The organism is Streptomyces xiamenensis, assembly GCF_000993785.3.
GTDB classification, from domain to species: Bacteria; Actinomycetota; Actinomycetes; order Streptomycetales; family Streptomycetaceae; genus Streptomyces; species Streptomyces xiamenensis.
Genome location: NZ_CP009922.3, coordinates 344,355 through 574,516, shown reverse-complemented (window position 1 = coordinate 574,516; position 230,162 = coordinate 344,355). Strand labels below are relative to the sequence as shown.

The 230,162-nt window shown below is 72.8% G+C and carries 202 protein-coding genes, 7 tRNA genes, 5 pseudogenes and 1 riboswitch (1 of these 215 only partly in view); of the genes and pseudogenes, 154 read left to right on the top strand and 60 right to left on the bottom strand.

Annotated features, from left to right (window positions below; translation table 11 throughout):
- Positions 1–1,535 carry the 5' portion of a 2Fe-2S iron-sulfur cluster-binding protein gene (locus SXIM_RS02525; protein ID WP_046722814.1) on the bottom strand. The gene continues 649 nt to the left of window position 1, outside the view, so the window shows 1,535 of its 2,184 coding nt (coding positions 1–1,535); it begins with the start codon at positions 1,533–1,535; its stop codon lies beyond the left edge, outside the window.
- 10 nt (positions 1,536–1,545) lie between these two features.
- Complete coding sequence (locus tag SXIM_RS02520) at positions 1,546–2,310, bottom strand: siderophore-interacting protein (protein ID WP_246156825.1); 765 nt, start codon at positions 2,308–2,310, stop codon at positions 1,546–1,548.
- Between the two features lie 146 nt (positions 2,311–2,456).
- Between SXIM_RS02520 and SXIM_RS02515 the strand changes: the two genes are divergently transcribed.
- Positions 2,457–3,077, top strand: coding sequence for a TetR/AcrR family transcriptional regulator (locus SXIM_RS02515; protein WP_030727518.1), 621 nt, complete (start codon positions 2,457–2,459; stop codon positions 3,075–3,077).
- A 461-nt stretch (positions 3,078–3,538) separates the two neighbouring features.
- On the opposite strand, the gene SXIM_RS02510 is transcribed toward SXIM_RS02515, so the two are convergent.
- Positions 3,539–4,318, bottom strand: coding sequence for a helix-turn-helix domain-containing protein (locus tag SXIM_RS02510; protein ID WP_046725394.1), 780 nt, complete (start codon positions 4,316–4,318; stop codon positions 3,539–3,541).
- A gap of 120 nt (positions 4,319–4,438) precedes the next feature.
- Between SXIM_RS02510 and SXIM_RS02505 the strand changes: the two genes are divergently transcribed.
- Positions 4,439–4,807: a nuclear transport factor 2 family protein gene (locus SXIM_RS02505; protein WP_046722811.1), complete on the top strand. Its 369-nt coding sequence runs from the start codon at positions 4,439–4,441 to the stop codon at positions 4,805–4,807.
- Between the two features lie 79 nt (positions 4,808–4,886).
- Here the strand turns inward: SXIM_RS02505 and SXIM_RS02500 are convergent.
- Positions 4,887–4,974 (bottom strand) — tRNA-Leu (locus tag SXIM_RS02500).
- Positions 4,975–5,077: 103 nt separating this feature from the next.
- Here SXIM_RS02500 and SXIM_RS02495 point away from each other — a divergent pair.
- The 3 genes from SXIM_RS02495 to SXIM_RS02485 all read left to right on the top strand — a co-directional run bounded on the left by SXIM_RS02495 (position 5,078) and on the right by SXIM_RS02485 (position 7,740).
- Positions 5,078–6,400, top strand: coding sequence for a M20/M25/M40 family metallo-hydrolase (locus tag SXIM_RS02495; RefSeq protein ID WP_030727509.1), 1,323 nt, complete (start codon positions 5,078–5,080; stop codon positions 6,398–6,400).
- Between the two features lie 124 nt (positions 6,401–6,524).
- A complete protein-coding gene (locus SXIM_RS02490; RefSeq protein ID WP_030727506.1) occupies positions 6,525–6,758 on the top strand; it encodes a chaplin in 234 nt (77 codons plus the stop codon).
- Positions 6,759–6,906: 148 nt separating this feature from the next.
- The gene (locus tag SXIM_RS02485) at positions 6,907–7,740 is read left to right on the top strand and encodes a chaplin (protein WP_030727503.1); all 834 of its coding nucleotides are present in this window, start codon (positions 6,907–6,909) and stop codon (positions 7,738–7,740) included.
- Between the two features lie 58 nt (positions 7,741–7,798).
- Here the strand turns inward: SXIM_RS02485 and SXIM_RS02480 are convergent, their stop codons facing one another.
- Entirely contained in the window at positions 7,799–7,987 is a 189-nt protein-coding gene (locus tag SXIM_RS02480; protein ID WP_030727501.1) for a DUF5703 family protein, read from the bottom strand.
- Positions 7,988–8,034: 47 nt separating this feature from the next.
- On the opposite strand from SXIM_RS02480, the gene SXIM_RS02475 reads away from it, so the two are divergent.
- Positions 8,035–8,694: a hypothetical protein gene (locus SXIM_RS02475; protein WP_046722808.1), complete on the top strand. Its 660-nt coding sequence runs from the start codon at positions 8,035–8,037 to the stop codon at positions 8,692–8,694.
- A gap of 24 nt (positions 8,695–8,718) precedes the next feature.
- On the opposite strand, the gene SXIM_RS02470 is transcribed toward SXIM_RS02475, so the two are convergent.
- Positions 8,719–10,638, bottom strand: coding sequence for a helix-hairpin-helix domain-containing protein (locus SXIM_RS02470; RefSeq protein WP_046722807.1), 1,920 nt, complete (start codon positions 10,636–10,638; stop codon positions 8,719–8,721).
- Entirely contained in the window at positions 10,635–11,618 is a 984-nt protein-coding gene (locus SXIM_RS02465) for an aldo/keto reductase (RefSeq protein WP_030727492.1), read from the bottom strand. Before SXIM_RS02465 ends, SXIM_RS02470 begins: the two co-directional genes overlap by 4 nt.
- Positions 11,619–11,692: 74 nt before the next feature.
- On the opposite strand from SXIM_RS02465, the gene SXIM_RS02460 reads away from it, so the two are divergent.
- From SXIM_RS02460 to mshC, 5 genes and pseudogenes are all read left to right on the top strand, one after another.
- A complete protein-coding gene (locus SXIM_RS02460; protein ID WP_046722806.1) occupies positions 11,693–12,742 on the top strand; it encodes an LLM class F420-dependent oxidoreductase in 1,050 nt (349 codons plus the stop codon).
- Positions 12,743–12,846: 104 nt separating this feature from the next.
- Complete coding sequence (locus tag SXIM_RS02455; RefSeq protein WP_030727489.1) at positions 12,847–13,539, top strand: MSMEG_4193 family putative phosphomutase; 693 nt, start codon at positions 12,847–12,849, stop codon at positions 13,537–13,539.
- 76 nt (positions 13,540–13,615) lie between these two features.
- Positions 13,616–14,209: a DUF3090 domain-containing protein gene (locus tag SXIM_RS02450; RefSeq protein WP_030727487.1), complete on the top strand. Its 594-nt coding sequence runs from the start codon at positions 13,616–13,618 to the stop codon at positions 14,207–14,209.
- Positions 14,170–15,074: pseudogene (locus SXIM_RS02445) on the top strand (SCO1664 family protein). The gene SXIM_RS02450 and the pseudogene SXIM_RS02445 overlap by 40 nt, the downstream one beginning before the upstream one ends.
- 91 nt (positions 15,075–15,165) lie before the next feature.
- On the top strand, positions 15,166–16,395 hold the full coding sequence (gene mshC, locus SXIM_RS02440) for a cysteine--1-D-myo-inosityl 2-amino-2-deoxy-alpha-D-glucopyranoside ligase (protein ID WP_030727482.1): 1,230 nt from the start codon (positions 15,166–15,168) through the stop codon (positions 16,393–16,395).
- Positions 16,396–16,491: 96 nt separating this feature from the next.
- On the opposite strand, the gene SXIM_RS02435 is transcribed toward mshC, so the two are convergent.
- The 5 genes from SXIM_RS02435 to SXIM_RS02415 all read right to left on the bottom strand — a co-directional run bounded on the left by SXIM_RS02435 (position 16,492) and on the right by SXIM_RS02415 (position 22,616).
- A complete protein-coding gene (locus SXIM_RS02435; protein ID WP_030727479.1) occupies positions 16,492–17,505 on the bottom strand; it encodes a PAC2 family protein in 1,014 nt (337 codons plus the stop codon).
- Positions 17,506–17,665: 160 nt separating this feature from the next.
- Positions 17,666–19,279, bottom strand: a complete 1,614-nt coding sequence (locus SXIM_RS02430) for a glycerol-3-phosphate dehydrogenase/oxidase (protein WP_030727470.1) — start codon at positions 19,277–19,279, stop codon at positions 17,666–17,668.
- Positions 19,280–19,285: 6 nt separating this feature from the next.
- The gene (gene glpK / locus SXIM_RS02425; protein WP_046722805.1) at positions 19,286–20,830 is read right to left on the bottom strand and encodes a glycerol kinase GlpK; all 1,545 of its coding nucleotides are present in this window, start codon (positions 20,828–20,830) and stop codon (positions 19,286–19,288) included.
- Positions 20,831–20,882: 52 nt separating this feature from the next.
- The gene (locus tag SXIM_RS02420) at positions 20,883–21,695 is read right to left on the bottom strand and encodes an MIP/aquaporin family protein (protein WP_030727465.1); all 813 of its coding nucleotides are present in this window, start codon (positions 21,693–21,695) and stop codon (positions 20,883–20,885) included.
- A 156-nt stretch (positions 21,696–21,851) separates the two neighbouring features.
- On the bottom strand, positions 21,852–22,616 hold the full coding sequence (locus tag SXIM_RS02415) for an IclR family transcriptional regulator (protein WP_030727462.1): 765 nt from the start codon (positions 22,614–22,616) through the stop codon (positions 21,852–21,854).
- 230 nt (positions 22,617–22,846) lie between these two features.
- On the opposite strand from SXIM_RS02415, the gene metH reads away from it, so the two are divergent.
- Positions 22,847–26,359, top strand: coding sequence for a methionine synthase (gene metH / locus SXIM_RS02410; RefSeq protein WP_046722803.1), 3,513 nt, complete (start codon positions 22,847–22,849; stop codon positions 26,357–26,359).
- A gap of 145 nt (positions 26,360–26,504) precedes the next feature.
- Complete coding sequence (locus SXIM_RS02405) at positions 26,505–27,239, top strand: HAD family hydrolase (RefSeq protein WP_046722802.1); 735 nt, start codon at positions 26,505–26,507, stop codon at positions 27,237–27,239.
- Positions 27,240–27,288: 49 nt separating this feature from the next.
- Here the strand turns inward: SXIM_RS02405 and SXIM_RS02400 are convergent, their stop codons facing one another.
- Both SXIM_RS02400 and SXIM_RS02395 read right to left on the bottom strand, forming a co-directional pair.
- Positions 27,289–27,957, bottom strand: a complete 669-nt coding sequence (locus SXIM_RS02400; RefSeq protein ID WP_030727452.1) for a response regulator — start codon at positions 27,955–27,957, stop codon at positions 27,289–27,291.
- 57 nt (positions 27,958–28,014) lie between these two features.
- A complete protein-coding gene (locus tag SXIM_RS02395; protein ID WP_046722801.1) occupies positions 28,015–28,929 on the bottom strand; it encodes a RecB family exonuclease in 915 nt (304 codons plus the stop codon).
- 100 nt (positions 28,930–29,029) lie between these two features.
- On the opposite strand from SXIM_RS02395, the gene SXIM_RS02390 reads away from it, so the two are divergent.
- The 3 genes from SXIM_RS02390 (at position 29,030) to SXIM_RS02380 (ending at position 31,959) form a co-directional block, all read left to right on the top strand.
- Positions 29,030–30,274 carry a site-2 protease family protein gene (locus SXIM_RS02390; protein WP_030727447.1) on the top strand — a complete coding sequence of 415 codons (1,245 nt, stop codon included), beginning with the start codon at positions 29,030–29,032 and terminating at the stop codon, positions 30,272–30,274.
- Positions 30,275–30,334: 60 nt separating this feature from the next.
- Positions 30,335–31,291 (top strand): tRNA (adenine-N1)-methyltransferase, encoded by a 957-nt coding sequence (locus SXIM_RS02385; protein WP_030727444.1) that lies wholly within the window; start codon positions 30,335–30,337, stop codon positions 31,289–31,291.
- Between the two features lie 158 nt (positions 31,292–31,449).
- Entirely contained in the window at positions 31,450–31,959 is a 510-nt protein-coding gene (locus SXIM_RS02380; RefSeq protein WP_078846813.1) for a hypothetical protein, read from the top strand.
- A gap of 83 nt (positions 31,960–32,042) precedes the next feature.
- Here the strand turns inward: SXIM_RS02380 and SXIM_RS02375 are convergent, their stop codons facing one another.
- On the bottom strand, positions 32,043–32,360 hold the full coding sequence (locus SXIM_RS02375) for a ferredoxin (protein ID WP_030727438.1): 318 nt from the start codon (positions 32,358–32,360) through the stop codon (positions 32,043–32,045).
- Positions 32,361–32,602: 242 nt separating this feature from the next.
- On the opposite strand from SXIM_RS02375, the gene arc reads away from it, so the two are divergent.
- The 5 genes from arc (at position 32,603) to prcA (ending at position 38,072) form a co-directional block, all read left to right on the top strand.
- Positions 32,603–34,375, top strand: coding sequence for a proteasome ATPase (gene arc, locus SXIM_RS02365; protein WP_030727434.1), 1,773 nt, complete (start codon positions 32,603–32,605; stop codon positions 34,373–34,375).
- Between the two features lie 72 nt (positions 34,376–34,447).
- Positions 34,448–35,959, top strand: a complete 1,512-nt coding sequence (gene dop / locus SXIM_RS02360) for a depupylase/deamidase Dop (protein WP_030727431.1) — start codon at positions 34,448–34,450, stop codon at positions 35,957–35,959.
- Positions 35,960–36,082: 123 nt separating this feature from the next.
- Positions 36,083–36,295, top strand: a complete 213-nt coding sequence (locus tag SXIM_RS02355; RefSeq protein WP_019434989.1) for a ubiquitin-like protein Pup — start codon at positions 36,083–36,085, stop codon at positions 36,293–36,295.
- A 145-nt stretch (positions 36,296–36,440) separates the two neighbouring features.
- Positions 36,441–37,286 (top strand): proteasome subunit beta, encoded by an 846-nt coding sequence (gene prcB, locus SXIM_RS02350; protein WP_030727428.1) that lies wholly within the window; start codon positions 36,441–36,443, stop codon positions 37,284–37,286.
- A 33-nt stretch (positions 37,287–37,319) separates the two neighbouring features.
- Positions 37,320–38,072 (top strand): proteasome subunit alpha, encoded by a 753-nt coding sequence (gene prcA, locus SXIM_RS02345; protein ID WP_030727425.1) that lies wholly within the window; start codon positions 37,320–37,322, stop codon positions 38,070–38,072.
- 130 nt (positions 38,073–38,202) lie between these two features.
- Here prcA and SXIM_RS02340 read toward each other — a convergent pair whose 3' ends face one another.
- Positions 38,203–39,237 carry a LacI family DNA-binding transcriptional regulator gene (locus tag SXIM_RS02340; RefSeq protein ID WP_030727422.1) on the bottom strand — a complete coding sequence of 345 codons (1,035 nt, stop codon included), beginning with the start codon at positions 39,235–39,237 and terminating at the stop codon, positions 38,203–38,205.
- A gap of 63 nt (positions 39,238–39,300) precedes the next feature.
- On the opposite strand from SXIM_RS02340, the gene SXIM_RS02335 reads away from it, so the two are divergent.
- From SXIM_RS02335 to SXIM_RS02290, 10 genes are all read left to right on the top strand, one after another.
- Entirely contained in the window at positions 39,301–40,566 is a 1,266-nt protein-coding gene (locus SXIM_RS02335) for an MFS transporter (RefSeq protein WP_046722797.1), read from the top strand.
- A 9-nt stretch (positions 40,567–40,575) separates the two neighbouring features.
- The gene (gene pafA, locus SXIM_RS02330) at positions 40,576–41,937 is read left to right on the top strand and encodes a Pup--protein ligase (RefSeq protein ID WP_030727417.1); all 1,362 of its coding nucleotides are present in this window, start codon (positions 40,576–40,578) and stop codon (positions 41,935–41,937) included.
- Between the two features lie 110 nt (positions 41,938–42,047).
- On the top strand, positions 42,048–43,001 hold the full coding sequence (locus SXIM_RS02325; protein WP_043176921.1) for an FKBP-type peptidyl-prolyl cis-trans isomerase: 954 nt from the start codon (positions 42,048–42,050) through the stop codon (positions 42,999–43,001).
- A gap of 53 nt (positions 43,002–43,054) precedes the next feature.
- Complete coding sequence (locus SXIM_RS02320) at positions 43,055–43,429, top strand: FKBP-type peptidyl-prolyl cis-trans isomerase (RefSeq protein WP_030727411.1); 375 nt, start codon at positions 43,055–43,057, stop codon at positions 43,427–43,429.
- A gap of 91 nt (positions 43,430–43,520) precedes the next feature.
- Positions 43,521–44,474 (top strand): helix-turn-helix transcriptional regulator, encoded by a 954-nt coding sequence (locus tag SXIM_RS02315; RefSeq protein ID WP_046722795.1) that lies wholly within the window; start codon positions 43,521–43,523, stop codon positions 44,472–44,474.
- A 15-nt stretch (positions 44,475–44,489) separates the two neighbouring features.
- Positions 44,490–45,458 (top strand): helix-turn-helix transcriptional regulator, encoded by a 969-nt coding sequence (locus SXIM_RS02310; RefSeq protein ID WP_030727405.1) that lies wholly within the window; start codon positions 44,490–44,492, stop codon positions 45,456–45,458.
- 78 nt (positions 45,459–45,536) lie between these two features.
- The gene (locus tag SXIM_RS02305; RefSeq protein WP_030727402.1) at positions 45,537–45,731 is read left to right on the top strand and encodes a hypothetical protein; all 195 of its coding nucleotides are present in this window, start codon (positions 45,537–45,539) and stop codon (positions 45,729–45,731) included.
- 137 nt (positions 45,732–45,868) lie between these two features.
- The gene (gene tatA / locus SXIM_RS02300; RefSeq protein WP_030727398.1) at positions 45,869–46,174 is read left to right on the top strand and encodes a Sec-independent protein translocase subunit TatA; all 306 of its coding nucleotides are present in this window, start codon (positions 45,869–45,871) and stop codon (positions 46,172–46,174) included.
- 74 nt (positions 46,175–46,248) lie between these two features.
- Positions 46,249–47,148 carry a twin-arginine translocase subunit TatC gene (gene tatC, locus SXIM_RS02295; RefSeq protein WP_043176919.1) on the top strand — a complete coding sequence of 300 codons (900 nt, stop codon included), beginning with the start codon at positions 46,249–46,251 and terminating at the stop codon, positions 47,146–47,148.
- A gap of 117 nt (positions 47,149–47,265) precedes the next feature.
- Entirely contained in the window at positions 47,266–50,076 is a 2,811-nt protein-coding gene (locus tag SXIM_RS02290; protein ID WP_046722794.1) for a DEAD/DEAH box helicase, read from the top strand.
- A gap of 171 nt (positions 50,077–50,247) precedes the next feature.
- Here SXIM_RS02290 and SXIM_RS02285 read toward each other — a convergent pair whose 3' ends face one another.
- From SXIM_RS02285 to SXIM_RS02270, 4 genes are all read right to left on the bottom strand, one after another.
- Positions 50,248–51,180 carry a 5'-3' exonuclease gene (locus SXIM_RS02285; protein ID WP_078635154.1) on the bottom strand — a complete coding sequence of 311 codons (933 nt, stop codon included), beginning with the start codon at positions 51,178–51,180 and terminating at the stop codon, positions 50,248–50,250.
- 61 nt (positions 51,181–51,241) lie between these two features.
- On the bottom strand, positions 51,242–51,937 hold the full coding sequence (locus SXIM_RS02280; protein WP_046722793.1) for a gamma-glutamyl-gamma-aminobutyrate hydrolase family protein: 696 nt from the start codon (positions 51,935–51,937) through the stop codon (positions 51,242–51,244).
- 26 nt (positions 51,938–51,963) lie between these two features.
- The gene (gene eat, locus SXIM_RS02275) at positions 51,964–53,445 is read right to left on the bottom strand and encodes an ethanolamine permease (RefSeq protein WP_046722790.1); all 1,482 of its coding nucleotides are present in this window, start codon (positions 53,443–53,445) and stop codon (positions 51,964–51,966) included.
- Positions 53,446–53,603: 158 nt separating this feature from the next.
- Positions 53,604–54,359 carry a FadR/GntR family transcriptional regulator gene (locus SXIM_RS02270; RefSeq protein ID WP_030727381.1) on the bottom strand — a complete coding sequence of 252 codons (756 nt, stop codon included), beginning with the start codon at positions 54,357–54,359 and terminating at the stop codon, positions 53,604–53,606.
- A gap of 72 nt (positions 54,360–54,431) precedes the next feature.
- On the opposite strand from SXIM_RS02270, the gene SXIM_RS02265 reads away from it, so the two are divergent.
- From SXIM_RS02265 to mycP, 6 genes are all read left to right on the top strand, one after another.
- Entirely contained in the window at positions 54,432–55,799 is a 1,368-nt protein-coding gene (locus SXIM_RS02265) for a glutamine synthetase family protein (RefSeq protein WP_030727373.1), read from the top strand.
- Positions 55,800–55,819: 20 nt separating this feature from the next.
- Positions 55,820–57,190, top strand: a complete 1,371-nt coding sequence (locus tag SXIM_RS02260) for an aldehyde dehydrogenase family protein (RefSeq protein WP_030727371.1) — start codon at positions 55,820–55,822, stop codon at positions 57,188–57,190.
- Between the two features lie 2 nt (positions 57,191–57,192).
- On the top strand, positions 57,193–57,978 hold the full coding sequence (locus SXIM_RS02255) for a 3-oxoacyl-ACP reductase (protein ID WP_030727369.1): 786 nt from the start codon (positions 57,193–57,195) through the stop codon (positions 57,976–57,978).
- A 46-nt stretch (positions 57,979–58,024) separates the two neighbouring features.
- Positions 58,025–58,945 (top strand): DUF2510 domain-containing protein, encoded by a 921-nt coding sequence (locus tag SXIM_RS02250; protein ID WP_046722789.1) that lies wholly within the window; start codon positions 58,025–58,027, stop codon positions 58,943–58,945.
- 1,579 nt (positions 58,946–60,524) lie between these two features.
- Positions 60,525–61,322 carry a hypothetical protein gene (locus SXIM_RS02245; protein WP_174864306.1) on the top strand — a complete coding sequence of 266 codons (798 nt, stop codon included), beginning with the start codon at positions 60,525–60,527 and terminating at the stop codon, positions 61,320–61,322.
- Positions 61,319–62,497: a type VII secretion-associated serine protease mycosin gene (mycP, locus tag SXIM_RS02240; protein WP_046722788.1), complete on the top strand. Its 1,179-nt coding sequence runs from the start codon at positions 61,319–61,321 to the stop codon at positions 62,495–62,497. The genes SXIM_RS02245 and mycP overlap by 4 nt, the downstream gene beginning before the upstream one ends.
- On the opposite strand, the gene SXIM_RS02235 is transcribed toward mycP, so the two are convergent.
- Entirely contained in the window at positions 62,466–63,464 is a 999-nt protein-coding gene (locus tag SXIM_RS02235; RefSeq protein ID WP_234306758.1) for a serine hydrolase, read from the bottom strand. The genes mycP and SXIM_RS02235 overlap by 32 nt on opposite strands.
- A gap of 167 nt (positions 63,465–63,631) precedes the next feature.
- On the opposite strand from SXIM_RS02235, the gene SXIM_RS02230 reads away from it, so the two are divergent.
- Together SXIM_RS02230 and SXIM_RS02225 are read left to right on the top strand one after the other, a co-directional pair.
- Positions 63,632–64,372, top strand: a complete 741-nt coding sequence (locus tag SXIM_RS02230) for an SseB family protein (protein ID WP_046722786.1) — start codon at positions 63,632–63,634, stop codon at positions 64,370–64,372.
- An 84-nt stretch (positions 64,373–64,456) separates the two neighbouring features.
- Positions 64,457–65,278 carry an MIP/aquaporin family protein gene (locus SXIM_RS02225; protein ID WP_046722785.1) on the top strand — a complete coding sequence of 274 codons (822 nt, stop codon included), beginning with the start codon at positions 64,457–64,459 and terminating at the stop codon, positions 65,276–65,278.
- Here the strand turns inward: SXIM_RS02225 and SXIM_RS02220 are convergent.
- The gene (locus tag SXIM_RS02220; protein ID WP_030727351.1) at positions 65,275–65,649 is read right to left on the bottom strand and encodes a DUF1844 domain-containing protein; all 375 of its coding nucleotides are present in this window, start codon (positions 65,647–65,649) and stop codon (positions 65,275–65,277) included. The two genes, SXIM_RS02225 and SXIM_RS02220, sit on opposite strands and share 4 nt — an antisense overlap.
- A gap of 285 nt (positions 65,650–65,934) precedes the next feature.
- Between SXIM_RS02220 and infC the strand changes: the two genes are divergently transcribed.
- From infC to pheT, 7 genes are all read left to right on the top strand, one after another.
- A complete protein-coding gene (gene infC, locus SXIM_RS02215) occupies positions 65,935–66,573 on the top strand; it encodes a translation initiation factor IF-3 (protein ID WP_078635206.1) in 639 nt (212 codons plus the stop codon).
- 112 nt (positions 66,574–66,685) lie between these two features.
- Positions 66,686–66,880, top strand: coding sequence for a 50S ribosomal protein L35 (gene rpmI, locus SXIM_RS02210; RefSeq protein WP_019435018.1), 195 nt, complete (start codon positions 66,686–66,688; stop codon positions 66,878–66,880).
- A 111-nt stretch (positions 66,881–66,991) separates the two neighbouring features.
- The gene (rplT, locus tag SXIM_RS02205) at positions 66,992–67,375 is read left to right on the top strand and encodes a 50S ribosomal protein L20 (RefSeq protein ID WP_019435019.1); all 384 of its coding nucleotides are present in this window, start codon (positions 66,992–66,994) and stop codon (positions 67,373–67,375) included.
- A 216-nt stretch (positions 67,376–67,591) separates the two neighbouring features.
- Positions 67,592–68,440 carry a TrmH family RNA methyltransferase gene (locus tag SXIM_RS02200; protein WP_030727346.1) on the top strand — a complete coding sequence of 283 codons (849 nt, stop codon included), beginning with the start codon at positions 67,592–67,594 and terminating at the stop codon, positions 68,438–68,440.
- A gap of 123 nt (positions 68,441–68,563) precedes the next feature.
- Positions 68,564–69,643 (top strand): sensor histidine kinase, encoded by a 1,080-nt coding sequence (locus SXIM_RS02195; protein ID WP_046722784.1) that lies wholly within the window; start codon positions 68,564–68,566, stop codon positions 69,641–69,643.
- A 192-nt stretch (positions 69,644–69,835) separates the two neighbouring features.
- Positions 69,836–70,972, top strand: coding sequence for a phenylalanine--tRNA ligase subunit alpha (gene pheS / locus SXIM_RS02190; RefSeq protein WP_046722782.1), 1,137 nt, complete (start codon positions 69,836–69,838; stop codon positions 70,970–70,972).
- The gene (pheT, locus tag SXIM_RS02185) at positions 70,972–73,503 is read left to right on the top strand and encodes a phenylalanine--tRNA ligase subunit beta (RefSeq protein ID WP_046722780.1); all 2,532 of its coding nucleotides are present in this window, start codon (positions 70,972–70,974) and stop codon (positions 73,501–73,503) included. Before pheS ends, pheT begins: the two co-directional genes overlap by 1 nt.
- Positions 73,504–73,573: 70 nt before the next feature.
- On the opposite strand, the gene SXIM_RS02180 is transcribed toward pheT, so the two are convergent.
- The 3 genes from SXIM_RS02180 to ligD form a co-directional block, all read right to left on the bottom strand.
- Positions 73,574–74,053, bottom strand: coding sequence for a nitroreductase family deazaflavin-dependent oxidoreductase (locus SXIM_RS02180; RefSeq protein WP_030727336.1), 480 nt, complete (start codon positions 74,051–74,053; stop codon positions 73,574–73,576).
- An 88-nt stretch (positions 74,054–74,141) separates the two neighbouring features.
- A complete protein-coding gene (locus SXIM_RS02175) occupies positions 74,142–75,026 on the bottom strand; it encodes a cobalamin-binding protein (RefSeq protein WP_043176916.1) in 885 nt (294 codons plus the stop codon).
- A 26-nt stretch (positions 75,027–75,052) separates the two neighbouring features.
- Positions 75,053–75,931: a non-homologous end-joining DNA ligase gene (gene ligD / locus SXIM_RS02170; RefSeq protein WP_046722779.1), complete on the bottom strand. Its 879-nt coding sequence runs from the start codon at positions 75,929–75,931 to the stop codon at positions 75,053–75,055.
- 40 nt (positions 75,932–75,971) lie between these two features.
- Between ligD and ku the strand changes: the two genes are divergently transcribed.
- The gene (gene ku, locus SXIM_RS02165) at positions 75,972–76,940 is read left to right on the top strand and encodes a non-homologous end joining protein Ku (protein WP_030727327.1); all 969 of its coding nucleotides are present in this window, start codon (positions 75,972–75,974) and stop codon (positions 76,938–76,940) included.
- 21 nt (positions 76,941–76,961) lie between these two features.
- On the opposite strand, the gene SXIM_RS02160 is transcribed toward ku, so the two are convergent.
- Positions 76,962–77,822: a 3-hydroxybutyryl-CoA dehydrogenase gene (locus tag SXIM_RS02160; RefSeq protein ID WP_030727324.1), complete on the bottom strand. Its 861-nt coding sequence runs from the start codon at positions 77,820–77,822 to the stop codon at positions 76,962–76,964.
- A 155-nt stretch (positions 77,823–77,977) separates the two neighbouring features.
- Positions 77,978–80,221 (bottom strand): WD40/YVTN/BNR-like repeat-containing protein, encoded by a 2,244-nt coding sequence (locus SXIM_RS02155; RefSeq protein WP_342783638.1) that lies wholly within the window; start codon positions 80,219–80,221, stop codon positions 77,978–77,980.
- A 270-nt stretch (positions 80,222–80,491) separates the two neighbouring features.
- Here SXIM_RS02155 and SXIM_RS02150 point away from each other — a divergent pair, with 270 nt between their 5' ends.
- Positions 80,492–81,748: a glycoside hydrolase family 10-like protein gene (locus tag SXIM_RS02150; protein WP_046722778.1), complete on the top strand. Its 1,257-nt coding sequence runs from the start codon at positions 80,492–80,494 to the stop codon at positions 81,746–81,748.
- A 24-nt stretch (positions 81,749–81,772) separates the two neighbouring features.
- Here the strand turns inward: SXIM_RS02150 and SXIM_RS02145 are convergent, their stop codons facing one another.
- Together SXIM_RS02145 and SXIM_RS02140 are read right to left on the bottom strand one after the other, a co-directional pair.
- Positions 81,773–82,018 carry a DUF1918 domain-containing protein gene (locus SXIM_RS02145; RefSeq protein WP_046722777.1) on the bottom strand — a complete coding sequence of 82 codons (246 nt, stop codon included), beginning with the start codon at positions 82,016–82,018 and terminating at the stop codon, positions 81,773–81,775.
- Positions 82,019–82,093: 75 nt separating this feature from the next.
- Positions 82,094–83,056 (bottom strand): DMT family transporter, encoded by a 963-nt coding sequence (locus tag SXIM_RS02140; protein ID WP_046722776.1) that lies wholly within the window; start codon positions 83,054–83,056, stop codon positions 82,094–82,096.
- Here SXIM_RS02140 and SXIM_RS02135 point away from each other — a divergent pair.
- Positions 83,055–84,494: an aminotransferase-like domain-containing protein gene (locus SXIM_RS02135; RefSeq protein ID WP_046722774.1), complete on the top strand. Its 1,440-nt coding sequence runs from the start codon at positions 83,055–83,057 to the stop codon at positions 84,492–84,494. The genes SXIM_RS02140 and SXIM_RS02135 overlap by 2 nt on opposite strands.
- Positions 84,495–84,556: 62 nt before the next feature.
- Complete coding sequence (locus tag SXIM_RS02130; RefSeq protein ID WP_030727308.1) at positions 84,557–85,117, top strand: histidine phosphatase family protein; 561 nt, start codon at positions 84,557–84,559, stop codon at positions 85,115–85,117.
- A 236-nt stretch (positions 85,118–85,353) separates the two neighbouring features.
- Here SXIM_RS02130 and SXIM_RS02125 read toward each other — a convergent pair whose 3' ends face one another.
- Complete coding sequence (locus SXIM_RS02125) at positions 85,354–86,196, bottom strand: helix-turn-helix transcriptional regulator (protein ID WP_199811760.1); 843 nt, start codon at positions 86,194–86,196, stop codon at positions 85,354–85,356.
- A 258-nt stretch (positions 86,197–86,454) separates the two neighbouring features.
- Here SXIM_RS02125 and SXIM_RS02120 point away from each other — a divergent pair, with 258 nt between their 5' ends.
- The 6 genes from SXIM_RS02120 (at position 86,455) to SXIM_RS02095 (ending at position 92,372) form a co-directional block, all read left to right on the top strand.
- Complete coding sequence (locus tag SXIM_RS02120) at positions 86,455–87,399, top strand: SDR family oxidoreductase (protein WP_030727304.1); 945 nt, start codon at positions 86,455–86,457, stop codon at positions 87,397–87,399.
- Positions 87,400–87,501: 102 nt separating this feature from the next.
- Entirely contained in the window at positions 87,502–88,530 is a 1,029-nt protein-coding gene (gene argC / locus SXIM_RS02115; protein ID WP_030727301.1) for an N-acetyl-gamma-glutamyl-phosphate reductase, read from the top strand.
- The gene (gene argJ / locus SXIM_RS02110) at positions 88,527–89,684 is read left to right on the top strand and encodes a bifunctional glutamate N-acetyltransferase/amino-acid acetyltransferase ArgJ (RefSeq protein WP_046722772.1); all 1,158 of its coding nucleotides are present in this window, start codon (positions 88,527–88,529) and stop codon (positions 89,682–89,684) included. The genes argC and argJ overlap by 4 nt, the downstream gene beginning before the upstream one ends.
- On the top strand, positions 89,681–90,607 hold the full coding sequence (gene argB / locus SXIM_RS02105) for an acetylglutamate kinase (RefSeq protein WP_234306757.1): 927 nt from the start codon (positions 89,681–89,683) through the stop codon (positions 90,605–90,607). Before argJ ends, argB begins: the two co-directional genes overlap by 4 nt.
- Entirely contained in the window at positions 90,604–91,809 is a 1,206-nt protein-coding gene (locus SXIM_RS02100; RefSeq protein ID WP_046722770.1) for an acetylornithine transaminase, read from the top strand. The genes argB and SXIM_RS02100 overlap by 4 nt, the downstream gene beginning before the upstream one ends.
- Before the next feature lie 29 nt (positions 91,810–91,838).
- Positions 91,839–92,372, top strand: coding sequence for an arginine repressor (locus tag SXIM_RS02095; RefSeq protein ID WP_030727291.1), 534 nt, complete (start codon positions 91,839–91,841; stop codon positions 92,370–92,372).
- Positions 92,373–92,443: 71 nt separating this feature from the next.
- Here the strand turns inward: SXIM_RS02095 and SXIM_RS02090 are convergent, their stop codons facing one another.
- The 3 genes from SXIM_RS02090 to SXIM_RS02080 all read right to left on the bottom strand — a co-directional run bounded on the left by SXIM_RS02090 (position 92,444) and on the right by SXIM_RS02080 (position 95,875).
- Positions 92,444–93,436: an aldo/keto reductase gene (locus SXIM_RS02090; protein WP_107073970.1), complete on the bottom strand. Its 993-nt coding sequence runs from the start codon at positions 93,434–93,436 to the stop codon at positions 92,444–92,446.
- 431 nt (positions 93,437–93,867) lie between these two features.
- Entirely contained in the window at positions 93,868–94,911 is a 1,044-nt protein-coding gene (locus SXIM_RS02085; RefSeq protein WP_030727285.1) for a polyprenyl synthetase family protein, read from the bottom strand.
- Between the two features lie 355 nt (positions 94,912–95,266).
- Complete coding sequence (locus SXIM_RS02080; RefSeq protein WP_030727283.1) at positions 95,267–95,875, bottom strand: pyridoxamine 5'-phosphate oxidase family protein; 609 nt, start codon at positions 95,873–95,875, stop codon at positions 95,267–95,269.
- Positions 95,876–95,994: 119 nt separating this feature from the next.
- Here SXIM_RS02080 and SXIM_RS27225 point away from each other — a divergent pair.
- Positions 95,995–96,156, top strand: a pseudogene (locus SXIM_RS27225) (argininosuccinate synthase); the annotation flags it as partial.
- The gene (argH, locus tag SXIM_RS02075; RefSeq protein WP_030727281.1) at positions 96,153–97,586 is read left to right on the top strand and encodes an argininosuccinate lyase; all 1,434 of its coding nucleotides are present in this window, start codon (positions 96,153–96,155) and stop codon (positions 97,584–97,586) included. The pseudogene SXIM_RS27225 and the gene argH, both read left to right, overlap by 4 nt.
- 62 nt (positions 97,587–97,648) lie before the next feature.
- Here the strand turns inward: argH and SXIM_RS02070 are convergent, their stop codons facing one another.
- On the bottom strand, positions 97,649–98,650 hold the full coding sequence (locus SXIM_RS02070; protein ID WP_046722769.1) for a Gfo/Idh/MocA family protein: 1,002 nt from the start codon (positions 98,648–98,650) through the stop codon (positions 97,649–97,651).
- Between the two features lie 156 nt (positions 98,651–98,806).
- Between SXIM_RS02070 and SXIM_RS02065 the strand changes: the two genes are divergently transcribed.
- From SXIM_RS02065 to SXIM_RS02040, 6 genes are all read left to right on the top strand, one after another.
- Positions 98,807–99,658, top strand: a complete 852-nt coding sequence (locus SXIM_RS02065) for a DUF4132 domain-containing protein (protein ID WP_046722765.1) — start codon at positions 98,807–98,809, stop codon at positions 99,656–99,658.
- Positions 99,655–104,682, top strand: coding sequence for a hypothetical protein (locus tag SXIM_RS02060; RefSeq protein WP_046722764.1), 5,028 nt, complete (start codon positions 99,655–99,657; stop codon positions 104,680–104,682). Before SXIM_RS02065 ends, SXIM_RS02060 begins: the two co-directional genes overlap by 4 nt.
- The gene (locus tag SXIM_RS02055) at positions 104,679–105,869 is read left to right on the top strand and encodes an ATP-binding protein (RefSeq protein ID WP_030727270.1); all 1,191 of its coding nucleotides are present in this window, start codon (positions 104,679–104,681) and stop codon (positions 105,867–105,869) included. The genes SXIM_RS02060 and SXIM_RS02055 overlap by 4 nt, the downstream gene beginning before the upstream one ends.
- Before the next feature lie 2 nt (positions 105,870–105,871).
- On the top strand, positions 105,872–109,720 hold the full coding sequence (locus tag SXIM_RS02050; protein WP_030727267.1) for a vWA domain-containing protein: 3,849 nt from the start codon (positions 105,872–105,874) through the stop codon (positions 109,718–109,720).
- An 85-nt stretch (positions 109,721–109,805) separates the two neighbouring features.
- Complete coding sequence (locus SXIM_RS02045) at positions 109,806–111,632, top strand: hypothetical protein (protein WP_030727264.1); 1,827 nt, start codon at positions 109,806–109,808, stop codon at positions 111,630–111,632.
- 5 nt (positions 111,633–111,637) lie between these two features.
- On the top strand, positions 111,638–112,609 hold the full coding sequence (locus SXIM_RS02040; protein WP_030727261.1) for an aldo/keto reductase: 972 nt from the start codon (positions 111,638–111,640) through the stop codon (positions 112,607–112,609).
- A 12-nt stretch (positions 112,610–112,621) separates the two neighbouring features.
- On the opposite strand, the gene SXIM_RS02035 is transcribed toward SXIM_RS02040, so the two are convergent.
- Positions 112,622–113,302, bottom strand: coding sequence for a lysophospholipid acyltransferase family protein (locus tag SXIM_RS02035; protein WP_030727258.1), 681 nt, complete (start codon positions 113,300–113,302; stop codon positions 112,622–112,624).
- A gap of 203 nt (positions 113,303–113,505) precedes the next feature.
- Between SXIM_RS02035 and SXIM_RS02030 the strand changes: the two genes are divergently transcribed.
- A complete protein-coding gene (locus SXIM_RS02030; protein ID WP_046722762.1) occupies positions 113,506–114,666 on the top strand; it encodes a glycerophosphodiester phosphodiesterase family protein in 1,161 nt (386 codons plus the stop codon).
- A 234-nt stretch (positions 114,667–114,900) separates the two neighbouring features.
- Positions 114,901–115,416 (top strand): GNAT family N-acetyltransferase, encoded by a 516-nt coding sequence (locus SXIM_RS02025; protein ID WP_030727253.1) that lies wholly within the window; start codon positions 114,901–114,903, stop codon positions 115,414–115,416.
- A 12-nt stretch (positions 115,417–115,428) separates the two neighbouring features.
- On the opposite strand, the gene SXIM_RS02020 is transcribed toward SXIM_RS02025, so the two are convergent.
- Complete coding sequence (locus tag SXIM_RS02020) at positions 115,429–115,815, bottom strand: hypothetical protein (RefSeq protein WP_107073969.1); 387 nt, start codon at positions 115,813–115,815, stop codon at positions 115,429–115,431.
- Positions 115,816–115,906: 91 nt separating this feature from the next.
- Entirely contained in the window at positions 115,907–116,284 is a 378-nt protein-coding gene (locus tag SXIM_RS02015) for a hypothetical protein (RefSeq protein WP_030727247.1), read from the bottom strand.
- A gap of 552 nt (positions 116,285–116,836) precedes the next feature.
- Here SXIM_RS02015 and SXIM_RS02010 point away from each other — a divergent pair.
- From SXIM_RS02010 to SXIM_RS01975, 8 genes are all read left to right on the top strand, one after another.
- Positions 116,837–117,877 (top strand): methionine ABC transporter ATP-binding protein, encoded by a 1,041-nt coding sequence (locus SXIM_RS02010; RefSeq protein ID WP_030727245.1) that lies wholly within the window; start codon positions 116,837–116,839, stop codon positions 117,875–117,877.
- The gene (locus SXIM_RS02005; protein ID WP_030727242.1) at positions 117,877–118,545 is read left to right on the top strand and encodes a methionine ABC transporter permease; all 669 of its coding nucleotides are present in this window, start codon (positions 117,877–117,879) and stop codon (positions 118,543–118,545) included. Before SXIM_RS02010 ends, SXIM_RS02005 begins: the two co-directional genes overlap by 1 nt.
- Before the next feature lie 123 nt (positions 118,546–118,668).
- Positions 118,669–119,532 carry a MetQ/NlpA family ABC transporter substrate-binding protein gene (locus tag SXIM_RS02000; RefSeq protein WP_030727239.1) on the top strand — a complete coding sequence of 288 codons (864 nt, stop codon included), beginning with the start codon at positions 118,669–118,671 and terminating at the stop codon, positions 119,530–119,532.
- Between the two features lie 122 nt (positions 119,533–119,654).
- Positions 119,655–120,242, top strand: coding sequence for a GNAT family N-acetyltransferase (locus SXIM_RS01995; protein ID WP_030727237.1), 588 nt, complete (start codon positions 119,655–119,657; stop codon positions 120,240–120,242).
- Positions 120,243–120,310: 68 nt separating this feature from the next.
- Positions 120,311–121,516: a precorrin-6y C5,15-methyltransferase (decarboxylating) subunit CbiE gene (gene cbiE, locus SXIM_RS01990; RefSeq protein ID WP_030727235.1), complete on the top strand. Its 1,206-nt coding sequence runs from the start codon at positions 120,311–120,313 to the stop codon at positions 121,514–121,516.
- Positions 121,517–122,995: 1,479 nt separating this feature from the next.
- Complete coding sequence (cobT, locus tag SXIM_RS01985) at positions 122,996–125,515, top strand: nicotinate-nucleotide--dimethylbenzimidazole phosphoribosyltransferase (protein WP_425473450.1); 2,520 nt, start codon at positions 122,996–122,998, stop codon at positions 125,513–125,515.
- A 117-nt stretch (positions 125,516–125,632) separates the two neighbouring features.
- A complete protein-coding gene (gene cobA, locus SXIM_RS01980; protein WP_046722758.1) occupies positions 125,633–126,871 on the top strand; it encodes a uroporphyrinogen-III C-methyltransferase in 1,239 nt (412 codons plus the stop codon).
- Entirely contained in the window at positions 126,868–127,704 is an 837-nt protein-coding gene (locus tag SXIM_RS01975) for a TrmH family RNA methyltransferase (RefSeq protein WP_078846811.1), read from the top strand. Before cobA ends, SXIM_RS01975 begins: the two co-directional genes overlap by 4 nt.
- On the opposite strand, the gene SXIM_RS01970 is transcribed toward SXIM_RS01975, so the two are convergent.
- Positions 127,689–128,786 carry a serine/threonine-protein kinase gene (locus SXIM_RS01970; RefSeq protein WP_030727225.1) on the bottom strand — a complete coding sequence of 366 codons (1,098 nt, stop codon included), beginning with the start codon at positions 128,784–128,786 and terminating at the stop codon, positions 127,689–127,691. The two genes, SXIM_RS01975 and SXIM_RS01970, sit on opposite strands and share 16 nt — an antisense overlap.
- Before the next feature lie 316 nt (positions 128,787–129,102).
- Between SXIM_RS01970 and SXIM_RS27220 the strand changes: the two genes are divergently transcribed.
- A complete protein-coding gene (locus SXIM_RS27220; RefSeq protein ID WP_168222744.1) occupies positions 129,103–129,264 on the top strand; it encodes a hypothetical protein in 162 nt (53 codons plus the stop codon).
- Between the two features lie 188 nt (positions 129,265–129,452).
- Here SXIM_RS27220 and SXIM_RS01965 read toward each other — a convergent pair.
- The 5 genes from SXIM_RS01965 to SXIM_RS01945 all read right to left on the bottom strand — a co-directional run bounded on the left by SXIM_RS01965 (position 129,453) and on the right by SXIM_RS01945 (position 129,880).
- A tRNA-Val gene (locus SXIM_RS01965) sits at positions 129,453–129,527 on the bottom strand.
- A gap of 19 nt (positions 129,528–129,546) precedes the next feature.
- Positions 129,547–129,618 (bottom strand) — tRNA-Val (locus SXIM_RS01960).
- A 23-nt stretch (positions 129,619–129,641) separates the two neighbouring features.
- Positions 129,642–129,713 (bottom strand) — tRNA-Val (locus SXIM_RS01955).
- A gap of 1 nt (position 129,714) precedes the next feature.
- A tRNA-Cys gene (locus tag SXIM_RS01950) sits at positions 129,715–129,785 on the bottom strand.
- 22 nt (positions 129,786–129,807) lie between these two features.
- A tRNA-Gly gene (locus tag SXIM_RS01945) sits at positions 129,808–129,880 on the bottom strand.
- 114 nt (positions 129,881–129,994) lie between these two features.
- Here SXIM_RS01945 and SXIM_RS01940 point away from each other — a divergent pair.
- The 3 genes from SXIM_RS01940 to SXIM_RS01930 are packed head-to-tail and all read left to right on the top strand — an operon-like array spanning position 129,995 to position 132,727.
- Entirely contained in the window at positions 129,995–131,071 is a 1,077-nt protein-coding gene (locus tag SXIM_RS01940; protein ID WP_030727222.1) for a chorismate-binding protein, read from the top strand.
- Positions 131,046–131,873: an aminotransferase class IV gene (locus SXIM_RS01935; protein ID WP_046722757.1), complete on the top strand. Its 828-nt coding sequence runs from the start codon at positions 131,046–131,048 to the stop codon at positions 131,871–131,873. The genes SXIM_RS01940 and SXIM_RS01935 overlap by 26 nt, the downstream gene beginning before the upstream one ends.
- Before the next feature lie 8 nt (positions 131,874–131,881).
- The gene (locus SXIM_RS01930) at positions 131,882–132,727 is read left to right on the top strand and encodes a GNAT family N-acetyltransferase (protein ID WP_030727217.1); all 846 of its coding nucleotides are present in this window, start codon (positions 131,882–131,884) and stop codon (positions 132,725–132,727) included.
- 34 nt (positions 132,728–132,761) lie between these two features.
- Here SXIM_RS01930 and SXIM_RS01925 read toward each other — a convergent pair whose 3' ends face one another.
- Positions 132,762–133,271: a DsbA family protein gene (locus SXIM_RS01925; RefSeq protein ID WP_030727213.1), complete on the bottom strand. Its 510-nt coding sequence runs from the start codon at positions 133,269–133,271 to the stop codon at positions 132,762–132,764.
- A 109-nt stretch (positions 133,272–133,380) separates the two neighbouring features.
- Between SXIM_RS01925 and SXIM_RS01920 the strand changes: the two genes are divergently transcribed.
- Together SXIM_RS01920 and SXIM_RS01915 are read left to right on the top strand one after the other, a co-directional pair.
- Positions 133,381–133,776: a hypothetical protein gene (locus SXIM_RS01920; protein WP_046722756.1), complete on the top strand. Its 396-nt coding sequence runs from the start codon at positions 133,381–133,383 to the stop codon at positions 133,774–133,776.
- A gap of 85 nt (positions 133,777–133,861) precedes the next feature.
- Positions 133,862–134,062, top strand: a complete 201-nt coding sequence (locus SXIM_RS01915) for a hypothetical protein (protein WP_043176912.1) — start codon at positions 133,862–133,864, stop codon at positions 134,060–134,062.
- Between the two features lie 47 nt (positions 134,063–134,109).
- Here the strand turns inward: SXIM_RS01915 and SXIM_RS01910 are convergent, their stop codons facing one another.
- Together SXIM_RS01910 and SXIM_RS01905 are read right to left on the bottom strand one after the other, a co-directional pair.
- Entirely contained in the window at positions 134,110–134,685 is a 576-nt protein-coding gene (locus SXIM_RS01910; protein WP_030727207.1) for a CGNR zinc finger domain-containing protein, read from the bottom strand.
- Between the two features lie 182 nt (positions 134,686–134,867).
- Positions 134,868–135,281 carry an SsgA family sporulation/cell division regulator gene (locus SXIM_RS01905; RefSeq protein WP_003959770.1) on the bottom strand — a complete coding sequence of 138 codons (414 nt, stop codon included), beginning with the start codon at positions 135,279–135,281 and terminating at the stop codon, positions 134,868–134,870.
- A 335-nt stretch (positions 135,282–135,616) separates the two neighbouring features.
- On the opposite strand from SXIM_RS01905, the gene SXIM_RS01900 reads away from it, so the two are divergent.
- From SXIM_RS01900 to SXIM_RS01890, 3 genes are all read left to right on the top strand, one after another.
- Positions 135,617–135,688: transfer RNA gene (locus SXIM_RS01900), tRNA-Val, on the top strand.
- Positions 135,689–135,854: 166 nt separating this feature from the next.
- Complete coding sequence (thrS, locus tag SXIM_RS01895) at positions 135,855–137,834, top strand: threonine--tRNA ligase (RefSeq protein WP_030727204.1); 1,980 nt, start codon at positions 135,855–135,857, stop codon at positions 137,832–137,834.
- Positions 137,835–138,169: 335 nt separating this feature from the next.
- A complete protein-coding gene (locus SXIM_RS01890) occupies positions 138,170–138,718 on the top strand; it encodes an HIT family protein (RefSeq protein WP_030727203.1) in 549 nt (182 codons plus the stop codon).
- 28 nt (positions 138,719–138,746) lie between these two features.
- Here the strand turns inward: SXIM_RS01890 and SXIM_RS01885 are convergent, their stop codons facing one another.
- Complete coding sequence (locus SXIM_RS01885) at positions 138,747–140,423, bottom strand: hypothetical protein (protein WP_046722746.1); 1,677 nt, start codon at positions 140,421–140,423, stop codon at positions 138,747–138,749.
- Between the two features lie 233 nt (positions 140,424–140,656).
- Between SXIM_RS01885 and pgsA the strand changes: the two genes are divergently transcribed.
- The 15 genes from pgsA (at position 140,657) to SXIM_RS01810 (ending at position 155,895) form a co-directional block, all read left to right on the top strand.
- Positions 140,657–141,328: a phosphatidylinositol phosphate synthase gene (pgsA, locus tag SXIM_RS01880; protein ID WP_030727196.1), complete on the top strand. Its 672-nt coding sequence runs from the start codon at positions 140,657–140,659 to the stop codon at positions 141,326–141,328.
- On the top strand, positions 141,325–142,257 hold the full coding sequence (locus SXIM_RS01875; RefSeq protein WP_030727193.1) for a phosphatidylinositol mannoside acyltransferase: 933 nt from the start codon (positions 141,325–141,327) through the stop codon (positions 142,255–142,257). The genes pgsA and SXIM_RS01875 overlap by 4 nt, the downstream gene beginning before the upstream one ends.
- Positions 142,254–143,468, top strand: coding sequence for a glycosyltransferase family 4 protein (locus SXIM_RS01870; RefSeq protein ID WP_046722745.1), 1,215 nt, complete (start codon positions 142,254–142,256; stop codon positions 143,466–143,468). The genes SXIM_RS01875 and SXIM_RS01870 overlap by 4 nt, the downstream gene beginning before the upstream one ends.
- 43 nt (positions 143,469–143,511) lie before the next feature.
- A complete protein-coding gene (locus SXIM_RS01865) occupies positions 143,512–144,060 on the top strand; it encodes a LemA family protein (protein ID WP_030727188.1) in 549 nt (182 codons plus the stop codon).
- A gap of 153 nt (positions 144,061–144,213) precedes the next feature.
- Positions 144,214–145,128 (top strand): pyridoxal 5'-phosphate synthase lyase subunit PdxS, encoded by a 915-nt coding sequence (gene pdxS / locus SXIM_RS01860; RefSeq protein WP_030727176.1) that lies wholly within the window; start codon positions 144,214–144,216, stop codon positions 145,126–145,128.
- 5 nt (positions 145,129–145,133) lie between these two features.
- Positions 145,134–145,751, top strand: coding sequence for a pyridoxal 5'-phosphate synthase glutaminase subunit PdxT (pdxT, locus tag SXIM_RS01855; RefSeq protein ID WP_030727173.1), 618 nt, complete (start codon positions 145,134–145,136; stop codon positions 145,749–145,751).
- Between the two features lie 61 nt (positions 145,752–145,812).
- The gene (locus tag SXIM_RS01850; RefSeq protein WP_030727170.1) at positions 145,813–146,565 is read left to right on the top strand and encodes a YebC/PmpR family DNA-binding transcriptional regulator; all 753 of its coding nucleotides are present in this window, start codon (positions 145,813–145,815) and stop codon (positions 146,563–146,565) included.
- Positions 146,566–146,647: 82 nt separating this feature from the next.
- Positions 146,648–147,211: a crossover junction endodeoxyribonuclease RuvC gene (ruvC, locus tag SXIM_RS01845; protein ID WP_030727167.1), complete on the top strand. Its 564-nt coding sequence runs from the start codon at positions 146,648–146,650 to the stop codon at positions 147,209–147,211.
- The gene (gene ruvA, locus SXIM_RS01840; RefSeq protein ID WP_030727164.1) at positions 147,208–147,834 is read left to right on the top strand and encodes a Holliday junction branch migration protein RuvA; all 627 of its coding nucleotides are present in this window, start codon (positions 147,208–147,210) and stop codon (positions 147,832–147,834) included. Before ruvC ends, ruvA begins: the two co-directional genes overlap by 4 nt.
- 37 nt (positions 147,835–147,871) lie before the next feature.
- Positions 147,872–148,942: a Holliday junction branch migration DNA helicase RuvB gene (gene ruvB / locus SXIM_RS01835; RefSeq protein WP_046722744.1), complete on the top strand. Its 1,071-nt coding sequence runs from the start codon at positions 147,872–147,874 to the stop codon at positions 148,940–148,942.
- Positions 148,943–149,103: 161 nt separating this feature from the next.
- On the top strand, positions 149,104–149,574 hold the full coding sequence (yajC, locus tag SXIM_RS01830; protein ID WP_030727158.1) for a preprotein translocase subunit YajC: 471 nt from the start codon (positions 149,104–149,106) through the stop codon (positions 149,572–149,574).
- A gap of 116 nt (positions 149,575–149,690) precedes the next feature.
- Positions 149,691–151,535: a protein translocase subunit SecD gene (gene secD / locus SXIM_RS01825; RefSeq protein WP_174864305.1), complete on the top strand. Its 1,845-nt coding sequence runs from the start codon at positions 149,691–149,693 to the stop codon at positions 151,533–151,535.
- Between the two features lies 1 nt (position 151,536).
- Complete coding sequence (gene secF, locus SXIM_RS01820; RefSeq protein ID WP_030727144.1) at positions 151,537–152,667, top strand: protein translocase subunit SecF; 1,131 nt, start codon at positions 151,537–151,539, stop codon at positions 152,665–152,667.
- Positions 152,668–152,671: 4 nt separating this feature from the next.
- Positions 152,672–153,232 carry an adenine phosphoribosyltransferase gene (locus SXIM_RS01815; protein ID WP_030727142.1) on the top strand — a complete coding sequence of 187 codons (561 nt, stop codon included), beginning with the start codon at positions 152,672–152,674 and terminating at the stop codon, positions 153,230–153,232.
- A gap of 233 nt (positions 153,233–153,465) precedes the next feature.
- Positions 153,466–155,895: a RelA/SpoT family protein gene (locus tag SXIM_RS01810; protein ID WP_046722742.1), complete on the top strand. Its 2,430-nt coding sequence runs from the start codon at positions 153,466–153,468 to the stop codon at positions 155,893–155,895.
- 70 nt (positions 155,896–155,965) lie between these two features.
- Here SXIM_RS01810 and SXIM_RS01805 read toward each other — a convergent pair whose 3' ends face one another.
- Positions 155,966–157,153 carry a DUF349 domain-containing protein gene (locus SXIM_RS01805; protein WP_030727136.1) on the bottom strand — a complete coding sequence of 396 codons (1,188 nt, stop codon included), beginning with the start codon at positions 157,151–157,153 and terminating at the stop codon, positions 155,966–155,968.
- A gap of 445 nt (positions 157,154–157,598) precedes the next feature.
- Positions 157,599–158,444, bottom strand: coding sequence for a peptidylprolyl isomerase (locus SXIM_RS01800; protein ID WP_046722741.1), 846 nt, complete (start codon positions 158,442–158,444; stop codon positions 157,599–157,601).
- Positions 158,445–158,564: 120 nt separating this feature from the next.
- Here SXIM_RS01800 and SXIM_RS01795 point away from each other — a divergent pair, with 120 nt between their 5' ends.
- From SXIM_RS01795 to SXIM_RS01780, 4 genes are all read left to right on the top strand, one after another.
- Positions 158,565–159,278, top strand: coding sequence for an MBL fold metallo-hydrolase (locus SXIM_RS01795; protein WP_030727130.1), 714 nt, complete (start codon positions 158,565–158,567; stop codon positions 159,276–159,278).
- Positions 159,279–159,290: 12 nt separating this feature from the next.
- Positions 159,291–160,553, top strand: coding sequence for a histidine--tRNA ligase (gene hisS, locus SXIM_RS01790; RefSeq protein ID WP_030727123.1), 1,263 nt, complete (start codon positions 159,291–159,293; stop codon positions 160,551–160,553).
- Between the two features lie 95 nt (positions 160,554–160,648).
- Positions 160,649–161,284 (top strand): vitamin K epoxide reductase family protein, encoded by a 636-nt coding sequence (locus SXIM_RS01785; protein WP_046722739.1) that lies wholly within the window; start codon positions 160,649–160,651, stop codon positions 161,282–161,284.
- Between the two features lie 54 nt (positions 161,285–161,338).
- Positions 161,339–162,703 (top strand): replication-associated recombination protein A, encoded by a 1,365-nt coding sequence (locus SXIM_RS01780; protein ID WP_046722737.1) that lies wholly within the window; start codon positions 161,339–161,341, stop codon positions 162,701–162,703.
- 31 nt (positions 162,704–162,734) lie between these two features.
- Here SXIM_RS01780 and SXIM_RS01775 read toward each other — a convergent pair whose 3' ends face one another.
- Positions 162,735–163,520: a DUF2470 domain-containing protein gene (locus SXIM_RS01775; RefSeq protein WP_246156822.1), complete on the bottom strand. Its 786-nt coding sequence runs from the start codon at positions 163,518–163,520 to the stop codon at positions 162,735–162,737.
- A 55-nt stretch (positions 163,521–163,575) separates the two neighbouring features.
- Between SXIM_RS01775 and rpsD the strand changes: the two genes are divergently transcribed.
- Positions 163,576–164,187 carry a 30S ribosomal protein S4 gene (rpsD, locus tag SXIM_RS01770; protein WP_043176910.1) on the top strand — a complete coding sequence of 204 codons (612 nt, stop codon included), beginning with the start codon at positions 163,576–163,578 and terminating at the stop codon, positions 164,185–164,187.
- A gap of 19 nt (positions 164,188–164,206) precedes the next feature.
- Here rpsD and SXIM_RS01765 read toward each other — a convergent pair whose 3' ends face one another.
- Positions 164,207–166,375 (bottom strand): ATP-binding protein, encoded by a 2,169-nt coding sequence (locus tag SXIM_RS01765; protein ID WP_052385041.1) that lies wholly within the window; start codon positions 166,373–166,375, stop codon positions 164,207–164,209.
- Positions 166,376–166,658: 283 nt separating this feature from the next.
- Here SXIM_RS01765 and SXIM_RS01760 point away from each other — a divergent pair, with 283 nt between their 5' ends.
- The 13 genes and pseudogenes from SXIM_RS01760 to nusB all read left to right on the top strand — a co-directional run bounded on the left by SXIM_RS01760 (position 166,659) and on the right by nusB (position 179,403).
- Complete coding sequence (locus tag SXIM_RS01760) at positions 166,659–167,093, top strand: DUF948 domain-containing protein (RefSeq protein ID WP_043176909.1); 435 nt, start codon at positions 166,659–166,661, stop codon at positions 167,091–167,093.
- Positions 167,094–167,104: 11 nt separating this feature from the next.
- Entirely contained in the window at positions 167,105–167,461 is a 357-nt protein-coding gene (locus SXIM_RS27635) for a DUF6167 family protein (RefSeq protein WP_030727106.1), read from the top strand.
- The gene (gene alaS, locus SXIM_RS01750) at positions 167,461–170,127 is read left to right on the top strand and encodes an alanine--tRNA ligase (RefSeq protein WP_030727103.1); all 2,667 of its coding nucleotides are present in this window, start codon (positions 167,461–167,463) and stop codon (positions 170,125–170,127) included. Before SXIM_RS27635 ends, alaS begins: the two co-directional genes overlap by 1 nt.
- A 3-nt stretch (positions 170,128–170,130) precedes the next feature.
- A pseudogene (gene ruvX / locus SXIM_RS01745) lies at positions 170,131–170,594 on the top strand (Holliday junction resolvase RuvX).
- 122 nt (positions 170,595–170,716) lie between these two features.
- Positions 170,717–172,468, top strand: coding sequence for an endolytic transglycosylase MltG (gene mltG / locus SXIM_RS01740; protein ID WP_046722734.1), 1,752 nt, complete (start codon positions 170,717–170,719; stop codon positions 172,466–172,468).
- A complete protein-coding gene (locus SXIM_RS01735) occupies positions 172,468–173,310 on the top strand; it encodes a shikimate dehydrogenase (protein WP_030727094.1) in 843 nt (280 codons plus the stop codon). The genes mltG and SXIM_RS01735 overlap by 1 nt, the downstream gene beginning before the upstream one ends.
- A gap of 113 nt (positions 173,311–173,423) precedes the next feature.
- A complete protein-coding gene (gene aroC / locus SXIM_RS01730) occupies positions 173,424–174,608 on the top strand; it encodes a chorismate synthase (RefSeq protein ID WP_030727091.1) in 1,185 nt (394 codons plus the stop codon).
- Positions 174,605–175,120 carry a shikimate kinase gene (locus SXIM_RS01725; protein WP_030727088.1) on the top strand — a complete coding sequence of 172 codons (516 nt, stop codon included), beginning with the start codon at positions 174,605–174,607 and terminating at the stop codon, positions 175,118–175,120. The genes aroC and SXIM_RS01725 overlap by 4 nt, the downstream gene beginning before the upstream one ends.
- Positions 175,117–176,220 (top strand): 3-dehydroquinate synthase, encoded by a 1,104-nt coding sequence (aroB, locus tag SXIM_RS01720; RefSeq protein WP_030727085.1) that lies wholly within the window; start codon positions 175,117–175,119, stop codon positions 176,218–176,220. Before SXIM_RS01725 ends, aroB begins: the two co-directional genes overlap by 4 nt.
- Before the next feature lie 16 nt (positions 176,221–176,236).
- Positions 176,237–177,138, top strand: a pseudogene (locus SXIM_RS01715) (AAA family ATPase).
- Between the two features lie 89 nt (positions 177,139–177,227).
- The gene (locus SXIM_RS01710; protein ID WP_046722733.1) at positions 177,228–178,340 is read left to right on the top strand and encodes an aminopeptidase P family protein; all 1,113 of its coding nucleotides are present in this window, start codon (positions 177,228–177,230) and stop codon (positions 178,338–178,340) included.
- 69 nt (positions 178,341–178,409) lie between these two features.
- Positions 178,410–178,976 (top strand): elongation factor P, encoded by a 567-nt coding sequence (gene efp / locus SXIM_RS01705; protein ID WP_030727075.1) that lies wholly within the window; start codon positions 178,410–178,412, stop codon positions 178,974–178,976.
- Position 178,977: 1 nt separating this feature from the next.
- Positions 178,978–179,403, top strand: a complete 426-nt coding sequence (nusB, locus tag SXIM_RS01700) for a transcription antitermination factor NusB (RefSeq protein ID WP_030727072.1) — start codon at positions 178,978–178,980, stop codon at positions 179,401–179,403.
- A gap of 114 nt (positions 179,404–179,517) precedes the next feature.
- On the opposite strand, the gene bldD is transcribed toward nusB, so the two are convergent.
- Positions 179,518–180,018 carry a transcriptional regulator BldD gene (bldD, locus tag SXIM_RS01695; protein ID WP_019434753.1) on the bottom strand — a complete coding sequence of 167 codons (501 nt, stop codon included), beginning with the start codon at positions 180,016–180,018 and terminating at the stop codon, positions 179,518–179,520.
- 194 nt (positions 180,019–180,212) lie between these two features.
- Here bldD and pyrR point away from each other — a divergent pair, with 194 nt between their 5' ends.
- From pyrR to SXIM_RS01625, 14 genes and pseudogenes are all read left to right on the top strand, one after another.
- Positions 180,213–180,788 (top strand): bifunctional pyr operon transcriptional regulator/uracil phosphoribosyltransferase PyrR, encoded by a 576-nt coding sequence (gene pyrR / locus SXIM_RS01690; protein ID WP_030727069.1) that lies wholly within the window; start codon positions 180,213–180,215, stop codon positions 180,786–180,788.
- Between the two features lie 93 nt (positions 180,789–180,881).
- Positions 180,882–181,853: an aspartate carbamoyltransferase catalytic subunit gene (locus SXIM_RS01685; protein ID WP_030727066.1), complete on the top strand. Its 972-nt coding sequence runs from the start codon at positions 180,882–180,884 to the stop codon at positions 181,851–181,853.
- Positions 181,846–183,150 (top strand): dihydroorotase, encoded by a 1,305-nt coding sequence (locus tag SXIM_RS01680; RefSeq protein WP_046722730.1) that lies wholly within the window; start codon positions 181,846–181,848, stop codon positions 183,148–183,150. The genes SXIM_RS01685 and SXIM_RS01680 overlap by 8 nt, the downstream gene beginning before the upstream one ends.
- On the top strand, positions 183,147–183,752 hold the full coding sequence (locus SXIM_RS01675; protein ID WP_030727060.1) for a PH-like domain-containing protein: 606 nt from the start codon (positions 183,147–183,149) through the stop codon (positions 183,750–183,752). The genes SXIM_RS01680 and SXIM_RS01675 overlap by 4 nt, the downstream gene beginning before the upstream one ends.
- Positions 183,749–184,885 carry a glutamine-hydrolyzing carbamoyl-phosphate synthase small subunit gene (carA, locus tag SXIM_RS01670; RefSeq protein ID WP_030727058.1) on the top strand — a complete coding sequence of 379 codons (1,137 nt, stop codon included), beginning with the start codon at positions 183,749–183,751 and terminating at the stop codon, positions 184,883–184,885. The genes SXIM_RS01675 and carA overlap by 4 nt, the downstream gene beginning before the upstream one ends.
- On the top strand, positions 184,878–188,210 hold the full coding sequence (gene carB, locus SXIM_RS01665; RefSeq protein ID WP_046722729.1) for a carbamoyl-phosphate synthase large subunit: 3,333 nt from the start codon (positions 184,878–184,880) through the stop codon (positions 188,208–188,210). The genes carA and carB overlap by 8 nt, the downstream gene beginning before the upstream one ends.
- 1 nt (position 188,211) lies before the next feature.
- Complete coding sequence (locus tag SXIM_RS01660) at positions 188,212–189,396, top strand: quinone-dependent dihydroorotate dehydrogenase (RefSeq protein WP_046722728.1); 1,185 nt, start codon at positions 188,212–188,214, stop codon at positions 189,394–189,396.
- Positions 189,393–190,238, top strand: a complete 846-nt coding sequence (gene pyrF / locus SXIM_RS01655; protein ID WP_030727050.1) for an orotidine-5'-phosphate decarboxylase — start codon at positions 189,393–189,395, stop codon at positions 190,236–190,238. Before SXIM_RS01660 ends, pyrF begins: the two co-directional genes overlap by 4 nt.
- 212 nt (positions 190,239–190,450) lie before the next feature.
- Positions 190,451–190,774 carry an integration host factor gene (locus SXIM_RS01650; RefSeq protein WP_030727047.1) on the top strand — a complete coding sequence of 108 codons (324 nt, stop codon included), beginning with the start codon at positions 190,451–190,453 and terminating at the stop codon, positions 190,772–190,774.
- Positions 190,775–190,812: 38 nt separating this feature from the next.
- Positions 190,813–191,364 (top strand): guanylate kinase, encoded by a 552-nt coding sequence (gene gmk / locus SXIM_RS01645; RefSeq protein WP_030727044.1) that lies wholly within the window; start codon positions 190,813–190,815, stop codon positions 191,362–191,364.
- A 53-nt stretch (positions 191,365–191,417) separates the two neighbouring features.
- Complete coding sequence (gene rpoZ / locus SXIM_RS01640) at positions 191,418–191,711, top strand: DNA-directed RNA polymerase subunit omega (protein WP_030727041.1); 294 nt, start codon at positions 191,418–191,420, stop codon at positions 191,709–191,711.
- Positions 191,712–191,799: 88 nt separating this feature from the next.
- Positions 191,800–193,014: a bifunctional phosphopantothenoylcysteine decarboxylase/phosphopantothenate--cysteine ligase CoaBC gene (gene coaBC, locus SXIM_RS01635; RefSeq protein ID WP_030727038.1), complete on the top strand. Its 1,215-nt coding sequence runs from the start codon at positions 191,800–191,802 to the stop codon at positions 193,012–193,014.
- A gap of 212 nt (positions 193,015–193,226) precedes the next feature.
- Complete coding sequence (metK, locus tag SXIM_RS01630) at positions 193,227–194,435, top strand: methionine adenosyltransferase (protein ID WP_030727036.1); 1,209 nt, start codon at positions 193,227–193,229, stop codon at positions 194,433–194,435.
- A 45-nt stretch (positions 194,436–194,480) separates the two neighbouring features.
- Positions 194,481–196,608: pseudogene (locus SXIM_RS01625) on the top strand (primosomal protein N').
- 364 nt (positions 196,609–196,972) lie between these two features.
- On the opposite strand, the gene SXIM_RS01620 reads toward SXIM_RS01625, so the two are convergent.
- Positions 196,973–197,611 carry a class I SAM-dependent methyltransferase gene (locus SXIM_RS01620; RefSeq protein WP_030727030.1) on the bottom strand — a complete coding sequence of 213 codons (639 nt, stop codon included), beginning with the start codon at positions 197,609–197,611 and terminating at the stop codon, positions 196,973–196,975.
- Between the two features lie 81 nt (positions 197,612–197,692).
- A complete protein-coding gene (locus SXIM_RS01615) occupies positions 197,693–198,223 on the bottom strand; it encodes a hypothetical protein (protein ID WP_043176908.1) in 531 nt (176 codons plus the stop codon).
- Positions 198,224–198,458: 235 nt separating this feature from the next.
- Here SXIM_RS01615 and fmt point away from each other — a divergent pair, with 235 nt between their 5' ends.
- The 15 genes from fmt (at position 198,459) to SXIM_RS01540 (ending at position 212,107) form a co-directional block, all read left to right on the top strand.
- Positions 198,459–199,388: a methionyl-tRNA formyltransferase gene (fmt, locus tag SXIM_RS01610; protein ID WP_046722726.1), complete on the top strand. Its 930-nt coding sequence runs from the start codon at positions 198,459–198,461 to the stop codon at positions 199,386–199,388.
- 94 nt (positions 199,389–199,482) lie between these two features.
- On the top strand, positions 199,483–200,916 hold the full coding sequence (locus SXIM_RS01605; RefSeq protein ID WP_030727021.1) for an RsmB/NOP family class I SAM-dependent RNA methyltransferase: 1,434 nt from the start codon (positions 199,483–199,485) through the stop codon (positions 200,914–200,916).
- A 42-nt stretch (positions 200,917–200,958) separates the two neighbouring features.
- On the top strand, positions 200,959–201,645 hold the full coding sequence (rpe, locus tag SXIM_RS01600) for a ribulose-phosphate 3-epimerase (protein ID WP_030727018.1): 687 nt from the start codon (positions 200,959–200,961) through the stop codon (positions 201,643–201,645).
- A gap of 149 nt (positions 201,646–201,794) precedes the next feature.
- Entirely contained in the window at positions 201,795–202,787 is a 993-nt protein-coding gene (locus SXIM_RS01595; RefSeq protein WP_030727015.1) for a sugar-binding transcriptional regulator, read from the top strand.
- 176 nt (positions 202,788–202,963) lie between these two features.
- Complete coding sequence (locus SXIM_RS01590) at positions 202,964–204,400, top strand: GuaB1 family IMP dehydrogenase-related protein (RefSeq protein ID WP_030727012.1); 1,437 nt, start codon at positions 202,964–202,966, stop codon at positions 204,398–204,400.
- Positions 204,401–204,465: 65 nt separating this feature from the next.
- Positions 204,466–205,158, top strand: a complete 693-nt coding sequence (locus SXIM_RS01585; protein WP_030727009.1) for a class I SAM-dependent methyltransferase — start codon at positions 204,466–204,468, stop codon at positions 205,156–205,158.
- Positions 205,159–205,318: 160 nt separating this feature from the next.
- On the top strand, positions 205,319–205,777 hold the full coding sequence (locus SXIM_RS01580; protein WP_174864304.1) for a phospholipase: 459 nt from the start codon (positions 205,319–205,321) through the stop codon (positions 205,775–205,777).
- Between the two features lie 94 nt (positions 205,778–205,871).
- Positions 205,872–206,003: riboswitch (FMN riboswitch) on the top strand.
- A 169-nt stretch (positions 206,004–206,172) separates the two neighbouring features.
- Complete coding sequence (gene ribD / locus SXIM_RS01575) at positions 206,173–207,261, top strand: bifunctional diaminohydroxyphosphoribosylaminopyrimidine deaminase/5-amino-6-(5-phosphoribosylamino)uracil reductase RibD (RefSeq protein WP_030727004.1); 1,089 nt, start codon at positions 206,173–206,175, stop codon at positions 207,259–207,261.
- Positions 207,262–207,849 carry a riboflavin synthase gene (locus tag SXIM_RS01570; RefSeq protein WP_046722724.1) on the top strand — a complete coding sequence of 196 codons (588 nt, stop codon included), beginning with the start codon at positions 207,262–207,264 and terminating at the stop codon, positions 207,847–207,849.
- Complete coding sequence (locus tag SXIM_RS01565) at positions 207,846–208,505, top strand: nicotinamide mononucleotide transporter family protein (RefSeq protein ID WP_030726998.1); 660 nt, start codon at positions 207,846–207,848, stop codon at positions 208,503–208,505. The genes SXIM_RS01570 and SXIM_RS01565 overlap by 4 nt, the downstream gene beginning before the upstream one ends.
- Entirely contained in the window at positions 208,502–209,800 is a 1,299-nt protein-coding gene (locus SXIM_RS01560) for a bifunctional 3,4-dihydroxy-2-butanone-4-phosphate synthase/GTP cyclohydrolase II (protein WP_046722720.1), read from the top strand. Before SXIM_RS01565 ends, SXIM_RS01560 begins: the two co-directional genes overlap by 4 nt.
- An 83-nt stretch (positions 209,801–209,883) precedes the next feature.
- Positions 209,884–210,369: a 6,7-dimethyl-8-ribityllumazine synthase gene (gene ribH, locus SXIM_RS01555; RefSeq protein WP_030726993.1), complete on the top strand. Its 486-nt coding sequence runs from the start codon at positions 209,884–209,886 to the stop codon at positions 210,367–210,369.
- Between the two features lie 34 nt (positions 210,370–210,403).
- A complete protein-coding gene (locus SXIM_RS01550; RefSeq protein ID WP_030726990.1) occupies positions 210,404–210,676 on the top strand; it encodes a phosphoribosyl-ATP diphosphatase in 273 nt (90 codons plus the stop codon).
- A gap of 61 nt (positions 210,677–210,737) precedes the next feature.
- Entirely contained in the window at positions 210,738–211,586 is an 849-nt protein-coding gene (gene hisG, locus SXIM_RS01545; RefSeq protein WP_030726986.1) for an ATP phosphoribosyltransferase, read from the top strand.
- Positions 211,587–211,594: 8 nt separating this feature from the next.
- The gene (locus tag SXIM_RS01540) at positions 211,595–212,107 is read left to right on the top strand and encodes a PH domain-containing protein (protein ID WP_046722719.1); all 513 of its coding nucleotides are present in this window, start codon (positions 211,595–211,597) and stop codon (positions 212,105–212,107) included.
- A gap of 14 nt (positions 212,108–212,121) precedes the next feature.
- Here SXIM_RS01540 and SXIM_RS01535 read toward each other — a convergent pair whose 3' ends face one another.
- Positions 212,122–214,002, bottom strand: coding sequence for an AAA family ATPase (locus SXIM_RS01535; RefSeq protein WP_107073890.1), 1,881 nt, complete (start codon positions 214,000–214,002; stop codon positions 212,122–212,124).
- A gap of 13 nt (positions 214,003–214,015) precedes the next feature.
- Positions 214,016–214,588 carry a uridine kinase family protein gene (locus SXIM_RS01530; protein ID WP_052385039.1) on the bottom strand — a complete coding sequence of 191 codons (573 nt, stop codon included), beginning with the start codon at positions 214,586–214,588 and terminating at the stop codon, positions 214,016–214,018.
- A gap of 129 nt (positions 214,589–214,717) precedes the next feature.
- Here SXIM_RS01530 and SXIM_RS01525 point away from each other — a divergent pair, with 129 nt between their 5' ends.
- Positions 214,718–216,112 carry a peptidase C39 family protein gene (locus SXIM_RS01525; protein ID WP_030726975.1) on the top strand — a complete coding sequence of 465 codons (1,395 nt, stop codon included), beginning with the start codon at positions 214,718–214,720 and terminating at the stop codon, positions 216,110–216,112.
- A 13-nt stretch (positions 216,113–216,125) separates the two neighbouring features.
- Here the strand turns inward: SXIM_RS01525 and SXIM_RS01520 are convergent, their stop codons facing one another.
- On the bottom strand, positions 216,126–216,923 hold the full coding sequence (locus tag SXIM_RS01520; protein WP_078846810.1) for a phosphotransferase: 798 nt from the start codon (positions 216,921–216,923) through the stop codon (positions 216,126–216,128).
- A 168-nt stretch (positions 216,924–217,091) separates the two neighbouring features.
- Here SXIM_RS01520 and SXIM_RS01515 point away from each other — a divergent pair, with 168 nt between their 5' ends.
- On the top strand, positions 217,092–218,300 hold the full coding sequence (locus SXIM_RS01515) for an acyl-CoA dehydrogenase family protein (protein ID WP_425473448.1): 1,209 nt from the start codon (positions 217,092–217,094) through the stop codon (positions 218,298–218,300).
- Between the two features lie 6 nt (positions 218,301–218,306).
- Here SXIM_RS01515 and SXIM_RS01510 read toward each other — a convergent pair whose 3' ends face one another.
- Entirely contained in the window at positions 218,307–218,729 is a 423-nt protein-coding gene (locus SXIM_RS01510; RefSeq protein ID WP_030726967.1) for a hypothetical protein, read from the bottom strand.
- Between the two features lie 201 nt (positions 218,730–218,930).
- Here SXIM_RS01510 and SXIM_RS01505 point away from each other — a divergent pair, with 201 nt between their 5' ends.
- Positions 218,931–220,988: an acetoacetate--CoA ligase gene (locus SXIM_RS01505; protein ID WP_046722716.1), complete on the top strand. Its 2,058-nt coding sequence runs from the start codon at positions 218,931–218,933 to the stop codon at positions 220,986–220,988.
- A gap of 32 nt (positions 220,989–221,020) precedes the next feature.
- Positions 221,021–221,884: a hypothetical protein gene (locus tag SXIM_RS01500; protein ID WP_046722714.1), complete on the top strand. Its 864-nt coding sequence runs from the start codon at positions 221,021–221,023 to the stop codon at positions 221,882–221,884.
- A 339-nt stretch (positions 221,885–222,223) separates the two neighbouring features.
- On the opposite strand, the gene ptsP is transcribed toward SXIM_RS01500, so the two are convergent.
- Positions 222,224–223,894, bottom strand: coding sequence for a phosphoenolpyruvate--protein phosphotransferase (gene ptsP / locus SXIM_RS01495; protein WP_046722712.1), 1,671 nt, complete (start codon positions 223,892–223,894; stop codon positions 222,224–222,226).
- 14 nt (positions 223,895–223,908) lie between these two features.
- Positions 223,909–224,358, bottom strand: a complete 450-nt coding sequence (locus tag SXIM_RS01490) for a PTS sugar transporter subunit IIA (RefSeq protein WP_030726957.1) — start codon at positions 224,356–224,358, stop codon at positions 223,909–223,911.
- A gap of 201 nt (positions 224,359–224,559) precedes the next feature.
- Here SXIM_RS01490 and clsA point away from each other — a divergent pair, with 201 nt between their 5' ends.
- From clsA to SXIM_RS01465, 5 genes are all read left to right on the top strand, one after another.
- Positions 224,560–225,168, top strand: coding sequence for a cardiolipin synthase ClsA (clsA, locus tag SXIM_RS01485; protein WP_030726955.1), 609 nt, complete (start codon positions 224,560–224,562; stop codon positions 225,166–225,168).
- A 135-nt stretch (positions 225,169–225,303) separates the two neighbouring features.
- Positions 225,304–227,796 (top strand): mannose-1-phosphate guanyltransferase, encoded by a 2,493-nt coding sequence (locus tag SXIM_RS01480; protein ID WP_030726951.1) that lies wholly within the window; start codon positions 225,304–225,306, stop codon positions 227,794–227,796.
- Between the two features lie 99 nt (positions 227,797–227,895).
- Positions 227,896–228,789: a DUF881 domain-containing protein gene (locus SXIM_RS01475; RefSeq protein ID WP_107046938.1), complete on the top strand. Its 894-nt coding sequence runs from the start codon at positions 227,896–227,898 to the stop codon at positions 228,787–228,789.
- The gene (locus SXIM_RS01470) at positions 228,786–229,118 is read left to right on the top strand and encodes a small basic family protein (protein WP_019434707.1); all 333 of its coding nucleotides are present in this window, start codon (positions 228,786–228,788) and stop codon (positions 229,116–229,118) included. Before SXIM_RS01475 ends, SXIM_RS01470 begins: the two co-directional genes overlap by 4 nt.
- 5 nt (positions 229,119–229,123) lie before the next feature.
- Entirely contained in the window at positions 229,124–229,981 is an 858-nt protein-coding gene (locus tag SXIM_RS01465) for a DUF881 domain-containing protein (protein ID WP_046722710.1), read from the top strand.
- The last annotated feature ends 181 nt before the right edge of the window (positions 229,982–230,162 follow it).

Genomic DNA, 230,162 nt, shown 5'->3' with positions numbered 1-230,162 from the left:
ATCATGCTCATCATGGGCGTGATGCCGCTGCCGGCAGCGATGAGCACCAGCTGTTCGGTGGCCTGCGGCGGGGCGTGGAAGGTGCCGGAGGGGCCGCGTACCGCGAGTCGGTCCCCGACACACAGGTCACGGTGGGCGTGCGTGGAAAACTGGCCGCCCTCAACGTACTTGACGGTGAGCTCCAGGCGGGTGGCGCCCGGCGCCGAGGAGGCCGAATAGGCGCGTCGTACGGGGTGGCCCGCGATGTCGGTGACCAGGGTGAAGAACTGCCCGGGGTGGAAGTGGAACGGCTTGGCCTCGGTGGCTGAGTCTTCGAGCACCAGGGTGCGGGCGGAGGGTGTCTCCTGCCGTATCTCGCAGATGCGCACAGGCCGCAGCGGGCTCTCCGTCACCTGCCCGTGACGCGTTTCACCACGGCGTGCGGCAGCGGGGGTGCGGACATCGTCGTAGCCCTCCTTACGCAGCCTGGACACATAGGCACGGTCCGCCGCTTTCCGCATCAGCCGCCTCATGCCCGGAATGGCGGTGATGAGTTTGATCAGCCATGCGGATGCACGCCCGGACTCGGCTGCACCTGCGGCCAGATGGGCGCTGCCCAGGGCCATCATGTCGGGTGCCGGGTCCCGGCCGGATCGTGTGTCGGGGTTCCACAGGCGTGCGCGGGCAACAGCGTCGTTGCTGCGGATCTCCGCAGACTCCACGTCGATGAGGAGGGCGAGGTGCGGCGGCACGCCGCGCAAGGCCAAGGTCTTCAGCAGCGCCATGTCATCGGTGATCGCGGCGTGCCCGTGGATGTGGAGGACGCCGCTGCGGCCGGGGACGAGGGCGGCGAGGGCGATCCGGTCGTCGTGGAGCAGATTGTGCAGGGTGTCCGCGCGTTTGTTGCCCTTACGGTCGGCCAGCACCAGGGTGCGGCCGTTCAGGATGCGGGCCACCGTCCGCCGCTCCCCGCGCGGGCTGGTGTCGCTGCCGCCTTCCGTGTCCCAGGTGGACAGGGCCAGGAAGGGTGAGGCGGACAGGAACTCGCTGATGCCCGCACCAGCCAACGGTCCCCGGTCGGAGACCGGCTCCGCGGCGTGGGGCTGGTCGGGCGGCTCCCACAGGCCGGCGCGGATGACGGCCTGCGCGCAGTGCACGTACGCCTCGGAGATGTCCACGGCCGTCTCCCCGCCCTTGAGAGGGGACGCGGTGCCATTGACGCGCAGCACCTCGCCCACACCGGGCAGCAGAAAGAACAGCGAGACCGGGCCAGATGCGACACCCGCCCCTGGAACGGAGAAGGAGAACCGCTGCGAGGAGTGGACGCGCGCGAATCCGGGCGTGCCACCGACGAACGTGGTGCGGACGGTGCCGTCGGCGCCCTGGTAGCCGAAGGCCGCGACCGGGCTGTGGGCCAGGACGTTGCGACATCCTGCGTCCACAACGCTGATCTGCTTCTTCATGACCATCGCGGCCGGGCGGCCGACGACCGCCTCGACCTCGTCCAGGCAGGACAGCCGGTGCATCGCGGCCGGCTCGAAGGTGTGCTGCTGCATGAGGGATCTTTCAGCCCGGGGCCGACCGGCCCAGTCGCCAGTAGCCGTAGAAGGAGACGTTCCGCTTGGGTACGCCGCGGTCGTTGACCAGGTGCCGCCTAACAGACGTGGCCAGCCGGGACTCACCCGCCACCCACGCATAGAGGGGGCCTTCGGGCAACTCGGCATCACCAACTGCCTGCAGCACGCGGACACCGGGACGCAGGGCCTCGCTGTCACGGCTGAGCCACTGGACGCGCACCCCGGGCGGCGTGAGTGGGGACCGGATGTCGTGCGCGCTCGCCACCTCCACGAAGACTTCGGTGGGTGGCGGGTTCGGGTCGCTGTCCAGGATCGACAAGATGGCCGGCAACGCACTCTCATCGCCCACCAGCAGACGCCCCCGGGCATGTTCGGGCGGCCGGTACATGGAGCCCAGATCGAAGATCCCGGCCCGGTCACCCGGCCGGACCCGACGCACCCACGAGGTCATGGGCGAATCGCCGTGGAGGGCAAACTCGATGTCGAGCTCCTGCTCCACCGGACGCAGGCTGCGGATGGTCAGATTGCGCACCCACGGACGGGTCGCTTTCGGCATCAGCAGGACCTGCGCCATCCATGCCTCGTTCGAAGCAGTCGGCATCCGCAGCTCGGGCTGCCCCTCCCGCGGGAAGAAAAGTCGGACAGCCTGGTCACGGCCTCCCGGGACGAGGTGCCGGATGCCGGGGCCGCCCAGGGTGACGGTGGTGAAGCCGGGTGAGACCGGCCGGCATCGCCGCACTTCCAACGTGATCATCCTGCGCTCCCGAGGGAGGCTCACCCGGGGGATCACCGCCACACTCCCAGGCATTGGTTCCTCTTGTTTCCGCAGCTCATGACACTATTCTGAGCAAAAGCTCAGCTATTGGCTACTCGCTTTCCACCGCCCGGAAGGAACAACGGATGACACCCGCCGACCGCCGACTCGCCCCACGTCGCAAGCCCCGACAGGTGCGTGCCGAACTCACCCGCGAGCGGATCCTCACCGCGGCTGCTCACGTTTTCGCCGAGTACGGGTACGCGGCGGGCACCACCAACCGGATCGCCGAACGGGCCCGCATGTCCATCGGCTCGCTGTACCAGTACTTCCCGAACAAGGACTCCATCCTTGCCGAGCTACTGGTCCGGCACATCGACCGTGGCGTATGGACAGGAGCCGATGAGCTGGACATGACCCCCGGCAGCCTCAAAGACGCCGTCCGGTCCCTGGTCCGCGACGCGATCGACCACCATCGCGACGACCCCCAGCTCCTGCGGATCATGATCGAGGAAGCGCCGGTCTCCAGCGACCTGATCGAAGCGATCGACCGGCACGGCAAAGCCCGGGTGAGCCAGGTACGCGAGGTGTTCGCCCGCCATCCGGACGTCCAGGTACAGGACCTCGACATGGCGGCAGAACTTGTCGTGGGCACCGTAGAGATGAACACCCACAAACTCATGGCAACTCCACGCCCTCACCAGGTTGAAAGGCTGGAGACGGAACTGGTTGCCATGATCACCCGATACCTGCACGGTGACCAGTAACTCAGCACACCTCGGTCAATACTGGTACGAGTGTCAACAACGCTTGTGGTCAGTACATCGAGACGAGTGAGTCCGACGTCTGTGCCGGCCGCGACCACGGCGAAGGGTGTCCGCCGGCTCGGCCAAGGTGTTGTGCTCCGAATCGGGGGAACAGCCACTCGGGCGAGGCGGGGAAGGAGTGCGGAGTCCGGTTCGGCGGGGCGGAAACTCAGGCGGACCGGTCAGGCCGGTTCCGTTGCCGCCGGGCCGTCGAGAGCCCCCTGGAAACGGAGAGCTCGGGTGCGTCAACGTCACCGATTGTGTGGCCGTCGTTGACGCTGAGCAGTCCCGCACCCAACCGGCGCTGACCCGCGTCCGGCTGCCTGCCACCGACATGTGCCGGCGCATCCGACGGAGTGGCTGCGACCACGCCGAGCCGACCTGGTCGCAGCCACCCTCCATGGGTCGATGCGCCGAACTGCCTATCGCTGGTCGAGCCGGCGTCGGGTCCTGTCGTCGGCCGGCAGGAATGTCTCCAGATGCAGCCCTTCCAAGGCGGCATCGGAAGCAGTGCTGAGAGTGGCGGAGGTGCTGAAGAACCGGAGCGTGGTGCCATCCACGTCGATTTCGAGGGTGATCACCGGTCCCGTCAGGGGGGTGGCAGCATCGGTTTTGCCGAGGTACTCGGCGATCTCTGTGGCAAGCTCGTGGTGACGCTGGTCATGGGTACGCTCGGCACGGTGGCTCACCTGCCTCAGAAGGTGACTGCCCCACTCCGCGAGATTGCCGATCCGGCCGGCCAACCCGTCCGGATGAAGACAGACCCGCACCACATTGACCGGCGGCTCCAGCAGTTCCGGCGCGCAACCAGCCAGCAGCTGATCAACGGCGGCGTTGGCGTCCACGATGTCCCAGTGATCGTCCAGCAGGAGCGCGGGGTACGGCAGGTGGGCGCCGAGGAGTCGGCGCATGCCGTCCATCACTACCGCGATCGATACGTCGTCCCATCGGCGATCTTGATAGCGCGGTGCGTAGCCGGCGGCCAGCAGGAGCCGATTACGATCCCGCAGCGGCACATCCAGATGGTTGAAGAGATGCATGAGCATCTCCGGTGTCGGGCGCGCCCTGCCGGTCTCCACCCGGCTGAGGTGCCGGGTGGAGACCCGCGATCGGTTGGACAGCTCCTGCTGGCTGAACCGGCGTCGTTCACGCCAGGTCCGCAACAGCGCACCGACCGGCAGGGCTTCGACCGCAACGCTCATACCCATGAGCCTAAGGGTCCGTATCCGGGTGGCCATGACCTGTGAGGTCATGGATCGGACGGCCGACCAAGGCCAGGATTTCGGACATCAGCCGATCGAGACGAACGGGAGAAAATACGCGTGAGTGACCTGACCGAACTGGCCGGCCGTTACATCGCTGTCTGGAACGAGGCGGACGAGGGCACGCGTGCCCAGGCGATCTCCGACCAGTTCACCGCGGATGCCACGTACACCGACCCGCTGGCCGACGTACAGGGGCACGCTGGTCTCGGCGCCGTGATCGCGGGCGCCCGTGACCAGTTCAAGGGCTACGAATTCAAGATTCTCGGTGACGTTGACGCCAATCACCACATCGCCCGCTTCCAGTGGGAGCTGGTGCCCGCCACCGGCGGCGGGAACGTCGCCATCGGCTTTGACGTGGTGGTGACCGACGGCGCCGGAAGGATCAAGGGCGTTTACGGCTTCCTTGACAAGGTGCCCGGCTCCTGAGGACAGCCCACAGCACGGGTGACACCGGGCAGCCGTACGACAAAGCCCCACGATCCGCAGGGGATCGTGGGGTCATCGTTGGTGTCCGAGGGGGGACTTGAACCCCCACGCCCATAAGAGGGCACTAGCACCTCAAGCTAGCGCGTCTGCCATTCCGCCACCCGGACCGGGTGTGTCGCTGTGACTGAGGGAAACCATAGCAAAGTCCCGGCCTTGGTGATCTCCGGGGGGCGGGGGAGGATGGGCGTCCCATCGTGTGAGGAGCACAGCGTGAGCGCATCGGACGCCGGAGGGCAGCGGGCGGAGCAGGAGGTCGTGGACCTGTGCCGGGACCTGATCCGCATCGACACCAGCAACTACGGGGATCACTCCGGGCCCGGGGAACGGGTCGCCGCCGAATTCGTGGCCGGTCAGCTGGCCGAGGTCGGGCTCGACCCGCAGATCATCGAGTCGCACCCGGGGCGGGCCTCCGTGGTGGCGCGGATCGAGGGGGAGGACACCTCCCGGCCCGCGCTGCTCATCCACGGGCACACCGATGTGGTGCCGGCCAACGCCGAGGACTGGACGCACCATCCGTTCTCCGGGGAGATCGCCGACGGCTGTGTGTGGGGGCGCGGCGCGGTCGACATGAAGGACATGGACGCCATGACCCTCGCAGTGGTCAGGGAGCGGATGCGCAGCGGGCGCAAGCCGCCGCGGGACATCGTGCTGGCCTTCCTCGCCGACGAGGAGGCCGGTGGTGTGTACGGGGCCCGGCATCTGGTGGACAACCACCGCGACCTCTTCGACGGGGTGACCGAGGCGATCGGTGAGGTCGGCGGGTTCTCCTTCACCGTCAACGAGAAGCTGCGGCTGTATCTGGTGGAGACCGCCCAGAAGGGCATCCACTGGATGCGGCTCACCGTGGACGGCACCGCCGGGCACGGGTCGATGACCAACGACGACAACGCCATCACCGAACTGTGCGAGGCCGTGGGGCGGCTGGGCCGGCACAAGTTCCCGGTGCGGGTCACCAAGACGGTGCGTTCCTTCCTGGACGAACTGTCGGACGCGCTGGGCACCGAGCTCGACCCGGAGAACATGGACGAGACGCTGGCCAAGCTGGGCGGCATCGCCAAGATCATCGGGGCGACGCTCCAGAACACCGCCGCCCCGACCCAGTTGGGGGCCGGCTACAAGGTCAACGTGATCCCCGGGCAGGCGACCGCGCACGTCGACGGGCGCTTTCTGCCGGGCTACGAGGAGGAGTTCCTCGCCGACCTGGACCGCATCCTGGGCCCGCGGGTCAGGCGCGAGGACGTGCACGCCGACAAGGCCGTGGAAACCTCCTTCGACGGTGCGCTGGTGGACGCCATGCAGAGCGCGCTGCAGGCCCACGACCCCATCGCGCGGGCCGTGCCGTACATGCTCTCGGGCGGTACCGACGCCAAGTCCTTCGACGATCTGGGCATCCGCTGCTTCGGGTTCGCGCCGCTCAAGCTGCCGCCGGAGCTGGACTTCGCCGGGATGTTCCACGGGGTGGACGAGCGGGTTCCGGTGGAGGGACTGCAGTTCGGGGTCCGGGTGCTTGACCGTTTCCTGGACGAATGCTGATCGCTCCCGTGTGCGATGTTAGTCGGGATGGGTGAATATCCCTTAACCCTCGTAGCCTTGTTCTCTCCTCCTCGTTACTCGGGGTGCGGCCCTGCTGGGTCCGCATTGTCTACGAGGAGGAAGCATGATCAAGAAGGTCGTCGCCACCGCGGCTGCCACCGGCAGCCTGGTGCTCGCGGGTGCGGGCATGGCCGTCGCCAGCTCCGGCGCCCAGGGTGCGGCCGTGGGCTCCCCCGGTGTCATCTCCGGCAACGTTGTTCAGGTGCCGATCCACATCCCGGTCAACGTCTGTGGCAACACCGTGGACATCATCGGGCTGCTGAACCCCACCTTCGGCAACACCTGCATCGCCAAGTGACATTCGGCCCCACTCCATGAGGGCCTGACACCAGGCGGTCCCGGAGCGCACGCCGCGCTCCGGGACCGCTGGGGTCTTTACGCAGGGCGCGGGATGCCCTCAGCCCCCACCCCGCGCCTCCATGAAGGAACAAGGCAGGGGAAACACCATGCGACAGGTCACCAGGAAGGGCCTGCTCTCCGTAGCCGCCGCGGGCGGGATGCTGGCCATGGCGGGCGGTACGGCGCACGCCGACGCCGACGCCCATGGCGGTGCCGCCAATTCACCCGGCGTGGCTTCGGGCAACACCGTTCAGGTGCCGATCAATGTGCCGATCAACGTCTGCGGCAACACGATCAATGTGATCGGCGTACTGAACCCCGCTTTCGGGAACACCTGCCAGAGCGGCACTCCCGGCGGCGGCAAGCACGAACCCGGCCACGAGGCCGGTCAGGGCGGGGCCCAGGCGGAGGGCGGCGCCGTCGACTCTCCCGGCGTCGGCTCCGGCAACAACGTCCAGGTGCCCATCGATGTCCCCGTCAACGCCTGCGGCAACGGCATCGACGTGGTGGGCGTACTGAACCCGGTCTTCGGCAACGAGTGCTACACCGAGGCGCCCCCGGTCGAGCACCCGGAGCACCCGGGTGAGCCCGGCGAGCCCGAGCAGCCGGAGGAGCCGGGCGGTTCCGGTGGCTCCGGTGGTCCGGGCGGTCCCGGCGGTTCCGGTGGTTCGGGCGGCGGCGACTCCGAGGAGCCCGGCGGTCCCGGCGGTTCCGGTGGTTCGGGCGGCGGTGGCGACGTCGGCGGTTCCGGTGGCGGCGGCTCCGAGGCCCCCGACGAGGAGCAGCCCGGCAACGAGCCGAGTGAGCAGCTGGGCGGCGGCGAGCTGGCCGAGACCGGCAGCAGCGGCCCGGGCCTGGGCGTGATGCTTCCCCTCGGCGCCGGCCTGATGGTCGGTGGCGTGGTGCTGTACCGGCGTGGCCGGGCGGCGCGTCAGTCCTGACGAGCCGCATCCAGGTGGGCCCCGCGTTCGCGCGGGGCCCACCTGTCGTGTCGGAGGGTTACCAGGTCGGGCGCAGCTGGCGGATGATCCGTCGTCTCAGCCGTACCCTTCGGCTGCCGTCCGGATACAGCCGCAGCCGGGCCAGCTCCCACTGCCCGTACTCGGCCTGGTCGGTCAGCAGCCGCGTGGTAGCGGCACGCGAGACCGTGCGGGGGACATACACATCACGAAACTCATATTCCGGCATCGAATCCATTGTGCGTCCAGGGCCCCGATGCCGATACCGTCTGCACCATGTCTGATGCTGTGCAGCCGACGGCTGCCGAAGTCCGCGCCGCCGCCGACGCGCTCAAGAACGCGATCGACCGGCACCTGGAAGCCATTGAACGGCGTGCCACCGGACAGGCCGCCGAAGCCGACGCGGAGGCCGATGTCTACACCGCGTTCAACGAGATGGCGGCCGCCGGTGAGGTGTACGACGAGCTGCTGTACGACGTCTACGACGAGGTGACGCCCTTCGAGGTCCCCGCGACCGAGGGCCCCACCGGCTACGCGGGTCCGGAACGGCCGGAGTATCTGAGTGTCTTCATGCGGCGCGACTACGTCGTCGTCGACCCCCGGCGGCTGCGCGGTCAGGCGCAGCGCGTCACCGAACTCGACCCGGAGACCACCGGGGCGGAGGCCGCCGATGTGCGCGAGGCCGCCGGGGGCAGCCTGCACGCGGCGCTCGGGGTGATCTTCGGGGAGTTCGACCCGGACGAGATCGCCACCCGGCACAAGGAGTTCGGCCTGGAGGAGGGCGACGCGACCCTGTGGGTGGCCGCCGGGGACGAGCCGGTGGAGCCGGGGGAGTGGCTGGCGGCCCCTTTCGAGGCGGTCGACCCCGAGCGGGTGATCTGCCGCTTCGACATCAGTGACGCCTTCGACGAGGAGGACCTGGGCTCCCTGCGGTAGCAGGAGCCCGGCCCTGTGCCGCCCTCAGCCGCCCGCCACCGGCTGGGGGCGCAGCAGCGCGGCCAGCCGGGTGCCACGGCCGGCCGCCGGGGGCGCCGCGACCGCCTGGGCCAGTGCGGGTCCGATCCCCTGGACCACCGAGAGATGGCGCTCAGCCCGGCTGAAGGCGGTGTAGATCCAGGACCGGTCGAGCGCCGCCACCGCGTCGCCCGGCAGCACCACGACCACGGCCGGCCAGCGGGCCGCCGCGGCCTGGTGCGCGGTGATCGCCCAGCCGTGCCGTACGGTCCCCGCCACCCGCTCCCGGGGGACGGTGAAGGGCCCCTCCTGGGCGGTGAGGTGCAGCCCGTCCGCGTCGGCCCCGGTGACGGTGGCGGGCCGGCTCCGGCCGGGTGCGGGGGAGTAGGTGACCTGGTCGCCCGGGTCGAAGCCGCCGAACCGGCCGGGGCCCGGGTTCAGCCGCTCCTTCAGGGCCGCGTTCAGCACCCGGGTGCCCGCCGCGCCGCCGTGTCCCACCGTGATCACCCGCACCTCGGCGGCCGGGATCCCCACGGCGCGCGGGATGGAGTCGGTGACCAGCTGGACCGTACGGTGCACCGCCTCGCCGGCGTCGCCCGCCGGCACGATCACCACTTCCTTGCCGGGCGCCTCGACCTGGTACAGCTCACCGATGGCGATCCCGGAGACCAGTTCGCCCACCGGGCCCTCGTCCGGCGTCCGCGAGGTGAGATGCGGTACGCCCCCGCAGGCCGCCACGTCCGCCAGGACCTGACCGGGGCCCGCGGCCCCCAGCACCGCCGGATCGCCGCTGAGCACGAGCCGGGCGCCGTCCGGCAGTGACTCCACCAAGGTGGCCGCGGTCTCCACCGTGAGCTGGGGCGCGTCCAGTACGGCCAGCACGTCCAGGGCCAGCGCCCCGTCCGCGTCCCGCTCGGGGCCCTCGGTGCCGCCGAGCAGGCCGCTCACCGTGACGGCCGCGTCCGCGTCCTGCGGCGGCAGCGCCCGCGCCAGCCGCTGCCGTCCGTCCGGGCCGTGGGCCGCCGCGAAGGCCCGCAGCCCGAGCCGGCGGGCCGCCGCCACCAGCGCGGCCGGCTCCGCCCGCGCCGCCTCGCCGCCGCTGTGCGCCACCACCGGGTGCGCGGCCACGGCCTTGATCAGCTCGGCGGCCGAGGGAGTCGGAGCCCCGGCGGCGGCCTCCTCCCAGCCCCGGGCGCTGTCCGTGTCCCCGGCGGGGGCCGAGCCGCGCAGCCGGGCCAGGCCGTCGGCCAGGCTTTCCTCCGCGAGCGCGTAGCGGTCGAGTCCGAACAACACCCGGACGGGTGTCTCTTCGCCGGCGCCCGCCGCCACCACGGTGTCCTGGAAGACCAGCACCGCGCCCTCCTCGACGGCCGCGCGCAGGGTCTCCTCCGGGTCCGCCACCCGCTGCCCCGCCAGCGCTTCGGCCAGCGCCGCGGCCTCCAGCGCGGTGTGCCCGGCCAGTGCCGCCCGTTCCAGCAGCCACACCGTCAGCGCCACGCCCCGGCGCGGGTCCTGCGGATCGCACTCGGTGCCCAGCAGCGCCCGCGCGAAGCCGTCCACCTGCCCGGGCAGCATGCCGGGCACCGCCAGCAGCCGCCAGGGGTCGCCGGCCAGCTCGGCCGCCGCGCTCTCGCCCAGCGCCGCGGCCACCCGGCCGCCCAGCTCCCCGGGCGCCCCGCCGCGCTCCAGCAGCTCCACCAGCTCCGCCGGCACGGCCACCGGCGCCCCGCCGCCGGCCGGCTGCGCCCCGGCACGGGCCACGGCCCGTGCGGCGGCCGGCCGCGGCGCCGGTTCCGGCCGGGTGAAGAAGGACGTGGCGGGCCGCTCCCCGCTCTCCACCGCCCGTACCGCGGCCCGCAGTGCGTCCGCCAGGCCCCCCGCGGGGGTGCCCTCGGCCGGCTGCGGCGACTGGTTCTCGGCGGTCACAGCGAACTCCACTCGTGGTCCGGGTACTGGTGCACCGGCGCCGAGATGTCATCCAGCGCGCGGCAGATCTCGTCAGGAAGCCTAAGGTCCTCCACTGACAACGCCTCGTGCAGTTGGTGTGCCGTGCGGGCGCCGACGATGGGGGCGGCCACCCCGGGCCGGTCCCGTATCCAGGCGAGCGCGACCTGTGCCGGGGTGACGGCGAGGCCGTCCGCCGCGGTGGCCACCGCGTCCACCACGCGTCGCCCCGCCCCGTCCAGGTACGGGGCGACGAACCCGGCCAGCGTCGTGGAGGCCCCGCGCGAACCCGGCGGGGTGCCGTGCCGGTACTTGCCCGTCAGCACCCCGCGTCCCAGCGGGGAGGACGGCAGCAGCCCCACCCCCAGGTCCAGGGCGGCCGGCAGTACCTCGCGCTCCACACCGCGCTGGAGCAGGGAGTACTCCATCTGGGTGCTCGCCAGCCGGGTGCGGGCCCCCGGCACCCCCAGCTGCCAGGTCGCCGCCTTCGCCAGCTGCCAGCCGCAGAAGTTGGAGACTCCGGCGTACCGCACCCGCCCACTGCTCACCGCGATGTCCAGGGCCTGGAGCGTCTCCTCCAGCGGGGTCATCGGATCGAAGGCATGCACCTGCCACAGATCGACGTAATCGGTGCCCAGCCGTTCCAGCGAGGCGTCCAGCGCCGCCAGCAGGTGGCCGCGCGAGCCGTCGAAGCGCCGGTCGGGATCGGGCACGCTGCCCGCCTTGGTGGCGATCACCAGCTCGGACCGGGGGACCAGGGAGTCCAGCAGCCGGCCCAGCAGGTACTCGGCCCCGCCGTCCGCGTACACGTCCGCCGTGTCGAGCAGCGTGCCGCCCGCCTCCCAGAACATCTTCAGCAGCTCCGCCGCGTCCTGCTCCTCCGTGTCCCTCGCCCACCTCAACGTGCCGAGCCCGAGCCGGGATACGCGCAGGCCGGTGTGGCCCAGATGCCGAAGATCCATGGCCGTTGAGCGTACTGGCGCCGGGAGGTAGAGTCCGTCGCAAGGGCAGGTTACCGACGAGTAGAGGCGGTTGTATGCGGCTCGGAATCAACCTCGGTTACTGGGGCGCCGGAATGGACGCCGACAACCTCGAAGTGGCCAAGGAGGCCGACCGGCTCGGCTACGCCGTCTGCTGGGCAGCGGAGGCCTACGGCTCCGACGCGCCCACGGTGCTGTCCTGGGTCGCCGCCCACACCGAGCGGATCGACATCGGCTCCGCCATCCTCCAGATCCCCGCCCGCGCCCCGGCCATGACCGCCATGACCGCCGCCACCCTCGACTCCCTGTCCGGCGGGCGTTTCCGGCTGGGCCTCGGCGTCTCCGGGCCGCAGGTCTCCGAGGGCTGGTACGGCGTCACGTTCGACAAACCGCTGGCCCGCACCCGCGAGTACGTGCAGATCGTCCGCACCGCCATGTCCCGGCAGCGGCTGACCCACGAGGGCGAACACTGGACCCTCCCGCTGCCCGGCGGCCCCGGCAAGCCCCTCAAGCTCACCGTGCACCCGGTCCGCGAGCACATCCCGCTCTACATCGCCGCCATCGGCCCCAAGAACCTCCGCCAGACGGGTGAGATCGCCGACGGCGCGCTGCTGATCTTCTTCTCGCCGGAACACGCCGAGGCCACCACGCTGGGCGCCCTGCGCGAGGGCAGGGCGGCCGTCGGCGCCGATCTGACCGGCTTCGACATCGCCCCCACCGTCCCGATCGCCGTGGGCCAGGACCTGGACACCCTCGCCGACCACTTCCGCCCGTACACCGCCCTGTACGTCGGCGGCATGGGCAGCCGCGAACAGAACTTCTACAACCGGCTCGCCCGGCGCATGGGGTACGAGAAGGAGGCCGCCGAGATCCAGGACCACTACCTGGCCGGCGACAAGGCCGCCGCGGCCGCCGCCGTACCCCGCTCGCTCATCGACTCCACCACCCTCATCGGGCCGGTGGAGCGCATCGCCGACCGGATGCGCGCCTACGCCGAGGCCGGCGTCACCACCCTGTCCCTCGCCCCGGCCGGGCTCACCCTCCAGGAACGCCTCGGCGCCCTGCGGACCGGCGCCGAGGCCCTGGAACGGGCCGGCCTGGGCTGAGACCCGCGCGAGCGGCGGGACCCGGGCCCGGCCCGGGTCCCCAACAGCGGTGACCCGTACGGGATCACTCCCCGATCCGGGGCCCGCCGTCCTACGCTGGCCCCATGCCCACCATGCTGCTGCTGCGCCACGGCAGGACCACCGCCAACTCCGCCGGACTGCTCGCCGGGCGAGCCCCCGGCACCGCCCTCGACGACTTCGGCCACGAGCAGGCAGCCGCGCTGCCCGGGCGGCTGGCCGGGGTGCCGCTGGCCGCCGCCGTGCACAGCCCGCTCCAGCGCTGCGTGGAGACCCTGGCGCCGCTGCGCGCCGCCCGCCCCGACCTGCCGGTGTACGAGGAGGAGCGGGTCATCGAGTGCGACTACGGCGAGTGGACCGGCCGCGCGCTGCGCGAACTCGCCGAGCAGCCCCTGATGGCCACCGTCCGCACCCGGCCCTCCGCCGTACGCTTCCCCGGCGGCGAGGCCCTGCGCGGGATGGCCGAGCGGGTGGTCGCCGCCGCGCAGGAGTGGGACGCCCGCATCGCCCGCGAGCACGGCGAGGCCGCGGTGTGGCTGCTGTGCACCCACGGCGACAACATCAAGGCGCTGGTCGCCGACGCCCTCGGCCTCCACCTCGACCACTTCCAGCGCATCGCCCCGCACCCGGCCTCCGTCACCGCCATCCGCTACGGCGACCACCCCCTGCTGCTGCGGTTCGGCGACACGGGCGATCTGCGCGAGTTCGTACCGCACACCCCGGCGGGTGAACGCGACCGCACCGCCGAGACCGAGGCGCCGGTCGGGGGCGGTGCCTAGGCACCGTGATCGTGTCGCGCAGTAGGGTGCCAGTGTCGCCAGACAACAGTCCGCCATCGACCCAACGGAGCAGTACGTGTCCCGTCAGGTGTTCCTCTATGACCCTCCGGAACGATTCGTCGCCGGGACGGTCGGACTGCCTGGCCGGCGCAGCTTCTTCCTGCAGGCCACGGCCGGCCCCCGCACCACCAGCGTCGCCCTGGAGAAGGCCCAGGTCGAGGCGCTCGCCCAGCGCATCGACGAACTGCTTGACGAAGTGGTGCGCCGCTCCGGCGGGTCCACCACCGTCCCGGCCGTCGCCCCCACCGAGGTCGCCGACACCGGGCCGCTCCAGGTGCCCGTCGAGGAGGAGTTCCGGGTCGGCACCATGGCCCTGGCCTGGGACGGCGACAACGAGCGGATGATCGTGGAGGCCCAGGCCCTGGTGGAGCTGGAGGCCGACTCCGAGGAGGAGTTCGCCGAGGCCGAGGAGCGGCTGCTGCGGGACGACGAGAACGGCCCGCCCATGCTGCGGGTGCGGCTGTCCGGCACCATGGCCCGTGCCTTCGCCAAGCGCGCCCTGGAGGTGGTGGGGGCGGGGCGCCCGCCGTGCCCCCTGTGCAGCCTGCCGCTCGACCCGGAGGGACATGTATGCCCGCGCCAGAACGGGTACCGGCGCAGCCGGACATGACACCCGACCCCCACGAGGACGCCGCCAAGATCCTCGCGCACGGCACGCTCACCGTGCTCGGCCGGATCCCGGACGCCTCCAACGCGGTCCTGTACGCCACCGCCGAACTCGGTGGCCGGCAACTGGCCTGCGTGTGCAAGCCGGTGGCCGGCGAGCGCCCGCTGTGGGACTTCCCGAGGGCAATCTGGCCCGCCGTGAGGTCGCCGCGTACGAGGTGTGCCGCGCGCTGGGCTGGGACCTGGTGCCGCCGACCGTGCTGCGCGAGGGGCCGCACGGCGAGACCATGTGCCAGCTGTGGGTGGGCCCCGACCCGCGCGACGCCCCGGAACCGGAGGCGGGGGAGGCGCAGGACACGGACGGCGCCGAGCCCGGTCCGCCCTCCGAACTGCTTGCCCTGACCGATGGTACCGAGCCCGAGCCCGGCTGGCGGGCGATCGGCCAGGTGGAGACCGGCGACGGCACCCTGGCACTGCTGGTGCACGCGGACGACGAACGGCTGCGCCGCGTCGCCGTCCTGGACGCGGTGATCAACAACGGCGACCGCAAGGGCGGCCATCTGCTGCCCCAGCCCGACGGCCGGCTGTACGGCATCGATCACGGGGTGACCTTCCACACCGAGAACAAGCTGCGCACGCTGCTGTGGGGCTGGGCGGGCGAGCCGCTGCCGGACGGCGTGCCCCAGGCGCTGCGGAGGCTGTCGGACGCGCTGGCCGACCCGGACAGCGAGCCGGCCACCCGGATCGCGGAGCTGATCAGCCCCGCCGAGTACGCCGCGCTGCGCGAGCGCGTCGCGGAACTGCTGCGCACCGGCCGTCATCCGCTCCCCGGCGGCGAGTGGCCCGCCATCCCCTGGCCGCTGATCTGAACACCGGCCGGGGAACCGTGCCACGCCCCCGGCGGGAGCCCCTGACCGGGCCCGCCGTGTAAGCCGGGGCGTGGGCGGATAGGCTCGTGGCATGTATGCCTGGCCCGCCTCCGAGGTCCCCGCGCTGCCTGGTCAGGGCCGCGACCTCAGGATTCATGACACCGCCACCGGGAGCCGGGTGACCCTCACCCCCGGGCCCGTGGCCCGGCTCTACGTCTGCGGAATCACCCCCTACGACGCCACTCACCTGGGCCACGCGGCCACCTACACCGCGTTCGACCTCGTGCAGCGGGTCTGGCTGGACACGGGGCGGCAGGTGCACTACGTACAGAACGTCACCGACATCGACGACCCGTTGCTGGAGCGGGCGGTGGCCACCGGCGAGGACTGGACGGCGCTCGCGCTGCGCGAGACCGAGCTGTTCCGCGAGGACATGACCGCGCTGCGGATGCTGCCGCCCGCCCACTACGTCGGGGCGGTGGAGGCCATACCGGGCATCGTGCCGCTGGTGGAGCGGCTGCGCGAGCAGGGCGCCGCCTACGAACTCGACGGTGACATCTACTACTCGGTGGCCGCCGACGAGCACTTCGGGAAGGTCTCGGGGCTCGACGCGGCGACCATGCGCGCGCTGTCCGCCGAACGCGGCGGCGACCCGGACCGCCCCGGCAAGAAGAACCCTCTCGATCCGCTGCTGTGGCTGGCCGCCCGCCCCGGCGAGCCCTCCTGGGACGGCGGCAGCCTGGGCCCGGGGCGCCCCGGCTGGCACATCGAGTGCGTGGCGATCGCCCTGGAGCACCTGGGCATGGGCTTCGACGTGCAGGGCGGCGGCTCCGACCTGGCCTTCCCGCACCACGAGATGGGCGCCTCGCACGCCCAGACGCTCACCGGTGAGTACCCGTTCGCCGCCAGCTATGTGCACGCGGGCATGGTCGGGTACCAGGGCGAGAAGATGTCCAAGTCGCGGGGCAATCTGGTCTTCGTCTCCCAGCTGCGGCGCGACGGCGTCGACCCGGCCGCCCTCCGGCTGGCGCTGCTGTCACGGCACTACCGCGCCGACTGGGAGTGGACACCCGCGGTGCTGGAGGAGGCCGAGCAGCGGCTGGCCCGCTGGCGGGCGGCGGTCTCCCGCCCCGACGGGCTGGCCGCGCTCGACCTGGTCGAGGAGATCAGGGAGGCGCTGGCCGACGATCTGGACGCACCGGCCGCGCTCGCGGCCGTTGACCGCTGGGCCGCGGCCCAGCTGGCGGACGGCGGCGAGGACACCGGCGCCCCCGGCATCGTCTCGCGGGCCGTGGACGCCCTGCTCGGCGTCGCCCTGTGACCGGCAGGCGCACCCGCCGCGGCCGGCACTGACGGCGGACCGGGCCCGTACGCACCGCGTACGGGCCCGGATCGATGCGCGTAAACCGGACGGACGTTACTCGCCCGGCTCGGCCGGGCCCCCGCCGCCCTCCGCCGTCGGCGGCGGTCCGGCGTCGCTCTCCGGCTTGCGGCGCCGGCGCGGCCGGGCCCGCCCGCTGCTCGGATCCTTCAGGAACGGCCCTGCGCCGCCCGGCTCCCCGGGGCCCGGCTCCTGCGGCCCGCCCCGGCGCCGCAGATAGCGCTCGAACTCCTTGGCGATCGCCTCGCCCGACGCCTCCGGCAGCTCCGCCGTGTCGCGCGCCTGCTCCAGGGACTGGACGTACTCCGCCACCTCGCTGTCCTCGGCGGCCAGTTGGTCCACTCCCAGCTGCCAGGCGCGGGCGTCCTCGGGCAGATCGCCCAGCGGGATGCCCACCCCCAGCAGATCCTCCAGCGCGTTCAGCAGGGCGAGGGAGGCCTTCGGGTTGGGCGGCTGCGAGACGTAGTGCGGTACCGAGGCCCACAGGCTGACCGCGGGGAACCCGGCGTGGGCGCACGCCTCCTGGAAGATGCCCACGATGCCGGTCGGCCCCTCGTACCGGGACTCCTCCAGGTCCAGCGAGCGGGCCAGCTCCTCGTCCGAGGTGACACTGGTGACCGGTACCGGCCGGGTGTGCGGGGTGTCGCCCAGCAGCGCGCCGAGCACCACCACCATCTCCACGCCCAGCTCGTGGGCGAAGCCCAGCAGCTCGTTGCAGAACGACCGCCAGCGCATGCTCGGCTCGATGCCGCGTACCAGCACCAGGTCGCGCCGTCTGCCGGAGCCCCCGGTCGCGCCGCCGCGGATCACGGAAAGCCGCGTGGTCGGCCAGGTGATCCGGCGCACGCCGTCGTCCAGCCAGATGAGCGGGCGGTTGACCTGGAAGTCGTAGTAGTCCTCGGCGTCCAGCGCCGCGAACACCTCGCCCTTCCACTCCCGCTCCAGATGCGCGACCGCGGCGGAGGCGGCGTCGCCGGCATCATTCCAGCCTTCGAACGCGGCCACCATGACCGGGTCGACCAGCTCGGGAACTCCCTCGAGCTCGATCACCCAGCGCCTCCTTCCGGCCGGGTCGGGGTGGTATGCCCGGCCCGGCTGCCGTTTGTCTTCCGTGCGGCCCAGCCTACGGCGTCACCGTTCCCAGGCCACGGCCTTTGTACGCATCGGATCGGCGGGCCGGGACCGGGCACGGGAGTGCGGCGGCGCGCTCTCAGCCCTCCCGGCGGGCCAGCACGGCGGCCACCTTCTCCCGCACCTCCTCGGTGTCCAGGCCACGGATGGTGACAGTGGTGCGGCGGCGCAGCACGTCGTCCACCGTCTGGGCCCACTCCTGGTCGCGGGCGTAGACGACCTGGGCCCAGATCTCGGGGCCCGCCGGGTGGATGCGCTCGCCGAGCGCCGGGTCCCGGCGCACCAGGTCCGCGATCTCCAGGGCGAGCGAGCCGTAGTGGGTGGCCAGATGGCGCGCGGTCAGCGGATCCATCCGGCCGCCCGGCTCGCTGTCCACCAGCAGCCGGTGCGCGACCGCGTTGGGGTTGGCGACCCCGGGCAGCGGGGCGCGGCGCACCAGCTCCCGTACCGGCTCCATGTCCTCGGCGATGCCGAGCCCCGGCAGCTTGGCGAGTTTGGCCAGCACCGTACGGCCGATGTGCCGGTAGGTGGTCCACTTGCCGCCGGCCACCGACAGCATCCCGCCGCGACCCTCGGTGACGACGGTCTCGCGCTTGGCGGACTCCACCCCGCCCGGCCCGCCGGGCAGTACGCGCAGTCCGGCGAAGGCGTAGGTGAGCAGGTCGCGGTCGAGCTGGGTGTCGCGCACCGACAGCGCGGCCTCGGCCAGGATCTGCTGGATGTCGGCCTCGGTGGCGCGCACCTCGCCCGGGTCGCCCTCGTACGGCTCGTCGGTGGTGCCCAGCAGCAGCTGGTCCTCCCAGGGGAGGGCGAAGGTGATGCGGTACTTGTCGACCGGGGTGGCGAGCGCGGCGCGCCAGGGGGCGGTGCGGCGCAGCACGATGTGGGCGCCCTTGGAGAGCCGGACGCTGGGCGCGGCGCCGGGGTGTTCCAGGCGGCGCAGGTGGTCCACCCAGGGGCCGGTGGCGTTGAGCACCAGGCGGGCACTGATGCCGAACTCGGTGCCGTCGACACGGTCGCGGACCTCGGCGCCGGTGACCCGGCCGTGGGTGAAGCGCAGCCCGGTGACCTCGGCGTGGTTGAGGACGGCGGCGCCGGCGGCGACGGCGGCGCGCACCGTGAGGACGGCGACGCGGGCGTCGTTCATCTGGTGGTCGCCGTATACCGCCACGGCCTTGAGGTTGTCGGTGCGCAGCGCCGGGTTGGCGGCGGCGGCCTTGGCGGGGGAGATGATCCGGCCGACCCCGTCGCCGAAGGCGGACAGCGCCGAGTAGGCGAACACCCCGGCGCCGAGCTTGGCGGCGCCGTGCGGGCCGTCCTTGTAGACGGGGAGGTGGAAGGTGAGCGGGTTGACCAGGTGCGGGGCCACGTCCTTGGCGAGCACCCGGCGCTCGTGGTGGTTCTCGGCCACCAGCCTGACCGCGCCGGTCTGGAGGTAGCGCAGTCCGCCGTGCACCAGCTTGGAGGAGGCGGAGGAGGTGGCGCCGGCGAAGTCGCCGGCGTCCACCATCGCCACCCGCAGCCCCGACTGCGCGGCGTGCCAGGCCACCGAGGTGCCCAGGATGCCGCCGCCGATCACCAGCAGATCGTAGGCGGAGCCGGCCAGCCGCTCCCGGGTCTCGGTGCGGCCGGCGGCCGGGGTCGCGGATATCGCGGCCCCGGAGGCGTCCGTGGTGTGCTGCGGGGTGTTCATCGGTTCTCAGTCCTCCTCTTCGAGCCAGCCCATGGTCCGCTGCACGGCCTTGAGCCAGAGCTTGTACTCGCGGTCGCGGTCGGCCGCGTCCATCTCCGGGGTCCACTCGGCCGCCCGGCGCCAGTTGGCGCGCAGCTCGCTGACGTCCGACCAGAAGCCGACGGCGAGTCCGGCCGCGTAGGCGGCCCCCAGACAGGTGGTCTCGGAGACCATGGGCCGCACCACCGGCGCGTCCAGGAAGTCCGAGATGTTCTGCATCAGCAGGTTGTTGGAGGTCATGCCTCCGTCGACCCGCAGCGAGGTGAGCTCGACGCCGGAGTCCTTCTTCATGGCGTCGACGATCTCGCGGGTCTGCCAGGCGGTGGCCTCCAGCACCGCGCGGGCGATGTGCGCCTTGGTGACATAGCGGGTCAGCCCGGCGATGACGCCGCGCGCGTCCGAACGCCAGTAGGGGGCGAACAGGCCGGAGAACGCCGGTACGAAGTACGCGCCACCGTTGTCCTCCACCGTCCTGGCCAGGGTCTCGATCTCGGCCGCCGAGTGGATGATGCCCATCTGGTCGCGCATCCACTGCACCAGGGCGCCGGTGATCGCGATGGACCCCTCCAGCGCGTACACCGTGGGCTGGTCACCGATGCGGTAGCCGACGGTGGTCAGCAGCCCGGCGTACGAGTTGACGGCCTCGGTGCCGGTGTTCATCAGCAGGAACGTGCCGGTGCCGTACGTGGACTTGGCCTCGCCGACGTCGTAGCAGGTCTGCCCGAACAGCGCCGCCTGCTGGTCGCCGAGCGCGGAGGCCACCGGCACCCCGTCCAGCGGGCCGCCCTTGGCGTGGCCGTAGACCTCGGCCGAGGAGCGGATCTCGGGCAGCACGGCGGCGGGCACCTGCATCGAGGACAGGATGCGCTCGTCCCAGTCCATGGTGCGCAGGTTCATCAGCATGGTGCGCGAGGCGTTGGTGACGTCGGTGACGTGCCGCCCGCCGTCGACGCCGCCGGTGAGGTTCCAGATCACCCAGGAGTCCATGGTGCCGAACAGCAGGTCGCCGCGTTCGGCGCGCTCGCGCAGCCCTTCGACGTTGTCGAGCAGCCAGCGGATCTTGGGCCCGGCGAAGTAGGCGGACAGCGGCAGCCCGGTCTCGCGGCGGAAGCGGTCCTGGCCCACGTTGCGGCCCAGTTCGCGGCAGAGCGCGTCGGTGCGGGTGTCCTGCCAGACGATGGCGTTGTGCACCGGCTCGCCGGTACGGCGGTCCCACAGCAGGGTGGTCTCGCGCTGGTTGGTGATGCCGATGGCCTTGACGTGGTCCTTGGTGATCTGGGCCTTGTCCAGGGCCCCGGCGACCACTTCCTGGACGTTGGCCCAGATCTCCGCGGCGTTGTGCTCCACCCACCCGGGCTTGGGGAAGATCTGTTCGTGCTCCTTCTGGTCGACCGAGACGATGCGTCCGTCGTGGTCGAAGACGATGCACCGGGAGGAGGTGGTGCCCTGGTCGATGGCGGCGATGTACTGGCGCTGCCCGGAGGAGAAGTCGGGGTCGTGCGTCTCGCTCATGCGGTCGGCTCCTGATCTTTCGGTACGGGGGGCGGGACGGGCGGCCTGCGGGTCAGAACACCAGCTGGTGGATACCGGCCGCGGCGGCTCCGCCGAGCATCGGACCGACCACCGGGACCCAGGAGTAGGACCAGTCGGAGCCGCCCTTGTTGGGCAGTGGCAGCAGCGCGTGGACGATGCGCGGGCCCAGGTCACGGGCCGGGTTGATGGCGTATCCGGTCGGACCGCCCAGGGACAGGCCGATGCCGAGGACGGTGAGGGCCACCAGCAGGCCGCCGATGGCGGTGACCTGGAGGGCGTCGTTGACGCCGGTGGCCAGTACGACGGAGACCAGGACGAAGGTGCCCAGGATCTCGGTGGCCACGTTCTGCCAGTAGACCCGGATCTCGGGGGCGGTGGAGAAGATGCCGAGCACCGGTCCGGGCTCGCCGCGCGTCGCGGCGCGCCGCTCACGCGTCGGGCGCGGTTCGTCGTACGCCCGTACGCCGGGGGTGCGGGAGCCGCCCTCCTCCTCGCGGTCGGTGAGATGGGCGTGGAAGTGGCCGTAGTAGCCGATCCACACGCCGATGGCGCCCAGCATCGCGCCGGTGAACTGGCCCAGGATGTAGACCCAGAACTGGCTCCATCCGCCGTGCACGATCATGATGCCGAGGGTGACGGCCGGGTTCAGGTGCGCCCCGGAGATCTCGGTGGAGACGTACACGCCGGCGAGCACGGCGATACCCCACCCGAAGGTGATCGCGACCCAGCCGGCGCCGAACGCCTTGGATTTCTTCAGCACGACACCGGCGACGACACCGGCGCCGAGCAGGATCAGTACGGCGGTGCCGAGCACCTCGCCGTAGAAGATTTCGGAGTTGGACACCCGTGACTCCTTTGTCCTTTGTCCAGCGGACCAGGTAGAGCTCCGTCCGGTGTTCGACAATGTCGACCACTGAACGCGAGTTTTCTCTTCAGTGAGGCTGCCGTCAAGGGATGTGATGCAAGGAACGACAGAGAGCTGACGAATGTCCGTATTGTTCTAGAATCGACCGGATCCGAGGTCGCGCGACACGGATCGCGCGCAGTCCCGCACCGCCGCGATCAGCCGGGGGCGCAGCTCGCCGTCCTCCTGCATCCGCTCCACGGCACCGGTGATGCCCACCGCGCCCACCGGCATCCGCCGCCGGTCCAGGATCGGGGCCGCCACCGAGGCGACCCCGTCCCACGTCTCGCCGACGTCACCGGCCCAGCCGCGGGCCCTGATCGTGTCGAGATCCCGGTCGAAGGCCACCGGATCCACCACGGTGCGATCCGTGATCGCGGCGAAGCCCGCCTCGACGGCCTCGTTGTGCGCCACCGGGTCGTAGGCCGCGAGCACCTTGCCCAGCGCCGTGCTGTGCAGCGGCTGCATCGCCCCGACCTCCAGCACCTGCCGGGAGTCGTCGGGCCGGAAGACGTGGTGGACGATCAGCACCCCGCGCTGGTGCAGCACCCCCACATAGGCGCTCTCGCCACTGGAGCGGGCCAGGTCGTCCGTCCACACCAGCGCCCTGGCCCGCAGTTCGTGCACATCCAGGTAGCTGTTGCCCAGCCGCAGCAACTCGGCGCCCAGCTGGTACTTGCCCGAGGACGCGTCCTGCTCGACGAAGCCCTCCTGCTGGAGGGTGCGCAGCAGCCCGTGCGTGGTGGCCTTGGCCAGACCGATGGACGAGGCGATGTCGGACAGGCCCAGCCGCCGCTCGCCGCCGGCCAGCAGCCGCAGCACCGCGGCGGCCCGTTCCAGTGACTGAATGGTCCGCGCCATGAGACGCCTCCTGCCGTTCACGCCCTCAGCGGGCCCTGCCGCCCGCTCGCACCATTCGACAATGCCGAACATCATCCGGTGATGTCGATAGCACCGGGGATGTCATGAGTCTACGACCGTCCCACTCCCCGGAAGGCTCCGGGAATCCGCCACCACTGCGGATACGCTGAGCGAGTGCCTCCCCCGCGGGAGCGCATAGCCGACAGCCGTCGCACACCAGGAGCACCTTCATGGCCTCGCCCATCCTGTCCCCGCACACCCAGGCCGACCGCGCCGCCGCACTGCGCCGGGCCTTCGCCTCCCGCGTCGTCGTCGCCGACGGCGGCATGGGCACCATGCTCCAGGCCGCCGAGCCCTCCCTGGACGACTTCCAGCAGCTGGAAGGGTGCAACGAGGTCCTGAACGTCACCCGCCCGGACATCGTGCGCTCCGTCCACCAGGAGTACTTCGACGCCGGCGTGGACTGCGTGGAGACCAACACCTTCGGCGCCAACCTCGCCGCCCTCGGCGAGTACGACATCCCCGAACGCATCGCCGAACTCTCCGAGGCCGGTGCCCGCATCGCCCGCGAGACCGCCGACGACTGCGCCGCCCGCGACGGACGGCAGCGCTGGGTACTGGGCTCCATCGGCCCCGGCACCAAGCTGCCCACCCTCGGCCACATCCGCTACGCCGACCTGCGCGACGCGTACCAGCGGAACGCGGAGGGGCTGATCGCCGGCGGCGCCGACGCCCTGCTGGTGGAGACCGCCCAGGACCTGCTCCAGACCAAGGCCGCCGTGCTCGGCGCCCGCCGCGCCGTGGCCGCCACCGGCGTCGACCTGCCGCTCGTCGTCCAGGTCACCGTCGAGACCACCGGCACCATGCTGCTGGGCTCCGAGATCGGCGCCGCCCTCACCGCCCTGGAACCGCTGGGCATCGACATGATCGGCCTGAACTGCGCCACCGGGCCGGCCGAGATGAGCGAGCACCTGCGCTATCTCTCCCAGCACGCCACCATCCCCATCTCCTGCATGCCCAACGCCGGGCTGCCCGTCCTCGGCAAGGACGGCGCCCACTACCCGCTGGGCCCCGCCGAGCTCGCCGACGCCCACCAGACCTTCATCGGCGAATTCGGCCTCTCCCTGATCGGCGGCTGCTGCGGCACCACCCCCGAGCACCTGCGACAGGTCGTGGAGCGGGTGCGCGGGCTGACCCCCGGCGCGCGCGACCCGCGCCCCGAGCCCGGCGCCGCCTCCCTCTACCAGACCGTGCCGTTCCGGCAGGACGCCTCGTACCTCGCCATCGGCGAGCGCACCAACGCGAACGGCTCCAAGAAGTTCCGTGAGGCCATGCTGGAGGGCCGCTGGGAGGACTGCGTCGAGCTGGCCCGCGAACAGATCCGCGAGGGCGCCCACCTGCTCGACCTGTGCGTGGACTACGTCGGCCGCGACGGCGCCGCCGACATGTCCGAACTGGCCGGCCGGCTCGCCACCGCCTCCACCCTGCCCATCGTGCTGGACTCCACCGAGCCCGCCGTCCTGGAGGCCGGCCTGGAGCGGCTCGGCGGCCGGGCCGTCATCAACTCCGTGAACTACGAGGACGGCGACGGCCCCGACTCGCGGTTCGCCAAGGTCACCCGGATGGCGGTGGAGCACGGCGCGGCCCTGATGGCCCTCACCATCGACGAACGCGGCCAGGCCCGCACCCCCGAGGACAAGGTCGCCATCGCCGAGCGCATCATCGCCGACCTCACCGGCAACTGGGGCGTGGCCGAGAGCGACATCATCATCGACTGCCTCACCTTCACCATCTGCACCGGCCAGGAGGAGTCCCGCCGCGACGGGGTGCACACCATCGAGGCCATCAGGGAACTGAAGAGGCGCCACCCCCAGGTGCAGACCACGCTGGGCCTGTCCAACATCTCCTTCGGCCTCAACCCGGCGGCCCGGCTCGTCCTCAACTCGGTCTTCCTCGACGAATGCGTCAAGGCCGGCCTGGACTCCGCCATCGTGCACGCCGCCAAGATCCTGCCCATCGCCCGGATCGAGGACGAACAGGTCCAGGTCGCCCTCGACCTCATCCACGACCGGCGCCGTGAGGGCTACGACCCGCTCCAGCGCTTCCTCGAACTCTTCGAGGGCGTGGACGCCAAGTCCATGCGGGCCGGCAAGACCGAGGAACTGCTCGCCCTGCCCCTGGAGGAGCGGCTGCGCCGGCGCATCGTCGACGGCGAGCGCAAGGGCCTGGAGGCCGACCTGGACGAGGCGCTCACCACCCGCCCCGCCCTGGAGATCGTCAACGACACCCTGCTGGAAGGCATGAAGACGGTCGGCGAGCTGTTCGGTTCGGGACAGATGCAGCTGCCCTTCGTGCTCCAGTCCGCCGAGGTCATGAAGACCGCCGTCGCCCACCTCGAACCGCACATGGAGAAGTCCGACGACGAGGGCAAGGGCACCATCGTGCTCGCCACCGTGCGCGGCGACGTCCACGACATCGGCAAGAACCTGGTCGACATCATCCTGTCCAACAACGGCTACAACGTCGTCAACCTCGGCATCAAGCAGCCGGTGACCGCCATCCTGGACGCCGCCGAGGAACACCGCGCCGATGTCATCGGGATGTCCGGGCTGCTGGTGAAGTCCACGGTGATCATGAAGGAGAACCTGGAGGAGCTCAACCAGCGCGGCATGGCCGCCGACTACCCGGTCATCCTCGGCGGCGCCGCCCTCACCCGCGCCTATGTCGAGCAGGACCTGCACGAGGTCTACCAGGGCGAGGTCCGATACGCCCGCGACGCCTTCGAGGGCCTGCGGCTGATGGACGCCCTGATCGCCGTCAAGCGCGGCGTGCCCGGCGCCACCCTCCCCGAGCTGAAGAAGCGCCGGGTCGCCGCCCGCCCCGCCGCCCTGCCGCAGGAGGACACCGAGGAGCCGGTGGGCCGCTCGGCCACCGCCACCGACGTACCGCTGCCCACCGCGCCGTTCCTCGGCACCCGCGTCATCAAGGGCATCCCGCTCAAGGACTACGCCGCCTGGCTGGACGAGGACGCCCTCTTCAAGGGCCAGTGGGGGCTCAAGGGCAGCCGCAGCGGCGCGGGCCCCGACTACGAGGAACTGCTGGAGACCGAGGGACGCCCCCGGCTGCGCGGCTGGCTGGACCGGCTGCACACCGACAACCTCCTGGAAGCGGCCGTCGTCTACGGCTACTTCCCCTGCCACGCCGAGGGCCAGGACCTGGTGATCCTCGACGAGGAAGGCAAGGAACGCACCCGCTTCACCTTCCCCCGCCAGCGCCGCGGCCGGCGGCTGTGCCTGGCCGACTTCTTCCGCCCGGCGGAGAGCGGCGAGACAGACGTGGTCGCCCTGCAGGCCGTCACCGTCGGCTCCCGGGTCTCCGGCGCCACCGCCGAACTGTTCGCCGCCGACGCCTACCGCGACTATCTGGAGCTGCACGGGCTGTCCGTCCAGCTCGCCGAGGCGCTCGCCGAGTTCTGGCACGCCCGGGTCCGCGCCGAACTGGGCATCGGCGGCTCCGACCCGGCCGCCCTGGCCGGGATGTTCCGCACCGAGTACCAGGGCTGCCGGTACTCCCTGGGCTACCCCGCCTGCCCCGACCTGGAGGACCGCGCCAAGATCGCCGAGCTGCTCCAGCCCGAGCGGATCGGGGTCACCCTGTCCGAGGAGTTCCAGCTGCACCCCGAGCAGTCCACCGACGCGATCATCCTGCACCACCCCGAGGCCAACTACTTCAACGCCCGCTGATCCCCGGGAACCGGCCGAACAGGTGTCTGCCCGGGCGAACCACCCCACAGCACCGTAGAATGATCTGTCCGGTAAGCGGCCGGTCGTTCCCCTCCCGATCCGGAGGGGTGACGACCGGCCGTCCTGCTCCCCGAAGGGACCACGGATGACCAGTTCCCCATCCATCATCGACACCGCCGCCGTCGCGGGCCCGCTGCCGCAGGCCGTGCTGCTGGACATGGACGGCACCCTGGTGGACACCGAGGGATTCTGGTGGGACGCCGAGGTCGAGGTCTTCGCCGGCCTGGGTCACACCCTGGCCGAGGAGTACCGGGCGGTCGTGGTGGGCGGGCCGATGACCCGCAGCGCCGGCTTCCTCATCGAGGCCACCGGCGCCGACATCACCCTGGACGAGGCGCGGGACGCCCTGAACGCCGCCTTTCTGCGCCGCCTGGACCAGGGGATCGCGCTCATGCCCGGCGCCCACCGGCTGCTGACCGAGCTGGCCGTGCACCGGGTGCCCACCGCCCTGGTCTCCGCCTCGCACCGCACCGTCATCGACCGGATGCTGGGCTCCATCGGCGCCCACCACTTCGCGCTGACCGTCGCGGGCGACGAGCTGACCCGCACCAAGCCGCACCCGGACCCGTATCTCACCGCCGCCGCCGGGCTCGGCGCCGACCCGGCGCGCTGCGTGGCCGTGGAGGACACCCTCACCGGCGTCGCCTCCGCCGAGGCCGCCGGGTGCCAGGTCATCGCGGTGCCCTCGGTGGCGCCCGTGCCCCCCGCCCCGGGGCGAACCGTGGTCACCTCACTGGAGGAGATCAGCGTCGGGTTCCTGCGCGCCCTGCACCACCGCGCCCCGGCCCGGGGCCACGCCCGCGCGGCCGACCCGGTCTGACGGTGCCGGCCGCGCCCGTGCCCCGCGCGTCGTGCCCGCGGGGCGGGTGTCAGTTGCCGGGCCGCACCAGGCCGCTCTCGTAGGCGTACACCGCGGCCTGCACCCGGTCGCGCAGCTGGAGCTTGGTCAGCACATGGCCCACATGCGTCTTGACCGTGGTCTCGCTCACGAACAGATCCGCCGCGATCTCCGCGTTGGAGAGCCCGCGCGCCACCAGCTTCAGCACCTCCACCTCGCGCTCGGTCAGCGTGCCCAGCGCGTGCGGCACCGCCTCCTCCCCCGAGGGCAGCTTCCCCGCGTACTTGTCCAGCAGCCGCCGCGTCACGCTCGGCGCCAGCATCGCCTCGCCCGCCGCCACCACCCGGATCGCCTGCACCAGCTCGGCGGCCGGCGCGTCCTTGAGCAGAAAACCGGCGGCCCCCGCCCGCAGCGCCTCGATCACGTACTCGTCCAGATCGAAGGTGGTCAGCACCAGCACCCTGGCCGGGCCGTTCCGCTGCGGCCCGGTGATCCGCCGCGTGGCCTCCACCCCGTCCATCCGGGGCATCCGGATGTCCATCAGCACCACATCGGGCTGCAGGGCCCGCACCTGGTCCAGGGCCTGGAGCCCGTCGCCGGCCTCGCCGACCACGGCCACATCGCCCTCGGCCTCCAGGATCATCCGGAAACCGGTACGCAGCAGCGGCTGATCGTCGACCAGCAGAACGCGGATGGGCATGGACCAACCCCTCGATCAGACGGCAGGCGGCACCATTCTCGCCCACACCCCCGTGGCTCAGCCCTCCGGGAGGTCACCCTCGCGCTCCTCGCCCGCCCGGGGGCCCGGCACCTCCAGCGGCAGCGACGGCTGGATGGTCAGCGGGTACGGCGGGGGAGTGCCGCCGAACTCCGGGCAGCGCGACTGGTGGTCGCACCAGCCGCACAGCCGGCCCGGCTTCGGCCGCCAGTCCCCGCTCTCGGTGGCCCGCCGGATCGCCTCCCACAGCGCCAGCAGCTTGCGCTCCACCGCCGCCAGATCGCTCTCCTGCGGGTCCAGGGTCAGCACATCGCCGCTGCCCAGATACACCAGCTGGAGCCGCTTGGGCACCTCACCGCGCAGCCGCCACAGCACCAGCGCGTAGAACTTCATCTGGAACAGCGCGTCCGCCGCGTACTCCGGGCGCGGCGCCTTGCCCGTCTTGTAGTCGACGATGCGCACCTCGCCGGTCGGCGCGATGTCCACCCGGTCGATCACCCCGCGCAGCCGCAGCCCCGACTCCAGCTTCGTCTCCACCCACAGCTCACGCTCGGCCGGCTGCAGCCGGGTGGGGTCCTCCAGCGAGAACCAGCGCTCCACCAGACCCTCGGCCTCCGTCAGCCAGCCCGCCAGCCGCTCCTGGTCCAGCGCCCCCGGCTCCGCGTCCTGCGACTCGTCCGCGAAGAGCTGCGCCAGCTCCGGGCGCTTCTTCAGCAGCCGCTGCCACTCCCGCATCACCATCGCCTTGGCCCGGGGCACACTGCGCTGCCCGGCCGGCGCGTCGAACACCCGCTCCAGCACGGCGTGGACAACCGTTCCCCTGGTGGCCGCCGCGCTCGGCGCCTCGGGCAGTTTGTCGATCACCCGGAAGCGGTAGAGCAGGGGGCACTGCATGAAGTCGGCGGCCCGGGAGGGCGAGAGGGACGAAGTACGCGCGGTGGCTGACGCTTCCATGTCCGGAACCCTACGGGGCGTCACTGACAGCGGGGCGCTTACCATCGACTCCACAGCCGACCCGCCTCTCCCGCGAGGTCACACCCAGCAAGGGGAATTGGTGCCAGACTCCGAAAGCGACCGGACATCGGGGCCCGACAGCCCGGCCCGCCCGCAGGGCTCCGGCGAGAAGCCCGGCGGTTCCAAGGGGGCCGGCGGCGGCCTGCTGATGGGGCGCGTCTTCGGCGTGCCGATCTATGTCGCGCCCAGCTGGTTCCTCGTCGCGGCCCTGATCACCTGGTTCTTCGGAAACCAGCTGGACCGGGTGCTGCCCGACCTCGGCGCGGGCCGCTACCTCGTCTCCCTGTTCTTCGCGGTCGCCTTCTACGCCTCGGTGCTGGTGCACGAACTCGCCCACACCTACGCCGCCATCCGCTTCGACCTCCCGGTGCGCCGCATCCAGCTCCAGTTCTTCGGCGGCGTCTCCGAGATCGAGAAGGAGTCCCAGACCCCCGGCCGCGAGTTCGTGCTGGCCGGCGTCGGCCCGCTGCTCTCCCTCGTGCTGGGCGGCGTCTTCTGGGCCGGCATGCTCACCGTCGAACGCGACACCGTTCCCGGCGTCCTCCTCGCCGGCCTGATGATCTCCAACGTCATCGTCGCCGCCTTCAACCTGCTGCCCGGCCTTCCGCTGGACGGCGGACGGATGCTGCGCGCCGTGGTGTGGCGGCTCAGCGGCAGCCCCATGACCGGCACCGTGGTCGCCGCCTGGACCGGCCGGGTGCTCGCCGTGGTGGTGCTGATCGGCTTCCCGCTGACCACTCACCTCACCGGCGTCACCGACCGCGACTCCTACACCGGCGTGGACTCGCTGACCGACGCACTGCTGGCCGCCATCCTCGCCGCCATCATCTGGACCGGCGCCGGCAACAGCCTGAAGATGGCCCGGCTGCGCGAACGGCTGCCCGCCCTCAACGCCCGCGTCCTCACCCGGCGGGCCGTCCCGGTCAGCGCGCAGACCCCGCTGTCCGAGGCACTGCGCCGCGCCAACGACGCCGGCGCCCGCGCCCTGGTGGTGGTCGACGGCCAGGGAGCCCCCGTCGCGCTGGTCCGCGAGGCCGGCATCGCCTCCGTCCCCGAACGGCGCCGCCCCTGGGTCGCGGTCTCCGCCCTCGCCCAGGACCTGGAGGACGGGATGCGGGTGCCCGCCGACCTCACCGGCGAGGCACTCCTGGACCACCTGCGGGCCACCCCGGCCACCGAGTACCTGGTGGTCGAGGAGAACGACGAGATCTACGGCGTGCTGTCCACCACCGACGTGGAACGCGCCTTCATGGACGCCATGACGGGGCCCGCCGCCCGCCGCTGACCACCGCCGTCCGCCTCCCCGCGCACGGCGGCCCTCCCGCCCTGCACTAGGCTGACCCCCATGTCCGAACCGACCGGTGCCGCCCGCCGACGCGGGCCCTTCCAGGTCGGGGACCAGGTACAGCTCACCGATCCCAAGGGCCGCCACTACACCTTCACGCTCGAAGCCGGGAAGAGCTTCCACACCCACAAGGGTGCCTTCCCGCACGACGAGCTGATCGGCGCCCCCGAAGGAACCGTTGTCCGCACCACGGGGAACGTCGCCTATCTCGCGCTGCGCCCCCTGCTCCCCGACTACGTCCTGTCCATGCCCCGCGGTGCCGCCGTGGTCTACCCCAAGGACGCGGGGCAGATCCTGGCCATGGCCGACATCTTCCCGGGCGCCCGGGTCGTCGAGGCCGGCGTGGGCTCCGGCTCGCTCAGCACCTTCTTGCTGCGCGCGATCGGCGACCAGGGCATGCTGCACTCCTACGAGCGCCGCGCCGACTTCGCCAAGATCGCCCAGGAGAACGTGGAGCGCTACTTCGGCTCCCCGCACCCCGCCTGGCAGCTGACGGTCGGTGACCTCCAGGACAACCTGTCCGACACCGAGGTGGACCGGGTCATCCTGGACATGCTCGCCCCCTGGGAGTGCGTGGACGCCGTCGCCAAGGCGCTGGTCCCCGGCGGGATCGTGTGCGCGTACGTGGCCACCACCACCCAGCTGGCACGCACCGTGGAGACGCTCCGCGAGCACGGCAACTTCAACGAGCCGACCGCCTGGGAGACCATGCTGCGCACCTGGCACGTGGAGGGCCTGGCGGTCCGCCCGGACCACCGGATGATCGGGCACACCGGCTTCCTGGTCACCGCCCGCCGGCTGGCCGACGGGGTGGAGCCCCCGCGCCGCCGCCGCCGCCCGGCCCCCGGCGCGTACGGCTCCGACTACACCGGCCCGGGTTCGTCGAGTGCCGCCGGGACCGCTGCCACCGCAGCCGAGGCCGCCACCGGTGGCCCCGCGGAGGAAACGGACGCGTAAACCCCCCGCCGTATCCCGGTGATGTGAGGTGTGGCACGATGCCGGGACCTGCCAACGCGCAGGTCCCGGCATCGAGTTGTCTCCACCTCCCCGCCCCAGGAGTCTTCCGCGTGCAGTCACCGGCAGGCGCAGCACTTCCTTCCCCCAGTGGCCGACCCGTGCACTGGCTCATCACCGCCGCCGCGGTCGCCGCCCTCACCGCGGCCGCAGCCTGGATCGGCCCCGGCGGTGCCGCCGCGAAAGCGCCGGCGGCCGCCCGGGGAGGCCCGGACCCCGCCGCCGCCGACTACCCGGTGGACTGCGGCCCGTACGGCATCACCGTCACCGACCACGCTGTGAGCGACCTGGACGGCGACGGCGTCCCGGAGACCATCGCCGCCGTGCACTGCGACGCGGGGGCCGGCAGCCCGCCGCACGGTCTGTACGTCCTGACCGACCCCGCCCGCGGCGCGAGCGGGCCCCGGGTCGCGCTCACCCTGGTGGACCCGGCCGAGGGCATGATGCTGGAGAACCTGACGGTCAGCGGTGGCACCGTGTCGGTACGGCTGCTCGGCTACTCCTCGGTGGACGTTCCGCGTTCCGCCCCCGACCAGCGCCGCGACGTCGCGTGGGAGTGGACGGCCGGCACCCTGGCGCTGCGCGCGGCCCCGCCGCCCGGCAGCTACTGAATGTTCCCGCCGACCCCGCCGTCCGGCCGTGCGCTGGAGTACGCTCGGCCGTGACCGGCACCGACGACGCGGCTACGGGGCGTTCACGCGTCCACGACGGCGTCCGGGCCGTACACCTCGGTCTGGTCCGCCGTCCTGCGCACGTGAATGCACTCACCTGGGCATTCCCTGGCCGAGTCGATCACTTCCCGCAGCAGTGTCAGCGGCACCGGCGCGGTGGCACCGGGAGCGGTGAGCAGATCGGCCTCCTGGCCGGCCGGCGCCGGCGGCTTCACGTACGCGAGCCCGTCGATGTCCAGCTCGAAGACCTCCGGGGCGTACTGCGCGCAGATGCCGTCGCCCGTGCACAGATCCTGGTCGATCCAGACTTCCAGGTCTCCGGATTCATTCCGCGCGGTCATGTGGCCTGCCAATCCTTGAGGGTGTGAAACAAAGAGAGCCATCCCTGCCGGGTGTTGACCGCTTACGACCATACAACCGTCCGCTTTCCACTCGCCCGGGGTGGGTATTCCCTGCCATGAGGGAGTGCGCAAGGGTGAAGATCGGATCCACCTCGACCGTCTTTGTGATCTAGGGGTTTCGAACCGCACCGGTCCAGGTAGGGTCTGGAAGCGTCCAGCTCCCTTTGGAGGAGGTGAGGACCGTGGCATCCCACGATGACGACAGCAACCGCGGCATCCGGCCCGGTCGGGCATCCGACGACCCGTCCCGGCAGCTTGCCGATCTTGAGCAGGAGATCACCGTCCTGCGCCGAAAGCTGGCCGACTCTCCGCGGCACACTCGGGTTCTCGAGGAGCGGATCGTCGAGCTGCAGACCAATCTGGCCGGCGTGTCCGCGCAGAACGAGCGGCTCGCCACTACCCTCCGCGAGGCCCGTGACCAGATCGTCGCCCTCAAGGAAGAGGTCGACCGCCTGGCGCAGCCCCCGGCCGGTTTCGGCGTCTTCCTGCACGCCAACGAGGACGACACCGCGGACATCTTCACCGGGGGCCGCAAGCTCCGGGTGAATGTCAGCCCCAATATCGAACTGGACAAGCTGCGGCGTGGCCAGGAGGTCATGCTCAACGAGGCGCTCAACGTGGTCGCGGCCATGGAGTTCGAGAGCGTCGGCGAGATCGTCACCCTCAAGGAGGTCCTCGAGGACGGCGAGCGCGCCCTGGTCGTCGGGCACACCGACGAGGAACGCGTCGTACGGCTGGCCGAGCCGCTGCTGGCCTCCGGAATCGTGCTGCGCTCCGGCGACGCCCTGCTGCTGGAGCCCCGCTCCGGTTACGTGTTCGAGGTCGTGCCCAAGAGCGAGGTCGAGGAGCTCATCCTCGAAGAGGTCCCCGACATCGACTACAACAAGATCGGTGGTCTGGGCGGCCAGATCGAGCTGATCAGGGACGCGGTGGAGCTGCCGTACCTGCACCCGGACCTGTTCCGGGAGCACGAGCTGCGGCCGCCCAAGGGCGTCCTGCTGTACGGCCCGCCCGGCTGCGGCAAGACGCTGATCGCCAAGGCGGTGGCCAACTCGCTGGCCAAGAAGGTCGCCGAGGTCACCGGACAGCCCGCGGGGAAGAGCTTCTTCCTCAACATCAAGGGCCCCGAACTGCTCAACAAGTACGTCGGCGAGACCGAGCGGCACATCCGGCTGGTCTTCCAGCGGGCCCGCGAGAAGGCCAGCGAGGGAACGCCGGTCATCGTCTTCTTCGACGAGATGGACTCCCTCTTCCGCACCCGCGGCTCCGGGGTCAGCTCGGACGTGGAGAACACCATCGTCCCGCAGCTGCTCTCCGAGATCGACGGTGTGGAGGGCCTGGAGAACGTCATCGTGATCGGCGCCTCCAACCGCGAGGACATGATCGACCCGGCGATCCTGCGCCCCGGCCGGCTCGACGTGAAGATCAAGATCGAACGTCCGGACGCCGAGGCGGCCCAGGACATCTTCTCCAAGTACCTCACCCCGCGGCTTCCGCTGCACTCCGAGGACCTGGAGGAGCACCACGGCAACGCCGAGGCCGCGGTCGCCGGAATGATCCAGACCGTGGTCGAGCAGATGTACGCGGAGACCGAGGAGAACCGCTTCCTGGAAGTCACCTACGCCAATGGTGACAAGGAAGTGCTGTACTTCAAGGACTTCAACTCCGGGGCCATGATCCAGAACATCGTGGACCGGGCCAAGAAGATGGCCATCAAGGCATTCCTGGACCAGAATCAGAAGGGCCTGCGCGTCTCCCACCTCCTCGCCGCCTGCGTGGACGAGTTCAAGGAGAACGAGGACCTGCCCAACACCACCAACCCCGACGACTGGGCCCGGATCTCCGGAAAGAAGGGTGAGCGGATCGTCTTCATCCGCACCCTGGTCACCGGAAAGAAGGGCGCCGACACCGGCCGTTCCATCGACACGGTGGCGAACACGGGTCAATACCTGTAGTAGCGAAACATCCGGCTGCGGGACATGCGACGGCATGACCCGCAGCCGGACGTTTCTCCCAAGGAGGGCCGCATGACTGTACGGCGAGTGATGGGCATCGAAACGGAGTACGGCGTCTCCGTCCCCGGCCACCCGAACGCCAACGCCATGCTCAGCTCCTCCCAGGTCGTGAACGCCTACGCGGCGGCCATGCACCGGGCCCGGCGAGCACGCTGGGACTTCGAGGAGGAGAACCCGCTGCGCGACGCCCGCGGGTTCGATCTGGCACGCGACAACGCCGACGCCAGCCAGCTCACGGACGAGGACATCGGCCTCGCCAATGTCATCCTCACCAATGGCGCCCGGCTCTACGTCGACCACGCCCATCCGGAGTACAGCGCCCCCGAGACCACCAGCCCGATGGACGCCCTGCTGTGGGACAAGGCGGGCGAACGCATCATGGCCGAGGCCGCCCGCCGCGCCGCCGAGGTGCCCGGGTCCCAGCCCATCCAGCTCTACAAGAACAACACCGACAACAAGGGCGCCTCCTACGGCACCCACGAGAACTACCTGATGAAGCGGGAGACGCCGTTCTCCGACATCGTGCGCCATCTGACGCCGTTCTTCGTCTCCCGGCAGGTGATCTGCGGCGCCGGCCGGGTCGGGATCGGCCAGGACGGCAGCGAGCACGGCTTCCAGCTCTCCCAGCGCGCCGACTACTTCGAGGTCGAGGTGGGCCTGGAGACCACCCTCAAGCGGCCCATCATCAACACCCGGGACGAGCCGCACGCGGACGCCGAGAAGTACCGGCGGCTGCACGTGATCATCGGCGACGCCAATCTGGCGGAGGTCTCCACCTATCTGAAGCTGGGCACCACCGCCCTGGTGCTCTCCATGATCGAGGACGGCTTCATCGCGGTGGATCTCGCCGTGGACCAGCCGGTGCGCACCCTGCACCGGGTCAGCCACGACCCCTCGCTGCGCAAACTGGTCACCCTGCGCAGCGGGCGCAAGCTCACCGCCGTACAGCTGCAGATGGAGTACTACGAGCTGGCCCGCAAATACGTGGAGGAGCGCTGGGGCGCGGACGCCGATCCGCAGACCACGGATGTGCTCAGCCGCTGGGAGGACGTGCTGGGCAAGCTGGAGACCGATCCGATGAGCCTGGCCGGTCAGCTCGACTGGGTGGCCAAGCGGGAGCTGATGGAGGGCTACCGGCGCCGCGACTCGCTGGGCTGGGACGCGGCCCGGCTGCACCTGGTGGATCTCCAGTACGCGGATGTGCGTCCCGACAAGGGCCTGTACAACCGGCTGGCCGCCCGCGGCCGGATCACCCGGCTGCTGGACGAGGAGGATGTGCTGCGGGCCCAGGGCAGCCCGCCCGAGGACACCCGCGCCTACTTCCGCGGCCGCTGTCTCGAACAGTACGCCGATGACGTGGCCGCCGCCTCCTGGGACTCGGTGATCTTCGATCTGCCGGGCCGGGATTCCTTGCAGCGCGTGCCCACCATGGACCCGTTGCGGGGTACCCGGGAACATGTGAAGGACCTGCTGGACGCCAGTGCCAGCGCACAGGACCTGCTCCGGGCGCTGTCCGGGGGCTGATTTCCTCCGGATCCGGGAATCATGCGGAGGACCCCCGGACGTTGTAGCAATGAAGGAGCCGATGTCAGCACCGGCTAGTAGGGTCTGATCTTGTTACGTCGAAGCTGAGCAGGGGTGAGGGAGATGGCGACCAAAGACACCGGCGGCGGCCAGCAGAAGGCGTCGCGCACCAGCGAGGAAACCGAGGAAACGACCGCGGAGGTCTCCGAGGAGCTCAAGGAGCGCCAGGAGGAACTGACCGACGACGTGGACTCCGTCCTGGACGAGATCGACGAGGTCCTGGAGTCCAACGCCGAGGACTTCGTGCGCTCCTTCGTCCAGAAGGGCGGCCAGTAATCCACCCTCGGGTGACGCGCGGCGGGCACGGCTGTTCGCGCGTCACCCGATGTGGATCACCACCAGGTGCCGGGTAGGGTCCCTGGCGTACTCCGCGCCGGCGCCGTGCACCGCCGGACCGTTTCCATGACCTGGAAGGACTTCTGTGGTAGGCAACTCCCATGACCAGGGGCGACTTCCGGCAGCCTTCCTGAGGCCCGGGTCGTCCTCCTTCTTCGATTTCCTCGCCGACATCGCGCCGGAGCAGTTGCCGGGCAACCGGGTGCTCCCGCCGGTGGAGGGCCCCGTCCAGATCCCGCACGGGACGACGATCGTCGCCGCCACCTTCACCGGCGGGGTGATCCTCGCCGGTGACCGGCGCGCCACCATGGGCAGCCAGATCGCCCAGCGGGATGTCGAGAAGGTCTTCCCGGCCGACGAGTTCTCGGCCGTGGGCATCGCCGGCACCATGGGCTTCGCCATCGAGATGGTGAAGCTCTTCCAGCTCGAACTGGAGCACTTCGAGAAGGTCGAGGGCCAGGTGCTCTCCCTGGAGGGCAAGGCCAACCGGCTGTCCGCCATGATCCGCGGCAACCTGGGCATGGCCATGCAGGGCCTGGCCGTGGTGCCACTGTTCGCCGGATACGACCTGGAGCGCGCGAAGGGCCGGATCTTCTCCTACGACGTGACCGGTGGCCGCTCCGAGGAGCTGGGGTTCGCCGCAGTCGGCTCCGGTTCGGTCTTCGCGCGGGGTTCGCTGAAGAAACTGCACCGCGAGGGCCTGACGGAGCAGCAGACCGTCACCGCCGTGGTGCAGTCGCTCTACGACGCGGCCGACGACGACTCGGCCACCGGCGGTCCCGACCTGACCCGGCGGATCTACCCCATCGTCACTGTGATCACCGAGGAGGGTTTCCGCCGGCTCACCGAGGCGGAGATCTCCGAGATCGCCCGGACGGTGCACGAGGGCCGTCTTCAGCTGCCCAACGGGCCGCAGGCCCCGGTTCTGTAGATTTCCCAAGGATCAGGAAGGGACGAATAGCCGGTGTCGACGCCGTTCTATGTCTCACCCCAGCAGGTCATGGCGGACCGCGCCGAGTACGCCCGCAAGGGCGTGGCACGCGGGCGCGCCCTGGTCGTGCTGCAGTACGCCGACGGCATGGTGTTCGTCGCGGAGAACCCCTCGCGGGCGCTGCACAAGGTCAGCGAGATCTATGACCGGATCGCCTTCGCCGCCACGGGCAAGTACAACGAGTACGAGAACCTGCGCATCGGCGGTACCCGGTACGCCGATCTGCGCGGCTACACGTACGACCGCGAGGACGTGACCGCCCAGGGCCTCGCCAATCTCTACGCCCAGACGCTGGGCACGATCTTCTCCAGCCAGGGCGAGAAGCCCTACGAGGTGGAGCTGCTGGTCGCCGAGGTCGGGGAGAGCAGCGCGGAGGACGAGATCTACCGGCTGCCGCACGACGGCTCCATCATCGACGAGCACGGCTCGGTCGCGGTGGGCGGCAACTCGGAGCAGATCGGCAGCTATCTCAAGCAGCGGCACCGGGACGACATGCCCCTGGACGAGGCGCTGCGGCTGGCCGTCGCGGCGCTGGGCCGGGACGGCAACGGCGGCGAGGTGCGCGAACTGACCGCCGATCAGCTGGAGGTCGCGGTGCTGGACCGTACACGTCCGCAGCAGCGGAAGTTCAAGCGGGTGCTGGGCCGTCAGCTGGCCCGCCTGCTCGGCGAGAGCGGCGCGGCGGAGTCGGAGACGACGGACGGCTCCGGCGAGGAGAACGACTGAGCCACGCCCCGGTGGGCCCTGTGCTCCCGGCCGCCGGCCGGGAGCACAGGGCCCACCGGCGTTCACGGGGGCGCCCGGGCGGACCGGCGCGCCGCCGCCGTGTGGTCACCGGCGGGCGATACCGCTCCGCCTACCCGGCCGGTGGCGGGCCCGTGGAGGCCCGGGGGATCAGGGCGACCGGCAGGACGGCGCCCGGCGCGGTCTCGCCGCGCAGCGCGGCCAGCAGGGCGCGCATGCCCTCCTCGCCCATCGCGGTCGCGGGGAGGCGGACGGTGGTCAGCTCCGGTTCGACCGCGGTGGACAGTTCCGTGTCGTCGAAACCGGTCACCGAGACATCCCCGGGCACCCGCAGTCCCAGGCGCCGGGCGGCCTTGAGAGCGCCCACCGCCAGCACGTCGTCGTCGCACACCAGCACCGTGGGGCGGGGGTCCGCGGTCAGGGCGCGTTCGGCCGCGGCCAGGCCGCCGCGTACCGACAGCGGCGCCCGTTCGGTGCGCACGATCGCGGCGCCCGGCACCCGGGCCGTCTCCCGGGCCAGTGCGTCCGCGCGTTCCCTGAACGTCCACGAGTCCACGTCGGCCGCCAGATGCGCCAGCCGCCGGTGCCCCAGGTCCAGGACGTGGGCCGCCGTCCGCCGCATGCCGTCGGCGATGTCCGGGTTCACGGTGGCGGCCGCGCCCGGGTCCTGCGGCTCGCTGTCCAGCATCACCAGCGGCAGCCCGCCCCCGCTCAGCGCCCGCAGCGCCGGGGCCGCCATCGAGGCGGCCAGCACGCCGTCCAGAGTGGCGCTGGAGTGCGCGAACGGGTCGGGGGCCGGGCCGATGCCCTCGGGGGAGGGGTACAGCACCACGCCGAAACCGTGCTCGGCGGCCACCCGGGCCGCTCCCGCGTACACCTTGGCGAAGAACTCCGAGGACAGCGCGGGCACCACCACCAGGGCCGTCCTGGTGCGCCCCAGCCGCAGGCTGCGGGCGGCGAGATTGGGGCGGTAGCCCAGCGCGCGGGCGGCCTCGCGCACCGTCTCCGCGCGGGCGGGGGATACCCGGCCCTGCCAGCGCTCCCGCAGCACCAGGGAGACGGTGGCCTGGGAAACCCCGGCGCGTTCGGCGACGTCCCGGCTGGTGGGGCGGGCGGGGACACCCCCGGGTTGGGCGCTGCTGTTCACAGTCGGCCATGGTACGTACAATCGAGCGACGTTATACGTAACACTTCAGCCGCGGGAGCCTGCATGGCAACGGGATATCTGGATCTGATGCGCGCGCCGCACGCGATGCGACTGCTGGGCGGCACACTGCTCGGCCGGCTGCCGAACGGCGTCGCCGCCCTCGCCGTCGTGCTCTTCGTCCGCGCCGAGGGCGGCGGCTACGGCCTGGCCGGCGCGCTGGCGGCCGGGTACGGGGTGGCCACCGCCGTCGGCCAGCCGCTGCTGGGGCGGCTGGTGGATCTGTACGGCCAGCCCCGGATCCTGCTGCCCGCCGCGCTGTGTTCGACCACCGCGATGGGCTCGCTGGCCGTCGTCGGCATCGGCAGCCCCGCCCTGGCCATCGCCCTCATGGTGGTGGCCGGGCTGACGACCCCGCCGCTGGAGGGAGCGCTGCGGGCCCTGTGGCCCAGCGTGCTGGACCACCGCCCGGAGCGGGTGCACCGCGCGTACGCCCTGGAGGCGGTGGCCCAGGAGGTGATCTTCGCGGGCGGCCCGCTGATCGTGATGCTCTGCGTCGCCCAGTGGTCCGAGGGCGCCGCCCTGGTGATCGTCAACGCGGTCGGGTTGCTGGGCGCCCTCTCGGTGGCGGTCTCCGGACCGTCCCGGCGCTGGCGCAGCGCGCCGCGGCAGGCGCACTGGCTGGGCGCGCTGCGCTCGAAGGGGCTGCTGGCGCTGCTGGGCGGCTTCTTCTTCGTGGGCACCGCGCTGGGGGCGATCGCCGTCGCGGCGGTGGCGTACGCGGACACGCACGGTGATGAACTCGTCGCCACCTACCTGCACTCGGGACTCGGCGTGGGCGCGCTGCTGGGCGGTCTGGTGTACGGCGCCAGACAGTGGCCGGGAGAGCCGGAACGGCGGCTGCGGCTGCTGGTGGCGGCACTGGCGGTGGGGTACCTCCCGCTGGCGCTCGCACCCTCGGACGTGGTGGTGATGACGGCGCTCTCCGTGGTGGCCGGAATCTTCCTGGCGCCGGCCCTGGCCTGTGCGTTCGTCGTCATCGACCGGCACGCGCCGATCGGTACGGTGACCGAGGCGTTCTCCTGGCTGGTGACCAGCTTCGGGGTCGGCGCGGCCATGGGCAGCGGGGCGGTGGGTCCGGTCATCGAGTGGGGTTCTGAGCAGGCCGGATACGTGCTCAGCGGGATCGGCGGGCTGCTCGCCCTGCTGGTACTGACGGTCACCCGCGGTGTGCTGACCTCGCCGCACCCGGTGACGGTGGCGGTGGCCGGGTCGGAAAATGATCGAAACGCCGCCCCCGAACCCCGTTTCAGAACTGAGGATCGGGCGTAATGTTCAGACATGGATCGCCGAATCTTCGGGCTGGAGAACGAGTACGGCGTCACCTGCACGTTCCGTGGACAGCGGCGGCTGTCTCCGGACGAAGTGGCGCGGTACCTCTTCCGCCGAGTCGTGTCCTGGGGCCGCAGCAGCAATGTCTTCCTGCGCAACGGCGCCCGGCTGTATCTGGACGTCGGTTCACACCCCGAATACGCGACGCCGGAGTGTGACAACGTCACCGAGCTCATCACCCACGACAAGGCGGGTGAGCGCATTCTGGAAGGGCTCCTCGTCGACGCCGAGCGCCGGCTGCACGAAGAGGGGATCGCCGGCGATGTCTATCTCTTCAAGAACAACACCGATTCCGCCGGAAATTCCTACGGCTGTCACGAGAACTATCTGGTCGCCCGGCACGGGGAGTTCTCCCGGCTGGCCGATGTCCTCATTCCGTTCCTGGTCACCCGGCAGCTGATCTGCGGAGCGGGAAAGGTGCTCCAGACGCCGCGCGGTGCGGTGTTCTGCGTCAGCCAGCGTGCCGAGCACATCTGGGAAGGCGTCTCCTCCGCGACCACCAGGTCCCGGCCGATCATCAACACCCGGGACGAACCGCACGCGGACGCCGAGCGCTACCGCAGGCTCCACGTCATCGTCGGCGACTCCAACATGTCCGAGACCACCATGCTGCTGAAGGTCGGTGCCACCGATCTGGTGCTGCGGATGATCGAGGCGGGGACGGTGATGCGGGATCTCACCCTGGAGAACCCGATCCGTGCCATCCGTGAGGTCAGCCACGACACCACGGGCCAGCGCAAGGTGCGGCTGGCCACCGGGCGGGAGGCCTCCGCGCTGGAGGTGCAGCAGGAGTACTACGAGAAGGCACTGGACTTCTGCGAGCGCCGCGGCATGCGCACCGGTCTCACCGAGCAGGTCCTGGAACTGTGGGGCCGCACCCTGGAAGCGATCCGCGCCCAGGAACTCGACAAGATCAACACCGAGATCGACTGGGTCATGAAGTACCAGCTGATCGAGCGGTACCGGGCCAAGCACAACCTCACCATGTCCCACCCGCGGGTGGCCCAGATAGACCTCGCCTACCACGACATCCACCGTCGCCGCGGCCTGTACTACCTGCTGGAGCGCAAGGGCCAGGCCCAGCGGATCTGCAACGACCTGAAAATCTTCCAGGGCAAGTCCGTGCCGCCCCAGACCACCCGGGCCAGGCTGCGCGGCGACTTCATCCGGCGGGCCCAGGAGCAGCGCCGGGACTTCACGGTCGACTGGGTGCATCTGAAGCTGAATGACCAGGCGCAGCGCACGGTGCTGTGCAAGGACCCGTTCCGCTCGGTGGACGAGCGGGTGGAGAAGCTCATCGCCGGAATGTAAACCGGGAATAGCGGGACGGAGGTCGTAGGCTGGGCGGGACCAGCGGGTCCCCCCCGTCCGTCCCTAGCTGAGTTGGACTGATGATCCCTACGCAACGAGTGCGCCGTGTTGTGACGGCGCTGGCAGTCCCGGCCATTCTGCTGACCGCAGCCGCGTGCGGCTCCGAAGACTCCTCGTCGTCGGGGCCGCTCGCCACGGTCTCGGGCAAGGCCGGTGAGCAGCCCACCATCGAACTCGACGAGGACGCCGGGGTGACCGAAACCTCGGTGGAAGTGCTCAGCGAGGGCGACGGCGCGCAGGTCAAGCAGGGCGACATGCTCGGCATGGACGTGATCGGCAAGACCCCGGGCGGCGACAGCGACCTGGTCAACACCTGGATGACCCAGGACGGCCAGTCCACCACCTCGGACGACCCGGGCGCCCCGCCGCGGCCGCAGCTGGTGACCCAGGCGGGCGTGGAGTCCGCGCTCCCCGAGGCCATCACCGAGCCGCTGATCGGCACCCCGGTCGGCAGCCGCGTCAAGATCGAGGGCACCGCGGGCGACCTGCTCGGCGACACCGCGGAGGCGGTCGGCCTGGACAAGAGCCAGGGCCTGGTGTGGGTCTTCGACATCAACGTCGCCATCGACCCGACCACCACCGCCGAGGGCGAGCAGGCGCCGGTCGAGGAGGGCCTGCCCGAGGTCGTGGCGGAGGGCCAGGAGCCCGCCACCATCACCATCCCCGAGGGTGACGCGCCGACCGAGCTGCGCGAGCAGACCCTCATCGAGGGCGACGGCGCCGAGGTGCTCGCCGGTCACACGCTGTTCGTGCAGTACACGGGGGTGAACTGGGACGGCGGCGAGAAGTTCGACTCGTCCTGGGACCGCGACGGCGGTGCCTCGTTCCAGATCGGCGGCGGTCAGGTGATCTCCGGCTGGGACGAGACCCTGGTGGGCAAGCACGTCGGCGACCGTGTGCTGATGGTGCTGCCGCCGGACAAGGCCTACGGCGAGGCGGGCAACGCCAGCATCCCGGGCAACTCGACCCTGGTGTTCGTCGTGGACATCATCGGTGTCGCCTGAGCCCGTAGGCTTTCGTACGCACCATCGACATGATCGTTCCTAGGAGTGAATTCGTGAGCATCGACAAGCCCGAGGTCGATTTCCCCATCGGCGACCCGCCCGCCGACCTGGAGATCAAGGACCTCTGGGAGGGTGACGGACCGGTCGCCGAGGCCGGCGCCACCGTCGCCGTGCACTATGTCGGCGTCTCCTTCAGCAGCGGCGAGGAGTTCGACGCCAGCTGGAACCGCGGCACCCCGCTGAGCTTCCAGCTCGGCGCCGGCCAGGTCATCCCCGGCTGGGACCGCGGCGTGCAGGGCATGAAGGTCGGCGGCCGCCGGCAGCTGACCATCCCGCCGCACCTCGCGTACGGCGACCAGGGCGCCGGTGGCGGGCGGATCGCCCCGGGCGAGACGCTGATCTTCGTCTGCGACCTGGTCTCGGTCTGATCCCGGCAAGCGGTACCGTGGGCCCATCCCTCTGGGGGGATGGGCCCATTGCTGTGCTGTGGGGCAAGGACGAGGAAGGGGCGGCCCGTCGATGGCGATCGCCAAGGCCGAGCGGCTGATGAACCTGGCGCTGTGCCTGCTGGGCACCGGCCGCCCGCTGACCAAGCGGGAGCTGCGCACCTCCATCGAGGCCTATATCGAGGCCGGTACGGAGGACGCGTTCTCCCGCATGTTCGAGCGGGACAAGGACGATCTCCGCGAGCTGGGCATGGTCATCGACACCGTGGAGTCCCTGGACGGCGAGATCGGCTATCTCGCCCGACGGGACCGCAACCGGCTCCCACCGCTGACCCTGGACGCCGAGGAGGCCGCCGCCCTCGGCCTGGCCGCCAAGGTGTGGCAGCAGGCCAGGCTGGCCGGTGCCGCCAGCGGCGCGCTCCAGAAGCTGCGTGCCGCCGGGATGCCCCTGGCCGGCGCCGAACAGGAGACTTTCAGCGCCCTGGAGCCCCGCATCCCCGCGGGCGAGGCCGCCTTCGAACCCCTGATGATCGCCTGCCGCGACCGGCGCCCGGTCACCTTCGGCTACCGCAAGTCCAACGCGGCCCATCCCGAGCAGCGGCAGGTGGAGCCCTGGGCGCTGGAGTGCTGGCGCGGACACTGGTACCTGGCCGGCTTCGACCGGGACCGCGGCGCCGAGCGCGTCTTCCGGCTGTCCCGGATCAGCGGGCGGGTGCGCTCGCGCAGCGGCGCGTTCACCGCCGAGGTGCCCGGCGTGGTCGCGGTACGGGAGTCGGTCGCCGAATGGGCGGGGGAGAGCGCCACCGGGCAGGCCAGGATCCGGCTGCGGGCCGGGGCCGGCTACCCGCTGCGGGCCCGCGCGACCTGGACCGGGGAGCGCATGGACGGCTGGGACGAACTGGAGATCCCCTACGGCCACGGCCTGGGTGCCTGGCTGGTGGAATTCGGCCCCGATGTGATCGTGCTGGAACCCGCCGAACTGCGGGCCGACGTGGTGGACCGGCTGCGCGCCGTCGCCAAGGGATGAGGGGACGCGCACACCATGGCGACCAATGCCATCGACCGGACCCGGCGGATGCTGTCCCTGGTCACCTATCTGCGTGAGCGCCCCGGCGCCCGGGTGGACGAGGTGGCCCGGGCCTTCGGCATCTCGCAGGACGAGCTGATCTCGGACCTGAGCGTGCTGCCGATGTGCGGCACCAGCTTCCGGGGCGGTGATCTGCTGGACATCGACACCGACGGCGAGCACATCTGGTGGTACAACGCGGAGGCCACCGGCTCCTCGGCCGGCGAGCCGCTGCGGCTGGCCGCCGACGAGGCCACCGCGCTGCTGGTCGCCGCCCGCGCGGTGGCCACCCTGCCGGGTCTGCGCGACGGCGACCGCGAGGCGCTGCTGCGGGCCACCGCCAAGCTGGAGGCGGCGGCCGGGGAGAGCGCGGGCGCCTCCTCGCGGCTGTCGGTGACCTTCGAATCCGAGGGCGAGGTCTTCGCCGTGGCCGACCGCGCGCTCACCGAACGCCGCCGGCTGCGGATCCGCTACTACTCGCCGGGCCGTGACGAGCTGACCGACCGGGAGATCGACCCGGTACGGCTGTTCGCCGTGGGCCACACCTACCTGGAGGCGTGGTGCCGGCGCAGCGAGGCCCGGCGCACCTTCCGGCTGGACCGGGTGGCCAGCGTCGAACTCCTGGACACCCCGGCCGACCCGCCGCCGGTGGAGCCCCGGGACCTGAGCGAGGGCCTGGTGCAGCCGGCCGCCTCCGACCCCGAGGTGATCATCGAGGTGGGGCCCGGCGGGCGCTGGGTCGCCGAGTACTACCCGCACGACACCGCCGAGGAGCTGGCGGACGGCGGGCTGCGGATCACCCTGCGCACCCCCGACCCGGCCACGCTGCGCCGCCTCGCGCTGCGCCTGGGCGGCGACGGGCGGATCGTGGCCCCGGTGGAGCTGGCGGACAGCGCCCGGGAGGCCGCCCGTGCCGCACTGGAGGCGTACGACACGCTGGTCTGAGGCCGCGCCGGCGCGACCCGGGCGAGCGGCGGACCCGCCCGCGCGGGGTGCACGCTGCGGTGGCGTAGGCTCCGCACCATGTTCTGGGCGATGCTCCATCTCACCCTGGCCGCCACCGGAGTCCTGGTGCTCGGCGTGCTGGCCGTGCGGGTCGGTATCGAGGCCGCGCGATTCGGGCGGGCGGTGGGGGAGAGCACGGAGCGGATCGGCCGGGCCTCCGAGGAACTGGAGCGTTCGGCCGTACGGCTCGCCCAGGAAGTGCCCCGCCGTTAGGGCTATGCCCGGGCATTGCTTTGTGTTCACTCTTCAGCGTTACTATTACTCAGCTCGTGCGGGACGTTCACCGAAGCCCCGTCCGGCACGGCTGGCAAAATCACCCGCCTTCCCGGATGAGAGACTGGACGAAAATTATGGGCCAGATCAGTCTGTGGCAGATCCTTCTCGTCGCGGCCATCGTCGTACTTGTCTTCGGGTCGAAGCGGCTGCCGGACACCGCCCGCTCGCTCGGCAAGTCGCTGCGGATCCTCAAGAGCGAGACCGCCGCGCTGCGCAGTGACGGCAACGACACCGCGCAGAACGGCTCCGCCGGTGACAGCACCGCCCACAACACCGCCGAGCCGCAGCCGCAGCCGGCCCCCCGCACCATCCAGGCCGCTCCCGGCGACGTCAGCAGCGCCCGCCCGGTGGACGAGCCCCGGAACAACAGCCAGGGCTGACCGTCGCGCCGCACCAGCACTGACAGCCGGTGGCCGGAGCGGTTCCGGCTGCCTCGACGGATGAGGACGCAGGGGTGCCCAAGGCCGCCCAGAAGAAGGTGAAGGACCCGGAGGGGCGGATGCCCCTCACGGAGCATCTGCGTGAGCTGCGCAACCGGCTCGCGATCTCCGTGCTGGCCGTCGTGGTGATCACGATCGTGGCGCTCTTCTTCGCGAAGAGCATCATGAACTTCATCACCGAGCCCCTGCCGAAGTGCCTGGAGGCCGACACTCCGGACGCCACCGGCAGCCGCTGCGCCACCTTGATGCAGAGCGGTCTCACCTCGCCGTTCGCCACCTACATCAAGATCTCGCTGATGGTGGGCTTCGTGCTGGCGTCCCCGGTCTGGCTCTACCAGGCGTGGGGCTTCATGGCCCCGGGCCTGCACAAGAACGAGAAGAAGTACACCCGCGCCGTGGTGGCGGTGGGTGTGCCGCTGTTCCTGTTCGGCGCCTACTTCGCCTACTGGCTCCTGCCCCGCGCCATCCCGGTGCTGCTGAGCTTCTCCGCCGACGGCGCGGAGAACCTCGTCTCGGTGGACGACATCCTCGACATCACCGTACGGATGGCGGTGGCCTTCGGATTCGCCTTCGAGCTGCCGCTGCTGCTGGTGATGCTCAATCTCGGCGGGGTGGTCAGCGGCAAGCGGATGCTCGGCTGGTGGCGCGGCATGGTGGTGGGCATCGCGATCTTCGCGGCCGCCATCACCCCCACCGACCTGATGTCGATGATCGCCCTCCAGGTGCCGGTCACCGGCCTGTACTTCCTGGCCACCGGCATCTCGCTGCTCAACGACTGGCGCCGGCGCCGCAAGGACCCCGAGGCGGAGCTGAGCGACGACGAGGCATCCGACCTGGACCTGACGCCCTCCAGCATCGACCGCCCCGACGACATTCCGCCGCCCGGCCGCACCGGCTACGACGACGCGACCTGATCCCGCCGAGCGCGCGACGGTCTCCCCCGCTGCCCCCGGCACCCACACGGTGCCGGGGGCAGCGGCACGATAAAGATCACCCCACTGTCGGCGGTGGCCGGTAGGCTCGACAGCACAATGACCGAGGACATGTCCCCCGCGCAGCGCTACTCCGCCGCCCGCAGGCGCGCCGTCGAGCAGGCCACCGCGTTCGCCCCCTTCCGTCAGATGTACGACTTCGATCTCGACGACTTCCAGATCGAGGCATGCCGGGCCCTGGAGGGCGGCAGCGGCGTCCTGGTCGCCGCGCCGACCGGTTCGGGGAAGACGATCGTCGGAGAATTCGCCGTTCATCTGGCCCTCACCCAGGGCCGTAAATGCTTTTACACCACGCCCATCAAAGCCCTCTCGAACCAGAAATTCACCGATCTGGCGAAGCGGTACGGAGCGGACCGGGTCGGCCTGCTGACGGGTGACAACAGTGTGAACGCCGACGCGCCCGTGGTCGTGATGACCACCGAGGTGCTGCGGAACATGCTGTACGCCGGATCCCAGGCGCTGGACGGCCTCGGCTACGTGGTGATGGACGAGGTGCACTACCTCTCCGACCGCTTCCGCGGCGCGGTGTGGGAGGAGGTCATCATCCACCTCCCGGAGTCGGTGACCCTGGTCTCCCTGTCGGCGACCGTCTCCAACGCGGAGGAGTTCGGCGACTGGCTGGACACGGTGCGCGGCGACACCCGGGTGATCGTCGCCGAGCACCGCCCCGTCCCGCTGTGGCAGCACGTGCTGGCCGGGCGGCGGATGTACGACCTGTTCGAGGAGTCCGGCGCCAAGCGGGAGGTCAACCCCGATCTGCTGCGGATGGCGCGCACCGAGGGCGCCAGGAGCTGGAACCGGGAGCGCGGCGCCGGCCGGGACCGGCGGCGTGCCGCCGACCGCGAGCGAGAGCGCCGGGCCCGCAACCGGGTGTGGACACCGAGCCGCGCCGAGGTCATCGACCGGCTCGACGCCGAGGGTCTGCTGCCGGCCATCACCTTCATCTTCAGCCGGGCCGGCTGCGAGGCCGCCGTGCAGCAGTGCCTGTACGCCGGGCTGCGGCTGAACGACGCGGCGGCGCGGCTGCGGGTGCGGGAGATCGTGGAACGGCGCACCGCCGCCATCCCGGACGAGGATCTGCGGGTCCTGGGCTACTTCGAGTGGCTGGAGGGCCTGGAGCGCGGCATCGCCGCCCACCACGCCGGGATGCTGCCGGCCTTCAAGGAGATCGTCGAGGAACTGTTCGTCCGCGGCCTGGTGAAGGCCGTCTTCGCCACCGAGACGCTGGCGCTGGGCATCAACATGCCGGCCAGGTCGGTGGTGCTGGAGAAGCTCGTCAAGTGGAACGGGGAGCAGCACGCCGACATCACGCCCGGCGAGTACACCCAGCTGACCGGCCGGGCCGGGCGGCGCGGGATCGATGTCGAGGGCCACGCGGTGGTGCTGTGGCAGCGCGGCATGGACCCGACCGCGCTGGCCGGGCTGGCCGGGGCGCGGACGTATCCGCTGCGCTCCTCCTTCAAGCCGTCCTACAACATGGCCGTCAACCTGGTGGGCCAGTTCGGCCGGCACCGTTCGCGGGAACTGCTGGAGACCTCGTTCGCCCAGTTCCAGGCGGACCGTTCGGTGGTCGGCATCTCGCGGCAGGTGCACAAGAACGAGACGGGTCTGGCCGGGTACAAGGAGGCGATGACCTGCCACCTGGGGGACTTCGAGGAGTACTCGCGGCTGCGCAGGGAGCTGAAGGACCGGGAGACGGAGCTGGCGCGCGAGGGCGTGACGCAGCGGCGGGCGGCCGCCGCCGCGGCCCTGGACAAGCTGCGGCCGGGGGACATCATCCACGTGCCGACCGGCAAGTTCGCCGGTCTGGCGCTGGTGCTCGACCCCGGGGTGCCCGGCAGCGGGCGTGGCCCGTCCCGGCATCGGGGGATGGACGGGTACGAGGGGCCGCGGCCCCTGGTGCTGACCGTGCAGCGGCAGGTCAAGCGGCTGGCCTCGATCGACTTCCCGGTGCCGGTGGAGCCGCTGGACCGGATGCGGATCCCGAAGTCCTTCAACGCCCGCAGCCCGCAGTCACGGCGCGATCTGGCATCGGCGCTGCGCACCAAGGCGGGGCACCACGAGCCGGGACGCAGCCGCAAGCAGCGGGCGGCGGCGGCCGACGACGCACAGCTGGCGCAGCTGCGGCAGGCGATCCGGGCGCATCCGTGTCACGGATGTGACGAGCGTGAGGACCACGCCCGGTGGGCGGAGCGCTATCACCGGCTCAAGCGGGACAACCGCCAGCTGGAGCGGCGCATCGAGGGCCGCACCAACACCATCGCCAGGACCTTCGACCAGGTGTACGCGCTGCTGTCGGAGCTGGAGTACCTGGACGGGGACCAGGTCACCGACGACGGGCGGCGGCTGGCGCGGCTGTACGGCGAGCTGGACCTGCTGGCGAGCGAGTGCCTGCGGGACGGGGTCTGGGAGGGCCTGGACCCGGCCGAACTGGTGGCCTGCGTCTCCGCGCTGGTCTTCGAGACCCGCTCGGCCGACGACGCGCCCGCGCCGGAGCTGCCGGGCGGGCGCGCCAGGGCCGCGCTGGGCGAGATGGTGCGGATCTGGGGGCGGCTGGATGCCCTGGAGGAGCAGCACCGCATCAACCAGGCCACCGGGGTCGGCCAGCGGGAGCCGGATCTGGGCTTCGCCTGGCCGGCCTACCGCTGGGCGCAGGGGCACTCGCTGGACGAGGTGCTGAGCGACGCCGACATGACGGCCGGTGACTTCGTGCGCTGGTGCAAGCAGATCATCGATGTGCTGGGCCAGATCGCGCAGGCCGCGCCGCCCGGTGGCACGGTCACCAGGACCGCCCACCAGGCGGTGGACAAGATACTGCGCGGGGTCGTCGCGTACAGCTCGGTCGGGTAGGCCCGCTCTCCCGGACCTTCCCCGGACCGGGCCCTGTCCTGCCTGGCCTTGGCCGGGGCGGCGCAGTACCTCGGGTCGGCGTCCTCCCCCGGCTCCCGGCACGGGCGGCGAGGTGGCGTGAACCGGGCCCCGGCCCCGTGGACGCGGAAAGGGCGGCCCGGAGCCGGCCGGCTACTCCGGCCGGTTCGCCAGGGTGGTGAGGAGCCGGTCCAGGGCGCTGCCCAGGCCCCAGCGTTCGGCGAGAGCGTCGAGCGTGCCGGGGTCGCGGGGGGTGCGGGGCAGCGTCGCGTCGTGGGCCGGCAGCCGGATGTCGGTGGCGACCCGTACCACCGTGGGGGCGACGGCCAGGTAGGGCAGCGCCCCCTCCAGCTTGGCGCGCTGAGAGCGGGTGAGCTTGGCCATCGGGTTGTCCAGCGCGGCGAGGATGCCGGTGAGGTCACCGAAGCGCTCCAGAAGGGTCGCGGCGGTCTTCTCGCCGATGCCGGGCACCCCGGGCAGCCCGTCGCTCGGGTCACCGCGCAGCACCGCCATCTCGGCGTAACCGGGGCCGTCCACGCCGTACTTCTCGCGCAGCGCGGTTTCGTCGAAGGTGGCGAGGTCGCCCATGCCCTTGACCGGGTAGAGCACCCGCACCGGGAGCCGGTCGTCGATGAGCTGGAACAGGTCGCGGTCGCCGGTGACGATGTCCACCGGGACGGTGGCCCGGGTGGCGAGGGTGCCGATGACGTCGTCCGCCTCGAAGCCCGGGGCGCCGAGCCGGGTGATGCCGATGGCGTCCAGCACCTGCTCGATGACGGGAACCTGGGGGGTGAGGGTGTCCGGCACCTCCTCCACGTCCGGGTCGCCGCCCGGGGTGCTCTCGGCGACCCGGTGCGCCTTGTAGCTGGGGATCAGCTCCACCCGCCAGTGCGGCCGCCAGTCGGCGTCCATGCAGGCCACCAGGGAGTGCGGCTTGTGGTCGCGGACCAGCCGGCCGATGAAGTCCAGCAGCCCGCGTACCGCGTTGACCGGTGTCCCGTCGGGGGCCCGGACGGAGTCGGGCACCCCGTAGTAGGCGCGGAAGTAGAGCGAGGCGGTGTCCAGCAGCATGAGAGAGCGGGTCATGCTCGGATCATCCCCGATGGCACTGACAGGGCGGACCGCCACCCGCCGGTCGGGCAGGGGGTCAGCCGGTGGCCGCGCGGACCAGCGCGGTCATCAGCCGGGTGTCGTCGGCGGCCTCCGGGTGCCACTGCACGGCCAGGGTGAGGGCGGGCGCGGCGGGGTCCTCGACCGCCTCCACGGTGCCGTCGGCGGCGTGGGCGCCCGCGATCAGCCCGGCGCCGAGCCGCTGGACCGCCTGGTGGTGGTACGTGGGCACGGCGACCGGCCCGGGGAGGATGCCGGCCAGCAGGGTGCCGGGGACCGGGGTGACCTTGTGTTCGCCGAACGAGCCGGGCACCGGGCCGCCGTGCTCGTCCAGGTGCTGGAGCAGCGTGCCGCCCCTGGCGACGTTCAGCAACTGCATGCCCCGGCAGATGCCGAGCAGCGGCACCCGGCGGGCCCCGGCCGCCCCGATCAGGGCCAGCTCCCACGCGTCCCGTTCGGCGGCCGGCGGACCGGTGCGCGGATCGCGCGCCGTTCCGTACCGCTCCGGCGCCACATCGGGGCCGCCGGAGATCACCAGGCCGTCCAGCCGGGCCACCGCCGCCGCTGCCGCCCCTGGCGCGGGGTCGGGGGGAAGCAGGACGGCCAGCCCGCCGGAACGCTGCACCTGCTGGTGGTAGCCGGCCGGGGCCAGTGCCGCGGGCTGCCGCCACTCCCGGTAGCGGGTGTCGGCCTCCAGATAGCTGCTGATGCCGATCAGCGGGGGTGTGCTCAAGGGGTGCTCCGTGCCGTGGAAGGGGATCAGTCGCGGTCGGGGTCGCGGTGCAGTTCCGCCTCGGCCGCCGCGAGGGCCGCGAACTCCTCCTCCGGGGCCGCCGCGACCAGCCGGTGCCGAGAGTAGAAGGCGAAGTAACCGATCGCCACTCCGTACACGCCCAGCGCGATCAGCGCCGCGTCCCGGTCCACCAGGAAGGTGGCCACCAGGGCGGCCAGTGCCAGGACGAACGCGGTGCCGGAGGTGAGCGTCCCGCCCGGGGTGCGGTAGGGGCGGGGGAGTTCCGGCTCCCGGCGGCGCAGCACGATGTGCGACAGGCTCATCAGCGCGTACGACAGGGCAGCGCCGAAGACCGCGACGTTCAGCATCGTGTCGCCGTTGCCGGTGGCGGCGGCCAGTGCGAAGCCGGTCGCGCCGGGGATCAGCAGTCCCAGGTACGGGGCCTTGCGGCGGCTGGTCAGGGACAGGAAGCGGGGCAGGTAGCCGGCCCGGGAGAGGGCGAAGAGCTGCCGGGAGCCCGCGTACACCAGGGAGAAGAAGGACGCCACCAGGCCGGCGAGCCCCGCGTAATTGATGAACCGGCTCAGGGCGGTCGGCTCGCCGTTGTCCTGGGCGGCCGTCACCAGCGGGTTGCCGGCGTCCGTCAGGGCGGCCGAGCCGCCGGCCCCGGCGGCGGCCAGGAAGGTGAGCAGGGCGAGCACCGCGAGGATGCCGATCGCCCAGGCCATGGCGCGCGGCAGCGTACGCGCCGGGTCGCGGGCCTCCTCGGCGGCCAGCGGCACCCCCTCCACCCCCAGGAAGAACCACATGCCGAACGGGAAGGCCGCCCAGATCCCGAGGAGCCCGAACGGCAGCCAGGAGTTCGCGCCGAAGGCATCGGGGTCGACGGGGATGTCGTTGAGGGAGCCCACCTGGAAGTCGCTGAGCGCGCCCAGGACGAAGATCAGCAGGGCGGCGACCGCGACGGCGGTGACGACCAGGGAGAACCGCAGTGCCTCGCCCACGCCCCACAGGTGGATGCCGATGAACACGACGAAGCAGCCCAGGTAGACGGGCCAGGACGAGGTGAGACCGAAGAGGTTCAGGGATTCGACGTAGTCGCCGATGAAGATGGAGATGGCGGCCGGGGCCAGCACGAACTCGATGAGGATCGCGGTACCGGTGAGAAAGCCGCCCCAGGGGCCCAGCGCCCGGCGGGCGAACCCGTAACCGCCGCCCGCGGTCGGCAGGATGGCGGCCAGTTCGGCGGTGGCGAAGACCAGACAGCCGTACATCAGGCCCATCAGCAGCGCGGCGATGGCCAGGCCGCCGAAGCCGCCCTCGGCGAGGCCGAAGTTCCAGCCCGCGTAGTCGCCGGAGACGACGTACGCCACGCCGAGGCCGGTCAGCAGCAGTGGCCCCGCGCTGCCGCCGCGCAGGGCGCGCTTGCGCAGATACGCCTCGCCCGTCCCGGAGCCGGGCGCCGCGGCCGGCGGTGCGGTGGGGGGTGCCTGGGCTTCGTCCGACATGGGGCCGCTCCTGCCTCGCGCACAATGGTTTGGCGGCATACCTTTGCCCCCGGAAGGCGAGCGGCGCAAGCCCCGTGCGTAAAACAGCGGTAAACAAGCGCGACGCCGGTGGCAGCGGTGGCAGCGGTGACGGCCAGAGGTCGGTGGCGGTCCGCGGGTCAGGTGAGAAAGCCGCGCAGCAGCGCGGCGGTGCCCGCGCAGTGCTCGCGGGCGATCTCCCGGGCCGCGTCCGCCTCACCCGCCAGCACCGCCGCCACCAGCGCGGCGTGCTGCTCCTGGGAGTGCGCCAGGTTGCGCACCAGCAGCGGGATGCAGTCCAGCAGCGCGTTGAGTTCGGCCCGGACCGCTGCGTACTGGACGGCGAGCGTCGGTGAGCCGCTGAGTTCGGCCAGCGCCAGGTGGAGCGCGGTGTCGGCGCGCCGGTAGTCGGCGAGCGGCGCCTCCTGGGTGGCGGTCAGCGCGGCGCGCAGCCGCTCGGTGCGGGCCGCGTCGGGCGGATCGGCCGCGCACAGCCCGGCGGCTCCCGATTCCAGGACCTCGCGCAGCCGCAGCACGTCCTCCACGTCCACCCCGGCCAGCCGGCGGCGCAGTTCGCCGCGGGCGGCGTCCCTGGCGGGCTCGGACCGCTCCCGTACGAAGGTCCCGCCGTACCGGCCGCGCCGGCTCACCACCAGGCCCTCGTCCTGAAGGACCTTCAGCACCTCGCGCAGCGTGACCCGGCTGACGCCGAGCCGCTCGGCCAGCTCGCGTTCGGCCGGCAGCCGGCCGCCGCGCGGCACCAGGCCCAGCCGCAGCACCCGCAGTATCTGTTCGAGCGCCTCCTCGAAGCCGTTGCCGGCCCGTACGGGGCGCAGCGCGCCCGGCGGCAGGCCGTCCGGCGCCGCGAACCCGGCCGCGCTGCTGAAGTCGTCCATCGACCTACTTCCCAATCAATGGTCTGCACGGCTACCTTATGGCCTCCGGCTGTAGCGACAGGAGGCCGTCCCGTGGCAGCACCCACACCCCCGCTGACGCTCGAGGAACTGCGGGGCCTGGTCGACCTCGGAGAGCTCGACACCGTGGTCCTCGCCTTCACCGACATGCAGGGCAGACTCCAGGGCAAGCGGTTCGCCGCCCGGTTCTTCCTCGACGAAGTGCTCCACCACGGTACCGAGGGCTGCAACTACCTGCTGGCCGTGGACACCGACATGAACACCGTCGACGGCTACGCCATGTCCTCCTGGGAACGCGGCTACGGCGACTTCGCCCTGCACGGCGATCACGCCACCTTGCGCCGGCTGCCCTGGCACCCCGGCAGCGCCCTGATGATCGCCGACCTCGCCTGGCACGACGGCAGCCCCGTCACCGCCTCGCCCCGGCAGATACTGCGCCGCCAGCTGGACCGGCTCGCCGAGCGGGACTGGCACGGATACGCCGGTACCGAGCTGGAGTTCATGGTCTTCAACAACACCTACGAGCAGGCCTGGGAGGCCGGCTACCGCGGCCTCACCCCCGCCAACCAGTACAACGTCGACTACTCCGTCCTCGGCACCGGCCGCGTCGAACCCCTGCTGCGCCGCATCCGCAACGAGATGGGCGCCGCCGGCCTCACCGTCGAATCCGCCAAGGGCGAGTGCAACCTCGGCCAGCACGAGATCGCCTTCCGCTACGACGACGCCCTCACCACCTGCGATCAGCACACCGTCTACAAGACCGGCGCCAAGGAGATCGCCGCCCAGCAGGGCAGCGCGCTCACCTTCATGGCCAAGTACGACGAACGCGAGGGCAACTCCTGCCACATCCACTTCTCGCTGCGCGACGGCGAGGGGCGGCCGGTCCTCGCCGACCCGGACGGCCCGTACGGCATGTCCGCCACCATGCGGCACTTCCTGGCCGGACAGCTCGCCGCCCTGCGCGAACTCACCCTGCTGTACGCGCCGAACATCAACTCCTACAAACGGTTCCGGCCCGGCTCCTTCGCCCCCACCGCCGTCGCCTGGGGCCCCGACAACCGCACCTGCGCGCTGCGCGTCATCGGTCACGGCCCCTCCCACCGGCTGGAGAACCGGCTGCCCGGCGGCGACGTCAACCCCTACCTGGCCGTCGCCGGCATGATCGCCGCCGGCCTGTACGGGGTGGAGCACGAGCTGGAACTCCCCGACGCCTGCACCGGCAACGCCTACACCGCCGGCGCCGAGACCGTCCCCGCCACCCTGCGCGAGGCCGCCGACCTGTGGGAGAACAGCGCGCTCGCCCGTCACGCCTTCGGCGACGACGTCGTCGAGCACTACCTGCACATGGCCCGCGTCGAACAGAACGCCTACGACACGGCCGTCACCGACTGGGAGCGGTTCCGCTCCTTCGAACGCCTGTGAGGGAAGGGAGCACACCGCACGTGCAGGACGAGCACGAGGTGATCAACCCGGCGACCGAGGAAACCATCGCCACGGTCCCCGCCACCGGGCCGCGCGCGGTGGACGCCGCCGTCGCCCGCGCCGCGCGGGCCCAGGAGCGCTGGGCCGCGCTCGCCCCCGCCGACCGGGCCCGGCTGCTGCGCCGCTTCGCCGACGCCGTGGACGGCGCCGTCGCGGAACTGGCCGACATCGAGGTCCGCGAGGCCGGCCACCCCGTCAACAACGCCCGCTGGGAGGCGGGCAACGTCCGCGACGTCCTGGAGTACGCCGCCGGGGGAGTGGAACGGCTGGCCGGCCGGCAGATCCCGGTGGCCGGCGGCATCGACCTCACCTTCCACGAACCGCTCGGCGTCGTCGGGGTCATCGCCCCGTGGAACTTCCCGCTGCCCGTCGCCGGCTGGGGCGCCGCGCCCGCCCTCGCCGCAGGCAACGCCGTCCTGCTCAAGCCGGCCGAGACCACCCCGCTCACCGCCCTGCGGCTGGCCGGCCTCGCCACCGAGGCAGGGCTGCCCGAAGACCTCTTCCAGGTCCTGCCCGGGGACGGCCCCACCACCGGCGGTGCCCTGGTGGACCACCCCGGCGTCGCCAAGATCGTCTTCACCGGGTCGACCGCGGTCGGCCAACAGATCATGGCCCGCTGCGCGGCCCAGGTGAAGCCCGTCACCCTCGAACTCGGCGGCAAGAGCCCCAACATCGTCTTCGCCGACGCCGACCTGGAACGCGCCGCGGCCGCCGCCCCCGGCTCCTTCCTCGACAACACGGGGCAGGACTGCTGCGCCCGCAGCCGCATCCTGGTGCAGCGCCAGGTGTACGACCGGTTCCTGGAGCTGCTGGAGCCCGCGGTGCGCGCCTTCACCGTCGGCGACCCGGCCGACCCCGACACCGCGATGGGCCCGCTGATCTCGGCCGCCCAGCGCGAACGCGTACGGTCCTACGTCCCCGAGTCCGCCCCCGCCGCCATCCGCGGCACCGTCCCCGGCGGCAAGGGCTACTGGTATCCCGCCACCGTCCTGGAATCCCGCACCGCGGACGAACGCACCGCCACCGAGGAGGTCTTCGGCCCGGTCGCCGTCATCACCCCCTTCGAGGACGAGGCGGAGGCAGTACGGCTGGCCAACGCCACGCCGTACGGGCTCTCGGGATCGCTGTGGACCCGCGACGCGGGGCGCGCCATCCGGATGGCCCGTGCCGTCGCAGCCGGCAACCTGTCCGTCAACTCCCACAGCAGCGTCCGGTACAGCACCCCCTTCGGCGGCTACAAGCAGTCGGGTCTGGGACGCGAGCTGGGCCCCGACGCGCTGGTGGCCTTCACCGAGACCAAGAACGTCTTCATCAGCACCGAGGAGAACTGACCATGTCCGACGAGACCGCCGTGTGCCGCCGCCTGGTCGGCCGCACCGCCGTCGTCACCGGAGCGGGCTCCGGCATCGGCCTGGCCACCGCGCGCCGGCTCGCCTCCGAGGGCGCCCACGTGGTGTGCGCCGACGTGGACGCCGCCCGGGGCGAGGCCGCCGCGCGGGAGACCGGCGGACTGTACGTGGCCACCGATGTGACGGACCCCGACCAGGTCGAGGCGCTCTTCCGGACGGCCGACGAGACATACGGCTCCGTGGACATCGCCTTCAACAACGCCGGGATCTCACCGCCCGACGACGACTCGATCCTCACCACCGAGCTCGACGCGTGGCGCCGGGTGCAGGAGGTCAACCTCACCTCCGTGTACCTGTGCTGCAAGGCCGCGCTCCCGTACATGCGGCGGCAGGGCAGGGGCTCCATCATCAACACCGCCTCGTTCGTGGCGGTGATGGGCGCCGCGACCTCGCAGATCAGCTACACCGCCTCCAAGGGCGGCGTGCTGGCCATGTCCAGGGAACTGGGCGTCCAGTTCGCCCGGGAGGGCATCCGGGTCAACGCGCTGTGCCCGGGGCCGGTCAACACCCCGCTGCTGAAGGAACTGTTCGCCAAGGACCCGGAGCGGGCGGCGCGGCGGCTGGTGCACATCCCGGTGGGCCGGTTCGCGGAGGCCGAGGAGATCGCGGCGGCCGTGGCGTTTCTCGCCAGCGACGACGCGTCGTTCGTCAACGCCGCCGAATTCCTGGTGGACGGCGGCATCGCGGGTGCGTACGTCACCCCGCTGTAGGACGGCGGCGGTGGTGGGAGACGGCATGCTGTGAGAGGTTTCGGGCGTGAGTGCGAACTCTTCTCCCGGCTGGTACCCCGACCCGGGGCACGCCGGCAACGGACCGGCGCCCGAGCGCTGGTGGGACGGCGCCGCCTGGACCGGCCGCACCCGTGCCCCGGCGGAGCCGGGGCCCACCGCCCCCGATCCGGCGGACGCCGGACGGCGCCCGGAGCCGCGGCGCGCACCGGCGGGGAAACGCGAACCGGGGCGGCGGCCCGTGGTGTTCATGGCGGTGGGCAGCGCGCTGATGCTGGCCGCCCTGGTGACCGGCGGGGTGCTGGTGCTCGGCGACCGGGGGGAAGGCGGGAGTGCCGGCCCCGACCCGACCGCGCCCGCCACCGGTACGGACCCGGAGGGCGAGGCGGATGACCGGGGCGAACCCGACGACTCCGCGACGCCCCTGCCCCTGCCCCTGAGCGGCCCGGGCCCCGGCGGGCTGGCGCTGCCGGTGCTGCCCGGCTGGGAGGAGAAACCCGGCGGCGGCGGCCTGCTGGTCACCACGGGCGACTACCCCTGCCCCGCCGACCCCGCCCGCTCCTGCGTGACGGCCGGCGCCTTCCTCGGTACGGCCGACCCCGCCGCCGGTACGGACCCGAGGCTGGTGGCGGAGGCGGACATCACGGCCCACATCGAGGAGTCCTTCGGCGACGCCACCTACGCGGGGGTCACCGGCCACGAGCGCGTGCTCGCCGCCCGGACGACCGTCGCGGGCGAGAGCGGCTACCGGATCCGGGAGTTGCTGACCACCGGCGCGGGCATCTCGGCCTACGCCGAGACCGTGGTCTTCCCGGCACCGGACGGGTCGGGTGAACTGCTGGTGCTGCGCCTGGGTTTCGACGTGGGAGCGGACGCCCCGCCGGCTGACGACATGGACCGGATCGCCGCGGGCGTCCAGCGTCCGGCCGGGGACGGATCACCGGCCTGACGGGGCAGGGCAGTTGGTACGCTCCCTCATCCGGCGCCCGGTACCACTGGATGAACCGGTGCACGTAGAGTGACCAACACCGTCGTGAGCAGCGACGGGACAGGCCTGGCGGGAGGGGCGGGAACGGATGGACACCCAGCCGGGACAACCACGGCCCGCCATGCCCCTGACACCCCCGCGCCCACCCCACCCGCCCGTGGCGACGTCCGCCGGCGACAGTGGTGAGGACGACGGCGCGGGCGCCGACGGCGGAGGTCGGGGCGGGCAGAACCCGACCGGACACCGGATACCCGTCCCGGCCACCGGAGCCGGTACGACGCGGCAGCCGACGGCGGCAGCCCGCCCCGTACCCCCGGAACGGCCGGGCCCGCCCACACCGCCCCAGAACCTCCGGCCCGCGCCGGGGCGTCCGGCCGCCGGCCCGCACGAAGGAACGGCCGCCGGACCGCCCGGGGGGCCGGCCTCCGTCGCCGGGCGGCGTCCGGACTCCGGAGCGTCCCCGCCGGGGCTCCTGCCGCGCAGCACCGCACCGGCGAAGCCGGCGGCGGCGCCGGCCGCGGGGGCGCTGAGCACGCCGGGGCCGCCGGACGTCGTACCGGGCGGCACCGGCACGCCGGCGGGCCCGGCCACTGGCAGGGCGTCCGGGCGGCCGGACGCCGGGACACCGGCGCCGGGTGGGCCGAGGTTCGCCGCAGCGCCGGAGCGTCAGCCGTCCCCCGGCTCGGCCCCGTCCGTCGGCCCGGCTCCGTCCGTCGGCCCGGCGCGGGGCGGTCCGGGCATCGGATCGTCCGTCGGCCCGGCGGCGACGGGCAGGCCGGAGCCGTCCGCGGTGCGTGCCCCATCCGCCGGAGCGCCGCGCGCCGCGGTCGGGACGGGCGGAGCGACGGGTGCGCCCGCCGGTCCGACAGACGCGGTGGGCGGCTCGGCGCCGCCCCGCCGGGCGTCCGTTCCCCACCTGCCCGATCACGCGCCGTCCGGTACGCGCCTCAACCCTCCCCGTCCGGCCGGCCCGGCTCCGGGGTCGCGCCCCACGGTTCCGCCCGTCCCCGGCCCGGGGTCCGACAGTGGCGGGATGTCGGCACGCCCGCCCGTCGGCTCCACACCGCCCCCCGGGACGGGAGGTTCGGTGTCGGCGGGTCGCTCCGCGGTCCCGTCGCCCGGTCGGTCGCCGTCGGGTGCGCCGGGTGGGTCCGGGGGTTCCTCCCCTTCGGGCGCGTCCGCTCCCGGCGGCCGCCCCTCCGTCGCACCGGCGCCCGGTGCGTCCGCCCCGGGCGGCTCCGCCACGACCGGCCGACCGCCCTCCGTCACGGGCGGCTTCGCACCGTCCCGGCGGCCCCCCGTTCCGCCCGTCCCCGGCCCGGCGTCCTCCGGTGGCGGAACCTCCGTACGTAGGCCCGCCGGCTCCGTGCCGCCCCCCGGCCCGGCACATGACCGGGGAACCGGCGGCGTTCCGGCCGGGCCCCGACCCGCCCCGCCCGGGGACCGGACCGGCGCGGGGCCCGGAACCTCCGCCGGTTTCTCGCCCGCCCCCGGCCCCGGCGCGCCCACGGCGCCGCCCCGGCCCGCCGGGGAGCCGGGCGTGCCCGAGGACGACCCGCACCCGACCCTGCTGCTGCGCGTGGTCGCCTCCCGGCCGCACCCCTTGCGGGTGGCCGCCGTGGTCATCGCGCTCGTGCTGGGCGCCGGACTGCTCGGCGGCGCCGCCGCCGGAGCCTGGCTCACCGGGGACAGCGCCGCCTCCGCAGCCCGGGCGGCCTTCGACGACAGCCGCTCGCTGTGGCGGGATCTCCCCGTCGACGAGTTGTTCCCGCCGGAGCTGACCAGCGAGGGCGCCGGCCCCGGCGGGGCCGAGCGCCGCTGGCTGCGGGTCGCGGTCGCGCCCGACGAGGACTGCCTCACCGCCGTCGGCCCCGCCCTCGCCGAGGTCCTGCTGCCCACGGCCGGCTGCGAGCGGGCCGTGCGGGCCAGCTACGTGGACGACACCGTGAGCAGTGTGACCACCGTCGGCATGGTGTTCACCAAGGCCGACGCACCGGCCATGGAAGCCCTGCGCGCCTCCTTCGGCACCGGGGAGGGCGCCCCGCTGCCCCTCACCCTCGCCGCCCCCGGCACCGCCGCCGAGGGCTTCGGCGCGGAACAGCGCGCCACCTGGACCGTGCGCGTCCTGACCGACGCGCCCGTCATCGTGTACACCGTCAGCGGTTTCGCCGACGCCCGGGTGGTGGACAGCCCGCAGCCCGCCACCGAGGCCGTCGCGGAGGGCCAGGACACCGCCGTCGCGCTGGCCGGCCTCGGGCACGAGGCCATGGGCCTCGCCGACCAGGTCGAGCGGAGCATCCGCCAGGCAGCCGCCCGACTCACCGAGGACCACGGATGACCCGCCGCCCCCTCACCGTCGTCCTGCTGCTCTGCGCGCTGCTCGCCGCCGGCACGCCCGGGGCCCTCGCCGACTCGATACGGGATCAGCAGCGGTGGGCTCTGGACGCCATCAACGTGTCGGGCGCCTGGGAGACCACCCGCGGGGCCGGCATCACCGTCGCGGTCCTGGACACCGGCGTGGACGCCGGCCACCCCGATCTCGCCGGCGCCGTGCGCGAGGGCAGGGACCTCATCGGCATGGGCGCCGAGCCGGGGGAAGAGACCTGGGCCTCCCACGGCACCGCCATGGCCGGGATCATCGCCGGCCGCGGTCACGGCCCCGGGCGGGACAGCGGCGTCATCGGCGTCGCGCCCGAGGCCGAGATCCTGCCGGTGCGGGTGCTGCTGGAGGACGACGACCCGGAGCGCGACGCCGCCCGGGACGCCCGGCGCGGCGCGCTGGCCGAGGGCATCAGGTGGGCCGCCGACCAGGGCGCCGACGTCATCAATCTCTCGCTCGGCGACGACAGCGAATCCGCGCACCCCGACCCGGAGGAGGACGCGGCGGTGCGCTACGCGCTCAGCATGGGCGCCGTCGTCGTCGCCTCGGCGGGCAACGGCGGCGAGAAGGGCGACCCGGTCTCCTACCCGGCCGGCTATCCCGGCGTGATCGCCGTGGCCGCGGTGGACCGCACGGGCAGCCGCGCCGAGTTCTCCACCCGCCGCTGGTACGCCACCCTCAGCGCCCCCGGCAAGGACGTCATCGTCGCCGACCCCGACGGCTTGTACTACGCGGGCTGGGGCACCTCGGCCGCCGCCGCCTTCGTCTCCGGCTCCGCCGCCCTGCTGCTGGCGGCACGGCCCGACCTGACCCCCTCCCAGGTCCGTACGCTGCTCACCGGCACCGCCCAGGACCCGCCCGACGGGGGCCGCAGCGACGCACTGGGGGCCGGCGTCGTCGATCCCGCCGCCGCCATCGCGGCCGCCGCAGAACTGCCGCCGGACAGCCCTTCCCCGGCCGCCGAGGCGTACGCCGACGCCTACTTCGGGCCGGGGCCGCGTCCCGAGGAGAGCGGGAGCGGCGGCACGAGCTGGCTGGCGCCCGTCTCCGGGGTGCTCGGGCTCGCCCTGCTGGGGGTGTCCTGGTGGCAGTTCCGGGAGCTCAGGCGCCCTGGCCGCCGGGGCCGGCGCTGAGCGCGGTCACCGCGTCCCGGGCCGCGCTCTCCACGGCCGCGATCCCGCTCTCGTAGTCGGCGTGGCCGTCGGAGACCACCGCGATCAGATAGGACTGCCCGCCCACCGTCACCCGGCCGATGCTGTTGACGTCCCACAGCCCCGTCGAGCTGCGCGGCAGCCAGCCGTTCTTCAGCTCGGTGGCCCCCGCCCCGGTGGTGTCCGCCGCCGATATGCCCCACTGCTGGTCGGGCACCACCGAGCCCATCAGCTCCCGCAGATAGCCGCGGGAGGCCGCGTTCAGCACGGGGTCCGGGCCCGGACTGAAGACCTGCCGCAGCAGCGTCAGCTGATCCGCGCCGGTGGTCTGGGTCAGCCCCCAGTGGTTGTCGGCCCCACCGGTGGTCGCGGTGAGTCCGAGCCGCGCGTTGGCCGCGTCAAGGCCCGCCTGGCGGCCGATCACCCGCCACAGCACATCCGTGGCGTCGTTGTCGCTCTGCTGGATCATCGCCGCCGCCAGCGTCCGCTCCCGCTCGGTGAGGGAGCGCCCCGCGTCCTGGGTCTGGAGCAGCAGGGCTGCCAGCACATCGACCTTCACGATGCTGGCGGTGTCGAACGTCCCGGTCCCGTACGCCGCGCTCGCGCCGCTGTGCAGGCCGAGGACGCACACCGATATCCGCAGCTGCGGCTGCTGGGCGAGGAGCGGCTCCAGCGAACGGGCCAGGGCCGCGTCGGCGGGGGTCGCCGGCAGCCGGCCGAGTGCCTGGATGTCGGCCGCGCCACCGTCCCCCGTTCCGAGCCCGCCACCGTGGTCACTGCCGGGCGCCGGTTCCACCGCCGCGGGCTGTGCGCTCACCTCGGGTCCCCCTCCGCGCGGCACGTCACCGGCCACCCCCATCGCCAGTACGGCGGTCGCCGCGACCGCTGGAACCGCCCACCGCCGGGCGCGGCCCGGCAGGGGCCGGCTCGGGGATATCGGTTCGTCCATGCTGGGCACGTTAACCCGCACACCTGCCCGAGTCACCCGTCTCCTGGAGAAATCGCGGTAACAGGCGATGACAAAAGCCCCGGAATCGGCGCGCACCGCCCGCCGGGACACCCCCCGTACAGCCCCCGCCCATCCGGCCCTGTGCCCGCCCCCGATACCCTCGGCGGGTGGCGCTCAAGAACATTCCGCAGCCGGCGTTCGCCGGCGACGACGGTGCTCAGGACCCCGAGCTGGGCCGGGCCCTGGCCGACTGGGCGCGTGACCGGACCACCGAGCCCCGGCTGCTGGAGGTCCTGGCCGACGCCCGGCTGCTGGTACCGGTGGTGGCCGTCCTCGGCGAGGCCGAGACGGGCCCGGACGGGCTGCGCCGGGAGAAGAGCAGCGACATGGCCGTGCTCACCCTCACCGTGCCCGACGGCCGCCGCGCCCTTCCCGTCTTCACCTCCACCCAGGCCCTCACCCGATGGCGCCCCGACGCCCGCCCGGTGGCGGTCACCGTGCCGCAGGCGCTGAGCGCCGCGGTCCAGGAGGGGGCCGGAACGCTGGTGCTCGATCTGGGCGGCCCGGTGGTGTACGAACTGGCCGGACCCGCGCTGCGCGCGCTGGCGGCGGGCGGCGGCGAGGTGGCCCGTACCCCCGCCGTACGCGAGGCGGTGCGCGCCGTGCTCACCGCGGAACCGGCCGTACGGTCCGCGCAGTTGGTCCCTGCCGCGAACGCCACCGCCGACAGCGACGGCACCCTGGCCCTGCTGCTCGACGAGGCGGCCGACCCGGCCCAGGTGGTGGGACGTGTCGCCCGCGCGCTCGCCGCCGATCAGATGCTCCGTGCCCACCTGGTGCGCGGGCTCCAGCTGGCGGTCCTGCCGGCCGGTACCGCGCTGCCCGGGGAACCTTTGCTGCGCCGCTGACACCCGGACGGCGCAATCGATGTGCGACGCGCCCGGCCCCTCGTTCAGACTCGCACAAAGATTCACCCAGGCACTGGAGGCGCCATGTCCGCGGAGACCGTGGAGACCGAATCCGAGCAGGCCGGGACGGAGGACGAGGCACAGCTGTTCTCGGCGGAGCTGATAGGGACCCTGATCCTGGTCTTCTTCGGCGTGGGTTCGGCGGTGCTGGCCGGCGAGTTCATCGGCTCCTTCGGCATCGCGCTGGCCTTCGGCTTCACGCTGGTGCTGCTGGCGTTCATCATCGGGCCGGTGTCCGGCAGCCATCTGAACCCGGTCGTCTCGCTCGCGATGTTCCTGTCGGGCCGGATGACCCTCAGAAGGACCGCCGTCTACTGGCTCGCCCAGTTCATCGGGGCGATCGCGGGCGCGGCGCTGCTGTTCCTGGTGGCGCGGCAGGTGCCGGGGCTGCGTACCAGCCAGGCGTTCGGCACCAACGGCTACGGCTACCGCTCGGCGGTCGGAGTGTCCACCTTCGGCGCGCTGGTGGCCGAGGTGATCCTGACGTTCCTGGTGGTCTTCGTCTACCTCTCGGTGACCCACCGGATCGCCCTGTCACCGCTGGCCGCCGTCCCGGTGGGGCTGACGCTGGCGGCCGTGCACCTGGTCGGCATCCCGCTGACCGGCACCTCGGTCAACCCGGCGCGCAGCTTCGCCCCCGCGATCTTCGCGGGCGGCCAGCCCTGGGCGCAGATGTGGCTGTTCTTCGTGGCGCCGATCGTGGGCGCGCTGCTGGCCGTCCTGGTGCGCTATCTCATCCACCCGCACGGCGAGCGGCTGTTCCCGGGGCTCGCCGCCCTCTCCGGCTCGCGCACCGCGCGGGCGAAGGGAGAGGGCGACCGCGACCGGGAGTCCGGCGACTCCTAGCCGAAGACGGGCCCGGTGTACTTCTCGCCGGGGCCCTGGCCCGGCTCGTCCGGCACACTGGAGGCCTCGCGGAAGGCCAGCTGGAGCGACTTCAGCCCGTCCCGCAGCGGCCCCGCGTGGTAGGAACCGATCTCGGTGGCACCGGCGGTCACCAGGCCGGCCAGCGCGGTGATCAGCTTGCGCGCCTCGTCCAGGTCCTTGTGGTCCTCGCCGCCCTCGGCCAGGCCCAGGTTGACGGCCGCGGAACTCATCAGGTGGACGGCCACGGTGGTGATCACCTCGACCGCCGGGACATCGGCGATGTCGCGGGTGGCACCCTCAAGCTCGGGGGAGGGGTCGGCGGAGGCGGGGGTCTGGACGGCGTCGCTCATGCCCACCAGCGTAGGCGGCGCCGGCCGGCCGGCCGCCCCCGGGATGCCCCCGGTCCCGGGTTGTGTACGATGGACAGTGACCGGCCGGACACCTGTGTGCCCGGCCCGCAAGTGGAGGCTCCGAACTCCCACCTGATCGATCCCCGGATCGGCAGGTCACCGGTCAGGCTGCGCCCCGCGGTGATCGCGGCGGTGCTCCGGTCTGTCAAGGAGCCCCGCCTGTGTGCCGTCCGGGGCGTTTTTGCGTCCCCGTGGGGCGGTGGTCACCCGCATATCCGTGCACGGCTGTCCGCCAGACAACCGTGCGGCGCAACCCGAGGAGGCCCCATCAGCGCCGAGCCCCGCATCAACGACCGGATTCGCGTCCCCGAGGTGCGACTCGTCGGTCCCAGTGGTGAGCAGGTCGGCATCGTGCCGCTTGCCAAGGCACTGGAGCTTGCCCAGGAGTACGACCTGGACCTGGTCGAGGTCGCGGCGAACGCCCGACCCCCGGTCTGCAAGCTCATGGACTACGGGAAGTTCAAGTACGAGTCGGCCATGAAGGCCCGTGAGGCGCGCAAGAACCAGGCGCACACGGTGATCAAGGAGATGAAGCTCCGGCCGAAGATCGACCCGCACGACTATGACACCAAGAAGGGTCATGTCGTCCGGTTCCTCAAGCAGGGGGACAAGGTCAAGATCACGATCATGTTCCGCGGTCGTGAGCAGTCCCGCCCGGAACTGGGCTACCGGCTGCTGACGCGGCTCGCGGAGGACGTTCAGGACCTGGGCTTCGTGGAGTCCAGCCCCAAGCAGGACGGCCGGAACATGATCATGGTCCTGGGCCCGCACAAGAAGAAGACCGAGGCCATGGCCGAGGCCCGGGAGGCACAGGCCGCCCGCAAGGCCGAGCGCCTGGAACAGCAGGGACGCACCGCGTCCTAGGTTCCCCGCCACCGCGCGCTGCTGGCGCGGTGCGAGGAACGGAAGCAACTGACGCCCCGGCCGGGCCCCACCGGGCTCCCGGGAGCGTCACCGACGAGGAAAGAGCGGCGACATGCCGAAGAACAAGACGCACAGCGGTGTCAGCAAGCGATTCAAGCTCACTGGCTCCGGCAAGGTGATGCGCCAGCGCGCCGGTCGCCGTCACTACCTGGAGCACAAGCCCTCGACGCTGACCCGTCGCCTCGCCGGCACGACGGAGACCGCTCCGGCCGACGCCAAGAGGATCAAGAAGCTTCTCGGCAAGTGAGCCGGCGCCGTCCGCCCCCGTGGCGGCGGCGACACGGCTCGACGACCGGGACCCATCCGTTTCCGGGTCGCGTGAGAACAGCACCGCGGCCCCCCGACAAGGAGTTCATACGTGGCACGCGTCAAGCGGGCAGTCAACGCCCACAAGAAGCGCCGGGCGATCCTCGAGCAGGCCAGCGGCTACCGCGGCCAGCGTTCCCGCCTGTACCGCAAGGCGAAGGAGCAGGTCACCCACTCCCTCGTCTACAACTACAACGACCGCAAGAAGCGCAAGGGCGACTTCCGGCAGCTGTGGATCCAGCGGATCAACGCCGCCGCCCGCGCCAACGGCATCACCTACAACCGCTTCATCCAGGGCCTGAAGGCCGCTGAGATCGAGGTGGACCGCAAGATCCTCGCGGACCTCGCGGTGAACGACCCCAACGCGTTCGCCGTCCTGGTGGAGACCGCCCAGAAGGCGCTCCCCAGCGACGTGAACGCCCCCAAGGCCGCCTGAAGCACCCCTGACGTACCGCAGCGTACGAAGGCCGGCCGTCCCCGATGAGGGCGACAGTTGATGGACCCGCAGGCGGCACCGCCTGCGGGTCCGGTGTTTTCCGGCCGCCCGCGCCGCCCCGCGCACCGCGTCCTCCCGCGTCCCGCGCCGTCCCGCGCCTCGGCCCGGGCAGCCGGCCCCGTCCGCATCCGCACCACCAGAAGTGAGCCGCCGCCCATGGCACCCGCCGCCGAGCCGATCTCCCCGCGATCCCCCCGCGTCACCGCCGCCCGCCGGCTGGCCCGCCGCAGCTTCCGGGGCAAGGAGCGCCGCTTCCTGGCCGAGGGCCCGCAGGCGGTACGCGAGGCCATCGCCCACCGCGCGGACGGCGAGAACACCCTGATCGAGCTGTTCACCACGGCCGAGGCCGCCGAGCGGCACGCGGAGGTGGTGCACGCCGCCCGCTCCGCCGGCGTACGCGTGCACCAGGCCGAGGAGGACGTGGTCGCCGCGATCTCCGACACCGTCACCCCCCAGGGCCTGGTCGGGGTGTGCCGCTTCCTGGACCGGCCGCTGCACACCGTGCTGGCCGCCGGCCCCCGCCTGGTCGCCGTGCTCGCCAACGTCCGCGACCCCGGCAACGCCGGCACCGTGCTGCGCTGCGCCGACGCCGCCGGGGCGGACGCCGTCGTCCTCACCGACGCCTCGGTGGACGTGTACAACCCCAAGGCGGTCCGCGCCTCGGTCGGCTCCCTCTTCCACCTGCCGGTGGTGGTCGGGGTGTCGGTGGAAGAGGCGGTGGGCGCGCTCGACGAGGCCGGGGTACGGGTGCTGGCCGCCGACGGCGCGGGCGAGCACGACCTGGACGCCGAACTGGACGCCGGGAGGATGGGCGTCCCCACCGCCTGGATCTTCGGCAACGAGGCGTGGGGGCTGCCGCCGGAGACCAGGGCGCTGGCGCACGCCGCCGTCCGGGTGCCCATCCACGGCCGGGCCGAGAGCCTCAACCTCGCCACCGCAGCCGCCGTCTGCCTGTATGCCTCGGCGCGGGCGCAGCGCGCGCCCGGCGGCTGCGTCGCCGGCTGACCGGGCCCCCGGCGACGGCGCGGCACACACCCTCGGCGCCTTGGCCGGCGTCCGTCGCGGGAGGCGATTATTGACGCCGGTCCTAGTAAGGTGACGCGCAGGTGGGAGAGGGGCGATTCGGGGATGGACAGCGCAGCCGGGGCCGGGGAAGAGGACGTGCGGCCCGACGATCTTCCCGATGGCCTGGTGGTCGCCGACCGGCGTGGTCTCATCAGCTGCTTCAACGCCGAGGCCGGACGGCTGACCGGCGCCGTACCCACCCGGATGCTGGGCCTGCCCATCCAGGACGCGCTGCCCCTGGAGCACACCGACGGCCGCCGCTGGTGGCGGCTGGCCGACCCGTACGACGGGCCCGCCACCCGCTCAGGGGAGCCCGAGCACCATCTGCTGCTGCCCGGCGGCCGTGAGGTGCTGGTGACCACGCGCTATCTGCGTACCGCTCCCGGCGGGCCGCTGCACCGCCTGGTGCTGAGTCTGCGGGACGCCGGGGCCCGGCACCGCGACGAGCGCTCGGACGCCGAGCTGATCGCCACCGTCGCCCACGAACTGCGCTCACCGCTGACCTCGGTCAAGGGCTTCACCGCCACCATGCTCGACAAGTGGGAGCGGTTCACCGACGACCAGAAACGACTGATGCTGCAGACCGTCGACAGCGACGCCGACCGGGTCACCCGGCTGATCACCGAACTGCTCGACGTCTCCCGCATCGACTCGGGCCGCCTGGAGATCCGCCGCCTGCCCGTCCAGCTCGCCGAGGCCGCCCGCCGCCACGTGGAGACCCTGGTCAACGGCGGCCACCCGGCCGAGCGCTTCACGGTGCGGGCCGCCGACGATCTGCCCGGGCTGTGGGCCGACCCCGACAAGATCGACCAGGTGCTGGGCAACCTGCTGGAAAACGCGGTGCGCCACGGCGCCGGAACCATCACCATTGAACTGCACCGCGTACCGCCGAGTGACCACCACCAGGAAGGCACGGCTGTGACCGTGAGCGACGAAGGGCCCGGCATCCCCGAAGAGGCGATGCACCGGGTCTTCACGCGCTTCTGGCGGGGCAGCGACCGCAGCGGCACCGGCCTTGGCCTGTACATCGTCAAGGGCATCGTGGAGGCCCACGGCGGCACCGTCACGGTGGGCCGCGGCGACCGGGGCGGCGCCCGGTTCCGATTTACCCTGCCCGCGGGCACCCCGGCCTTCATGGTCTGACGGCCCCCGCGGGCCCCTCACACGTCCAGGCGTTTCTCGCTCGCCGCACGCACACCCTTAGACTCGACCCCTGGCACGCACTACGCCGTGGGGCATCGCAGCAGGTACCGGCGGACCGATCCGGTCCGCGCCGGCCCGGGCCCGGCGCGCAGCGCAGTGAAGCGCACAGCCATACGGAAAACATGGGAAGAGATGTCGGCACCCAATAAGTCCTACGACCCTGTCGAGGTCGAGGCACTGAAACCGGAAGAGATCGACCGGGCGCGCGAAGCCGCGCTCGGGGCGATCGCCGCCGCGGGCGACCTCGACGCGCTGCGCGAGGTCAGGACCGCCCACGCCGGGGACCGCTCGCCGCTGGCGCTGGCCAACCGCGAGATCGGTGCCCTGCCCCCGCAGGCCAAGGCCGAGGCCGGCAAGCGGGTCGGCCAGGCCAGGGGCGCCGTGAACAAGGCGCTCAAGACCCGGCAGGAGGAACTGGAGGCCGAGCGCGACGAGCGGGTCCTGGTGGAGGAGGCGGTGGACGTCACCCTGCCCCACGACCGGGTACCGGCCGGCGCGCGTCACCCGCTGACCACGCTCTCCGAGCGCATCGAGGACATCTTCACGGCCATGGGCTACGAGGTGGCCGAGGGGCCCGAGGTCGAGGCGGAGTGGCTCAACTTCGACGCCCTCAACATCGCCCCCGACCACCCGGCGCGCACCACCCACGACACCTTCTTCGTGGCGGACCCTGCCGGGACCGGAAAGAACGCCGGAGCGGACTCCGGCGTCGTGCTGCGCACCCACACCTCCCCGGTGCAGATCCGCTCGATGCTGGACCGCGAGCCGCCCATCTATGTGATCTGCCCCGGGCGGGTCTACCGCACCGACGAGCTGGACGCCACCCACACCCCCGTCTTCACCCAGGTCGAGCTGCTGGCCATCGACGAGGGCCTGACCATGGCGGACCTCAAGGGCACCCTGGACCACATGGTGTCCTCGCTGTTCGGGGAGGGGATGCACACCCGGCTGCGGCCCAACTACTTCCCCTTCACCGAGCCGTCCGCCGAGATGGACATGGTCTGCTACGTGTGCCGCGGCGAGTCCGTGGGCAACCCGGACCGGCCGTGCCGCACCTGCTCCAGCGAGGGCTGGATCGAACTGGGCGGCTGCGGCGTGGTCAACCCCCGGGTGCTGGTGGCCGCCGGCATCGACCCGGAGAAGTACAGCGGTTTCGCGTTCGGCTTCGGCATCGAGCGGCTGCTGATGTTCCGGCACAACGTCGAGGACATGCGCGACATGATCGAGGGTGACGTGCGGTTCACCCGGGCGTTCGGGATGGAGATCTGATGCGGGCCCCGCTTTCCTGGTTGCGGGAATACGTCGACCTGCCGGCCGAGGTCACCGGGCGTGACCTCGCGACGAAGCTGATCTCGGCGGGTCTGGAGGTCGAGACCGTCGAACGGCTCGGCGCCGACCTCACCGGGCCGCTGGTCGTGGGCCAGGTGCTGGCCATCGAGGAGCTGACCGAGTTCAAGAAGCCCATCCGCTACTGCCAGGTGGATGTCGGCGACGCGAACGGCACCGGCGAGCCGCAGAACATCGTGTGCGGCGCGCGGAACTTCGCCGTCGGCGACAAGGTCGTGGTCGTCCTGCCGGGCGCCGTCCTGCCCGGCGGCTTCAAGATCTCCTCGCGCAAGACGTACGGCCGGCTCTCCGAGGGCATGATCTGCTCCGCCGCCGAACTCGGCATGGGCGAGGACCACTCCGGCATCATCGTGCTGCCGCCGGGCCACGAGCCGGGCACCGACGCGATCGAGCTGCTGGAGCTGGTCGACGAGGTGCTGGACATCGCCGTCACCACCGACCGCGGCTACTGCCTGTCGCTGCGCGGCATCGCCCGCGAGACCGCCACCGCGTACGGGCTGCCGCTGCGCGACCCGGCGCTGCTGGATGTGCCCGCGCCCAACGGCGACGGCTACCCCGTGACGGTCGGCGACCTCGGCGCCTGCGACCACTTCGTGGCCCGCACCGTGTCCGGCGTCCAGCCGCACGCGGTGAGCCCGATCTGGATGCAGCGCCGGCTCCAGAAGGCCGGCATGCGCCCGATCTCGCTCGCCGTGGACATCACCAACTACGTGATGCTCGAGATCGGCCAGCCGCTGCACGCGTACGACCGCTCCCGGCTGCACGGCGCGATCGGCGTACGGCGGGCCGCGGCCGGCGAGAAGCTGGCCACCCTGGACGGCGCCGAGCGTACCCTGGACGCCGAGGACCTGGTCATCACCGACGAGCAGGGCCCGATCGGCCTGGCCGGGGTGATGGGCGGTGCCCACACCGAGATCGCGGACGCGCCGGAAGCCGGCACCGACCCGCTGCTCGGGGACACCGGAACCTCGGAGATCGTGGTCGAGGCCGCGCACTTCGACCCGGTCACCGTGGCCCGTACCTCGCGGCGGCACAAGCTGTCCTCCGAGGCGTCCCGGCGCTTCGAACGCGGCGTGGACCCGCAGGCCGCGGCCGCCGCCGCGCAGCGCGCCGTCGATCTGCTGGTCCTGCTGGCCGGCGGCACCGCCGATCCCGGCGTCACCCAGGTCTCGGTGCCGCTCACCCCGCGCACCATCAAGGTCGCCGCCGACCACGCCGACAAGGTGGCGGGCGTGGCCTACGGGCGCGAGACCGTGGTACGGCGGCTCCAGCAGGTCGGCTGCGACGTCTACGGCTCCGACGAGCTGACCGTCACGGTCCCCAGCTGGCGGCCCGACCTCACCGACCCCAACGACCTCGCCGAAGAGGTCATCCGCCTGGAGGGGTACGAGAACCTCCCCGCCACCCTGCCCCGCCCGCCGGCCGGGCGGGGCCTGACCCCGCGGCAGCGGCTGCACCGCCGGGTGGGCCGGGCGCTGGCCGGCGCCGGGTACGTGGAGGCGCTCAACTACCCCTTCATCGGCACCCCGGTGCTCGACGGGCTCGGTATCCCGGCGGACGACGCCCGGCGCCGCACCGTCACCCTCGTCAACCCGCTCTCCGACGAGGAGCCGGCGCTGCGCACCACGCTGCTGCCGGGTCTGCTGACGGCGCTGCGCCGCAACGACGGGCGCGGCAGCCACGATCTGGCGCTGTTCGAGACGGGCCTGGTGTTCCTGCCCACGGGCACGGAGACCACGCCGGTGCGGCTGCCGGTGACCCGCCGTCCCTCGGACGAGGAGATCGCACAGCTGGACGCGGCGCTGCCCGAGCAGCCCCGGCACGCCGCCGTGGTGCTGGCCGGGGCCCGCGAGCGGTCCGGCTGGTGGGGCGGCGGACGTCCGGCGGGCTGGGCCGACGCGATCGAGGCCGCCCGCACGGTGGCCCGTGAGGCCGGTGCCGAACCGGAGGTGGAGAGCGCGCAGTACGCGCCCTGGCACCCCGGGCGCTGCGCGGCGCTGTACGTGAGCGTCGACGGTGAGCGGGTGCTCGCCGGGCACGCAGGCGAACTGCACCCCCGGGTGATCAAGGCGCTGGGGCTGCCGGAGCGCACCAGCGCGGCCGAGGTCGATCTGGATCTGCTGCAGCGGGCGGGTGCCGAGACGCTGAGCGCGCCGCGCATCTCCACGTTCCCGGTGGCCACCCAGGACGTCGCCCTCGTGGTCGACACCTCGGTGCCGGCCGGTGAGGTGGAGGCCGCGCTGCGCGCGGGCGCCGGAGAACTGCTGGAGTCACTGCGGCTGTTCGACGTCTTCACCGGTGAGCAGCTGGGTGCGGGCCGCAAGTCCCTGGCGTACACGCTGCGGTTCCGTGCCCCGGACCGCACGCTGACGGCGGAGGAGGCGACGGCCGCCCGCGAGGCGGCGGTCGCGAGCGCCGTCGAGCGTACCGGGGCGGTGCTGCGCGGGGCGTGACGCCCCGCCGCACCGGCCCGCGCGGGCCCGGCCGTCCGAGTGACGGCCGGGCCCGCCGCGCTGTGCGGGGTCAGTGCCCCTGCGGCACCGGCTCCAGGACGAAGACCGGGATCACCCGGTCCGTCTTCCGCTGGTAGTCGGCGTAGTCCGGATACGCCTCGACGGCCCGGGCCCACCACACGGCCTTCTCCTCGCCGGTCACCTCCCGGGCCACCATGTCCTGGCGCACCGGGCCGTCCTGGAGCTCCACCCGGGGGTCGGCCACCACGTTGTGGTACCAGACCGGGTGTTTGGGGGCGCCGCCCAGCGAGGCGACCACGGCGTAGCGCCCGTCGTGCTCCACCCGCATGAGCGGGGATTTGCGGATTCTGCCGCTTTTCGCGCCGCGGGTGGTCAGGATGATGACCGGCAGGTCCCGGCGCCGCTCGTCATCGGAACCGACCAGTTCCGCCAGGGTCGTTCCCCGGGTGCCTCCCGAACTCTCGTACAGCTCCACCTGATCCCGCACCAGCTTCGAGGTGCTCGGCTCGTACTCGCCGGTGAGTGGCATGGTGCCCCTTCCCTTCACGCGGTTGAAGAGTGTCCGTGCGGCACAACGTACGCGGCGGGCAGCGTCATTCCGCAGGGGCGCGCGGCGCTCAGGCCAGCCGGACGGCCAGGGCGGGATCGGGGGCCTCGGCCGCCTCCGGGTGGAAGATCCCGGCCAGTGCTTCGACGCCGTCCACCAGCCGTGGCCCCGGGCGGGCGAAGGAGGCGTTGGCGTCCACCGCCCACAGCGGCACGCCCGGCGGGAGCCGGTCCGCGACCTGTTCGGCGAGCCGGGCCGACTCGCTCAGGCCGAAGCCGCACGGGGCGCACACCACGACCTCGGCACCGGCGGCCCGCACCGTCTCCCAGCCGGTGCGGAAGGAGCGTTCCCCCGAGCGGCCCAGGACGCAGTGCCCGCCGGCCGCCGCCACCATGTCGGGTACCCAGTGGCCGGGGGCGAACGGCGGCTCGGTCCACTCCAGTACCAGCGCCGGCACAGGCCGGCGGGCCGCCACCCGCGTCCGTACCGCCGCCAGCCGCCGGTCCAGCGCGGTGATCAGGTGGTCGGCGGCCTCCCCGGTGCCGGTGGCCTCCCCGATCGTGCGCACCGAGTCCAGTACCTGCCGCAGGGTGTGCGGGTCGACGGTCAGCACCTCGGCCCGGCAGGAGAGGTAGTTGAGGGCGTCGTGCACCGTGGAGACGTCGACCGCGCAGACCGCGCACAGATCCTGGGTGACCACCAGATCGGCCGCCAGGGTGGCCAGCGCCCCGCGGTCCAGGTGGTACAGGTCCTCCCCGGCGGCCATCCGTGCGCTGACCACCCGGTCGATCTCGGCGGGCGGCAGCCCTTCGGGCAGCGCGCTGGTCGACACGATCCGGCGTTCGCGGGCCTGCGGCGGGTGGTCGCACTCGAAGGTCACGCCGACGACGCGGTCGCCGGCGCCGAGCGCGAAGAGGATTTCCGTGGCCGACGGGAGAAGGGAGACGATCCGCACGACCCCACCGTAGAGCCTGCGCGGGCTCAGGGAAGGGGGCGGGCGGCACGGGGGTTGAGCAGCGGGGTCATCAGGTCGCCGTGTGCGGCCAGCCGGTGCGGGAGGTCGTGCAGGGTGAAGACGAGTTGCTCCGGCTCCGCGCACCCGGCGACCTCCTCCCAGGTGACGGGGGTGGAGACCGCCGGGATGGCTCGGGCGCGCAGCGTGTAGGGGGCGGCCGTCGTCTTGCGGGCCGCGTTCTGGCTGTGGTCGATGAACACCTTGCCCGGCCGCAGCCGCTTGGCCATGGTGGCGATCGCGAGACCCGGCAGCGCGGCGGCGGCCTCACCGGCCACCGCCTTGGCGTACTCCGAGGCACGCCGCGAGTCCACCGGGCGCAGCGGGCTCAGCAGATGCAGCCCCTTGGAGCCCGAGGTCTTCGGGTACGCGGCCAGGCCGTCCCGGGCCAGGCGCTCGCGCAGCCACAGCGCGACCTCGCAGCACTCGGCGACGGTGGCCGGCTCGCCCGGATCCAGATCGAAGACCAGCCGGTCGGCGACGCCCGGCTCCTCGTACCGCCACTGCGGGGTGTGGAACTCCACCACCAGGTTCGCCGCCCACACCACGCTCGCCAGGTCCTGGAGGACGACCTGCCGCATGGTGCCGCCACCCGAGCGCGGCACCTCGCAGATCTTCACCCACTCGGGGGTGCCCTGGGGAACGTGTTTGGTGAAGAAGCGCTCGCCGTCCGGGCCGTCCGGATAGCGCAGCAGACTCAGCGGCCGATCCCGCAGATGGGGCAGGATCGCGCTGCCGTGGGCGGCGTAGTAGTGCAGCACCTCGCCCTTGGTCGTCCCGTCCGGATAGATCACCTTTTCCAGCCGGGACAGCGACAGACGACGTCCCTCCACCGCGACGACAGGCATAGCCTGAGGATGGCATGAAAGCGGGCAGAAGGGGTGAACGATGCGATCGCTGTGGAAGGGCACCATCTCCTTCGGCCTGGTCAGCATCCCGGTGAAGGTCGTCAGCGCTACCGAGAACCACTCGGTGTCCTTCCGGCAGATCCACACCGCCGATGACGGCCGGATCCGCTACCGCAAGGTGTGCGAGCTGGACGGGGAGGAGGTGGGCGGCGACGAGATCGGCAAGGCGTACGAGGCGGCCGACGGCTCCGTCGTCCAGCTCACCGACGACGACCTGGCCGCGCTGCCGCTGCCCACCGCCAGGACCGTCGACATCCTCGGCTTCGTCCCGGTGAGCAGCATCGACCCCTACCAGCTGGACCGCTCCTACTACCTGGCCCCGGACACCGGCGCGATCAAGCCCTACGCGCTGCTGCGGGAGGCCCTGCGGCGCAGCCAGAAGGGCGCCATCGCCAAGCTCGCCATGCGCGGGCGCGAGACGCTGGCCCTGCTGCGCGCCCTGGAGGGGGACGGCGAGGCGGTCCTGGGGATGCACACCCTGCTGTGGCCCGACGAGATCCGCCCGGCCACCGGGGTGGTGCCCGGCGAGCGGGTCACCGTCCGGGACGCCGAACTGGACCTCGCCGACACCCTGATGGACACCCTCGGCTCGGTGGACATGGCCGAACTCCACGACGAGTACCGCGCGGCCGTCGAGGCGCTGGTCACCGCCAAGCTGGAGGGCCGGGTGCCGGAGGAGATCACCGAACGGCCGGCCACCGGCGGCCGGGTGATCGACTTGATGTCCGCCCTGGAAGACAGCGTGCGCAGCGCCCGCCAGGCCCGCGGCGAGGAGGAGCCGGAGGGGGAGGCGACCGTCACGCCGATCAAGAAGAAGGCCGCCGCCAAGAAGTCCCCGGCGAAGAAGAAGGCCACGGCCGGCAAGAGCACCAAGAAGAGCACCGCGAAGAAAAGCACGTCGAAGAAGACCGCCGCCAAGAAGACCACGACCCGCAAGCGGGCCTCCTGAGGTCCGGCGGCGGCCCCTTTCTCACCCGTACGAGTAGAAGCCCGCGCCGCTCTTGCGGCCCAGCTGCCCGGCCGACACCATCCGGCGCAGCAGCGGCGGCGGGGCGTACAACTGCTCCTTGAACTCCTCGTACATGCTGTCCGCGATCGCGGCCACCGTGTCCAGGCCGATCAGATCGGTCAGCCGCAGCGGGCCCATCGGATGGGCGCAGCCCTGCTCCATGCCGGTGTCGATGTCCTCGCGGGTCGCCGCCCCCGACTCGAACATCCGGATGGCGGCCAGCAGATACGGCACGAGCAGCGCGTTCACCACGAAGCCGGAACGGTCCTGGGCCCGGATCGCGTGCTTGCCCAGCACCTCGCCCACCAGCGCCTCGGCGCGGCGCACCGTCTCCTCCCCGGTGGTGAGCGCCGGGATCAGCTCCACCAGGGTCTGCACCTGCGGCGGATTGAAGAAGTGGATGCCGATCACCTGCTGCGGGCGGCCGGTGGCCACCGCCAGCTTCACCAGCGGGATGGAGGAGGTGTTCGAGGCCAGGATGGCGTCGGGGCGGGTCACCACCTGGTCGAGCACCTGGAAGATCTCGGTCTTGACCGGCTCGCTCTCCACCACCGCCTCGATCACCAGATCACGGTCGGCGAACTCGCCGAGATCGGTGGTGAAGGTCAGCCGCTCCAGGGTCGCCCCGTGCTCCTCCGCGCTGATCTTGCCGCGCTCGGCCGCCTTGTCCAGGGAGTTCACCAGCCGGGTGCGGCCCAGCTCCAGCGCCTCCCCGGTGGTCTCGGCGACCCGCACCGAAAGCCCTGCCCGCGCGCACACCTCCGCGATGCCCGCGCCCATCTGGCCGCAGCCCACCACTCCGACGCGTTCGATGTCCTTCACACCGTGCCCCTTCGCTGGTCCGGTCCTGTCCACGGTTCGGTCGGTCGGCCCCGACGTTACCGGGCGCGGACGGGCGGAGCGGGACCGGCCGGGGAAGGGTACGGCCGGTCCCTGTGGGGTGACGGTGCGCTGTGATGCACAGCGCCGCCCTTCCGTCACGCGCTGTCGCCGTAGATCACCCCGCGGCCGTTGGTCGAGAGATAGACGCGGCCGTAGATCCGCGGATCGCCGGTGATGGCGTCACCGGTCCACGCCCACTGGTGGTCGTCGTCGTTGATCCGGGTCCAGGTGGCCCCGGTGTCGGTGGAGCGGTAGACGCCGCGCACGCCGTTGACCACGCCGCTGCTGTACAGCGCCTGGTACGACTGGCCCGGGGCCGGCGCTCCGAAGCCGATGTTGTCGGCGTCGATGCCGGTGTTCCGGGTGAAGGTGGCGCCCCCGTCGGTGGAACGCCACAGCCCGCCGCCGGCCAGCCAGATGTCCCCGGTGCGCCCGGGAACGGCGCCGAACCGTACCTCGCCGGTGGCGGGCAGGCCCTGCGCGGCGGAGGCGGTGAAGGTCGCCCCGCCGTTCGTGGAGATGTAGAAGGTGCCCTGGTGGAAGCCGTAGAAGCGGTTCGGGTCCACCCGGTCCGCCTCCACCCGCGCGCCCTGCGGGATGCCCTGGGACGCGCTCCAGGAGTTGCCGAAGCCCACCGAGTGGTGCACGCCCGTGTTCTCCGGGCTCCACACGAAGCGGCTGCCGTCGGCGGCGGCCGCCACCGTACCGCCACCCGCACCGCCCGGGGTCGATCCCGACCACCAGTGGGCGCCGTTGTCCGTGGAGAAGCCGATCAGCGGATCGGTGCCGTCACCGACGTGGGTGCCGACCCGCACCACGATGTTCGGCGCCAGCTCGGCGTAGTCCAGGCTGCTGGTGGTGCCGAAGCTGGGCTGGCGGAACATCATCGCGGGCACCTGGTCCACATCGGTGTGCCGGAAGCCGCCGATGTCCCCCAGGCCGCTGAGCAGCGGGGCACCGGAGGGCGGGGAGATCAGGTCACGGACCGAGGTCTCCTCCAGGCCCTTGACGAACGGGCGGACGGTGAAGGTCTGGTCCCGGTCCCAGTTCGTGAGCTGGGTCGTGCCGTACACGGTGGCGCCGGTGCCGTACAGCAGCCGGTCCGGGTCGAACGGGTCGATCTCCATCCCCTCGGTCATCCACCCCAGCTTCGGGGTCTCCTCCGGGGGCTGCGGGTTCTCGCCGAAGGTGAGCCACGGCACCGCGGACACATCCATCGTGTACCGCTTGTCGCGCTGCGGATAGTTGCCCCACTGCCAGGCTGCCGTCCAGCTGTCGCCGCCGTTCGTGGAGCGGAAGATCTGGGTGTCCGGCCACCAGGAGCTGTAGCCGGTGACCATCACGGTGCCCGGGTTCTGGCGGTCCACGGTCAGCCCGGAGAAGCCGAACCACCGGTCGCCGCCGGCCGGGACGGGGGAGATGTCCGTCCACTGGCCGGTGCCCGTGTCGTACCGCCACACCTCGCCGTCCTCGGCGGCGTACGGGCCCGGGTTGTCGGCGGTGGCGACGTAGAGGTCGCCGGTCTCCTCGTCGAGCACCCCCTTGTGCGGGAGATAGCCGGTGGGCTGGCCGGGCACCGGGGACCAGGTCCGGCCGCCGTCGGTGGAGCGGTAGACGCTCTCGTCGAGGTCGGCGACGCCCGCGTACAGCGTCTGGGTGGTGGAGCCGGGGGAGCCGGTGGAGGGGTCGAAGGTCACCCACACGACGCCGATGATGTCGTTCTCGTAGCCCCCCGGATCATCCGGATTGAGGACGTAGTCACCGGGGTTGGGGAAGGTGGTGACCTTCTGCCAGGTCACACCGGCGTCCGTGCTGCGCCACAGGCCCTGGCCGCTGGGGGCGCCCAGGTAGAGGACGTTGTTGTTGTGGGGGTCCACGACGAGCCGCTCGCCCATGCCGCGCCCGGGCATGTTGCCGCCGAGCTTGAAGGGGAGCTCGGTGCGCTGCCACGTCCGGCCCCGGTCCGAGGAGCGCAGGATGGCGCCGTTCTCGGGGTCCCAGTCGTTGGTGTACGTGCCCACGGCCGCGTAGACGCGGTCGGGGTCGACGGGGTCGGTGGCGAGAGAGGCCACACCCGTGTAGCCCCAGTCGTCCCAGCCGATGGAGTCCAGCAGCGGTATCCACTCCTGGCCCTGCTCGTTCCAGCGGTAGGCGCCGCCGATGTCGGTGCGGGCGTAGACCAGGTCGGGCTCGGAGCGGTTGAAGACGAAGCTCGGGACGAAGCCGCCGCCGCCGATCCGGACGTTCTTCCAGGTGTACGCCTGGGCGCCGACATCCTCCGCGGAGGCCGCGGGGGCGGCCGTGGTGAGGAGTCCCGCAGCCAGTGCAAGGCCGGCCATGATCGCCGTCACCGGTTTCCATCTGCGCACGTGAGCGCTCCTTGTGTGGCAAGACCGCCGGGCGGGCGGTATGGGGGGTGGAGAGACGTGATCAAGCGATGGGAGCGCTCCCAGATGTGCGTGTCGCAGATGTTAACCGTCGAATGGTGTTCGCATAAGGGGTGTGTCACGGGCAGATCACGGCAAGGCTTTTGGACGAGGCGGGTCCCGCGGTGATACGCATACGGCGGGCAGCTCAGTACGCAGGAACGACACCCCAGGGGGAGTCCAGTGGGACGAGTCAGCCGCAGGGTCTTCGGCACCGCGACGGTCGGGGTACTGGCCTCGGTGCTGACGTTCTCCCAGGCATCGGCGAGCGGCGGGCCCCGCGGTGGCCGCCGCGAGGAGGGCGCGGCGGGCGCGGCCGGGCCGGGCAACGCGGCCGACGGGCTGCGCGGCATGTGGATCGCGACCGTCGCCAACATCGACTGGCCCCGGCAGGGCGCGCCGGCCGCCGACGCCAAGGAGCAGCTGACCGACCTGCTGGACGCGGCCCAGCGGTGGAATCTGAACACGGTCTTCTTCCAGGTGCGGCCCACCGCCGACGCGCTGTGGCCGTCGCCGTACGAGCCGTGGTCGCACTGGCTGACCGGCACCCAGGGCAAGGACCCCGGATGGGACCCGCTGGAGTTCGCGGTCGAGGAGGCGCATGCCCGCGGCCTCGAACTGCACGCGTGGTTCAACCCGTACCGGGTGGCCATGCACGCCGACCCCTCCGCGCTGGCCAAGGACCACCCGGCCCGTACCCACCCGGAGTGGGTGGTGACGTACGGCGGGCGGATGTACTACAACCCCGGTCTGCCCGAGGTGCGGACCTTCGTGCAGGACGCGATGTGCCACGCGGTGGAGCACTACGCCATCGACGGCGTGCACTGGGACGACTACTTCTACCCGTACCCGGTGGCGGGCGAGACCTTCGACGACGCGGCGGCCTTCGCCGAGCACGGCGGGGACTTCACGGACCTGGGCGACTGGCGGCGGCACAACATCGACCTGCTGGTGCGGGAGATGCGCGAGCGGGTCGCGGACCTCAGGCCGGGAGTGCCCTTCGGCGTCAGCCCGTTCGGGGTGTGGCGCAACAGGTCCACCGACCCGCTCGGCTCCGACACCCGCGGCGGGGTGCAGACCTACGACGATCTGTACGCGGACGTACGGGCGTGGGTCAAGGAGGGCCGCATCGACTACGTGCTGCCGCAGCTCTACTGGAACATCGGCTACGACGCGGCGGACTACGAGACGCTGGTGCGCTGGTGGGCCGATGTCGCCGAGGGCACCGGGGTCGCGCTGTACATCGGCGAGGCCCTGTACAAGTGCGGTGACGCGGCGCAGCCCGACGCCTGGCAGGACCCCGTGGAACTCTCCCGCCACATCACGCTGTGCGAGGACTTCCCGGCGGTGGGGGGCAACGCCTTCTACTCGGCCGCGCACGTGGTGCGCGATCCGATCGGCGCGATGACCCGGGTCTTCGAGGACCACTACCGCGCCTGAGGCGCCGCGCTTGGGCGGCGATCCTCAGGTCCGGCCCGGCCACCAGTGGCGCCGGCCGCCCTTGCCCCGGCCGCCGGTCCGCCCGTGCGCCGTGTGCTCCACCACGGTGTCCGGCCCGGGCGACAGCACGGTCTCGTGGCCGTCCCCGGAGCGGACCCGGTAGGGCGGCGCGCCGTCGGCGCCCAGTACCTCCACGACCTCGCTGATCCGGTCCTCCTGGCCCACGGTTCTGCCGTGGGTCACCATCCGGTCGCCCGCTCTCGCCCGCATCGCCTTCCCTCCCGTCGCTGATCGCGTCTTCGGGTGTGCTTCTCAGGTGTGATACTTTCGCCTGTTTTCAGTCTATTACTGATGATCTGTCCTGGCGTGTTCGGGGCGGGACGGGGCCAGCTGGGTGACCGCGATGCACGCCAGGACGGCCAGCGCGGTCACGGGGGCGGCCCAGGTCATGTGCTCGTCCAGGAGCAGCACCGCCCACGCGAGCGTGAGCAGCGGCTGGGCCAGCTGAAGCTGACTGGCGCGGGCGACCCCTGCGCGCGCCAGACCCCGGTACCACAGGACCAGGCCGAAGAACTGGGACACCAGCGCCACCCACAGCAGCCCGGCGAGGGAGCGGGCGGTCGGCTCGAACGGCTCGGCTGCCAGGGCCAGTGCGGCGGCGGGCACGGCGAACGGGAGGGAGAGCAGCAGCGCCCAGGAGATCACCTGCCAGCCGGGCAGTTCGCGGGCCAGCCGGCCGCCCTCGCCGTATGCGGCGGCGGTGATCAGCAGTGCCGCCGCGAGATAGAGGTCGCCGCGGGTGAGGGAGCCGCCCCCGGTGCCGAGGGTGAAGGTGACCACGGCGGCGGCACCGGCCAGGGCGGCCGTCCAGAAGGCGGGGGAGGGGCGGCTGCCGGTGCGCAGCGTCCCGTAGACGGCGGTGGTCAGCGGGAGGAGACCGATCACCACGGCGGAGTGGGAGGTGGAGGAGGTCTGCAGGGCGAGCGCGGTGAGCAGCGGAAAGCCGATGACGGTGCCGCAGGCGACCACGGCCAGCCCCGCCCAGTGGCGGCGCTCGGGGCGCGGGGTGCGGGTGAGGCGCAGGGCGACGGCGGCGATCAGGGCGGCGAGCACGATGCGCAGCGAGGTGGTGGTCCACGGGCCGAGGCCGTCCATGGCCCAGGCGGTGCCCGGCAGGGTGAAGGAGAACGCGAGGACTCCGGCGGCGGCGAGCGCGATACCGCCCCGGTCGGTGGCCGGTATCGGTGCGGGGGCCGGGGTGGCGACCGCTATCGGCGCCGGTGCGATAGCGCTACTGTCTACTCTCATGCACCACAGTAGCAGTGAGAGTGAATTGGCTCGCGTTCTGCGTGAAGAGCTGAACCGCTACTCGCCCGGTGAGAAGCTGCCGTCCAGTCGGGCCCTGGTCGAGCGGCACCGGGTCAGTCCCGTCACCGTCTCCAGGGCACTGGCCGCGCTCGCCGCCGAGGGCCTGGTCGTCACCCGCCCCGGGGCCGGAGCCTTCCGGGCCGTCCCCCGGGCCGCCGTTCCCGCCCCGGGGGACACCTCCTGGCAGGAGGTCGCGCTCAGCGCGGACGCGCTGGCGGAGGGCGGCGGGCCGCGCGGCGCCGACGCGAGCGGTGTCCTGGCCACCCTGGCGGTGCCGCCGCCCGGCGTCATCGAGTTCAACGGTGGCTATCTGCCGCCCGCACTGCGCCCCGAGCACGCACTGTCGGCGGCGCTCGCCCGCGCCGGGCGGCGGCCCGGGGCCTGGGACCGGCCGCCGATGGAGGGGATCGAGGAACTGCGGGTCTGGTTCGCGCGGGAGATCGGCGGCCCCGGCGGCGGGCTCTCCCCCTCCGGCGTACTGATCACCGCGGGCGGACAGAGCGCGCTCACCACCGCGCTGCGGGCACTCGCCCCGCAGGGCTCCGCCGTCCTCCTGGAATCCCCCACCTACCCCGGGCTGCTGGCCGCCGCCCGCGCCTCCGGGCTGCGCCCCGTCCCGGTGCCGGTGGACCGTGACGGGGTGCGGCCCGAACTGCTGGAACGCGCCTTCGCGGCCAGCGGGGCCCGGGTGCTGGTGTGCCAGCCGCTGTTCCAGAACCCCACCGGCGCCGTGCTCCACCCCGAGCGCCGGGCCCGGGTGCTGGCGGCGGCCCGGGCGGCCGGGGCCTTCGTCATCGAGGACGACTTCGCCCGCTGGCTGGCCCACGACGACGCCGGCGCCCTGCCGCCCGCCCTGGCCGCCGACGACCCGGACGGGGTGGTGGTGCATGTCCGTTCCCTCACCAAGATCACCTCGCCCAGCCTGCGGGTCGGCGCCCTGGCCGCCCGGGGCCCGGCCTTCGAACGCCTGCGGGCGATCCAGGTGGTCGACAGCTTCTTCGTACCGCGCCCGCTCCAGGAGACCGCGCTGGAACTCATCAGCTCCCCGGCCTGGGCCCGCCATCTGCGCACGGTCGCCGCGGAGTTGCGGCTGCGGCGGGCGGCGATGGCCACCGCGCTCGCGGCCGAACTGCCGGACGTCCCGCTGCCGCACATCCCGCACGGCGGCTACCACCTGTGGCTGCGGCTGCCCGAGGGCTCCGACCCGGCGGCGGTGGCGGAGGCCGCGCTGCGCGCGGGGGTGGCGCTGGCCCCGGGCGCCCCGTACTTCGCGGCCGAGCCGCCGTCCCCGTATCTGCGGCTGAGTTTCGCGCCGGCGGCGGGGGTGGGAGAGATCGGCGAGGGCGTCCGGAGACTGCGCACCGCCTGGCCCGCGTAACACCTCAGGAGATTTACGTCGCCGTAGTGGTGCGGTACACAGGTGGCTCGTACCATCGCGCCATGCTGGTCACGCTGATCGCCGCTGCCCGCACCTCCCCGCTCCTGGAAACCCGCTTCGGCGATGACCGCCCGCTGGACGCCGCCGGGTGGCAGGCGCTGGAACGGGCCGTGCCGGCCCTGGCGCCGCTGGCCGCCGCCGAACTGCGGTACTGCTCGCCGACCGCGGGCAGCCGGCAGACCGGCGAGGTCCTCGGATACGCGCCGCTCGCCCAGCCGGCGCTGCGGGACTGCGACATGGGCCGGTGGAGCGGACTGACCCTCGCCGAGGTGACCGCCCGTGAACCGGCGGCGGTCGACGCGTGGCTGACCGACCCGCGCGCGGCACCGCACGGCGGGGAGGCCCTGCTGTCGTTCATCTCCCGGGTCGGCGGCTGGCTGGACACCCGCCCGCTGGCGGACGACGGCCGGATCGTGGCGGTGACCGAGGCCTCGGTGATCCGGGCGGCGATGCTGTACGCGCTGAAGGCCCCGCCGCACGCCTACTGGCGCACCGAGATCTACCCCCTGTCGGTGGTCAGCCTGCACGGCGCCCGCGGGCAGTGGAATCTGCGGCTCGGCTGACCGGGTCGCGGGAGGGGCGAACGGCCGGTCCGCGGCGGCGCGTTCGGGCGCGGGCGGACGTCCGGGGCCCGTCTCCGATCCGTGGCGTGGTGACGCCCCCCGGGAGGTGCGGGGTGAACGTCCCCGGCGTGACCCGGCGTTGGCCCTCGTCCGTGCGCCGTGGGAGTGCCCTCCTCGGGGCTCATCCTCCGATAGTGGGACGGAATCGGCACTGCCGTGGGACCGTACGGCGAAAGTCAGGGCCGGGCCGGCGCTCCGAGGACGGACAGCAGTTGCAGTTTCTCGTGGCTCTCGCTGCCGGGGATCGCCGTGTAGACGAGCAGTGAGTGGCCCTGGTCCGGGTCGACCAGCCTCTGACAGGTCAGTTCGAGGGCGCCGAGTTCGGGGTGGACGAAGTTCTTGACCTCGTGGGGACGGATGCCGACCTCGTGCGCGTTCCACACCGTCCGGAACTCCTCGCTGCGGGCGAGCAGCAGGTCGGCGAAGTGCGCCGCGCGGGAGCCGGGGCCGCGCAGGGTGGCCAGCTCGCGCAGGCCCGAGGCGAACATCCGGGTGAGGAACGGGTGCTCCCGGGGGTCGTAGAGCGCCCGCGTGGCGGGATCGGTGAACCAGCGGTAGCCGATGCTGCGGGCCGGGCCGCTGAAGCGGGTGGTGTCGCCGGTGAGCGCCACGCCGAGCGGCGACTGCCGCAGGGTCTCGCCGAGTTCGGTGACGATCTCGGCGGGGGTGTCGTCGAGCCGGTCGAGGATGCGCAGCAGGCCGGGGCTGATGTGTTCGCTGATGGCGCCCCGGGCGGGCGGGTTGTGCCCGGCAAGCCGGAACAGGTGGTCGCGCTCGTCGAGCGAGAGGTGGAGTCCCTGAGCGATGGAGGCGATCATCTGCTCGGACGGCTGGGGCCCGCGGGCCCGCTCCAGGCGCGCGTAGTAGTCGGTCGACATGTGGCAGAGCGCCGCCGCCTCCTCCCGACGCAGTCCTTCGGTGCGGCGGCGCCGCCCGCGCGGCAGGCCGACGTCCTCGGGTTGCAGCGCCGCCCGGCGGCGCCGCAGGAACTCCGCCAGTCCGGTCCGGTCGATCACCATGGGCTCCCCTTCTCGGTACGGGGTCATTCCTACCGCCCGCGGGCCCGGGTAGCCACGGCCCGCCGATCCCCCCTTCCGGACACCGGGACGCGCGCGGCGCGCCGGGCGGGCGGGGAGCCGCTCGCGAACCCCTCGGGGCACCGGTCCCGCCGGCCGGCCCGGCCGTGCCCCGCGTATCAGTGGATCGAGCGGTCCTGGATGGCGGCGCGATCGTTGCCCATCGTGGGAGCGAGGACCACACCCACGAGGAGCCCACCCATGTCACGTAAGCCCATCGACCTCCCTCTCCCCGATCTCGCCGGGAAGCGCGCCGTGGTGACCGGCGCCAGTGACGGCATCGGTCTCGGCATCGCCACGAGGCTCGCGGCGGCCGGTGCCGAGGTGCTGCTGCCCGTCCGGAACCCGCGCAAGGGGGAGGCGGCCGTCACCGCCATCGGGCAGCGGGTCCCCCGGGCGAAGGTGTCCCTGCGCGCCCTCGACCTGTCCTCACTCGACTCCGTAGCGGCCCTCGGCAGGACCCTGCGGGAGGAGGGGCACCCCCTCCACCTCCTCATCAACAACGCCGGCGTCATGACACCGCCCGACCGGCAGACGACGGCCGACGGCTTCGAGTTGCAGTTCGGCACCAACCACCTCGGCCACTTCGCCCTGGTGGCACACCTGCTGCCGTTGCTGCGCGCCGGACGGGCCCGGGTGACCTCGCAGATCAGCGTCGCGGCCAACCGGGGCGCCATCAACTGGAAGGACCTCAACTGGGAACGCTCGTACGAGGGCATGAGCGCCTACAGCCAGTCGAAGATCGCGTTCGGCCTCTTCGGGCTCGAACTCGGCCGGCGCGGCCGGGCCCACGGCTGGGGCATCACGAGCAACCTCTCCCATCCGGGGGTCGCTCCGACGAGCCTGCTCGACGCCCGCCCCGAGGTCGGCCGGGACCGGGAGACCGGGGGCCGCAGGCTCATCGGTGCCTTGGCGGCCCGCGGCCTGCTCGTCGGGAGCGTCGAGAGCGCCGGGCTCCCGGCCCTCCGCGCCGCGACGGTGGCCGACGGCGAGGAGGCCGTGTTCTACGGCCCGAGCGGTCTCGGGCACCTGGGCGGCGGCCCGGCGGAACAGAAGCTCTACTCCCGGCTGCGCGGCACCGAGGACGCCCAGCGGATCTGGAGCGTCTCCGAGGAGCTGACGGGGGCGGTGTTCCCGCACAGCTGAGGCGGCGTGCCCCTTCGGCGGAGGCGGAGATCCCCCATCCGTGTGATTGCATAAAACTGCTGGTCTACGTATAGTCATGCCATAGCTGATGAGGAGGCGATGGTGGCGATGCGTGCTGCGGTGGCAGGGGCGAGTGGGTATGCCGGCGGGGAGATCCTGCGGCTGCTGCTGGGGCATCCGGAGATCGAGATAGGGGCGCTGACCGGCCACTCCAACGCCGGTCAGCGGCTGGGGGCGCTCCAGCCCCAGCTGTACCCGCTGGCGGACCGGGTGCTGGAGCCGACCTCCGCCGAGGTGCTGGCCGGGCACGACGTCGTCTTTCTCGCCCTGCCGCACGGCCAGTCCGCCGCGGTCGCCGAGGAACTGGGGGAGAGCACCCTCATCGTCGACTGCGGGGCCGACTTCCGGCTCGCCGACGCCGCCGACTGGGAGCGGTACTACGGCAGCCCGCACGCCGGGACCTGGCCGTACGGGCTGCCCGAGCTGCCCGGCGCCCGGCAGGCGCTGCGCGGCGCGCGGCGGATCGCGGTGCCCGGGTGCTACCCCACGGCCGTGTCCCTGGCGCTCTTCCCGGCGTACGCGGCCGGGATCGCCGAGCCGGAGGCCGTGATCGTGGCCGCCACGGGCACCTCGGGGGCGGGCAAGGCGGCCAAGCCGCATCTGCTGGGCAGCGAGGTCATGGGCTCCATGAGCCCCTACGGCGTGGGTGGCGTGCACCGGCACACCCCCGAGATGATCCAGAACCTGTCGGCCGTGGCCGGCACCCGGATATCCGTGTCCTTCACCCCCACCCTGGCCCCCATGTCGCGCGGCATCCTCGCCACCTGCTCCGCGAAGGCCAAGCCCGGGGTGACCGCCACCGCGCTGCGCGAGGCCTACGAGAAGGCCGTGGCCGGTGAGCCCTTCCTGCGGCTGCTCCCGGAGGGCCAGTGGCCCGCCACCTCCGCCGTGTACGGCGCCAACAGCGCCCTGCTCCAGGTCGCCCTCGACGAGGACGCCGGCCGCGTCATCGCCATCAGCGCCATCGACAACCTCACCAAGGGCACCGCCGGCGGCGCGGTGCAGAGCATGAACATCGCCCTCGGCCTGCCCGAGGAGCTGGGACTTTCGACGATCGGAGTCGCGCCATGAGTGTGACGGCAGCGCAGGGATTCCAGGCGGCGGGCATCGCCGCCGGGATCAAGGAGAACGGCAACCCGGATCTGGCGCTCGTCGTCAACCGGGGCCCGCGCCGTGCGGCGGCCGGTGTCTTCACCTCCAACCGCGTCAAGGCCGCCCCCGTGCTGTGGTCCGAGCAGGTCCTCAAGGGCGGCCGGGTCTCGGCCGTCATCCTCAACTCCGGCGGCGCCAACGCCTGCACCGGGCCCCTGGGCTTCCAGGACACCCACGCCACCGCCGAGAAGACCGCCGAGGCCCTGGGCGAGGGGCACAGCGCCGGGGAGATCGCCGTCGCCTCCACCGGGCTGATCGGCACCCGGCTGCCCATGGACGCCCTGCTGCCCGGCATCGACACCGCCGTCACGGCGCTGTCCCGGCACGGCGGGGAGAAGGCCGCCATCGCCATCAAGACCACCGACAGCGTGCACAAGACCGCCGTCGCCGAGGGTGAGGGCTTCACCGTGGGCGGCATGGCCAAGGGCGCGGGCATGCTCGCGCCCGGGCTGGCCACCATGCTCGTGGTGCTGACCACCGACGCCGACGTGGACGCGCGGGATCTGGACCGGGCGCTGCGCGCGGCCACCCGCACCACCTTCGACCGGGTGGACTCGGACGGCTGCATGTCCACCAACGACACCGTGCTGCTGCTGGCCTCCGGTGCCTCCGGCGTCACCCCGGAGTCCGGGGCGTTCGCCGAAGCCGTCCGCGAGGTCTGTGCCGATCTGGCCCGGCAGCTCATCGGGGACGCCGAAGGCGCCTCGAAGGACATCAGGATCGAGGTCGTCGGCGCCGCGAGCGAGGACGACGCTGTCGAGGTCGGCCGCTCCATCGCCCGCAACAACCTGCTCAAATGCGCCATCCACGGCGAGGACCCCAACTGGGGGCGGGTGCTGTCCGCGATCGGGACCACCTCCGCCGTCTTCGAGCCCGACCGGCTCAACGTCGCCATCAACGACGTGTGGGTCTGCAAGGACGGCTCCGTCGGCGAGGACCGCGACCTGGTGGACATGCGCTTCCGTGAGGTGCGCATCACCGCCGACCTGGCCGCCGGGGACGCCTCCGCCGTCGTCTGGACCAACGACCTCACCGCCGACTACGTCCACGAGAACAGCGCGTACTCGTCGTGACCCAGCAGCCGGAGACCCCCATCGGTACCGCACGCAAGCACACCGCCCAGCCCAAGGCCCGCACACTCATCGAGGCGCTGCCCTGGCTGACCCGCCACCACGGCAAGATCGTCGTCATCAAGTTCGGCGGCAACGCCATGATCGACGAGGAGCTGAAGGCGGCCTTCGCCCAGGACGTCGTCTTCCTGCGGCACGCCGGACTGCGACCCGTCGTGGTGCACGGCGGCGGCCCCCAGATCACCGCCCAGCTCGACCGCCTCGGCTTGGAGTCCGAGTTCAAGGCCGGGCTGCGGGTCACCACCCCCGAGGCCATGGACGTGGTCCGGATGGTGCTCGCCGGGCAGGTGCAGCGCGAACTCGTCGGGCTGCTCAACCGGCACGGGCCGCTCGCCGTCGGGCTCACCGGTGAAGACGCCCACACCATGACCGCCACCAAACGCTACGCCGATGTCGACGGCGACCGGGTGGACATAGGCCGGGTCGGCGAGATCGCCGCCGTGGACACCGGCGCGATCGAGGCGCTGCTGGCGGACGGCCGCATCCCCGTCGTCTCCTCCATCGCCCGCAGCGCCGACGACGACCACATCTACAACGTCAACGCGGACACGGCCGCCGCGGCCCTGGCCGCCGCCCTGGGCGCCGAAACACTCATGGTCCTCACCGACGTCGAGGGCCTGTACGCGGACTGGCCCGCCAGCGACGAGGTCATCAGCCGGCTGACCGTCAGCGAACTGGAACGGCTACTGCCCGACCTGGCCAGCGGCATGGTGCCCAAGATGGAAGGGTGCCTGCACGCCGTACGCAGCGGGGTGCGTACCGCCCGCGTCATCGACGGGCGCGTCCAGCACTCCATCCTGCTGGAGATCTTCACCGACGAGGGCATCGGCACCATGGTCGTGCCGGACCAAGGAGAGCCGACATGAGCAGCAACCAGGACCTGATCGGCCGGTGGCAGGGCGCCCTGATGGACAACTACGGCACCCCGCGCATCCCGCTCACCCACGGTGAGGGCGCCCGGCTGTTCGACGCCGACGGCAAGGAGTACCTGGACTTCGTCGGCGGCATCGCCGTGAACTCCCTGGGCACCGGGCATCCGGCCGTGGTGCGCGCGGTCTCCGACCAGATCGCGCTGCTGGGCCATGTCTCCAACCTCTTCATCGCCGAGCCGCCCGTCGCGCTCGCCGAGCGGCTGCTGGCCCTGGCGGGGCGTCCCGGCCGCGTCTACTTCTCCAACTCCGGCGCCGAGGCCGTCGAAGCCGCCTTCAAACTCGGCCGGCTCACCGGCCGCACCCACATGGTGGCCACCACCGGCGGCTTCCACGGCCGGACGATGGGTGCCCTGGCGCTGACCGGTCAGCCGGCGAAGCAGCGCGGTTTCCAGCCCGTTCCGGGCGATGTCACCCATGTGCCCTACGGAGACGCCGAGGCGCTGCGCGCCGCCGTCACCCGGGACACCGCGCTGGTCATCCTCGAGCCCGTGCAGGGCGAGAACGGGGTGATCGTGCCGCCGGCCGGCTACCTGGCGGCCGCCAGGGAGATCACCCGGGCCACCGGCACCCTGCTGGTGCTGGACGAGGTGCAGACCGGAATCGGCCGCACCGGCCAGTGGTTCGAGGGGCTGGCCCAGGGGGCGGAGGCCGACATCGTCACACTCGCCAAGGGTCTGGGCGGCGGGCTGCCCATCGGCGCCACCCTCGCCTTCGGACCGGCCGCCGAACTGTTCGCCCCCGGACAGCACGGCTCCACCTTCGGCGGCAACCCGGTCTCCTGCGCCGCCGCTCTCGCCGTGCTCGACACCATCGAGTCCGAGGGACTGCTCGCGCACGTCCGGCGCATGGGTGAGCGACTGCGGGAAGGCATCTGGCAGTTGGGCCACCCGCTGGTCGACCGGGTCAGGGGAGCGGGGCTGCTGCTGGGTATCGTGCTCACCGAGCCGCTCGCGGCGCAGGTGCAGCAGGCAGCCCAGGCGGCGGGCATTCTGGTGAACGCCGTGGCGGCCGACGTGGTGCGGCTGGCGCCACCGCTGATCATCGATCAGGCGGAGGTGTCGGCGTTCGTCCGCGCCCTGCCCGGGGTGCTGGATGTGGCGGACGCCCGGGCGAAGGCGGCACCCGCCCGCCGCTGAACCGTGACCGACCGAACCGGAGAGGGAGCATGACCGATGACCGGCTGGGCAACGGCCCGTCCGTACCGCAGACCCGTACGGCCCGGCACCGCCGGATCGTCGACATCCTCAACCGGCAGCCGGTGCGCTCGCAGAGCCAGCTCGCGAAGCTCCTCGCCGACGACGGCCTGAGCGTCACCCAGGCGACACTCAGCCGCGACCTGGACGAGCTGGGCGCGGTGAAGATCCGCAACACCGGAGGTGAGCTGATCTACGCCGTGCCCAGCGAAGGCGGTTTCCGCACGCCACGGGCCCCGCTGGGGGAGTCGGCCAAGGAAGAGCGCATGGCCCGGCTGGCGGGAGAACTGCTGATCTCCGCCGAGGCGTCGGCCAACCTCGTGGTGCTGCGTACCCCGCCGGGCGCGGCGCAGTTCCTGGCCTCCGCCATCGACCAGGCGGAGGTGCACGACATCCTGGGCACCATCGCGGGGGACGACACGCTGCTGCTCATCAGCCGCGATCCGGCCGGCGGCCAGTCCCTGGCGGAGCATCTGCTGCGGGTGGCGCAGAAGCAGCAGGACTGAGGCTTGTCCGCCGGATCTCGCCCGGCCCGCCAACCCAGCCGACCGTCCCTCTTCGGCGGACTCCGGAGGGCTTACCAGCGGTGGTGGATATCCGCACGGGCCCAGCGGTCGTAGAGCTCGCCGACGGCTTTGAGCGTCTCGTCCGGCAGGGGGTCGAGTGAGGCGGCCTGTGCGTTCAGGCGCGCCTGCTGGGGGCTGCGCGCACCCGGGATGACGGAGGTCACGCCCGGCTGCTGGATGATCCATCGCAGTGCCGTCTGGGCCGGTGTCGCTCCTTCGGCGGCCAGCGCCGAGAACTCCGCCGCGGCCTCGACACCCTTGGCGTACTCGATCCCCGAGAACGTCTCGCCCTGGTCGAACGCCTCACCACGGCGGTTGAACGTGCGGTGGTCGTCGTCGGAGAAGACCGTGTCCCTGGTGTACTTCCCGGACAGCAGACCGCTGGCCAGCGGCACGCGCGCGATGATGCCCACGCCCGCCGCGGTGGCGGCGGGCAGCACGTCCTCGAGCGGCTTGAGCCGCAGCGGGTTGAAGATGATCTGCACACTCGCCGTACCCGGCCGGGCGATGGCCGTCAGCGCCTCCGCGCAGGTCTCGACACTCACCCCGTACGCCGAGATCCGTTCCTCCTCGACCAGGGTGTCCAGCGCGTCGAAGACCGCGTCCGAGGAATAGACAGGGGTGGGCGGGCAGTGCAGCTGGATCAGATCCAGCCGTTCCACTCCCAGATTCCGGCGTGAGCGGTCGGTCCAGGCCCGGAAGTGGTCGAGGGTGTAGAGATCGGGGTCCAGCGCGACCCTGCGTCCCATCTTCGTGGCGACCACCACCCCGGCGTCGGGGCGTTCGCGCAGGAACCGTCCGATGACCCGCTCGCTGCGCCCGTCCCCGTACACATCCGCCGTGTCGAAGAACGTCACCCCGGCCTCCACCGCCGCCTCCAGCACCGAGAGAGCGGCCTTCTCCTCCACCTGCCCCCAGTCGGCCCCCAGTTGCCAGGTGCCCAGCCCGACAGCCGACACCCGCTGCTCGCTTCTGCCGAGGACTCGCTGCTCCACCTGCTTCAACTCCCACTCCACCGCTTCGGTCACCTGGCCGGGCCATCGATGTCGCCCGGGACGATCCCGTACCGAGCCGCAAAGGTCCCCTGAACAGCGGAACCCCTCCAGAATCGAGTACCCCTCGGCACACTCCAGCACATCGGCGGCCACAGCGTCCAAGCCTGCCCCCTCGCTCGCCGGTCGTCACGACCCTCCAACACCAGCCGCCGCCCGTGACCGACCGACGATGGCACCGGCTTCGGACCGGGCAGCTGATGCCCGATCACCGGACGGAAAGCCTCTGACTCACGTCACCGGCCTCCTTCGTCGAACCTTCGTGAGGCCCGCGCCTCACCGGCGTCCGGTCGGGCGGGCTCGCAGGTGAACGGAGGGTAGGACCCGCAGTCGCGGCCGGACCGCCCCGGGGACGGTCCGGCCGCGTGCGCCGGGGGCCGCCGTCAGCGGTCGCGTTGGGTGGCGAGTTCGGCCAGCGCGGTGAGGCGCTCGGCCGCCTCCGGCGCCGGACGCGCCGAGCGCAGCGCCGCCAGGGCCCTGGCCAGTTCCTCGCGTGCGGTGCGCTCCGCCCAGGCCCGGCCCCCCGCCTCCTCCACCAGACGGCTCAGCTCGGCGACCTCGCTCGGCTCGGCCTCCGGATCGGTGTACAGGGCGGCCAGCCGCTGCCCCGCCGGGGTACCGGAATCGAGTGCGGCGACCACCGGCAGCGACTTCTTGCGGCTGATCAGATCGGCGCCGGCCGGCTTGCCGGTGACGGCCGGGTCACCCCAGATGCCCAGCAGATCGTCCGTCAGCTGGAAGGCCATTCCCAGATGGGTGCCGAACCGGTGCAGCAGGTCGGCCTGTTCGAGGCTGCCACCGCCCCACAGCGCGCCCAGCGCACAGGAGACGGCCAGCAGCGCGGCGGTCTTCTGCTCGGTCATGTCCAGGCACTCGGCGAGGGTCACGTGCGAGCGTTCCTCGAACCCGATGTCGGTCTGCTCGCCCTCGATCAGCCGGGTGGTGGCCTCGCTCAGCCAGCGGATGCCGGTCACCGTGTGCGGCTGCGGCGGCCCGTCGCACAGCACCCGGCCGGCGTGGATCAGCAGGGCGTCGCCCGCCAGCAGTGCGGCGGAGGAGCCGAACACCGTCCAGGCGGTGGCCCGGTGTCTGCGCGTCGTGTCTCCGTCGAGGATGTCGTCGTGGAGCAGCGAGAAGTTGTGCACCAGTTCCACCGCGACGGCGGGCAGCAGGGCGGAGTCGGCGGTGCCGCCGACCGCTTCGGCGCAGGTCAGTACCAGGGCCGGGCGCAGTGCCTTGCCCTGGGGGGCGTTCTCGGGCCGGCCGGCGCTGTCCACCCAGCCGAAGTGATAGGACGCGACCCGGGCCACGGGCGCGGGCAGCCGCTGTGTCCAGGACCGCAGCGCCGGGTCCAGGAGTTCGCGGGTACGGGTGAGGGTGTCCTTGGCGGTGTGCTGCCCTGACGCCAGATCGGGGACGGGGGTCATGGACGGAGTCTCCAATTCCTCGGCTGACGGATGACCGGGGACGGCGCCGCCGGTCGGCGGGCAGCCGTACGGCGATGACGCGTGGCGTTGTCAGCTTGACCGCTTTTCGGACAGGGCGGAACGGCGCGTTCCGGATCGGCTTCACGCCGGGCGCGCTCCAGTGCGCCGGCTTGGACCACCACCGCGCCGCTGACCTGGGTGCTCCGTGCTCGCGGTCCGGCTGTTCCGTCTGCCGTCGGTACCCTGATCTCCGGATTCTGTCGCGCGCCCCTCATTTCGAACACGCTGCGCCTGCTTCCCCCGTGGGGGTTGCCGCCTCGTGGGCCTCGCAGTCCCCGCCCGGCGGGGCGTGGATTCAGTCCGCCGCGCGGTCGCCCCGGGGCGGAGTGGGCGGCAGAGGGAGGGGCAGGCCCGGGAGCCCGTCGATGCTCCGGGCGATGTGGTCCTTCTTGCGGAAGTAGGCGTCCAGGCTTTCGTCCGTCTCCCGGGCGAAGCGGGAGGCGTGCAGCGGCCGCTCGCTGTCGTAGCTCATGAACGGCACCGCGTAGCCGCAGGAGTCGCGGATGCGTTCGGCGGTCACCACGATGATCGCCCGGTGGCCGTGCGCGTCCGGGTCGATGGTGGTGAAATGGGTCATCAGCTCCGGCCAGCGCGGGTCGTCCCGGAAGACCGGCTCCCCGCGGCCGTGCACGCGGACGATGGTGGGCGGCCCCTGGAAGGCACACCACATCAGGGTGATGCGGCCGTTCTCGCGGAGGTGGGCCACCGTCTCCGCGTTGCTGCCGGCGAAGTCGAGATAGGCGAGGGTGTGCTCGTCGATGACGGCGAGGGAGCCGCGCAGACCCTTGGGCGAGAGGTTGACGGTTCCGGCGCCGGAGAGCGGGGCGCTGGCGGTGAAAAAGATCGGCTGTTCCTCGATGAAGGTCCGCAGCCGTCCGGCTATCCGGTCGTATGTCTTTCCCATGGGCTCAGTCTGCTCCACGGCCCCGGGAAGCCGGCAGGGAGTTTTTTGACGGGCCATGCGCCAGGATGCATACTTATTCGGAACAGCGTATGCATCCTGGGGAGGGACCCGTGACCGAGCGCGTCGTGGTCACCGGCCGCAGGTCCACCCCATCGCTGGACGACTTCGACCTGGCCACCTGCGACACCGGCGACATGCCCCACCCGTCGATGTCCCAGGGATTCACCGAGATCTTCGGCACGTCCGGAATGATCGCCGCACGACGGGACCTGACACCGTGACCCACACCGCACCGAACGACGTCAAGCTCTGGGGCGGCCGGTTCGCCGACGGCCCCGCCGCCGCGCTGGAGAAGCTCAGCGCCTCCGTGCACTTCGACTGGCGGCTCGCGCCCTACGACATCGCCGGATCACGCGCCCACGCCCGGGTCCTGCACCGTGCCGGGCTGCTCACCGACGACGAGCTGGAGCGCATGCTGGCCGGGCTCGACCGGCTGGCCGCCGATGTCGCCGACGGCTCCTTCACCGGGACCATCGCCGACGAGGACGTGCACACCGCCCTGGAGCGCGGCCTGCTGGAGCGGCTGGGCCCCGACCTCGGGGGCAAGCTGCGGGCCGGCCGGTCCCGCAACGACCAGGTCGCCACCCTCTTCCGGATGTACCTGCGCGACCACGCCCGGATCATCGGCGCGCTGATCGCCGACCTCCAGGAGGCCCTGGTGGGCCTCGCCGAGGCCCACCCCGAGGTCGCCATGCCCGGGCGGACCCACCTCCAGCACGCCCAGCCGGTGCTCTTCGCGCACCACGTGCTCGCCCACTTCCAGGCCCTGTCGCGCGACGCGCAGCGGCTGCGCCAGTGGGACGAGCGCACCGCGGTCTCGCCCTACGGCTCGGGCGCGCTGGCCGGTTCCTCGCTGGGGCTCGACCCGCAGGCGGTGGCCGCCGACCTCGGCTTCGAGGGCGGCTCCGTCGCCAACTCGATCGACGGCACCGCCTCCCGGGACTTCGTCGCCGAGTTCGCCTTCATCACCGCGATGATCGGCGTCGACCTGTCGCGGATCGCCGAGGAGATCATCATCTGGAACACGAAGGAGTTCTCCTTCGTCACGCTCCACGACGCGTTCTCCACCGGCTCCTCGATCATGCCGCAGAAGAAGAACCCGGACATCGCCGAGCTGGCGCGCGGCAAGTCCGGCCGGCTGATCGGCAATCTCACCGGGCTGCTGGCGACCCTCAAGGCGCTGCCGCTCGCGTACAACCGGGACCTCCAGGAGGACAAGGAGCCGGTCTTCGACTCCTGCGACCAGCTGGAGATCCTGCTGCCGGCCTTCACCGGCATGCTGGCCACCCTCACCGTCCACCGCGAGCGGATGGAGGAGCTGGCCCCGGCCGGGTTCTCCCTGGCCACCGACATCGCCGAGTGGCTGGTCAAGCAGGGAGTGCCGTTCCGGGAGGCGCACGAGAGCGCGGGCGAGTGCGTCAAGGTCTGCGAGGCGGCCGGCATCGAGCTCGACGAGCTGACCGACGAACAGTTCGCGAAGATCTCGCCGCGGCTGACGCCGCAGGTGCGCACCGTTCTCAACGTGCCGGGCGCGCTCGCCGCGCGCGACGCGCGGGGTGGCACGGCACCGTCCGCCGTCGCCGTACAACTGGCCGAGGCCAAGGCGGATCTGACGGTGCAGCGGGAGTGGAGCGGTCCCGCCGTCGTCTGATGTCCGCCGGGAGCCGGCGGGTCGGGGCGGGTCAGTGCCCCGGCCCGGCCCGCCGTGCCCGGTCACTCGCCGGGGAAGCGCAGCCCGATGCGCTCGCGGGCCGCGTCCAGGGTCCGCATCACCGCCAGGGTGCCCTCCAGCGGCACCAGCGGGGACTCGCTCTCGCCCGCCCGCAGCGCCCGCATCACCTCGGCCGCCTGGTGCGCGTACGTCTGGTGCGGGCCCAGGTCCGTGAACTCCTGCGGCTCGGCACCCTCACGGTGCAGCGTGAACCGGTCGGGGAAGAAGAACCCGCCGGGCAGGTCGATGCGACCGGCCGAACCGGTGACCGACGCCCGGTTCGCGGTGCCCGCGACCAGCGAACAGGTCAGCGCCGCCACCGCCCCGCTCTCATAGCCGAGCAGCAGTCCGGTGTTCTCGTCCACTCCGCCGCTCATGTGCGCCCACGCTGTGACATGCTCCGGCTCACCCAGCAACAGCTGGGCGAAGGACACCGGATACACCCCCAGATCCAGCAGCGCCCCGCCGCCGAGCGCCGGGTCGCGCAGCCGGTGCTCCGGCGGTATCGGCCCGGCCAGCCCGAACTCGGCGTTCACGGAGCGGATCTCACCGATCGCGCCGTCCCGCACCAGCTCGGTGATCCGGCGGATCGCCGGATTGCAGTACATCCACATGGCCTCCATCAGGAAGACCCCGCGCTCCCTGGCCAGCGCCACCAACTCGCCCGCCTCGGCCGCGTTCAGCGTGAACGGCTTCTCGCACAGCACCGGCTTCCCGGCCAGCAGGGCGGTACGCACCGCCGCGTGGTGCGCACTGTGCGGAGTCGCCACGTACACGACATCCACCTGCGGATCCTCCGCCAGTTCCCGCCAACTGCCGTACGCGCGCGGCAGGGAGAAACGCTCCGCGAATCTTCGCGCCGACTCCTGGGTGCGCGAACCGACCGCCACCACCTCGGCGTCCGGCATCGCCATGATGTCCGCGGTGACCGCGGCGGCGATCGAGCCGGTCGCCACAATCCCCCACCGGATGGGGGATTTCGGACCCTGCGTGACCTCGTTCATCTGGCCCTCCTCCGTGCTGCCCGCCGGCCCGGCCGGCGTTGTCAGTGGCTCCCCCTACAGTTCGATCATCGTAGGCACGGCGCGGCCGTGCCGGGAGATCCGGGCCCGATCCGGGCGGCCGGACGCTGCCCTCGGGCAACCACAGGGGAGATGGTGATGGGGTGGATCAGCGCGGGCGCCTATGAGGTGGCGCTCGACGACGGCGGCAAGGTCATCTGCCGCAACGCGAAGGGACGGCAGCTGAAGACCGTCCCCGCGAAGATCGCGGACGATCCGGCGGTGATCGGGCTGCGGCAGCTCACGGAGTGGCTGGAACGCCACCAGCGCGAGTGCGTGGCCACGGTCGAGCGCTGGATGATCCGCTCCCTGCCCGTGCCCACCGCCGCCCTCGTGGAGCTGTGGCCGGACACGGCCTGGCGGGCGGCGCTGCGCGACCTCGTCATCACCGACAGCGGCGGCGTGGTGGCCGGTTACCTCAGGGACGCCGACCCCGTACGCGGCCTGGGCCTGGTCGACCTGGACGGCGACAGCGTCCGCATCACCCCCGAGCAGATCCGTGTCCCGCACCCGGTCCTGTTGGAGGACCTCGGCGAACTGCGGGACTTCGCCACCGAACTCGACCTGCGGCAGGGCGTGGGACAGCTGCACCGCGAAGTGTTCCGGCGGACCGTCGAGGACCCGACGGCGCACTCCGTGGACACCTACGCCGGCGGCGTCTACCAGCGCTTCCGCTTCCTGGCCGGCCGCGCCGTGTCGCACGGCTACCGGGTGCGCGGCGGCCAGGCGGTCTGCCCCGTCTTCGAGGACGGGGGCACCGTCGAGGCCCGGGTGTGGCTGGGCGACGCCGGCTACGACGAGGCGGAGACCGGCCCGCTGAGCTGGACCACCGCCGAGGGGTCCGCGCTGACCCTGGGCGAGGTCGGACCGGTCGCCTGGTCGGAAGGCATGCGCATGGCCGCGGATCTCTACGCCGGCCGGGACATCAAGAGCAGCGAGGAGCGGGCATGAGCGGCACCGGCACCACCACCACCACGAACGGGCCGCGGCCCGCGGCCCTGCTGGAGGCGGGCGCCATCCTGCCCCCCGGCAGCCTGACCGGCGACGACACCGACACCCTGACCGCCCGCGACTACCGGCACCCGCTGCTGCCCGGCCGTACCGTCGTCCGGCTCGTCCCCGGCACCCTCGGTGAGGCGGAGGACCTGGCGCTCGACTTCCTCGGCCTCACCCGCGAGGGGGAGCCCCGCACCATCGGCCAGGTGCGCCGGGAGACGCTGGGCTTCCCCGCCTGGGCCCTGGTCAACGACCCCGCCAACGGCCACCACGCACTGGCCCTGGTCCAGGACATCGAACGGCTCGCCGCCATGGCGGCCACCCGCGCAGGGGCCGCCAAGGAGGGCTTCGACGAACTCGGCACCCGGCTGGACCGCTCCGCGCCGCACTTCCTGCCCACTTTCTACGAGCAGGCCGCCCGGGTCTTCCTCGCCCAGGACAACAGCCAGTACGCCGCCGCCTTCTTCGGCAAGGCCCGCGCCGCCGAACGGGTGCACTCCCTGGACGTCGACGAAGCACGGCAGCGCGCCGTCTTCCTGGAGTTCGCCTTCGCGGGCGCCCTCACCGTCAAGGCGCTCAAGGAACATCTGAAGGACCTCACCGCCCGGCTGTCCCCCGAAGCCGCCTGGGCCCAGTTCCGGCAGCTCACGGTCGAGCGCTGCGCCGCCGGACTGCCCCCGTACGCCTCGCTCCCGCAGGACGCCCGCTCCCTCGTCCGCGCCGCCGGACTCGACGCGCGGCAGGAGGAACGGGCCCTGCTCACCGAGCTGCTGGCCTCCCCGGCCGTGGTCCGCGCCCCCCTGTCCTTCTGGCAGGCCTACCGGGAGGCGATCGCCTCGCTCGCCCAGGACGAGCCGGCGATCCGGCGCCGGCTGCTGGAGTTCATCCCCGCCACGGCGAACGACGAGGCCGCCGACACCCTGTGGCTGAGCCTGCTCGCCGACGCCGGCGCCCAGGACCTGCTGACCACGGTCGACGAGGACGGCGCCGGGCCCGGCGTGGACGCCGCCGACTGGCTCTCGCGCTGGGCCACGCACCTGCACGCCGGCTGGCAGCGCACCGGCCGGTCGGCCGCCACCTACGAGCTGGTCGCGCGGATGGCGGGGCGGCTGCGCTCGGCCGGCCGGCCGGTGACGATCGCCGGTGCCGGCCGCTACGGGCGGACCGACCTGGAACTGCTGGACACCGCCCTGGAATGCGGCATCCCGGTCGCAGGCCCCGACGCCGGCTCCGGATGGGGCCGCGACCTGGAGCAGTGGCTCGGACTCCCCGCCGACATCCGCCGCGACCTGGCCGCCGTCGCCGCCGACGCGCGCTTCGCCCCGCTGCTGTCCCAGGCGGTCGGCGGCGTCGGCCACGGCCGCGGGGCGGACCTGCGGCTGGCCACCGTCGCCGCCCATCCCGTCCTGCGCGGGGTGCTCCACGACTGGCTGGCCTCCCGCGCCGAGGACTTCACCCGCGCCCCAGGACTGCCCGCCGCCGAGTCCGTGCTGAGCGCGCTGCTCCCCTTCCGCCCGGTCGCCGCCGAGGTGAACCCGCGGGCGGTGGCCCGGGTCGCCGCCCACCCGCTGCCGCCCGTGCTCGCCCACACCCTGCGCGCCGGCATCATCGACGAACTCGGCTGGCCCGCCCTGGAGGAGGCGATGAGCCGCCTGGAGGCCACCGGCCGCTCCACCGGCAAGAACGGCTGGTTCGTCATGGACGAGTCCTCCTGGCCGGCACTGATCCTGGCCAACCCCGAGCGGGCCCTGGTGGTGGGCCCCGACGAGATCCTGCTCGACCACGAACTGCGCATCCCCGACCGCCTCGACAGCTGGTACAAGCCGCAGTTCCGGTACGTCGACGGCGAACTGCTCGTTCAGTGGCGGCACGACGGCAGGCCCCGCGCCTACTGGTCCGCCCGCCCCGCCGAGATCTTCACCCCCACCGGCACCCCGGGCGGCAGCTGGCGGAGTGCCCCGTCCCCCACCTCACTGCCGCTGCCCGGCGGCGGCACCGCCACCGGGGCCGGCACCCTGCGCGCCGGCGACACCCGGCTGCCGGCCGAACGCTTCGTGATGAGCGACGGCACCGGCCACTGGCGCCTGTCCTTCCGCAGCCGTGCGGTGTGGACCGAGTACGACCCGGTCAGCGGTGAGGGCGGACGCAGCTCCCTGCCCGCCTTCCTGGCGGACGCCACCGAGGGGCCGGGCGAGCTGAACCAGCAGCACTCCACCCTGCTGCCCATGGCGCCGGGCCTGGAGAACACCCCGCTGGGCACCGACGGCACGCTGCTCGGCTGGTGGACCCGGTACGACGCCGCCACCGGCCGGGCGCAGGCCGGCGGCACCGACGGCCGTACCGCCTCCCTGACCGGCGTCACCGACGGCTCCGGTGAGCAGCCGGTCGGATCGCTGCTGCTGCCCGGCGGCGCCCGGCCGGTCATCGCCGCCCAGGGCGACAGCGTCACCCTGTACGACGAAGGCGCCGACCGGAGCACCGGGGCGCTCGGCAGGGCGCAGAAGGGCCGCCGCAACGACGACTTCGCCGGAGGCACCCCGCTGCTGCCGCCCCTCGCCCACTGGCACGCGCTGCGGGCCCGCGACGAGCACGGCTCGCACGGACTGCGGAAACTGACCGACGAACTCGCGGCACGCCTGGTCAGCGACCTCACCGCGACGCTGGAGGAGCGCGACCTGGCCGAACGCGCCGCCCGCGCAGGCACCACACTCACCCCCGCCCAGCAGGAAGAACTGCGCCGGGAGCGGACCGGCGCCCTCAGCTCCGTGGTCGCCCGGGCACTGCCCCAGGTCACCGATCCCGCGCTGCGCCGCGGCATAGCCGGGCTCGTGGCCTGCGCCGTACGTCTGGGCCGGTCGGTGGAGCGCTTCACCCAGCCTCCACAGCCCGCCGAGATCCGCCGCGATCTGGCCATGTTCGAGGACTACCGTCCGCGGCACGGGGAGGAGCACGTCCTCGTGCGGGCCGTCGCCGGACTCGGCCCCGGCCTCGGAGGCGGCTACCACCCGCAGGGATCCTGGCTGACGCTCCAGCAGGTCCGCGCCGTCCAGCAGGTCATCGCCGGCCGCCCCGCCGACGGCAAGCCGCTGCCCAAGCGGCACCGCAAGGAGTCCCTGACCGGCGGCTGGACCACCGACGCGTGCATCGTCCCCGTCGGAGCGGGCAACTGGCCCCAGCTGCTGCCCGCTCTGCCGGCCCTCGCCTACCGCGCCACCGCCGCGGCCACCGGGGACGCCGAACGCGAAGCGCTGCTGCTGCTGCTGTCCGCTTTCGCCGAGGGCCCGCTCACCGGCGGTCCCGGCACCTTGCGTACCGTCGTGCTGCGGGCGGACGAGCGTGACCAGCAGCGCGGCGGACAGGTGCTGCGCCACGGCGGGCGCACCGTCGTCCTCCTCGGCCGCCGGCCGGGCTGCCACGAGCGGGACCACGCCTGCTGGAGCGCGCTGGACCACGATCCCCGGGGCGCCTTCGAGGCCGTCCCCGGCTTCGCCCACAGCGAGGAACGGCCGCTGAACCCGGGGCTCACCTCGGACCGGGCCGCCGAACTCGTCCGGCTGGTGCGCGAGCACGGCCCCGCGCCGTGGCAGCCGGAGGCCGTCAGCGCGTTCGCCGCCGACACCGGGATCGGCCCGACCCGGGCCGCACTGCTGCTGGCCGCCCTGCCGGCCGAGCCGGACGCCGCCACCGCCGCGTCCATCGGCCTCAAAGCGGGCACCGCCAAGATCGCCGGCGAACTGCTGACCGCCCTCGGCACCCACGGCGATCTCCCCGCGGTGGTCGGCGCGCTGCTCCCCGAGCAGCTCGCGGAGCTGTGGAAGACCGGCCCCGACACAGCAGCCGCCGCACGGCACTGGCACAGTGCCCTCGGCACCCTGCTGCTGCCCTCCGAGGACGCCATGACCCGGCTCGGCGCCGACGAGGCGCGCTCCGCCCTGGCCGTGCTCAACCCCCGGAACACCCCCTGGATCAGCAGGACGACCACCCAGCGCCTGGTCACCCACCAACGGCACCACAGCACGTACGCCGAGCTGACGGCCGAGGACCCCGCCGCCGTCCCCACCCTGGGCGATCTCGCCCGTGCTGCCCGGACGCTGCTGCACCTCGCCTACGCCCTGCCCTACGGCGACCCGCTGCGCACCGCGCTGCCCATCGCCCTGACCGCGCTGCGGCAGCGCCTCACCGACCCGGAACTGCTGCTCTCGGCCGGATACAGCTGGCTGCCGGACGGCAAGCAGCTGTCCGCGGCGCTGCGCCAGGCGTACGGGCTGCCCAAGGAGGGCGGCGCGGGGGCCGACGGGCTCACCGCGGTCGGCGAGGTCTTCGTCCTCGCCCCCTCCTACGGCTCCACCGAGACCGTGCTGGTGCGCCCGGCCGCGCTCAAGGGAGCGGATGACCCGGCCCTCGACCTGCTGACCGGGCTCAGTGGCTCCGCCGCGTACAGCCCGCTGTGGGCCGTGCAGACCCTCCTGGGCGACGGGGTGGCCGCGGCCGTCGCCGCCGGTCACGGAGCGGGACAGGCACCCGGGTACGCCCAGGACCCCGAGTTCAGCGTCCCCGACCTCGTCACCGAGGTGGCCGCCGCCCACGCACTGAGCCGGGACGCCGCCGCGCTCTACCTCCAGCTGCTGGCCCTGCCCGACCCCACTGACCGTCACCTCACCCGCTGGAGCGGCTGGAAGCCCGCGCGGAACAAGCGGGCCCGCGCCGAACTGGCCGCCACCGCACTCGTGGTCGAGGCCAAGCGGGCGCGCGCCGGACGCACCCTGTTCCTGCCCGGCGGCTGGCAGCCGCACGACGCTCCCCAACTGCCCATGGAGATCTGGAAGCAGAGCCTGTACACGGGCTCCGCCCGGGACCTGCCGCTGCCGATGGGCCCGGTGCCCGCGCTGTTCCGCAGCGCCTGGGCCCGTGCCACCGGGGGCGACGCGCCCGCCTTCGAGGAACTCACCACCCGTGCCACCAGGAAGGGCCGCCGATGACCAGCGCCACCACCGCCACCCCTACGGGCCCCGCCGCCGAACAGCGGCAGATCGTCCCGCCGGAGGACCGGTACGCCACCGAACTCGCCTTCCTGGCCGCGCACGACACCGGCCCGCGCCCGCCCGGCTGGCGGCTCACCCCGCAGGCCGCGGTCACCTTCGTGATGGGCAGCGCCGGGCAGTCGCTCACCCTGCCGGCCGACGCCGCCGATGTCCCGGAAGGGCTGCCGCGCCGGCTGGTCATCGAGCAGAAGTTCGTCGGGGAGCGCGCCCTCGTCGAACGCTGCGTCATCACCCTCGCGGGCGAACGCGGGCTGCTGCTGGTCGGCGAACCGGGTACCGCCAAGTCCCTGCTCTCCGAGCTGCTGGCCGCCGCCGTCTGCGGCACCAGCGCGCTGACCGTCCAGGGCACGGCGGGCACCACCGAGGACCAGCTCAAGTACGGCTGGAACTACGCCCTGCTGCTGGCCCAGGGCCCCAGCCGCTCCGCCCTGGTGCCCTCACCGGTCCTCAGCGCCATGACCACCGGCGCGGTGGCCCGCGTCGAGGAGATCACCCGCTGCCTGCCCGAGGTGCAGGACGCCCTGGTCTCCCTGCTGTCCGAACGGCGCGTCGCCGTACCCGAACTCGCCGGCGGACCGGACGCCCAACTCCACGCCGCCCCCGGCTTCACCCTCATCGCCACCGCCAACCTGCGCGACAAGGGTGTCTCGGAGATGTCCGCCGCCCTCAAACGGCGCTTCAACTTCGAGACCATCGGCCCCATCTCCGACCTCGACACCGAGACCGAACTGGTCCGCCGCAAGTCCCGGGCCGCCGTCGAACGCACCGGCGCCCGCTACGGCGTCGACGACGCGGTCCTCGAAGTCCTGGTCACCGCCTTCCGCGAACTGCGCGGCGGCCGCACGGCCGAGGGCTGGGAGGTGGAACGCCCGTCCACCGTGATGAGCACCGCCGAAGCCGTGTCCGTGGCCACCGCCCTGGGCCTGGCCGCCGCCTACTTCCCCGCCGACCGCGACCCGTTGCGGCTGCTCCCCGGCCATCTGCTGGGCGTCGTCCGCAAGGACGACCCCGCCGACGCCGCCCGGCTGCTCGGCTACTGGGACGGCGCGGTGCGGCGGCGCGCCGAGGCGGGCGCCACCACCTGGCGCACCCTGTGGGACCTGCGCGCCGTACTGGAGGACTGAGCATGACCCGCACGACGGACGGCGGCCCGGACGCCGCCCGGGCCCGGGACGTCCTCGCCGAGCTGACCGACCCGGCCGGTGCCCTGCTGGTCGGCGTACGGCACCACGCGCCGTCGCTGGCGACGGCGCTGCCCGCCCTGCTGGACGCGGCCGAACCCGACGTGCTGCACGTCGAACTCCCGGCCGACCTCCAGGACTGGCTGCCCTGGCTCGCCGACCCGCGGACCCACGCGCCGGTGGCCCTGGCCGCCGTGCCCCCGCACCCCGCGGACGGCACCGGCATCACCGGCCCCGCGTTCTACCCCTTCGCCGATTTCTCGCCCGAGCTGGTGGCCCTGCGCTGGGCCGCCCGCCGGGGCGTCCCCGCCGTCGCCGCCGACCTGCCGCTGAGCGACCCCGCCTGGCGGCACCCGCGCCGCACCGGCACCGGCCGCCCCGGACTCGAACACGCCATGCGGGCCCGGCTCACCGGGCGCGACAGCGACGACCTGTGGGACCGGCTGGTCGAGGTCGGCGCCCCCGGATCGAGCCCCGAGGCAGTGCGCCGCGCGGCGCTGCTGGCCGGCTGGGCGCTGCGCCGGGACGCCGAGGACGGCGCCGGGGTCGACCCGCTCGACCTGCACAGGGAACGGTGGATGCGGTCCGGGCTGGCCGGGGCCGCGGAGGCGGGGCACCGGGTGGCGGCCGTGATCGGCGCCTTCCACGCACCCGCCCTCACCGCCACCGCCGTACGGGCCCCCGAGCCGGAGCCCGATCCGGGCCCGTCACCGACAGCCGCCGCCGCACCGCCGTGGACCGTCTCCCTCATCCCGTACACCTACGCCCTGCTGGACGAACGCTCCGGCTACCCCGCCGGTATCCGCGACCCCGAATGGCAGCACCAGGTGCTGGCGGCGGGCGGCGACCCGCAGGAGCTGGCCGAGGCCCTCACTCGCACCGCCGTGCGGATCTGCGCCCGGCTGCGCGCCCAGGACCATCCCAGCGGGCCGGCGGACGCCACGGAGATCATCCGGCTGGCCACCGACCTCGCCCGGCTGCGCGGACTGCCGGCGGCGGGGCGCGGCGAACTCCTCGAGGCCGTCCAGAGCACCCTCGCCCAGGGCGAGCCCCTGGGGCGCGGCCGGGCGGTCTCCCGCGCACTGGAACACGTCCTGGTCGGTGACCGCACGGGACGGCCCACCCCGGACGCCCCACGCGGTGGCCTCGGCCCGGCCGTGGAACGCGAGCTCGCCGACCTCGGACTGCCGGGGCCCGACGGTGCCGGCGGCCGGGCCGAGCGCGAACTGCGCCTGGATCCGCGCCGCTCGGCGCGCGACCGGCGCCGCGAACTGCTGCTGCGCCGGCTCACGGTGTGCGGCATCCCGTACGCGACCGAGCGCGAGGTCAGCGGGGCGGGCGGCGCCGAGGCCGTCACCACCCGCTGGCACGTGGCCTGGACCCCGGCCACCGCGGCGATGCTGGTCGCCGCCGGGATCCGCGGGGTCACCCCCGCCCAGGCCGCCGAGGGCACCCTGCGGGCCCGGCACCGTACCGAGCTGGCGGCGGGCGGCCCGACCGCAGCCCAGGTGATCGCCGGTCTCGAGGAGGCCGCCGCGTGCGACCTGAGCGCCCTGACGGCGGAACGGCTCGCCGAGACCGCCGGGATCGTCCCCGCCTCCGGCACCCTGCCCGAACTGCTGGCCGCGCTCACCCTGCTGGACCGGCTGGCCGCTCCGGACGACGGGGCCGCATCCACCGCAGCGACCGTGGAACTGCTGACCGGGGCGGCGGTGCGCCAGCTGGACGGCCTGACCGGTTCCGAGGACCCGGCCGACGCCCGCGCCTTGCTGGAACTGGCCCACCGCGCGGACGCGTCCGGCGGACTGCGGCTCACCGACGCGCTCGCCCGGCTGGCCCGGGACGGCTCGCCGCTCATGTCCGGGGCGGCGCACGCGGTGCGGGTGCTCCTGGGGCAGCAGCGGCCGGGTGACCTGGGGGAGCGGGTGGCGTCCTGGGTGGACACCGCGACGACCCCAGAGGGCCGGGCGGCACTCACCGCACGGCTGACGGGCCTGCTGACGGCGGCGGGCCCGCTGCTGGAGACCGCGCCGCAGGCACTCACGCCGCTGCTGGAGCGGGTGGTCGAACTGCCCGACCAGCCTTTCCTGGAGCGCCTCCCGGCCCTGCGCGGCGGCTTCGACACCCTCAGCCCGGCCGCCCGGGACCGGCTGCTGGCGGCCGTGGAGGACGAACTCGGCGGCCCACTCGCCACACTGCCCGACACCGACCCCACCGCCCTGGCCCGCTGGACGGCCGCCGACCTGGCCGCCCGTGCGGCACTGGCCGTCCTGGACCTGCTGCCACCCGCGACCGTCGCCACGCCGGCCGCGGTCCCCGCCCCGCGAGCGCCCGCGCAGCGGGCCGCCACGGCCGGTGCCCGGGACGGCACGGCGACGGGAGCCACGACCGGCACCGGTACACCGGCGGGAGCGGGGGAGCGGGGCACCGGCCCGGACGGTCCCGCTGTCCACGGGGCTGCCATGGCCGGTGCCGCGACGGCCACCGGCGACCACTCCGGGGCGTTCGCGGGCCCGTCCCCGCTCACGGGGAACGGCGACACGGCCCCGTGTGACGCCGGTGGCCCGGGTGGGGGCCCGATCGCGGTCGCCGCCGGAAGCGGAGCATCCCAGCCCGGCGCGGCCACGGACCGGACAGCAGCCGCCGCCGGCACGAGGGCCGCCGGTTGCCCAATGGGCGAGCGGGCGATCCTTCCGCACGACCGCTGGCGCCTCGTGCTGGGGCGGGAGGCCGAACGCCTGCCCGCGCGGGCGCGGGCGGCGGCCACCGCACTGGACGAGCTGTACGGGGCGGGCCGCGGCGAAGGCGCGGGCGGCGATCTGGTCGGCGGTCACGGCACCGGCGGCGGACGCGAGGCCGCCTACCCGGGGGTGCGCGAGTGGGCCGGTGAACTCGCCGCCCTGTTCGGCCCCGGCGTCCGCGAGGAGGTCCTGGCCGCCGCCGTCGCGGCCGGGCGTGCGGACGCCGTGTTCGCGCTCGACCCCGACCGGGCCCGGCCCTCCGTGGACCTGCTGCGCACCGTACTGCGGCACGCGGGCGGCCTCCCCGAGGCCCGGCTGGCCGCCCTGCGGCCCCTGGTCCGGAAGCTGGTCGAGGAGCTGACCCGGCAACTGGCCACCCAGCTGCGTCCGGCCCTCACCGGGACCGCCCTGCCCCGGCCGAGCCGGCGCCCCGGCGGCGGGCTCGACCTGGCCAGGACCGTACGCGCCAACCTCGGCACCGCACACCGCGGCCCCGGCGGCCGGGTCCAGCTCGTGCCGGAGCGCCCGGTCTTCCGCAGCCGCGCCCGGCGCTCCGCCGACTGGCGGCTGATCCTGGTCACCGATGTCTCCGGCTCCATGGAGGCGTCCACCGTCTGGTCCGCGCTCACCGCGTCCATCCTGGCCGGGGTGCCCGCGCTGAGCACCCACTTCCTGGCCTTCTCCACCGAGGTCATCGACTTCACCGACCAGGTGCACGACCCGCTCGGCCTGCTCCTCGAAGTACGGATCGGCGGCGGCACCCACATCGCCGCGGGACTGCGGCACGCCAGGAGTCTGGTCACCGTGCCGTCCCGCACCCTGGTCGTGGTGGTCAGCGACTTCGAGGAGGGCTACCCCCTGGGCGGGCTGCTCGCCGAGGTGCGCGCGCTGGTGGACTCCGGCTGCCATCTGCTGGGCTGCGCCAGCCTGGACGACACCGGGCGCCCCCGCTACAGCACGGGCACGGCGGGGCAGCTGGTCGCGGCCGGGATGCCCATCGCCGCCGTCAGTCCGCTGGAACTCGCCCGCTGGGTGGGGGAGAAGATCCGGTGACCCGGACCACCGCCCGCCCGGCCCCCGGCCACCCTGCCGCCGTCCCCTGCCCCCGCTCCCTTCCCGTCCTCGCCGGAGACCCGTGATGACCGATCCCGCCCTCGCCGACATCGCGCTGCCACCCGTCGCCCCCGAGGTCACCGCCCAGCTGGCGCACACCCTCAGCCCACGGTTGCGCAAGCGGCTCGACGCCGCCGCCGCGAAGCTCGCCGCCCGTCCCAGAACACGGGAGGGGAATACCGTGCGCATCGCCGTCGACGACGACACCACGCTCGAACTCCACGCCCCCACCGGCACCGTCGCCGCCACCGACGCCATCCGCTGCGGCTGTCTGCTGGCCCCCGACTGTGTGCACCGGGCCGCCGTCGCCACCGCCGCTCCGGTGGCCGAGCCGGTCCCCCCGGGAGAAGCCCCGGAGGCCCCCGCCGCTCCTGCCGCGCAGCCCGCCCCGGCCGGGCCGGCCCCGGGCGACGCGGAGCCGGCGGTCCCCGACCCGGACCAGCGCGCCGCCGCCACTGCCCTGTGGCGGGCCGGGGCCGCCGCGCTGGAGGCCGGGATCGAGGGGGCCGGAGCGCTCGTCCAGGCCGAACTGCTGCACGCCGCGCACACCGCCCGCCTCACCGGCCTGCACCGCCCCGCCACCCTCGCGATCGCCACCGTCAACGGCCTGCGCGCCGCCCGCGCCGCCGACCCCGGCCACCGGCTCGCCGAGCTGACCGCCACCGTCCGCGAGCTGCTGATGGTCTGTCATGCCCTGCGCCGCCCGGCCGCGCCCTCCGGCACCTCCCTCGCCGCCCTGCGCGGTACCGCCCGCCGCCCCTACACGCCCGGCGGTTCCCTGCGGCTGTACGGCCTGTGCTGCGAGCCGGTGCTCGCCCGCAGCGGCCACGCCGGGGTGGTCACCTGGGTCCTGGGAACGGACGGGCAGTTGTTCGCCCTCACCGACGTGGCCCCCGGCGGCGCCCGCCGCGCGGCGGACGCGGCCGGCTACACCGTGCGGCTCGGTGACGCCTCCTGCACCCACCGCGAGCTGGCCCGGGGCGGACTCGTCGTCTCCGGCGCCACCGTCTCCCCGGACGGCAGGCTGGGCGCCGGCCGGGGCGTACGCGCCGTGCGGGCCGAAGGCGCCCCCTGGCACGCCGAACCCGTCGCCGCCCTGTGGGAGGTGCCGCTCCCCGACCAGATCACCCGCGCCCTCGATGACCCCGACCCCACCTCCGCCGCCGGTCTGGTCTTCACCGACCTCACCGTGCTCGGCCCGGTGCGCGAGACGGGCGCCCCCGATGTCCTGGCGGCCGACTGCGCCGGGCTGACCGTCCGCATCGCCCCCGGGGACGAACACCGCGGCCTGGCCCACCGGGACAACCTGCGGCTGCTGGCGGCCGCCCCCGGGCTGCGCCTGCGCGTCATCGCCCGGCTGGTCCCCGCCGACCACCCCCGGCTGCGGCTGCTCGCGGCCGGCCCCGTCCCCGGGGCCGCCGCGGGCGAGGGCCCGTGCGGACCGGTCGATCTCGGTTACGACCGGCTGCGCCGCGCCGACCTGCCCGGTGCCGGCGCCACCCCCGCCCCGCCCGCCGACCTGCGGGAGGCGGCCCCCGCGCCCCTGCATCTGCTGCACCGCCGCGTCCAGGCCGCGCTCGCCGCCGGCCGGTCCGCCGTCGCCCTGCCCGGCAGCACCGAGACGGACCGTCAGCGCCTGCGGCACGCCGGTCTGTCCACCGCCGCCGAACTCCTCACCGCACTGCACCGGGCGGCCGCCGACCGTACCCGTGACGTCTTCGGCCGGCTGCGGCCCGCGGACGCCGAACGGTTCGCCCTCGCCTGGCTGGCCGCCGCCCACTACGGGGACCGCGCCGCGCACGCGCTGTGTGCCGCCGCCTGGGCCGCACCGCGGGCCGCACCGGTAGCGTGAGACCCATGGCGTTCTCCCGTTTCAGCCCCGACGCGACCCCGGCCGCCCGGATCGGCCTGGGCCTGGCCGCCGTCGGCCGCCCCGGCTACATCAACCTGGGGCGGGCCGGTGATCTGCCCGCCGAACGCACCGTCGGCGCGCTGCGCGAGCGCAGCCATCAACTGCTCGACGCCGCCCACGCCGCCGGGGTGCGCTACCTGGACGCGGCACGCTCCTACGGCCGGGCCGAGGAGTTCCTCGCCGGCTGGCTGGCCGACCGCCCCGGCGTGCGCGATGTCGTCGTGGGCAGCAAGTGGGGCTACACGTATACGGCCGAGTGGCGCACCGACGCCGCCACCCACGAGGTGAAGGACCACAGCGCCGCCACCTTCGACCGGCAGTACGCGGAGAGCACCGCGCTGCTCGGCGACCGGCTGGACCTGTACCAGATCCACTCCGTGACCCCGGACAGCCCGGCGCTGCGCGACCCTGCCGTCCTGGAGCGGCTGGCCGCACTGCGCGCCGCCGGGCTCGATGTCGGCCTGTCCACCAGTGGCCCGGCCCAGGCGGAGGCGATCCGCGCGGCACTGGAACTGCGGTACGAGAACGGGCCGCTGTTCCGCACGGTGCAGTCCACGTTCAATGTGCTGGAGCCCTCGGCGGGCGATGCGCTGGCCGAGGCGCACGCGGCCGGGCTGACCGTCATCGTCAAGGAGGCCATGGCCAACGGCCGGCTCGCCGGTGAGGCGGCCCCGCCCGCGCTGCGGGAGATGGCCCGGGAGCACGGCACCGGGCCGGACGCCGTGGCGATCGCCGCCGTACTGCACCGGCCGTGGGTGGGGATCGTGCTCTCGGGGGCGGCCACCGTGCCCCAGCTGACGGGGAATCTGGCCGCCGCCCGGCTGCGGCTCGACCCGCGGGAGCTGGCCCGGCTCACGGAACTGGCCGAGCCCGCCGCGCGGTACTGGGCGAAGCGCTCCGCGCTGCCCTGGAGCTGAGGGGACCGGAGGTCAGGCGGCCCGCGCCTTGGTGGCGTACATGTCCACGTACTCCTGCCCGGACAGCCGCATGACCTCGGTCATCACCTCGTCGGTGACGGCCCGCAGGACGTAGCGGTCGCGGTCCATGCCCTCGTACCGGGAGAAGTCCAGCGGTTCACCGAACCGTACGGTGATCCGCCGCCCGCGCCCGACACGAGGCAGCCCCTTGCCGCCCGGCTGCACCCGGTCGGTGCCGATCATCGCGAACGGCACCACCGGCGCGCCGGACATCAGCGTCAGCCGGGCGATGCCGGTGCGCCCCCGGTACAGCCGGCCGTCGGGGGAGCGGGTGCCCTCGGGGTAGATCCCGAAGACCTTGCCCTGCTCCAGCACCCGCAGGCCGGTCATCAGGGCCGCGACCCCGCCGTGACCGCCGTCCCTGGCCACCGGGATCATGCCGACCCCCGTGAAGAACCACGCCATGATCCGCCCCTTGAGGGAACGGCCGGTGACGTACTCGTCCTTGCCGATGAAGTGCACCTGCCGCTTGGAGATGAGCGGCAGGATCACCGAGTCGATGAACGTCAGATGATTGCCCGCGAGCACGACCGGGCCCTCGCCGGGGATGTTCTCCAGGCCCTCGACCCTGGGTCGGAAGAAGAGCTTCAGCAGGGGGCCGAACAGCGCCCTCAGCAGAGTGAAACGGGACAAGGTTCCCTCCGGTCGGTGGTTGCCAGCGCGCGGGAAGCACACAGCTCAAGGACGATACTCGCGTGTGCGGGCTCGCGGCGCACGGGGTTCACGCAGCGGACACGCATTTTTGATGTGCCTTTGTCATGTCTGCACCCGAAGATCCCCGTCCGGGCGCTTCCCGCTCCCTACCATCGCCGTGACGCGTGGACCACGGAGGCAGCATGGCGGCAGACCAGGAAGCAGGTCCCGGGCCCGACGGCAGGCGGCTGACCCGGCGCACCCTGCTGGGCGCGACGGTGGCCGGTGCCGGGGCCACCGCCCTGCTGGGCGCCGTCGGCGCCCGCGCCGCCCGGTCACCCGCGGCGGGCTCCGGAGACCCGCCCACACCCACCGTCATCGCCCATCGCGGAGCCAGCGGCTACCGGCCGGAACACACCCTCGGCTCCTACCAGCTGGCCCTCGACCTCGGTGCCGACGTCATCGAGATCGATCTGGTGCCCACCCGCGACCACCAGCTGGTGTGCCGTCACGAGAACGAGATCTCCGGCACCACCGACGTCGCGGCCCGGCCCGAATTCGCCGACCGGGAAACCACGAGAACGGTGGACGGCGAACGGCTGACGGGCTGGTTCACCGAGGACTTCACGGCCGCCGAGCTCACCACTCTCGGCTCGGTCGAACGGCTCCCCGCCCGCCGCCCGAACAACACCCTCTACAACGGCCGCTGGAGCGTCCCCACCCTCCAGGAGGTCCTGGAGTGGGCCGCGGACCGGGGCCGGGAGCGCGGCCGGCCCGTCTGGCTGTGCCTGGAACTGAAACACCCCACCCACTTCCGCTCCCTGGGCCTTGACCTGGAGGAGCCGCTCACCCGGCTGCTGCACCGCCACCAACTGCACCGGGCCGGATCCCCCGTCCTGCTCCAGAGCTTCGAGGCCGACAGCCTGCGCCGGATGGCCGAGCGGACCGAGACCCGCCGCACCCTGCTGCTCGCCGGACCCACCGAGCGCCCCCACGACCTCCAGCGGGCCGGCGACCCGCGCACCGTCGCCGACCTGATCACCCCGGACGGGCTGCGGGAGATCGCCGGCTACGCCCATATCATCGGCCCCACCCTCGACCTGGTCATCCCGCGCCGTGACGACGACACGCTGGCCGCTCCCACCACCCTGATCGGCGACGCCCACGACCGGGGCCTGAGCGTGCACGGCTACACCCTGCGCAACGAGAACGTCTTCCTGCCCGCCGAGTTCCGCACCGGGGAGCGCGAGAACCGCTACGGCGACGCCTTCGGCGCCATCCGCGCCTACCTCGACCAGGGCATCGACGGTATCCACACCGACCACCCCGACACCATGCTGCTGGTCACCGCCGACCGGCGCTGACCCCGGCGCGTCCCCCCTCTCCCCCCGGGCGCCGGCTCATGCGCCGGGGCCCAGTCGTACATCTCACAAGTCGGTTGTCGCGTGCACCCTCCCCAGGCGCGCCGGTTGCCCGCACAATGCAGGGGGCGCCCGGTCCGGTCAACCGGCGGGTGCCGTCAGGGCATTCACCGGCCGGCGGCGCACACCCTCCTTCACGTGCCCCGGCCCATCACCTCGTTGGGGAGACGTGAGCACATGGGCATGAGCGTCACGATCGACAAGGCGGCCGAGCAGGACGCCGAACAGATCCTCAAACTCCAGTACCTGTGCTATCAGGCGGAAGCCGAGCTGGCCGGGGACTACCAGATCGACGCGCTGACCCAGACGGCGGGCGAACTGCGCGCCGAGATGCTGGCCGGCCTGGTCCTGGTCGCCCGGCTGGGCACCGAGGTCGTCGGCTCGGTACGCGGCACCGTCGACGCGGACGGCACCGCCTCCATCGGCCGGCTGATCGTGCACCCCCGGATGCAGCGCCACGGGCTCGGCGGCCGGCTGCTCGACCGGATCGAACACCGGCTGGCCGCCGAGGCCGACGCCGCCCGCTACCGGCTGCACTCGGGCCAGCGCGGCGAGGGCAACCTGCGGCTGTACCGCCGGCTCGGCTACGCGCCGGTGGCCACCGAGCACGTCTCGCCGAAGCTGAACGTGATCACCCTGGAGAAGATCCGGGCGCAGCAGCCGCTGCCGCGGACCCTGGCCGCCAGCGCCTGATCCCGGCGGCAGTCAGCGCTCGCGCTGCCGGGACCGGCGCAGCCACAGCAGCCCGGTCACCGGCAGCACGAGCGGCAGGAAGAGATAGCCGCGGCCGTAGTCCGACCACACGGTCGCGTCCGGGAAGGCGGAGGCGTCCACCAGCGTCCAGGTGCCCACCACGAGGACCCCGGCCAGCTCGGCGGCGCAGCACACCAGGGCGAGGCGCCGGGCACCTTCCCCGCCGCGCACCAGCGCCACCGTGATGAAGGCGTAGACGAGCGCGGCGACGGCGGACAGCGTGTACGCCAGCGGGGCCTCGTCGAAGCGGGTGGACAGCTGGTAGACGGAGCGCGAGGCCGCGCCCACGGTGAAGATCCCGTACAGCGTGACCAGCAGCCGGCCCGGCCCGTGCCGCAGTCCGCGCGGCGCGGCCTCCGGTGCCCGTCCGGCGTCCTGCGGCCCGTCCGGCTCCGGGGCCCGCGGCGGTGCGGCGCCGGGGATCTCGCGCTCAGCCAACGCTCACACCTCCCGCCCACACGTCGTCCAGGCGCAGCTGGAGCACGGCCAGCACCAGGGCGCCCGCCGCCACCGTCGCCGAGCCCCACCGGGTCCGTTCGCCCAGCGAGACCATGGCGACCACCGGCAGACACAGGGGCACCGCGACCAGGTACGAGGCGAAGACCACCGTGCTGTCGCCCGAGGGGCGTTCGCCGCCGGACAGCTGGAGGACCCCTATCGCCAGCTGCACGATCGTGAGCAGCAGCACCACGCCCATGCCCAGGTAGTGCCAGTCCTTGACGGGCTGGTCCCGCAGCGCGGCGTACCCGCACCAGGCGGCCAGCAGCAGCGCGGCCACGGCGACCGCGACGGTCAGGGGGGTGAGCATGGGCCGACTCTACTGCGCGGTCCCGACCCGCCCCGAACCACCCCTGACCCTCCCGGGCCCGGGGCCGCAGGCCGTGGCGTTGACCACAGTGGTCCCTTGTGCACGTCCCGCCCCGCACTCGATACGTACCCGGTCCGGCTCGGTATCCGCGCAGGTCAAGGGGGGTTCCGGCGCACACGGGCCAGGTGCCCGCCAGCCGGACGCGCTGTCCAGCATGCGGACAAGGTGGTCCAGGGGAAGGAACGCGCCACAGCCGTTCTGTTTTACTGGTCGGCATGACCGCGACGAGCATGCGTGCCGTGACGACCGAGGCAGTCCCCCTGCCCGGTGCTCGTTGTCGGGGCCGAATGTGTGACCGCTGAGGGCCCCCGCACGAGCCGTCTCGCGCCCCGAAGCGACACCTGACAGCCGCCGGCCGGCACAACCTGCCCGGCCCTCCGGCCCCCGCGCTCATCCTCTCTCTCGTTGTCCCCGCGGACCCCGCGCGCGGACATGCCCCGTGCCCGGCGCGCCGAGCCGCGCGCCCGGACACTCGACTGTGACGGGAACCCAGTGATCACCACCACGGACCTCACGAAGGTCTACCACTCACGCGGCCGGGAGGTCACCGCGCTGGACGGCGTGAACCTCCACGTCCGGCCCGGAGAGGTCTTCGGCGTCATCGGACAGAGCGGCGCCGGGAAATCCACCCTGATCCGCTGCGTCAACCTGCTGGAGCGCCCCACCTCCGGCACGGTCACCGTCGACGGCGTCGACCTCACCGCCCTGGCCGGCCGCGGCAAGCGCGCCGGCCGCCCGCTGCGCGAGGCCCGCACCCGCATCGGCATGATCTTCCAGCACTTCAACCTGCTCTCCGCCCGCACCGTGCAGGGCAACATCGAGCTGCCGCTGGAGATTCTCGGGCTCACCCGCCGCGAACGCGCCCGCAAGGCCCTGGACCTGCTCGACCTCGTCGGCCTCGCCGACAAGGCCCGCGCCTACCCCACCCAGCTCTCCGGCGGCCAGAAGCAGCGCGTCGGCATCGCCCGCGCGCTGGCGGGTGACCCCAAGGTGCTGCTCTCGGACGAGGCGACCTCCGCGCTCGACCCCGAGACCACCCGCTCCGTACTCCAGCTGCTGCGCGACCTCAACCAGCAGCTCGGCCTCACCGTCCTGCTCATCACCCACGAGATGGACGTCGTCAAGGCCGTCTGCGACTCCGCCGCCCTGATGCGGGACGGCCGCGTCGTGGAGTCCGGCGTCGTCTCCGACCTGCTGGCCACCCCCGGTTCCACCCTCGCCCACGAGCTGTTCCCGCTCACCGGCGCGGCGGGCGAGGGCCGCACCCTGGTCGACATCACCTTCCACGGCGGCAGCGCCGGGCGGCCCGTCATCTCCCAGCTCGCCCGCGACCACGCCGTCGACGTGTCGATCCTCGGCGCCGCCATGGACACCGTCGGCGACGCCCAGGTGGGCCGGATGCGCATCGAGCTGCCCGGCGGCCCCGGCGACAACGACCGTGCCCTGGCCTTCCTTCGCGCCCAGGGCCTGACCGTCGAGATACCCGGCACGGCCGCCCCGGCCGCCGTCGCGCTCAGCAAGGAAGGTGCCTGATGGGCTGGGATCAGATGCGGCCCCTGCTGGAGCAGGGCACCATCGACACCCTCTACATGGTCGGCTGGTCCACCCTGATCGCCGCCCTCGGCGGACTGCCCATCGGCGTCCTGCTGGTGCTCACCGACCGCGGCGGCATGCTCGCCAACGCCGTGGTCAACAAGATCCTCGGCGCCATCGTCAACGTCGGCCGCTCGCTGCCGTTCATCATCATGATGGTCGCCCTGATCCCCTTCACCCGCTGGGTGGTGGGCACCGCCTTCGGCCCCACCGCCGCCATCGTGCCGCTGGCCATCGGCGCCATCCCCTTCTTCGCCCGGCTGGTGGAGACCTCCGTGCGCGAGGTCGACCACGGACTGGTCGAGGCCGCCCAGGCGATGGGCGGCGGCACCTGGACCGTCGTCCTCAAAGTGCTGCTGCCGCAGTCCCTGGCCTCTCTGGTCGCCGGACTCACCACCACCGTGATCGCCCTCATCGGCTACTCCGCGATGGCGGGGGCCGTCGGCGGCGGCGGCCTGGGCACCCTGGCCCTCACCTACGGCCACCAGCGCTTCGAGACCGACTTCATGTACGTCATCCTCGCGGTCATCGTCGTCATCGTGACCATCGTGCAGCTCCTGGGCGACGGGGTCGTCCGACTCCTCACCCGCCGCGGGCGCACCGGATGACCTGACCCCTCCGAGCAGGGGACACCCCCAACGGCCCGTACCGGCCGCCCCGCACCCCACAGACCCCCGGCACCCCCGGGATCACAGGAAACACCGCACCCGCGTAACCGAAAGGCACTTTTCGTGCGTACTCACCTCCGTACCGCCGCCGTCGTGGCGTCCGCAGCCGCTCTCACCCTGGGCCTGGCCGCATGCGGCACCGACTCCGACCCCTCGTCGAACGACGACGCCGGGTCCTCCGCCGGGGACACCCAGAAGATCACCGTCGCCGCCAGCCCCAACCCGCACGCGCAGATCCTCGACTTCGTCCGGGACAACCTCGCCGAGGACGCCGGACTCGACCTGACCGTCCAGGAGTTCAGCGACTACGTGCTGCCCAACACCGCCGTCGACAGCGGCGAGGTGGACGCCAACTACTTCCAGCACCAGCCCTACCTGGACGACTTCAACGCCAACCACGGCACCGACATCGTCCCGGTCGTCAACGTGCACCTGGAGCCGCTCGGCCTGTACTCCAAGTCCCTGGACAGCGTCGAAGGGCTCACCGAGGGCTCCACCATCGCCATCCCGGACGACGCCAGCAACGGCGGCCGCGCCCTTCAGCTGCTCGCCCAGAACGGCGTCATCGAACTCAAGGACGGCGTCGGCGCCAACGCCGTCCTCGGCGACATCACCGACGACAAGGGCATCACGTTCACCGAGCTGGAGGCCGCCAGCCTCCCGCGCGCCCTGGACGACTTCGACGCCGCCGTCGTCAACGGCAACTACGCCCTGGAGGTCGACCTCTCCCCGGCCGACGACGCCATCGCGCTGGAAGAGGCCGAGGGCAACCCCTACGCCAACTTCCTCGCCGTCAAGGCCGGCCACGAGAACGACCCCGCCGTCCAGACCCTCGCCGAGCTGCTGAACTCCGACGAGGTCGCGCAGTTCATCGAGGACACCTACCCGGGCTCCGTCGTCCCGGCGTTCGGCACCCCCGGCGCCTGACCGGTTCCGCGGTCACCAGCCCCTCCAGCACCGGGCCCCGGCACCCCTGCCGGGGCCCGGCGCTGCGCAAAAGGGCTGGATACTGCATGCTGTCCCCTCGGACCCCAGGTATGGAGCGGCGCATGACATCCCTCTTCCCCGACATCTCCATCAGCACCGAACGCCTGGTGCTGCGCCCCTTCGAGGAAGCCGACATCCCTCCGCTCGCCGACATGATGAACGACGAGCTGACCGCCGCCTGGACCAGTGCCCCCACCCCGTACACCCGTCGCGACGCCCACGAGTGGGTCGTCAGACGAGCCCCGGCCGAACGCCGTTCCGGACGCGGCATCGTCTTCGCCGTCACCGACCACCTCACCCAGCGGCTGGTCGGCAGCGCCCACCTGATGAACACCGACTGGCGCAACCGCAGAACCGAGATCGGCTACGTCATCGGTCCCTGGGGCCGCGGCGAGGGGTACGCCGTGGAGACCGTGCTCGCCGTCGCCCAGTGGCTCTTCCACGACCAGCACTTCGAACGCCTCGAACTGCGCACCGCCGCCGGCAACACCGCCTCCCAGCGGGTCGCCCAGAAGGCCGGCTGCGTCAGCGAGGGCGTCCTGCGCAACGCCCGGATAGTACGCTCGCGCACCGAGGACGGCGGCTGGACCGACATCCGCACCGACACCATCGTGTGGAGCCTGCTCCCCGAGGACCTCGAGGACCGCTGAGCCCCTGATCACGCGGGGTAGGCTCAGCGGGACATCCCACCCGTGACGAGTCCAGGAGCTCCCCGTACATGGCCGACCGCGTCACCGTGATCGGATGGGACGGCAGCCCGCTCACCCCGGGCGCACAGGCCGCCCTGAGCGCCGCCACACTGGTCGCGGGCGCCCCCCGGCACCTGGTGCTGCCCGAGGTCCCCGCCCGGGCCGAACGCGTCCAGCTCGGCAGCCTCAGCCTGGCCGCCGGCCGGATCGCCGCGCACCGCGGCACGGCGGTGGTCCTCGCCGACGGTGACCCCGGTTTCTTCGGCGTCGTGCGTACCCTGCGCGACCTCGAACACGGCCTGGAGGTCGAGGTGATGCCGGCCGTCTCGGCCGTCGCGGCGGGGTTCGCCCGCGTCGGCATGCCCTGGGACGACGCCCGCGTGGTCACCGCGCAGCAGCGCACCCTGCGCCGCGCCGTCAACGTGTGCCGTGCCCACCCCAAGGTCGCCGTCCTCACCTCACCCGGCGCCGGACCCGCCGAGATCGCCCTGCTGCTGGGCGACGTGCACCGCACCTTCGTCATCTGCGAGTCGCTGGGCACCGACCGGGAACGGGTGTCCGTGCTCACCTCGGACAAGGTCGCGCGGCACCGCTGGACCGACCCCAACCTGGTCATCGTCGTCGGCGGGACCAGCGGCGCGGGGGAGAGCTGGCTGGCCGGCCAGGACCCGGCCGCGGCCGTCGAACCGCGCGGCTGGGGCCTCGAACCGGCCGAGTACCGGCAGACCGCCCTGCCCGCCCCCGGCCGCACCCCTCAACTGCGGGCGCTGGAACTGGCCGTGCTCGGCCCGCGCATGGGCGACCTGGTGTGGGACATCGGCGCCGGCAGCGGCCTGGCCGCCCTGGAGGCCGCGCGGCACGGCGCCGCCGTCATCGCGGTCGACCGGGACGCCGACGCCTGCGCCCTGGCCGGCGCCACCGCCCGGCGGTTCGGCGTGCAACTGCACGTGGTGCACGGGGTCGCGCCCCAGGTGCTCCAGTCGCTGCCGGAGCCCGACGTGGTACGTGTCGGGGGAGGCGGCCACCGCACCCTCGTCGCCTGCGCGGACCGCAGGCCGCAGCGGATCGTCACCCATGCCATGACCCGCGATCAGGCGGAGGCAGCGGGACGGGTGCTCAGCGGCGCCGGCTACACCGTGCGCTGCACGCTCCTGCAATCGGTGGAACTGGAGACCCAGGAGTGGTCCGAACGGGGCCGCTCCGTGGTGTTCCTGTTGGCCGGAAGCCGTCTGTGACCAGCGCGAAGACAAACCGGGAGCATCCCGGGCCACTCGTACGACCCACGACCCCGGGCGGGTACGGGCAGCGGTAGGCTGGTGGATCGTTGTGCCGACGGCCGGACTTGATGATTCATCCGCCAATGTCCGGATGAGCCCGGCGCAACCCGGCAGAGCACTACCGATGGGCGAGGGGTACGCATGACGGACACCGGCCGGATCCCGGAGGGGGGAGAGCCGGAACAGGGCTTTCCTTTCCCGGTCCAGGCGGACGATGTCGTCGAGGGCGAAGAGGAAGATCTGCTGATGCCGGGGGCGCATGTCGCCTGGGGCGACGCGGCGCCCACCCCGCAGCCGATCACTCCGGCGGCCCCGAGACCGGCCCAACTGGCTCCCCAGTTCCCCGCCCCCCGTCCCGGGGGCGCCGCATCCGCGTGGCCGCAGCCGGCGACGCCGGTGCCGGCAGCGGGCGCCGCGCAGGTACCCGTGAACGCCGCGCACCCGGACACACCACCGGCCTTGGCGACCCCCGTTGGCGGCGGCGTGGCCACGGCGGTGGTTCCCGGTGTGCCGACGCCCGGTGTTGCCCCCGCGCCGCCCGCGGTTGGCCCCGTCCCGGCCCCCGGTGCCGACGGCGGCCCGGTGGCCCCGGTGGCGGGCCCGGCCGAGGCCGGCGCGACAGCACCCGCGACCGATGACAGCGGCACGGCTCCGGGGGCCCCCGTCCCCGACATGGCGCCCGCCGCCGTTCCCGGACAGGACACGCCCGTTCCCGGCCCGGCGGCCGATGCCGCACCCGCGGTCGGTGACGGCGCCGTGTCCGCAGGACCCGAAGCCGCAGTCTCCGCCCCCGGGGAGGGGGCCGTTCCGGGTGCCCCGCAGAACGGGGCACCGGCCGGCGGCGTTCCCGGGGCCGGGGCCGTCGCACCTTCCGTTCCCGGCAGCGGGCAGGCGCCCCCGCCGGCCGGCGCCGCCACACCGGCGGCGCCGGGTGAGACACTCACCGACGCGGAGGAGCCGGGCACGGTGCCCGCTCCCGGCACCCCCGAAGCCGGAGCGGTCGGGCAGGACCAGGCGCCCGCCGAGGAGCCGGCCGCAACCGGTGAGCCCGGCGACGTGGTCGCCACCGCTCCAGAAACCACGGACGAAACCTTGACAGCCCCCGAAGGCTCTCCCGCCGCACCGTCCGAGGCGGCAGCCGCCCCGGGCGGGCAGGCGCCTGTCCCTGCCGGGGCTCCGACCGTTCCCGCGCCGGTGCCTTCCCCGGACAGCGCCGTCGCCGCCGCTCCGGGCAGCCCGGTCGTCGCAGGAGCAGCCCCCGGCGTGCCCGTCCCGGGTGGGACCGAGGGCACTCCGGCGCCCGCCGCCGCGCCGGCGGAGCCGGTCGGCCCTCCGGCAAACGGCGGCACCACCACAGCCACGCCCGTGGCCGCCCCGGCAACGGTGACCGCCGCCGCGCCGGGCGCACCCCAGGCCCCCGCCGCAGCAGGTCCGGGCGTGCCCACGCCCCCTCCCGAGGGCAACGCCCCGGCGCCCGCCGTCCCCGGCACCCACGACGGCCCCGTGACCGAAGGGCCGGCGCCCGAAGCCGCCGCTCCCGGCCCGCCCGACGGAACCGAGACTGCTGTGCCCGCCGCCGACCCGGCGGGCAGCGACACCGACGCCGTCGCGCAACCCCCGGCCGCCGCAGCCGCCCCCGCCGAGGCCGTGGTGGCCCCGCAGGGCGCCTCTCCCGCCGAGCCGGAGGCACCCGCCCCCGGCGCACCGGCCGAGCCCTCGGCCGCCACCGAGCCCCAGGTCACGGCGCCGCCCGCTTCCACGACTGCGACCGATTCCCCGGCTGAGCCCGCCGCCGCGGTCACCCCGCCGCCGCCGGCCGGCGATGCCGAGGCCGGCCCCGGTGCCGTCACCGTGACCGCACCGGCCACCACGGCGGCCGAAGCCGAGGGAGCCCACCCGGTTCCCGCCCTCGCCGACGGAACACCGGCCCCGGGCGCCGCCACCGCGCCCGCCCCGGCGGCCGACGCCGGGGCACCTCCCACCGCCGGTGCCGTGGCGCCCGAGCCCGGCGGAGCCGCCGAGGCCGGTCCTGCCGTTCCCGACGGGACATCGCAGGCTCCCGTACCGGCAGGCCCCCCGGCGGCCCCCGCGCCGGAGGCCGTCCCGCCCGCCGCCACGGCCAACGGCCCCGCCGCACCCCCGGCCAGCGGCGCGCCCACCACCCCCGCGCCCCCGGGCGCCGTCTCCATCACGCAGCACGTCGCCGCGCCGTCCGGCCGCCCGGCCACCTCCGCCGCACCCCCGGCGGCGGACCCCGCCGCCCTGCACCGGCTCATGCGCGAGCCGCGCGATGTCCGGCACGGCTTCCTGCCCGACCCCATCCCGCACGAAGTCCTGCTGCGCGTCCTGGAGTCCGCGCACACCGCGCCCACCTCCGGGCACACCCAGCCCTGGGACTTCGTCATCATCCGGTCCGCCGAGACCCGCACCCAGGTGCACGAGCTGGCCGTCCGCCAGCACGAGGCGTACGCCAAGTCGCTCCCCAAGGGCCGCGCCAAGCAGTTCAAAGAGCTCAAGACCGACGCGATCGTCCAGACCCCCGTCAACATCGTGGTGACCGCCGACCCCACCCGGGGCGGCCGGCACACCCCGCTGCCGCACCAGCAGCCCCAGCTCGCGCCGTACTCCTCCGCGCTCGCCGTCGAGAACCTCTGGCTCGCCGCCCGCGCCGAGGGCCTCGGCGTCGGATGGGTCAGCTTCTACGACGACCGCGAACTGGTGCGCACCCTCGAACTCCCCGAGCACCTGGAGATCGTGGCCTACCTCTGCATCGGCTACGTCGACGCCTTCGCGGACGAGACCGGGACCGCGCCCCCCGGGCCCGCCCGGCAGCGGCCCCTGTCCTGGGTCGTGCACGACGAGTCCTACGGCCGCCGCGCGCTGCCCGGGGCCGAGCCGCACGATCTGCTCAGCGAGACGCTGGAGGACATCCGTCCGCTGGACGCCCAGGCCCTGGCCGAGGCGTGGGAGCGACAGAAGCGGATGACCAAGCCCTCCGGCGCGCTCGGCGCCCTGGAGGTCATCTCCGCCCAGCTGTGCGGCCTGTCCCGCCACTGCCCGCCGCCACTGCCCGAGCCGGCCGCCGTCGCGATCTTCGCCGGCGACCACGGGGTGCACGCCCAGGGCGTCACGCCCTGGCCGCAGGAGGTCACCGGCCAGATGGTCGCCAACTTCCTCGGCGGGGGAGCGGTGTGCAACGCCTTCGCCCAGCAGGTCGGCGCCGAGGTGTGCGTGATCGACGTCGGCGTGCGCGGCGAACTGCCGGGCCAGCCGGGGCTGATGCCCCGCAAGGTACGGCCGGGCACCGCCGACATCACCGCGGGCCCCGCCATGAGCCGCGAAGAGGCGCAGCGCGCCATCGAGGTCGGGATCGAAACGGCCCGCGATCTGGTGGCGGCAGGCAACCGCGCGCTGCTCACCGGCGAGATGGGCATCGCCAACACCACGGTCGCCGCCGCGCTGATCGCCGTGTTCACCGGCAGCGAGCCCTCCGAGGTCACCGGCCGGGGCACCGGCGTCGACGACGAGACCCACGCCCGCAAGATCGATGTCGTACGCCGCGCCCTGCACCTGCACCAGCCCGACGCCGCCGACCCCATCGGCGTGCTCGCGGCGGTCGGCGGCCTCGAACACGCCGCCCTCACCGGGTTCATCCTCGGCGGCGCCTCGCTGCGCGTTCCGGTGATCCTGGACGGGGTCAGCGCCGGGGCCGCCGCCCTCACCGCCCGCGCCATCGCCCCCGAGGCGGTGTCCGTGTGCGTGGCCGGCCACCGCAGCGCCGAGCCCGGCCACATGGCCGCGCTCACCGCGCTCGGCCTGCGTCCGCTGGTCGATCTCGACCTGCGGCTCGGCGAGGGCACCGGGGCGCTGCTGGCGCTGCCGGTGGTGCAGAGCGCGGCCCGCGCCATGCGGGAGGTCGCCACCTTCGACGCGGCAGGCGTCAGCGACAAGAACTGAGGACCGTACTGTGTGGGTGGCGGCCGGGGCGCTCTGCCCCGGCCGCCACCCAGCTCATCGCAGCCGCTCCAGCGTCGCAGCGGCGATCCCGCTCGCTCACCAGGAGCCGCGTCACCCATGCCACAGCCACACCCCGACCACCCCGCGTACCCCGTCGGACTGCGGCTGACCGGTCGCCTGGTCCTGGTGCTCGGCGGCGGCACCGTCGCCCAGCGCCGACTGCCCGCCCTGCTGGCCGCGGGAGCCGACATCCGACTGATCGCCCCCGCCGTCACCCCCTCCGTCCAGGCCATGGCCGAGGCCGGCGAACTGCGCTGGGAGCGGCGCGGATACCGGCCCGGTGACCTGGCCGACGCCTGGTACGCGCTGGTCGCCACCGACGACCCCGAGGTGAACGCCGCCGCCTCCGCCGAGGCCGAGCGCGCCCGGGTGTGGTGCGTCCGCAGCGACGACGCAGGCGCCGCCACCGCCTGGACCCCGGCCACCGGCCGCAGCGAGGGCGTCACCGTCGCCGTGCTCACCGGCCGTGACCCGCGCCGTTCCGCCGCCGTACGGGACGCCGTCGTCGAAGGGCTGCGCGAGGGCACCCTGGCCGCGCCCAGGCACCGGACCCGCACGCCCGGGGTGGCACTGGTCGGCGGCGGCCCCGGTGACCCCGACCTGATCACCGTGCGCGGCCGCCGCCTGCTGGCCGAGGCCGACGTGGTGGTCGCCGACCGGCTCGGGCCGCGCGACCTGCTGGACGAACTGCCCGCCCACGTCGAGGTCATCGACGCCGCCAAGATCCCCTACGGCCGGGCCATGGCCCAGGAGGCCATCAACGGGACGCTCATCGAGCACGCCAGGGCCGGGAAGTCCGTGGTGCGGCTCAAGGGCGGAGACCCGTACGTCTTCGGCCGGGGCATGGAGGAGGCCACGGCACTGGCGGAGGCCGGCATCCCGGTCACCATGGTCCCCGGGGTCACCAGCGCCATCAGCGTGCCCGGCGCGGCCGGCATCCCGGTCACCCACCGCGGTGTCGCACACGAGTTCACGGTGGTCAGCGGCCACCTGGCGCCGGACCACCCCAAGTCGCTGGTGGACTGGGCGGGTCTCGCCCGGCTGCGCGGCACTCTCGTGCTGCTGATGGCGGTCGAACGGATGCCCGCGATCGCCGCCACCCTGATCGGGCACGGCCGGGACCCGCGTACCCCGGTGGCGGTGATCCAGGACGGCACCACCGCCGCCCAGCGGCGCGTCGACGCCACCTTGCAGACGGCCGCCGACCGCATCGCCGCCACCGGCGTCCGGCCGCCCGCCGTGATCGTCGTCGGCGATGTGGTGACCGTCGCGGAGCACCCGGAGGAGACCCCGTGACCGTGCCGCTGATCCCCGTCACCGACCCCGCCGACCCCCGGCTCACCGACTACACGGCGCTGACCGACGTCGCCCTGCGCCGCCGCCGGGAACCCGCCGAGGGGCTGTTCATGGCGGAGGGCGAGAAGGTCGTCCGCCGCGCCCTGGCGGCCGGCTACCCGATGCGCTCGATGCTGCTCACCGAAAAGTGGGCCGAGGCACTGGGCGATGTCATCACCTCCTGCGGCGCCCCCGTGTACGTCGTCACGCCCGAACTGGCCGAACAGGTCACCGGCTACCACGTCCACCGCGGCGCCCTGGCCTCCCTGCACCGGCTGCCGCTGCCGGACCCGGCGGACCTGCTGGCCCGCTCCCGCCGGGTCGCGGTGGTGGAGGCCGTCAACGACCACACCAACATCGGCGCGATCTTCCGGGGCGCGGCCGCCCTGGGCATGGACGCCGTCCTGCTGTCACCGGACAGCGCCGATCCGCTCTACCGGCGTTCGGTCAAGGTGTCGATGGGCGCGGTGTTCTCCCTGCCGTACGCGCGGCTCGCCCAGTGGCCGCACAGCCTCACCGGGGTGCGCGAGGCCGGGTTCCGGCTGCTGGCGCTCACCCCCGACGCGCGGGCGGTGGAGCTGGCCGACGCCCTCCGCCGGGAGGAGCCGGCGGAGCGGGTCGCGCTCCTGCTCGGCGCGGAGGGCGACGGTCTCACTCCGCGCGCCCTGGCCGCTGCCGACACCTGGGTACGCATTCCGATGGCGCACGGGGTGGACTCGCTGAACGTGGCCGCTGCCGCCGCCGTTGCCTTCTACGCCGTCGCCACCTCCCGGCCGCCTCAGACCGGGCCCTGACAGCCCTGGGCCGCCGCGATGCCCAGCGCCACCAGCAGCGTCACCACCACGAACACGATCAGCCGCTGCCGCAGCAGCCCGCGGTCCACCCCGCGCCGTACCGGCGCGGGTGCGGGCCTCCGGGCGGCGGGCCGCGGGACGGGGGAGGGGCGCGGGCCCGGGGCGGCGGGCTCCGGGCGGGCGGTACGGGCCTGCTGCGGCGGTGCGGCGGGCGCGGGCACCGCGGGGCGGGGCCTGGGGCGCGGGGCCAGGGCCGTGCCGCGTGCCTCGCGGGCGGCGATCTCCTTCAGCCGGCTCGCGAGCTGAAGCGTGCTGGGCCGTTCCTGCGGGGCCTTGGCCAGGCACGCGCGCAGCAAAGGCGCCAGCGCCGAGGGGGTGCCGCGCAGGATCGGCTCCTCGTGCACCACCCGGTAGAGCATCACCTCCGAACTGCCCTGCCCGAACGGTGAGTCGCCCAGCGTGGCGTACGCCAGGGTGGCGCCCAGCGAGAACACGTCGGTGCCCGGGGTGACGGCCGCCCCCCGTACCTGCTCGGGTGCCAGGAAGCCGGGTGAGCCCACGGCCGTGCCCACGTGGGTGAGGGTGGAGGCGCCGGTGGCCCAGGCGATGCCGAAGTCGATGATGCGCGGACCCTTGGGCGACAGCAGGATGTTGGACGGCTTCAGGTCCCGGTGCACCACCCCGGCCTCGTGCACGGCGACCAGACCCTCGGCGAGCGAGGCGCCGATCGCGGCCGTCTCGGCGGCCGACAGCGGGCCCTGTTCGGCGACCTTGTCGTGCAGCGAGGGCCCCGGCACGTACTGGGTCGCGAACCAGGGACGCGAGGCGTCCAGATCGGCGGCCACCAGACGGGCCGTACACCCCCCTCTGATGCGGCGCACCGCCGACACCTCGCGGGCGAACCGGGCCCGGAACTCGTGGTCCTCGGCGAGATCGGGCCGGATCACCTTGAGCGCCACCCGCTGCCCGCGCCGGTCCGAGCCGAGGTACACCACCCCCATGCCCCCCGCGCCCAGCCGGCGGTGGAGCCGGAACGCCCCCATGACCCGCGGGTCCTCGCGCCGGAGCCGCATCATCGCCATCTCTACCTCGCAGCCCGGTTCTTGTGCTGTTCAACAGCCGTCGCACAGCTTACGGACTGGGCGGCCACAACGCCGAGAAGGGCGTGCGGTGCGCGGGTCCCCTGGGGGAAACCCCTGGTGAATCCCACCTCTCGTCCACCCTGGGGAGTAGCCCCCGGGGCCTCGCGTCATCCCCTGGGAGGCCACGGGTTCAATACGCCGGGCTGACGCCGGGACGGGGGCCGCCGCCTAGTGTTGAGGTCAAGCGGCGGGCGCAGCACTCGTCCCCCGAGGTCACCCGCCCGCCGCTTGCCAACAACTCGACGGGAGTGGACAGATGACGCAGCTGACCGGCGGTTCGCCCAGGGCGGCACGGCGTCATCCGCTGATCGCGGTGGCCATGGTGCTGCCGCTGGCCATCACACTCGCGGTCGTGATCGGCGGCGTCGATGCCGTCGTGACACAGGCGTCGTCCGTGGCCGGACTTCTGGGGCGCTGAACAGCGCTCCGGACCCGGGAGAGCGGCCCGGGTCGGGGACACCGGCCAACACCCCGTGGGGACGGGGGTCAGGCGGACGGCATGTGTGCCCGGGCAGCTGGGGAGCTGCCCGGGCACCGCGTACGTACACAGCCCAAGGGGCACAGACGAAGGGCCGGGAAGCCGTGCGGCTTCCCGGCCCTTGCCGGTGGTGGACGATACTGGGATTGAACCAGTGACCTCTTCCGTGTCAGGGAAGCGCTCTCCCGCTGAGCTAATCGTCCGTGTGACGCTGATCTCGCGTGCGCGATACTGGGATTGAACCAGTGACCTCTTCCGTGTCAGGGAAGCGCTCTCCCGCTGAGCTAATCGCGCGGGAAGGCCCGTTAAGGACCCAGTGGACGATACTGGGATTGAACCAGTGACCTCTTCCGTGTCAGGGAAGCGCTCTCCCGCTGAGCTAATCGTCCGAGGTGGAGACGGGATTTGAACCCGTGTAGACGGCTTTGCAGGCCGTTGCCTCGCCTCTCGGCCACTCCACCGGAGGGGGCCAGGCCCCCTTCGAGCGGACGACGAGACTCGAACTCGCGACATCCACCTTGGCAAGGTGGTGCTCTACCAACTGAGCTACGTCCGCAGTGTGTATGCCCCCCTGGAGGCTTGTGCTCCCTGGTGACGTCATGAACTCTAGCGGATCCGCGGGCCAGCTCAAACTCGGTGGGGCCCGTATCCGCGGCCTAGACTCGCACATGTGCACGACTTCGCTCCGCTTGCCCGCCTCGGCGGGTATCTGGCCACCGACCTGCGGGACGTCACCCGCGACCCCGCCGCCCTGGACTCCACCGGCTGGTGGGCGGTGGTCGCCGACTACGAGGGCGGCCCGCTGTGCGCCCGTTTCGGACAGGTGCGCCGCGCCCCCGCCCTCCCGGTCAGGACCGGCCGCTGGCGCGGCCCGGACCCCAGGAGCTGGCACACCTCCCTGGACCGCGCCGCCTACACCGCTGCCGTCCGGCGCATCCGCGAGCACATCGCGGCCGGCGAGGTCTATCAGGCCAACCTCTGCCGGGTCCTGACCGCCCCGCTGCCCGACCCGTCCGCCGCCGACATCGACGCCCTGACCGCGCTGCTGGCCCGCGGCAACCCCGCCCCGTACGCCGGCACCGTCCGGCTGCCCGGACACGGCGTGGAGATCGCCACCGCCTCCCCGGAGCTGTATCTGCGCCGCCGTGGCCACACCGTGGAATCCGGCCCGATCAAGGGCACCGGCCGCACGGCCGCCGACCTGCTGCCCAAGGACCACGCCGAGAACGTGATGATCGTGGACCTCGTCCGCAACGACCTGGGCCGGGTCTGCGCCACCGGCAGCGTCACCGTGCCCGAACTGTGTGTCACCGAGCCCCATCCCGGACTCGTCCACCTCGTCTCCACCGTCCGCGGCGAACTCGCCCCCGGCACCGGCTGGGCCCACCTGCTCGCCGCGACCTTCCCGCCCGGCTCGGTCACCGGCGCGCCCAAGCCCAGCGCCCTGAAGATCATCGAGACACTGGAACGTGCCCCCCGCGGCCCGTACTGCGGCGGCATCGGCTGGGTCGACGCCGATCGCGGTACGGGCGAGCTGGCGGTGGGCATCCGCACCTTCTGGACCGACCGCACCGGCGGCCCTCCGGTGCTGCGCTTCGGCACCGGCGCGGGTATCACCTGGGGGTCGGACCCCGAGCGGGAATGGGCGGAGACCGAACTCAAGGCCGAACGGCTGCTCACGGTAGCGTCGGGCACCACGCACGAGACAGGAGAACGACACCATGGCGCTGATCTGGCTGGACGGTGAGCTGCGGGACGCCGACAGCGCGAAGGTCTCCGTCTTCGACCACGGACTCACGGTCGGCGACGGAGTCTTCGAGACGCTGAAGACCGAGCACGGGCGCCCCTTCGCGATGAGCCGCCACCTCGACCGGCTCGCGGCCTCCGCCGCCGGACTCGGGCTGCCCGAGCCCGACCGCGACGAGGTGCGCCGCGCCTGCCGGGCGGTACTGGACAACAGCGAGCCGGTGCCCTTCGGCCGGCTGCGCATCACCTACACCGGCGGCACCTCCCCGCTGGGCTCCGACCGCGGCGACGCACCGCCCACCCTGCTGATCGCGCACGCCGAGACGGCCCGCCGGCCCGCCACCACCGCCGTCATCACCGTGCCCTGGACCCGCAACGAGCGCGGCGCGCTGGCCGGGCTCAAGTCCACCTCCTACGCCGAGAACGTCATCGCCCTGGCCCGCGCCCACCAGCAGGCCGCCTCCGAGGCGCTGTTCGCCAACACCACCGGCGCCCTGTGCGAGGGAACCGGCACCAATGTCTTCGTAGTCCTCGACGGCGAACTGCACACCCCGCCGCTGGCCTCCGGCTGTCTGGCCGGCATCACCCGGGCCCTGGTGGTCGAATGGGCCGGCGCCAAGGAGACCGAACTGCCGATGGACGTGCTCCAGCGGGCCGACGAGATCTTCCTCACCTCCTCCACCCGCGACGTGCAGGCCGTGCGCCGCGTCGACGACCGCGAACTGCCCGGTGCCCCGGGCCCCGTGACCGCCGAGGCGCTGCGCGTCTTCCAGGCCCGCTCCGCGGCCGACATCGACCCCTGAAAGGCGAGATGACCACCACCGTGCGGCCCAACGGGCCCGAGGAGCGCTCCGCCCATGGCGGCCGGACCCGTGGCTACGACATACGCGTCAACTCCCGCCCGGTGGGCGGCCTGCGGCTGACCCGTGTCCCCGGATACGGGCCGGCCGCGGGCCGCATCGAGGAGCTGGGCATCGCGGCGCCGCAGGACCGCCGCCGCGGGCGGGCCACGGTGGCCGCCCTGGCCGCGGAGGAGATCCTGCGCGGCTGGGGCTGCGTACGGGCCGAGGTGGACATCCCGGCCGAAGCCGCCCCGGCGCTCGGGCTGTTCACGGCGCTGGGCTACACCGAACGCAACCGCTGGCTGGCCAAGAGACCGGCCGACCAGCCGCCGCCGCTCCCGGCGGGCAGCGGGTTCCGGCCGATGGGGGAGCGGGAGTACGCGGCCTGGCACGCGGCGGAGCGGGAGCGGCTCGCCGCCGCGCGGCGCGCGCAGGGTGCCGGGCCCGAGGACGCGGCCGCCCACGCCGACACCCTGCTCGCGGCACAACTGCCACAGGGCCACCGCACCGAGGGCGCCGTGCTGCGCGTACTCAGCCACCACGGCACCGACGTGGGCACCCTGTGGCTGACGACGGGCCCCGGACGGCTGCCGTACGGCGCGGACGGCTACGTGTACGCGGTGGAGGTCGCCGAGGCGCACCGGGGGCAGGGGCACGGCCGTGCGCTGCTGCGGGAGGCCGAGCGCCGCACCGCCGCCGCCGGCGGCGAACTGCTGGGCCTGAGCGTCCTCACCGACAACACCCCCGCCCGCCGGCTCTACGACTCCCTCGGCTACCGCCCGGTGGCCCTGCGGCTGCACAAGCCGCTGCTCTGACCGCGTGGGGTGCCGGGACGGGTGCCTGGGGCGCTCAGGCCCGGTCGAGCTCCTCCTGGGCGATCTCGCCGATCCGCTCCAGCAGACCGTCCTGGCTCGCGCCGCCGTCCAGCCGCTGCCCGGCGATCACGTAGCTGGGGGTGCCGCGCACCCCCAGCGCCTGGCCCTCGGCCTGGTCGGCGTCCACGGCCAGCAGGTGGCGGCCGTCGATCAGCGCGGTCTCGATCTCCTCGGCGTCCACCCCGGTGGCCCGCGCCACCTCGCCCAGCACCGGCTCCCCGCGTTCGCGCAGCTCCGCCGTGCGCTCCAGCAGCGCCGTCCAGTACGCGTCGCCCCGGCCCTGCGCGTACGCCTCCTCGGCGGCCTGGGCGGCGGCCTGCGCGTGCCGGTGGCCCGGCAGCGGGAAGTGCCGCCGCCTGATCTCCAGCCGGTCGCCGAACCGCTCGCGCAGGGCCCGCAGGTCGCTCTCGGCGCGGTGGCAGTCGGGGCACTGGAGGTCGCACCACACGTCGAGCACGACGGTGCGGCCGGTTGCTTCGCTCATGCCCCCAGTCTTCCAGCCGGGCCGCCGTGGCCCGCCGCTACCCCGAATTGTCCCTGATCCCCCCGCTGCGGCCATGGCCTCCGGGGGCGGCGCCAGGCAGGATGGAAGGATGCTGATCGGAACATTCTGCACCCTGCTGACCGCCGCCGGCCTCGGTGTGGCCTTTCTGGTGGCCAAGCGCCGCCGCTACGCTACCGCGCTGCGGGTGGCGGCCTTCTCGCTGCTGCCCCTGGGGCTCGCCATGACGGGTGTGGTGCGGTTCGTGCTCAACATGACCTTCAACCCGGTCGCCTGGGCGGGCCTGGGCGTCATCGGTCTCGCCGTGCTGATCTTCTTCGTCGCCGGGTTCGCGGACCGCCGCGGGGGCGGCGGTGCGGGACAGGCCGCGGCCGAGCCGGCCGCGCAGGCCCCCGCGCTGCCCGCCGAGCGTGGCCGTGCCGCCGCCGCGGCGCCCGCCGACGACTTCTCGGACATCGAGGCCATCCTGAAGAAGCACGGCATATGACCAGACCCTCGAAATAGCGAATCCCCGCTCATATGAGGTGTGTTGATCGCGGAGGGGGCGTCCGCTGCGTCATGATCACCGCGACATGGCGCACTTCACCGGGGAGCAGCACGCTCCCGATCCCCCGATCCGGCCCGACACGGCCGACCGTCCCGCCCCTGACCCCGGTGATCCGGAGGCCAGGGGCTGCCTGTTCGCGCTCTCGCAGCCGCCGCTGATCCTCTTCCTCACGGTGATCGGCGTGCTGCTGCTCGTCTCGGGGGTCTATGACCGGTTCTGGTTGTGACGGGGGGCGTCGACCGCCCTCCGGCCCGCCCTCCGGCCGGGGGAGGGTCAGCTGCCGCTGTGCGCCGCCGAGCGCCGCTGCCGGGCCCGGTAGGCGGCCACGTGCAGCCGGTTCCCGCAGGTCCTGCTGTCGCAGTAACGGCGTGAACGGTTGCGGGACAGGTCCACGAAGGCCCGGCGGCAATCCGGCGCGTCACAGCGCCGCAGCCGCTCCCGTTCCCCGGCGACCAGGAAGAAACTCAGCGCCATCCCGCAGTCCGCGGAGAGATGATCGGCGACCGAGGCGCCCGGCGCGAAGTAGTGCACGTGCCAGTCGTGGCCGTCGTGGTCGGTCAGCTGGGGGGTGGTGCCGGCCTTCGCGACCATCGCGTTGATCAGCTCGGCGGCCTCCCGGTCCGTTCCCGCCGCGAACACCGCCGCGAACAGCTCGCGCACCCGGCGCACCCCCGCCAGGTCCGCCTCGCTCAGGGCTCCCACCTGGACGCCGCTCAGATCGTGGGACTCGACGTAGGAGCGCAGCTGCTCCACGGTGCTCAGCGCGTCCGGCGAGCCGTCGCCGAGGGCGGTGTTCAGCAGATCCACGGTATGGGTGAGCGCACACCGGGTGTCGTGGTTGATCAGCAAGGCCGTCTCCCGGTGGGGTCAGGGGCGGGGGCCCGCCCTCCCTGGCGTTCCTGCCCCCGGACTTTAGCCGCTCGGTGACACGACAGCGCCGCCGCGTGGTCCGCGACGGCGCTGCGCGCTGTGTGCGACGCCGGCCCCGCGCCGTCGCCCCGAGTCGGACGGCGCGGAGAACCGGCGGGTCTCTAGCTCTCCGCGAGAATGTGCGAGAGCTCGGTGTCGAGGTCGAAGTGGCGGTGCTCCGTGCCCGGCGGGACGGCGGCGTCGGTGCGCTTGAGGAAGGATTCCAGGGCCCGGGCGGGGGCCTCAAGCAGTGCTTCGCCCTCCGGGGAGCTGAGTGCGATGCACACGACCCCCTGGCCATGACTGCGGGAGGGCCACACCCTGACGTCTCCCGTCCCGGTGGGCCGGTGCAGCCCCTCGGCCAGGAGATCGCGGGCGAAAACCCACTCGACGGTTTCTTCGGCTCCGGTGTGAAATGTGGCGTGTACGGCGTAGGGGTCCGCCGTGTCATACCGCAGCCCCGCGGGTACAGGCAGTGAGGACTCGCTCGATACAACGAGGCGCAGGTGCAGCTCGCAGCTGACCGTGGTGTTCATAAGCGCCAGGGCCTTTCGCTCAGTGTGCGCTCGGGGATTCGCACGTCGGCGAATTCGACATGCCACGTACGCGCCGGTTGTAAACCCCTCTGTCCTATTTGCGATGCTTGACATCATTCGAATGGGTGAGTGCCATTTTGTGCACAGTCGGCTACAGAGAGCGCCGCCCCTGTCAACGAGTGATGCGCCATCCGGTGACGCCCGCCGCGCTCCGCCCCGCACTCCGGCCGGCGGCGAGGGCCCGGTCGCCCGCCGGGAGTTCATTTGGTTCTGGGGCGCTGAGCTGTGTATGGTTCTTCTCGTGCCGAGGGGAACAGCCCGAAAGCACCAGCCCAGGGCGATTAGCTCAGCGGGAGAGCGCTTCGTTCACACCGAAGAGGTCACTGGTTCGATCCCAGTATCGCCCACGCCCTGGGAAGGCCGGTCCGTCAAGGACCGGCCTTCTTGCGTTGGTTGGCCGGGCTGCGCGCTCCGGCCCCGCAACCGTTTCGCGGCCGGGCCAGCCCGCTCGGTACCATGCGAAACCGCAGCGAGCGCTGCGCATCGAGCAGCCGCCAACGTCAGGAGAGACCGGTGTCAGACGTCCGTGTGATCATCCAACGCGATTCCGAGCGGGAAGAGCGCGTGGTGACCACGGGCACCACGGCCGCCGCCCTCTTCGAGGGGCAGCGCTCCGTCGTCGCCGCCCGCGTCGGCGGCGAGCTGCGCGACCTCACGCATCCGCTCGCCGACGGCGACGAGGTCGAGCCGGTCGAGCTGAGCTCGAACGACGGCCTGAACATCCTGCGGCACTCCACCGCCCACGTGCTGGCCCAGGCCGTGCAGGACCTCTTCCCCGAGGCCAAGCTGGGCATCGGCCCGCCCATCAAGGACGGCTTCTACTACGACTTCGACGTCGAGCAGCCCTTCCACCCCGAGGACCTGGGCCGCATCGAGAAGCGCATGCAGCAGATCCAGAAGCAGGGTCAGCGCTTCGCCCGCCGGGTCGTCACCGATGACGAGGCGCGCGCCGAACTCGCCGCCGAGCCCTACAAGATCGAGCTGATCGGTCTCAAGGGCTCCGCCGCCGACGCGGCCGAGGGCGCCTCCGCCGAGGTCGGCGCGGGCGAGCTCACCATCTACGACAACGTGGACGCCAAGACCGGCGAACTGTGCTGGAAGGACCTGTGCCGCGGCCCGCACCTGCCCAGCACCCGGCTGATCCCGGCCTTCAAGCTCATGCGGTCCGCCGCCGCCTACTGGCGCGGCAGCGAGCGCAACCCGCAGCTCCAGCGCATCTACGGCACCGCCTGGCCCACCAAGGACGAACTCAAGGCCCACCTGGAGTTCCTGGCCGAGGCCGAGAAGCGCGACCACCGCAGGCTCGGCTCCGAACTCGACCTGTTCTCCATCCCCGAGGAGCTCGGCTCCGGCCTCGCGGTCTTCCACCCCAAGGGCGGTGTCATCCGCAAGGTGATGGAGGACTACTCGCGCCGCAGGCACGAGGAGTCGGGGTACGAATTCGTCAATACCCCCCACATCTCCAAGGCCAAGCTGTTCGAGACCTCCGGGCATCTGCCGAACTACGCCGAGTCGATGTTCCCGCCCATGGAGTTCGAAGGGCAGGACTATTTCCTCAAGGCCATGAACTGCCCGATGCACAATCTCATCTTCCGGGCGCGCGGGCGGTCCTACCGGGAATTGCCGATGCGGCTGTTCGAGTTCGGCACCGTCTACCGCTTCGAGAAGTCCGGAGTTGTCCACGGCCTCACCCGGGCCCGCGGATTCACCCAGGACGATTCCCACATCTACTGCACCACCGAGCAGATGCCGGACGAACTGGACAGCCTGCTGACCTTCGTCCTGAACCTGCTGCGCGACTACGGCCTCAACGACTTCTACCTCGAGCTCTCCACCCGGGACGACTCCGACAAGTTCATCGGAGAGCCCGAGGAGTGGGAGGAGGCCACCGAGACGCTGCGCCAGGCCGCCGGCAAGCAGGGCCTCGAACTCGTCATGGACCCGGGCGGCGCCGCCTACTACGGCCCGAAGATCTCCGTCCAGGCCAAGGACGCCATCGGCCGTACCTGGCAGATGTCCACCATCCAGGTCGACTTCCAGCAGCCGAAGCGCTTCAACCTCGAATACACCGCCGCCGACGGCTCCCGGCAGCGGCCCGTCATGATCCACCGGGCCCTGTTCGGCTCCATCGAGCGGTTCTTCGCCGTCCTGCTGGAGCACTACGCGGGTGTCTTCCCGCCGTGGCTGGCCCCCGTCCAGGCGGTCGGCATCCCGGTCGGCGACTCCCACGTGCCTTACCTGGAGGAGTTCGCCGCCGAGGCCAAGGCCGCCGGGCTCCGGTTCGAGGTCGACACCTCTTCGGACCGGATGCAGAAGAAGATCCGCAACGCCCAGAAGGCCAAGATCCCCTTCATGGTGATCGCCGGAGACGACGACGTGGCCAACGGCGCGGTCAGCTTCCGCTACCGCGACGGCTCCCAGAAGAACGGCATCCCGCGCGCGGAGGCACTGCGCGAGATCGCCGGGGCCGTCGAGGCCCGCGTCCAGGTCTGATCGCCCGCCGGCCGGCGGTCCGGGATTACCCCGGACCGCCCGGCGGAGCCTATGCTGACCGCCTTGACCTCCTCCCCCTCGTGAAAGAACGAAGGGAATCCCAGCCCTCGCGGACCGGACCTTTCTGCTTCACAGCCCGTTGCCGTCTGGGGTTACCAGCGAAGGGACGGTGTACCGCCCACGGTCTTACACAAGCTCCACAGACCTGACTTCCCACCAGCCCGGCGGTAAGCTCGGCTGTCACGCTTCGTGGTCGACCAAGCTCTTTGAGTATGCAAGCCGCGTGTCCGCTTCTTCTCTCGCCCGAAAGCGGGGGAGCCCACGAAGGAACTCAGATGAACAGCGAGCCGGAGCAGCAGATCGGGGTGGGGACGCCGGACGCGTTCCAGCGACTGTGGACCCCCCACCGGATGGCCTACATCCAGGGCGAGGGCAAGCCGCGCGGGGACGGCGCCGGTGACGGCTGCCCCTTCTGCGTCATCCCCACCAAGAGCGACGAGGACGGGCTCGTCATCGCCCGCGGCGAGCAGGTGTACGCCGTGCTCAACCTCTATCCGTACAACGGCGGTCATCTGCTGGTGGTGCCCTACCGGCACGTCGCCGACTACACCGAGCTGACCGAGGACGAGACCGCCGAACTCGCGCTGCTGACCAAGCGCGCGATGACCGCGATCCGTACCGCCTCGGGCGCGCACGGCTTCAACATCGGGATGAACCAGGGCAGCGCGGCCGGCGCCGGCATCGCCCCGCATCTGCACCAGCACGTCGTACCCCGCTGGGGCGGCGACGCCAACTTCATGCCGGTGGTCGGGCACACCAAGGTGCTGCCCCAACTGCTCGCCGACACCAGGCGGCTGCTCGCCGCCGCCTGGCCCGCCGGCTGACCCGGCGCGGCCCGTGACGGGCCGCGCCTCACATGTTGTACTCGTCGGCCTTACGGGGCTCGGCGGCCTGCACCGCGCCGCCCAGCGCCTGCGAACGGCCCTCGAAGCGGCTGATGTCCACGCCGTTCTCCTCCAGCACCCGGAACGCCGCCGCGTGCGCCACCCGCAGCACCGGGGTGGCCGCGCGCAGCGCGTCGTCCGCCATGAAGCGGTGCCGCCACGGCTTGCCCGCCCAGGTGTGCCGCAGACCGAACGGCTCCGGCAGCGAGATGGTGCCGCCGTAGGCGTCCAGCTTGGCCGGGAACCAGGTCAGCGGGGCGCGGGCGGCCAGCCGGACCACTTCCTTGGCGTCCACCAGCGGCAGCGGCACCTTCTTCTTCTTCCAGAACTTGACCGGATCGCGGATCTCCTTGGACTTGCCGTCCGGACCCTTGCGGAAGAACCCGTGGATCGGCCCCAGCGCGTGCCCGGTGACCTCGATCCGCAGCGTGTGGTGCAGCACCGTGACGGTGATCATCATGGTGAGCACCAGCTCGCCGTCCCACAGCACGAACTGCACGCCCAGATAGTGCCGGTCCCCGCTGTCGAACTGCTGCTCGTTGCAGATCCGCTGGACCTCGAGGTTGTCGATGCCGAACGAGTCGGCGGTGTCCCCCATGGGCCGGCTGATCGCGCCGGCGCCCTCCCCTATGTGACGGACCACCCAGTGCTTGATCGACGGGGTGGGGAAGCCACCGGTGTGCAGCGGGCCGCGCTCCAGCATCCGCAACTGGTCGTGGATGGCACGGGCGACGTCCCAGGCCCGGAACGGGTCGATCTCGCGCCCCGGGTCCTTGGGCACCAGCTCCTCGGCCAGCTGCCAGCTGCCCCAGCGCACCCCCATCCCCAGAATGCCCTGCGGGCCCGCGTAGTGGACGATGTTGCTGTTCTGCTCGGCGGCCAGCTTGGCCAGGCCCACCCGCAGCCGCTCCGCCTCCTTGTCGTTGGGGTTCTGCGGAACGGCCTCGGGGATCATCGCGCCCGAGCCGCCGCCGCCCGCCAGGTCCGCCCAGTGCGCGCGCAGATTCTGCGCGGTGCGCTCGGAGATCTGCTTCGCCCAGTACCATCCGATGATGGGCGCCGGCAGCATGCTCCACACGTACAGCCGGATCGGCCCGCCCAGCGGCACCCTGATCACCAGCAGCGCGATCAGCGCGGCGATCGCCACCAGGGTGAGGGTGCCCAGGAAGCCCGCCTGCCGGCCCTGGGAGCCGGCGAACGTGCGGCGCAGCTGGAACAGCCCGAGCCATATCAGCACGCCCGGCAGGAACAGCACCCCGAAGATGCCCATGATGAGGGTCAGCCTGCGGTCCCGCTGCTTGCGGATCCGCTTGGCGGACAGCGCGTGCTCCACCACCGTTTGCGGATCGGCCCCGAAGGACTGCACCAGCGGCTTGCGGCCGTCGGCGATCATCCGGGTCTCCACGGCGCGGGTGAACGCCTCGCCCAGATTGGGCTCCAGCAGGGTGAACTTGCCCTTGTTCACCCCGGCGGCGTCGTTCGGTTCCTTGATGTCCTCGGGAGGCACATCCCGGTAGGCGACCGAGGCCAGCGCCTGGCTCATCCCCGAGTGCCCGGTGCCCGCCCCGGACAGCGGCACCTGCGCGCCCGGCGCGAAGTCGAAATCAATGCCCGCCGCGTTGCGCAGATCGTCCAGCGCCGACATCGCAAACCCCCAGTCCTCACACTTCAGCCGCCCGGGTGGCCCGTTCCCCTCCGGGAGGACCGGCACACCTGCACGCCGGGGTCAGCCTAGCGGCGCGGGGCCCCGCGCCGGGCCCACAACGGCGATTTGCGGCCCGGACGACCTCGGCGCCCTTGACAGCCCGCGGCGTGACTACGATGGGGCGGCCGGTGGCCGTTCGACCACCCGGCCCGTCACCGACCCCTGGGAAGGTCATGCTCAACAAGTACGCGCGGGCTTTCTTCACGCGTGTCCTCACGCCGTTCGCCGCGCTGCTGCTGCGGCTGCGGGTCAGCCCGGACGCCGTGACCTGCGTCGGAACCGCCGGAGTGATGGCGGGAGCACTGGCCTTCTACCCGCGCGGCGAGTTCTTCTGGGGCACGGTCGTCATCACGCTGTTCGTCTTCTCGGACCTGGTGGACGGCAACATGGCCCGCCAGCTGGGCACCTCCAGCCGGTGGGGAGCGTTCCTGGACTCCACGCTGGACCGGGTCGCCGACGCGGCGATCTTCTCCGCGCTCGCGCTGTGGTTCGCCGGCAACGGCGACGACCTGCTGCTGTGCGCGGTGACCCTGGTCTGCCTGGCCAGCGGTCAGGTGGTCTCCTACACCAAGGCCAGGGGCGAGAGCATCGGGCTGCCGGTCAAGGTCAACGGCCTGGTGGAACGCGCCGAACGGCTCACCATCACGCTGGTGCTGACGGGCCTCGCCGGTTTCGAACGCACCTTCTCCGTCCCGCACATCGGGGTGCTGCTGCCGATCGCCCTGTGGGTGGTCGCCGTCGGCTCGCTGGTCACCATCGTGCAGCGGGTGGTCACCGTACGCCGGGAGTCCGCCGAGGCGGACGCCGCGGACGCGGCCGAGGCGGCGCGGAACGGAGGGGCATGAAGCAGCGGTTGAGCGAGGCGCTCTACGGACTGGGCTGGGCCACCGTCAAACGACTGCCGGAACCGGCGGCCATGGCCCTGGGCCGGCGCGTCGCCGACACCGTGTGGCGCCGCCGCGGGCCCGCGGTGCAGCGCCTGGAGGCCAACTACGCCCGGGTGGTGCCCGACGCCTCCCCCCAGCGGCTGCGCGAGCTGTCGCGCCAGGGGATGCGCTCCTACCTGCGGTACTGGATCGAGTCCTTCCGGCTGCCGGTGTGGGGTGAGCAGCGCATCAAGGACTGCTTCTACGTGGCCGATTTCGACCTCGTCACCGACACCCTCAAGGAGGGGCGCGGCGTGGTGCTCGCGCTGCCCCACTGCGGGAACTGGGACGTGGCCGGCGCCTGGCTGGTCACCGAACTGCGCATCCCGCTGACCACGGTCGCCGAGCGGCTCAAGCCGGAGACGCTGTACGACCGTTTCGTCGCCTTCCGCGAGGGCCTGGGCATGGAGGTGGTGCCGCACACCGGCGGCTCCGCCTTCGGGATACTGTCCCGCCGGCTGCGCAAGGGCGGGGTGGTCGCGCTGGTGGCCGACCGCGATCTGTCCGCCTCCGGGGTGGAGGTCGAGTTCTTCGGCGAGCCGACCCGGATGCCGGCCGGGCCGGCGCTGCTCGCCCAGCAGACCGGGGCCGCGCTGTTCCCGGTCGAGCTGTGGTACGACGAGACCAAGGTGATAAAAGGCCGGGTCCACCCCGCCGTCGACGTCCCGGAGCAGGGCACCCGCGCCGAGCGGACCGCCGTCATGACCCAGGCGCTGGCCGACTCCTTCGCCGCCGGCATCGCCCGGCGCCCGCACGACTGGCACATGCTCCAGCGGCTGTGGCTGGCCGATCTCGAACCGCGCCCCGGCGAGGCGGGCGCCGCACAGCGGGAGGACCGCGCGGCATGAGAATCGGCATCGTCTGCCCCTACTCCTGGGATGTCCCGGGCGGGGTGCAGTTCCACATCCGCGACCTGGCCGAGCACCTGATCCGGCAGGGCCACCAGGTCTCCGTGCTGGCTCCGGCCGACGAGGACACCGTGCTGCCGCCGTACGCGGTGGCCGCCGGGCGGGCCATCCCGGTGCCGTACAACGGCTCCGTGGCCCGGCTCAACTTCGGCTTCCTGTCCGCCGCCCGGGTACGCCGCTGGGTGCACGACGGGGACTTCGACGTGCTGCACGTGCACGAGCCGGCCGCGCCCTCGCTGGCCCTGCTGACCTGCTGGGCCGCCAAGGGCCCCATCGTGGCGACCTTCCACACCTCCAACCCGCGCTCGCGGGCGATGGCCACCGCCTATCCGATCCTCCAGCCCGCGCTGGAGAAGATCAGCGCCCGGATCGCGGTCAGCGAGTACGCGCGCCGCACGCTGGTCGAGCATCTGGGCGGCGACGCCGTGCTGATCCCCAACGGGGTGGACGTCGGCTTCTTCGCCGACGCCGAGCCCAAGGCGGAGTGGCAGGGCGGGACGATCGGCTTCATCGGCCGGATCGACGAGCCCCGCAAGGGCCTGCCGGTGCTGATGCGGGCGCTGCCCAAGATCCTCGCCGAACGCCCGGAGACCCGGCTGCTGGTGGCCGGGCGGGGCGACGAGAAGGAGGCCGTGGCCTCGCTGCCCGCCGAGATGCGCTCCCAGGTGGAGTTCCTGGGCATGGTCAGCGACGAGGACAAGGCCCGGCTGCTGCGCAGCGTCGATGTGTACATCGCGCCCAACACCGGCGGCGAGTCCTTCGGGATCATCCTGGTGGAGGCGCTGTCCGCGGGGGCGCCGGTGCTGGCCAGCGATCTGGACGCGTTCGCCCAGGTGCTGGACGGCGGCGCGGCGGGGGAACTGTTCCCCAACGAGGACGCGGACGCCCTCGCCGCCACGACGCTGGCGCTGCTGGGCGACCCCGAGCGCCGGGACGCGCTGCGCGCGTACGGCAGCCGCCATGTCCGGCGTTTCGACTGGTCCACGGTCGGCAACGACATCCTGGCGGTCTACGAGACGGTCACCGCGGGCGCCGGTGCGGTCGCCCCCGACGACCGGGTCGGCCTTCTGGGGCGGCTGGGCCTGACCCGGGAGAGCAGGGAGTCCCGGGAAGGGAAGGACGGCAGGGAATCCGGGGACTCCAAGGAGTAGTCGCCTCCGGCGCCGCGCCGGTGGCCCGATAGGGTGACCGGCCGTGACTCTTCTCAGTTGGCCCCTGTGGATCGCCCTCGCGCTGGTGCTGGTCGGCGTGTACCTCAGCTGGACGGCCGGACGGCTGGACCGGCTGCACGCCCGGATCGACGCGGCCCGCGCCGCGCTCGACGCGCAGTTGCTGCGCCGCGCCTCCGTCGCCCAGGAGGTGGCGACCTCGGGCATCTTCGATCCGGCCGCCTCCATGGTGCTCAACCAGGCCGCGCACGCCGCGCGGCAGGCCGAGGACGAGCAGCGCGAGGTCGCCGAGAGTGAGCTGAGCCAGGCGCTGCGCGCGGTGCTGGGGGAGAGCGACCAGGTCGAGGCGGTGCGCGAGGCCCCGGGCGGTGAGGACACGGTGCGCGAGCTGGAGGCCGCGGTGCGCCGGGTGCCCATGGCGCGGCGGTTCCACAACGACGCGGTGCGGGCGGCCCGCGCGCTGCGCCGCCACCGTACGGTGCGCTGGTTCCGGCTGGCCGGGCACGCGCCCTTCCCGCTCGCCTTCGAGATGGACGACGAGCCGCCGGCCGCGCTGACCGCCGCAGGCCACTGACCACGGATTGGCCCTTGCCGCACGAGCGGCCACCGGGTGTCATCGCATCCGGTGGCCCCGGTCGCCGCCCGGGAACCGGGCCGTTCGTGGCTCCCGCCCGCCCGGGCCTACGATGGTCATGTCGCATTATTAACTGCCGAGTGAGGTCAATTCGTGTCCAGCACGTCCCCCAGCACCCCTCAGACCCCCGAGACCGGCACCGCCCGCGTCAAGCGCGGCATGGCCGAGCAGCTCAAGGGCGGCGTGATCATGGACGTCGTCACCCCCGAGCAGGCGAAGATCGCCGAGGACGCCGGAGCGGTCGCGGTCATGGCCCTGGAGCGGGTGCCGGCCGACATCCGCAAGGACGGCGGGGTCGCCCGGATGTCCGACCCCGACATGATCGACGGCATCATCGAGGCCGTCTCCATCCCCGTGATGGCCAAGTCCCGCATCGGCCACCTCGTGGAGGCCCAGGTCCTCCAGGCGCTGGGCGTAGACTACATCGACGAGTCCGAGGTGCTGACCCCGGCCGACGAGGTCAACCACACCGACAAGTGGTCCTTCACCACCCCCTTCGTCTGCGGTGCCACCAACCTCGGCGAGGCCCTGCGCCGGATCTCCGAGGGTGCCGCCATGATCCGCTCCAAGGGCGAGGCCGGCACCGGCAACGTCGTCGAGGCGGTCCGGCACATGCGGCAGATCAAGGGCGACATCGGCCGGCTGCGCTCCCTGGACAACCACGAGCTGTTCGCCGCGGCCAAGGAGCTGCGCGCCCCGTACGAGCTGGTCCGCGAGGTCGCCGAGCTGGGCAAGCTGCCCGTCGTGCTGTTCTCCGCCGGTGGTGTCGCCACCCCCGCCGACGCCGCGCTGATGCGCCAGCTCGGCGCCGAGGGTGTCTTCGTCGGCTCCGGCATCTTCAAGTCCGGCGACCCGGCCCAGCGCGCCGCCGCCATCGTCAAGGCCACCACCTTCTACGACGACCCCAAGGTCATCGCCGAGGTCTCGCGCGGCCTGGGCGAGGCCATGGTCGGCATCAACATCGACACCCTGCCCGAGACCGAGCGCTACGCAGGGCGCGGCTGGTAAGCGCGATGACTGCGACACCCTCCACGAGCACGCCCACCGCCCCGGTGGTGGGCGTGCTCGCCCTCCAGGGCGACGTGCGCGAACACCTCGCCGCGCTCACCGCCGTGGGCGCCGAGGCCAGGGCCGTCCGCCGCCCCGCCGAGCTCGACGCGGTGCAGGGCCTGGTGCTCCCCGGCGGGGAGTCCACCACGATCTCCAAACTGGCCACCGCCTTCGGCCTGCTGGAGCCGCTGCGCGAGCGGGTACGGGCCGGGCTGCCCGTCTACGGCTCCTGCGCCGGCATGATCCTGCTCGCCGACAAGATCCTCGACCCGCGCTCGGGCCAGGAGACCATCGGCGGCATCGACATGATCGTGCGCCGCAACGCCTTCGGCCGGCAGAACGAGTCCTTCGAGGCCGCCGTCGACCTCGAAGGGGTGAGCGGCGGCCCCGTGCACGGGGTGTTCATCCGCGCACCGTGGGTGGAGTCGCTGGGCGCCGGTGCCACGGCGCTGGCCCGCCACGAGGGCCATCCGGTCGCGGTACGGCAGGGAAACCTGCTGGCCACGGCCTTCCACCCGGAGCTGACCGGCGACCACCGGGTCCACGCGCTGTTCACCGAGATGGTGCGGCGGGCGGATTGACCCGCTGGCGGTAGGATCGCCGGCACTGGTTTCTGTTGGTGACATCTGAAGGAGCAAGGCTGTGTCCGGCCACTCTAAGTGGGCTACCACGAAGCACAAGAAGGCCGTGATCGATGCCAAGCGCGGCAAGCTCTTCGCCAAGCTGATCAAGAACATCGAGGTCGCGGCCCGGACCGGCGGTGCCGATCTGGACGGCAACCCCACGCTGTACGACGCCGTGCAGAAGGCGAAGAAGAACTCCGTCCCGAACACCAACATCGACCGCGCCGTCAAACGCGGTGCCGGTCTTGAGGCGGGCGGCGCCGACTATCAGACGATCATGTACGAGGGTTACGGTCCCAACGGCGTCGCGGTGCTCATCGAGTGCCTCACCGACAACCGCAACCGGGCCGCCTCGGACGTGCGCGTCGCCATGACCCGCAACGGCGGCTCGATGGCCGACCCGGGCTCCGTGTCGTACCTGTTCAACCGCAAGGGCGTCATCATCGTCCCCAAGGCCGACCGCGCCGAGGACGACGTGCTGGACGCCGTGCTGGAGGCCGGGGCCGAGGAGGTCAACGACCTCGGCGAGTCCTTCGAGGTGGTCAGCGAGGCCACCGACCTGGTCGCGGTGCGCACCGCCCTCCAGGACGCCGGCATCGACTACGACTCGGCCGACGCCAGCTTCCTGCCCACCATGCAGGTGGAGCTGGACGAGGACGGCGCGCGCAAGATCTTCAAGCTGATCGACGCGCTGGAGGACAGCGACGACGTGCAGAACGTCTTCGCCAACTTCGACGTCGCCGACGACATCATGGCGAAGGTCGACGCCTGACGCCCGCTCACCCTCCTTGTCAGTGCCGCCCGATAGCCTTCGGCCAAAGTGCCGGTCACGGCACGGGGAGCGAGGGAGTGCGGTGCGGGTATTGGGTGTGGACCCGGGGCTGACCCGCTGCGGGGTCGGCGTGGTGGACGGCGTCGCCGGGCGTCCGCTGCGGATGGTGGCGGTCGGCGTGGTCCGTACCCCCGCCGAGCGCGACACCCCCGAGCGGCTGGTGCTCATCGAGCGCGGTATCGAGGAATGGCTCGATGAGCACCGACCCGAGGCGGTCGCGGTGGAACGGGTCTTCAGCCAGCACAATGTGCGCACCGTGATGGGCACCGCCCAGGCCAGCGCCGTGGCCATGCTGTGCGCCGCCCGGCGCGGCCTGCCGGTGGCCCTGCACACCCCCAGCGAGGTCAAGGCCGCCGTCACCGGCAGCGGCCGGGCCGACAAGGACCAGGTCGGCGCCATGGTCACCCGGCTGCTGCGGCTGTCGGCACCACCGAAACCGGCCGACGCCGCCGACGCGCTCGCCCTGGCCATCTGTCACATCTGGCGCGGCGCCGCCCAGCAGCGGCTGGCGCGGGCCACCGCGGCCGCCCCCGGCGCGCGGCGCACCCCGCCCGTACGAGTTGCGAAGGGCACCATCGAACCGTGATCGCCTTTGTCCAAGGACCCGTCGCCGCCCTCGCCCCCGACATCGCCGTGGTGGAGGTCGGCGGCGTCGGTATGGCCGTGCAGTGCACCCCGGGCACCCTCGCCGCGCTGCGGGTGGGGGAGAAGGCCCGCCTGGCCACCTCGCTGGTGGTCCGCGAGGACTCCCTGACCCTGTACGGATTCGCCGACGACGACGAGCGGCAGGTCTTCGAGCTGCTCCAGACCGCCTCCGGCGTCGGGCCCCGCCTGGCCCAGGCCATGCTCGCGGTGCACAGCCCGGACGGACTGCGCCGGGCGATCGCCGCCGGGGACGAGAAGGCGCTGACCGCCGTCCCCGGCATCGGGAAGAAAGGGGCGCAGAAGCTCCTCCTCGAGCTCAAGGACCGGCTCGGCGAGCCGGTCGGCGGCCCCCGCAGTCCCGCCGCCCCCGCCCTCTCGGGTCCGCCCGACTGGCGCGAGCAGCTGATGACCGCGCTCACCGGCCTGGGGTACGCCCCCCGGGAGGCCGAGGAGGCGATCGCGACGATCGCCCCGCAGGCCGAGTCGGTCGCCGCCGACGGCACCCCGGTCCCGGTCCCGCGCCTGCTGCGCGCGGCCCTGCAGACCCTCAACCGCGCCCGCTGAGCACGGGGCCATCCGGAAGAAGACGAGGACAGCCCCGATGAACTGGGACGAAGAGCCACCGCAGGACACCGGCCGGCTGGTGGGCGCCACCGCCGAGGGGGAGGAACTGGCGGCAGAGGCCGCGCTGCGGCCCAAGGACCTGACGGAATTCGTCGGCCAGCCCAAGGTCCGTGAGCAACTGGACCTGGTGCTGCGCGCCGCCCGTGCTCGCGGCGGCACCGCCGACCACGTGCTGCTCTCGGGTGCCCCCGGGCTCGGCAAGACCACGCTGTCCCTGATCATCGCCGCCGAGATGGGCGCCCCCATCCGCATCACCTCGGGGCCCGCCATCCAGCACGCCGGTGATCTCGCCGCGATCCTGTCCTCGCTCACCGAGGGCGAGGTGCTGTTCCTCGACGAGATCCACCGGATGTCCCGGCCGGCCGAGGAAATGCTCTACATGGCCATGGAGGATTTCCGGGTCGACGTCATCGTCGGCAAGGGCCCCGGTGCCACCGCCATCCCGCTGGAGCTGCCGCCCTTCACCCTGGTCGGGGCCACCACCCGGGCCGGACTGCTGCCACCGCCGCTGCGCGACCGCTTCGGCTTCACCGGCCACATGGAGTTCTACGCCCCCGCCGAACTGGAGCGGGTGATCCAGCGCTCCGCGCGGCTGCTGGAGGTGGAGACCACCGACGGCGGAGCGGCGGAGATCGCCGGCCGCTCCCGGGGAACCCCCCGCATCGCGAACCGGCTGCTGCGCCGGGTGCGGGACTACGCCCAGGTCAAGGGGGACGGGGTGGTCACGCGGGAGGCGGCGTCCCGGGCCCTGGCGGTCTTCGAGGTGGACGGCCGGGGCCTTGACCGGCTGGACCGCTCCGTCCTGGAAGCGCTGCTGAAGCTGTTCGGCGGGGGCCCGGTGGGCCTGTCCACGCTGGCCGTGGCGGTGGGGGAGGAGCGGGAGACCGTCGAGGAGGTCGCCGAGCCGTTCCTGGTACGCGAGGGACTGCTGGCGCGTACCCCCCGGGGCCGGGTGGCCACCCCCGCCGCCTGGGAGCACCTCGGACTGCGGCCTCCGCAGGGCACGGCGGCGGTCGGCGGGCCACCAGAAGGCTTGTTCGAGTCCTGATCGCACGGGCTTACGCTGGAACGGAACTCCGATAGCATCCGAGACGTTGTTCCCCAGGCGCAGCCTCGTTAGACTCCGCCGACGTCATCCGACCCGGACGGCGCCCCCGCCCCCCGAATACACGGCCGCGTCAGCGGTTATACGAAGGAAATTCCTCCACCGTGGATATCGCTTTTCTCTTCCCCTTCATTCTTCTCATCGGCGTCATGTTCCTGATGTCGCGGTCGGCCAAGAACCGGCAGCGGCAGGCCATGGAAATGCGTGACTCGATGGAGCCCGGCACCGGTGTGCGGACCATCGGCGGGATGTATGCCGAGGTCAAGGAGGTGCGGGAGGACACCGTCCTCCTGGAGCTCTCCTCCGGCGTGCAGGCCCTGTTCGCCAAGAACGCGATCGGGGCGGTGCTCGACGACGACGAGTACCAGCGCATCCTGAGCGGTGAGTCGCCGTACGACGACGAGGACGCCCCCGTCGTGCCGGACGACGCCTCCTCCCTGACCGAGGGCACCGACGCGGATGACGCGGACCGGGTCGAGCTGGGGAAGAAGGACGGCGCCGAGGCCGCCGCCGACGGCGAGTCCAAGACCGATGACTCCACGCGCGACGGGGAGAACGGGTCCACCAAGTCCTGAGCCGCCGGTGCCGCCCGCCCCGCCGGGGCACGGGCGTACCGGTCCGCCCGTCCATCACCCCGCCCGTCCGCGTGGCCGGCACCGGGCGCGGGTCGTAGGCAGAGAGAGACGAGAAGGTGGCGACACCGAAGAACGACTTCCGGTCCCCCAGGAAGCGGGACCTGTCCGGAGGTCAGGGGAAGCCGTGGCGCCCCCTGGTGCTGATCGTGCTGATCGTGGCGGGGCTCACGGCGGGGATGTTCGCCTCCGGGCACACCACCCCGCGGCTGGGCATCGACCTGGCCGGGGGCACCAGCATCACGCTCTCGGCGACGACGGACGAGAAGAACCAGTCCGCGATCAACCCGACCAATCTGAACACCGCCGTCTCGATCATCGAGCGCCGGGTCAACGGTCTGGGTGTCCAGGAAGCCGAGGTCCAGACCCAGGGCGACCGGAACATCATCGTCAACATCCCCAAGGGCACCGACAGCGAACAGGCCAGGCAGCAGGTCGGCACCACCGCCGAACTGGGCTTCCGGCCGGTGCTCTCGGTGGGCTCGGCGCTCCCGCTGCCCGACGACGGCGGTGACGGCACCGATCAGGGTGACGGCACCGACCCGGGCACGGACGAGGACGCCGGCCAGGGCGAGGAATCCGCCGACACCGGGGACAGCGCGGACACCGGCGACACCGGGGACGAGGGTGGGAACGGCGACCAGGGCGAGGGCACCACGGACCAGAGCCTGGCCCCGTCCGGCAGCGGCGCCGCCACCGCCTCCAACGCCTCCTTCCGTACGGATGACGCCGCCACGGACGACTCCGGCGACACCGCAGAGGACCCCGCCACCGACCCGGCCCAGCAGGAGGCCGCGGATCTCCAGGCCCGCCTCGAGGCGCTCGACTGCTCCACCGACGACTCCCGGAACGCCGCCCGTGAGGCGGCCGCCCAGGCGGACACCGACCAGCCCATCGTCTCCTGTGACACGGATGGCCTGTACAAGTACGCCCTGGGCCCGGTCGCCGTGCCCGGCACCGGTGTGAGCAGCGCCAACGCGATCTACGAGACCCAGCGCGGTCAGGGCTGGATCGTCCAGATGGAGTTCACCAACTCCGGCGCCGACCAGTTCGCGGACGTCACCGGCGAGCTGGCCGCCCTGCCCTCGCCGCAAAACCAGTTCGCCATCGTGCTGGACGGCGAGACGGTCTCCGCGCCCAGCGTCAACCAGCGGCTGTCCGGCGGTAACGCCGAGATCTCCGGCACCTTCGACCAGGAGAGCGCCGAGAACCTGGCGAACGTTCTGAAGTTCGGCGCGCTGCCGCTGACCTTCGAGGAGTCCAGCGTCACCACCGTGTCGCCCATGCTGGGCGGTGAGCAGCTGAAGGCCGGTCTGATCGCGGGTGGGATCGGTCTCGCCCTGGTGGTGCTCTACATGCTCGTCTACTACCGGGGTCTGGCGCTGATCGCGCTCGCCTCGCTGGTGGTCTCCGGCATCCTCACCTACTCGATCATGGCCCTGCTCGGCCCGGCCATCGGCTTCGCGCTGAACCTGCCGGCCGTCTGCGGCGCGATCGTCGCCATCGGTATCACCGCCGACTCCTTCATCGTCTACTTCGAACGCATAAGGGACGAGATCCGCGAGGGCCGTACGCTGCGCACCGCCGTGGAGCGGGGCTGGCCACGCGCCCGGCGCACCATCCTGGTCTCCGACTTCGTCTCGTTCCTGGCGGCGGCCGTGCTCTTCGTGGTCTCGGTCGGCAAGGTGCAGGGCTTCGCCTTCACCCTGGGTCTGACCACGGCCCTGGATGTCGTGGTGGTCTTCCTGTTCACCAAGCCGGTCATGACGATCCTGGCCAAGAAGAAGTTCTTCTCCGGCGGCCACCCCTGGTCCGGGCTCGACCCCAAGCGTCTGGGCATCCAGCCCCCGATCCGCCGCAGCTACAAGCCGGTCACCGTTCCCAGCGACCCGAAGGAGGCGTGAGATGTCACGGCTCGGTGATATCGGAGCCAAGCTCCACCGCGGTGAGATCGGCTACGACTTCGTCGGCAAGCGCCGGCTGTGGTACGGCGTCTCCATCCTCATCACGATCCTCGCCTTCGCCGGCCTCGGAGTCCGGGGCCTGCACATGGGCGTGGAGTTCGAGGGCGGGGCGGTCTTCACCACGGAGGCCACCGATGTCAGCGTGGAGCGGGCCAGGGAGGTCGCCGAGGAGGCGTCCGGCAGCCAGGCCCTGGTGCAGTCCCTGGGCAACGACGGGTCGCTGCGGATCCAGGTCTCCGGTCTGGACACCGATCAGTCCAACATCACCCGTGAGGCACTCGCCGAAGAGCTGGGCATCCCCACCCAGGAGCTGAACGCGGAACTGGTCGGCCCCAGCTGGGGCTCCCAGATCGCCAACAAGGCGTGGCAGGGGCTCGCCATCTTCATGGTGCTGGTGGTGATCTACCTCGCCATCGCCTTCGAGTGGCGCATGGCCATGGCGGCGCTGATCGCGCTCATCCACGACCTCACCATCACGGTCGGGGTGTACGCGCTGGTGGGCTTCGAGGTCACCCCGGGCACGGTGATCGGTCTGCTGACCATCCTCGGCTACTCGCTGTACGACACGGTGGTCGTCTTCGACGGTCTGAAGGAGACCACGAAGAACTTCACCAAGCAGACCAACTACACCTACGGCGAGCTGGCCAACCGGTCCCTCAACGGCACCCTGGTGCGGTCGATCAACACCTCGGTCGTCGCGCTGCTGCCGGTGGCCGCGCTGCTGTTCATCGGCGGCGGGGTCCTGGGCGGCGGGATGCTCAACGACATCGCGCTGTCGCTGTTCGTGGGTCTGACGGCCGGTGCCTACTCCTCCATCGTGATCGCCACCCCGATGGTCGCCGACTTCAAGATGCACGAGCCCTCGATCAAGGCGCACGACAAGAAGGTGCTGGCCAAGCGGGCGAAGCGCGAGGCGGAGGAGAACACCGGCACGGTGTCCGAGGCCGAGGCCGACGACCCGCCCCAGGACGCGGGCGACGACGAGAGCGCGGCCGGCGCCGTGGTCGGTCCGCGCCGCCAGCCGGTCTCCCGTTCCCGGGGCCGCAACCGCCCGTCCGGAAAGCGGCGGTGAACCGGTGACCTCGGTGACCCCCGACGCGGCCGGGCTGCGGGAACTGCTGCTCGACCGCATCCGTGATGTGCCGGACTACCCCGAGCCGGGCGTGGTCTTCAAGGACATCACCCCACTGCTCGCCGATCCGGTGGCCTTCGGCGCCCTCACCGACGCTCTGGCGGAGATCGCTCTGACCAGCGGCGCCACCAAGGTGGTCGCCCTGGAGGCCCGCGGCTTCATCCTGGCCGCCCCGGTGGCCGTACGCGCCGGGACCGGCTTCATCCCCGCCCGCAAGGCGGGCAAGCTCCCCGGCGCCACCCTCGGGCAGCGCTACGAGCTGGAGTACGGCACGGCGGAGATCGAGATCCACGCCGAGGACCTCAGCACCCACGACCGGGTGCTGGTGATCGACGACGTGCTGGCCACCGGCGGGACCGCCGAGGCGGCACTGCGGCTGATCCGCCGGGCCGGTGCCCAGGTGGCAGGGCTCGCGGTGCTGCTGGAGCTGTCCTTCCTCGCCGGCCGCGACCGGGTGCTGTCCGAGCTGGACGGCGCCCCGCTGCACTCCCTCATCACGCTCTGAGAGCGGGCCTGAGCGCCCCGGAACCGTGCCCGGCACGGTTCCGGGGCGCTTGCGCGTCCGGGGCCCCGCGCCGTCCGCCCGCACGGCGCCCGGCGGGAAGGGTTGGCCTAGGCTCGTTACCATGGCAGTCCGATCGTTTCCCGGCCGGACTCTCCTTGGGCCCCCCGTGGCCCGGAGTACCGCTCCCTGTCCCGACCGCCCCCGGGCGGGACAGGGCCCGAGAAGGAGTGCCCTTGCCCGACGAGGCCCAGCCGCTCACCTCCACCCAGCGGAAGAACGCCGCACCGTCCCCGGCCGCCACCCGGCGTGACGGTCCGGACAACCGCGCCCCGGCGCCCCCGGCCGCCGTCTCCGGGGTCTCGGGACGCTCGGGCTCCTCCAACCGGGTACGGGCCCGGCTCGCGCGGCTCGGTGTCCAGCGCTCCACTCCGTACAACCCGGTCCTCGAGCCCCTGCTGCGGGTGGTCCGCGCGAACGACCCCAAGGCCGACACCGCCGTGCTGCGCCAGATAGAGCGCGCCTACCAGGTCGCCGAGCGCTGGCACCGCGGCCAGAAGCGCAAGAGCGGCGACCCGTACATCACCCACCCACTGGCGGTGACCACCATCCTCGCCGAGCTGGGCATGGACCCGGCCACCTTGATGGCGGGGCTGCTGCACGACACGGTGGAGGACACCGAGTACGGCCTGGACACCCTGCGCCGCGACTTCGGCGACCAGGTGGCGCTGCTGGTGGACGGCGTAACCAAGCTGGACAAGGTCAAGTTCGGCGAGGCCGCCCAGGCCGAGACCGTGCGCAAGATGGTGGTGGCCATGGCCAAGGACCCCCGGGTCCTGGTCATCAAGCTCGCCGACCGGCTGCACAACATGCGCACCATGCGGTTCCTCAAGCGGGAGAAGCAGGAGCAGAAGGCCCGCGAGACCCTGGAGATCTACGCCCCGCTGGCCCACCGGCTGGGCATGAACACCATCAAGTGGGAGCTGGAGGACCTGGCCTTCGCCATCCTCTACCCCAAGATGTACGACGAGATCGTCCGGCTGGTCGCCGAGCGCGCCCCCAAGCGCGACGAGTACCTGGCGACCGTCATCGACGAGGTCCTCGCCGATCTGCGCGGCGCCCGCATCAAGGCCACCGTCACCGGGCGGCCCAAGCACTACTACAGCGTCTACCAGAAGATGATCGTGCGCGGCCGGGACTTCGCCGAGATCTACGACCTGGTGGGCATCCGGGTCCTGGTGGACACGGTCCGCGACTGCTACGCGGCGCTCGGCACGGTCCACGCCCGCTGGAACCCGGTTCCGGGGCGGTTCAAGGACTACATCGCCATGCCGAAGTTCAACATGTACCAGTCGCTGCACACGACGGTGATAGGTCCTGGGGGCAAGCCCGTCGAGCTCCAGATCCGCACCTTCGACATGCACCGGCGCGCCGAGTACGGCATCGCCGCGCACTGGAAGTACAAGCAGCAGGCCCAGGCCGGCGCCTCCAAGATCCGCTCCGACGCCCCCAAGAAGGGCGACAAGGGCGAGGGCGTCAACGACATGGCCTGGCTGCGGCAGCTGCTGGACTGGCAGAAGGAGACCGAGGACCCCGGGGAGTTCCTGGAGTCGCTGCGCTTCGACCTGTCCCGGCACGAGGTGTTCGTCTTCACGCCCAAGGGCGATGTGATCGCGCTGCCGGCCGGCTCCACCTCCGTGGACTTCGCCTACGCGGTGCACACCGAGGTCGGGCACCGCACCATAGGGGCCAAGGTCAACGGCCGGCTGGTGCCGCTGGAGTCCACCCTGGACAACGGCGACACCGTGGAGATCTTCACCTCCAAGGCGGAGGGCGCCGGCCCCTCCCGGGACTGGCTGGGCTTCGTCAAGTCCCCGCGGGCCCGCAACAAGATCCGTGGCTGGTTCTCCAAGGAGCGCCGCGACGAGGCCATCGAGCAGGGCAAGGACCTGCTCACCCGCGCGGTGCGCAAGCAGAACCTGCCGATCCAGCACGTGCTCACCGGCGACTCGCTGGTCACCCTCGCCCACGAGATGCGCTACCCGGACATCTCCTCGCTGTACGCGGCGATCGGCGAGGGCCATGTGTCCGCGCCGAGCGTGGTGCAGAAGCTGGTGCAGGCCGTGGGCGGCGAGGAGGCCGCCAGCGAGGACATCGCCGAGACCGCCCCGCCGATGCCCACCCGTGGCCGGCGCCGTTCCAGCGCCGACCCCGGTGTGGTGGTCAAGGGCACCGACGACGTGTGGGTGAAGCTGGCCCGCTGCTGCACGCCGGTGCCCGGCGACCCGATCATCGGCTTCGTCACCCGGGGCAACGGCGTCTCGGTGCACCGCACCGACTGCGTGAACGTGGACGCGCTCTCCCGCGAGCCGGAGCGGATGCTCGCCGTGGAGTGGGCGCCCACCCAGTCCTCGGTCTTCCTGGTGGCCATCCAGGTCGAGGCGCTGGACCGCTCCCGGCTGCTGTCGGACGTCACCCGGGTGCTCTCCGACCAGCACGTCAACATCCTGTCCGCGGCGGTGCAGACCTCCAGGGACCGGGTCGCCACATCCCGGTTCACCTTCGAGATGGGCGACCCCAAGCATCTGGGGCACGTCCTGAAGGCGGTACGCGGCGTCGAGGGCGTCTACGACGTCTACCGGGTGACCTCGGCCCGGCGACCCTGACGGCGAACGGCGGTGGCCCCCGTACGGAGTTCTTCCGTACGGGGGCCACCGCCGTTCGCATGCTGCCCGCTCAGCCGCCGAACTCGGCCAGGCCCTTCAACGCCTGGTCCAGCAGCGCCTGCCGGCCCGCCAGCTCCCGCTCCAGCTTGTCCGCCTTGGCGGTGTTGCCCGCCGCGCGCGCCTGGTCGGCCTGCCGGCGCAGCTTGTCCACCGCGTCCTGCAACTGGCCGGTCAGCCCCGCCGCGCGCGCCCGCGCCTCCGGGTTGGTGCGCCGCCACTCGGACTCCTCGGCCTCCGCCACGGCCCGCTCCACCGCGTGCCAGCGGCCCTCGATGGCGTTCTTGGCGTCCCGTGGCACGTGGCCGATGGCCTCCCAGCGCTCCCCGATGGAGCGCAGCGCCGCCCGGGCGGCCTTCACGCTGGTGATCGGCAGGAGCTTCTCCGCCTCGGTGGCGAGCTCCTCCTTGCGGGTCAGGTTCTCCCGCTGCTCACCGTCGCGTTCGGCGAAGACCGTGCTCCTGGCCTGGAAGAAGACATCCTGCGCGGCCCGGAAGCGGGTCCACAGATCCTCCTCGGCGTCCCGGTGCGCGCGGCCCGCGGCCTTCCACTCGGTCATCAGCTCCCGGTAGCGGGCCGCCGTCACACCCCAGTCGGTGGACGTGGACAGCGCCTCCGCCTCGCCGATCAGCTTCTCCTTGCGGCGCCGGGTCTCCTCGCGCTGCGCGTCCAGCGAGGCGAAGTGCGCCTTGCGGCGCTTGGAGAACGCCGAACGAGCCTGCGAGAAGCGGTGCCACAGCTCGTCGTCCGCCTTGCGATCCAGCCGCGGCAGGCCCTTCCAGGTGTCGACCAGGGCCCGCAGCCGTTCGCCGGCCGACCGCCACTGCTCGCTGCCCGCCAGCTCCTCGGCCTCGGCGACCAGCGCCTCCTTGGCGGCCCTGGCCTCCTCGCCCTGCTTGGCGCGGGCCGCCCTGCGCTCGCGACGGCGCTCCTCGACCACCGTGCCCAGCTGGTCCAGACGGCGCCCCAGGGCCGCCAGATCGCCCACGACGTTGGCCGCGTCCACCTGCTCGCGCAGATGACCGATGGCCGTCTGCGCGTCCTTGGACGCCAGATCGGTGGTGCGCACCCGGCGCTCCAGGAGATCGATCTCCACGACCAGGCCCTCGTACTTGCGCTCGAAGTACGCGAGCGCCTCGGCCGGCGAACCGGCCTGCCACGAGCCGACGGTCTTCTCCCCGTCGGCCGTGCGGACGTACACGGTGCCCGTCTCGTCGACCCGGCCCCATGCCTCGCCGTCGCCGGCCGTACCGCTCGCCGCGCGCGCCGCCGGGGTGACCGCGTCGCCCGTGGCCACCGCCTTCGCCTCCGGGCCCGACGGGCCGGGCACCGGTACGGTGTCCGGCCGCGCTCCGGCATCCTGCCGTGCGTCGCGCGCCGCTGCCTCGTTCGCTTCGCCGCCCGGCAGGCCGAGTGTCGACTCGGTGTCTGTCTGCGGCCCGGCAGCCTGTCGTGCGTCGCTCACGGCGCCTCCCTCACACGATGCCGCGGTGCGTTGTGCCACGGCATCTTCCACGAATTTCATCCGGTCTCATCCGGCTTTCGGGCCCACCTGACCGGCGAGGGGCCCTGTCCCCGCCAAACATAGGCGACGCTCCGCCCGGCTGTCCGCCCCTGACGGAACGGAAATTACCGCCGGGCGCGCGTCAGCCGGCCTCCACCGTCGCCGAGTCGATCACCACAGTGGCGTTCGGCGGGGTGTTCCCGGTCTCCGGGTCGGTCGTGCTGCCCGCGGCCACGATGGTCTCCAGCACGTCGAGACCGCCGGTGACCGTACCGAACGGGGTGTAGTCGGGCGGCAGCGGGCTGTCCTCGTACACCAGGAAGAACTGGCTGCCGCCGGAGTCCCGGCCGCTGTCCTCCTGCGGGTTGTACTGGTTGGCCATCGCCACCGTGCCCGCCGGGTAGATCCCGTCCGCCACCTCGGGGGCGTCCAGGTTCTCGTCCGGGATGTTGTAGCCGGGGCCGCCCGCACCGGTACCGGTCGGGTCGCCGCACTGCAGCACGTGGATGCCCTCGGTCACCAGCCGGTGGCACGGGCTGTGGTCGAGATAGCCCTCCCCGGCGAGGAACGCGAAGGAGTTGACCGTGCGCGGGGCCGCCTCGGCGTCCAGCGCGATCTCGATGTCACCACAGGTCGTCGCCAGCCGCATGGTGTGTGCCGCCGACGTGTCCACCGTCAGCTCCGGCTCCGCGTCCCACTGCTGCTGCGAGGGCTCACCCTCGGCGGGGGCCGCACAGGGGTCCTCCGCCGGCGGGGCCTCGGTCTCCTGGTCCAGCGGATCCTGGGCCGCCGCGTCCGTGGTGTCGTCGTCGCCGGAGAACACCCCCATGGCCACCGCCGTACCGCCACCCGCCACCAGTACCACCAGCACGGCGGCGAGGACGGCCTTGCGCCGCCGCGTCCTGCGCCACCGCTCCCCGCGGCGCTGCTGCTGGCGTTCCCACTTCGCCCGGGCGAGCTGCTTGCGCCGCTGCTCTTTGCTGACCACCGCGCTCCTCCTGACGTTCCCGGTAAGCCTTGCGCCACCGTATACGGGTTCGCCCGCCCCGTACCGTCGCCGGTAGGCTTTCCGATCACAGCCGAAGCCGAGAACCACATAAGGACGCCTGTGCTCATCGCTGGCTTCCCCGCCGGGGCCTGGGGGACCAACTGCTATCTGGTCGCCCCCGCCGCCGGCGAGGAGTGCGTGATCATCGACCCCGGGCACCAGGCCGCCGAGGGAGTCGCCGCCACCATCGAGCGGCACCGGCTCAAGCCGGTCGCCGTGCTCCTCACCCACGGCCACATCGACCATGTCGCCTCGGTGGTGCCGGTGTGCGGCGCCCACGACGTGCCCGCCTGGATCCACCCCCGGGACCGCTACATGCTCGCGGACCCGGAGAAGGCCCTCGGCAGGGCCATCGGGCAGCGGCTGCTGGGCGAGCTGACCGTGGGGGAGCCCGGCGATCTGCGCGAGCTGACCGACGGCACGGCCATGGAGCTGGCCGGTCTGGAGTTCGGCGTCGCGCACGCCCCGGGCCATACCCAGGGGTCGGTGACCTTCGGGATGCCGGAGACGGGGGACGTCCCCCCGGTGTTCTTCTCCGGTGACCTGCTGTTCGCCGGCTCCATCGGACGCACCGATCTGCCCGGCGGCGACCACGCCGAGATCCTGCGCTCGCTGGCACGCGTGTGCCTGCCGCTGCCGGACTCCACGGTCGTCCTGTCCGGGCACGGCCCCCAGACCACCATCGGCACCGAGCGCGCCACCAACCCGTATCTGCGGGAGGTCGCCGCCGGCCAGGGCACCGGGGACACCCCGGCGCCGCGACGAGGAATGTGAAGACGTCTTTCCGTGAGCACCTTCTCCGCCCCCAAGGGCACCTACGACCTGCTGCCCCCCGACTCCGCCGGCTACCTCGCGGTCCGCGAGGCGATGGCCGCGCCGCTGCGCCGGGCCGGCTACGGCTATGTCGAGACCCCAGGATTCGAGAACGTCGAGCTGTTCTCCCGCGGGGTCGGTGAGTCCACCGACATCGTCAGCAAGGAGATGTACACCCTCACCACCAAGGGCGGCGACCACCTGGCGCTGCGCCCCGAGGGCACCGCGTCCGTGCTGCGCGCCGCGCTCCAGGCCAATCTGCACCGGGCCGGCAATCTGCCGGTCAAGCTCTGGTACTCCGGCTCCTTCTACCGCTACGAGCGCCCGCAGGCCGGCCGGTACCGGCACTTCTCCCAGGTCGGCGCCGAGGCGGTCGGCGCCGAGGACCCGGCGCTGGACGCCGAGCTGATCATCATGGCGGCGGACGCCTACCGGGCGCTCGGGCTGACCCAGGTGCGGCTGCTGCTGAACTCGCTGGGCGACGCCGAGTGCCGTCCCGCCTACCGGGCCGCGCTCCAGGAGTTCCTGCGCGCCCTGGACCTGGACGAGGACACCCGGGCCCGGATCGAGATCAACCCGCTGCGGGTACTGGACGACAAGCGGGAGTCCGTGCAGCGGCAGCTGACCGGGGCGCCGATGATGCGCGACCACCTGTGCACGGCGTGCGAGGAGTACCACGAGCGGGTCCGGGAGCTGCTGACCGCGGCGGACATCGTCTTCGAGGACGACCCCAAGCTGGTGCGCGGTCTCGACTACTACACCCGTACCACCTTCGAGTTCGTCCACGGCGGCCTGGGATCCCAGTCCGCGCTGGGCGGCGGCGGGCGCTACGACGGGCTCTCGGAGATGATCGGCGGCCCCGCGCTGCCCTCGGTCGGCTGGGGCCTGGGTGTGGACCGCACGGTGCTGGCCCTGCGCGCGGAGGGCGTGGAGCTGGACCTGCCCGCCGGCACCGACGTCTTCGCGGTGCCGCTGGGAGAGGAAGCGGCCCGCACGCTGTTCTCCCTGGTCACCACGGTGCGCCGGGCCGGGATCGCGGCGGACCTGGCGTACGGCGGCAAGGGGCTCAAGGCGGCCATGAAGGCGGCCAACCGCAGCGGTGCCAGGTACGCGCTGGTGGCGGGTGAGCGTGATCTGGCCGAGGGCGTGATCCAGCTGAAGGACCTCGCGAGCGGGGAGCAGCGGCCGGTACCCGCGGACGCGCTGGTCAGCGAGCTGACGCGACTGCTCGGCTGACCGGGGTACGCCGAACGGGTGATACGGGACCCTTGGCAGGGGCCCCCGCTGGTGCAGAATTGGGGCCGTATCCGACAACGAGCGGGAATGGCGAGATGACGGCATCGGCGGTAGACGTGGAACGGACCCAGGAGCCTGCTCAGGACGCGCCCGGGGAGGTGGGGGCGGGTCGCGGTTTCGCGCTGCTGCTGGTGATCACCGGCTTCATGGGCCTGCTGGCCGCCTGGGTGATCACCTTGGACAAGTTCCACCTGCTGGAGGACCCGGACTTCACCCCGGCCTGCAGCCTCAACCCGATCGTCTCCTGCGGCTCCATCATGGAGAGCGAGCAGGCCAAGGTCTTCGGATTCCCCAATCCGATGCTCGGGCTGGTCACCTACGGCGCGGTGATCGCGATCGGCATGGGGCTGCTGGCCGGGGCCCGTTACCGGCGCTGGTTCTGGCTGGGGCTGCAGGGCGGCACGCTCTTCGGCGTCGCCTTCTGCACCTGGCTCCAGTACCAGTCGCTGTACGAGATCAGCGCGCTGTGCCTGTGGTGCTGCCTGGCGTGGGTCGCGACCATCTTCATGTTCTGGTACACCACGGCGCACAACATCCGGCACGGGATCATCCCCGCGCCCGCCGGCGTGAAGCGCACCTTCGAGGAGTTCCACTGGCTGTTCCCGCTGGTGCACGTCGCGATCATCGGCATGCTGATCCTCACCCGCTGGTGGGACTTCTGGACCGGCTGAGCCGCCGGGGGAGCTCCCGCCCCGCTGTCAGTGGGGTGACTTAGGGTTTCCGGTGTGGAGCCCGATCTGTTCACCGCCGCCGCGGAAGACCGTCAGGAGCGCGACCCGTCCGCCAGCCCGCTGGCCGTACGGATGCGCCCGCGCACGCTGGAGGAGGTCCTGGGGCAGCGGCATCTGCTGCGCCCCGGGTCGCCGCTGCGCCGGCTGGTGGGGGAGGGCGGCGGCGGTCCCGCCGGCCCCTCCTCGGTGATCCTGTGGGGGCCGCCGGGCACCGGCAAGACCACGCTCGCCCATGTGGTCAGCAAGGCCACCGACAAGCGCTTCGTGGAGTTGTCGGCGATCACCGCGGGGGTCAAGGAGGTGCGCTCGGTCATCGAGGGCGCCCGGCGTTCCTCCGGCGCCTACGCCCGGGACACCGTGCTCTTCCTCGACGAGATCCACCGCTTCAGCAAGGCCCAGCAGGACTCGCTGCTGCCGGCGGTGGAGAACCGCTGGGTGACGCTGATCGCCGCCACCACGGAGAATCCTTACTTCTCGGTGATCTCACCGCTGCTGTCCCGGTCGCTGCTGCTGACCCTGGAGCCGCTGACGGAGGACGACCTGCGCGGGCTGCTGCACCGCGCGGTGGCCGCCGAGCGCGGGCTGAACGGGGCGGTGGGGCTCCCGGAGGACAGCGAGGCCCATCTGCTGCGGATCGCCGGGGGTGACGCCCGGCGGGCGCTCACGGCGCTGGAGGCCGGAGCGGGAGCGGCGCTGGCCAAGGGGGAGCCGGAGATCACCCTCGCCTCCCTGGAGGAGGCCGTGGACCGGGCCGCCGTCACCTACGACCGGGACGGCGACCAGCACTACGACGTCGCCAGTGCGCTGATCAAGTCGATCCGCGGCTCGGACGTGGACGCGGCGCTGCACTACCTGGCGCGGATGATCGAGGCGGGGGAGGACCCGCGGTTCATCGCCAGACGGCTGATGATCTCGGCGAGCGAGGACATCGGGATGGCCGATCCGACCGCGCTGACCACGGCGGTGGCGGCGGCGCAGGCGGTGGCGATGATCGGTTTCCCCGAGGCGTCGCTGACCCTGAGCCAGGCCGTGATCGCGCTGGCCCTGGCACCCAAGTCCAACGCGGCCACGGTGGCGATCGGCGCCGCGCTCGCGGACGTCAGGGCGGGGCTGGCGGGCCCGGTGCCCGAGCACCTGCGGGACGCCCACTACAAGGGCGCGCAGAAGCTGGGGCACGGGGCGGGTTATCAGTACCCGCACGATCTGCCGGACGGTATCGCCGCCCAGCAGTACGCACCGGACGCGGTCCGCGACAAGCGTTACTACCAGCCGACCCGGCGGGGCGCCGAGGCACGGTACGCGGATGTCGCCGAGCGGGTACGGGGGCGGCTGTCGGGCGGCCGGGACCCCCGCCCGTAACACCGGCGCCCCGCACCCCGGTGCCGGCGGTTCACTCCTCGACGGCCGCCGCCTCGAACAGATGCCGCATGGCGCGCCGCAGCTCGGTCACGTCGCGCACCGGCTCGGGGAAATCGAAGCGGGCGTCGAAGCAGTGCTCGCCGGCGCAGAACCGCACCCGCAGCCCGAAGCGGTCCAGCCCCAGCGGCACCACCTGCCGCCAGGTGCCGCAGCTGTTGCCCCGGTCACCCAGCAGGACGCACAGCGAGCGCAACTGCGTCCCGTGGGAGGCGGCCAGGTGCTGGAGCAGTTCGGCCTCGTGCCGGGCCAGCGGGTCGGGCGAGGCGGCGGTGAACTCATCGGGCTCCACCTGGGCGGCGCCCCACAGATCGTCGGTGTACGCCTCGCCCACCTCCAGGCGCAGCAGGGTCCACCCGGGGCCCGGTACCGGTCCGGCCGGATGCCGCTGCGCGAGCAGCCGGGCGGCCGCCGCGCGCTCGCTCCCCGCGACCGCGGTCAGCCACCCGGCGACCCATCCGCGACCCCGGATACGATGGGGTACGGAGACGGGGGCGACATCGGTGATCTCCATCACCGCAGTCAGATCGTCACCTTGGGCGTGAACGGCGGCTCTGGCCGCCGGGGCACGGGCCGGGATCAGCAGCATCACATCTCCCGAGGCCGCGACGGCGCGGGATTCGGGTGTGCTGAGCCCTGGTTCGTCCAGTTCGGTGCCCGGAATGGTCAGACTCGCTGACGCGTTCGACTCCACGAGGGTGCGCACCCGCTCGGCTGCGGTGGGCTGTTGGGCGCTGATGGCGCTCCCAGGTCGAAGCATGCGTTCTCCTCCGCTAAGGTAAGCCTCACCTAACTTACACGGAGGTTTGTTCCACGTGAACCAGTCACGCCCCAAGGTCAAGAAGTCGCGGGCGCTCGGCATCGCACTGACCCCCAAGGCCGTCAAGTACTTCGAGAAGCGCCCCTACCCTCCCGGCCAGCATGGGCGTGGCCGGAAGCAGACCAGTGACTACAAGGTCCGGCTGTTGGAGAAGCAGCGGTTGCGCGCCCAGTACGACATCAGCGAGCGGCAGATGGTCCGCGCCTACGACCGTGCGCGCAAGGTCGAAGGCAAGACCGGTGAGGCTCTGATCATCGAGCTGGAGCGGCGACTTGACGCGCTGGTGCTCCGCTCCGGTCTGGCTCGTACCATCTACCAGGCCCGCCAGATGGTCGTACACGGTCACATCGCGGTCAACGACCGCAAGGTGGACAAGCCGTCCTTCCGGGTCCGCCCGGACGACGTGGTCACCGTCCGCGAGCGCAGCCGGGAGAAGCACCCCTTCCTCGTCGCCCGCGAGGGTGGCTACGCGCTGGACGGGGAGACCCCGCGCTACCTCCAGGTCAACCTCCAGGCGCTCGCGTTCCGGCTCGACCGAGACCCGCAGCGCAAGGAGATCCCGGTGGTCTGCGACGAGCAGCTGGTCGTGGAGTTCTACGCCCGCTGATCCCCTTCAGGCAGGCAGGCTAGCTCGCGATCCCCCGCCCGTACCCCGCATCCCCCTCGCCGGGGAAGGGATGCGGATGGGGGGTCGCGGCGGGCTCCACCGGCAGCGGCAGCAGCCCGCCGGCCGGTGCCGGGCCTCCGTCCCCGGGTCGCAGGGCCCGTTCCACCGCGACCTCCGGCGTCAGCGCCGCGCCCTCCCGCACCGCCTCCAGATAGCTGCCCTCGCCCAGCGCCGCGCGCGCCCGTCGCTCGCACTCGCTGTGCGGCGCGTTGAAGTACCGCGAGCCGAACAGCGGCATCCCCACCGAGGGCCACAGCCGCCCGGCCGCCCCCTGGAGCACCGCGGCCTCCCGCGCCCGGTCCTCGCTCACCGCGACCAGTGCCAGCATCTCCAGCATCAGCACGGTCGCCACCAGGTCCCGGAAGCCCGCGCTGATCGCCAGCCCTTCCCGCAGCAGCGCCCCGGCCCGTGCCGGCTCCCCCTGCGTCCAGGCGGCGAAGCCCAGCCCGAACAGGGCGTAGGCGCGCGCCCACAGCTCACCGTGCTCCGCGCACTCCCGGCGCACCTCCTCGCACAGCGCGATGGCACGCTGCAGATCACCGCCGAAGGCGAGCGCGAGCGCCAGCTCCACCCGCCCCAGCAGCACATGGCTGTTGAGCTCACCGAGCTCCGCGTAGCGTTCCAGCGCGCCGCTCAGCAACTCCTCGGCCCGCCGCACGTCGTCACTGATCAGTGCCAGGGCACCCATCCGCAGCAGGCTGTAGGCGATGGCCCGTTCGTCCCCGGTGCGCTCCGCCTCCTCCAGACACTCGTGCAGCGCCGCCAGTGCCGTGACCGTGTCGCCCCGGAGCACCGCCAGATAGCCCGCCAGGCCCAGCGCGCGCAGCCGTACCGCGCTGTCACCCGTGCCGTCCCCGCCAGGGCTCACCGGGTCGTACCGCTCGCGCTCCAGCGCCCGTTCCAGCCAGTGGCGGCCCTCCTGGATCCGGCCGCAGCCCACCCAGCAGAACCACAGCGTGCCCGCCAGATACAGCCCGTGCCGGGGGTCGTCGTCCTCGTCCACGGCGAACTCCAGCGCCGCCCGCAGATTGGCGAACTCGTCGGTGATCCGCAGTGCCACCTCCTCCTGGCGCGGTGAGAACCACTCCAGCTCGCACCAGCTGACCAGGCCCGTGTACCAGTCGCGGTGCCGCTCCCGCAGCCGCCGGGTCTGGCCGGTGGCCGCCAGCCAGTACGCGCCGTACGCCCGCAGGGTGTCCAGCATCCGGTAGCGCACCCCGGACGGCGCGTCCTCGCGGGTCACCAGCGACTGCGCGACCAGCTGGGCCAGCACGTCCAGCACCTGTTCCGCCGGGAGGTCGGGGCCCGAGCACACGTACTCGGCCGCCTCCAGGTCGAAGGCCCCGGCGAACACCGACAGCCGGGCCCACAGCAGCCGTTCCCGGGGCGAGCACAGCTCATGGCTCCAGCCCACGGCCGTGCGCAGCGTCTGGTGGTGCGGCGGCGCGTCCCGGGTGCCGCCGGTGAGGAGTGCGAAACGGTCATCGAGCCGCTCCAGCATCTGCGGCAGGGACAGGGTGCGCAGCCGGCCCGCCGCCAGCTCCAGGGCCAGCGGGATGCCGTCCAGGCGGTGGCACAGGTCCGCCACCTGCTCGTGGTTGTCCGGGCCGAGCGTGAAGCCGGGCCGAACGGCGGCGGCCCGGTCCGTGAACAGCCGGGCGGCGTCCGGGGCGGCCAGCGGGGCCAGGGGGAACAGTTGCTCCCCGGCGATCCCCAGCGGGCGGCGCCCGGTGGCGAGCACCCGCAGCCCGGGCAGCCGGCGCAGCAGCTCCCGTACCAGGCGGGCGGATTCCTCCACCAGATGCTCGAAGCCGTCCAGCACCAGCAGCAGCCGGCGGTGGGCCAGGTGCTCCAGCAAGGTGGTGAGGGGAGCGCGGCCGGAGTGGTCGGTCAGCCGCAGGGCCGCGACCACGCTGTGCTCCAGCAGTTGCGGATCGTGCGAGGCGCTGGCCTCGACCAGCCAGACACCGTCGGAGAACCGTTCCTTCAGTTGCTCCGCGGCCCGGGCCGCCACCCGGGACTTGCCCACCCCGCCGGTGCCCGTCACGGTCACCAGCCGGGCCCGGATCACCTCGTGCCGTAACCGGTCGAGCTCGCTCTCCCGGCCGTGGAACGTGGTCAGCTCCACAGGGAGATTGCCCGGCGTACGCCGGGGGCGGGAAGAGTCTCCGGCCGGTGATCCGGCGTCCTGGATGCCTCGCATGGGAAACGCAGCGTACTCGGAGGTAAGCAGAACGTACAAACCTGAACGTTTATCTTCGCCCCGCTCTTGGCAGCACGCGCGGATATGCGGTACAGGGGCGCCCCGCGGGCGCGATAAGGTCGGGACGCCGCGGCAGCCGCCCGGCCGTCTGTCATGGTCAGCGGCGCGCGGCCCCAACTGTCGGAGAAACCCGAGGGAAGCGGTGCACGTGACCGGTGGAGAAGTGGCCGGCCTGCTGGTGGCTGTCTTCTGGGCGATCCTGGTCTCCTTCCTGGCCGTGGTGCTGGTGAGGCTGGCCCAGACGCTCAAGGCGGCCACCCGCCTGGTGACGGCGGTGACCGAACAGGCCGTTCCGCTGCTCGGCGAGGCGTCGGCGACCGTACGCACCGCCCAGACCCAGCTGGAGAAGGTGGAGACCATCACCACCGACGTCCAGGAGGTCACCTCCAACGCCTCCGCGCTCTCCGCCACCGTGGCCACCACCTTCGGCGGCCCGCTCGTGAAGGTCGCGGCCTTCGGCTACGGCGTGCGCAGGGCGCTCACCCGGCGCCCCGCGGGCTCCGAGCGCGCCCCCCGACGCACCGTCACCGGCCGCCGGCTGCCGGGCCAGCGCCCCTGGTCCCGCCGCGGCGGGAAGGACTGAGGAGCCCCATCATGTTCCGCCGCGCCTTCTGGTTCACCACCGGCGCCGCCGCCGGCGTGTGGGCCACCACCAGGATCCAGCGCAAGCTGCGCACGCTCGCCCCCGAGAGCCTCGCCGTCAGGGCCGCCGACCAGGCGGCCGCCGCCGGGCACCGGGTGCGTGACTTCGCCCTCGACGTACGCTCCGGCATGGCACAGCGCGAGCACGAACTCACCGAGGCCCTCGGGCTCACCGCCGACCCCGACGGCCCCGACGGAGCCGCCGCCGAGCACCCGAACCCGACCACCACCCTCCGGGCCGTGCCGCGCCCGGCCGAAGCCCGGGCCGTGATCCCCGGCCCGCACCGACCCGAAAAGAGGACCCACTGATGGAGTCGGCTGAAATCCGCCGCCGCTGGCTGAGCTTCTTCGAGAAGCGCGGGCACACCGTGGTGCCCTCGGCGTCGCTGATCGCGGACGACCCCACGCTGCTGCTGGTCCCCGCGGGCATGGTGCCCTTCAAGCCGTACTTCCTGGGTGAGATCACCCCGCCCTACCCGCGCGCCGTCAGCGTGCAGAAGTGCGTACGCACCCCGGACATCGAAGAGGTCGGCAAGACCACCCGGCACGGGACGTTCTTCCAGATGTGCGGCAACTTCTCCTTCGGCGACTACTTCAAGGAAGGTGCCATCACCCTCGGCTGGGAACTGCTCACCAGTTCCCAGGAGTCCGGCGGCTACGGCCTGGACCCCGAGAAGCTGTGGATCACCGTCTACGAGGGCGACGACGAGGCCGAGCGGATCTGGCGCGACGTCGTCGGCGTGCCCGCCGAGCGCGTGCAGCGCCTGGGCAAGGAGACCAACTACTGGGACATGGGCGTCCCCGGCCCGTGCGGACCCTGCTCCGAGATCAACTACGACCGCGGCCCCGAGTTCGGCCCCGAGGGCGGCCCGGCCGTCAACGACGAGCGCTACGTGGAGATCTGGAACCTGGTCTTCATGCAGTACGAGCGCGGCCCCGGCGAGGGCAAGGACTACCCGATCCTCGGGGACCTGCCCGCCCAGAACATCGACACCGGGCTCGGCCTGGAACGCCTGGCGATGATCCTCCAGGACGTCCACAACATGTACGAGACGGACACCCTGCGGGTCGTCATGGACAAGGCGAGCGAGCTGACCGGGGTGCGCTACGGCGCCGCCGACCACTCCGACGTCGCGCTGCGCGTGGTCGCCGACCACATGCGCACCTCCGTGATGCTCATCGGCGACGGCGTCACCCCCGGCAACGAGGGCCGCGGCTACGTGCTGCGCCGCATCATGCGCCGCGCCGTGCGCAACATGCGGCTGCTGGGCGCCGAGGGCGCGGTCGTCGGCGAACTGGTCGACGTGGTCCTCACGAGCATGGGCCAGCAGTACCCGGAGCTGCTGACCGACCGCAAGCGCATCGAGACCGTCGCGCTCGCCGAGGAGGCCGCCTTCCTGAAGACCCTGAAGGCCGGCACCAACATCCTCGACACCGCCGTCACCGACACCAAGGCCGCCGGCTCCAGCGTCCTCGCCGGCGACAAGGCGTTCCTGCTCCACGACACCTGGGGCTTCCCTATCGACCTCACCCTGGAGATGGCCGCCGAACAGGGCCTGTCCGTGGACGAGACGGGCTTCCGGCGGCTGATGAAGGAGCAGCGCGAGCGTGCCAAGGCGGATGCCCGCGCCAAGAAGCAAGGCCACGCCGACCTCTCCGCCTACCGCGAGGTCGCCGACTCCTCCGGCGCCACCGAGTTCATCGGCTACCAGGACACCTCGGGCGAGGCCACCGTGGTCGGACTCCTGGTCGACGGTGTGAGCGCCCCCGCCGCCCAGGAGGGCGACGAGGTCGAGGTCGTGCTGGACCGCACCCCGTTCTACGCCGAGGGCGGCGGCCAGCTCGCCGACACCGGCCGGATCACCTTCTCCTCCGGCGCCGTGGTCGAGGTCCGCGACGTCCAGCGGCCGGTTCCCGGAGTCATCGTGCACAAGGGCGTGGTCCAGGTCGGCGAGGTGACCCTGGGCGCGGCCGCCGACTGCCGCATCGACGTCACCCGGCGCCGCTCCATCGCCCGCGCCCACAGCGCCACCCACCTCACGCACCAGGCGCTGCGCGACGCCCTGGGCCCCACCGCCGCCCAGGCCGGCTCGGAGAACGCCCCCGGGCGCTTCCGGTTCGACTTCGGCTCCCCGGCCGCGGTGCCCGGCTCCGTGCTCCAGGACGTGGAGCAGAAGATCAACGAGGTGCTGGCCCGCGACCTGGACGTCACCGCCGAGGTGATGTCGATGGCCGACGCCAAGAAGCAGGGCGCCATCGCCGAGTTCGGCGAGAAGTACGGCGACCGGGTGCGGGTGGTGACCATCGGCGACTTCTCCAAGGAGCTGTGCGGCGGCACCCACGTGCACAACACCGCCCAGCTGGGCCTGGTGAAGCTGCTGGGCGAGTCCTCGATCGGCTCCGGCGTACGCCGGGTGGAGGCCCTGGTGGGCACCGACGCCTACCGGTTCCTGGCCAGGGAGCACACCGTGGTCGCCCAGCTGACCGAACTGGTCAAGGGCCGCCCCGAGGAGCTCCCCGAGCGCGTCTCCGGGATGCTGGGACGGCTGCGGGAGGCCGAGAAGGAGATCGAGCGGTTCCGCGCCGAGAAGGTCCTCCAGGCCGCCGCTGGGCTCGCCTCCGGGGCCCGCGACATCCACGGCGTGGCGCTGGCCGCCGGCCGGGTGCCGGACGGCACGGGCGCGGACGACCTGCGCAAGCTGGTGCTGGACGTCCGCGGCCGGATCCCGGGCGACCGTCCCGCCGTGGTGGCGCTGTTCACCGTGGTCAAGGACCGTCCGCTGACCGTCATCGCCACCAACGAGGCCGCCCGCGAGCGCGGTCTGAAGGCCGGCGACCTGGTGCGTACCGCCGCCAAGGCACTGGGCGGTGGCGGGGGCGGCAAGCCCGACGTGGCCCAGGGAGGTGGCCAGAACCCGGCCGCCATCGACGACGCGCTGGCCGCGGTCGAGCGTCTGGTCGCCGAGAGCGTCTGAGGGATGAGACGCGGCAGACGACTCGCCATCGACGTCGGCGAGGCCCGGATCGGGGTCGCGAGCAGCGACCCCGACGGGCTGCTGGCGACCCCCGTGGAGACCGTCCCGGGGCGCGATGTGCCCGCCGCTCAGCGGCGGCTGGAACAACTGGTGGCGGAGTACGAGCCGCTGGAGGTCGTCATGGGCCTGCCCCGGTCCCTCGCCGGGGCGAGGGACCGGCGGCGGCCCGGGTGCGGGCCTTCGCGCAGGAGACGGCCCGGCGGATCGCGCCGGTGCCGGTGCGGCTGGTGGACGAGCGGATGAGCACGGTCACCGCCGCCCAGTCCATGCGGGCCTCCGGGGTGAACGCCAAGAAGGGCCGCTCGCGCATCGATCAGGCGGCGGCCGTGGTGATTCTGCAGAGCGCGCTGGAGACGGAGAGGGTGTCGGGCAGCCCGCCCGGGCAGTGCGTCGAAGTGGTTGTCTGATCGCGATACGGTAACGTTCCGCGCGACATGGCATGTCGTTCCACCAGGTCCCGCCGCGGCGGGATTACCGGGGATCTCACCCCCGCGGACGAATGGCTGCCGCCTGCGTCACAAGGGGATCGATGACTGAGTATGGCCGGGGGCCCGGCGCCCAAGGGTGGCAGCCCGAAGACCCGCTCTACGGAGACCAGGGCTGGGCCGAGGGGCAGGGCGCCCAGGGCGCCCCCCAGGGCCAGGGCGACCCTTATGGATCCTGGGACCAGTACGGCCAGCAGCAGTACCCGGAACAGCAGGCGTACGGGCAGCAGCAGGGCTACGGCCAGCAGCAGAACGACCCGTACCAGCAGCAGTACCCACAGCAGCAGCAACCTTACCCTCAGCAACAGCAGTTTCACCAGCAGCAGGGGCAACAGGACTACTACCAGCAGCCCGGCCAGAACCAGGGGTGGGACAACCAGGGCCAGTACTACGGCGATCCCTACGCCCAGCAGCAGGGCGGCGGTTACGACACCGGCGGCTACCAGGACCCGTACGGCGCTCAGCAGCAGGGATACCCGGCCGCTGACGCGTACCAGCAGCAGCAACCCCACCAGCAGCCGCAGCCGTACCAGAAGCCGCAGCAGCCGGAGCCCGCGACCCGGCAGCGCCGCCCCGAGCCGGAACCGGCCGGCGCCCCGGGACCCGACCCGGACACCGGCTGGGATCCGGGCCCCGACCAGGGCGAGGCCGACTTCTTCTCCCGCGCTGACGACGACGTCGACTGGGCCGACGAGGACGAGCCGCGCGGGCGGGAGCGGCGCGGCGGCAAGAGCAAGAAGAAGGCCAAGGACAAGGGGCGCAACGGCGCCGCCTGCCTGGTGGTCGCCGTGGTGCTCGTCGGCGGCCTGGGCGGCGCGGTGTACTTCGGTTACGACTTCTACCAGAGCCGCTTCGGCCCGGCTCCCGACTTCGCGGGGGAGGGCACCGGCGAGGTCCAGGTGACCATTCCCTCGGGCGCCTCGGTCTCCCAGATGGGCAACCTGCTGAAGGAGGCCGGCGTCGTCAAGAGTCACGACGCCTTCGTCTCCGCCGCGACCAAGGACGGGGTCGCCCCGATCCAGGCCGGTGTCTACACCCTGCGCCAGGAGATGTCGGCGGACGCCGCCGTGGCCCTGCTCACCGACCCGGCGCAGCTCAACACCCTCATCATCGCCGAGGGCATGCGGGCCTCCCAGATCTACACCGCCATCGACCTCAAGCTCGACCTGGAGGAGGGCAGCACCGAGGAGGCGGCGGAGAACGGCGACCTCGGTCTCCCCGACTGGGCCGAGGACGATGTCGAGGGTTTCCTCTTCCCCGCCCGCTACGACGTGGGGGACAGCACCACCCCGGAGTCCCTGCTGAGCGAGATGGTGGACCGGGCGGAGGCGGAGTTCGAGGAGATCGACCTGGAGGGGCAGGCCGAGGCCCTCGGATTCACCCCGCGCGAGGTCATCATCATCGCCTCCCTGGTGCAGGCGGAGGCGCAGCTGCCCGAGGAGTTCGGCAAGGTCTCCCGGGTCATCTACAACCGGCTGGAGATCGACCAGAAACTGGAATTCGACTCCACCATCAACTATGTGCGTGACGACCCGTCCCTGGACGTCTCCTTCGAGGACGTCAAGATGGAATCGCCGTACAACACGTACCAGGTGAAGGGCCTGCCGCCCGGTCCCATCAACAACCCGGGGCACCAGGCGTTCGAAGCGGCCTCCAACCCGACGGAGGGCACCTGGCTGTACTTCGTCACGGTCAAGCCCGGGGACACCCGCTTCGAGACGGACTTCGACAAACACGAGGAACACGTCAAGGACTTCAACGCGGAACAGGCCAGGAACCGCGAGAACAACGACTGATGACCACCGCACCGCACCACCGCAGGGCCGCCGTACTCGGCTCGCCCATCGCCCACTCGCTCTCCCCGGCACTGCACCGCGCCGCCTACGCGGCGCTCGGCCTGCCCGGCTGGAGCTACGACCGCTTCGAGCTGACCGAGGACGGCCTGCCCGCCTTCCTCGACGGCCTCGGCCCGGAGTGGGCCGGGCTCTCGCTGACCATGCCGCTCAAGCGAGCCGTCATCCCGCTGCTGGACGGGATCGGGGAGACCGCCGCCGCCGTGGAGGCGGTCAACACGGTCATCCTCGGCCCCGACGGGCACCGGCGGGGTGAGAACACCGATGTGCCGGGGCTGGTCGCCGCGCTGCGCGAACAGGGCGTCACCCGGGTGCCCCGGGCCGCCGTGCTCGGCGCCGGGGCCACCGCCTCCTCGGCTCTGGCCGCACTGGCGCAGCTGTGCGACGGTGAGGTCACGGCCTATGTACGCGGCCCCGAGCGTGCCGCCGAGATGCGCGGCTGGGGTGAGCGCCTGGGTGTCCCCGTCACCACCGCCGCCTGGGCGGACGCCGCGCGGGCGCTCGACGCCCCGCTGGTGATCGCCACCACCCCGGCCGGGGCCACGGACGCGCTCGCCGCCGCGGTGCCGGCCGCGCCCGGCATCCTCTTCGACGTGCTGTACGAACCCTGGCCCACCGCCCTGGCCGCCGCCTGGTCGGCCCGCGGCGGGCGGCTGCTGGGCGGGCTCGACCTGCTGGTGCATCAGGCGGTCCTCCAGGTCGAGGCGATGACCGGTGTGGCCCCGGCCCCGATCGAGGAGATGCGCGCGGCCGGCGAGGCCGCGCTCTCCTCGCGAGGGAACTGACCCCACCCCGGCCCGCTCCGGCCCACGTACTGGACGGGGCGGCGGCCCGTGCTGCCGGGCGTGGGAGGATCGGGGCAGCAGTTCAGCAGGGGTCGAGCACCGAAGGAGCACCGTTGAGCAGGTTGCGCTGGCTGACCGCGGGGGAGTCGCATGGCCCCGCCCTGGTCGCGACGTTGGAGGGGCTGCCGGCCGGGGTGCCGATCACCACGGAGATGGTGGCGGACGCGCTGGCGCGGCGGCGGCTCGGCTACGGGCGCGGCGCCCGGATGAAGTTCGAGCGCGACGAGGTCACCTTCCTCGGCGGGGTACGGCACGGCCTGACCCTCGGTTCCCCGGTGGCGATCATGGTCGGCAACACCGAGTGGCCCAAGTGGGAGAAGGTCATGGCGGCCGACCCGGTGGACCCGGCGGAGCTGGCCGATCTGGGCCGCGCCGCCCCGCTCACCCGCCCCCGCCCCGGCCACGCGGATCTGGCCGGCATGCAGAAGTACGGCTTCGACGAGGCCCGCCCGGTGCTGGAGCGCGCCTCCGCCCGGGAGACCGCGGCCCGCGTCGCGCTGGGCACCGTCGCCCGCTCCTACCTCAAGGAGACCGCCGGGATCGAGATCGTCTCGCACGTGGTGGGGCTCGGCGCCGCCGTCGCCCCCGCCGGTCCGGTTCCGGCCCCCGGCGACGTGGAGCGGCTGGACGCCGACCCGGTGCGCTGCCTGGACCCGCAGGCCAGTGCGGCGATGGTCGCCGAGATCGACCAGGCCCACAAGGACGGTGACACCCTGGGCGGCGTCGTCGAGGTCGTCGCCCACGGCGTCCCCGTGGGGCTCGGCTCCCACGTGCACTGGGACCGCCGCCTGGACGCCCGGCTCGCCGCCGCCCTGATGGGCATCCAGGCCATCAAGGGCGTGGAGGTCGGCGACGGCTTCGAGCTCGCCCGGGTGCCCGGATCGAAGGCCCACGACGAGATCGTGCCCACCCCCGAGGGCGTGCGCCGCTCCTCCGGCCGCTCCGGCGGCACCGAGGGCGGCCTGAGCACCGGTGAACTGCTGCGGGTCCGCGCCGCGATGAAGCCGATCGCCACGGTGCCGCGCGCCCTGGCCACCATCGACGTGACCACCGGCGAGGTGGCCGCCGCGCACCACCAGCGCTCGGACGTGTGCGCCGTGCCGGCCGCCGGCATCGTCGCCGAGGCCATGGTGGCGCTGGTGCTGGCGGACGCCGTCGCCGAGAAGTTCGGCGGCGACTCGGTCCCCGAGACCCGCCGCAACGTCACCGGCTACCTCGACCACCTGGGGATCCGGTGACCGCTCCCCGCGTGGTGCTGGTCGGTCCGCCCGGCAGCGGCAAGAGCACGGTGGGCGCGGTGCTCGCCGAACGGCTCGGCACCACCTTGCGGGACACCGACACCGACATCGAACAGGGCGCCGGGCGCGCCATCCCCGACATCTTCGTCGAGGACGGCGAGGCGCACTTCCGCGCCCTGGAGGCCGCCGCCGTACGGGCCGCGCTCAGTGGGCACGACGGCGTGGTGTCCCTGGGCGGCGGCGCCGTCCTGGACGCCGGCACCCGGGCGCTGCTGGCCCCGCTGCCGGTGGTCTTCCTCCAGGTCGCGCTGCCCGACGCGATCCGCCGGGTGGGCCTGGACTCGGCCCGCCCCCTGCTGGCCGTCAACCCCCGCCAGCAGTGGCGCGCGCTGATGGAGGCGCGCCTGCCGCTGTACGAGGAGGTGGCCTCCACGGTCATCGACACCGAGGGCCTGACACCGGAAGAGGTCGCCCAGGCGATCGTCGACGCGATGGAGCTGACCGCCGCATGACCACCCCCGAACCGACGCCGCCGACCCGGATCTCCGTCGCCGGCAGCGAGGGCACCGCCCCGTACGACGTGCTGGTGGGCCGGGCGCTGCTGGGTGAACTGCCCGCGCTGATCGGCCCGGCCGCCAAGCGGGTGGCCGTGCTGCACCCCGAGGCGCTGGCCTCCACCGGCGAGGTGCTGCGCGACGACCTGGCCGACCAGGGGTACGAGGCGATCGCCGTCCAGCTGCCGAACGGTGAGGAGGCCAAGACGGCCGAGGTCGCCGCCTACTGCTGGAAGGCTCTCGGCCAGACCGGCTTCACCCGTACCGATGTGATCGTCGGCGTGGGTGGCGGCGCCACCACCGATGTCGCCGGGTTCGTCGCCGCCAGCTGGCTGCGCGGGGTGCGCTGGGTGGCGGTGCCCACCACGGTGCTGGGCATGGTGGACGCCGCCGTGGGCGGCAAGACCGGCATCAACACCGCCGAGGGCAAGAACCTGGTCGGCGCCTTCCATCCGCCGGCCGGGGTGCTGTGCGACCTGGCGGCGCTGGAGTCGCTGCCGGTGCACGACTACGTCTCCGGGCTCGCCGAGATCATCAAGGCCGGGTTCATCGCCGACCCGGTCATCCTGGACCTGATCGAGGCCGACCCCGAGGCCGCCCGCAGCGCGGTCGGCCCGGCCACCGCCGAGCTGATCGAGCGGGCCATCCGGGTGAAGGCCGAGGTGGTCTCCGGCGATCTGAAGGAGTCCGGGCGCCGCGAGATCCTCAACTACGGGCACACCCTGGCGCACGCCATCGAGAAGAACGAGCGCTACAACTGGCGGCACGGCGCGGCTGTCGCCGTGGGCATGGTGTTCGCCGCCGAGCTGGGCCGGATCGCGGGCCGCCTGGACGACGCCACCGCGGACCGGCACCGCGCCATCCTGGAAGCGGTCGGACTGCCCGTGACCTACCGTGGCGACCAGTGGCCCAAGCTGGTGCAGACCATGCGGGTGGACAAGAAGACCCGGGGCGATCTGCTGCGTTTCATCGTGCTGGAGGGGCTGGCCAGGCCGGCCGTTCTGGAGGGCCCCGACCCGGCGATGCTGCTCGCCGCGCACGCGGAGATCGCCGCCTGACCACCCGGGGCGGCGGCTGTGGTACCCGCCACATCCGCCGCCCCGGAAACCGGGACAGACCCGGACCGTCCCCCGCGTACCGGCGCCGGGTCCGGTACCTCCCGGCACTCCACGGCCCCATCACGCGTTCCCCGGGCGTCACCCTGGCCGGGTACGGTGTGTCACCGACCGGCAAAGCCGCGCGGAACTGACTGCCGTGCCCTCAGACATCGGAGTGGAAGCCGGATGCATCAACCCGGGATGCCCCTGCCGCCGCCCGCCCCGTTCGACGGCGGAACGGGTGGCGGGATCCAGCTGCCGGCGGGCACCGCGGTGCCCGCCCCGCCGCCCGCCACCGCCCCCCTGCACCCCGATGTCTCGCACACCGGGGTGGCCGTACTGCTGATCGGTCCGGCCGGCGCGGGCAAGACCACCGTCGCCCGCTACTGGGCCGACCGCCGCCCGGTGCCCACCGCCAGCATCAGCCTGGACGATGTGCGTGAGTGGGTGCGCGCCGGGTTCGCCGATCCGCGCGCCGGGTGGGACGACCGTTCCGAGGCCCAGTACCGGCTGGCCCGCCGCACCTGTGGCTTCGCCGCCCGCAACTATCTGGCCAACGGCATCTCCTGCATCCTGGACGACGCGGTCTTCCCGGACCGCCCCGCCGTCGGCCTCGGCGGCTGGAAGCGGCACGTGGGCCCGGGGCTGATCCCCATCGTGCTGCTGCCGGGCCTGGATGTCGTGCTGGAACGCAACGCGGCCCGCAGCGGCACCCGGCGGCTGTCCGACGAGGAGGTCGCGACCATCCACGGCCGGATGGCCGGCTGGTACGGCTCGGGGCTGCCGATCATCGACAACTCCCGGCACGACGTGGCCACCACCGCCCGGATGCTGGACGAGGCGGTGGCCCGCAGCCTGTCCAGCCCGCCTGCCTGGTGAGGGCCTCGCCCGGCGCCGCGTGACGCACCGGCGCCACGTTAGGACGTGTTGAAGGCGCCTGGCGGCGCTGTGCTGCGTAGGCTCGGTCCATGTCCGAGGTACATGCCGCCCGGCGCTCCCGGCTGCGGGCCCGCTGCTCGGCTGCCGGCAGCACCGCCCTGGTCGTCTCCCGCCCCGCCAATGTCCGTTATCTGGTCGGCGCCGCCCCCGCCGACGCGGTCCTGCTGGTGGGCCGGTTGGGGGACGATGTCCTGCTCAGCCACTGGGAGGCGGCCGACGCCATCGCCGACCCACGCCCCGCCGACGCGGAGGGGATGCGCACCGAGGTGCTGCACGGGGAGAGCGATCCGGCGACCGCCGCCGTCGCGATGGCGATGAAGGCCGGTGCCGATGCCGTGGCCGTCGAGGAACATCATCTGACCGTCTCCCGCCACCGGGCGCTGGCCGCCGGCGCCCCCGGGGTGCGGCTGACCGATCTGGGCCGGGCCGTGGAGGACCAGCGGCTGGTCAAGGACGAGGACGAGATCTCGTCCCTGCGGATCGCCGCCGAGATCACCGACCGGGCGCTGGGGGAGTTGCTGGAGTCGATCCTGGTGGGCCGCACCGAGCGGCACCTGGCGCTGGAGCTGGAGCGGCGGCTGGTGGACCACGGCGCGGACGGCCCGGCCTTCCCCACGTCGGTGGCCACCGGCACCCACTCCGGGGTGGCCGGGCACCGGCCCACCGACCGGCGGGTGGAGGAGGGCGATTTCCTGTCGGTGTGCCTGGGGGCCAGGTTCCGCGGCTACCGCTGCCGGATCGGCCGTACCTTCGTGATCGGCTCCAGCCCGGCCGACTGGCAGATCGAGCTGTACGACCTGGTGTTCTCCGCGCAGCGGGCGGCCCGGGAGTCCCTGGAACCGGGCACCGAGTACCGCGCGGTGGACCGGGCGGCGCGTACGGTGCTGGAGGCGGCGGGCCACGGTTCGGCGCTGGGACCGGCCACCGGGCACGGGGTGGGACTGGAAATCGGGGAGGACCCACGGCTGTCCCCGGCCGCCATGGGTAGACTGGGCCCTTGTGTGCCGGTCACCGTCGAGCCGGGAGTACACCTCCCGGGCCGGGGCGGAGTCCGGATCGATGACACGCTCGTCGTTCGCTCCCCGGCGGACGGCGGTCCTGAGCTACTTACCATCACGACCAAGGAACTCCTCGCTCTGTGACCGGCTTCGCCCGGCGCACGGGGGTTCCTCCGGTCCCCCCAGCAGCAGTCTGTAGGAGATTCCGCGACCGTGGCCACCACGAACGACCTCAAGAACGGCCTCGTGCTCAAGCTCGACGGCGGACAGTTGTGGTCCGTAGTCGAGTTCCAGCACGTCAAGCCCGGCAAGGGCGGCGCCTTTGTGCGCACCAAGCTGAAGAACGTGCTCTCCGGCAAGGTCGTCGACAAGACCTTCAACGCCGGCACCAAGGTCGAGACCGCCACCGTCGACCGTCGGGGGATGCAGTTCTCCTACAAGGACGGCACCGACTTCGTCTTCATGGACACCGAGACCTTCGAGCAGCTGCCGATCGACCCCAAGACGGTGGGCGAGGCGGCCAACTTCCTGCTGGAGGGCTTCGAGGCCACCGTGGCCATCTACGAGGGCACTCCGCTGTTCGTGGAGCTGCCGGCCTCGGTCGAGCTGACCATCGAGTACACCGAGCCCGGTGTCCAGGGCGATCGCTCCACCGGCGGCACCAAGCCCGCCAAGCTGGAGACCGGCTACGAGATCGGCGTCCCGCTGTTCATCACCACGGGCGAGAAGATCAAGGTCGACACCCGCTCCGGTGAATACCTCGGCCGGGTGAACAGCTGACGTGTCCGCGCGCAGCAAGGCACGGCAGCGGGCGCTCCAGATCCTTTTCGAGGCGGATCAGCGCGCTGCCGACCCCACCGATGTCCTGGCCGAGTGGACGCGCAAGGCCCTGAGCGATCAGGCGAATCCGCAGGTCAATCCGTACACCAGGGAGCTGGTGGAGGGGTTTTCGGAGCGGGCGGAGCGGATCGACGAACTGCTGGCGCAGTACACGATCGGCTGGCCGCTGGACCGGATGCCGGCCGTGGACCGCAACATTCTGCGGCTGAGCGCCTTCGAGCTCATCTGGCGGGACGATGTGCCCGATCCTGTGGTGCTCGACGAGGCCGTGCAGCTGGCCCGGGAGTTCTCCACCGATGATTCGCCGGCCTTCGTGAACGGCCTGCTGGGACGGCTCAAGGAGCTGAAGCCCTCTTTGCGGCGCTGAGGCGCCACGGCAGGGGCGGGCGGCGGGCCATGTGTGGCCGGCCGCCCGCCCCTGTGCCGTACGCCGCTCCGGGCGGCGCACTGCCGATGCGACGCGCGTTGCGTACGCCCCGGGTCAGCTCTCCTCGGCCTGCACCGCACGGCGGGCGTCGGCGCCCAGCACACCCCAGCTGATCAGCTGTTCGGTCAGCACCGAGGGGGACTGGTCGTAGATCACCGCGAGGGTGCGCAGGTCGTCCTGGCGGATCGAGAGCACCTTGCCGTTGTAGTCACCGCGCTGGCTCTGGATGGTGGCGGTGTAGCGCTGCAGCGGACCGGCCTTCTCGCTGGGCAGCGTGGCGAGCCGCTCCAGGTCGAGGACCAGCTTCGGCGGCGGCTCGGCGGCCCCGCCGGGCGTGGTGCCGGGCAGCAGTTCCTGGACCGGCACGCCGTAGAAGTCCGCCAGCTCCGCGAGGCGCTGCACGGTCACCGCGCGGTCACCGCGCTCGTACGAGCCGACCACGACCGCCTTCCAGCGGCCCTGGGACTTCTCCTCGACCCCATGGAGCGACAGACCCTGCTGGGTACGGATGGCGCGGAGCTTGGCTCCGAGCTGTTTGGCGTATTCGCTGGACATGTGTCTCCCCGGACGGCGGTTTTGTTACTCAGTGTGAGGTTACGCAGCGTGATATCTCTCGTCAAGCCGGACCGGCTTCCTCCTCTCTGACCTGGGGCGATGCGGAGCGTATCGAGTGCCCTGCTATGGTTCATTCGAACACCAGACGTCCTTTAAGGCCCGTCCCGTGAGGCGGGGAAGGAGGTCCGTTTCGTATGGACACCCAAGAACCACCGCCGGCCCGCTCCGTCCTGGAAGCGCCGGACATCGCGCGGGCACTGACCCGCATCGCCCACGAGATCGTCGAACGCGCCAAAGGCGCCGACGACGTGGTGCTGCTGGGCATCCCCACCCGAGGGGTCTATCTGGCCCACCGGCTGACCGCCCGGCTCGCCGAGATCACCGGACACCCGGTGCCCGTGGGCTCCCTGGACATCACCATGTACCGCGACGACCTGCGGCTGCGCCCGGCCCGCGCCCTGGCGCGCACCGAGATCCCCGGCGCCGGCATCGACGGCGCGCTGGTCGTCCTGGTCGACGACGTGCTCTTCTCCGGCCGCACCATCCGGGCCGCCCTCGACGCCCTGGGCGACATCGGCCGCCCGCGCGCCGTCCAGCTGGCGGTCCTGGTCGACCGGGGGCACCGCGAGCTGCCGATCCGCGCCGACTACGTCGGCAAGAACATTCCCACCTCCCTGCGGGAGACGGTCAAGGTCCAGCTCACCGAGGAGGACGGCCGCGACGGCGTGCTCCTGGGCGTACGCGAGGACGCCTCCGCCGCCGAGCGGTAGCGCGTCCCGTACGGCCCGGCCCCCCACCCGGCCCGGCCGTGCCCGCGCCTGCCCGCACGCCCTCAGCTCCCCTTCACCTCTGGGAAGGCAATGATGAAGCGCCATCTCATCTCGGCCACCGACCTCAGCCGTGACGACGCCGTCCTCGTCCTCGACACCGCCGAGGAAATGGCCAGGATCGCCGACCGGCCGATCAAGAAACTGCCCACCCTGCGCGGCCGCACGGTCGTCAACCTCTTCTTCGAGGACTCCACCCGGACCCGGATCTCCTTCGAAGCGGCCGCCAAGCGGCTCTCCGCCGATGTGATCAACTTCTCGGCCAAGGGCTCCTCGGTCTCCAAGGGCGAATCCCTCAAGGACACCGCCCTCACCCTCCAGGCGATGGGCGCCGACGCCGTCGTCATCCGGCACCACGACTCCGGCGCCCCGCACCGGCTCGCCACCTCGGGCTGGATCGGCGGCTCGGTGGTCAACGCGGGCGACGGCACCCACGAACACCCCACCCAGGCGCTGCTGGACGCCTTCACCATCCGGCGCCGGCTGGCCGCCGACGGGCAGGGCCTGGGCACCGACCTCGCCGGCCGCCGGGTCACCGTCGTCGGCGACATCCTGCACTCCCGGGTGGCCCGCTCCAACGTCCAGCTGCTGCACACGCTCGGCGCCGAGGTGACCGTCGTCGCCCCGCCCACCCTGGTGCCCATCGGCGTCGAACACTGGCCCTGCGCCGTCTCCTACGACCTGGACGCGGTCCTGCCCAAGTCCGACGCCGTCATGATGCTGCGCGTCCAGCGCGAACGGATGAACGCCGCCTACTTCCCGACCGAGCGCGAGTACGCCCGCCGCTACGGCCTGGACGGCGACCGCATGTCCCGGATGCCGGGCCACGCCATCGTCATGCACCCCGGCCCGATGAACCGGGGCATGGAGATCACCGCCGAGGTCGCCGACTCCCCCCGCTGCACCGCCGTCGAGCAGGTCACCAACGGCGTCAGCATCCGCATGGCCGTCCTGTACCTGCTGCTCGGCGGTGCCGAGCCCGCCGCCACCAAGGAAACCCATGAGTGAGACCACAACCCACCGGCGCACCCTGATCAAGGGCGCCAGGATCCTCGGCGGACGGCCGCAGGACCTGCTGATCGACAACGGCGTCATCGCCGAGATCGGCACCGGCGTCCCCGCCGCGGGCGCCACCGTGATCGACGCGGACGGCAGCATCGCGCTGCCCGGCCTCGTCGATCTCCACACCCACCTGCGCGAGCCCGGCCGTGAGGACTCCGAGACCGTCCTCACCGGCACCCGGGCCGCCGCCGCCGGCGGCTACACCGCCGTGCACGCCATGGCCAACACCTTCCCCGTCGCCGACACCGCCGGCGTCGTGGAGCAGGTGTGGCGCCTGGGCCGCGAGTCCGGCTACTGCGACGTCCAGCCCATCGGGGCCGTCACCGTCGGCCTGGGCGGCAAGCAGCTCGCCGAGCTGGGCGCCATGCACGACAGCGCGGCCGGCGTCACCGTCTTCTCCGACGACGGCAAGTGCGTGGACGACGCCGTGATCATGCGCCGTGCCCTGGAGTACGTGAAGGCGTTCGACGGCGTGATCGCCCAGCACGCCCAGGAACCCCGGCTCACCGAGGGCGCCCAGATGAACGAGGGCACCGTCTCCGCCGAACTGGGACTGACCGGCTGGCCGGCCGTCGCCGAGGAATCGATCATCGCCCGCGACATCCTGCTCGCCGCCCACGTCGGCTCCCGGCTGCACATCTGCCACCTGTCCACCGCCGGCTCCGTGGAGCTGGTGCGCTGGGCCAAGTCCAAGGGCTGGCGCGTCACCGCCGAGGTCACCCCGCACCACCTGCTGCTCACCGACGAGCTGGTGCGCTCCTACGACCCGGTCTACAAGGTCAACCCGCCGCTGCGCACCGAGACCGACGTGCTGGCGCTGCGCGAGGCACTCGCGGACGGCACCATCGACATTGTGGCCACCGATCACGCCCCGCACCCCCACGAGGACAAGGACTGCGAGTGGGGTGCCGCCGCCATGGGGATGATCGGCCTGGAGACGGCGCTCTCCGTGGTCCAGCAGACCATGGTCGACACCGGACTCATGGACTGGGCCAAGGTCGCCGACCGGATGTCGTACGCGCCCGCCGCCATCGGCCGCCTCGCCGGACACGGCCGCCCGCTCGCTGTGGGGGAGCCCGCCAACCTGACCCTGCTCGACCCGGCATACCGTTCGGTGGTGGACCCCGCGGGATTCGTCTCCCGCAGCCGGAACACCCCCTACCGGGGGCGTGAGCTGCCGGGCCGGGTGACGCACACCTTCCTGCGGGGCCGGGCAACGGTCACGGACGGGAATCTCACATGAGTCACAACTTCACGGCGCACCTGATCGCACTCGCCGACGACGGCGTCGAACGCAAGTCGGCCGAGGTCACCGACTGGGCCGCGCGCATCGGCTGGGTCGTGGGCCTGCTGCTGCTCGTCGCCCTCGTCTACTGGCTGATGCGCGAGGGCTGGAAGTGGCGCGGCAGCCTCCAGGGCGACCTGCCCGAGCTGCCCGCGCTGCCCACCGCCCCCGGCGAGCCCCGGCTGCGGATGGCCGGCCGCTACCACGGCTCCACCACCGCCGGACAGTGGCTGGACCGCATCGTCGCGCACGGCCTGGGCGCCCGCAGCCGCGCCGAGCTGACCCTCACCGACGAGGGCATCGCCGTGGTGCGCCCCGGAGCCCCCGATTTCCTGATCCCGGCCGAGCGCGTCCGCGAGGCCCGGCTCGACAAGGGCATCGCCGGCAAGGTCCTCACCGAGGGCGGACTGCTGGTGATCACCTGGGAGCACGGCGACCGCCTGCTGGACTCCGGCTTCCGGTCCGACCGCGCCGAGGAGCACGCCGCCTGGATCCAGGCCCTGGGCCCCGCCGCCACCACGGCCGCCGCCCCGCACACCCCCGAAGAAGGTGCCGCATGACCACCGCCACCACCCGCACCCACCCCGCCGTACTCGTTCTGGAGGACGGCCGCACCTTCCGCGGCCGCAGCTACGGGGCGGTTGGCCAGACCCTCGGCGAGGCCGTCTTCTCCACCGGCATGACCGGCTACCAGGAGACCCTCACCGACCCCTCGTACCACCGCCAGGTTGTCGTCATGACCGCCCCGCACATCGGCAACACCGGCGTCAACGACGAGGACCCCGAATCGGGCCGGATCTGGGTCGCCGGCTACGTCGTCCGCGACCCCGCCCGGATCCCCTCCAACTGGCGCTCCGCCCGCACCCTGGACGACGAACTCACCGCCCAGGGCGTGGTGGGCATCAGCGGCATCGACACCCGCGCCCTCACCCGCCACCTGCGGGAACGCGGCGCCATGCGGGTCGGCATCTTCTCCGGCGACGCGCTCGCCGCCGAGGACGAACTCCTCACCCGGGTCCAGGCCGCCCCCCAGATGAGCGGCGCCGACCTGGCCGCCGAGGTCGCCACCACCGAGCCGTACACCGTGCCGGCCCAGGGCGCGCGCCGCTTCACCGTGGCCGCCGTGGACCTCGGCATCAAGGGCATGACCCCCCACCGGATGGCCGAGCGCGGCATCGAGGTGCACGTGCTGCCGGCCACCGCCACCGTCGAGGAGATCTACGCCACCGCACCGGACGGCGTCTTCTTCTCCAACGGACCCGGCGACCCGGCCACCGCCGACCACGCCGTGGCCCTCATGCGCGGCGTCCTGGAACGCGGCACCCCGCTGTTCGGCATCTGCTTCGGCAACCAGATCCTGGGCCGCGCCCTGGGCTTCGGCACCTACAAGCTCAAGTACGGCCACCGGGGCATCAACCAGCCGGTCAAGGACCGTGCCACCGGCAAGGTCGAGGTCACCGCCCACAACCACGGGTTCGCCGTCGACGCCCCGCTCGACACCGTCTCCGACACCCCCTTCGGCCGCGCCGAGGTCTCCCACGTCTGCCTCAACGACAACGTCGTCGAAGGGCTGCGACTGCTCGACCGGCCGGCCTTCAGCGTCCAGTACCACCCCGAAGCGGCAGCCGGCCCGCACGACGCCGCCTACCTGTTCGACCGCTTCGTCTCCCTGATGGAGGACCAGCGTGCCTAAGCGCACCGACATCCAGTCCGTCCTGGTCATCGGATCCGGTCCGATCGTCATCGGACAGGCCGCCGAGTTCGACTACTCGGGCACCCAGGCATGCCGCGTGCTGAAGTCCGAGGGACTGCGCGTCATCCTCGTCAACTCCAATCCGGCCACGATCATGACCGACCCGGAGATCGCCGACGCCACCTACGTCGAGCCGATCACCCCGGAGTACGTAGAGAAGATCATCGACAAGGAGCGGCCCGACGCGCTGCTCCCCACCCTCGGCGGCCAGACCGCCCTCAACACCGCCATCGCCCTGCACGGCGCCGGCACCCTGGACCGGTACGGCGTGGAGCTGATCGGCGCCAACGTCGAGGCCATCAACAAGGGCGAGGACCGCGAGCTGTTCAAGGGCGTGGTCGAGGCGGTACGGGAGAAGATCGGCCACGGCGAATCCGCCCGTTCCGTCATCTGCCACTCGATGGCCGAGGTGCTCGCCGGCGTCCCCGCCCTCGGCGGCTACCCCGTCGTGGTCCGCCCCTCCTTCACCATGGGCGGTGCCGGCTCCGGCTTCGCGCACGACGAGGAGGAGCTGCGCCGCATCGCCGGCCAGGGCCTGGCCCTGTCGCCCACCACCGAGGTGCTCCTGGAGGAGTCCATCCTGGGGTGGAAGGAGTACGAGCTGGAGCTGATGCGCGACCGCGCCGACAACGTGGTCGTGGTGTGCTCCATCGAGAACCTCGACCCGATGGGCGTGCACACCGGCGACTCCATCACCGTCGCCCCCGCCATGACCCTCACCGACCGCGAGTACCAGATCCTGCGGGACATCGGTATCGCCGTCATCCGCGAGGTCGGCGTCGACACCGGCGGCTGCAACATCCAGTTCGCCGTCAACCCCGAGGACGGCCGCGTCGTCGTCATCGAGATGAACCCCCGGGTCTCGCGCTCCTCCGCGCTCGCCTCCAAGGCCACCGGCTTCCCGATCGCCAAGATCGCCGCCCGGCTCGCCATCGGCTACACGCTGGACGAGATCCCCAACGACATCACCGAGCAGACCCCGGCCTCCTTCGAGCCCACCCTCGACTACGTGGTGGTCAAGGTCCCGCGGTTCGCCTTCGAGAAGTTCCCGGCCGCCGACTCCTCCCTCACCACCACCATGAAGTCGGTGGGCGAGGCCATGGCCATCGGCCGCAACTTCACCGAGGCGCTCAACAAGGCGCTGCGCTCCCTGGAGAAGAAGGACTCCCAGTTCGACTTCAGCGGTGAGCCGGGCGACAAGGCGGAGCTGCTGGTGCGCGCCCAGATGCCCACCGACGGCCGGCTGAACACCGTGATGGCCGCCATCCGGGCCGGCGCCACCCCCGAAGAGGTCTTCGACGCCACCAAGATCGACCCCTGGTTCGTCGACCAGCTGTTCCTGGTCGCGGAGATCGCCGGGGAGATCGCCGCCGCCGAACTCCTGGACGCCGACCTGCTGGCTCACGCCAAGCGGCACGGCTTCTCCGACGCCCAGATCGCCGGCATCCGCGGCCTGCGCGAGGACGTGGTGCGCGAGGTGCGGCACGCCCTGGGCGTACGCCCCGTCTACAAGACCGTGGACACCTGCGCCGCCGAGTTCGCCGCCCGCACCCCGTACCTCTACTCCTCCTACGACGAGGAGAGCGAGGTCGGCCCGCGCACCAAGCCCGCCGTGATCATCCTGGGCTCCGGGCCCAACCGCATCGGCCAGGGCATCGAGTTCGACTACTCCTGTGTGCACGCCTCCTTCGCGCTCAGCGAGGCCGGCTACGAGACCGTCATGGTCAACTGCAACCCCGAGACCGTCTCCACCGACTACGACACCTCCGACCGGCTCTACTTCGAGCCGCTCACCCTGGAGGACGTCCTGGAGATCGTGCACGCCGAACAGCAGGCGGGACCGCTGGCCGGCGTCATCGTCCAGCTCGGCGGCCAGACCCCGCTCGGCCTGGCCCAGGCCCTGAAGGACAACGGCGTCCCGATCGTCGGCACCTCGCCCGAGGCCATCAACCTCGCCGAGGAACGCGGCCACTTCGGCCGCGTCCTGGAGGCCGCCGGACTGCCCGCGCCCAAGTACGGCACCGCCCACTCCTTCGAAGAGGCCCGCACCATCGCCGCCGGCATCGGCTACCCCGTGATGGTCCGCCCCAGCTACGTGCTCGGCGGACGCGGCATGCAGATCGTCTACGACGAGCCCTCGCTCGCCGACTACCTCCAGCGGCACGCCGGGCTGATCTCCGAACACCCGGTGCTCATCGACCGCTTCCTCGACGACGCCATCGAGATCGACGTCGACGCCCTCTACGACGGCCAGGAGCTCTACCTGGGCGGCGTCATGGAGCACATCGAGGAAGCCGGTATCCACTCCGGCGACTCCGCCTGCGCCCTGCCGCCCATCACCCTGGGCGGCCACGACATCAAGCGGCTGCGTGCCTCCACCGAGGCCATCGCCGCCGGGGTCGGGGTCCGCGGACTGATCAACATCCAGTTCGCGCTCTCCGGCGACATCCTCTACGTGCTGGAGGCCAACCCCCGCGCCTCCCGCACCGTTCCCTTCACCTCCAAGGCCACCGCGGTCCCGCTGGCCAAGGCCGCCGCCCGCATCTCGCTCGGCGCCACCGTCGCCGAACTGCGCGCCGAGGGCCTGCTGCCCGCCCACGGCGACGGCGGCACCCTGCCGATGGACGCGCCCATCTCGGTCAAGGAAGCCGTGATGCCCTGGTCGCGCTTCCGCGACGTGCACGGCCGCGGCGTGGACACCGTGCTCGGGCCCGAGATGCGCTCCACCGGCGAGGTCATGGGCATCGACTCGGTGTTCGGCACCGCCTACGCCAAGTCCCAGGCCGGCGCCTACGGAGCGCTGCCCACCAAGGGCCGGGCGTTCATCTCCATCGCCAACCGCGACAAGCGGGCCATGATCTTCCCGGCCCGCGCCCTGGTCGAGCACGGCTTCGAACTGCTCGCCACCTCGGGCACCGCGGAGGTGCTGCGCCGCAACGGCATCGAGGCCACCGTGGTGCGCAAGCAGAGCGAGGGCGAAGGCCCGAACGGTGAGCGGACCATCGTCCAGCTCATCCACGACGGACACGTCGACCTGATCGTCAACACCCCCTACGGCACCGGCGGCCGGCTGGACGGCTACGACATCCGTACGGCGGCCGTGGCGCGCGCCGTGCCCTGCCTCACCACCGTGCAGGCGCTGGCCGCCGCCGTCCAGGGCATCGACGCCCTGCGCCACGGCGATGTCGGCGTCCGCTCGCTCCAGGACCACGCCCGGCACCTGATCAGTGCCAGGGAAGCCGCCGGCGAGGGGGCGGGCGCCTGACATGGGACGCGCCTACTCCCTGCTGTTCCGTACGGTCCTCACCCGGATCGACCCCGAACGCGCCCACCACCTCGCGTTCGGGGCGATCCGGGCGGCCGCCTCCGTCCCCGTGCTGCGCGACGCGGTACGGGCCGGGTTCGCGCCCCGCTTCCCGCAGCTGCGGGTGCGGGCGCTGGGCCGCACCATGCCGGGGCCCTTCGGGCTCGCCGCCGGCTTCGACAAGAACGCGGTGGGCATCGACGGCCTGGCCATGCTGGGCTTCGACCACGTCGAGATCGGCACCGTCACCGGACAGCCGCAGCCCGGCAATCCGCGCCGCCGGCTCTTCCGGCTGGTGGCCGACCGCGCCGTGATCAACCGGATGGGCTTCAACAACGACGGCTCGGCCGCCGTCGCCGCCCGGCTGGCCCGCCGCACACCCCGCCCCGGTGGCACCGTGGTGGGCGTCAACATCGGCAAGACCAAGGCCGTCCCCGAGGCGGAGGCCGTCGCCGACTACGTCACCTCCACCGAACGGCTGGCCGAGCACGCCGACTACCTGGTGGTCAACGTCTCCTCGCCCAACACCCCGGGACTGCGCGCCCTGCAGGCCGTGGACCAGCTGCGCCCGCTGCTGAGCGCGGTGCGCGAGGCGGCCGACCGCGCGGTCACCGCGCGCCGGGTGCCGCTGCTGGTGAAGATCGCCCCCGATCTCGCCGACGAGGACATCGACGCCGTCGCCGATCTCGCCCTGGAACTGGGCCTGGACGGCATCATCGCCACCAACACCACCATCGGCCGGGACGCGCTGGCCACCCCCGCCGATGAGGTGGCCGCCATCGGCGCGGGCGGACTGTCCGGCGCCCCGCTCACCGAGCGCTCGCTGGAGGTACTGCGCCGGCTGTACGCGCGCACCGGTGGCAGGCTCACCCTGATCGGGGTCGGCGGCATCACCACCGCCGAGGACGCCTGGGCCCGGATCCGGGCCGGCGCCACCCTGATCCAGGGCTACAGCGGCTTCATCTACCAGGGCCCGGCCTGGGCCCGGCACATCCACCGCGGACTGGCCAGGCAGCTGGCGGCCAGCCCGTACGCCACGCTGGCCGAGGCGGTCGGCACCGAGATCACCGAGGCGACCGCGGCCACCGCGAGCACCCGGGGCGACAGGAGCCCCGTGGACACCGAGGCCGAGGAGGGCCGGGCATGAGCGCACCGGAGCCGTTCGGCGCCCGGCTGCGCCGGGCCATGGACGAGCGCGGGCCGTTGTGCGTGGGGATCGACCCGCACGCACAACTGCTCGCCGACTGGGGGCTCGGCGACGACATCGCGGGCCTCGAACGCTTCACCCGCACCGTGGTGGAGGCACTCGCCGACCGCGTCGCCGTCCTCAAGCCGCAGTCCGCGTTCTTCGAGCGCTTCGGCTCGCGGGGCGTGGCCGTCCTGGAACGGGCCATCGCCGACAGCCGTGACGCCGGGGCGCTGGTGCTCACCGACGTCAAGCGCGGGGACATCGGCTCCACCATGGCCGCCTACGCCTCCGCCTATCTGGAGCCCGGTGCCCCGCTGTTCTCGGACGCGATCACCGTCTCCCCCTACCTCGGCTTCGAGTCGCTGCGGCCCGCGCTGGACCTGGCGCGGGCCAACGGGGGCGGGATCTTCGTCCTGGGCCTCACCTCCAACCCGGAGGGCGCCCAGGTGCAGCGGGCCACCGCCGCCGACGGCCGTCCGCTGGCCCAACTGATGCTGGACGCCATCGCGCGGGAGAACGCGGGCGCCGACCCGCTGGGCTCGGTCGGCGCGGTGATCGGTGCCACCCTGGGCACGGCGGGGGTGGACCTGGCGGTCAACGGCCCGCTGCTGGCTCCCGGAATCGGCGCGCAGGGCGCCACCGCAGCCGATCTGCCCAGGCTGTTCGGGGCCCAGAGTGGTCATGTGGTGCCCAGTGTCAGCCGGTCCGTGCTGCGTCGCGGGCCCTCGGTCGAAGGGCTGCGCACGGCCGCGGAGGAGGAGGTCCGGGCGCTGTCCGCAGTGGTCCCTGACCACCGTTGAGCCCTCTGCCGTAGAGAAATGTCCGAAAAGTTCGTACTGATTGAACGCTGACCTGGACTTTTTGACGATTCTCGCTGACTCGAGCCGGATCGGCCGCTAGTCTCCGACGAGAGCGGAGCAGCCAGGCACCCAGCCGACTGCCCGCCGGTGCGGGGCCAGATGGCCGCGTGCTGTCCGTATCCAACAGATTCGACACCCGAGGTGACGTAGGCGTGGCTCTTCCGCCCCTAACCCCTGAACAGCGCGCAGCCGCGCTTAAGAAGGCCGCCGCGGCTCGCCGGGAGCGCGCCGAGGTCAAGAATCGGCTCAAGCACTCCGGCGCCTCCCTGCACGAGGTCATCCAGCAGGGACAGAAGAATGATGTCATCGGAAAGATGAAGGTCAGCGCGCTGCTGGAGTCGCTGCCCGGCGTCGGCAAGGTCCGCGCCCGGCAGATCATGGAGCGTCTTGGCATCTCCGAGAGCCGCCGGGTCCGCGGTCTCGGCTCCAACCAGATCGCCTCGCTGGAGCGTGAGTTCGGCGACAAGGCAGCCTGAGATTTTCCCGCTCCGCATGGAGACGGGATAATCGGCACATGAACGATCGTCCGCGGCTGACCGTGCTCTCCGGCCCCTCAGGGGTCGGCAAGAGCACGGTCGTCGCCCATATGCGCAAAGCTCATCCGGAGGTGTGGCTGTCCGTCTCGGCCACCACCCGTCGCCCCCGCCCCGGGGAGCGCCACGGTGTGCACTACTTCTTCGTGGAGGACGAGGAGTTCGACAAACTCGTCGCCAACGGAGAGCTCCTGGAGTGGGCCGAGTTCGCCGGCAACCGCTACGGCACTCCGCGCCGTGCCGTCCTGGACCGGCTGGAGGCGGGGGAGCCCGTCCTCCTGGAGATCGACCTCCAGGGCGCCCGGCTGGTGCGCTCCTCGATGCCCGAGGCGCGGCTGGTCTTTCTCGCGCCGCCCAGCTGGGAGGAACTGGTGCGCCGGCTGACCGGCCGGGGCACCGAACCGCCCGATGTCATCGAGCGCCGGCTGACCGAGGCCAGGAAGGAACTGGCGGCCGAGTCGGAGTTCGACGTCACCCTGGTCAATACGTCGGTCGAGGACGTCGCGGGTGAGCTGCTAGCCTTGCTGTGTTAACCAGGGGGCAGTCTTTGTTTCCCCCGCCCCCGACCCCCTGCGGAAGGTAGAGCGTGTCCTCTTCCATCACCACGCCCGAGGGCATCATCAACCCGCCGATCGATGAGCTGCTCGAGGCCACCGACTCGAAGTACAGCCTGGTGATCTACGCCGCCAAGCGCGCGCGTCAGATCAACGCGTACTACTCCCAGCTCGGCGAGGGCCTGCTGGAGTACGTCGGCCCGCTCGTGGACACCCATGTGCACGAGAAGCCGCTGTCGATCGCGCTCCGCGAGATCAACGCCGGCCTGCTGACCTCCGAGGCCATCGACGGCCCGGCGGACCCGAGCCCGCGCCAGAGCCGCTGAGTCGCCGTACGCGCACCACAGCATCGATCCGCCCACGGGCCCGGCAGCACGCTGCCGGGCCCGTGCTCGCGCCGGGAGAAGGGCAGCGATGGACAAGCCGAAGATCGTTCTGGGAGTCAGCGGCGGGATCGCCGCCTACAAGGCGTGCGAGCTGCTGCGCCGGCTGACCGAATCCGGTCACGATGTCCGGGTGCTGCCCACCTCCAACGCGCTGCGCTTCGTCGGCGCGGCCACCTGGGCGGCGCTGTCCGGGCATCCGGTGGACACGGAGGTCTTCGAGAGCGTCCACGAGGTGCCGCACGTGCGGATCGGTCAGCAGGCCGATCTGCTGGTGATCGCCCCGGCCACCGCCGATCTGCTGGCCAAGGCGGCGCACGGGCGGGCGGACGATCTGCTCACCAACACGCTGCTGACCGTACGGGCCCCGGTGATCTTCGCGCCCGCGATGCACACCGAGATGTGGGAGCACCCCGCCACCCAGGAGAACGTCGCCACGCTGCGCCGACGCGGCGCCGTGGTCATCGAGCCCGCCAGCGGGCGGCTGACCGGCGCCGACACCGGCAAGGGCCGGCTGCCGGACCCCGCGGAGATCTTCGAGGTCTGCCGCCGGGTGCTGGCGCGCGGCACCGCGGGGGCCGTCCCCGATCTGGCCGGACGGCATGTGGTGATCTCGGCCGGCGGCACCCGCGAACCGCTGGACCCGGTGCGCTACCTGGGGAACCGTTCCTCGGGCAAGCAGGGCTACGCGCTGGCCCGCACCGCGGTGGCCCGGGGCGCCCGGGTGACGCTGGTGGCGGCGAACGCGGCGCTGCCGGACCCGGCCGGGGCCGAGGTCGTCCCCGTGGGCACGGCGCGCGAGCTGCGCGAGGCCGTCCTGAAGGCCGCCGCAAACGCCGACGCGGTGGTGATGGCGGCGGCGGTCGCCGACTTCCGGCCTTCGCGCGAGGTGGACAGCAAGATCAAGAAGCGGGACGGGGTGGAGCCGGAGCCGATCGCCCTGGTGCGCAACCCCGACATCCTGGCGGAGCTGTCCGCCCACCGCCCCGCGCCGGCCCAGATCGTGGTGGGGTTCGCCGCCGAGACGGACGATGTCCTGGCCAACGGCCGGGCCAAGCTCGCCCGCAAGGGCTGCGACCTGCTGGTCGTCAACCAGGTGGGCGGCGGGCGCGCCTTCGGCACCGAGGAGAACGAGGCGGTGATCCTGGAGTCCGGCGGCCCGGAGACCCCGGTGCCGCACGGCCCCAAAGAGACTCTGGCGGACCGCATCTGGGACATCGTGGCAGGGCGTTTGAGCACGGCCTGATTCCGTACGACCCCCTTGCGCCGTCTCGCACTGCGATCCACCTCTCCCCAGCCGGGGGCAGGACCGTTACTGTAAGACAGGGCCGCGGCAGCCGTGGTTGGACCGCTGTCCGGCGACCCTTGAGCCGATAGACTCACACCGACGCCCGCCGGGAGGCCCCGGAGCGCGTCGGACCAGTTCAGTCAGCAGCCGCTGCAACCCCAGGGAGCGATGTGTCCCGCCGCCTGTTCACCTCGGAATCTGTGACCGAGGGTCACCCCGACAAGATCGCCGATCAGATCAGCGATGCCATCCTCGACGCCCTGCTCCAGGAGGACCCGACCTCTCGGGTGGCCGTCGAGACGATGATCACCACGGGCCTGGTGCATGTGGCCGGTGAGGTCACCACCAAGGCCTACGCGGACATCGCGTCCCTGGTGCGCAACAAGATCCTCGAAATCGGTTACGACTCCTCCAAGAAGGGGTTCGACGGCGCGTCCTGCGGGGTGTCGGTGTCGATCGGGTCGCAGTCCCCGGACATCGCCCAAGGGGTGGACACCGCCTACGAGTCGCGGGTCGAGGGCGAACTGGACGAACTGGACCGGCAGGGCGCGGGCGACCAGGGCCTGATGTTCGGCTACGCGTGCGACGAGACGCCCGAGCTGATGCCGCTGCCGATCCGGCTGGCGCACCGGCTGTCCTCCCGGCTCTCCGAGGTGCGGCGCAACGGGACCATCCCGTACCTGCGCCCGGACGGCAAGACCCAGGTGACCATCGAGTACGACGGTGACAAGGCCGTGCGCCTGGACACCGTGGTGGTCTCCAGCCAGCACGCCTCGGACATCGACCTGGAGTCGCTGCTCGCCCCCGACATCCAGGAGTTCGTGGTCGAGCCCGAACTGAAGGCGCTGGTCGCCGACGGCATCAAGCTGGACAGCGAGGGCTACCGGCTGCTGGTGAACCCCACCGGGCGCTTCGAGATCGGCGGCCCGATGGGTGACGCCGGGCTGACCGGACGCAAGATCATCATCGACACCTACGGCGGGATGGCCCGGCACGGTGGCGGCGCCTTCTCCGGCAAGGACCCGTCCAAGGTCGACCGGTCGGCGGCCTACGCCATGCGCTGGGTGGCCAAGAACGTGGTGGCCGCGGGGCTCGCCTCGCGCTGCGAGGTGCAGGTCGCGTACGCGATCGGCAAGGCCGAGCCGGTGGGTCTGTTCGTGGAGACCTTCGGCACCGCCACGATCGAGCCCGAGCGGATCGAGAAGGCCATCTCCGAGGTCTTCGACCTGCGGCCGGCCGCCATCATCCGCGACCTCCACCTGCTGCGTCCCATCTACGCGCAGACCGCCGCGTACGGGCACTTCGGCCGTGAGCTCCCCGACTTCACCTGGGAGCGCACCGACCGCGTCGACGCGCTGCGCGCCACCGTCGGTCTCTGAGGTTCCCGGCCCGGCGATGTCCGAGCCATCTGCTGTACTGCTCGGGTGAGCGGCGAGCAAGAACACCGGGCGGCGGGCGCGGAGCAACTGGCGCTGATCCGCGCGAGCGTGCGGGCGGGCCGGAAGGAACCTCCGGCCCGCCCCCGCACCTGGCGCGGCGCCGCGCTCGCCGAGGGGCTGCCGGTCGCCCGGGTGCTGGTCGACAAGGGCCTGGTGCACCTCGACCGCTACTTCGACTACGCCGTACCCGCCGCCATGGACGCGGACGCCCAGCCGGGGGTCCGCGTCCGGGTGCGGTTCGGCGCGGGGGAGCGGGGCGGGCGCCGCGAGGGCGGCGGTCTGATCAACGGCTTCATCGTCGAGCGGCGCGCCGAGAGCGACTTCCCCGGCACCCTGGCGCCGATCGCCCAGGTGCTCTCGACCGAACCCGTCCTCACCCCCGCCCTGCTGGCGCTGTGCCGGGCGGTCGCCGACCGGTACGCCGGGGCGCTCGCCGACGTCGTACAGCTCGCGGTGCCCCCTCGCCGGGCCCGCCCCGAGAAGCAGCCCTCACCTCCCGCACCGCCCCCGCCCGCCGCGCCCGAGCCGGGGGGCTGGGCCCGCTACCCGCGCGGCGCCGGCTTCCTGGCGGCGCTGGCGCGCGGCGAGGCGCCGCGCGCGGTGTGGACGGCGCTGCCGGGTCCCACCTGGCCCGGCGAACTGGCGCGCGCCCTGGCCACCACGCTGGCAGCCGGGCGCGGCGCGCTGGCCGTCCTCCCGGACGGGCGGGCCGCCGCCCGGGTGGACGCCGAGCTCACCGCACTGCTGGGGCCGGGCCACCATGTCCTGCTCACCGCGGACGCCGGGCCCGAGGAGCGGTACCGCAAGTGGCTCGCGGTCAGCCGCGGCGCGGTGCGCGGGGTCGTCGGCACCCGGGCGGCGATGTTCGCGCCGGTCCGTGATCTGGGCCTCGCCGCGATCTGGGACGACGGCGACCACGCGCACGCGGACGACCACGCGCCCCAGCCGCACGCCCGCGATGTCCTGCTGCTGCGCGCCGCCCACGAGCGGGCAGGCCTGCTGCTGGGCGGTCACGCCCACACCGTGGAGGCGGCCCAGCTGGTGGCGACGGGCTTCGCCGCGCCGCTGGCGGCGGACCGGGAGACGGTGCGCGAGGCCGCCCCGCAGGTGCGCACGATCGGCGAGGCGGACGAGGCGCGGGACGCGGCGGCCCGCACCGCGCGGCTTCCGACGCTCGCCTGGCAGACCCTGCGCGAGGCTCTGGGCCGCGGCCCGGTGCTCATCCAGGTGCCGCGCCGCGGGTACGTTCCCCGGCTGGCCTGCGAGCGCTGCCGGGAACCGGCCCGCTGCCGGCACTGCCACGGGCCGCTGACCGTGCCGGACGGCGGCGAGCTGCGCTGCGGCTGGTGCGGGCGCGAGGAGGCGGCCTGGCACTGCCCGAGTGCGGGGGCGGACGGCTGCGCGCCGTGGTGGTGGGCGCGCGGCGCACGGCGGAGGAACTGGGCCGGGCGTTCCCGGCGGTACCGGTGCGCACCTCCGGGCGCGATCACATCCTGGACACGGTGCCCGACCGGCCCGCGCTGGTGGTCGCCACACCGGGCGCCGAGCCGGTGGCCGAGGGGCCCGGGTACGCGGCGGCGCTGCTGCTGGACGGCTGGGCGCTGCTCGGCCGCCCCGATCTGCGGGCCGGCGAGGAGGCCCTGCGCCGCTGGCTGTCGGCGGCGGCGCTGGTGCGGGCGCGGGGGAGGGCGGCACGGTGGTGGTGCTGGCCGAGGCCACGCTGCGGCCGGTGCAGGCACTGGTGCGCTGGGACCCGGCGGGGCACGCGGAGCGGGAGCTGGCCGACCGGGCGGCGCTCGGCCAGCCGCCGGTGTCCCGGATGGCGGCGGTGAGCGGGTTGCCGGAGGCGGTGGACGGGCTGCTGGAGACGGCCGGACTGCCTCCGGACGCGGAGATCCTGGGCCCGGTGCCGCTGCCCGTACGCTCGCCGGGCCAGCCCCGCAGGCCGGGCGATCCGCCGCCGGGAGAGGTGTGGGTGCGGGCCCTGGTGCGGGTGCCGCCGGGCAGCGGTGGCGCACTGGCCGCCGCGCTGAAGGCGGCGCAGGCCGCCCGGGCGACCCGCCGGGAGGGGCCGCCGGTCCGGATCCGGATCGACCCGCCGGACATCGGCTGAGCCGGCCCGGCGGGTGGCCTCGTACCCCGGGCGTTCCCGCTCCGGGGCGTGCGTCCACGGGCGGGCGCCGTACGGGTGACAGCGCGTCGCCTGCCCGGCGTACCCGGCGACCCGGTCATCGCACCGGTGGTGGTTTCCCGGCGCTCAGGGACGACGCGCGGCACGGTCCTGAACAGCTGCGGACCGCGCCGAGTGGCGGAACGACTCCTCGGACGCGGCCGGACCACCCGTGATCGCGGGGACCCGCGCATCGGTACGGACACTGCCCCGGGGCGGGCGTTACTCCCGTCCGGCCCACCCCGTGATGGCGGCTCAGCAGCGCCTCGTCACACCGCCGGACGCGGCCGGCGGCGCCGCGTGGGGATCACCGCGACAGCCGCTCCAGCCTCAGGGTGTTGTCCTTGTGGTGGAGCTCCTCGCCGTTGGGGAGGACGCGGGTGCGCTCGTACTCCTCCGCGGTGCGGACCTCCCAGGCGCCCTCGGCGAGTTCGAGTGAGGCGATGACCTCCGCCGGGGTGGGGAAGTGCACCTCGGGGTGGTCCTCCGGTTCGTGGCCCCGGGGCCAGCCGGCGTGGCCCACGATGAGCAGCGTGCCGCCGGGGGCCACCGCCGTCGCCGCCCGGCGCAGGATCCGCTCCCGGGGGAGATCGACAGTGGAGTGCAGAAAGTGCGCGGAGACCAGGTCGAAGGTGCCCTCGGGGAAGGACTCCCCGAGGTCGTGTCGCTGCCAGTCGATCCGGTCGGCCACCCCGCGCCCGGCCGCGTGCGCCGCCGCGCGCTCCAGGGCGACGCCCGAGATGTCGGTGGCGGTCACCCGCCAGCCGCGGTCCGCCAGCCACACCGCGTCGCCGCCCTCGCCGCAGCCCAGATCCAAGGCGCTACCCGGGCTCAGTCCTGAGACCTCGCGGACCAGCGCGACGTTGGGCTCGCCGCTCCAGATCCGTTCGTTCTCCCGGTACCGGTCGTCCCAGTGCTCCTGTGCCGAACGCTCGTCCTTCGTCATGGATGACCTCCGTGTCGGTTCACCGGAGATGGTCCGCCCCCGAACGGCCCATGGCAAAGACTGTTGCCGGACCGGCAAAACTCAGCCGGTGCGCGGCCCGGGGAAGGGCGCGGCCACCGGCTGCTGCTGCGGCGCCGTGCCCAGCGGCTCGCGCCCCAGGGATTCCCGGCCGAGGGGTTCCCGGCCCAGGGCGTCGCGGCCAAGCGACTCGCGGCCGAGGGATTCCCGGCCGAGGGACTCCCGTACGGCACTGGTGCGCTCCGCCGTGCGCCGGGTGCCGTAACGGCGGTGCACCGCCTGCTTGGTGACACCGAGCGCCGAGCCCACCGCGTCCCAGGAGAAGCCGAGCGAACGGTCGAAGTCCACGGCCGCCGTCACCAGTGTCTCCACGCTGTCCCGCAGCTCCTGGGCCAGCCGGACGGTCGGTGCCGGGGCGCGCCCGTACACGACGAACCCGGCCGCGGAGCCGGTGCGTCGCGGGCGGTACACATTGCCCAGCTGTGCGGTGAGCGTGCGCAGCGCGTCCACCTGGCGGCGGACCCGCTCGATGTCCCGCACCAGCAGATGCAGGCTCGCTCGTGCCTGGGCGTCAGGGGTGGCGTGGTCGGCCATGAGGACCCTCTCGAACCGGCGTCAGGGATTGTCGGAATGGTCAATCTGCCTTGACCAACGCCTTACACGTGGCCTGGGTCACGCTGCTGGACCGGATCGTCCACGCCAAGGGGCGCGTTCCGCTCCGCACGCCCCGGGGGTCCACGCCGGTGCGGACCGTAGACTGACGCACCGTTTCGGGTTGTTCCCGTAGCTCCCGTACCCCGCACTCACCCGAGAAGGTGACACCCGCACCATGAGGCTCGTCTTCGCCGGCACCCCCGAGGTGGCCGTACCGGCCCTGGACGCCCTGCTCGCATCGGACCGGCACGAGGTCGCCGCCGTGGTCACCCGGCCCGACGCGCCCGCCGGCCGTGGGCGACGGCTGGTCGCCAGCCCCGTCGCCCAGCGTGCCGAGGAGGCCGGGATCGAGATCCTGCGGCCCGAGCGCCCGCGCGACCCCGCCTTCCAGGAGCGGCTGCGGGCCATCGCCCCCGACTGCGCCCCGGTCGTCGCCTACGGCGCGCTGCTGCCCGAGTCCGTCCTGGACATCCCCCGGCACGGCTGGGTCAATCTGCACTTCTCGCTGCTCCCCGCCTGGCGCGGCGCCGCCCCGGTCCAGCACGCCGTCATCGCGGGCGACGAGGTCACCGGCGCCTCCACCTTCCAGATCGAGAAGGGTCTTGACTCCGGCCCGGTCTACGGGGTGCTCACCGAGGAGGTGCGCCCCGAGGACACCAGCGGCGACCTGCTGACCCGGCTCGCCTTCGCGGGCGCCGGACTGCTGGCGGCCACCATGGACGGCATCGAGGACGGCAGTCTGCGCGCCGTGCCGCAGCCCGCCGAGGGTGTCACCCTGGCCCCCAAACTCTCCGTCAACGACGCCAGGATCGACTGGGACCACCCCGCCCTCGGCGTGCACCGCCTGGTGCGCGGCTGCACCCCGGCACCCGGTGCCTGGACCGTCTTCCGCGGCGAACGCCTCAAGGTGCGCCAGGTCGCCCTCGCCCCCGAGCAGTCGGCCCTCGCCCCGGGCGAACTGGCCACCGGCAAGCACAGCGTTCACGCCGGTACCGGCTCGCACGCCGTCGAACTCATCTGGGTACAGCCCCAGGGCAAGAAGCCGATGGCCGCCGCCGACTGGGCCCGCGGCGTGCGGGTGCGCCCGGGGGAGCGGCTGGGCTGACCCCGGGGGCCACGGGCCCGGGCCGTGCCGGACACGGCCTAGGCTTGACCCCCCGCACCACCTCTCACCAGCAGCAGTCGGAGTCATCGTCCCCGTGAGCAATCGGCCCGCCCGTCGTCCCGCCAGGCCCTACCGCCGTCCCCGCAAGGACCCGGTGCGTTTCCTCGCCTTCGAGGCGCTGCGCGCCGTCGACGAACGCGACGCCTACGCCAACCTCGTGCTGCCCCCGCTGCTGCGCAAGGCGCGCGCCGCCGGGGACTTCGGCGACCGGGACGCCGCGCTGGCCACCGAGCTGGTGTACGGCACGCTGCGCCGCCAGGGCACCTACGACGCGGTGCTGGCGGCCTGCGTGGACCGGCCGCTGCGCGAGGTCGACCCGCCGGTGCTCGACGTGCTGTCGCTGGGCGCGCACCAGCTGCTCGGCACCCGCATCCCCACCCACGCGGCGGTCAGCGCCAGCGTGGAACTGGCCCGCGTGGTGCTGGGCGACGGCCGCGCCAAGTTCGTCAACGCCGTGCTGCGCAAGGTCGCCGCCCACGACCTGGACGGCTGGCTGGAACGGGTTGCCCCGCCCTACGACGAGGACCCCGAGGAACACCTGGCCGTCGTGCACGCCCATCCACGCTGGGTGGTCTCCGCCCTGTGGGACGCGCTGGGCGGTGGCCGCGGCGAGATCGAGGCGCTGCTCGCGGCCGACAACGAACGCCCCCGGGTCACCCTGGCCGCCCGCCCCGGCCGGATCGGCCCCGCGGAGCTGCTGGAGCAGGCCGGCCCCGAGCGGGCCACCCCCGGCGACTGGTCCCCGTACGCGGTACGGCTGGCCGAGGGCGGCGAGCCCGGCGCCATCGAGGCGGTCGCGGACGGCAGCGCAGGGGTCCAGGACGAGGGCAGCCAGCTGGTCGCCCTCGCGCTGGCGAACGCCCCGCTGGCCGGTGACGGCGGCGACACCCGCTGGCTGGACGCCTGCGCGGGGCCCGGCGGCAAGGCCGCCCTGCTGGCCGCCCTCGCGGCCGGACGCGGCGCCGCGCTGCTGGCCGCCGAGAAGCAGCCGCACCGCGCCGCCCTGGTGGCCCGCGCGCTGGCCGGCAACCCCGGTCCGTACCAGGTCGTGGTCGCCGACGGCACCCGCCCCGCCTGGCCGGCCGGCGGCTTCGACCGGGTGCTGGTCGATGTGCCCTGCACCGGTCTCGGCGCGCTGCGCCGCCGCCCCGAGGCCCGCTGGCGCCGCCGCCCCGAGGACCTGGACGGCTTCGCCGGGCTCCAGCGCGGGCTGCTGCGCGAGGCACTGACCGCGGTACGACCGGGCGGCGTGGTCGGGTACGCCACCTGCTCACCGCATCTGGCCGAAACCCGCGCCGTGGTCCACGACGTGCTGAAGAATCCGGGCAGCACCGCCGCCGAATGGCTGGACGCCAGACCCCTGCTGCCCCGCGTCCCCGCCCTGGGCGACGGCCCCGACATCCAGCTGTGGCCGCACCGGCACGGCACCGACGCGATGTACCTCGCGCTGCTGCGCCGCACCGCGTGACCGGCGTCACCCCACCCCCTGACCATGCTGAATACTGAGGACATGGCACAGATCAACCCCAGCATCCTGTCCGCGGACTTCGCCCGCCTCGCCGAGGAGGCCCAGGCCGTCGAGGGGGCGGACTGGCTGCACATCGACGTCATGGACAACCACTTCGTGCCGAATCTGACGCTGGGCCTCCCGGTGGTGGAGTCGCTGCGCAAGGCCACCGACACCCCCCTGGACTGCCATCTGATGATCGAGGACCCCGACCGCTGGGCCCCGGCCTACGCGGAGGCGGGCGCCGGCTCGGTCACCTTCCACGCCGAGGCGGCCACCGCGCCGATACGGCTGGCACGGGAGATCAGGGCGCAGGGCGCGCGGGCCTCGATGGCGCTGCGCCCGGCCACCCCGATCGAGCCGTTCGAGGATCTGCTGCCCGAGCTGGACATGATCCTGGTGATGACGGTGGAGCCCGGGTTCGGCGGTCAGGCGTTCCTGGACGTGACGCTGCCCAAGATCCGCCGCACCCGGGAGCTGATCGCGCGGCACGGGCTGCCGCTGTGGCTCCAGGTGGACGGGGGTGTCTCGGCGGCGACCATCGAGCGGTGCGCCGAGGCGGGCGCGGACGTGTTCGTGGCGGGCTCGGCCGTCTACGGCGCCGAGGACCCGGCGGCCGCGGTGCGCGGGCTGCGCGAGCAGGCGGAGCGTGCGGCGGCCGCGGCCCGGGGAGCCGGCACGGCCGGGTGAACGGGAACGGCGTCCCCGCTCCGGCGGGCCGGGCGCGAGCGACATCAAGGACCTTACGGATCTGCGAGGATGGCCGAGCGGACCGTGAGCGGGACAAGCCGGAGGACTGAGAGGTGAGTGCCGTGTCGACCGGGAGGTCAGCCGCACGGATGGGCCCCGCCGAACTGATGCAGGCGGCGGCGATGGCCCGCCGCTTCTATCTGGAGGGCAAGTCGAAGATCCAGATCGCGGACGAGTTCGGGGTGAGCCGCTTCAAGGTCGCCCGGGTGCTGGAGTCCGCAGTGGAGCACGACCTGGTGCGGATCGAGATCCGGGTGCCGGCGGAGCTGGACGCGGACCGCTCGGACGCGTTGCGGGCTCGGTACGGGCTGCGGCACGTGGTGGTCGCCGAGTCGACCACGGACACCGCCGACGACACCCCCGACCCGGAGCATCTGGGTGAGGTGGGCGCCGAACTGCTGGGCGAGCTGGTCGCCGAGGGCGACGTGCTGGGCCTGGCCTGGGGCCGTTCCACGATCCACATGGCGGCGGCGCTGCGCGAGCTGCCGCCGTGCACCGTGGTCCAGCTGACCGGGGTGTACGACGCGGGGACCGCCGAGCGCGGCTCGGTGGAGGCGGTACGGCGGGCCGCCGCCGTCTCCGGCGGGGAGGCGCATCCGATCTACGCGCCGATGCTGCTGCCGGATTCCGCGACGGCGGACGCGCTGCGCGCACAGCGCGGGATCGCGGCGGCATTCGAGTTCTTCGACAAGGTGACGATCGCGGCGGTGTCGATCGGCTCCTGGGAGCCGGGCATCTCCACGGTCCACGACATGCTGAACAAGGACGAGCGCGAGCACTACGCCTCCCTCGGGGTGGCCGCCGAGATGTCCGCGCATCTCTTCGACGCCATGGGGCGCCGGGTGGGCCGCGATCTGGGTGAGCGGTGCATCACCGTGGAGGCCGAGCGGCTGCGCCGGATCCCCGAGGTCGTGGCGATCGCGGGCGGGCGGCGCAAGGCGGAGGCGATCGGCGCGGTGCTGCGTTCGGGCCTGGTGACCAGCCTGGTCACCGACACGGCGGCGGCGGACCTGCTGCTGACCCAGTCGCCGGGTGTGCGTCCGGCGCTGGAGCGGGCCGACCCGGACAGCGTCCCCCGGTGAGGGGGCCGCGCCCGGGTGCGGTCCGTCACCCCTTCGGCCATCTGTTCGCCCGCTTCGGGGTGGATCGGGGATAATGCCGTAGGAGCCGCGTGCGAACGCTGCCGCTCCCACCCTCCCCCGACCCCGGCCGGGAGGTGCCCCCAGGGCAATGCGAGAACGCAGGTGAGAGAGCAGGCATGAAGTTCCTCAATGACTCCCGACCGTCGTACGACCTGACCTATGACGATGTGTTCATGGTCCCGGGTCGCTCGGCGGTGGCATCCCGACAGGACGTCGATCTCGCCACTCCGGACGGCAGCGGCACCACCATTCCGCTGGTGGTGGCCAACATGACGGCCGTCGCGGGGCGGCGGATGGCCGAGACGGTGGCCCGCAGGGGCGGTCTCGCCGTCATCCCGCAGGACATCCCGCTGGACGTGGTGACCGAGGTCACCAGCTGGGTCAAGCAGCGCCACCTGGTGCTGGACACCCCCATCACCCTCGCCCCCTCCCAGACCGTGGCCGATGCCCTGGCGCTGCTGCCCAAGCGGGCGCACAACGCGGGCGTGGTCGTGGCCGAGGGGCGCCCCGTGGGCATCGTGACCGAGGCCGATCTGCTGGGCGTGGACCGCTTCACCCAGCTCAGCGAGGTCATGTCGAAGGACCTGCTGGTGCTGGAGGCGGACATCGATCCGCGTGAGGCCTTCGCCACCCTGGACAGCGCCCACCGCAAGATCGCCCCGGCCGTGGACGCGCAGGGCCGGCTGGCCGGCATCCTCAGCCGCAAGGGCGCGCTGCGCGCCACCCTCTACCGCCCGGCCACCGACGCCGCGGGGCGGCTGCGGGTGGCGGCGGCCATCGGCATCAACGGCGGCAGCGTCGCGCGCGCCGAGGCGCTGCTGGCCGCCGGGGTGGACACCCTGGTGGTGGACACCGCGCACGGCCACCAGGAGTCGATGCTGGCCACCCTGCGGGCGGTGCGGGCGCTGGACCCGCGGGTTCCGGTGGTGGCGGGGAACGTGGTCTCGGCCGCCGGGGTGCGCGATCTGATCGAGGCGGGCGCGGACATCGTCAAGGTCGGGGTCGGCCCCGGCGCGATGTGCACCACCCGGATGATGACCGGCGTGGGCCGTCCGCAGTTCTCCGCGGTGCTGGAGTGCGCCGCCGAGGCGAAGAAGTTCGGCAAGCACGTGTGGGCGGACGGCGGGGTGCGGCACCCGCGCGATGTGGCGATGGCGCTGGCCGCCGGCGCCTCCAATGTGATGATCGGTTCGTGGTTCGCCGGGACGCACGAGTCACCGGGCGACCTCCAGCAGACCGCCGACGGCCGGCTGTACAAGGAGAGCTTCGGCATGGCCTCGGCGCGCGCGGTGCGCAGCCGCACCAGCGAGGAGTCGGCGTACGACCGGGCCCGCAAGGGACTGTTCGAGGAGGGCATCTCCACCTCGCGGATGTACATCGACGGCGCGCGCCCCGGCGTGGAGGACCTGATCGACTCCATCGTGGCCGGCGTGCGCTCCTCGTGCACCTACGCGGGCGCCGGCACCCTGGCGGAGTTCGCGGACAAGGCCGTGGTCGGCATCCAGAGCGCGGCCGGCTACGCGGAGGGCAAGCCGCTGCACGCCAGCTGGTAGCGACGTCCGCTCCAAGGGCCCGGAACTCACGAGGAGTTCCGGGCCCTTGTGCTGTCATGGACGGCATGACGCAGAAGGCGCGCGAGGGGTACGGGGGCACCGGAGCGGGACCGATCACTCCTGACGGCAGTGCGGTGGAGCACTGGCTGCGGTTGCCGCCCGGACCGGAACCGGGGATCGTCGCGGATGCCGTCCCGGGCGGCGGCACGCTGCTCGAACTGGGCTGTGGCGTCGGGCGGCTGACCGGGCCGCTGACCGAGGCGGGCTTCCGCGTCACTGCTGTGGACGAGTCGGCGGCGATGCTGGAGCACGTACGGGAGGCCCGCACGGTGTGCTCCCCGATCGAGTCGCTCGATTTGGGCGGGGAGCGCTTCGACGTGGTGCTGCTCGCCTCCTTCCTCGTCCACAACGGCGATCCCCGGGTGCGGGAGGGCCTGTTGCGCACGTGCCGTCGCCACGTCGCGGAGAACGGCTGGGTGCTGATCCAGCGGGAGCGGGCCAGTTGGCGCGATCAGGAGGTGCGGGAGGCGTCGCTGCCCGGCGGGGGGCTGGTCCGAGTCGCCGCCATCGAGCCGGCCGGCCCCGACCTCACCTCCGTTCTGGTGGAGTACGCGTACCCGGACGCCCGGTGGACGCAGCGGTTCCTGTCCTACGGCTACCCCGGCGACACCTTCGAGGAGGCGCTGGCGGCGGCCGGACTGGCCATCGACGCGTATCTCACGGAGGACCGCACCTGGTTGCGGGCGCGTCCGGTGTGAGGGGTGGCAACTACTGGACGGGGCGCCGTCAGGAAGTTGCCGTTGAATCCAACTGATGTTCTTCAACAAGGTGTTGAGCTTTCGTCAGGTGCTCCGTAGCTTCTGAATCCGGAACCCCCACCGGCCCGCGATCCGGGCCGCCGACTCCGGAGGACGCGTCATGCGCCTGCGTCAACGCCTCGCCACCGTCATCACCACGCTCGCTCTCGCCCTCGGCGCCGTGGCCGTCTCGGCCGCCCCGGCCACCGCCGCGCCCGCCGACAAGCCGCAGGTGCTCTCCAGCTGGACCCAGACCAGCGCCGCCAGCTACAACTCCTGGCTCTCGGCGCGCAACAACCAGGGCGCCTGGTCCGCGTACGCCTTCGACTGGTCGACCGACTTCTGCTCCTGGTCGCCGGACAACCCCTTCGGTTTCCCCTTTGAGATGTCATGTGCGCGGCATGACTTCGGGTACCGGAACTACAAGGCCCAAGGCACCTTCGACGCCAACAAGACCCGGCTGGACAACGCCTTCTACGAGGACCTGAAGCGCGTCTGCAACCGCTACTCGGGCGCCACCAAGACGGCCTGCGACGGCACCGCCTGGACCTACTACCAGGCGGTCAGGGCCTTCGGCTGACCCACCGGCCACCCGGCCCGCGCTGTGAGGCGCCCCACAGGCGCGCATACGGCGCGGGCCGACGTGGCAGACTGGTGGACGTACAACACGACACAAGCGCACTCCGGGGTCGGTGAAAGTCCGAGCCGGCGGTTACAGTCCGCGACCCGTCCGCCCACCAGCGGCCGGTTGACCAGGTGGAACTCCTGGACCGACGGTTAAAGTCCGGATGGGAGGCAGTGCGCGGCGGAGCGGGACCGGCATGTCCGGCCGCGGGCCGTCCCGTGACCCGGGACACCCGTGTGACCTGGGCGTTCCCCCTGCTTTCCGTTGGTCCCGTGATGCCCCGGAGTCCGTGCCCGAAGAGGCAGGAGGACCCGGTGGCCGCCCCACCCGACGCGCCCGAGACCGAGGCGATGCGTCATGCCGTCGCACTCGCCGCCCGGGGCCTGGGCCGCACCAGCCCCAACCCCGTCGTCGGCTGCGTGATCCTGGACGCCGCCGGCCGCCCCGCCGGCGAGGGCTGGCACCAGCGGGCGGGCGGCCCGCACGCCGAGATCCACGCCCTGGAGCAGGCCGGTGAGCGCGCCCGCGGCGGCACCGCCGTCGTCACGCTCGAACCCTGCAACCACACCGGCCGCACCGGTCCCTGCGCCCAGGCCCTCATCGCCGCCGGCGTGCGCCGCGTCCGCTACGCCGTCCCCGACCCCACCCCCGCTGCGGGCGGGGGCGCCGCCACCCTGCGCGCCGCCGGGATCACCGCCGAGCCGGGCCCGTGCACCGAGGAGGCCACCGCCGGCAACATCGCCTGGCTCACCTCCGTACGGCACGGCCGCCCCCACGTGCACTGGAAGTACGCCGCCACCCTGGACGGCCGGATCGCCGCCGCCGACGGCAGCAGCCGCTGGATCACCTCGCCGCAGGCCCGCGCCGACGTGCACCGGCTGCGCGCCGAGGCGGACGCCGTCGTGGTCGGCTCCGGCACCGCCCGCGCGGATGACCCCCACCTGGCCGTACGCGGCGTCCCCGGCGCCCGGCAGCCGCTGCGGGTGGTCGTCGACACCGAGGGCACCGCCGTCGCCCCCGGCGCCCGGATCCTGGACGACGCCGCGCCCACCCTGATCGCCGTCGCCGACGACCGCGCCCCCGCGCTCCCCGGGGCCGAGCTGGTGCGGCTGCCGCGCGCCGCCACCGGGCGCGGCCTGGACATCCCCGCGCTGCTGGCCGCCCTGCACCGGCGGGGCGTCCGGTCCGTGCTGCTGGAGGGCGGGCCCACCCTCGCCGGGGCGTTCGCCGCCGCCGGCGCCGTCGACCGGGTCACCGGCTATCTCGCCCCCGCCCTGCTGGGCGCGGGACCGGCCGCCCTCGGCGACGCCGGAATCAGCACCATCGCGCAGGCGTTGCGCCTGCGGGTCACCGACTGGGACCGGGTGGGGCCCGACCTGCGCGTCACCGCCGTCCCCGCCACCGTCACCGCTCCCGTCCCCACCGGCAAGGAGTCCTGAATGTTCACCGGAATCGTCGAAGAACTGGGCGAGGTCGCCGCCATCGAGACGCGCGGCGACTCCGCCCGGCTGCGCCTGCGCGGACCGCTGGTCAGCGACGGCGCCTCGCACGGTGACTCCATCGCCGTCAACGGGGTGTGCCTGACCGTCACGGACACCGGCGACGGCACCTTCAGCGCCGATGTGATGGCCGAGACCCTCAAGCGCTCCTCGCTCGGCGCGCTCACCACCGGCTCCCGGGTCAACCTCGAACGCCCCATGGCGCTCGGCGGCCGGCTCGGCGGACACCTCGTCCAGGGCCATGTGGACGGCACCGGCACCGTACTCGCCCGCGAACCCGCCGAGCACTGGGAGCTGGTCACCGTCTCGCTCCCCGCCGAGCTGTCCCGCTACGTCGTCGACAAGGGCTCCATCACCGTGGACGGCGTCAGCCTGACCGTGGTGGAGGCCGGCGAGGACCGCTTCACCATCAGCCTCATCCCCACCACGCTGGAGCTGACCACGCTCGGCATCAAAGAGCCCGGCGACCCCGTCAACCTCGAGGTCGACGTCATCGCGAAGTACGTCGAGCGGATGGTGACCCGATGAGCTCCGTCTTCGACCCCCTGCACGAGGTCGCCTTCAGCGCCTTCGGGCAGGACGTCATCTGGTCGGACATGACCGGCAACCTGATCGGGCTCGCCGCCCTCGCGCTGGGCTGGCGGCGCTCCATCTGGACCTGGCCCGCCCAGCTGCTCTCCGGCCTCGTGCTGATCGCCGCCTACGCCTCCGCCCAGCTCGGCGGCGGCGTCGGCAAGCAGCTGCTGGTCATCATCGTGGCCCTGTGGGGCTGGCGGCAGTGGCGCGGCGGCCGGCAGCAGGCCGCCGACGGCCAGATCGCCGTACGGTTCGCCACCGGCCGCGAACGCCTCGCGCTGGCCTCGGGCGCCGTCGTGGGCACCGTGGCGGTCGGCTGGCTGTTCGCCGCCTTCCCCTCGCTGTCCTGGAACCCGTGGCCCGACGCGTACATCTTCATCGGCACCCTGGTCGCCATGATCGCCCAGGCCAGGGGCCTGGTGGAGTTCTGGTTCGCCTGGCTGCTGGTCGACGTCGTCGGCGTGCCGCTGGCGTTCAGCAGCGGGCTGGCCTTCTCCGGACTCGTCTACGTCTTCTACCTCGTCCTCGTCCTGTGGGGGCTCCGGGACTGGTGGCGGCGCTCCGGCGCACCCGCCTCCCGCCCCGTCCTGGAAGGAGCAACCGCATGACCATCGCCGTGCCGGACCGCGACCTCGCCCTGGACCCCGTGGAGCGTGCAGTCGCCGACATCGCGCTGGGCCGGCCGGTGGTCGTCGTCGACAACCCCGACCGGGAGAACGAAGGCGACCTGATCGTCGCCGCCGAGAAGATCACCCCCGATCTCGTGGCGTTCATGATGAGCGAATGCCGCGGTCTGATCTGCGCGCCGATGGAAGCCGCCGACCTCGACCGGCTCGACCTGCCGCAGATGGTCACCGCCAACACCGAGCCGATGGCCACCGCCTTCACCGTCAGCGTGGACGCCGGCCCCGCCCACGGCGTCACCACCGGCATCTCCGCCGCCGACCGCGCCACCACCATCGCCCTGCTGGCCGACCCGGAGGCCACCGCCCAGGACTTCGTCCGCCCCGGACACGTCTTCCCGCTGCGCGCCCGACCCGGCGGCGTTCTGGCCAGGGCCGGCCACACCGAGGCCGGTGTCGACCTGGCCCGGCTCGCCGGACTGCGCCCCGCCGCCGTGATCGTGGAGATCGCGGGAGAGGACGGCGCCATGCTGCGCCTGCCCGAACTGGTGCCCTTCGCCCGCAAGCACGGCCTGTCGATCATCTCCATCGAGGATCTGATCGCCCACCGCGCCGCGGCCGAGCCGGACGCCACCGCACCGGGCGACGAGCCGGCCGTACGCCGCGAGGCCCGCACCACCCTGCCCACCCCGCACGGCGACTTCCAGGCCCACGGCTACCGTTCGGCACCCGATGGCACCGAGCATCTCGCCCTGGTGGCCGGCGACATCGGTGACGGCGAGGACGTCCTGGTCCGCCTGCACTCCGAGTGCCTCACGGGCGACATCTTCGGCTCCCAGCGCTGCGACTGCGGGCCGCAGCTGGCCGCCTCCCTGGAACGGGTGCGCGCCGAGGGCCGCGGCGTGGTGCTGTACCTGCGCGGCCACGAGGGCCGCGGCATCGGGCTGCTGTCCAAACTCCGCGCCTACGAACTCCAGGAACACGGCCGGGACACCCTGGACGCCAACCTCGAACTCGGCCTGCCGGTCGACGCCCGCGACTACGGGGCGGGCGCCCACATCCTCACCGACCTCGGGGTGCGCTCCGTACGGCTGCTCACCAACAACCCTGCCAAGACCGCCGCGCTGACCGAGCACGGGCTGCGGGTCACCGGGCGCGAGCCCATGCCGGCCCCCGCCGGGCGTCACAACCTGCGCTATCTGCGCACCAAGCGCGACCGCATGGGCCACGACCTGCCCTGGCTGGACGGCGCCGAACTGCCGGCCTGCGCCGGACAGTGACCGCCGCACCCTGACCACGCGCACCCTGACCCCCGCACCCTCTCCTCCCACCACCACCCCTCCCCGAAAGGCAGGACCCAGACATGAGCGGAACCGGCGCCCCCGAGGTGACCGTGGAGCACGGCGGCGACCTGCGGGTCGCGGTCATCGCCGCCCAGTGGCACCGCACCGTGATGGACGGTCTGCTCGACGGAGCACAGCGCGCCCTGAAGGACCTGGGCGTCACGCACTCCACCGTGGTGCGCGTGCCCGGCAGCTTCGAGCTGCCGGTGGCCGCCCGCGCCCTGGCCGGCCAGGGCTACGACGCCGTCGTGGCCCTCGGCGTCGTCATCCGCGGCGGCACCCCGCACTTCGACTACGTGTGCCAGGGCGTCACCACCGGCCTCACCCAGGTCAGCGTGGAGACCGGGGTACCGGTCGGCTTCGGCGTCCTGACCTGCGACACCGAGGCGCAGGCCCTGGACCGGGCCGGACTGCCCGGCTCCGCCGAGGACAAGGGCCACGAGGCGGTGACCGCCGCCGTCGCCACCGCCGCCGCCCTGCGCTCGGTGACCGCACCCGCGCGGTGACCCGCGCCGCGCACGCCGTAGGCTGAGCGTCACCATGGCCAACAAGACATTCGAGCAGCTCTTCACGGAGCTCCAGCACAAGGCCCTCCACGGCGACCCCGCTACCTCGCGCACCGCCGAGCTGGTCGCCTCGGGCGTGCACTCCATCGGCAAGAAGGTCGTCGAGGAAGCCGCCGAGGTATGGATGGCCGCCGAGCACGAGGGCACCGACCGTACCGCCGAGGAGATCTCCCAGCTGCTGTACCACCTGCAGGTGATGATGGTCGCCCGGGGCATCTCCCTGGACGATGTATACGCTCATCTGTGAGGCGCAGGCCCGCCGTCCGCCCCTCTTTCCCGTCCCCGCACTCTCGAAGGAATCACGCCCCATGCTGCGCATCGCCGTCCCCAACAAGGGTTCCCTGTCCGAGCCTGCGTCGGCGATGCTCCATGAGGCCGGCTACCGGCAGCGCAAGGACAGCCGCGAGCTGGTCCTGATCGACGCCGACAACCAGGTCGAGTTCTTCTTCCTGCGCCCCCGCGACATCGCGGTCTACGTCGGGTCCGGCAAGCTCGACATCGGCATCACCGGACGCGATCTTCTGCTCGACTCCGGGGCCGACGCCGAGGAGATCAAGCAACTGGGCTTCGCCGCCTCCACGTTGCGCTACGCGGCCCGGCCCGGCGGGGTCACCGACGTCACCCAGTTCGACGGGCTGACGATCGCCACCTCCTTCCCCGGCGTGGTGCGCGCGCACCTCACCGAGAACGGGGTGAAGGCCTCGGTGGTCCGGCTGGACGGGGCCGTGGAGACCGCCATCCAGCTCGGGGTCGCCGAGGTCATCGCCGATGTGGTGGAGACCGGCACCACCCTGCGCAACGCGGGCCTGGAGATCATCAGCCGGCCGATCCTGGAGTCCGAGGCGGTGGTCATCCGGCGCCGCGGCGACGAACGCGCCGAACCCAAGGTGGAGCAGTTCCTGCGCCGCCTCCAGGGCGTCCTGGTGGCTCGCCGCTACGTGATGATGGACTACGACATCCGCGCCGAACTGGTGGAGAAGGCCGTGGCCCTCACCCCCGGCCTGGAATCCCCCACCGTCTCCCCGCTGCACGACCAGGGATGGGTCGCGGTACGGTCCATGGTCCCCGTCCAGGACGCCCAGCGCGTGATGGACGACCTGTACGACATGGGCGCCCGCGCGATCCTCACCACCGGCATCCACGCCGCCCGGCTGTGAGCGGCACCATGCCCCGTACCGACAAGGACATCACGGTGACCGGCGACCGGCCCACCCCGCCCGACCTGCCCGAACTCCCGGTGACCTTCCAGCCGCGGCTCACCAGGATCATCCTGATGAGCACCGGCGCGGTGGTCTTCACCGTGCTGCTGATCATCGCCGTCATCGTGCCGGTCAGTGCCAGCACCTGGGGGCTGGGCGACCGGTTCACCGTGGCCGGCACCGGCATCGCCGCCTGGGCCGTGCTGGCGGTGCTCAGCCGCCCCAAGGTGCTCGCCGACCGGGACGGGGTGACCGTCGTCAACCTCACCACCAGGCGGCGGCTCGCCTGGGCCGAGATCGTCCGGGTCGGGCTGCGGCCCGGCGACCCGTGGGTGACCCTCGACCTCGCCGACGGCTCCACCCTGGCCGCCATGGGCATTCAGCCCGGGCTCGCCAAGGAACAGGCCCTGGCCGACGCCCGCGCGCTGCGCGCCCTGGTCGAGACACACAGCAGCAGCGCCGCCGCCGGGCGTGGCTGAGCGGCGGGAACCCGTCACGGCAGCGGCGGGCGCCGCCCCTGATCGGGGCGGCCCCGCCCGCGGGACGCCAGCACCTCCCCGTACGCCTGCATCAGATCCGGCAGCCGCAGCGTCGCCAGATCCTGCCGGCCCGGGTCGGTGACCGACTCCGCCAGCCGCATGTCCCGGAACGCGCAGCTCGTCTCGTACAGGGTGCGCACGAAGCGCCCGTTGCCCAGCTCGTCGATCCAGCCCTCGGCCACCACGTGCTCGCTGATGCTGCGCAGTTCCTCCAGCGCCTCGGGATCCCACACATCGCCGTGATCGGCCGCCAGCAGCTCCCCGATCGCCGTCAGCTCCACCGGCCGGTAGCTGGGGAACTCCACCCGGGCCGAAAAGCGCGAGCCCAGACCGGGGTTGGCGTTCAGCAGCCGGTTCATGCCCTGCGGATACCCGGCCAGGATCACCACCAGATGCTCGCGGCTGTCCTCGGCCCGCTTCAGCAACACCTGGAGCGCCTCGTCCCCGTACGCGTCGCCCTTGCTGTAGCCGGAGTGCACCAGCGAGTACGCCTCGTCGATGAACAGCACCCCGCCCAGCGCCGAATCGATCAGCCGGTTGGCCTTCACCGCCGTCTGGCCCAGGAACTCGCCCACCAGATCGGCGCGCTGCGCCTCCACCAGCCGGTCGTGGCTCAGCAGCCCCAGCGCGTGGAAGACCCGGCCCAGGATGCGGGCCACCGTGGTCTTGCCGGTGCCCGAGGGGCCGGAGAAGACGAAGTGCCGTTTGGGCGGCTGCACCGGCAGCCCCTGGCCCGAGCGCAGCCGCGCCATCCGCAGCTGCGCGGACATCGCCCGCACCTGCTCCTTGACCGGTTCGAGCCCGACCATCCGGTCCAGTTCGGCCAGGGTGTGGGCGAGCAGCGCCGGATCCGGCGCCGGCGGCAGCGCGGGCCCGGCCGCGAGCCGCGGGCCGTGCCCCGCCACCGGCCCCGGCCGGCCGGGCGTGCCGGCCGCCCGCCCCTCACCGGCGGCGGCCGGCAGCCGCTCCCCGCCCAGCTGCCCCGGCACCGGCAGCGGGGCCGGGGCGGGGGCCGGGCCGTACGGGGCCAGCGCCAGCTGTGCGGTGTCCGCGTCCTCCACCGCCAGCGCGGTCAGCCGCTCGGCGGTGTCCATGAACTCCGCGTCCACCTGGTGCACCGCCCGGTACAGCGGGATCGCCGCCGCGCTGCGCCCGCTGCCCTCGCGGGCCCGCGCCAGCCAGTACCGCAGCTCCTTGCGCTGCGGCTGTTCGCTGCGGCAGCGCATCAAGGCGGCCGCCAGCAGCGGTTCCGCCTGGTCGTACATCTCCATCCGCACCCGTGCCATCCCGGCGAAAAGACCCGCCTCCACACCCAGTTGCGGATCGGACTGCAAGGTGGAGGTGAGCCGGAACAGCCCCTCCCAGTCCCGGGTGAGATAGCAGCGGCACGCGTGCAGGAAACGGGCGAAGGGGTCGGTGTCCGGCGGCGGGCACTGGGCCAGCGCCCGGTCCAGCTCCGGCAGCCGGTGACCGTCCAGCAGTTGCGAGGCGTGCGCCAGCAGCAGATCGCGGTCGGTCTCCAGCACCGGCTGTACCCACCAGCCCAGCCAGTACCAGGAGCTGAGCGCCCGTCCGTGCCGGGCGCGCTGCTCCCCGAACCGTGCCCGGTGCCGGTACATCTGGAGCAGTGCTGGTGCCACCTCGGTGCGCAGCGCGTGCAGCCCGAGCCAGGCGTCGGCCATGCCCGGGTCCTCCCGCACCGCCGCCCGGAACTCCTCCTCGGCCTCCGGGTAGGCGGCCGCCGCGTAGGCGTCCACACCGCGCAGCCAGGCCAGATCGGCTCCGGTGTGCGGACCGTGAACGTCTTGCGTGCCAGACATCATGACGACCCCCATGCGCGGATACCGCTCAGCTGTCGCACCTCGGTGAGATCAGGATATCCGCCGACGGTTCCGAGGGATCATCGGCGAAGTGCCGCCGTTCCGCGGCCTCCCAGCCGCGCCAGAAGGCCGCCTGGGCGGGGCCGTCCCGGTGGCGCCCGGCGGCCCAGGCGCGCTGCCGGGGCACCGCCAGCCAGATGAGGTGCGCCAGCCGGCCGCGCAGCGCCCGCCGGCCGGCCCCCACCCCCTCAACCAGCACCACGGGGGCGGGCGGTACGCGGGCTGTACCGGTGTAATCACGGCGCTCCCAGTCGTACACCTCGTAGTGGGCGGTGCCGCCCCGCGCCAGCGGGTCCAGGACCTGCTCGGTGAGCCGATCCATCCAGCCGAACAGCGCGTCGTGGCTGGCGAGGTCGTCCAGGTGCACCACGGGGGCGCCGTCCAGTGCCGCGGACAGCCGCGCCGCCAGCGTGGACTTGCCGGAGCCGGCGTACCCGTCGACACCGATCAGCCGCACCGGGCCCAACGAGGGCGGCAGCGCGCGCAGCCGGGCGGCGAGTTCACGCAGGTCCGGCGGGCCGGGGGCGGGGGAGAGGGACACGGTGCCAGCGTAGTGCCACAGGTGGGACCAATAATGAAGCGCACCGTTGCCCCGGGGTTACTGGCCGTCAGCAGGTGCAGCCGCGATAGTGGGAGCCCGCATCCTGCGACCTCACCGGGAGGGCCCACCGTGACCCAGACGCCACGCCGTACCGTGCTGACCGCCGCCGCGTTCGCCGCCGTCACGGCGGCCACCGCCGCCACCGCTGCCGCCGCCGTGCCTGGCCGTCGCGACGCCGCGGAACCCGACCCGGCCCAGGCCCCCACCGACGCGCTCACGGTCGCGTCCTCGACCATCGCCTACCACGCCTGGACCTCGGCGTCCGACTGGCGCTCGGGCACCGGCCGGGGCACCGCCCTGGTGTCGGGGGACCGCTCGGGCGTGCTGCTGCGCCGCTCCCAGGGCACCGTGGACTACACCGACCCGCACACCGGGATCACCTCCGCGTGGGAGCACGCCACCTGGCTCTCTCCCGAGCACCGGGTGCGCACCCCCGGCAGCGAGCTGATCGCCTCGTGGAACGCCGACACCCCAGCGGGCACCTTCGTACGGATCGAGGTGCGGGCCACGTACACGGACGGCACCGAGAGCCCCTGGTACACGCTGGGCGTATGGGCCTCGGGCGACGAGGACCTGCGGCGCACCTCGCTGAACGGCCAGCGGGACGGCAAGTCCAGCGTGTGGACCGACACCGTGGCCGTCGACGACACCGACGGGCCGCTGCGGATCGCCGGCTACCGGCTGCGGCTGACGCTGCACCGCAAGCCGGGGCTGACGGTCTCCCCGGTGGTGTGGCGGGTCGGCGCGATGGTCTCGGACGTGCCCGACCGGTTCGAGGTCCCGGCCAGCACGCCGGGGGTGGCGGCGGGCACGGAGCTGCCGGTGCCGCCGCACTCGCAGAACATCCACATCGGCCGCTACCCCGAGTACAACGGCGGTGGCCAGGCCTGGTGCAGCCCGACATCCGCCACCATGATCCTCGAATACTGGGGCAAGGGCCCCGGCGCCGATGACCTGGCGTGGGTGAACCCGGCCTACGACGACCCCCAGGTGTGCCACGCCGCCCGCTTCACCTTCGACTACGAGTACGAGGGCTGCGGCAACTGGCCCTTCAACACCGCCTACGCCGCCTCCTACCCCGGTATGCAGGGTGTGGTCACCCGGATCGCCTCGCTGGCGGACGCCGAGACGCTGATCGCCGCCGGCATCCCGCTGATCACCTCGCAGTCCTTCTACGAGGCGGAACTGGACGGCTCCGGCTACGGCACGGCGGGGCATCTGATGACGGTCGTCGGCTTCACGGCGGACGGCGACGTGGTCGCGAACGACCCGGCCAGCCCCAGCAACGCGGCGGTGCGGCGGGTCTACAAGCGGCGGCAGTTCGAGAACATCCTGCTGCGCACCAGACGGCTGGACGCGGGAGGGGTGGAACGCGGCGGCAGTGGCGGCGTCGTCTATCTGTTCTTCCCGGCCCGGCCGACCGCGGCCCAGCGCCGGGCCCTGGCGGCCGTCGGGGTCCGCTGAGCGGCCCGGCCGCTCAGTCCGCCCCCAGCAGCGCCGCCTGCCACAGCTCCTCGCGTTCCTCCGTGTACGCGGCGTCGGCCGACCAGACCCCGCCGTGGCCCTCGCGCCACAAGGTGGCCCACGGCTGGTCGCCGGCCGCGTGCCGGGCCCGCAGGAAGTCGTGCATGGAGCGGGCGCGGCGGGCCAGCAGCGGCACCAGCGCCAGCCGCTGGGTCTCGTCGAGACCGTAGGCGTCCGCCAGGGTACGCAGCCGGGCGCCGGCGTCCTGGTCGGTGCGCCGCCAGTGCGGGTGCGCCATCAGCGGGAGGAATCCGTGGGCGGCGTAGGCGAGGTCCCACAGCCGGGTCCCGGGGGCGGCGTTGTCCCAGTCGATGATGGTCCACCGGCCCGCGTCGCCGTCCTCGGCCACCAGATTCCACGGGGCGAGGTCGTGGTGGGCGATGATCTCGTCGCCGATGTCCGGGATCAGGGCGTTCCAGCGGGCGCCGGGCGGCGGGGTGAAGCCGGCGAGCGCGTCGTGCAGCTCGCGGATCAGCCGGCCCACCCGGGCGAGGCGGGCGGTGGGCTCCACGACGGCGAAGCGGTGCGGCCACACGGCCTCGCCGGGGGCGAACCCCAGCACCTCGCGGCCCCGCTCGTCGATGCCCAGCGGGCGCGGGACGGCGGTGAAGCCGCAGGCGCGCAGATGGGACAGCAGGGCGTGCACGGCCGGGGTCCAGAATCCGGCGGGGCGCCGTACGGTGTCGCCCACCCGTACCACCGCGGCGCTGACGTTGCCTCCGGACAGCGGCTGTTCTTCCTGACGGGACACGGCGTCAGGGTGTCATCCCGCACCGGTGACGTGCGAACGGGTTTCGGGCATACTCCCAACCTCCGGACCGTGGTGATCATCCACGGCCGGCCGACCGATGACCCCGAGGCAGCGCCGCCCGCGACCGCGTCGCGCGCTGCCCGGTGCCACCACATGGGAGGAAAGCGCGTGACGATCTCCGCCGAGGGACTCCAGCCGGTACGGCGAACCCTGCCCACCCCCGAAGCCCGCGATCTGCTGGATTTGGTCCGGGAGCTGATCCAGCGGGAGATCGCGCCGGGCGCGGACGCGGAGGAGGCGGCCGGAGTCTTTCCGCGCGCGCTCTTCCGCCGGCTGTCCGCCACCGGGCTGCTGGGCCTGCCCTACGCGCAGGAGTACGGGGGCGGGGAGCAGCCGTACGAGGTGTACCTGCAGGTCTTGGAGGAACTGGCCGCGGCCCGGCTCACGGTGGGGCTCGGAGCCAGCGTCCACACGCTCGCCTGCCACGGCCTGGCCGGGTTCGGCGCCAAGGAGCAGCGGGCCGAGTGGCTGCCGGCGATGCTGGGGGAGGGGCTGCTGGGCGCGTACGCGCTCTCCGAGCCGGCCGCCGGATCGGACGCGGCGAGTCTGCGCACCCGGGCCGTGCGGGATGGCGACGAGTGGATACTGAACGGCACCAAGGCGTGGATCACGCACGGTGGCATCGCGGACTTCTACACCGTGATGGCCCGTACCGGAGGGGACGGGCCCGACGGGATCACCGCGTTCCTGGTGCCGGGGGACGCCGCCGGGCTCAGCGCCGCCGCGCCCGAGCGCAAGATGGGCATGAACGGTTCTCCCACCGCTCAGCTGCACTTCGACGGTGTACGGGTGCCGGACACCCGGCGGCTGGGGGAGGAGGGCGCGGGGCTGCGGCTGGCGCTGGCCGCGCTGGACTCGGGGCGCCTGGGCATCGCCGCCTGCTCGATCGGGGTGGCCCAGGCGGCGTTCACGACGGCGCTGGCCTTCACCCTGGAGCGCAAGCAGTTCGGCAAGCCGGTCGCCGACTTCCAGGGGCTGCGGTTCATGCTCGCCGACCTGGCCACCCAGATCGAGGCGGGGCGGGCGCTGTACCTGGCCGCCGCCCGGCTGCGGGACGCCGGGGAGCCGTTCGGGCGGCAGGCCGCGATGGCCAAGCTGTTCTGCTCGGACACCGCGATGCGCGTGGCCACCGACGCCGTGCAGCTGATGGGCGGGTACGGCTACACCGCCGACTTCCCGGCGGAGCGCTACATGCGGGAGGCGAAGGTGCTCCAGATAGTGGAGGGCACCAATCAGATCCAGCGCGCCGTCATCGCCAGCCGGCTGACCGGGATCGGCAACGGCGGCGGCAAGGCTCGCTCCGGCGGGCGTGGTTAGCGCGGCTCAGGCCGCCTGGCGCAGGCCGGTTGTCCGGCCCGCCCGGGCGGCCGTGTCCGTCGCGTGCGAGAACGGCTGCAGGCGCCAGTCCAGGCCCTCGGGCAGCCCGGCCGGGGCGGGGTCGCCGATCAGCGGCTCCACCGGCAGGAACACCACGGCGCCGTCCCCGGCCACCCGGCGCCCGGAACCGGTGCACACGGTGAGGCCGAACGGCTGCCACAACGTGGGGCACCAGGCGTGCTCGGGCAGTGTCTGGGCCCGCTCGGTCAGCGCGACCGGCCGGGCGCAGTCCGGGCAGGACACCCGTACCGCCCAGATGTCGGCCGGCTCCGCCGGATCGGCGAGGTCGGCCGCCCCGTCCGGCTCGGTGTCATCCGGAAGATCGGGATCCTCGTCGATGCGGTGGACAGTGGTCGATACGGAGCGCATGGCATCCCCCTCGGACGGCGCGGTGGCCTGGGCCACAGCAAGCACTTCCCGCCGGTCAGCGCGGTTAATCGCAGCGTTGATCAGGACTCGGACAGGAGTTTGTGGCGTTCATCACACCGGATGGTGGCGCCTGGGGACACCGCCGATCTGCTGGCATCCTCACGCCCACCCGCACCCCAACCACCCCCGCCGGGAGCCGTCATGACCACCGAGACCCACGCCCCCGCCCCCGAACCGCTGTGGCGCCCGGACCCGGAGCGGATCGCGGCGGCCCGCCTCACGCGTTTTCACGCCTTCGCCGCCCAGCGGTACGGAGCGCCGTCCCCCAGACTTCGTCCGGGGGCGCCCCCATCCGTACCCGATGACCCCGCGGCCGGGTACGCGGCGCTGCACCATTGGTCGGTCACCGCCCTGGACGCCTTCTGGCGGGCCGTCGCCGACTGGTTCGCGGTCGACTTCCACACCCCGGGGGAACCGGCGCTGGCCGATCCCGCCATGCCGGGCGCCCGCTGGTTCCCCGGCGCCACCCTCAACTACGCCGAACACGCCCTGCGGGCCGGCCTGGAACCGGGCCGTGCCGACGCGCCCGCGCTGCTGTGCCTGGACGAGCGGCAGCAACCGGAGCCGGTCAGCTGGACGGAGTTGCGCCACCAGGTCGGCTCGCTGGCCGCCGCACTGCGCCGTCTCGGGGTACGGCCGGGGGACCGGGTCAGCGGCTATCTGCCCAACATCCCGCAGGCCGTGGTGGCGCTGCTGGCCAGCGCCGCCGTCGGCGCCGTGTGGACCTCCTGCGCCCCGGACTTCGGGGCGCGCAGTGTGCTGGACCGGTTCGCCCAGGTGGAGCCGGTGGTGCTGATCACCGTCGACGGCTACCGGTACGGGGGCAAGGAGCACGACCGCCGGGAGACGGTGGCCGAACTGCGCCGCGAACTCCCCACTCTGCGCGCGGTGATCCACGTACCGCTGCTGGGCACCCGGGCGCCCCAGGGCGCGCTGGAGTGGGCTGAGCTGACCGGCGGGGCGATCGAGCCGGAGTTCACGGCCGTGCCGTTCGACCACCCGCTGTGGGTGCTGTACTCCTCCGGCACCACAGGGCTGCCCAAGGCGATCGTCCAGTCCCAGGGCGGCATCCTGCTCGAACACCTCAAACAGCTCGGACTGCACTGCGATCTGGGCCCGGGCGACCGGCTGTTCTGGTACACCTCCACCGGCTGGATGATGTGGAACTTCCTGGTGTCCGGGTTGCTGACCGGCACCACCGTGGTCCTGTACGACGGCAGCCCGGGGCACCCGGCCGTCGACGCGCAGTGGCGGATCGCCGAGCTGACCCGGGCCACGGTCTTCGGCACCTCGGCCGCCTATGTGATGGCGTGCGCCAAGGCCGGGGTCCGGCCGGGGCGAGACCTGGACCTGAGCGCCACCCGCTGCGTCGCCACCACGGGATCCCCGCTGCCCCCGGACGGTTTCCGCTGGCTGCACGAGGAGGTGGACCCGGGGCTGTGGATCGCCTCGGTCAGCGGCGGCACCGATGTGTGCAGCTGCTTCGCGGGGGCGGTGCCGACGCTCCCGGTCTACCTGGGTGAGCTCCAGGCACCGTGCCTGGGAACCGATCTGCGCTCCTGGGACCCGGCCGGGAAACCGCTGGTGGACGAGGTGGGGGAACTGGTGGTGACCACACCCATGCCGTCGATGCCCCTGCGGTTCTGGAACGACCCGGACGGCACCCGGTACCGGGAGAGCTACTTCGACACCTACCCCGGGGTGTGGCGGCACGGCGACTGGATCACCCTCACCTCCCGCGGCACCGTCGTCATTCACGGCCGGTCCGACTCGACCCTCAACCGGCAGGGCGTGCGGATGGGGTCGGCCGACATCTACGAGGTGGTGGAACGGCTGCCGCAGATCGGCGAGTCACTGGTGCTCGGCGTCGAGCAGCCGGACGGGGGGTACTGGATGCCGCTGTTCGTCCGGCTCGCGGAGGGGGTGGTGCTGGACGACGCACTGCGGACGGTGATCCGCACCGCCCTCCGCGAGCAGCTGAGCCCGCGTCATGTGCCGGACGAGATCCTCGCGATCGACGCGGTCCCGCACACGCTGACCGGGAAGCGTCTGGAAGTGCCGGTCAAGCGGCTGTTGCAGGGGACACCGCTGGAGAAGGCGGTCAACGCGGGCTCGGTGGACGACATCGGCGCCCTGCGGTTCTTCGAGCGCCTCGCCCGCGAGCGCGCCATTGTCAGTGACCCCGATTACGGTGAGTGATCAGAAGGTTCTGATCCGTCGAAGGGGGAATCATGGCACGGCACGGGGAGCAGCGGCCGGTGTGCCGCAAGGAGAGCAGCGGGACGGTCGGGGTGATCGCCGACCCGGTGGGCTTCGCCCGGATGCGCCGCTATCCGAGCTTCGGCTTCACCGACCACCGCGGCTATCTGCGGCACACCGAGCGACTGCTGCGCACGCTGGCCGGGGAGGCGGGGCATGTGCGGGTCGCGCTCTTCGACCCGGAGGGGTTCGCGCTGTGGTGCGCGCGGCAGCGGCTGGACCCGGACAGCGCGGCCAGCCGGGCCCGCTACACGGCGGTGGACGCGGCGCGCGGGGCCACGCTGCCCTTCACCGGACGGCGCTCGCTGCGCCGGCTGCTGCCGGAACTGCTCGTCGAACGGGAGAGGTTGCGTTCCTGGGAGCGGGCCACGGAGCTGCTGGGCGAGGCCGGCGGGTGCGTACGGTGCGCGGAGCCGCTGGCGCGCTGCGCCTTCCGCAGGGCGGCGGCGGTGCTGCCGCTGCTGCTGGAGGATGCCGGCGGCGGCCGCCGGCATCTGGTGTGCACGGTGCTGGTACGGGGTGTGCCCCTGTCGGCGGCGCTGGACACGCCCCCGGAGCCGACCGAGGCGGCGACGCTGGCCCTGTGCGCGGTCCTGGGGGTGGCGCTGGCCACCGGAGCCCCCGGCGGTCTGGTTCTGCGGAGGGCGGTGGACGGCGGCCGGACGGAAGCGGTGGGCTGGCGCCTGGAGGCGGGTGAGGTGGTGCCGCTGACCGAACCGGAGGTCTTCAGCGCCTACTGCACCGACCCCATGACCGGCGATCCGATCCCACCCGAACACGGCGTCGACTACCGCGACGCCCCGCCGCTGCCGACGATCCTCTGCGAGGGCCCCTGACCGGGCCGCCCCGCCCACCGGTCACGGGCCGATCCCCGAGTACGCGGTGCCCGACCTGTTCCGGGCCGGGCGATCGGAAGGTTCGGCGACGGGCCGGTGCGGCGGTCGTCGGTTGGTGAAGGAGGGGGACGGCTCGTTCCCGCGTGCCCGCTCCGAGGGGCGCCCTGTTCCGTGTGGGCCGTCCGGTGAGCCCGTGCGGGTGAGGGCGGCGGCCGTCGGGGGCCACCGGTGGGCCGGGACGGCCCGGCCTTCCTGCCCGGCTCCCGGGTGCGTCGGCGCGTTCCACGGGAGTCTGCCCCGGCCCGCCCGTTCGGGGCTGGGCCGGGGCAGACTCGGGGGTCACTCGCCGGAGAGGACCGCCTCGGCCGCCGCGCGGGCCTCTTCGGCGGACTCGGCGGCCCGGGCGGCCGCGGCCGCCCGTTCGCACTGGGCCAGCGTGTGGCGCGACAGCGCCGCCCGGACGTACGGGATCGCGGACGCGCTCATCGACAGGCTGGTCACGCCGAGGCCGGTCAGCACACAGGCCAGCAGCGGGTCCGCCGCCGCCTCGCCGCACACACCGCAGCTCTTGCCCTCGGCCTTGGCCGCCTCGGCGGACAGCGACACCAGGTCCAGCAGCGCCGGCTGCCACGGGTCCTGGAGCCGGGACACGGCCCCGACCTGGCGGTCGGCCGCGAAGGTGTACTGCGCCAGGTCATTGGTGCCCAGCGACAGGAACTCCACCTCCTGGAGCACCGACCTGGCCCGCAGGGCCGCCGAGGGGATCTCCACCATCGCGCCGAACTTCGCCCGCAGGCCCGCCGCGCGGCAGGCGTCCGCGAACGCCTTCGCGTCCGCCCGGTCCGCCACCATCGGGGCCATGACCTCGAGGTAGACCGGAAGCCCTTCGGCCGCGGCCGCCAGCGCCTTCAACTGGGTGTCCAGGACCTCCGGGTGGTCCAGCAGGGTGCGCAGCCCGCGCACGCCGAGCGCCGGGTTCGGCTCCTCGCCCGGGCTGAGGAAGGCCAGCGGCTTGTCCGCGCCGGCGTCCAGCACCCGCACCACCACCCGGCCCTCCGGGAACGCCTCCAGCACCTGGCGGTAGGTGGCCGTCTGGGTCTCCAGCGACGGCGCGCGCTCGCTGTCGTCGAGGAAGAGGAATTCGGTGCGGAACAGGCCCACACCCTCCGCGCCGGCCTCCAGCGCGCCCGCCACGTCGGCGGGACCGCCGATGTTCGCCAGCAGCGGCACCTTGTGGCCGTCCGAGGTGGCACCCGGGCCGGTCGACGCCGCCAGCGCCGCCCTGCGCTCCTCGGCGGCCCGCGCCAGCGCGGCGCGCTGCTCACCGCTGGGGTTCACGGTGACCTCGCCGTTGCTGCCGTCCACCGCCACCACGGTGCCCTCGGCCAGCTCGCCGACGCCCGGCAGCGCCACCACGGCGGGCACCCCCAGCGCCCGCGCGAGGATCGCGCTGTGGCTGGTCGGACCGCCCTCCTCGGTGATGAAGCCGAGCACCAGCGCCGGATCCAGCAGCGCGGTGTCCGCGGGCGCCAGATCCCGGGCCACCAGGACGAAGGGCTCGTCACTGTCCGGCACCCCGGGCATCGGCACGCCCAGCAGCCGCGCCACGATGCGGTTGCGTACGTCGTCCAGGTCGGCCACCCGGCCGGCCAGATACGCGCCGGCCGCCGCCAGCAGCTCCCGGTACGCGCCGAACGCGTCGTACACGGCCCGTTCGGCGGTGCTGCCGCCGGCCACCCGGCGGGCGACGTCCGCCGCCAGCTCCGGGTCCTGCGCCATCAGCGCCTGCGCCTCCAGGACCGCCTGGGCCTCACCGCCGGCGAGGTTGCCGCGTGCCACGAGGTCCGCGGCCACGGCGTCCACCGCCTGCTTCGCCCGCGCGGTCTCGCGCTCGGTGTCCTGGCCGGGCACCTGGTCGGCCGGCGGTTCCAGCACCGCGGTGCCCATGTGCCGCACCTCGCCGATGGCCACGCCATGACTGACGCCGACTCCCTGCAGCATTGTCTCCATCACACCTGTCTCCGTCAGTTCCAGCCGAAAAGCGGGTCACCGGCCAGGACCTCGATGTCCGCGGCGACCTCGGACAGGGCGTCGGCGGTCGCCTGGAGCGCCACCACCGGGCACACCGGGGACTTCCCCGCCGCGGCCACGGCAGCCGGGTTCCACCGCACCACCGGGTCGCCCCGGCGCACCGTGTCGCCCTTGTTGGCCAGCGGTTCGAAACCCTGTCCGTCCAGTTGAACCGTATCGAGACCCAGATGGGTGAGTACGCCCCGTCCCCCGGCGTCCACCACCACATAGGCGTTCGGGCGCAGCGAGACGATGATGCCGTCAATGGGGGCCACGGCCGTACACGGGGCGAGGAGCGGTTCGACGGCCGCGCCCGACCCGATCACCGCCTCGGCGAACGCCGGATCGGGGACGTCGGCGAGGGGGATGGCCCGCCCGGCCACAGGAGATGTGACAGTGGTCATGAAGGGCCTCTCAAAGGGCGAAAACAATCAGGGTCCATCACTTTTCGGACGGCACACCATATAAAAGCGTAAGTCATGGGATCCGGAGCACCCCGATCACCGGCCGCCCCGAGCGGTGACCCGGCCGCCGCGCCCGGTAAGGTCAAGGCGCACAAAGGCGCACACCGGCCGGAACAGGCATGAACAACGGGAGGCTTCCGGGTGGACGTCCAGGATCCGGACACGCAGACCAGCAGGGTCTTCACCATCCCGAACATCCTGAGCATGGCCAGGCTGCTGGGCGTGCCCGTGTTCCTGTGGCTGGTGCTGTCCCCGGTCTTCGACGGCCCCAACCGGGACGGCTGGGCCCTGCTGGTGCTCGTCCTCAGCGGAGTGAGCGACTACCTCGACGGCAAGCTCGCCCGCCGCTGGAACCAGGTCTCCGACCTGGGCCGCATCCTGGACCCCGCGGCCGACCGGCTGTACATCCTGTCCACGCTCGTCGGCCTCACCTGGCGCGAGATCCTCCCGTGGTGGGTCACGGCGCTGCTGCTGGCCCGCGAGGCCATGATGGCCGTCACCGTCTTCGTCCTGGACCGCCGCGGCTACGCCCCGCTCCAGGTCAACTACGTGGGCAAGGCCGCCACCCTCAATCTGATGTACGGCTTCCCGCTGTTGCTCCTCAGCGACGGCCACGGGCTCCTCGCCTCCCTCGCCGCCATTTTCGGATGGGCGTTCGTCGGCTGGGGTACAGCGCTCTACTGGTGGGCAGGAGTCCTGTACGTGGTCCAGGTCCGCCGAATCCTCAAGGCGGATGCCACGGCCGACTGAGCCCGCCCTGGCAGTGTCGCAGGGGCCTGGCGCCCGCACGTGCCGCAGTTTTCCGGGGAGCCACCCCGGGCCCGGGCCCCTCCAGACGGGTGCGGTCGGCATGACTGCCGTCTCCCCAAGGAGGACACTTCCGATATGAAGGCCGTCGTAATGGCTGGTGGCGAAGGCACCCGGCTTCGCCCCATGACCGCGAGCATGCCCAAGCCACTGCTGCCCGTGGCGAACCGTCCGATCATGGAACACGTGCTCCGGCTGCTGAAGCGGCACGGTCTGACCGAGACCGTGGTCACCGTGCAATTTCTCGCTTCTCTGGTGAAGAACTACTTCGGCGACGGTGAGGAACTGGGGATGGACCTCACCTACGCCAACGAGGAGAAGCCCCTGGGTACGGCCGGAAGTGTGAAGAACGCCGAGGAGGCCCTGAAGGACGACTCCTTCCTGGTGATCTCCGGCGATGCCCTCACCGACTTCGACCTCACCGACCTCATCGCGTTCCACCGCGAACGCGGCGCCCTGGTCACCGTCTGTCTCACACGGGTGCCCAACCCCCTGGAGTTCGGCATCACGATCCTCAAGGAGGACGGCCGGGTCGAACGCTTCCTGGAGAAGCCCACCTGGGGCCAGGTGTTCTCGGACACCGTGAACACCGGCATCTACGTGATGGAGCCCGAGGTCTTCGACTACGTCGAACCGGACGTGCCCGTCGACTGGTCGGGCGATGTCTTCCCCCGGCTGATGAAGGAGGGCCGGCCCATCTACGGCTATGTCGCCGAGGGCTACTGGGAGGACGTGGGCACCCACGAGAGCTACGTCAAGGCCCAGGCCGACGTCCTGGAGGGCAAGGTCGACGTCGACATCGACGGCTTCGAGATCTCCCCCGGGGTCTGGGTCGCCGAGGGCGCCGAGGTGCACCCCGACGCCAAACTGCGCGGCCCCCTCTACATCGGCGACTACGCCAAGATCGAGGCCGGCGCCGAGGTGCGCGAGCACACCGTCATCGGCTCGAACGTCGTCGTCAAGGCCGACGCCTTCCTGCACAAGGCCGTGGTCCACGACAACGTCTATCTCGGCCCGCAGACCAATCTGCGCGGCTGCGTCATCGGCAAGAACACCGACATCATGCGCGCCGCCCGGATCGAGGACGGCGCCGTCATCGGCGACGAGTGTCTGGTCGGCGAGGAGTCCATCGTCCAGGGCAACGTCCGCGTCTACCCGTTCAAGACGATCGAGGCGGGCGCGTTCGTCAACACCTCGGTCATCTGGGAATCCCGCGGCCAGGCCCACCTCTTCGGCGCCCGCGGCGTCTCCGGCATTCTCAACGTGGAGATCACCCCGGAGCTCGCCGTCCGGCTCGCCAGCGCGTACGCCACCACCCTCAAGAAGGGCTCCACCGTCACCACGGCGCGCGACCACTCCCGGGGCGCCCGCGCCCTCAAACGCGCCGTCATCTCCGCCCTCCAGGCCAGTGCCATCGATGTCCGCGACCTGGAGAACGTCCCACTGCCCGTCGCCCGCCAGCAGACCGCCCGCGGGAGCGCGGGCGGGGTCATGATCCGTACCACCCCGGGCGTTCCCGACTCCGTCGACATCATGTTCTTCGACGAACGCGGAGCCGACCTCTCCCAGGCGGGACAGCGCAAGCTCGACCGGGTGTACGCCCGCCAGGAGTACCGCCGCGCCTTCCCCGGGGAGATCGGCGACCTGCGCTTCCCCGCCAGCGTCTTCGACGCCTACACCGGCGCCGTCATCCGGGCCGTCGACACCACCGGGGTCCCCGAGTCCGGGCTCAAGATCGTCGTCGACGCGGCCAACGGCAGCGCCGGGCTCGTACTGCCCAGCCTGCTCGGCCGGCTCGGCGTCGACTCGCTGGTCATCAACCCCGGCCAGGACGAGGCCCGCCCCACCGAGACGGCCGAGACCCGCCGGGCCGGCCTCGTACGCCTGGGGGAGATGGTCTCCTCCTCCCGCGCCGCCTTCGGCGTCCGCTTCGACCCGGTCGGTGAACGGCTCGCCCTGGTCGACGAACGCGGCCGCATCATCGAGGACCAGCGCGCCCTGCTGGTGATGCTCGACCTGGTGGCCGCGGAACGCCGCAGCGGCCGGGTCGCGCTGCCCGTCACCACCACCCGCATCGCCGAACAGGTCGCCGCCTACCACGGAACCCAGGTGGAGTGGACCACCACCTCACCCGACGACCTCACCCGCGCCGCCGGCAAGGACGCCGTCTTCGGCGGGGACGGCCAGGGCGGTTTCATCGTCCCCGAGTTCTCCAGTGTCTTCGACGCCACCGCCGCCTTCGCCCGGCTCACCGGTCTGGTGGCCCGCACCCAGCTCTCCCTCAGCCAGATCGACGCCCGCATCCCCCGGGCGCACGTCCTGCGCCGTTCCGTCGCCACCCCCTGGGCCGTCAAGGGTCTGGTCATGCGGCGCGTCGTGGAGGCGGCGGGCGATCGCTCCATCGACACCACCGACGGGGTACGGGTGGTGGAGGCCGACGGCCGCTGGGTGCTGGTGCTGCCCGACCCGGCCGAGGCCCTCACCCACCTGTGGGCCGAGGGTCCCGACGACGCCACCGCGCAGGAACTCCTGGAGCACTGGTCGGCGGTGGTCGAGGGCGCCGACCACTGACCGACCCGGCTGAACCACCGGTCACGGGCACCGCCCGGCGGCCGGACCGCACGCCTCCCCAGGGGCCCGTTTCGAAATCCCCCGGGGAGGCGTGCGACCATGTGCGCCATGTCATCGCAGCCCAACGGGCCACGCCCGCCGGCGCGCCCCGACGCCTCCATGTCGCTGCTGACCACCGTCATGAACCACACCCTCGACGAGGGGTACGCCCAGGCGGCGGCACGCAGGCACAGCGAGGGCCGGTCGGGGCTGCCGCGCACCCTGCGCGCCAAGCTCTGGCTGGCCACCGGGCTCGTCCTGGCCGGCCTGGTGGTCACCCTGGGCGCCGCCCAGGCGCGGGAGGCGGCACCCACCGTCGCCCGGGAGCGCCAGGAACTCCTGGAGCGGGTCGAGTCCGGTACCGAGGCGATGGACGCGCTCCAGCAGGAGGTGGACGCCCTGCGTACCGAGGTCGCCGCCCGACAGCGCGACCTGCTCAGCGACAGCGGCGGGGACCCGGGCGAGCTGACCGCGCTGCTCGCCGGCGCCGACGCCGTCCAGGGGCCCGGGCTCGAACTCGTCATCAACGACGCCAAGGGTGTCGCCGAGGGCGGCGGGGACGCCAGGGAGGGCTCCGGTTTCGACACCGGCCGGGTCCGCGACCGCGACCTCCAGCGGGTGGTCAACGGACTGTGGACCTCGGGCGCCGAGGCCATCGCCGTCAACGGGCAGCGGCTCACCGCCCTGTCGGCCATCCGCGCGGCGGGCGACGCCATTCTCGTCGACAACCGTCCGCTGGTCCCCCCGTACACCGTCCAGGCCATCGGTGACCCGCAGGACCTGCGTACCCGCTTCGATTCCACGGTGGACGGCCAGTACCTCAACGTGTTGCGCGACAACTACGGCATCCGGGCCGCCACCTCCGACCAGCAAGAGATCCGCATACCCGCCGCCACCAGCCTCACGGTCCGGACGGCGCGACCCGCGGACACGGGAGAAGGAAACACACAGTGATCGCCGTACTGGGGCTCGTGCTGGGCGTCGTGGCCGGAATCCTCACCCGGCCCGTGGTGCCCATGGGACTTGAGCCATACCTGCCGATCGCCGTGGTCGCGGCGCTCGACGCGGTCTTCGGCGGGCTGCGCGCCATGCTGGACGGGATGTTCGACGACAAGGTCTTCGTCGTCTCCTTCCTGTCCAACGTCGTGGTCGCCGCGCTGATCGTCTTCCTCGGCGACAAGCTCGGCGTGGGGGCCCAGCTGTCCACCGGCGTGGTCGTGGTTCTGGGCATCCGGATCTTCTCCAACGCCGCGTCCATCCGCCGACACCTCTTCCGGGCGTGAGTGCCATGAGCGACCCCGAGCAGGACCGCGACCGCGGGCCCGGGCCGGAGCCCCGGGACACACCGCAGGGGGCGCCCGAGGCGCCGCGCGCGCCGGAACCGGGCGCGGAGCGCAAGGCCCTCCCGCCGGCCCCGCCCGCGCGCCTGACCGGCCGCGATGTGCTGTGGGCCGGCCTGTGGCCGCCCCGGGTCACCCGCAGCCAGCTGATCGTGGCCGCGCTGCTGTTCGTCCTGGGCCTCGGCCTGGCCATCCAGGTACGGGCCGCCAGCGCCGAGGACAGCGCGCTGCGCGGCGCCCGCCCCGAGGACCTGGTGCGCATCCTCAGCGATCTGGAGGACCGCAGCGGCCGTCTGGAGGACGAGCGCAACGACCTGGAGGAGCAGCGCACCGACCTGGAGACCAGCTCCGACCAGGCCGAGGAGGCCCGGCGGCAGACCGCCGAACGCGAGCGGCAACTGGGCATCCTGGCCGGTACGGTGGCCGCCGAGGGCCCGGGGATCGAGCTGCGGGTCACCGACCCGGCCGGCGGGGTGCGCGCCGACATGCTGCTGGACGCCGTGCAGGAGCTGCGGGCGGCCGGCGCCGAGGCGATCCAGATCAACGACGTACGGGTGGTGGCCGGTACCTTCTTCACGGACGAGAACGGCCAGGTGCGCATCGACGGCCGGGCGGTGAACGCCCCGTACGTGATCGACGCCATCGGGCGCCCGCAGGACCTGGAACCGGCGCTGAACATCCCCGGGGGCGTCGTGCAGTCCCTGGAGAAGGAGCAGGCCGGGGTCACGGTGGAGCGGCCGGAGACCGTCCTCGTGGACGCCTTGCGATCGGCGGACCGGCCTGACTACGCTCAGTCGTCGCCGTGACGGGGAGCCATCGCCGGGGGCTGCCCGATGTGGTGGCTCTCGGTAAGGGAAACTGAATACGGGCCGCGTACGTTGGCAGAGTGTCCGGCGCGGCGGATGAGAGACAATGGACCGCCCGTCCACCGACGGGGCGGGCTAGGTGCGAGGGGATCGCTGGTGAGTTTTTTCGCTAGGTTGTTCG

Excerpts from the sequence above, each read along its gene's own strand:
- SXIM_RS02355 (WP_019434989.1), top strand. The coding sequence starts at position 36,083 with ATGGCGACCAAAGACACCGGCGGCGGCCAGCAGAAGGCGTCGCGCACC.
- SXIM_RS01490 (WP_030726957.1), bottom strand. The coding sequence starts at position 224,358 with ATGACCACTGTCACATCTCCTGTGGCCGGGCGGGCCATCCCCCTCGCC.
- glpK (WP_046722805.1), bottom strand. The coding sequence starts at position 20,830 with ATGAGCGAGACGCACGACCCCGACTTCTCCTCCGGGCAGCGCCAGTAC.
- SXIM_RS02480 (WP_030727501.1), bottom strand. The coding sequence starts at position 7,987 with ATGCCGGAATATGAGTTTCGTGATGTGTATGTCCCCCGCACGGTCTCG.
- cbiE (WP_030727235.1), top strand. The coding sequence starts at position 120,311 with ATGGCCGACCGCGTCACCGTGATCGGATGGGACGGCAGCCCGCTCACC.
- fmt (WP_046722726.1), top strand. The coding sequence starts at position 198,459 with ATGAGGCTCGTCTTCGCCGGCACCCCCGAGGTGGCCGTACCGGCCCTG.
- SXIM_RS01595 (WP_030727015.1), top strand. The coding sequence starts at position 201,795 with ATGGGCCCCGCCGAACTGATGCAGGCGGCGGCGATGGCCCGCCGCTTC.
- SXIM_RS01680 (WP_046722730.1), top strand. The coding sequence starts at position 181,846 with ATGAGTGAGACCACAACCCACCGGCGCACCCTGATCAAGGGCGCCAGG.
- mycP (WP_046722788.1), top strand. The coding sequence starts at position 61,319 with ATGACCCGCCGCCCCCTCACCGTCGTCCTGCTGCTCTGCGCGCTGCTC.
- metH (WP_046722803.1), top strand. The coding sequence starts at position 22,847 with ATGGCCTCGCCCATCCTGTCCCCGCACACCCAGGCCGACCGCGCCGCC.
- SXIM_RS02040 (WP_030727261.1), top strand. The coding sequence starts at position 111,638 with ATGGCGTTCTCCCGTTTCAGCCCCGACGCGACCCCGGCCGCCCGGATC.
- SXIM_RS02460 (WP_046722806.1), top strand. The coding sequence starts at position 11,693 with ATGCGGCTCGGAATCAACCTCGGTTACTGGGGCGCCGGAATGGACGCC.
- SXIM_RS01540 (WP_046722719.1), top strand. The coding sequence starts at position 211,595 with ATGCCCCGTACCGACAAGGACATCACGGTGACCGGCGACCGGCCCACC.
- SXIM_RS01930 (WP_030727217.1), top strand. The coding sequence starts at position 131,882 with ATGACCACCACCGTGCGGCCCAACGGGCCCGAGGAGCGCTCCGCCCAT.
- SXIM_RS02335 (WP_046722797.1), top strand. The coding sequence starts at position 39,301 with ATGGCAACGGGATATCTGGATCTGATGCGCGCGCCGCACGCGATGCGA.
- SXIM_RS02285 (WP_078635154.1), bottom strand. The coding sequence starts at position 51,180 with ATGACCCGCTCTCTCATGCTGCTGGACACCGCCTCGCTCTACTTCCGC.
- SXIM_RS02145 (WP_046722777.1), bottom strand. The coding sequence starts at position 82,018 with ATGCGGGCGAGAGCGGGCGACCGGATGGTGACCCACGGCAGAACCGTG.
- eat (WP_046722790.1), bottom strand. The coding sequence starts at position 53,445 with ATGTCGGACGAAGCCCAGGCACCCCCCACCGCACCGCCGGCCGCGGCG.
- SXIM_RS02085 (WP_030727285.1), bottom strand. The coding sequence starts at position 94,911 with ATGACCCCCGTCCCCGATCTGGCGTCAGGGCAGCACACCGCCAAGGAC.
- SXIM_RS02140 (WP_046722776.1), bottom strand. The coding sequence starts at position 83,056 with ATGAGAGTAGACAGTAGCGCTATCGCACCGGCGCCGATAGCGGTCGCC.
- SXIM_RS01620 (WP_030727030.1), bottom strand. The coding sequence starts at position 197,611 with ATGACGAAGGACGAGCGTTCGGCACAGGAGCACTGGGACGACCGGTAC.
- SXIM_RS02455 (WP_030727489.1), top strand. The coding sequence starts at position 12,847 with ATGCCCACCATGCTGCTGCTGCGCCACGGCAGGACCACCGCCAACTCC.
- SXIM_RS02200 (WP_030727346.1), top strand. The coding sequence starts at position 67,592 with ATGGCACCCGCCGCCGAGCCGATCTCCCCGCGATCCCCCCGCGTCACC.
- SXIM_RS01920 (WP_046722756.1), top strand. The coding sequence starts at position 133,381 with ATGCTGATCGGAACATTCTGCACCCTGCTGACCGCCGCCGGCCTCGGT.
- SXIM_RS01995 (WP_030727237.1), top strand. The coding sequence starts at position 119,655 with ATGACATCCCTCTTCCCCGACATCTCCATCAGCACCGAACGCCTGGTG.
- dop (WP_030727431.1), top strand. The coding sequence starts at position 34,448 with ATGACTGTACGGCGAGTGATGGGCATCGAAACGGAGTACGGCGTCTCC.
- rpe (WP_030727018.1), top strand. The coding sequence starts at position 200,959 with ATGGCACAGATCAACCCCAGCATCCTGTCCGCGGACTTCGCCCGCCTC.
- SXIM_RS02050 (WP_030727267.1), top strand. The coding sequence starts at position 105,872 with ATGACCCGCACGACGGACGGCGGCCCGGACGCCGCCCGGGCCCGGGAC.
- SXIM_RS02180 (WP_030727336.1), bottom strand. The coding sequence starts at position 74,053 with ATGCCACTCACCGGCGAGTACGAGCCGAGCACCTCGAAGCTGGTGCGG.
- aroB (WP_030727085.1), top strand. The coding sequence starts at position 175,117 with ATGACCACCCCCGAACCGACGCCGCCGACCCGGATCTCCGTCGCCGGC.
- gmk (WP_030727044.1), top strand. The coding sequence starts at position 190,813 with ATGAACGATCGTCCGCGGCTGACCGTGCTCTCCGGCCCCTCAGGGGTC.
- SXIM_RS02405 (WP_046722802.1), top strand. The coding sequence starts at position 26,505 with ATGACCAGTTCCCCATCCATCATCGACACCGCCGCCGTCGCGGGCCCG.
- SXIM_RS02130 (WP_030727308.1), top strand. The coding sequence starts at position 84,557 with ATGCTGGTCACGCTGATCGCCGCTGCCCGCACCTCCCCGCTCCTGGAA.
- pyrR (WP_030727069.1), top strand. The coding sequence starts at position 180,213 with ATGGACACCCAAGAACCACCGCCGGCCCGCTCCGTCCTGGAAGCGCCG.
- SXIM_RS02465 (WP_030727492.1), bottom strand. The coding sequence starts at position 11,618 with ATGGATCTTCGGCATCTGGGCCACACCGGCCTGCGCGTATCCCGGCTC.
- SXIM_RS02125 (WP_199811760.1), bottom strand. The coding sequence starts at position 86,196 with ATGGTGATCGACCGGACCGGACTGGCGGAGTTCCTGCGGCGCCGCCGG.
- SXIM_RS01565 (WP_030726998.1), top strand. The coding sequence starts at position 207,846 with ATGAGCTCCGTCTTCGACCCCCTGCACGAGGTCGCCTTCAGCGCCTTC.
- SXIM_RS02315 (WP_046722795.1), top strand. The coding sequence starts at position 43,521 with ATGGCGATCGCCAAGGCCGAGCGGCTGATGAACCTGGCGCTGTGCCTG.
- SXIM_RS01560 (WP_046722720.1), top strand. The coding sequence starts at position 208,502 with ATGACCATCGCCGTGCCGGACCGCGACCTCGCCCTGGACCCCGTGGAG.
- SXIM_RS02095 (WP_030727291.1), top strand. The coding sequence starts at position 91,839 with ATGACCGATGACCGGCTGGGCAACGGCCCGTCCGTACCGCAGACCCGT.
- SXIM_RS27220 (WP_168222744.1), top strand. The coding sequence starts at position 129,103 with ATGACGCAGCTGACCGGCGGTTCGCCCAGGGCGGCACGGCGTCATCCG.
- SXIM_RS01570 (WP_046722724.1), top strand. The coding sequence starts at position 207,262 with ATGTTCACCGGAATCGTCGAAGAACTGGGCGAGGTCGCCGCCATCGAG.
- SXIM_RS02490 (WP_030727506.1), top strand. The coding sequence starts at position 6,525 with ATGATCAAGAAGGTCGTCGCCACCGCGGCTGCCACCGGCAGCCTGGTG.
- SXIM_RS01735 (WP_030727094.1), top strand. The coding sequence starts at position 172,468 with ATGACCACCGCACCGCACCACCGCAGGGCCGCCGTACTCGGCTCGCCC.
- secF (WP_030727144.1), top strand. The coding sequence starts at position 151,537 with ATGTCACGGCTCGGTGATATCGGAGCCAAGCTCCACCGCGGTGAGATC.
- SXIM_RS01785 (WP_046722739.1), top strand. The coding sequence starts at position 160,649 with ATGACGGCATCGGCGGTAGACGTGGAACGGACCCAGGAGCCTGCTCAG.
- mltG (WP_046722734.1), top strand. The coding sequence starts at position 170,717 with ATGACTGAGTATGGCCGGGGGCCCGGCGCCCAAGGGTGGCAGCCCGAA.
- hisG (WP_030726986.1), top strand. The coding sequence starts at position 210,738 with ATGCTGCGCATCGCCGTCCCCAACAAGGGTTCCCTGTCCGAGCCTGCG.
- SXIM_RS02520 (WP_246156825.1), bottom strand. The coding sequence starts at position 2,310 with ATGATCACGTTGGAAGTGCGGCGATGCCGGCCGGTCTCACCCGGCTTC.
- cobA (WP_046722758.1), top strand. The coding sequence starts at position 125,633 with ATGCCACAGCCACACCCCGACCACCCCGCGTACCCCGTCGGACTGCGG.
- SXIM_RS01875 (WP_030727193.1), top strand. The coding sequence starts at position 141,325 with ATGAAGCAGCGGTTGAGCGAGGCGCTCTACGGACTGGGCTGGGCCACC.
- SXIM_RS02400 (WP_030727452.1), bottom strand. The coding sequence starts at position 27,957 with ATGCCCATCCGCGTTCTGCTGGTCGACGATCAGCCGCTGCTGCGTACC.
- SXIM_RS01500 (WP_046722714.1), top strand. The coding sequence starts at position 221,021 with ATGGCACGGCACGGGGAGCAGCGGCCGGTGTGCCGCAAGGAGAGCAGC.
- ptsP (WP_046722712.1), bottom strand. The coding sequence starts at position 223,894 with ATGGAGACAATGCTGCAGGGAGTCGGCGTCAGTCATGGCGTGGCCATC.
- SXIM_RS02025 (WP_030727253.1), top strand. The coding sequence starts at position 114,901 with ATGGGCATGAGCGTCACGATCGACAAGGCGGCCGAGCAGGACGCCGAA.
- SXIM_RS27635 (WP_030727106.1), top strand. The coding sequence starts at position 167,105 with ATGTTCCGCCGCGCCTTCTGGTTCACCACCGGCGCCGCCGCCGGCGTG.
- SXIM_RS02070 (WP_046722769.1), bottom strand. The coding sequence starts at position 98,650 with ATGAACGAGGTCACGCAGGGTCCGAAATCCCCCATCCGGTGGGGGATT.
- SXIM_RS01550 (WP_030726990.1), top strand. The coding sequence starts at position 210,404 with ATGGCCAACAAGACATTCGAGCAGCTCTTCACGGAGCTCCAGCACAAG.
- pafA (WP_030727417.1), top strand. The coding sequence starts at position 40,576 with ATGGATCGCCGAATCTTCGGGCTGGAGAACGAGTACGGCGTCACCTGC.
- SXIM_RS02195 (WP_046722784.1), top strand. The coding sequence starts at position 68,564 with ATGGACAGCGCAGCCGGGGCCGGGGAAGAGGACGTGCGGCCCGACGAT.
- ligD (WP_046722779.1), bottom strand. The coding sequence starts at position 75,931 with ATGCCTGTCGTCGCGGTGGAGGGACGTCGTCTGTCGCTGTCCCGGCTG.
- SXIM_RS02225 (WP_046722785.1), top strand. The coding sequence starts at position 64,457 with ATGTCCGCGGAGACCGTGGAGACCGAATCCGAGCAGGCCGGGACGGAG.
- SXIM_RS01915 (WP_043176912.1), top strand. The coding sequence starts at position 133,862 with ATGGCGCACTTCACCGGGGAGCAGCACGCTCCCGATCCCCCGATCCGG.
- SXIM_RS02005 (WP_030727242.1), top strand. The coding sequence starts at position 117,877 with ATGGGCTGGGATCAGATGCGGCCCCTGCTGGAGCAGGGCACCATCGAC.
- SXIM_RS01775 (WP_246156822.1), bottom strand. The coding sequence starts at position 163,520 with ATGCTTCGACCTGGGAGCGCCATCAGCGCCCAACAGCCCACCGCAGCC.
- SXIM_RS02485 (WP_030727503.1), top strand. The coding sequence starts at position 6,907 with ATGCGACAGGTCACCAGGAAGGGCCTGCTCTCCGTAGCCGCCGCGGGC.
- tatA (WP_030727398.1), top strand. The coding sequence starts at position 45,869 with ATGGGCCAGATCAGTCTGTGGCAGATCCTTCTCGTCGCGGCCATCGTC.
- SXIM_RS01710 (WP_046722733.1), top strand. The coding sequence starts at position 177,228 with ATGTCCGAGGTACATGCCGCCCGGCGCTCCCGGCTGCGGGCCCGCTGC.
- mshC (WP_030727482.1), top strand. The coding sequence starts at position 15,166 with ATGTATGCCTGGCCCGCCTCCGAGGTCCCCGCGCTGCCTGGTCAGGGC.
- SXIM_RS01925 (WP_030727213.1), bottom strand. The coding sequence starts at position 133,271 with ATGAGCGAAGCAACCGGCCGCACCGTCGTGCTCGACGTGTGGTGCGAC.
- SXIM_RS02135 (WP_046722774.1), top strand. The coding sequence starts at position 83,055 with ATGCACCACAGTAGCAGTGAGAGTGAATTGGCTCGCGTTCTGCGTGAA.
- SXIM_RS01615 (WP_043176908.1), bottom strand. The coding sequence starts at position 198,223 with ATGGCCGACCACGCCACCCCTGACGCCCAGGCACGAGCGAGCCTGCAT.
- SXIM_RS01970 (WP_030727225.1), bottom strand. The coding sequence starts at position 128,786 with ATGGCGATGATGCGGCTCCGGCGCGAGGACCCGCGGGTCATGGGGGCG.
- SXIM_RS01505 (WP_046722716.1), top strand. The coding sequence starts at position 218,931 with ATGACCACCGAGACCCACGCCCCCGCCCCCGAACCGCTGTGGCGCCCG.
- SXIM_RS01685 (WP_030727066.1), top strand. The coding sequence starts at position 180,882 with ATGAAGCGCCATCTCATCTCGGCCACCGACCTCAGCCGTGACGACGCC.
- ku (WP_030727327.1), top strand. The coding sequence starts at position 75,972 with ATGCGATCGCTGTGGAAGGGCACCATCTCCTTCGGCCTGGTCAGCATC.
- SXIM_RS01660 (WP_046722728.1), top strand. The coding sequence starts at position 188,212 with ATGGGACGCGCCTACTCCCTGCTGTTCCGTACGGTCCTCACCCGGATC.
- SXIM_RS02235 (WP_234306758.1), bottom strand. The coding sequence starts at position 63,464 with ATGGACGAACCGATATCCCCGAGCCGGCCCCTGCCGGGCCGCGCCCGG.
- SXIM_RS01885 (WP_046722746.1), bottom strand. The coding sequence starts at position 140,423 with ATGTCGGCGCTGGACGATCTGCGCAACGCGGCGGGCATTGATTTCGAC.
- SXIM_RS01590 (WP_030727012.1), top strand. The coding sequence starts at position 202,964 with ATGAAGTTCCTCAATGACTCCCGACCGTCGTACGACCTGACCTATGAC.
- SXIM_RS02080 (WP_030727283.1), bottom strand. The coding sequence starts at position 95,875 with ATGGGAAAGACATACGACCGGATAGCCGGACGGCTGCGGACCTTCATC.
- SXIM_RS01890 (WP_030727203.1), top strand. The coding sequence starts at position 138,170 with ATGAACAGCGAGCCGGAGCAGCAGATCGGGGTGGGGACGCCGGACGCG.
- SXIM_RS01580 (WP_174864304.1), top strand. The coding sequence starts at position 205,319 with ATGCGCCTGCGTCAACGCCTCGCCACCGTCATCACCACGCTCGCTCTC.
- SXIM_RS01905 (WP_003959770.1), bottom strand. The coding sequence starts at position 135,281 with ATGAACACCACGGTCAGCTGCGAGCTGCACCTGCGCCTCGTTGTATCG.
- SXIM_RS01475 (WP_107046938.1), top strand. The coding sequence starts at position 227,896 with ATGTGCGCCATGTCATCGCAGCCCAACGGGCCACGCCCGCCGGCGCGC.
- ruvB (WP_046722744.1), top strand. The coding sequence starts at position 147,872 with ATGAACTGGGACGAAGAGCCACCGCAGGACACCGGCCGGCTGGTGGGC.
- SXIM_RS02415 (WP_030727462.1), bottom strand. The coding sequence starts at position 22,616 with ATGGCGCGGACCATTCAGTCACTGGAACGGGCCGCCGCGGTGCTGCGG.
- SXIM_RS01535 (WP_107073890.1), bottom strand. The coding sequence starts at position 214,002 with ATGGGGGTCGTCATGATGTCTGGCACGCAAGACGTTCACGGTCCGCAC.
- SXIM_RS01480 (WP_030726951.1), top strand. The coding sequence starts at position 225,304 with ATGAAGGCCGTCGTAATGGCTGGTGGCGAAGGCACCCGGCTTCGCCCC.
- SXIM_RS02120 (WP_030727304.1), top strand. The coding sequence starts at position 86,455 with ATGTCACGTAAGCCCATCGACCTCCCTCTCCCCGATCTCGCCGGGAAG.
- SXIM_RS02155 (WP_342783638.1), bottom strand. The coding sequence starts at position 80,221 with ATGGCCGGCCTTGCACTGGCTGCGGGACTCCTCACCACGGCCGCCCCC.
- SXIM_RS02430 (WP_030727470.1), bottom strand. The coding sequence starts at position 19,279 with ATGAACACCCCGCAGCACACCACGGACGCCTCCGGGGCCGCGATATCC.
- SXIM_RS01510 (WP_030726967.1), bottom strand. The coding sequence starts at position 218,729 with ATGCGCTCCGTATCGACCACTGTCCACCGCATCGACGAGGATCCCGAT.
- SXIM_RS02305 (WP_030727402.1), top strand. The coding sequence starts at position 45,537 with ATGTTCTGGGCGATGCTCCATCTCACCCTGGCCGCCACCGGAGTCCTG.
- SXIM_RS02220 (WP_030727351.1), bottom strand. The coding sequence starts at position 65,649 with ATGAGCGACGCCGTCCAGACCCCCGCCTCCGCCGACCCCTCCCCCGAG.
- SXIM_RS01675 (WP_030727060.1), top strand. The coding sequence starts at position 183,147 with ATGAGTCACAACTTCACGGCGCACCTGATCGCACTCGCCGACGACGGC.
- SXIM_RS02270 (WP_030727381.1), bottom strand. The coding sequence starts at position 54,359 with ATGGACGACTTCAGCAGCGCGGCCGGGTTCGCGGCGCCGGACGGCCTG.
- pgsA (WP_030727196.1), top strand. The coding sequence starts at position 140,657 with ATGCTCAACAAGTACGCGCGGGCTTTCTTCACGCGTGTCCTCACGCCG.
- carA (WP_030727058.1), top strand. The coding sequence starts at position 183,749 with ATGACCACCGCCACCACCCGCACCCACCCCGCCGTACTCGTTCTGGAG.
- SXIM_RS01935 (WP_046722757.1), top strand. The coding sequence starts at position 131,046 with ATGGCGCTGATCTGGCTGGACGGTGAGCTGCGGGACGCCGACAGCGCG.
- SXIM_RS02375 (WP_030727438.1), bottom strand. The coding sequence starts at position 32,360 with ATGACCGCGCGGAATGAATCCGGAGACCTGGAAGTCTGGATCGACCAG.
- SXIM_RS02030 (WP_046722762.1), top strand. The coding sequence starts at position 113,506 with ATGGCGGCAGACCAGGAAGCAGGTCCCGGGCCCGACGGCAGGCGGCTG.
- SXIM_RS02385 (WP_030727444.1), top strand. The coding sequence starts at position 30,335 with ATGTCCGAACCGACCGGTGCCGCCCGCCGACGCGGGCCCTTCCAGGTC.
- ribD (WP_030727004.1), top strand. The coding sequence starts at position 206,173 with ATGCGTCATGCCGTCGCACTCGCCGCCCGGGGCCTGGGCCGCACCAGC.
- SXIM_RS02055 (WP_030727270.1), top strand. The coding sequence starts at position 104,679 with ATGACCAGCGCCACCACCGCCACCCCTACGGGCCCCGCCGCCGAACAG.
- pdxT (WP_030727173.1), top strand. The coding sequence starts at position 145,134 with ATGACTGCGACACCCTCCACGAGCACGCCCACCGCCCCGGTGGTGGGC.
- SXIM_RS02045 (WP_030727264.1), top strand. The coding sequence starts at position 109,806 with ATGACCGATCCCGCCCTCGCCGACATCGCGCTGCCACCCGTCGCCCCC.
- SXIM_RS01870 (WP_046722745.1), top strand. The coding sequence starts at position 142,254 with ATGAGAATCGGCATCGTCTGCCCCTACTCCTGGGATGTCCCGGGCGGG.
- SXIM_RS02290 (WP_046722794.1), top strand. The coding sequence starts at position 47,266 with ATGACCGAGGACATGTCCCCCGCGCAGCGCTACTCCGCCGCCCGCAGG.
- SXIM_RS02065 (WP_046722765.1), top strand. The coding sequence starts at position 98,807 with ATGGGGTGGATCAGCGCGGGCGCCTATGAGGTGGCGCTCGACGACGGC.
- SXIM_RS02255 (WP_030727369.1), top strand. The coding sequence starts at position 57,193 with ATGTCCGACGAGACCGCCGTGTGCCGCCGCCTGGTCGGCCGCACCGCC.
- ribH (WP_030726993.1), top strand. The coding sequence starts at position 209,884 with ATGAGCGGAACCGGCGCCCCCGAGGTGACCGTGGAGCACGGCGGCGAC.
- SXIM_RS02060 (WP_046722764.1), top strand. The coding sequence starts at position 99,655 with ATGAGCGGCACCGGCACCACCACCACCACGAACGGGCCGCGGCCCGCG.
- coaBC (WP_030727038.1), top strand. The coding sequence starts at position 191,800 with ATGGACAAGCCGAAGATCGTTCTGGGAGTCAGCGGCGGGATCGCCGCC.
- SXIM_RS02515 (WP_030727518.1), top strand. The coding sequence starts at position 2,457 with ATGACACCCGCCGACCGCCGACTCGCCCCACGTCGCAAGCCCCGACAG.
- SXIM_RS02015 (WP_030727247.1), bottom strand. The coding sequence starts at position 116,284 with ATGCTCACCCCCCTGACCGTCGCGGTCGCCGTGGCCGCGCTGCTGCTG.
- SXIM_RS02475 (WP_046722808.1), top strand. The coding sequence starts at position 8,035 with ATGTCTGATGCTGTGCAGCCGACGGCTGCCGAAGTCCGCGCCGCCGCC.
- pheS (WP_046722782.1), top strand. The coding sequence starts at position 69,836 with ATGTCGGCACCCAATAAGTCCTACGACCCTGTCGAGGTCGAGGCACTG.
- SXIM_RS02510 (WP_046725394.1), bottom strand. The coding sequence starts at position 4,318 with ATGAGCGTTGCGGTCGAAGCCCTGCCGGTCGGTGCGCTGTTGCGGACC.
- SXIM_RS02100 (WP_046722770.1), top strand. The coding sequence starts at position 90,604 with ATGAGCAGCAACCAGGACCTGATCGGCCGGTGGCAGGGCGCCCTGATG.
- argJ (WP_046722772.1), top strand. The coding sequence starts at position 88,527 with ATGAGTGTGACGGCAGCGCAGGGATTCCAGGCGGCGGGCATCGCCGCC.
- rpmI (WP_019435018.1), top strand. The coding sequence starts at position 66,686 with ATGCCGAAGAACAAGACGCACAGCGGTGTCAGCAAGCGATTCAAGCTC.
- pyrF (WP_030727050.1), top strand. The coding sequence starts at position 189,393 with ATGAGCGCACCGGAGCCGTTCGGCGCCCGGCTGCGCCGGGCCATGGAC.
- SXIM_RS02395 (WP_046722801.1), bottom strand. The coding sequence starts at position 28,929 with ATGGAAGCGTCAGCCACCGCGCGTACTTCGTCCCTCTCGCCCTCCCGG.
- SXIM_RS01465 (WP_046722710.1), top strand. The coding sequence starts at position 229,124 with ATGAGCGACCCCGAGCAGGACCGCGACCGCGGGCCCGGGCCGGAGCCC.
- pheT (WP_046722780.1), top strand. The coding sequence starts at position 70,972 with ATGCGGGCCCCGCTTTCCTGGTTGCGGGAATACGTCGACCTGCCGGCC.
- SXIM_RS01585 (WP_030727009.1), top strand. The coding sequence starts at position 204,466 with ATGACGCAGAAGGCGCGCGAGGGGTACGGGGGCACCGGAGCGGGACCG.
- bldD (WP_019434753.1), bottom strand. The coding sequence starts at position 180,018 with ATGTCCAGCGAATACGCCAAACAGCTCGGAGCCAAGCTCCGCGCCATC.
- alaS (WP_030727103.1), top strand. The coding sequence starts at position 167,461 with ATGGAGTCGGCTGAAATCCGCCGCCGCTGGCTGAGCTTCTTCGAGAAG.
- SXIM_RS02310 (WP_030727405.1), top strand. The coding sequence starts at position 44,490 with ATGGCGACCAATGCCATCGACCGGACCCGGCGGATGCTGTCCCTGGTC.